The 215191-nt window shown below is 66.4% G+C and carries 208 protein-coding genes and 4 pseudogenes (1 of these 212 only partly in view); 86 read left to right on the forward strand and 126 right to left on the reverse strand.

The annotated features are described in order from the left end of the window. From NJ4_RS00965 to NJ4_RS00995, 8 genes and pseudogenes are all read right to left on the reverse strand, one after another. Positions 1-33 carry the beginning of a TadE family protein gene (locus tag NJ4_RS00965; protein ID WP_067428794.1) on the reverse strand. The gene continues 357 nt to the left of window position 1, outside the view, so only the first 33 of its 390 coding nucleotides appear in the window; the start codon lies at positions 31-33; the stop codon falls past the left edge of the window. Positions 34-36: 3 nt separating this feature from the next. After that, on the reverse strand, positions 37-231 hold the full coding sequence (locus NJ4_RS00970; RefSeq protein WP_067428797.1) for a hypothetical protein: 195 nt from the start codon (positions 229-231) through the stop codon (positions 37-39). 16 nt (positions 232-247) lie between these two features. Further along, complete coding sequence (locus NJ4_RS00975; protein ID WP_067428800.1) at positions 248-1180, reverse strand: type II secretion system F family protein; 933 nt, start codon at positions 1178-1180, stop codon at positions 248-250. Beyond that, positions 1177-2034 (reverse strand): type II secretion system F family protein, encoded by an 858-nt coding sequence (locus tag NJ4_RS00980; protein ID WP_067428802.1) that lies wholly within the window; start codon positions 2032-2034, stop codon positions 1177-1179. The genes NJ4_RS00975 and NJ4_RS00980 overlap by 4 nt, the downstream gene beginning before the upstream one ends. Beyond that, positions 2034-2327: a CpaF/VirB11 family protein gene (locus tag NJ4_RS00985; RefSeq protein ID WP_245644394.1), complete on the reverse strand. Its 294-nt coding sequence runs from the start codon at positions 2325-2327 to the stop codon at positions 2034-2036. The genes NJ4_RS00980 and NJ4_RS00985 overlap by 1 nt, the downstream gene beginning before the upstream one ends. Before the next feature lie 253 nt (positions 2328-2580). Then, on the reverse strand, positions 2581-3099 hold the full coding sequence (locus tag NJ4_RS27065; RefSeq protein WP_407668032.1) for a DUF6281 family protein: 519 nt from the start codon (positions 3097-3099) through the stop codon (positions 2581-2583). A gap of 470 nt (positions 3100-3569) precedes the next feature. Beyond that, a pseudogene (locus NJ4_RS00990) lies at positions 3570-4439 on the reverse strand (IS3 family transposase); the annotation flags it as partial. A 20-nt stretch (positions 4440-4459) separates the two neighbouring features. Further along, the gene (locus NJ4_RS00995; RefSeq protein WP_067429359.1) at positions 4460-4771 is read right to left on the reverse strand and encodes a transposase; all 312 of its coding nucleotides are present in this window, start codon (positions 4769-4771) and stop codon (positions 4460-4462) included. A 124-nt stretch (positions 4772-4895) separates the two neighbouring features. Between NJ4_RS00995 and NJ4_RS01000 the strand changes: the two genes are divergently transcribed. The 3 genes from NJ4_RS01000 to NJ4_RS01010 all read left to right on the forward strand — a co-directional run bounded on the left by NJ4_RS01000 (position 4896) and on the right by NJ4_RS01010 (position 7378). Next, on the forward strand, positions 4896-6638 hold the full coding sequence (locus NJ4_RS01000; protein WP_157550535.1) for a PDDEXK family nuclease: 1743 nt from the start codon (positions 4896-4898) through the stop codon (positions 6636-6638). A gap of 92 nt (positions 6639-6730) precedes the next feature. Next, positions 6731-6961, forward strand: a complete 231-nt coding sequence (locus NJ4_RS01005) for a hypothetical protein (protein ID WP_157550537.1) — start codon at positions 6731-6733, stop codon at positions 6959-6961. An 81-nt stretch (positions 6962-7042) separates the two neighbouring features. Continuing rightward, a complete protein-coding gene (locus NJ4_RS01010) occupies positions 7043-7378 on the forward strand; it encodes a hypothetical protein (RefSeq protein WP_067428815.1) in 336 nt (111 codons plus the stop codon). Positions 7379-7460: 82 nt separating this feature from the next. Here NJ4_RS01010 and NJ4_RS01015 read toward each other — a convergent pair whose 3' ends face one another. Beyond that, the gene (locus tag NJ4_RS01015; protein ID WP_067428818.1) at positions 7461-7700 is read right to left on the reverse strand and encodes a hypothetical protein; all 240 of its coding nucleotides are present in this window, start codon (positions 7698-7700) and stop codon (positions 7461-7463) included. Here NJ4_RS01015 and NJ4_RS01020 point away from each other — a divergent pair. From NJ4_RS01020 to NJ4_RS27075, 8 genes are all read left to right on the forward strand, one after another. After that, positions 7692-7988, forward strand: a complete 297-nt coding sequence (locus NJ4_RS01020; protein ID WP_067428820.1) for a hypothetical protein — start codon at positions 7692-7694, stop codon at positions 7986-7988. The genes NJ4_RS01015 and NJ4_RS01020 overlap by 9 nt on opposite strands. 101 nt (positions 7989-8089) lie before the next feature. Beyond that, positions 8090-8569, forward strand: coding sequence for an SHOCT domain-containing protein (locus NJ4_RS01025; protein ID WP_067428823.1), 480 nt, complete (start codon positions 8090-8092; stop codon positions 8567-8569). Positions 8570-8848: 279 nt separating this feature from the next. Next, positions 8849-9046, forward strand: a complete 198-nt coding sequence (locus NJ4_RS25430; protein ID WP_157550539.1) for a hypothetical protein — start codon at positions 8849-8851, stop codon at positions 9044-9046. Next, positions 9043-9762 carry a DUF5677 domain-containing protein gene (locus tag NJ4_RS01035; RefSeq protein ID WP_067428828.1) on the forward strand — a complete coding sequence of 240 codons (720 nt, stop codon included), beginning with the start codon at positions 9043-9045 and terminating at the stop codon, positions 9760-9762. Before NJ4_RS25430 ends, NJ4_RS01035 begins: the two co-directional genes overlap by 4 nt. A gap of 830 nt (positions 9763-10592) precedes the next feature. Then, positions 10593-10850 (forward strand): helix-turn-helix domain-containing protein, encoded by a 258-nt coding sequence (locus NJ4_RS27070; RefSeq protein ID WP_407668034.1) that lies wholly within the window; start codon positions 10593-10595, stop codon positions 10848-10850. An 86-nt stretch (positions 10851-10936) separates the two neighbouring features. Continuing rightward, positions 10937-11968, forward strand: a complete 1032-nt coding sequence (locus NJ4_RS24915; protein WP_217996709.1) for an epoxide hydrolase family protein — start codon at positions 10937-10939, stop codon at positions 11966-11968. Between the two features lie 171 nt (positions 11969-12139). Further along, on the forward strand, positions 12140-13345 hold the full coding sequence (locus NJ4_RS01045; RefSeq protein WP_067428838.1) for a cytochrome P450: 1206 nt from the start codon (positions 12140-12142) through the stop codon (positions 13343-13345). 34 nt (positions 13346-13379) lie between these two features. After that, the gene (locus NJ4_RS27075) at positions 13380-13583 is read left to right on the forward strand and encodes a ferredoxin (RefSeq protein WP_407668035.1); all 204 of its coding nucleotides are present in this window, start codon (positions 13380-13382) and stop codon (positions 13581-13583) included. 62 nt (positions 13584-13645) lie between these two features. Here NJ4_RS27075 and NJ4_RS01055 read toward each other — a convergent pair whose 3' ends face one another. The 8 genes and pseudogenes from NJ4_RS01055 to NJ4_RS01085 all read right to left on the reverse strand — a co-directional run bounded on the left by NJ4_RS01055 (position 13646) and on the right by NJ4_RS01085 (position 22834). Next, positions 13646-14923, reverse strand: a complete 1278-nt coding sequence (locus NJ4_RS01055; protein WP_169799190.1) for an ABC transporter substrate-binding protein — start codon at positions 14921-14923, stop codon at positions 13646-13648. An 11-nt stretch (positions 14924-14934) separates the two neighbouring features. Then, positions 14935-15708, reverse strand: coding sequence for an ABC transporter ATP-binding protein (locus NJ4_RS01060; protein ID WP_067428846.1), 774 nt, complete (start codon positions 15706-15708; stop codon positions 14935-14937). Continuing rightward, positions 15705-17603, reverse strand: coding sequence for a branched-chain amino acid ABC transporter ATP-binding protein/permease (locus NJ4_RS01065; protein ID WP_245644395.1), 1899 nt, complete (start codon positions 17601-17603; stop codon positions 15705-15707). Before NJ4_RS01065 ends, NJ4_RS01060 begins: the two co-directional genes overlap by 4 nt. Positions 17604-17627: 24 nt before the next feature. Beyond that, positions 17628-18404, reverse strand: a pseudogene (locus NJ4_RS27080) (branched-chain amino acid ABC transporter permease); the annotation flags it as partial. A 153-nt stretch (positions 18405-18557) separates the two neighbouring features. Continuing rightward, a complete protein-coding gene (locus tag NJ4_RS01070; protein ID WP_067428855.1) occupies positions 18558-19679 on the reverse strand; it encodes a 2-oxoacid:ferredoxin oxidoreductase subunit beta in 1122 nt (373 codons plus the stop codon). Then, positions 19676-19987: a ferredoxin gene (gene fdxA, locus NJ4_RS01075; RefSeq protein ID WP_067428859.1), complete on the reverse strand. Its 312-nt coding sequence runs from the start codon at positions 19985-19987 to the stop codon at positions 19676-19678. Before fdxA ends, NJ4_RS01070 begins: the two co-directional genes overlap by 4 nt. Beyond that, positions 19984-21909 carry a 2-oxoacid:acceptor oxidoreductase subunit alpha gene (locus tag NJ4_RS01080; protein WP_407668036.1) on the reverse strand — a complete coding sequence of 642 codons (1926 nt, stop codon included), beginning with the start codon at positions 21907-21909 and terminating at the stop codon, positions 19984-19986. Before NJ4_RS01080 ends, fdxA begins: the two co-directional genes overlap by 4 nt. Next, on the reverse strand, positions 21887-22834 hold the full coding sequence (locus NJ4_RS01085) for a PDR/VanB family oxidoreductase (protein ID WP_169799191.1): 948 nt from the start codon (positions 22832-22834) through the stop codon (positions 21887-21889). The genes NJ4_RS01080 and NJ4_RS01085 overlap by 23 nt, the downstream gene beginning before the upstream one ends. 276 nt (positions 22835-23110) lie before the next feature. On the opposite strand from NJ4_RS01085, the gene NJ4_RS01090 reads away from it, so the two are divergent. Next, the gene (locus NJ4_RS01090; protein ID WP_067428867.1) at positions 23111-24283 is read left to right on the forward strand and encodes a cytochrome P450; all 1173 of its coding nucleotides are present in this window, start codon (positions 23111-23113) and stop codon (positions 24281-24283) included. Positions 24284-24433: 150 nt separating this feature from the next. On the opposite strand, the gene NJ4_RS01095 is transcribed toward NJ4_RS01090, so the two are convergent. From NJ4_RS01095 to NJ4_RS01130, 8 genes are all read right to left on the reverse strand, one after another. After that, positions 24434-25174 carry an SDR family NAD(P)-dependent oxidoreductase gene (locus tag NJ4_RS01095; RefSeq protein ID WP_157550543.1) on the reverse strand — a complete coding sequence of 247 codons (741 nt, stop codon included), beginning with the start codon at positions 25172-25174 and terminating at the stop codon, positions 24434-24436. Next, positions 25171-26904 (reverse strand): flavin-containing monooxygenase, encoded by a 1734-nt coding sequence (locus tag NJ4_RS01100; RefSeq protein WP_082748056.1) that lies wholly within the window; start codon positions 26902-26904, stop codon positions 25171-25173. Before NJ4_RS01100 ends, NJ4_RS01095 begins: the two co-directional genes overlap by 4 nt. Then, positions 26820-27326 carry an SRPBCC family protein gene (locus tag NJ4_RS01105; RefSeq protein WP_082748057.1) on the reverse strand — a complete coding sequence of 169 codons (507 nt, stop codon included), beginning with the start codon at positions 27324-27326 and terminating at the stop codon, positions 26820-26822. Before NJ4_RS01105 ends, NJ4_RS01100 begins: the two co-directional genes overlap by 85 nt. 9 nt (positions 27327-27335) lie before the next feature. Continuing rightward, the gene (locus NJ4_RS01110; RefSeq protein WP_067428879.1) at positions 27336-27740 is read right to left on the reverse strand and encodes a metal-sulfur cluster assembly factor; all 405 of its coding nucleotides are present in this window, start codon (positions 27738-27740) and stop codon (positions 27336-27338) included. A 1-nt stretch (position 27741) separates the two neighbouring features. Beyond that, positions 27742-28923 carry an amidohydrolase family protein gene (locus NJ4_RS01115; RefSeq protein WP_067428882.1) on the reverse strand — a complete coding sequence of 394 codons (1182 nt, stop codon included), beginning with the start codon at positions 28921-28923 and terminating at the stop codon, positions 27742-27744. A 157-nt stretch (positions 28924-29080) separates the two neighbouring features. After that, on the reverse strand, positions 29081-29905 hold the full coding sequence (locus tag NJ4_RS01120) for a BKACE family enzyme (protein ID WP_067428890.1): 825 nt from the start codon (positions 29903-29905) through the stop codon (positions 29081-29083). A 139-nt stretch (positions 29906-30044) separates the two neighbouring features. Further along, on the reverse strand, positions 30045-30839 hold the full coding sequence (locus tag NJ4_RS01125; RefSeq protein ID WP_067428892.1) for an SDR family NAD(P)-dependent oxidoreductase: 795 nt from the start codon (positions 30837-30839) through the stop codon (positions 30045-30047). Next, positions 30826-31791, reverse strand: coding sequence for an alpha/beta hydrolase (locus NJ4_RS01130; RefSeq protein WP_067428894.1), 966 nt, complete (start codon positions 31789-31791; stop codon positions 30826-30828). Before NJ4_RS01130 ends, NJ4_RS01125 begins: the two co-directional genes overlap by 14 nt. Positions 31792-31993: 202 nt before the next feature. On the opposite strand from NJ4_RS01130, the gene NJ4_RS01135 reads away from it, so the two are divergent. Together NJ4_RS01135 and NJ4_RS01140 are read left to right on the forward strand one after the other, a co-directional pair. Next, complete coding sequence (locus NJ4_RS01135; protein WP_067428896.1) at positions 31994-33541, forward strand: histidine kinase; 1548 nt, start codon at positions 31994-31996, stop codon at positions 33539-33541. Next, the gene (locus tag NJ4_RS01140; protein ID WP_217996710.1) at positions 33538-34179 is read left to right on the forward strand and encodes a response regulator; all 642 of its coding nucleotides are present in this window, start codon (positions 33538-33540) and stop codon (positions 34177-34179) included. The genes NJ4_RS01135 and NJ4_RS01140 overlap by 4 nt, the downstream gene beginning before the upstream one ends. Positions 34180-34530: 351 nt before the next feature. Here NJ4_RS01140 and NJ4_RS01145 read toward each other — a convergent pair whose 3' ends face one another. Genes NJ4_RS01145 through NJ4_RS27085 form a run of 3 tightly spaced genes read right to left on the reverse strand, consistent with a single transcriptional unit; the run spans position 34531 to position 35689 of the window. Next, entirely contained in the window at positions 34531-34932 is a 402-nt protein-coding gene (locus NJ4_RS01145) for an STAS domain-containing protein (RefSeq protein WP_067428898.1), read from the reverse strand. Between the two features lie 38 nt (positions 34933-34970). Next, on the reverse strand, positions 34971-35282 hold the full coding sequence (locus tag NJ4_RS01150; RefSeq protein ID WP_067428901.1) for a MerR family transcriptional regulator: 312 nt from the start codon (positions 35280-35282) through the stop codon (positions 34971-34973). A 2-nt stretch (positions 35283-35284) separates the two neighbouring features. Beyond that, positions 35285-35689, reverse strand: a complete 405-nt coding sequence (locus NJ4_RS27085) for a J domain-containing protein (protein WP_082748059.1) — start codon at positions 35687-35689, stop codon at positions 35285-35287. A gap of 118 nt (positions 35690-35807) precedes the next feature. On the opposite strand from NJ4_RS27085, the gene NJ4_RS01155 reads away from it, so the two are divergent. Together NJ4_RS01155 and NJ4_RS01160 are read left to right on the forward strand one after the other, a co-directional pair. Continuing rightward, a complete protein-coding gene (locus tag NJ4_RS01155; RefSeq protein ID WP_067428904.1) occupies positions 35808-36230 on the forward strand; it encodes an Hsp20/alpha crystallin family protein in 423 nt (140 codons plus the stop codon). Between the two features lie 279 nt (positions 36231-36509). Continuing rightward, positions 36510-36896, forward strand: a complete 387-nt coding sequence (locus NJ4_RS01160) for a hypothetical protein (protein WP_067428907.1) — start codon at positions 36510-36512, stop codon at positions 36894-36896. A 560-nt stretch (positions 36897-37456) separates the two neighbouring features. Here NJ4_RS01160 and NJ4_RS01165 read toward each other — a convergent pair. Continuing rightward, the gene (locus NJ4_RS01165) at positions 37457-39481 is read right to left on the reverse strand and encodes an SIR2 family protein (protein ID WP_067428910.1); all 2025 of its coding nucleotides are present in this window, start codon (positions 39479-39481) and stop codon (positions 37457-37459) included. Positions 39482-39594: 113 nt separating this feature from the next. On the opposite strand from NJ4_RS01165, the gene NJ4_RS01170 reads away from it, so the two are divergent. Then, positions 39595-40275, forward strand: a complete 681-nt coding sequence (locus NJ4_RS01170; protein WP_067428913.1) for an AbiV family abortive infection protein — start codon at positions 39595-39597, stop codon at positions 40273-40275. 749 nt (positions 40276-41024) lie between these two features. On the opposite strand, the gene NJ4_RS25435 is transcribed toward NJ4_RS01170, so the two are convergent. Continuing rightward, positions 41025-41282, reverse strand: coding sequence for a hypothetical protein (locus NJ4_RS25435; protein WP_157550547.1), 258 nt, complete (start codon positions 41280-41282; stop codon positions 41025-41027). 211 nt (positions 41283-41493) lie between these two features. Between NJ4_RS25435 and NJ4_RS27090 the strand changes: the two are divergent. Continuing rightward, a pseudogene (locus NJ4_RS27090) lies at positions 41494-41745 on the forward strand (MBL fold metallo-hydrolase); the annotation flags it as partial. A gap of 822 nt (positions 41746-42567) precedes the next feature. Here NJ4_RS27090 and NJ4_RS01175 read toward each other — a convergent pair. The 3 genes from NJ4_RS01175 to NJ4_RS01185 all read right to left on the reverse strand — a co-directional run bounded on the left by NJ4_RS01175 (position 42568) and on the right by NJ4_RS01185 (position 46013). Beyond that, complete coding sequence (locus NJ4_RS01175) at positions 42568-43197, reverse strand: LUD domain-containing protein (RefSeq protein WP_067428916.1); 630 nt, start codon at positions 43195-43197, stop codon at positions 42568-42570. A gap of 582 nt (positions 43198-43779) precedes the next feature. After that, positions 43780-44382: a hypothetical protein gene (locus NJ4_RS01180; RefSeq protein ID WP_067428918.1), complete on the reverse strand. Its 603-nt coding sequence runs from the start codon at positions 44380-44382 to the stop codon at positions 43780-43782. 332 nt (positions 44383-44714) lie between these two features. Continuing rightward, positions 44715-46013, reverse strand: a complete 1299-nt coding sequence (locus tag NJ4_RS01185) for an MFS transporter (RefSeq protein WP_157550551.1) — start codon at positions 46011-46013, stop codon at positions 44715-44717. Positions 46014-46042: 29 nt separating this feature from the next. Between NJ4_RS01185 and NJ4_RS01190 the strand changes: the two genes are divergently transcribed. The 3 genes from NJ4_RS01190 (at position 46043) to NJ4_RS01200 (ending at position 48236) form a co-directional block, all read left to right on the forward strand. Further along, positions 46043-47077, forward strand: coding sequence for a LacI family DNA-binding transcriptional regulator (locus NJ4_RS01190; RefSeq protein WP_067428923.1), 1035 nt, complete (start codon positions 46043-46045; stop codon positions 47075-47077). Between the two features lie 196 nt (positions 47078-47273). After that, a complete protein-coding gene (locus NJ4_RS24925) occupies positions 47274-47612 on the forward strand; it encodes a transposase (RefSeq protein ID WP_169799194.1) in 339 nt (112 codons plus the stop codon). 243 nt (positions 47613-47855) lie between these two features. Further along, the gene (locus NJ4_RS01200; RefSeq protein ID WP_067428928.1) at positions 47856-48236 is read left to right on the forward strand and encodes a DoxX family protein; all 381 of its coding nucleotides are present in this window, start codon (positions 47856-47858) and stop codon (positions 48234-48236) included. A gap of 179 nt (positions 48237-48415) precedes the next feature. On the opposite strand, the gene NJ4_RS01205 is transcribed toward NJ4_RS01200, so the two are convergent. The 9 genes from NJ4_RS01205 to NJ4_RS01245 all read right to left on the reverse strand — a co-directional run bounded on the left by NJ4_RS01205 (position 48416) and on the right by NJ4_RS01245 (position 56514). After that, a complete protein-coding gene (locus NJ4_RS01205; protein WP_067428931.1) occupies positions 48416-48637 on the reverse strand; it encodes a hypothetical protein in 222 nt (73 codons plus the stop codon). Between the two features lie 143 nt (positions 48638-48780). Beyond that, positions 48781-49128: a cupin domain-containing protein gene (locus NJ4_RS01210; protein ID WP_067428934.1), complete on the reverse strand. Its 348-nt coding sequence runs from the start codon at positions 49126-49128 to the stop codon at positions 48781-48783. Positions 49129-49574: 446 nt separating this feature from the next. Continuing rightward, positions 49575-50561 carry an asparaginase gene (locus NJ4_RS01215; RefSeq protein WP_067428936.1) on the reverse strand — a complete coding sequence of 329 codons (987 nt, stop codon included), beginning with the start codon at positions 50559-50561 and terminating at the stop codon, positions 49575-49577. Between the two features lie 89 nt (positions 50562-50650). Further along, positions 50651-52126, reverse strand: coding sequence for an RNA polymerase sigma-70 factor (locus NJ4_RS25445; protein WP_157550553.1), 1476 nt, complete (start codon positions 52124-52126; stop codon positions 50651-50653). After that, positions 52123-53040, reverse strand: coding sequence for an NAD-dependent epimerase/dehydratase family protein (locus tag NJ4_RS25450; RefSeq protein WP_067428938.1), 918 nt, complete (start codon positions 53038-53040; stop codon positions 52123-52125). The genes NJ4_RS25445 and NJ4_RS25450 overlap by 4 nt, the downstream gene beginning before the upstream one ends. A 49-nt stretch (positions 53041-53089) precedes the next feature. Next, complete coding sequence (locus tag NJ4_RS01230; RefSeq protein WP_067428940.1) at positions 53090-53860, reverse strand: SDR family oxidoreductase; 771 nt, start codon at positions 53858-53860, stop codon at positions 53090-53092. Positions 53861-54066: 206 nt separating this feature from the next. Next, positions 54067-54453, reverse strand: a complete 387-nt coding sequence (locus NJ4_RS01235) for a DoxX family protein (RefSeq protein WP_067428944.1) — start codon at positions 54451-54453, stop codon at positions 54067-54069. A gap of 95 nt (positions 54454-54548) precedes the next feature. Then, a complete protein-coding gene (locus NJ4_RS01240) occupies positions 54549-55019 on the reverse strand; it encodes a carboxymuconolactone decarboxylase family protein (protein ID WP_067428947.1) in 471 nt (156 codons plus the stop codon). A 529-nt stretch (positions 55020-55548) separates the two neighbouring features. Further along, on the reverse strand, positions 55549-56514 hold the full coding sequence (locus NJ4_RS01245) for an RNA polymerase sigma-70 factor (RefSeq protein ID WP_245644397.1): 966 nt from the start codon (positions 56512-56514) through the stop codon (positions 55549-55551). A 129-nt stretch (positions 56515-56643) separates the two neighbouring features. Here NJ4_RS01245 and NJ4_RS01250 point away from each other — a divergent pair, with 129 nt between their 5' ends. Both NJ4_RS01250 and NJ4_RS01255 read left to right on the forward strand, forming a co-directional pair. Continuing rightward, the gene (locus NJ4_RS01250; protein WP_067428950.1) at positions 56644-57030 is read left to right on the forward strand and encodes a DoxX family protein; all 387 of its coding nucleotides are present in this window, start codon (positions 56644-56646) and stop codon (positions 57028-57030) included. 85 nt (positions 57031-57115) lie between these two features. Continuing rightward, on the forward strand, positions 57116-57997 hold the full coding sequence (locus NJ4_RS01255; RefSeq protein ID WP_067428953.1) for a sigma-70 family RNA polymerase sigma factor: 882 nt from the start codon (positions 57116-57118) through the stop codon (positions 57995-57997). A gap of 62 nt (positions 57998-58059) precedes the next feature. Here NJ4_RS01255 and NJ4_RS01260 read toward each other — a convergent pair whose 3' ends face one another. The 3 genes from NJ4_RS01260 to NJ4_RS01270 all read right to left on the reverse strand — a co-directional run bounded on the left by NJ4_RS01260 (position 58060) and on the right by NJ4_RS01270 (position 61563). After that, positions 58060-59013: a sigma-70 family RNA polymerase sigma factor gene (locus tag NJ4_RS01260; protein ID WP_174524570.1), complete on the reverse strand. Its 954-nt coding sequence runs from the start codon at positions 59011-59013 to the stop codon at positions 58060-58062. Positions 59014-59023: 10 nt separating this feature from the next. Continuing rightward, positions 59024-60253, reverse strand: coding sequence for an NAD(P)/FAD-dependent oxidoreductase (locus NJ4_RS01265; RefSeq protein ID WP_067428958.1), 1230 nt, complete (start codon positions 60251-60253; stop codon positions 59024-59026). 107 nt (positions 60254-60360) lie between these two features. After that, entirely contained in the window at positions 60361-61563 is a 1203-nt protein-coding gene (locus NJ4_RS01270) for an MFS transporter (protein ID WP_067428959.1), read from the reverse strand. A gap of 58 nt (positions 61564-61621) precedes the next feature. Here NJ4_RS01270 and NJ4_RS01275 point away from each other — a divergent pair, with 58 nt between their 5' ends. From NJ4_RS01275 to NJ4_RS01300, 6 genes are all read left to right on the forward strand, one after another. Beyond that, positions 61622-62209 carry an NADPH-dependent FMN reductase gene (locus NJ4_RS01275; RefSeq protein ID WP_217996712.1) on the forward strand — a complete coding sequence of 196 codons (588 nt, stop codon included), beginning with the start codon at positions 61622-61624 and terminating at the stop codon, positions 62207-62209. Continuing rightward, on the forward strand, positions 62206-62868 hold the full coding sequence (locus NJ4_RS01280) for a TetR/AcrR family transcriptional regulator (protein WP_067428962.1): 663 nt from the start codon (positions 62206-62208) through the stop codon (positions 62866-62868). The genes NJ4_RS01275 and NJ4_RS01280 overlap by 4 nt, the downstream gene beginning before the upstream one ends. A 154-nt stretch (positions 62869-63022) precedes the next feature. Continuing rightward, positions 63023-63724 (forward strand): succinate dehydrogenase cytochrome b subunit, encoded by a 702-nt coding sequence (locus NJ4_RS01285; RefSeq protein WP_067429371.1) that lies wholly within the window; start codon positions 63023-63025, stop codon positions 63722-63724. A 119-nt stretch (positions 63725-63843) separates the two neighbouring features. Then, positions 63844-64725: a sigma-70 family RNA polymerase sigma factor gene (locus tag NJ4_RS01290; RefSeq protein ID WP_067429375.1), complete on the forward strand. Its 882-nt coding sequence runs from the start codon at positions 63844-63846 to the stop codon at positions 64723-64725. A gap of 217 nt (positions 64726-64942) precedes the next feature. Then, the gene (locus NJ4_RS01295) at positions 64943-65938 is read left to right on the forward strand and encodes a hypothetical protein (protein ID WP_067428964.1); all 996 of its coding nucleotides are present in this window, start codon (positions 64943-64945) and stop codon (positions 65936-65938) included. Beyond that, complete coding sequence (locus NJ4_RS01300; protein WP_082748062.1) at positions 65935-66552, forward strand: nitroreductase family protein; 618 nt, start codon at positions 65935-65937, stop codon at positions 66550-66552. Before NJ4_RS01295 ends, NJ4_RS01300 begins: the two co-directional genes overlap by 4 nt. A gap of 383 nt (positions 66553-66935) precedes the next feature. Here NJ4_RS01300 and NJ4_RS01305 read toward each other — a convergent pair whose 3' ends face one another. Beyond that, positions 66936-67136: a hypothetical protein gene (locus NJ4_RS01305; RefSeq protein WP_067428967.1), complete on the reverse strand. Its 201-nt coding sequence runs from the start codon at positions 67134-67136 to the stop codon at positions 66936-66938. Beyond that, positions 67123-67953, reverse strand: a complete 831-nt coding sequence (locus tag NJ4_RS01310) for a phosphatase PAP2 family protein (RefSeq protein WP_082748063.1) — start codon at positions 67951-67953, stop codon at positions 67123-67125. The genes NJ4_RS01305 and NJ4_RS01310 overlap by 14 nt, the downstream gene beginning before the upstream one ends. 227 nt (positions 67954-68180) lie before the next feature. Here NJ4_RS01310 and NJ4_RS01315 point away from each other — a divergent pair, with 227 nt between their 5' ends. Together NJ4_RS01315 and qcrB are read left to right on the forward strand one after the other, a co-directional pair. Next, entirely contained in the window at positions 68181-69410 is a 1230-nt protein-coding gene (locus NJ4_RS01315) for an NAD(P)/FAD-dependent oxidoreductase (protein WP_245644399.1), read from the forward strand. A 3-nt stretch (positions 69411-69413) separates the two neighbouring features. Continuing rightward, entirely contained in the window at positions 69414-71114 is a 1701-nt protein-coding gene (gene qcrB, locus NJ4_RS01320; protein ID WP_082748065.1) for a cytochrome bc1 complex cytochrome b subunit, read from the forward strand. 740 nt (positions 71115-71854) lie between these two features. On the opposite strand, the gene NJ4_RS25875 is transcribed toward qcrB, so the two are convergent. From NJ4_RS25875 to NJ4_RS01335, 3 genes are read right to left on the reverse strand one after another with little or no spacing between them, the layout of a single operon-like run. Next, on the reverse strand, positions 71855-72016 hold the full coding sequence (locus tag NJ4_RS25875) for a hypothetical protein (RefSeq protein ID WP_169799195.1): 162 nt from the start codon (positions 72014-72016) through the stop codon (positions 71855-71857). A gap of 11 nt (positions 72017-72027) precedes the next feature. Continuing rightward, positions 72028-73065, reverse strand: coding sequence for a DUF4192 domain-containing protein (locus NJ4_RS01330; protein ID WP_082748089.1), 1038 nt, complete (start codon positions 73063-73065; stop codon positions 72028-72030). Positions 73066-73082: 17 nt separating this feature from the next. Beyond that, complete coding sequence (locus NJ4_RS01335; RefSeq protein WP_082748090.1) at positions 73083-73412, reverse strand: hypothetical protein; 330 nt, start codon at positions 73410-73412, stop codon at positions 73083-73085. A gap of 305 nt (positions 73413-73717) precedes the next feature. Here NJ4_RS01335 and mobF point away from each other — a divergent pair, with 305 nt between their 5' ends. Next, positions 73718-79540: a MobF family relaxase gene (gene mobF, locus NJ4_RS01340; RefSeq protein ID WP_067429384.1), complete on the forward strand. Its 5823-nt coding sequence runs from the start codon at positions 73718-73720 to the stop codon at positions 79538-79540. A gap of 331 nt (positions 79541-79871) precedes the next feature. Here mobF and NJ4_RS01345 read toward each other — a convergent pair whose 3' ends face one another. Continuing rightward, positions 79872-81560, reverse strand: coding sequence for a pPIWI-associating nuclease domain-containing protein (locus NJ4_RS01345; protein WP_157550555.1), 1689 nt, complete (start codon positions 81558-81560; stop codon positions 79872-79874). Positions 81561-82024: 464 nt separating this feature from the next. On the opposite strand from NJ4_RS01345, the gene NJ4_RS01350 reads away from it, so the two are divergent. Then, on the forward strand, positions 82025-85603 hold the full coding sequence (locus NJ4_RS01350; protein WP_067428983.1) for an NACHT domain-containing protein: 3579 nt from the start codon (positions 82025-82027) through the stop codon (positions 85601-85603). A 506-nt stretch (positions 85604-86109) separates the two neighbouring features. On the opposite strand, the gene NJ4_RS01355 is transcribed toward NJ4_RS01350, so the two are convergent. From NJ4_RS01355 to NJ4_RS26290, 19 genes are all read right to left on the reverse strand, one after another. Continuing rightward, entirely contained in the window at positions 86110-86805 is a 696-nt protein-coding gene (locus NJ4_RS01355) for a hypothetical protein (RefSeq protein WP_067428985.1), read from the reverse strand. Further along, a complete protein-coding gene (locus NJ4_RS01360) occupies positions 86802-88268 on the reverse strand; it encodes a type IV secretory system conjugative DNA transfer family protein (protein ID WP_067429000.1) in 1467 nt (488 codons plus the stop codon). The genes NJ4_RS01355 and NJ4_RS01360 overlap by 4 nt, the downstream gene beginning before the upstream one ends. Further along, positions 88265-88864, reverse strand: a complete 600-nt coding sequence (locus NJ4_RS01365) for a hypothetical protein (RefSeq protein WP_157550557.1) — start codon at positions 88862-88864, stop codon at positions 88265-88267. Before NJ4_RS01365 ends, NJ4_RS01360 begins: the two co-directional genes overlap by 4 nt. 76 nt (positions 88865-88940) lie before the next feature. Continuing rightward, entirely contained in the window at positions 88941-91322 is a 2382-nt protein-coding gene (locus NJ4_RS01370; RefSeq protein ID WP_067429005.1) for a M23 family metallopeptidase, read from the reverse strand. A 20-nt stretch (positions 91323-91342) separates the two neighbouring features. Then, positions 91343-92905 (reverse strand): ATP-binding protein, encoded by a 1563-nt coding sequence (locus NJ4_RS01375; protein ID WP_082748066.1) that lies wholly within the window; start codon positions 92903-92905, stop codon positions 91343-91345. Further along, positions 92905-94410 (reverse strand): SCO6880 family protein, encoded by a 1506-nt coding sequence (locus NJ4_RS01380; protein WP_067429008.1) that lies wholly within the window; start codon positions 94408-94410, stop codon positions 92905-92907. Before NJ4_RS01380 ends, NJ4_RS01375 begins: the two co-directional genes overlap by 1 nt. A 54-nt stretch (positions 94411-94464) precedes the next feature. Beyond that, positions 94465-96540 (reverse strand): type IV secretion system protein, encoded by a 2076-nt coding sequence (locus NJ4_RS01385; protein ID WP_082748067.1) that lies wholly within the window; start codon positions 96538-96540, stop codon positions 94465-94467. Then, positions 96537-97292, reverse strand: coding sequence for a hypothetical protein (locus NJ4_RS01390; protein WP_067429013.1), 756 nt, complete (start codon positions 97290-97292; stop codon positions 96537-96539). Before NJ4_RS01390 ends, NJ4_RS01385 begins: the two co-directional genes overlap by 4 nt. After that, on the reverse strand, positions 97292-98170 hold the full coding sequence (locus NJ4_RS01395) for a hypothetical protein (RefSeq protein ID WP_067429017.1): 879 nt from the start codon (positions 98168-98170) through the stop codon (positions 97292-97294). The genes NJ4_RS01390 and NJ4_RS01395 overlap by 1 nt, the downstream gene beginning before the upstream one ends. After that, positions 98170-98463 carry a hypothetical protein gene (locus NJ4_RS01400; protein ID WP_067429019.1) on the reverse strand — a complete coding sequence of 98 codons (294 nt, stop codon included), beginning with the start codon at positions 98461-98463 and terminating at the stop codon, positions 98170-98172. Before NJ4_RS01400 ends, NJ4_RS01395 begins: the two co-directional genes overlap by 1 nt. 30 nt (positions 98464-98493) lie before the next feature. Further along, positions 98494-99342 carry a hypothetical protein gene (locus NJ4_RS01405; RefSeq protein ID WP_067429021.1) on the reverse strand — a complete coding sequence of 283 codons (849 nt, stop codon included), beginning with the start codon at positions 99340-99342 and terminating at the stop codon, positions 98494-98496. Further along, positions 99339-99560, reverse strand: a complete 222-nt coding sequence (locus NJ4_RS01410) for a hypothetical protein (RefSeq protein WP_067429023.1) — start codon at positions 99558-99560, stop codon at positions 99339-99341. The genes NJ4_RS01405 and NJ4_RS01410 overlap by 4 nt, the downstream gene beginning before the upstream one ends. 61 nt (positions 99561-99621) lie before the next feature. After that, the gene (locus NJ4_RS01415) at positions 99622-100575 is read right to left on the reverse strand and encodes a hypothetical protein (protein WP_067429025.1); all 954 of its coding nucleotides are present in this window, start codon (positions 100573-100575) and stop codon (positions 99622-99624) included. 423 nt (positions 100576-100998) lie between these two features. Beyond that, entirely contained in the window at positions 100999-101472 is a 474-nt protein-coding gene (locus NJ4_RS01420) for a hypothetical protein (RefSeq protein WP_157550561.1), read from the reverse strand. A 92-nt stretch (positions 101473-101564) separates the two neighbouring features. Then, entirely contained in the window at positions 101565-104930 is a 3366-nt protein-coding gene (locus tag NJ4_RS01425; protein ID WP_067429034.1) for a DEAD/DEAH box helicase family protein, read from the reverse strand. 7 nt (positions 104931-104937) lie between these two features. After that, positions 104938-106020 (reverse strand): PDDEXK family nuclease, encoded by a 1083-nt coding sequence (locus NJ4_RS01430; RefSeq protein WP_067429036.1) that lies wholly within the window; start codon positions 106018-106020, stop codon positions 104938-104940. Between the two features lie 3 nt (positions 106021-106023). After that, on the reverse strand, positions 106024-107178 hold the full coding sequence (locus tag NJ4_RS01435) for a restriction endonuclease subunit S domain-containing protein (protein ID WP_067429039.1): 1155 nt from the start codon (positions 107176-107178) through the stop codon (positions 106024-106026). Beyond that, positions 107175-108656 carry a class I SAM-dependent DNA methyltransferase gene (locus NJ4_RS01440; RefSeq protein WP_067429042.1) on the reverse strand — a complete coding sequence of 494 codons (1482 nt, stop codon included), beginning with the start codon at positions 108654-108656 and terminating at the stop codon, positions 107175-107177. The genes NJ4_RS01435 and NJ4_RS01440 overlap by 4 nt, the downstream gene beginning before the upstream one ends. Before the next feature lie 131 nt (positions 108657-108787). After that, the gene (locus tag NJ4_RS26290; protein ID WP_217996713.1) at positions 108788-109315 is read right to left on the reverse strand and encodes a hypothetical protein; all 528 of its coding nucleotides are present in this window, start codon (positions 109313-109315) and stop codon (positions 108788-108790) included. 272 nt (positions 109316-109587) lie between these two features. Between NJ4_RS26290 and NJ4_RS01450 the strand changes: the two genes are divergently transcribed. Next, the gene (locus tag NJ4_RS01450; RefSeq protein WP_067429048.1) at positions 109588-109785 is read left to right on the forward strand and encodes a hypothetical protein; all 198 of its coding nucleotides are present in this window, start codon (positions 109588-109590) and stop codon (positions 109783-109785) included. On the opposite strand, the gene NJ4_RS26295 is transcribed toward NJ4_RS01450, so the two are convergent. The 13 genes from NJ4_RS26295 to NJ4_RS01515 form a co-directional block, all read right to left on the reverse strand. Next, positions 109775-110671, reverse strand: coding sequence for a hypothetical protein (locus NJ4_RS26295; protein ID WP_217996714.1), 897 nt, complete (start codon positions 110669-110671; stop codon positions 109775-109777). The genes NJ4_RS01450 and NJ4_RS26295 overlap by 11 nt on opposite strands. After that, the gene (locus tag NJ4_RS01460; protein WP_067429057.1) at positions 110665-111501 is read right to left on the reverse strand and encodes a hypothetical protein; all 837 of its coding nucleotides are present in this window, start codon (positions 111499-111501) and stop codon (positions 110665-110667) included. The genes NJ4_RS26295 and NJ4_RS01460 overlap by 7 nt, the downstream gene beginning before the upstream one ends. Before the next feature lie 22 nt (positions 111502-111523). Beyond that, positions 111524-114748: a LysM peptidoglycan-binding domain-containing protein gene (locus NJ4_RS01465; protein ID WP_067429060.1), complete on the reverse strand. Its 3225-nt coding sequence runs from the start codon at positions 114746-114748 to the stop codon at positions 111524-111526. Next, complete coding sequence (locus NJ4_RS01470; RefSeq protein WP_067429063.1) at positions 114745-115197, reverse strand: TadE/TadG family type IV pilus assembly protein; 453 nt, start codon at positions 115195-115197, stop codon at positions 114745-114747. Before NJ4_RS01470 ends, NJ4_RS01465 begins: the two co-directional genes overlap by 4 nt. Continuing rightward, positions 115194-115646: a TadE family protein gene (locus tag NJ4_RS01475; protein ID WP_067429065.1), complete on the reverse strand. Its 453-nt coding sequence runs from the start codon at positions 115644-115646 to the stop codon at positions 115194-115196. Before NJ4_RS01475 ends, NJ4_RS01470 begins: the two co-directional genes overlap by 4 nt. Beyond that, positions 115643-116032, reverse strand: a complete 390-nt coding sequence (locus NJ4_RS01480; protein ID WP_067429067.1) for a TadE family protein — start codon at positions 116030-116032, stop codon at positions 115643-115645. The genes NJ4_RS01475 and NJ4_RS01480 overlap by 4 nt, the downstream gene beginning before the upstream one ends. A 6-nt stretch (positions 116033-116038) precedes the next feature. Further along, a complete protein-coding gene (locus NJ4_RS01485) occupies positions 116039-116242 on the reverse strand; it encodes a hypothetical protein (RefSeq protein WP_067429070.1) in 204 nt (67 codons plus the stop codon). A 65-nt stretch (positions 116243-116307) separates the two neighbouring features. Then, positions 116308-117222, reverse strand: coding sequence for a type II secretion system F family protein (locus tag NJ4_RS01490; RefSeq protein ID WP_067429072.1), 915 nt, complete (start codon positions 117220-117222; stop codon positions 116308-116310). Next, a complete protein-coding gene (locus tag NJ4_RS01495; protein ID WP_067429077.1) occupies positions 117219-118139 on the reverse strand; it encodes a type II secretion system F family protein in 921 nt (306 codons plus the stop codon). The genes NJ4_RS01490 and NJ4_RS01495 overlap by 4 nt, the downstream gene beginning before the upstream one ends. Next, the gene (locus NJ4_RS01500; protein ID WP_067429085.1) at positions 118136-119824 is read right to left on the reverse strand and encodes a CpaF family protein; all 1689 of its coding nucleotides are present in this window, start codon (positions 119822-119824) and stop codon (positions 118136-118138) included. The genes NJ4_RS01495 and NJ4_RS01500 overlap by 4 nt, the downstream gene beginning before the upstream one ends. Continuing rightward, positions 119821-120663, reverse strand: a complete 843-nt coding sequence (locus tag NJ4_RS01505) for a hypothetical protein (RefSeq protein ID WP_067429088.1) — start codon at positions 120661-120663, stop codon at positions 119821-119823. The genes NJ4_RS01500 and NJ4_RS01505 overlap by 4 nt, the downstream gene beginning before the upstream one ends. A 3-nt stretch (positions 120664-120666) precedes the next feature. Beyond that, positions 120667-121242, reverse strand: a complete 576-nt coding sequence (locus tag NJ4_RS01510) for an SAF domain-containing protein (RefSeq protein ID WP_245644400.1) — start codon at positions 121240-121242, stop codon at positions 120667-120669. A 410-nt stretch (positions 121243-121652) separates the two neighbouring features. Further along, positions 121653-122105: a helix-turn-helix transcriptional regulator gene (locus NJ4_RS01515; RefSeq protein WP_067429091.1), complete on the reverse strand. Its 453-nt coding sequence runs from the start codon at positions 122103-122105 to the stop codon at positions 121653-121655. A 279-nt stretch (positions 122106-122384) separates the two neighbouring features. Here NJ4_RS01515 and NJ4_RS25455 point away from each other — a divergent pair, with 279 nt between their 5' ends. The 8 genes from NJ4_RS25455 (at position 122385) to NJ4_RS01550 (ending at position 127648) form a co-directional block, all read left to right on the forward strand. Then, positions 122385-122801 carry a hypothetical protein gene (locus NJ4_RS25455; protein ID WP_157550563.1) on the forward strand — a complete coding sequence of 139 codons (417 nt, stop codon included), beginning with the start codon at positions 122385-122387 and terminating at the stop codon, positions 122799-122801. 1 nt (position 122802) lies between these two features. Then, on the forward strand, positions 122803-124023 hold the full coding sequence (locus NJ4_RS01520) for an ATP-binding protein (RefSeq protein WP_082748070.1): 1221 nt from the start codon (positions 122803-122805) through the stop codon (positions 124021-124023). Positions 124024-124419: 396 nt separating this feature from the next. Then, complete coding sequence (locus NJ4_RS01525) at positions 124420-124827, forward strand: hypothetical protein (protein WP_067429096.1); 408 nt, start codon at positions 124420-124422, stop codon at positions 124825-124827. Positions 124828-124966: 139 nt separating this feature from the next. After that, complete coding sequence (locus NJ4_RS01530) at positions 124967-125134, forward strand: hypothetical protein (protein WP_157550565.1); 168 nt, start codon at positions 124967-124969, stop codon at positions 125132-125134. Further along, complete coding sequence (locus NJ4_RS01535; RefSeq protein WP_067429103.1) at positions 125131-125847, forward strand: hypothetical protein; 717 nt, start codon at positions 125131-125133, stop codon at positions 125845-125847. The genes NJ4_RS01530 and NJ4_RS01535 overlap by 4 nt, the downstream gene beginning before the upstream one ends. Before the next feature lie 15 nt (positions 125848-125862). Next, complete coding sequence (locus tag NJ4_RS01540; RefSeq protein ID WP_067429105.1) at positions 125863-126810, forward strand: helix-turn-helix domain-containing protein; 948 nt, start codon at positions 125863-125865, stop codon at positions 126808-126810. Beyond that, complete coding sequence (locus NJ4_RS01545) at positions 126807-127331, forward strand: thermonuclease family protein (protein ID WP_067429106.1); 525 nt, start codon at positions 126807-126809, stop codon at positions 127329-127331. The genes NJ4_RS01540 and NJ4_RS01545 overlap by 4 nt, the downstream gene beginning before the upstream one ends. A 95-nt stretch (positions 127332-127426) precedes the next feature. Continuing rightward, the gene (locus NJ4_RS01550; RefSeq protein ID WP_067429109.1) at positions 127427-127648 is read left to right on the forward strand and encodes a hypothetical protein; all 222 of its coding nucleotides are present in this window, start codon (positions 127427-127429) and stop codon (positions 127646-127648) included. Positions 127649-127866: 218 nt separating this feature from the next. On the opposite strand, the gene NJ4_RS01555 is transcribed toward NJ4_RS01550, so the two are convergent. After that, entirely contained in the window at positions 127867-128733 is an 867-nt protein-coding gene (locus tag NJ4_RS01555) for a hypothetical protein (RefSeq protein ID WP_157550567.1), read from the reverse strand. A 229-nt stretch (positions 128734-128962) separates the two neighbouring features. Here NJ4_RS01555 and NJ4_RS01560 point away from each other — a divergent pair, with 229 nt between their 5' ends. Both NJ4_RS01560 and NJ4_RS01565 read left to right on the forward strand, forming a co-directional pair. Beyond that, entirely contained in the window at positions 128963-129316 is a 354-nt protein-coding gene (locus NJ4_RS01560; RefSeq protein WP_157550569.1) for a hypothetical protein, read from the forward strand. Next, positions 129306-130844, forward strand: a complete 1539-nt coding sequence (locus NJ4_RS01565; RefSeq protein WP_067429117.1) for a hypothetical protein — start codon at positions 129306-129308, stop codon at positions 130842-130844. Before NJ4_RS01560 ends, NJ4_RS01565 begins: the two co-directional genes overlap by 11 nt. A gap of 623 nt (positions 130845-131467) precedes the next feature. Here the strand turns inward: NJ4_RS01565 and NJ4_RS01570 are convergent. Continuing rightward, positions 131468-133012, reverse strand: coding sequence for a recombinase family protein (locus NJ4_RS01570; protein WP_157550571.1), 1545 nt, complete (start codon positions 133010-133012; stop codon positions 131468-131470). Between the two features lie 31 nt (positions 133013-133043). Further along, a pseudogene (locus NJ4_RS25460) lies at positions 133044-133340 on the reverse strand (ATPase, T2SS/T4P/T4SS family); the annotation flags it as partial. Between NJ4_RS25460 and NJ4_RS01580 the strand changes: the two are divergent. The 10 genes from NJ4_RS01580 to NJ4_RS25475 all read left to right on the forward strand — a co-directional run bounded on the left by NJ4_RS01580 (position 133339) and on the right by NJ4_RS25475 (position 141367). Next, on the forward strand, positions 133339-134871 hold the full coding sequence (locus tag NJ4_RS01580) for a recombinase family protein (RefSeq protein ID WP_067429125.1): 1533 nt from the start codon (positions 133339-133341) through the stop codon (positions 134869-134871). The pseudogene NJ4_RS25460 and the gene NJ4_RS01580 sit on opposite strands and share 2 nt — an antisense overlap. A gap of 13 nt (positions 134872-134884) precedes the next feature. After that, positions 134885-135406, forward strand: a complete 522-nt coding sequence (locus NJ4_RS25465; RefSeq protein ID WP_157550573.1) for a helix-turn-helix domain-containing protein — start codon at positions 134885-134887, stop codon at positions 135404-135406. Between the two features lie 343 nt (positions 135407-135749). Next, positions 135750-136175 carry a hypothetical protein gene (locus tag NJ4_RS01600; RefSeq protein WP_157550575.1) on the forward strand — a complete coding sequence of 142 codons (426 nt, stop codon included), beginning with the start codon at positions 135750-135752 and terminating at the stop codon, positions 136173-136175. 33 nt (positions 136176-136208) lie between these two features. Continuing rightward, positions 136209-136439: a hypothetical protein gene (locus tag NJ4_RS01605; RefSeq protein WP_067429141.1), complete on the forward strand. Its 231-nt coding sequence runs from the start codon at positions 136209-136211 to the stop codon at positions 136437-136439. Positions 136440-136787: 348 nt separating this feature from the next. Further along, positions 136788-137135, forward strand: coding sequence for a hypothetical protein (locus NJ4_RS01610; RefSeq protein WP_067429144.1), 348 nt, complete (start codon positions 136788-136790; stop codon positions 137133-137135). 104 nt (positions 137136-137239) lie between these two features. Next, positions 137240-138745: a terminase large subunit domain-containing protein gene (locus NJ4_RS01615; RefSeq protein ID WP_157550577.1), complete on the forward strand. Its 1506-nt coding sequence runs from the start codon at positions 137240-137242 to the stop codon at positions 138743-138745. Further along, positions 138742-140052 (forward strand): phage portal protein, encoded by a 1311-nt coding sequence (locus NJ4_RS01620; RefSeq protein WP_067429150.1) that lies wholly within the window; start codon positions 138742-138744, stop codon positions 140050-140052. Before NJ4_RS01615 ends, NJ4_RS01620 begins: the two co-directional genes overlap by 4 nt. Then, positions 140049-140633 carry a structural protein gene (locus NJ4_RS25470; protein ID WP_157550579.1) on the forward strand — a complete coding sequence of 195 codons (585 nt, stop codon included), beginning with the start codon at positions 140049-140051 and terminating at the stop codon, positions 140631-140633. The genes NJ4_RS01620 and NJ4_RS25470 overlap by 4 nt, the downstream gene beginning before the upstream one ends. Further along, positions 140630-141046 carry a hypothetical protein gene (locus NJ4_RS01625; protein ID WP_067429153.1) on the forward strand — a complete coding sequence of 139 codons (417 nt, stop codon included), beginning with the start codon at positions 140630-140632 and terminating at the stop codon, positions 141044-141046. The genes NJ4_RS25470 and NJ4_RS01625 overlap by 4 nt, the downstream gene beginning before the upstream one ends. A gap of 105 nt (positions 141047-141151) precedes the next feature. Next, positions 141152-141367: a hypothetical protein gene (locus NJ4_RS25475; protein WP_157550581.1), complete on the forward strand. Its 216-nt coding sequence runs from the start codon at positions 141152-141154 to the stop codon at positions 141365-141367. A gap of 512 nt (positions 141368-141879) precedes the next feature. Here the strand turns inward: NJ4_RS25475 and NJ4_RS25480 are convergent. Both NJ4_RS25480 and NJ4_RS01630 read right to left on the reverse strand, forming a co-directional pair. Then, positions 141880-142521, reverse strand: a complete 642-nt coding sequence (locus tag NJ4_RS25480; protein WP_157550583.1) for a hypothetical protein — start codon at positions 142519-142521, stop codon at positions 141880-141882. A 14-nt stretch (positions 142522-142535) separates the two neighbouring features. Continuing rightward, positions 142536-142733 (reverse strand): hypothetical protein, encoded by a 198-nt coding sequence (locus NJ4_RS01630; protein ID WP_067429157.1) that lies wholly within the window; start codon positions 142731-142733, stop codon positions 142536-142538. Positions 142734-142864: 131 nt separating this feature from the next. Here NJ4_RS01630 and NJ4_RS01635 point away from each other — a divergent pair, with 131 nt between their 5' ends. Then, a complete protein-coding gene (locus NJ4_RS01635) occupies positions 142865-143737 on the forward strand; it encodes a phage major capsid protein (RefSeq protein ID WP_067429159.1) in 873 nt (290 codons plus the stop codon). Positions 143738-143983: 246 nt separating this feature from the next. On the opposite strand, the gene NJ4_RS01640 is transcribed toward NJ4_RS01635, so the two are convergent. Continuing rightward, positions 143984-144919 carry a CpaF family protein gene (locus tag NJ4_RS01640; RefSeq protein WP_169799196.1) on the reverse strand — a complete coding sequence of 312 codons (936 nt, stop codon included), beginning with the start codon at positions 144917-144919 and terminating at the stop codon, positions 143984-143986. Between the two features lie 193 nt (positions 144920-145112). On the opposite strand from NJ4_RS01640, the gene sigJ reads away from it, so the two are divergent. Together sigJ and NJ4_RS01650 are read left to right on the forward strand one after the other, a co-directional pair. Beyond that, the gene (gene sigJ / locus NJ4_RS01645) at positions 145113-146000 is read left to right on the forward strand and encodes an RNA polymerase sigma factor SigJ (protein ID WP_322787592.1); all 888 of its coding nucleotides are present in this window, start codon (positions 145113-145115) and stop codon (positions 145998-146000) included. A gap of 60 nt (positions 146001-146060) precedes the next feature. After that, the gene (locus NJ4_RS01650) at positions 146061-146408 is read left to right on the forward strand and encodes a DoxX family protein (protein ID WP_067429161.1); all 348 of its coding nucleotides are present in this window, start codon (positions 146061-146063) and stop codon (positions 146406-146408) included. An 8-nt stretch (positions 146409-146416) separates the two neighbouring features. On the opposite strand, the gene NJ4_RS01655 is transcribed toward NJ4_RS01650, so the two are convergent. The 5 genes from NJ4_RS01655 to NJ4_RS01675 all read right to left on the reverse strand — a co-directional run bounded on the left by NJ4_RS01655 (position 146417) and on the right by NJ4_RS01675 (position 150531). Beyond that, positions 146417-146632, reverse strand: coding sequence for a hypothetical protein (locus NJ4_RS01655; protein WP_067429164.1), 216 nt, complete (start codon positions 146630-146632; stop codon positions 146417-146419). A 95-nt stretch (positions 146633-146727) separates the two neighbouring features. Continuing rightward, on the reverse strand, positions 146728-147735 hold the full coding sequence (locus tag NJ4_RS01660) for a peptidoglycan-binding domain-containing protein (RefSeq protein WP_067429167.1): 1008 nt from the start codon (positions 147733-147735) through the stop codon (positions 146728-146730). Between the two features lie 168 nt (positions 147736-147903). After that, positions 147904-148275 (reverse strand): Crp/Fnr family transcriptional regulator, encoded by a 372-nt coding sequence (locus NJ4_RS01665; RefSeq protein WP_067429170.1) that lies wholly within the window; start codon positions 148273-148275, stop codon positions 147904-147906. Continuing rightward, positions 148275-149393: a fatty acid desaturase family protein gene (locus tag NJ4_RS01670; protein WP_245644401.1), complete on the reverse strand. Its 1119-nt coding sequence runs from the start codon at positions 149391-149393 to the stop codon at positions 148275-148277. Before NJ4_RS01670 ends, NJ4_RS01665 begins: the two co-directional genes overlap by 1 nt. 64 nt (positions 149394-149457) lie before the next feature. Further along, complete coding sequence (locus NJ4_RS01675) at positions 149458-150531, reverse strand: ferredoxin reductase (RefSeq protein ID WP_067429176.1); 1074 nt, start codon at positions 150529-150531, stop codon at positions 149458-149460. A 164-nt stretch (positions 150532-150695) separates the two neighbouring features. Between NJ4_RS01675 and NJ4_RS01680 the strand changes: the two genes are divergently transcribed. After that, positions 150696-151355, forward strand: coding sequence for a TetR family transcriptional regulator (locus tag NJ4_RS01680; protein ID WP_067429396.1), 660 nt, complete (start codon positions 150696-150698; stop codon positions 151353-151355). A 30-nt stretch (positions 151356-151385) separates the two neighbouring features. Here the strand turns inward: NJ4_RS01680 and NJ4_RS01685 are convergent, their stop codons facing one another. Continuing rightward, positions 151386-152117 (reverse strand): response regulator transcription factor, encoded by a 732-nt coding sequence (locus tag NJ4_RS01685; RefSeq protein WP_157550585.1) that lies wholly within the window; start codon positions 152115-152117, stop codon positions 151386-151388. A gap of 568 nt (positions 152118-152685) precedes the next feature. Here NJ4_RS01685 and NJ4_RS01690 point away from each other — a divergent pair. The 4 genes from NJ4_RS01690 (at position 152686) to NJ4_RS01705 (ending at position 156702) form a co-directional block, all read left to right on the forward strand. Continuing rightward, entirely contained in the window at positions 152686-154047 is a 1362-nt protein-coding gene (locus tag NJ4_RS01690) for a sensor histidine kinase (RefSeq protein WP_067429186.1), read from the forward strand. Then, positions 154044-154727 carry a response regulator transcription factor gene (locus tag NJ4_RS01695; protein ID WP_067429188.1) on the forward strand — a complete coding sequence of 228 codons (684 nt, stop codon included), beginning with the start codon at positions 154044-154046 and terminating at the stop codon, positions 154725-154727. The genes NJ4_RS01690 and NJ4_RS01695 overlap by 4 nt, the downstream gene beginning before the upstream one ends. 13 nt (positions 154728-154740) lie before the next feature. Next, the gene (locus tag NJ4_RS01700) at positions 154741-155205 is read left to right on the forward strand and encodes a hypothetical protein (protein ID WP_067429191.1); all 465 of its coding nucleotides are present in this window, start codon (positions 154741-154743) and stop codon (positions 155203-155205) included. Positions 155206-155373: 168 nt separating this feature from the next. Next, a complete protein-coding gene (locus tag NJ4_RS01705; protein ID WP_169799197.1) occupies positions 155374-156702 on the forward strand; it encodes a sugar transferase in 1329 nt (442 codons plus the stop codon). Here NJ4_RS01705 and ligD (NJ4_RS01710) read toward each other — a convergent pair whose 3' ends face one another. After that, entirely contained in the window at positions 156703-157599 is an 897-nt protein-coding gene (gene ligD / locus NJ4_RS01710) for a non-homologous end-joining DNA ligase (RefSeq protein ID WP_067429197.1), read from the reverse strand. Next, complete coding sequence (gene ligD, locus NJ4_RS01715; RefSeq protein ID WP_067429400.1) at positions 157596-158525, reverse strand: non-homologous end-joining DNA ligase; 930 nt, start codon at positions 158523-158525, stop codon at positions 157596-157598. The genes ligD (NJ4_RS01710) and ligD (NJ4_RS01715) overlap by 4 nt, the downstream gene beginning before the upstream one ends. 27 nt (positions 158526-158552) lie before the next feature. Between ligD (NJ4_RS01715) and ku the strand changes: the two genes are divergently transcribed. Both ku and NJ4_RS01725 read left to right on the forward strand, forming a co-directional pair. Continuing rightward, on the forward strand, positions 158553-159446 hold the full coding sequence (gene ku, locus NJ4_RS01720; RefSeq protein ID WP_067429200.1) for a non-homologous end joining protein Ku: 894 nt from the start codon (positions 158553-158555) through the stop codon (positions 159444-159446). Positions 159447-159574: 128 nt separating this feature from the next. Then, on the forward strand, positions 159575-160249 hold the full coding sequence (locus tag NJ4_RS01725; protein ID WP_082748076.1) for a sensor histidine kinase: 675 nt from the start codon (positions 159575-159577) through the stop codon (positions 160247-160249). Between the two features lie 137 nt (positions 160250-160386). Here NJ4_RS01725 and NJ4_RS01730 read toward each other — a convergent pair whose 3' ends face one another. Further along, positions 160387-165216 carry an NAD-glutamate dehydrogenase gene (locus tag NJ4_RS01730; protein WP_067429206.1) on the reverse strand — a complete coding sequence of 1610 codons (4830 nt, stop codon included), beginning with the start codon at positions 165214-165216 and terminating at the stop codon, positions 160387-160389. A gap of 110 nt (positions 165217-165326) precedes the next feature. On the opposite strand from NJ4_RS01730, the gene NJ4_RS01735 reads away from it, so the two are divergent. Continuing rightward, the gene (locus NJ4_RS01735; RefSeq protein WP_067429209.1) at positions 165327-165797 is read left to right on the forward strand and encodes a DUF2505 domain-containing protein; all 471 of its coding nucleotides are present in this window, start codon (positions 165327-165329) and stop codon (positions 165795-165797) included. Further along, entirely contained in the window at positions 165794-166285 is a 492-nt protein-coding gene (locus tag NJ4_RS01740) for a DUF2505 domain-containing protein (RefSeq protein WP_067429211.1), read from the forward strand. Before NJ4_RS01735 ends, NJ4_RS01740 begins: the two co-directional genes overlap by 4 nt. Here NJ4_RS01740 and NJ4_RS01745 read toward each other — a convergent pair. The 4 genes from NJ4_RS01745 to NJ4_RS01760 form a co-directional block, all read right to left on the reverse strand. Continuing rightward, positions 166257-166466, reverse strand: a complete 210-nt coding sequence (locus NJ4_RS01745; protein ID WP_157550589.1) for a hypothetical protein — start codon at positions 166464-166466, stop codon at positions 166257-166259. The genes NJ4_RS01740 and NJ4_RS01745 overlap by 29 nt on opposite strands. A gap of 70 nt (positions 166467-166536) precedes the next feature. Further along, positions 166537-168171 carry an L-glutamate gamma-semialdehyde dehydrogenase gene (gene pruA, locus NJ4_RS01750; protein ID WP_067429219.1) on the reverse strand — a complete coding sequence of 545 codons (1635 nt, stop codon included), beginning with the start codon at positions 168169-168171 and terminating at the stop codon, positions 166537-166539. Between the two features lie 89 nt (positions 168172-168260). Continuing rightward, positions 168261-168674 (reverse strand): DUF6912 family protein, encoded by a 414-nt coding sequence (locus NJ4_RS01755; protein WP_067429221.1) that lies wholly within the window; start codon positions 168672-168674, stop codon positions 168261-168263. After that, positions 168671-170152, reverse strand: coding sequence for a WS/DGAT/MGAT family O-acyltransferase (locus tag NJ4_RS01760; protein WP_281178231.1), 1482 nt, complete (start codon positions 170150-170152; stop codon positions 168671-168673). Before NJ4_RS01760 ends, NJ4_RS01755 begins: the two co-directional genes overlap by 4 nt. Positions 170153-170211: 59 nt before the next feature. Between NJ4_RS01760 and NJ4_RS01765 the strand changes: the two genes are divergently transcribed. Together NJ4_RS01765 and NJ4_RS01770 are read left to right on the forward strand one after the other, a co-directional pair. Next, complete coding sequence (locus tag NJ4_RS01765; RefSeq protein ID WP_067429227.1) at positions 170212-170589, forward strand: hypothetical protein; 378 nt, start codon at positions 170212-170214, stop codon at positions 170587-170589. 2 nt (positions 170590-170591) lie between these two features. Further along, positions 170592-171908 (forward strand): hypothetical protein, encoded by a 1317-nt coding sequence (locus NJ4_RS01770; RefSeq protein ID WP_067429230.1) that lies wholly within the window; start codon positions 170592-170594, stop codon positions 171906-171908. On the opposite strand, the gene NJ4_RS01775 is transcribed toward NJ4_RS01770, so the two are convergent. Further along, positions 171898-173133 carry an AAA family ATPase gene (locus tag NJ4_RS01775; protein ID WP_067429233.1) on the reverse strand — a complete coding sequence of 412 codons (1236 nt, stop codon included), beginning with the start codon at positions 173131-173133 and terminating at the stop codon, positions 171898-171900. The two genes, NJ4_RS01770 and NJ4_RS01775, sit on opposite strands and share 11 nt — an antisense overlap. Next, entirely contained in the window at positions 173130-173795 is a 666-nt protein-coding gene (locus NJ4_RS01780; protein WP_157550591.1) for a hypothetical protein, read from the reverse strand. The genes NJ4_RS01775 and NJ4_RS01780 overlap by 4 nt, the downstream gene beginning before the upstream one ends. 101 nt (positions 173796-173896) lie before the next feature. Here NJ4_RS01780 and NJ4_RS01785 point away from each other — a divergent pair, with 101 nt between their 5' ends. Continuing rightward, positions 173897-174142 (forward strand): helix-turn-helix domain-containing protein, encoded by a 246-nt coding sequence (locus NJ4_RS01785; RefSeq protein ID WP_067429237.1) that lies wholly within the window; start codon positions 173897-173899, stop codon positions 174140-174142. Positions 174143-174172: 30 nt separating this feature from the next. On the opposite strand, the gene NJ4_RS01790 is transcribed toward NJ4_RS01785, so the two are convergent. Genes NJ4_RS01790 through NJ4_RS01800 form a run of 3 tightly spaced genes read right to left on the reverse strand, consistent with a single transcriptional unit; the run spans position 174173 to position 178723 of the window. Continuing rightward, positions 174173-175585, reverse strand: coding sequence for a DUF5719 family protein (locus NJ4_RS01790; RefSeq protein ID WP_067429239.1), 1413 nt, complete (start codon positions 175583-175585; stop codon positions 174173-174175). Further along, on the reverse strand, positions 175582-178410 hold the full coding sequence (locus NJ4_RS01795) for a glycosyltransferase family 2 protein (RefSeq protein ID WP_067429242.1): 2829 nt from the start codon (positions 178408-178410) through the stop codon (positions 175582-175584). Before NJ4_RS01795 ends, NJ4_RS01790 begins: the two co-directional genes overlap by 4 nt. A gap of 55 nt (positions 178411-178465) precedes the next feature. Beyond that, positions 178466-178723: a WhiB family transcriptional regulator gene (locus NJ4_RS01800; protein WP_056681540.1), complete on the reverse strand. Its 258-nt coding sequence runs from the start codon at positions 178721-178723 to the stop codon at positions 178466-178468. 137 nt (positions 178724-178860) lie between these two features. Between NJ4_RS01800 and cofD the strand changes: the two genes are divergently transcribed. Genes cofD through NJ4_RS01815 form a run of 3 tightly spaced genes read left to right on the forward strand, consistent with a single transcriptional unit; the run spans position 178861 to position 181620 of the window. After that, positions 178861-179853, forward strand: a complete 993-nt coding sequence (cofD, locus tag NJ4_RS01805; RefSeq protein WP_067429245.1) for a 2-phospho-L-lactate transferase — start codon at positions 178861-178863, stop codon at positions 179851-179853. Beyond that, the gene (gene cofE, locus NJ4_RS01810) at positions 179850-180827 is read left to right on the forward strand and encodes a coenzyme F420-0:L-glutamate ligase (protein WP_082748079.1); all 978 of its coding nucleotides are present in this window, start codon (positions 179850-179852) and stop codon (positions 180825-180827) included. Before cofD ends, cofE begins: the two co-directional genes overlap by 4 nt. A gap of 49 nt (positions 180828-180876) precedes the next feature. Next, positions 180877-181620 carry a DUF3105 domain-containing protein gene (locus tag NJ4_RS01815; protein ID WP_067429249.1) on the forward strand — a complete coding sequence of 248 codons (744 nt, stop codon included), beginning with the start codon at positions 180877-180879 and terminating at the stop codon, positions 181618-181620. A gap of 76 nt (positions 181621-181696) precedes the next feature. Here the strand turns inward: NJ4_RS01815 and NJ4_RS01820 are convergent, their stop codons facing one another. Next, positions 181697-182767, reverse strand: a complete 1071-nt coding sequence (locus NJ4_RS01820; protein ID WP_067429252.1) for a nucleotidyltransferase family protein — start codon at positions 182765-182767, stop codon at positions 181697-181699. Positions 182768-182789: 22 nt separating this feature from the next. Between NJ4_RS01820 and NJ4_RS01825 the strand changes: the two genes are divergently transcribed. Continuing rightward, positions 182790-183506, forward strand: coding sequence for a TIGR03089 family protein (locus tag NJ4_RS01825; RefSeq protein WP_067429255.1), 717 nt, complete (start codon positions 182790-182792; stop codon positions 183504-183506). 3 nt (positions 183507-183509) lie between these two features. On the opposite strand, the gene NJ4_RS01830 is transcribed toward NJ4_RS01825, so the two are convergent. The 9 genes from NJ4_RS01830 to NJ4_RS01870 all read right to left on the reverse strand — a co-directional run bounded on the left by NJ4_RS01830 (position 183510) and on the right by NJ4_RS01870 (position 195492). After that, entirely contained in the window at positions 183510-186524 is a 3015-nt protein-coding gene (locus tag NJ4_RS01830; RefSeq protein ID WP_067429259.1) for an FG-GAP-like repeat-containing protein, read from the reverse strand. 164 nt (positions 186525-186688) lie between these two features. Further along, complete coding sequence (locus NJ4_RS01835) at positions 186689-187471, reverse strand: ABC transporter ATP-binding protein (protein ID WP_067429262.1); 783 nt, start codon at positions 187469-187471, stop codon at positions 186689-186691. After that, complete coding sequence (locus tag NJ4_RS01840; RefSeq protein WP_067429265.1) at positions 187471-188352, reverse strand: ABC transporter permease; 882 nt, start codon at positions 188350-188352, stop codon at positions 187471-187473. Before NJ4_RS01840 ends, NJ4_RS01835 begins: the two co-directional genes overlap by 1 nt. Beyond that, a complete protein-coding gene (locus tag NJ4_RS01845; protein ID WP_067429268.1) occupies positions 188349-190337 on the reverse strand; it encodes a glycosyltransferase in 1989 nt (662 codons plus the stop codon). Before NJ4_RS01845 ends, NJ4_RS01840 begins: the two co-directional genes overlap by 4 nt. After that, positions 190334-191518: a UDP-galactopyranose mutase gene (gene glf, locus NJ4_RS01850; protein WP_217996716.1), complete on the reverse strand. Its 1185-nt coding sequence runs from the start codon at positions 191516-191518 to the stop codon at positions 190334-190336. Before glf ends, NJ4_RS01845 begins: the two co-directional genes overlap by 4 nt. A gap of 35 nt (positions 191519-191553) precedes the next feature. Beyond that, complete coding sequence (locus tag NJ4_RS01855; RefSeq protein ID WP_067429274.1) at positions 191554-192456, reverse strand: glycosyltransferase family 2 protein; 903 nt, start codon at positions 192454-192456, stop codon at positions 191554-191556. After that, positions 192453-193382, reverse strand: a complete 930-nt coding sequence (locus tag NJ4_RS01860; protein ID WP_067429403.1) for a glycosyltransferase — start codon at positions 193380-193382, stop codon at positions 192453-192455. Before NJ4_RS01860 ends, NJ4_RS01855 begins: the two co-directional genes overlap by 4 nt. Before the next feature lie 28 nt (positions 193383-193410). Next, positions 193411-194748, reverse strand: a complete 1338-nt coding sequence (locus NJ4_RS01865; protein ID WP_245644403.1) for an LCP family protein — start codon at positions 194746-194748, stop codon at positions 193411-193413. A gap of 219 nt (positions 194749-194967) precedes the next feature. Further along, positions 194968-195492, reverse strand: a complete 525-nt coding sequence (locus NJ4_RS01870; RefSeq protein WP_067429280.1) for an acyl-CoA thioesterase — start codon at positions 195490-195492, stop codon at positions 194968-194970. A gap of 49 nt (positions 195493-195541) precedes the next feature. Between NJ4_RS01870 and NJ4_RS01875 the strand changes: the two genes are divergently transcribed. Together NJ4_RS01875 and NJ4_RS01880 are read left to right on the forward strand one after the other, a co-directional pair. Continuing rightward, positions 195542-196825, forward strand: a complete 1284-nt coding sequence (locus NJ4_RS01875) for an LCP family protein (RefSeq protein ID WP_067429283.1) — start codon at positions 195542-195544, stop codon at positions 196823-196825. A 144-nt stretch (positions 196826-196969) separates the two neighbouring features. Further along, positions 196970-197854 carry a DUF559 domain-containing protein gene (locus NJ4_RS01880; RefSeq protein WP_245644408.1) on the forward strand — a complete coding sequence of 295 codons (885 nt, stop codon included), beginning with the start codon at positions 196970-196972 and terminating at the stop codon, positions 197852-197854. Positions 197855-197897: 43 nt separating this feature from the next. Here the strand turns inward: NJ4_RS01880 and NJ4_RS01885 are convergent, their stop codons facing one another. After that, positions 197898-199067: an acyl-CoA dehydrogenase family protein gene (locus NJ4_RS01885; protein ID WP_067429290.1), complete on the reverse strand. Its 1170-nt coding sequence runs from the start codon at positions 199065-199067 to the stop codon at positions 197898-197900. 83 nt (positions 199068-199150) lie between these two features. Between NJ4_RS01885 and NJ4_RS01890 the strand changes: the two genes are divergently transcribed. From NJ4_RS01890 to NJ4_RS01905, 4 genes are all read left to right on the forward strand, one after another. After that, positions 199151-199813 (forward strand): TetR family transcriptional regulator, encoded by a 663-nt coding sequence (locus NJ4_RS01890; protein ID WP_067429292.1) that lies wholly within the window; start codon positions 199151-199153, stop codon positions 199811-199813. A 9-nt stretch (positions 199814-199822) separates the two neighbouring features. Further along, the gene (locus NJ4_RS01895; protein ID WP_067429294.1) at positions 199823-200236 is read left to right on the forward strand and encodes a CoA-binding protein; all 414 of its coding nucleotides are present in this window, start codon (positions 199823-199825) and stop codon (positions 200234-200236) included. Continuing rightward, complete coding sequence (arfB, locus tag NJ4_RS01900; protein WP_067429296.1) at positions 200233-200685, forward strand: alternative ribosome rescue aminoacyl-tRNA hydrolase ArfB; 453 nt, start codon at positions 200233-200235, stop codon at positions 200683-200685. The genes NJ4_RS01895 and arfB overlap by 4 nt, the downstream gene beginning before the upstream one ends. A gap of 69 nt (positions 200686-200754) precedes the next feature. Then, positions 200755-201921 carry an LCP family protein gene (locus NJ4_RS01905; RefSeq protein ID WP_067429299.1) on the forward strand — a complete coding sequence of 389 codons (1167 nt, stop codon included), beginning with the start codon at positions 200755-200757 and terminating at the stop codon, positions 201919-201921. Between the two features lie 11 nt (positions 201922-201932). Here NJ4_RS01905 and purE read toward each other — a convergent pair whose 3' ends face one another. Genes purE through NJ4_RS01930 form a run of 5 tightly spaced genes read right to left on the reverse strand, consistent with a single transcriptional unit; the run spans position 201933 to position 205953 of the window. Beyond that, entirely contained in the window at positions 201933-202454 is a 522-nt protein-coding gene (gene purE, locus NJ4_RS01910) for a 5-(carboxyamino)imidazole ribonucleotide mutase (protein WP_067429301.1), read from the reverse strand. A 1-nt stretch (position 202455) separates the two neighbouring features. After that, positions 202456-203634, reverse strand: coding sequence for a 5-(carboxyamino)imidazole ribonucleotide synthase (locus NJ4_RS01915; protein ID WP_281178232.1), 1179 nt, complete (start codon positions 203632-203634; stop codon positions 202456-202458). Positions 203635-203666: 32 nt separating this feature from the next. Further along, positions 203667-204647: an adenylate/guanylate cyclase domain-containing protein gene (locus NJ4_RS01920; RefSeq protein WP_082748082.1), complete on the reverse strand. Its 981-nt coding sequence runs from the start codon at positions 204645-204647 to the stop codon at positions 203667-203669. Further along, positions 204637-205146, reverse strand: coding sequence for a PH domain-containing protein (locus NJ4_RS01925; protein ID WP_067429304.1), 510 nt, complete (start codon positions 205144-205146; stop codon positions 204637-204639). The genes NJ4_RS01920 and NJ4_RS01925 overlap by 11 nt, the downstream gene beginning before the upstream one ends. Before the next feature lie 24 nt (positions 205147-205170). Beyond that, positions 205171-205953, reverse strand: a complete 783-nt coding sequence (locus NJ4_RS01930) for a biotin--[acetyl-CoA-carboxylase] ligase (protein ID WP_082748083.1) — start codon at positions 205951-205953, stop codon at positions 205171-205173. Between NJ4_RS01930 and NJ4_RS01935 the strand changes: the two genes are divergently transcribed. The 3 genes from NJ4_RS01935 (at position 205952) to NJ4_RS01945 (ending at position 209711) form a co-directional block, all read left to right on the forward strand. Then, a complete protein-coding gene (locus NJ4_RS01935; protein ID WP_082748084.1) occupies positions 205952-207616 on the forward strand; it encodes an acyl-CoA carboxylase subunit beta in 1665 nt (554 codons plus the stop codon). The genes NJ4_RS01930 and NJ4_RS01935 overlap by 2 nt on opposite strands. A 117-nt stretch (positions 207617-207733) precedes the next feature. Continuing rightward, positions 207734-207958: an acyl-CoA carboxylase subunit epsilon gene (locus NJ4_RS01940; RefSeq protein ID WP_067429311.1), complete on the forward strand. Its 225-nt coding sequence runs from the start codon at positions 207734-207736 to the stop codon at positions 207956-207958. A gap of 91 nt (positions 207959-208049) precedes the next feature. After that, on the forward strand, positions 208050-209711 hold the full coding sequence (locus NJ4_RS01945) for an alkaline phosphatase D family protein (RefSeq protein ID WP_067429314.1): 1662 nt from the start codon (positions 208050-208052) through the stop codon (positions 209709-209711). Here the strand turns inward: NJ4_RS01945 and NJ4_RS01950 are convergent. Then, on the reverse strand, positions 209705-210127 hold the full coding sequence (locus NJ4_RS01950) for an NUDIX hydrolase (protein ID WP_067429317.1): 423 nt from the start codon (positions 210125-210127) through the stop codon (positions 209705-209707). The genes NJ4_RS01945 and NJ4_RS01950 overlap by 7 nt on opposite strands. Positions 210128-210149: 22 nt before the next feature. On the opposite strand from NJ4_RS01950, the gene NJ4_RS01955 reads away from it, so the two are divergent. Both NJ4_RS01955 and NJ4_RS01960 read left to right on the forward strand, forming a co-directional pair. Further along, positions 210150-211172 carry a P1 family peptidase gene (locus tag NJ4_RS01955; RefSeq protein ID WP_245644404.1) on the forward strand — a complete coding sequence of 341 codons (1023 nt, stop codon included), beginning with the start codon at positions 210150-210152 and terminating at the stop codon, positions 211170-211172. Next, positions 211169-211750 carry a hypothetical protein gene (locus NJ4_RS01960; RefSeq protein WP_067429323.1) on the forward strand — a complete coding sequence of 194 codons (582 nt, stop codon included), beginning with the start codon at positions 211169-211171 and terminating at the stop codon, positions 211748-211750. Before NJ4_RS01955 ends, NJ4_RS01960 begins: the two co-directional genes overlap by 4 nt. Before the next feature lie 27 nt (positions 211751-211777). Here the strand turns inward: NJ4_RS01960 and NJ4_RS01965 are convergent, their stop codons facing one another. Continuing rightward, positions 211778-212194 carry a hypothetical protein gene (locus tag NJ4_RS01965; RefSeq protein ID WP_157550595.1) on the reverse strand — a complete coding sequence of 139 codons (417 nt, stop codon included), beginning with the start codon at positions 212192-212194 and terminating at the stop codon, positions 211778-211780. Positions 212195-212236: 42 nt separating this feature from the next. Here NJ4_RS01965 and NJ4_RS01970 point away from each other — a divergent pair, with 42 nt between their 5' ends. Together NJ4_RS01970 and NJ4_RS01975 are read left to right on the forward strand one after the other, a co-directional pair. Further along, positions 212237-213919 (forward strand): DUF885 domain-containing protein, encoded by a 1683-nt coding sequence (locus NJ4_RS01970; protein ID WP_067429328.1) that lies wholly within the window; start codon positions 212237-212239, stop codon positions 213917-213919. Beyond that, positions 213916-214515 (forward strand): Maf family protein, encoded by a 600-nt coding sequence (locus NJ4_RS01975; RefSeq protein WP_067429332.1) that lies wholly within the window; start codon positions 213916-213918, stop codon positions 214513-214515. Before NJ4_RS01970 ends, NJ4_RS01975 begins: the two co-directional genes overlap by 4 nt. On the opposite strand, the gene NJ4_RS01980 is transcribed toward NJ4_RS01975, so the two are convergent. Next, complete coding sequence (locus NJ4_RS01980; protein WP_067429335.1) at positions 214480-215061, reverse strand: GtrA family protein; 582 nt, start codon at positions 215059-215061, stop codon at positions 214480-214482. The genes NJ4_RS01975 and NJ4_RS01980 overlap by 36 nt on opposite strands. Positions 215062-215191 lie beyond the last annotated feature (130 nt).

Raw genomic sequence — 215191 nt, forward strand, 5'->3', positions numbered from 1 at the left:
CCCGCGCTCGTCGCCCTCCCTCCGCTGCCGCATGTCTCAGCCGTCGACCGAGTTCAACGCGTGAATCAGCATCGCCTTCAGCCGCGGGCCGGCCACCAGGGTCAGCGCGGCGACGATGCCTGCCGTCATCACGGTGATCATCACCCAGCCGGGCACGTCTCCGCGCTCGTCACGCAATCGAGTGCTGACCCCGACGTAGAGCCGGATCATCAGCGTGTTCACCATGTCCATCCCGAGACTTCCTTCCTTAGGGCGCGACCAGTCGGAGGCCGATGAGGCCCGGCCAGAACGCGAAAATCACGGTCACCGGCAGCACGAGGAACACCACGGGGACCATCATCATGACTTCCTTGCGGGCGCCGGTCTCGATCAGCTCACGACGACCCGCCTCGCGCACGTCCGAGGCCTGCGCGTGCAGGACGTCGGCCAACGGCGTGCCCCGCTCGACGGCGACCGCGATGCCTTCGGCGAAACGGCTGACCAGGGGCAGACCAGTGCGCGCCGCGAGGCCGTCGAAGGCCCGACCGACGGGTGCACCCGTGCGGATCTCGGCCAGCACGCGCGACAGGTCGCTGGTGAGCGCGCCGTTGGTGCGGCGTACCACCCTGTCGAGTGCCGAGACCGGGCTCTCCCCCGCCGCGACCGCCAACGCCAACAGTTCGGCCACGACCGGGAACTCGAGCAGGATCAGTTGCTCGCGTTTCTTGGCCACGGAGCTGAGGTGGTTGTCGCAGAAGATGACTCCGCAGGCGAAGGCGACCACGGTGAGCACGACCAGGGGCACCGTGTTGCCGGGTGAGCGCCAGGTCTCGAGCACCGACACCGCCGCGGCGACCGCGAACGCGCTCAGCCCCCACATCACCTGATCGATGCGGAACTCGTGGACGGTCTTGTCGAGGTCGGCACGCTCGAGTCGGCGGCGGACCGAGGTGCTGCCCCCGAGCACCTTCTCGACGCCGTCGGCGGCGCCGCGCAGGACCGGGCCGAAGACACCGCGCACGGCGCCGGTCCCCTCGTCGACCGGACGAACCTGACCGGACTGGGGCAGGTCGCGGATGTAGGGCAGGACACGCACCGAGAGATCGGCGCGCCGCAGGCTCAGCAGTCGCGACACGATCAGCAGCAGGCCACCTGCTGCCAGTCCACCCAGCAGCGCGCCCCAGACGGTGAGGCCGGTCATGCCAGGATCCTCCGGTCGACGGGCAGCCGTCCGATGCGCATCATCAACCGGTAGGCGACCACGCAGCACAGGGCACCGCCGGCCAGGACGAGGACGCCCGCCGCCGAGGCATAGCGGTGGATGACCTCCGCCTGGAAGCACATCAGGAACAGCACGAGCCAAGGCGCGGCGACGGCCAGCCGCGCGCCATTGACGGTCCAGGCCTGCCGCGCCTCGAGCTCCGAGCGGGTGTGCGCGTCGTCGCGGAGGTAGCCGGACAGGTTGCGCAGCAGTCGACCGAGCTCGCCGCCTCCCACCTCCCGGGCAATGCGGAGTCCTTCGACCACGCGGTCACCGACCGGATCGGCGAGCAGCACCTTGAGACGATCGAGGGACTCCCCGAAGCGGCCGCTGACCTGGTAGTCGAGAGCGAACCTCTCGAACGCGGGTCGCAACGGCTCGGGCCCGCGGACGGCCAGGCCGGCGAGCGCCTCGGGCAGGGACATCCCGGCTCGCACGGCCGACCCGAGGTGGTCGACGGCCTCCGGCCAGACCTCGGCGAACTCCCGTTGACGCTTGCGGGCTCGGCCCGCAACGACGGCCAGCGGCACGTAGCCGGCCATCAGGCCGAAGGCCAGCGCCACCGGGAAGGTGTTCGAGAGCACCTGCATGACCAACGAGGCGACCAGGCCGGCGACGACGCACAGGCCGACCAGACTGCGCGCGGTGACGGTGCTCATGCCGGCGCTGGCGAGCAGCGCCTCCAGCCGGCCGGGACCTCGATCAGCGCCCTCCCTGTTGGTGCGCGGCACGAAGAACGCGGACCACACCAGCGCGATGCCCAGTCCGAACCCGAGGCCGACGAGCGCGCCCATCAGGTCGCCTGCACCAGTCGATGGACGTCGACGCCGAGCCGCTCGAACAGCTCGATGCGAGGCGGCATGCCGCCCTGCGCCCGCAGCGAGTCACCCTGACGGGCGAAGATGGCCTCGGTCTCGATGATGTCGTTCTCCACCCGCCCCGGGACCGACACGATCTCGTTGACCCGGCGTACGCCGTCGGCGTCCATGCCCAGGTGCACGACCAGGTCGACGCTCGCGGCAACGGTCGGTACGACGAACCTCGCGGAGATGTTCTCCCCCGCCAAAGTTGCAAAGGGGGTGTGCATAGTCGAGCGGCTCGAGGGGCCGGATGCTAACCCCAGTCAATCCTGTCACCGGATCGTGCAGCAGACCCTTCAGCCCTCGCGAGCGCCTTGGTTCGGTCCGGCTCCCTGCCGCGTATGACGACCGGTGTTAGCGACGCCTCTAACCTCCGGCGAGCGGATGGTCGAGATCTCCGACGAAGCGTCTGGCCCGACAAGGCATTCGCATGGATCGTCACCGTCGTCACGACGTCCGCAGGTGGGGCACAAGTCATCGTCACCCTCGCGCATGGCCATGCCTCGCATCATGCGCCGGCTTTGTGTCGGCGTCTAGGGGAATGGGATATCCCGGTAAAGAGCGGTCTTGCCGATGCGAGCGCGGTGACAACGGTGACGACTTCGCCAACTCCCGCCAGATGCGCTCGCGTTCGGAGAGTGGAACCGAGTCAGCAACGAAGACCGCGAACGAGTCCTTGTCGAATCGGACGCCCAAGACTTCCTCGGGCGGATATCCACGGAACGACCACGTCGTGACCTGGCGCGGTTGTTCAGGGAACACGGAGCCACCGGCGTCCTCGCCGACGTCGTGGCACTCTGCCGCCTCGGCAACAGAGTGCCTGCTGGCTTCCCGGTCGGTGTAGCCGTGAGACGTGTAGGCGATGCCGTCCACCCTCACCTGGGCCGAGCAGTCGCTAGAGGTCTGAGGGCTACCGTCCGGTGAGCAACCAACCACGATGAAGGAAAGCGTGAGCCAAACAGCCACGCTAGCGGCCCTCAGGGTCTCAGCTCCTCCCATATGCCTTCGACGTATCGCTGAGTGTCACGGTTCCCCAAAAAGTGCAGGGTTTGCTTCAGGATCCGGTGACAGATCGACTCCCCCAGTTTCGGCACGAAGACCTGGCATCACAACGGGATCAGCGCTTCGCGCGCAGTCTGTGGTCTGGCAGTCCCAAGAAGAATTCATGACGAAGTTGATCGCTCCGGGCTGTCCCGCTTCCCTAGGTGCATAGGGGCCCGCCGCGGTCTGAGCGCGGATGTTGACCGCAATGAAGAAAACCGCTGCGCCCTAACCTGGGCAAACGAACTTCGGCACACCCGGCGGTCACCTCGGTCGCCCACCGTCGGCGACCTCAGACTCACGTGTCGTCCTGTCACCAGGTTATGCAGCAGACCCGGGCGGATGTTGACCGCAGCCAATAAACCCACTGCAGGATTCGTATCGTTCGGGCAACTAGGACTGGGGTTGCCCCCGTTTGGCGGACACGGTTACGCGGCCAGGTTTGGCTCGCGTTGGGTTTGCGGTTCGAACTCTAGGGGACTGATCATGCCCAACGCGGAGTGTCGGCGTCGGGTGTTGTAGACCTTGCTGATCCAGTGATGGATTCCCCGAGTGGCTTCCTCACGGGTTGCCCAGTTGTGTCGGTAGTAGAACTCGACCTTCAAGGTGGCCCAGAAGGACTCGGCCATGGCGTTGTCCCAGCACACCCCGGTGGCACCGACCGAGCAACGTAGATGATGTTTGGCGGCGAAGGCGGCAACCTCAGTGGAGGTGTACTGGCTGCCTCGGTCGGCGTGGAAGATGACATCTCGGGGACGTGTCCCGCGTAGATCGACGGCCATGGCCAATGCCTCGGTGACCAGGCTGGCGTGCATGTGATCAGCCATCGCCCAGCCCAGCACCCGACGCGAACATCCATCGCGGACCGCGCACAGGTACAGCCACCCCTGGCCCGTGGCCAGGTAGGTGATGTCCGAGATCCACACCGCGTCCAGCCGGCCGGTGTCGAAGACCCGATTGACCAGGTCCGGGTGCGGCTCGGCGTCGCGGTCCGGGCGCGTGGTGAGCTTCCACGGCCGCGGTGAGATGCCCTGCAGGTTCAGCCCGCGCATGACCTTGGCGACGGTCTTGCGAGTCACCAGGCACCCGTGTGCCCGCAACTCAGCTGTGATCCGCGGTGCCCCGTAGACACCGTCGGATGCCTGATGGGCTTGCACCACAGCGGCCGCCAACTCCTCCCGTGCCTGCTCACGAGGCCCCGGTCCGACGGCTTGGCGGGCACGCCAGTCGTAGAAGCCGGATCGAGAGACCTCCAACAGTTCGAGCATGTGCACTACATCGAAGTCGGCCTTCTGCGCCTCGACGAGCCGGTAGGCGACTACCGGTTCTCCTCGGAGGCGAAGAAGGCCGCTGCTTTTTTCAGGAACGCCACGTCCTTCTCCAACTGAGCGTTCTTCTGACGCAACTGCGCCAACTCGAACCTCTCGTTGAAGCTCAACGGCTCCTCAGATTCCATCTTCTCCGCCTCCTGCCGGGCACGTTCCTTGACCACCCACGGATGCAGCGTCTCGCGGAGCACGCCCAACTCATCGGCAACAGACCGCAAACTACGACCCGAATCAATCACCAGCCGCGCAGCATCACGCCGATACTGCGCCGAGTACTGCCGCCGCTTCGAGGATCCAGCCATGACATCAACCATCCCGCGAGACCGGAAGTCCCGCTAGTCAGGTGTCCGCCAAACGGGGGTAAGCCCAGACCCACTGCACACGGCAACCTCGGTTCTTGTCGGCGGCAAGTATTACCTTCATCTCATGCCAGGGATCGATTGGGCTCGCCTCGGAGCGATCGGCGGCGAAGGACTTGAGGACTTCGTCGCTACTTGCTTACGTCAGCTCTACCCCGACGCGCGACAAACCCGACCAGCCAGCGGAGACGGCGGGATCGACGTGTACCGCGACACCCCAGATGGATTGGTGGTCTGGCAGATCAAGAAGTTCACCACCGCAGTGGGCTCCGGCCAGAAGAAGCAGATCAAGACCTCATGGCGCAGGTTCTGGGTCGCCAACGTCGTGCCGGATCGGCACATTGCCTCGTACACATTAGCCACGCCCTGGACACCGACCGCCAGCAAACTGGCGTGGTTTGAGAACGACGTCACCGCCGATGCGATGTTCAAAACGACGTGGGAGGGCGCGGCGTTCTTCAATATGCTCGCCTCGCGGTTTCCCGCCACGTTCGATCGTTTCTTCAAGGGCCCGGACCTGTTGGACAACATGGTGCTAACTAAGGCAACGCTGGCAGCGTCGCCGGTAGAAACAGCCGGCAATCTCACGATGCTCGACGCAATCAACTTCCGTGAGCAGTCGCTTCGGGATATCAAGGACCTGATCAGTGACAACTACCAGATCGACACCAGCACATTCCGCCTCCCTCCGGGTCAAGGACCGACGGTCGCCCACATGCGCGAGCGTCTCAATGGGCACAGTCGTTGGAGCCGCATCGACGACACCCGCTGGCAAGTCGAGACGGTCGTGCCGACCAGCGACCAATCGGCAGAAGTCGAACCCATCACCATCAACATGCGATTCCTCGTCGAACCCGGCACCCCCGAAGCAGACGCAATCGCCGAGTGGGACCGCTGGGGCGTGCCAATCCAAGACATCCCTGCCGAGTCTCAGATCGTCGGTGGCCCGTTCGACGAGCAAGAACCGACCACGGGGATTTTGTCCGTTGGTGCGCCACCTCCTTCCGCCGATCTGCCCCGTTTGCTCCTGCGCGCGCAATCGATCAACGGTTCATCGATCCCGCCGCCCGCAGATGTTGTCTTCATCGTGCGTGAAACAACGAGCGGTCGCCTCGGCGGTGGCCTGCGTGTCATTGCCAGCACCCGGAGCGGGGCACTGACTCTTGAAGCCCGGATTCGATCCGAAGTGGCCGACCCCAGTTTCGGTCTCAGGCTGACAGTCGAATCCGGTCAGGACCCCGCACAGGTCGCCCGCGACCTGCATCGAGTCGAAGCGATCGCTTCCTACGGCCCTTTCGAGTGCGTCATAGAGGACGGCCCTTCGTTGGCGGCGGGGACCGACCTTGCCGCGCCACCCTTCGCAAAGGCGATCGCCGAGATAGCGAATGACCTCGCCCGACTGCAACCGCACACCACCCACAGACTCCGGATGCCCGACGTGTGGGAGACCACGGAGCACCAAACAGAGGAACTACATCGACTCGCAACCATCTACGACGAAGGCGCAATCACACAGACGTGGGAGCGGATATTCCTGATGATCGAAGATCCGAGTTTCCTGCAAAACATGGAAATCTTCAACGGCGTCGGCGCGTTGGTCAAAAAGAGCGAACCAGTGTTCTCTCTCGGCGGGGCCAACTACATGATCACGCATCCGCTGGTCGTCTCGATTCTGACGCCGGTGCTAGCAGAGTGGGTGGATCGAGCGCAGGTGGAAGAGGGGGCGGAGATCGAGCTCGTCCCCGCCACCGACAACCGAGTCGTCCATGCAGCACTTGCAAAGGACCCAGCACAGCACATCGCCGGCTAACCACTCGAGGGACTGCTCAACACATGGGGCGTCGTCGGGCTGACACCACGCGGAAGTACCTGGTTCGACTGATAGGACCGGTTCGCGCAGAGATGGCGCGCCGACTCGCCTATCTGGCTCCGGAGATGCGTACGTCAACAGCGATGGCGGAGATGGTCGGCAATATCGTGCAGGCGAAGAACGGCGCTGACGCCGACAACGAGGGACTGATCGGCGCTGCCTCGAAAGTTCATGTCGAGCTACAGGCCATGACGCTGGCTCGAGACATGGCCGCCCACGAACTCGAGAGGATGGCAGCCAGTCTCAAGCATCGCTTGCCCTGATGGCCCGGGACAATGGCCACGGATTGGGTATATAGCTCGATTCGCCCTGCGAGATCTGGGGCAGGCTGCCAGGATCCGAGAATGATCCGGGCCAGCGCACTGCTAGCGGTGTGTCTGGTGCTCGGCGGCTGTAGCGATACGAGACCGGATAAAGCCGCCAGAGACGCATGCGGGGACCTTCGTAGCGCGGTCGCCGACTACCAAGACCGAGCCATCAGCCCGGCCACCTACGTTGTCCTGCTCGATGAGGTCGTGACGACTGCCACGGACACGGAAGAGACCGATCTGATCGGTCCGCGTGTCCTGCTCGAGAGCGCACTGTCCTCTCTCAAGTACGAGGACCTCGATGCAGGACTCCCGAGTCTGAGCACCAGCACGAGCCTAATGACCGAGGCTTGCGACAACCTCGGCCCGTGACCTGCGACAACTCCAACACGTCTCGAGGTCGACGGGCACGACAAAGCCCCGCCGATCAGATCGACGGGGCTTTGGAGGTGGGTCAGGCCTTGCGCTTCCATGCCGGCTTGGCTGGCCCATGGATCGCCTCATCAGGATCGAGGCGGGCATACGTCGCGAGCAATCGGCGGACCACATCGCTGATCGATGATCCCTCGACCTCGGCACGCGCCTTGGCAGCACTCCAGACGGCGTCGGAGATCCGCACGATGCGATTGCTCGTCACGGCGCCACTGCCGATGCCGACGCCCGACGAGACGTAGGTGGCCTGACGATGAGCCACTGGGAGACGGGGCCCGCGCACATGGTCAGCAAGCCCGACGACTACCCCGAGCCAGGCCCGGGACCGGTCACAACGTGGACGCTGAGGACGCCGGAGGGCGAGCCAGTGGGCGTGCTCGCGTTCAACGACGCCGGCGTGGAGTGGACGCCCGCCTCGACCGAGGACATCAGCGCGCAGGAGCACACCGCGGAGGTCCTGCAGTACCTGCACGGGAACAGGGCCGAGGGCACGGCGCTGGCCGACGCGCTCGCCGGGATCAGGGCCGCATACGAGGTTGACCTGGACTAGACGTGCTAGGGCATTTCACTGCGAACCACCGGACAGCGGGCGTAGCGTCCTGACCACGGGGTGCGAGGGAGCGCCGAGCACCAAAGACCTTGGGGGCAACCGTGGCAGAGACACTGGCCAGCGGCCTGATCGACAACACAACGACGATGACGATCTACAAGGACGGCACCTTCTCGCTGAAGGTCCTGTTTGGCAAGCCGTCCGCGCCGGAGCGCCTGATCGGCTTCGAGCACGACGCCGACTCGATGCGCCGGAAGTCTGCTACTGGCCGCGGCGCCGCCGCCCTGTTCACTGGGGGCGCGTCGTTGCTGGCCTCCAACAACCGCGGCGTCGTCTACGTCTCCGTGACGGGCGACCGGTCCAGCGTCCGCACCTTCACCACCCGCAACCCGAGCGGCACCACCCTGACCGGGATCCGGTCCCTCAAGGCCGCGGCCGACGCGATTCTCGCCCAGACGAACGCACCGCAGGGAGGGGGCGCAAGCGAGGTAGCCCAACTCCAGCAACTCGCCGATCTGCACAGGTCCGGGGCACTGTCTGCCACTGAGTTCGCGGCGGCGAAGAAGCGGCTGCTCGGGTAATCGATGCCGAACTACGCCGAGTGGATCTCAACGCTAGCGCTAGGAATGGGCGGGTCGAGTCTCGGTTGGCAGGTCCTGAGGGCACGGCGCGAGCAGCCGATCATCACCGTGCACGGTCACAGCGCCCTCAGCAGGGGACGGGAGGACGGCGCTTGGGATGAGCCCTGCTGGTCCCTCCCCATCCACGTGACCAACGCTGGAGGCCGGGCGGTGACGCTCCGTGCCGTCTACTGGGAGGTCGACGTTGGGTCCGGGCCGTTTCGGGTCACGTCAACGGACATGGGCACCGCACTGCCGATGCGACTGGAGTCCCTGAGCGCCGACCAGTGGGAGGTGCGGGTCTGGACCGAGGGGGCGATGTGGGGTGGGGCATCTGCACGCCCCGCTGCGACAGTCGTGCTCGGGCGCAAGGGCGTCGTGGACGTCTTCGGGGCCTACTCAACCCTCCAGTCGCCGGACGAGGTCAACTGGGGGTGAGCCCGCAAGACGAGTACCTCGCCTGCGTCGACGTAGCCTGCGAAGGTCTCGACGACGTCCAGGAGTACGGCTTCGCGGCGGGCGACGCTGGGGGGTTGCTCGTCCTGCACGGGCTGGCCATGTACGCCCGCGACACAGCCCGCTCTGCATCGCGGTTGCTGCGCGACAGCCACACCCACGCGGCAGCCGTGCTCACCCGCGTCGTCGTGGAGCATGCGGTCCTCTCGCAGTGGCTCAAGGTGGATCCGGAGACACGCGGCGGCCTGTTCCTGCAACAGAGCACCGTTGAGAGGGCACGCTGGTTCGAGGTCGTGTTGGCTGCCAACCTCGACATGACAGAGGCGGCTCTCAGCCGGATCGATCCGGGGGCGCGCGGCGGCAAGCCGAAGAACGTTGCACCGGAGTTCAACACGGTTAGAAACCTGTTCGGTGACGGCGAGAGCGGCAGGTCGCTCTACCTCACCTACCGAAGCCTCAGCCAGTTCGTGCACCCGTCCGCGCTCACGTTCGCGCGCTACACGTCAAACCTGCCGTTCGGCGTCAACCTCGCCACCACGCTGCAGACCGCGCAAGACTCTGAGGCACTCGCGTTTTACCTTGCCTCCGCGATGGTCCTGTGTGCACTCCCCTACTTCGCCGTCTTGGGCGAGGACAGGGCCGCAGTTGCGGTGCTCATTCGGGCTCAGGCCTCCTCTGTGCCGACCAGCTTGGACTAGACCTCAGCGCGCGTGGGCTGCCCCTCCACAACGTCGCCGCTGGCGATCGTCAGATCCCCGGGCAGGTGCCAGCCGCCCGGGACGCGCTGCAGGCGGAACGTCTCCCCCGCTGTCTCGACCGCGACCCAGCAACCCAGCGGAAGCGCGTCTAGGGCCGGATCGCCTCGGCGTCATTGGGCAGCGCTCCTCATATAATCAGCCTCATGCGCGTTCCGGGTTCGTCGCAGGACACCGAGTGGATCAGTTGTGCCACTGCGGCGAAGTTGACGGATATCGCAGAGGACACCCTTGAATGGTGGATCAGACAAGGACGTATCGAGCAACGCCCCCGTCACGGCAATAGACCCACCCTGGCCAGGACCAGTGTGGAAGAGTTCGCCACAACCTACGTCCCCAAGCGAAGGCGCGATCAACAGCCACACGAGCCCACGACCGCGGAGCAGCAAAAGGCCTGGCTGGCCGAGCACCACAGTCCACGTGATGTTGCCGAACGCTTCAAGGTAAGCGACACCACCGTGCACCGGTGGGCGACAACAGGCCGACTCACCGGCGACAGACACCCCACCCGAGGCTGGCTGCGCTTCACCTGCGAAGAGGTCGAACGACTGTCCGCCGAACGTCGAGAGTGGATCAGTTACGCCACCGCAGCGAACCTCATCGGCGTCTCCCCCAGCACGATCCGTTCCCTCATCCACAGCGGCGCTCTCATACAGCGAACGGTCGCGCGCCAGCAGCCGTCCATCTCTCGGCAATCTGCTCAAGAGCACGCAGCCCGAACACGGGCCGAGAACGAACACCGAGCTGCATCACATGTCATGCGCCTGGCGGCGATGGGGCCCCCAGATGACGGAGAAGTCTGGCTCAGCCTCACTGAAGCCGCGCTCGTCTTGCGATTGAGCAGAGTTCGGGTCGGTCAACTGGTTCGAGCAGGGCGGATCCCCGCCACCAAGCAAGGGCGTAGATGGTGGATCCGACGACTCCATGCCGAGACCCTGTCAGCATCACGGGCAGCCCAAGCCACCCCACAACGCCAACTCCCCCAGGGAGCATCGGGTCGAGACCGCGACGAGAAACCTGTGGTCATTTGATCGCTGCGCGCCGGCATTGGACCTAGGTGAATAGGGGCCCGTTGCGTGTCCCCGATGTTCTCGCCCGCCAAAGTTGCAAAGGGAGTGTGCAATTCTCCAAGAGCACGGTGCGCATGCCAGCCGGACCTGACCAAGGTCACCTGTCACCAGCTCGCGCAGCAGTCCCGTACGACTGGCGAGCCGCCGAGAAAGAGCTCAATAAGCACCCGCAATTTCGGACACGCATTGACGGCGTTGACATCCACTTCGTCGAGGTGCGAGGCGAGGCAGCGGAGCGCAGGCCACTGCTGCTTCTCCACGGCTGGCCGGGGTCACACTTCGAATTCTGGAAGGTGGCAGACCGCTTGGCCCACCCGTCGCAGTACGGCGGTTCTGCGGCAGACGCATTCGACCTGATCATTCCGAGCCTTCCGGGCTACGGGTTCTCGGGACGCGTTTCCCGCCCGGTTGGTCCTCGGACCTCGGCAGGGCTGCTCAACAGGCTGATGGTGGAAGGTCTGGGCCACGCTGAGTACATGGTCCACGGCGGCGACCAAGGAGCGATCATCGCGTCGTTCCTGGGCGCCTTCCACGGAGAACACTGTCGGGCAATGCACGTGAACCTGATCGGGTGGCGGCCTGTCCTCGATGACGACGGTGCCGTAGGGGAGGAGGAGCACGCGATCATGCAAGGCCAGCTCCTGGCCGAACTGCCTGACATGGCCTACGCGATCCAACATTGGACCAAGCCGCAGACCCTCGCCATGGGTTTGGTCGACTCACCTGTCGGAACCGCAGCGTGGATGATCGACAAGTTCCACGACTGGTCCGACCTCAGACACTCGACCTTCGACGAGGTCCATGACCGCGACGCACTTCTCACGAGCGTCATGATCTACATCATCAACGGAACCATCGGCTCGAGCCTTTGGTCCTACCCGGCACTCCTGGATGAGCGGGTGAGCCTCGCCGACCGTCCGTTCTGTGCCACTCCCACGGCGCTGGCCCACTTCCCAGTCGAAGTCGTCGGATTCACCCACCGCGCTCTTGGGTCGAGCGGTTCTACAACATCCAGCGGTGGACGACGTTCGACCGAGGCGGCCACTTCGCGGCCCTCGAGCGACCGTTCGAACTCGTGAACGACATTCAGGCATTCGGGCGAACGCACTTCCCTAATACTGCGTCGAACTGACCGGGGACAAGTGCTCGTCGGAGACCGTGTTGACAGGCCCCGAATGCGACCGAAGCTGCCCCAGTCCCGCTTCACACCGTAATGGTCCATCCAAACTAGATACATAAGGGAGTTGCTCATGGTTTCTTCGTCAGAGGAAGTCGATCTCGAGCTGTTCGAGAAGAACTACGACATGAACTCACCGGTGTTGGCAAAGCACTGGGAGGAGGTGGTGGACCACCTTCACGGATCGTGCCCGATCGCTCGCAGCGAGGTTGGTGAGGGCTACTGGGTGTTGAACCGTAGGGAGGACATCCGCCAAGCGGTCCTCGAGCCCTCGGCCTTCAGCAGCGGTACTGGTTTCGCTCCCAATCGTCCTCAGGGGATGCCGTACTTTGTGCCCGTGGAGAGCGATCCTCCGTTCCACACGCAGCTGCGATCAACACTCCAGCCGTTCCTTGCCCCGCCGGTCGTGCGCGAATACGAGTCGGCTATACGCGAACCTGCCCGCGACCTGGTCGCTTCGTTCGCGGACCGGCGTGAGATCGAGGCAGTGTGGGATTTCGCCAACGAGCTCCCCGGCCTAGGCTTCTGCGTCACGGTCGCCGGCATGACCCATGAGGACCTGAGTTTCATGCAAAAGCGATTCGAGATCGGGATGCTGGGGCCCCTCGATGAGCGCGCTGCCGCAATGCAGGAGGCCTTCGGGCGCATGGAGCAGTACATGCTCCAGCGGCGGGACGAGGCTCCGCGTGGCGACGTCATCGACGCAATCCTCGCCCTGGACTTCGAGGGTTTCGACTGGGAGTCAAAGGTCATGACCCTCACAACGTTGACGCTCGGAGGGATCGGTACGACGGGGTACGTCATCGCTTCGGCGTTGCACTTCCTTGCCACTCACGCCGAAGAACGCAGGGCCTTAATGAACGACCCGACCGCCTGGGAGACGGCGATCGAAGAGTTCCTGCGTTTCTTCCCGTCCTCGCCACACGACGGACGGAGGCTCACCGAGCCCAAGACCATTGGAGGCGTTGACTTCGCCGAGGGCGACTACGTCGTGATCCACTTCGGTGCAGCGAACCGTGATCCGTCGGTCTTCGATTCACCGGAGCAGTTAGGCATCTCCCGGGCACTCCCCAACCGGCACATGACCTTTGGCTACGGGATTCACCGGTGCCTCGGATCGCACCTCGCCCGACTCGAGATTCGAGTCGCACTGGAGGAGTTCTTGAAGGCGTTCCCTGACTACGGCGTGCCTCAGGGCTTCGAGCCCGAGTACCAGATCAGCAACACCCGGGTCATCGAGCGTCTTCCCCTCCTGTTGAACGGAGCTGACCGTGCATGACCGACCAAACCAGGGCATGTCGCCGTCCCTCCGCATGAGGGTCCAGGACGCGATCTGCGAAGGCCACGGGGAGTGCCACCGTGCACATCCGCGACTCTTCCCGCTGGATGAAGCCGGCCACACGGCGGTCCCGGATGGAACTGTGGTCCCCAAAGGCATGGAAGAGGCTGCCCAGCTGGGCATCGACGTCTGCCCGGCACAGGCCCTGGCGGTCGAACCAATGAGACAGGGCCGCTGAACGACCACATGGGGGCCGCGGATGGATCACATCCGCGGCCCCACGTGCTTGTCAGACCTTGCTCACGGCTTCATGAAGGAATCCTTCACCGCGTCACGATGCTTGTCGGGGATGCACGAGGCTTCGGCCCCGTTCGGGGCCTCCCAGGCTCCGTCCTTGATGGACGAGACAAACCAACAGGGGACGAGCGAGGGGACGTCGTCACCTTGCGTGTAGGTCAGGGGCGGTGTGAGGCCGCCCAGCGTCTCGGCTTTGAACGTGTAGAGACCCTTGAGTACATCTTGCGACGTGGACGATGGGCCGATGTCCCCACGCTCTGCGGCCAGCTTGAACACCTCTCCCGCGCTCCACACCGAGGAGTTCGAGGCGTTGAGTTCCGGCTTCTCGTAGATGCCCTTGGCGAAGGTGTTGAGAGCTTCATTCAGCGTCTTGTTCGGCTCGGAGGAGACGTCCCACAGGGACTGGTTCGGCGCGACGGTTACGAACCCATCCAGGTTCGGGTCCGCCGCCCAGTCATTGCCGGGCACGAAGCTGCTCGTCACCAGCTTCGGGGCGAAGCCCTGCTGCTTGCACGAGGCGACCAGTCGCGGTACGACTGACGGGGGAACCAGTGGGACGATGACGTCGGCATCCGCGTCACGGGCCGCGAGGCAGGCAGCGGTGTAGTTGGGCGCGTTGGCAGCGATGCGCTGGTTCGACACCACGTCGACGCCGTCGAACAGGTCGGAGAGCTTCTCGAGGGTGGCCGCGTTGTCAGCACACGTCGGGGACTCGGCACACACCATGATGCTGACCTTGGAGGCACCCATCTTCTCGACTTCGGCCAGCGTGCCGTACGCCTGCGTCGGGGTTTGCGCACCGGTGGCGAAGAAGTAGGGATTGGTCTCATACACCGAGCTGAAAACGGCGGCGCCGATCACAGGCACCCCGCGCTCGCGCGCATAGTCGGCCCACAGTCCGTTGAGGTTGTCCATCTCGCCGACGATCGCCATCACGTTGTGCTCGTCGATCAGGTCCTTTGCCATCTTGACCGATCGGGCAGCATCCAGTCCGTCATCGAGCTCGATGACCTTCACCGGGTGGCCGTTGATTCCTCCATGGGTGTTGGTCCACCTAACCCAGGCCTTCCAGACCGCGGGAACCTGGGCAGTAGACGAGGACACCGGACCGGAACAACTGCAGATCGTACCGATGACGACAGGTTCGCCGGTGACTTCCTCCCCTACCTGCACCGCATCGCCGGACAGGTCGTTCGTCGCTCCCTTGGCCTCAGGTTCGCTGAGGTTGCAGGCGGACAGGAGCATCGCGATTGCGACCACCAAGACCGCCACTGGTCCCATGGCTCTGACATTCATTGCTCATCACTCACTTTCGATTGTTGGCCGGACACGGCCGAGGTCTGGTTGGTGGTTTCAGTGGAGTCGGACTCGCCGAGATACTCCCGCTGCAGCTGCTCCTCGTCGATCTGGTCAGGAGTGCCGGAGAATCCGATCGAGCCGCGACTCATCAGATGGACGAAGTCGGCCATCTCCAAGGCGCGATGGACGTACTGCTCTACGACGAGAAGGGCCACGCCACGCTCAGCCAGTTGCCGGAGCGACTCGAAGATCTCGTCGATGACCTTGGGCGCTAGCCCCATGGAGACCTCGTCGAGCAGCACGACGTCGGGCTGGCTCAGGAAACAACGAGACAGCGCCAACATCTGCTGTTGGCCACCCGACATGCTTCCGGCCCGCTGGTGGAGGCGCTCTGCCAAGGCCGGAAACGCCTCTAGCGCCGGATCGTAGGGCTCACCCTTGCGCCACGGCGGTGTCGCCATGCGCAAATTTTCAGCGACGGTCAGGTTCGGGAAGATTCCCCGGCCCTCCGGAATCATGCAGACGCCGGCGCGAGCTCGCGTGTGTGCCTTTTGCGCTGTGACGTCAACTCCGCCGACACTCACCGACCCCGCATGTGGGCGAAGCGTGCCAGCGATCGTCTTCAACAAGGTTGTCTTCCCTGCGCCGTTCGCGCCGAGCAACGCTGTCACCGTCCCCGGTTGTACCGCTAGTTCGACGCCCCGCAGGACCTGGGTATCGCCGTAACCGCCTGCCAGGCCCACGACTTCGAGTGCTGGAATCCTCATCGAACTACCTCTTCCATGTCCCCGTCCTCGACCGATTCACCGTCGCCCAGATAGGCGTCACGGACGACCGTGGAAGCCCTGACTTGGTCCGGGGTTCCCTCAAAGATCAGGTTCCCGAAGTCGAGAACGTAGATGTAGTCACTGAGTCGCATGACCAGGTCCATGTCGTGCTCGACCAGGAGGATGCCCAGGTCTCGCTCCCGCACGGCACGCTCGATCACGTCACCGAATGCTTCCGTTTCGGCCGCATCGAGGCCAGAGGATGCCTCGTCGAGCAGTAGGACGCTGAACGGGCCGGCAAGGCATCGAGCCAGCTCCACCATCCGCCGCTGCCCGGTGGAAAGCTTCTCGGCCCGGACACTCGCCAGATGGGTAATGCCGCATGCGTCCAGTGCGTCCCAGGTCGCGGCCCGCATGTTTCGCTGATCCTCCGGTCTGCACACGACCTGGGAGAAGAACGACCTGCCTGCGCGAGATCCCTCAAATCCCATGGCGACGTTGTCGTAGACCGTCATGGACTCGAAGACCTCGGCCCGCTGGAACGTGCGGCCCAGCCCGGACTGTGCCCGCCGCGCCTGGCCCCGAGAGCTCACGTCGCGGCCGCTGAGCAGAACCTTGCCCTCGCTCGGGACCGTGATGCCGGAACAGGCATTGAACAGGGACGTCTTGCCGGCGCCGTTGGGACCGATCAGGCCGGTGACGCGGCCCGGATGGGCGGTGAGCGTGGCTTGGTTGACGGCGACGTGGCCGTCGTAGCGCACCGTGATTCCTTGCGTGGAGAGCTGTCCCCCGGCAGCCGGGGAGCGCGTCGTCACTTCTGCCGCGGACGGCCTGGGCGGGACGGATGCACTGCGGTCTCCCCCGAACACCCTGTTGATGCCCTCGCGCACACGCGGCGGAAGACCGCGCCTATCGGCCGGGGTGAGCGCGTAGACCAGAGCCGATACACCAAAGAGCACTTGCAGCCAGTAGCCGGTTTCGTACCCAGAGAAGTACGACGGGATCACCACGAGTGAGAGACCGGCCACGAGGGCGTACCAAGGGGCGCCTCCCCCGACGATGACGACAAGCACGAGGTACGTCAGGGACAACAGCGGCGGGTAGGAGGTCGCCGATACGAACCCTTGACCGGCACCGACCATCGCGCCGCCAATGGCCGCCATGAAGGCTGAGATGCAGAAAACGAGGAGACGGGTCAGGTTGACCGGGTTGCCGACCGATGTCAGGGCCATGGGCGAGTCAGCCAGCGCCCGGAGCAGGCGGCCCAGACGGCTTCGGGTTAGTGCGACGACCGCAGCCGAGCAGAGGAGCATGGCGAGAACTGCGACGTAGTAGTAGCCGGTATCGGTCGCCAGCCATCCCGACGTCGGCCTGGGCACTCTGAGGCCCGCGCCGGACTCGCCGAACATGAAGGGCTGCGTGTAGAAGACATAGCTCAGCGCGATTCCGAAGCCGAACGTGGCGATCGCGAGGAAGAGACCCGAGAGACGCATCGCGGGCAGTGCCAGCAACGCGCCTACAGGGACGGCGACGAGCCCTGCGCCGAGCAGCGCCAGCAGCCAGGGCAGCCCGAGATCCGACAGGTGGGCGAACGCGGTGACGCCGATCGCGGCAAAGGCGACGTGCCCCAGCGAGACTTGGCCCGACGTGCGCACCAGCAATCCCAGGGAGAGGAAGATGATCACCGTGCCAACGCCAGTGGTCCAGTCGGTGAGGTGTACGCCGGCAAAGGTGGGGACCGACAGGAGGAGGGTCAGGGCCCCTGCACCGAGGAGGAGTTGGAACCTCCAGGGTGCCGTCCAACCCGATGTCACTAGTGGCAGTGAGCGAGAGCGGTCGGCCAGGTAGCGGCGCGGCAACAGCATCAGCGCGAGGAAGAGCACCAGGAACGGCACCGCCGGAGGGACTCCAGCGAGACTCCCGGCGCTCAGCCACTTCGTGGACAACGCAGAGGCCACACCTATGGCGAGGCCACCCAGGAAGGTGAGGGGCAAGCTACGGAAGGCGCCGAGTGCTGCCGCGCCGAACGCCTGGACGACCAAGAGTGTCAACAGTGTCGGGTCCAGGGGCAGTAGTGGAGCGATCAGGACTCCCGACGCCGCCGCAAAGACGGACCCGGCCAGCCAGGCTGTCCGGCGTACGAGGGCGGTGCTCGTGCCCGCGAGTTCGAGCAAGTCGGCATCGTCCACGACTGCCCGCATGGCAGTCCCGAGGCGCGAGAATCGCAGGAGGACATAGAGGAGAGCGGTGGCCACGAGCGCAATGGCGAAGGTGATCGCATCAGCGTGGCTGACGAACACTCCGGCCAGCTCGGTCTGGCCATGCGGCAGGAATTGGGGAACGACCCGGGTGGCTGTCACGCCGTAGAGAAGGATGACGGAGGCTTGGACCAGGATCACGATCCCGACAGTGGCGGCCACCTGGACGGCGAGTGCCTCACCGATGATCCTGCGGGTCAGTACCTCGAAGAACAGTGCGGCGGCCGGACCGACGACCAGGATCGCCAAGAGCGCGGCAAGCGTCGCCGACAGCCCGTTGATGACGAAGGCGCTGTAGAAGAAATAGGCGCTGACTGTCGCGATGGACCCGTGCGCGAAGTTGAAGACACCGGAGGTCCGGTACGTGAGGACGAGCCCCACACCTGCCAGGCCGTATACACCGCCGGTGACGACCCCAATGATTATGAATGGCCACATGATTGCCGCCTGGTCAGTGAGTGAGAGATGTAAGGGAGATCACAGACGAAGTGGACCATCGGGCGCCCGTACGATTGATCGGGTGATTGACCGAGGGCTGCTGTCGATCGCGCACGGCACCACTACGTCATTCGACGCGCTCACCATGAGCCGTCAGACGACTGTCCATGTGTCACCGCCGTTGATCAGGTAGCTGAGGCGGTCGGTGGGTGCGCCGGTGGCGGCTTGGGAAGCGGTGCGGATCTGGTCGCGGGCCTGGTCGTCGTACGCCGGTCGCTCAACCTGGCGGAAGATGCCGATCGGCGTCTGGTTGAGGTAGCCCGAATCGGTGAGTCGCGAGATCGCGAAGGCGGTCGACGGGTCCGGGTTGTGCGCATCGTGGACCAAGAGAAGGTCTTTCGCGTACTGATCCGCCGCAGGGCCGAGATCAAGTACCTCGATGGCACCGGTGTCCATGTTTCTGATGAGCCCCTTGGTCGGTTTACCCGTCACCTTGTCCTTGCCGAAGGTGATGGGGGCACCGTGGACCAGCGGGATGATCGCGTCGGCCTTGGTGTCGGGGTTCTTGATCGCGTCGAACGCGCCGTCGTTGAAGATCGGGCAGTTCTGGTAGATCTCCACGAACGAGGTGCCCCGGTGCGCGGCGGCCGCGGAGAGCACCGAGGTGAGGTGCTTGCGGTCCGAATCGATGGTGCGGGCCACGAACGCGCCTTCGGCCCCCAGCGCCAGCGAGACCGGGTTGAACGGGTGGTCCAACGAACCCACCGGGGTGGACTTGGTCACCTTGCCGACCTCGGAGGTCGGCGAGTATTGCCCCTTGGTGAGCCCGTAGATGCGGTTGTTGAACAGCAGGACCGTCATGTTCACGTTGCGGCGCAACGCGTGGATCAGGTGGTTGCCGCCGATGGACAGCGCGTCACCGTCGCCAGTGACCACGAAGACGGAGAGGTCTTCGCGGGCGGTGGCCAACCCGGTCGCGATCGACGGCGCGCGGCCGTGGATGGAGTGCATGCCGTACGTGTCGAGGTAGTACGGGAACCGCGACGAGCAGCCGATGCCGGAGATGAAGACGACGTTCTCGCGGCGGATGCCGAGTTCGGGCAGGAAGTTCTGCACGGCCTTGAGGACGGCGTAGTCGCCGCAGCCGGGGCACCAGCGCACCTCCTGGTCGGAGGTGAAGTCCTTGCCGGTCTGCTTCTCGCCTGAACTCGGCACCCCGTCCAGGCCAGACCGAAGACCTGGGAGCCCGAGATCCGTGCTGCTGATCTGCGTCATGGATGCACCCTCTCCAGGACAGGAGCATCTCGTTGGCTGGTGTCGATCTTCGCGGCGCCTCCGGGAGACCCGAGTTCGGTGAAGAACGAGGCGTTGATCTCGACGCAGTGCACCAGTTCCTCGGGCACATCGTCCTCGTAGAAGACCGCCTCTACCGGACACACCGGTTCGCACGCGCCGCAGTCCACGCACTCGTCGGGATGGATATAGAGCATCCGTTTGCCCTCGTAGATGCAGTCGACGGGGCATTCATCGACACAAGCCTTGTCCTTGACGTCCACGCAGGACTGAGCGATGACATACGTCATGGGAGGCACTTTCCTTCTGCTGATCGGACCAGCTCGGATATAGCCTCGGCGAGTTCGGCTGCCTTCAGGGGCAGGCCGCGGACCTGGTTGTAGCCGATGGCATCGACGAGATATTTGGCCCGCAGCAGCATCGAGAGCTGGCCGAGGTTCATCTCGGGCACCAGCACCTTGTCGTAGCGGGCGAGGATGTCGCCGAGGTCCTTGGGGAACGGGTTGAGGTGGCGCAGGTGCGTCTGGGCCACGTTGTAGCCGGCCTTGCGCACCCGGCGTACGCCGGCTCCGATGGGGCCGTAGGTGGAGCCCCAGCCCAGCACCAGCACCTTCGCGGCGCCGGAGGGGTCGTCGACCTCCAAAGGAGGCAGGGAGTCGGCGATGCGGTCGATCTTGGCCTGGCGGGTGCGGACCATCAGGTCGTGGTTGGCCGGGTCGTAGGAGATGTTGCCGTGCTCGGCGCCCTTCTCGAGACCGCCGATGCGGTGCTCGAGCCCGGCGGTGCCGGGGATCGCCCACGGGCGGGCCAGGGTGGCCTCGTCGCGCTTGTAGGGCAGGAACACCTCGGTGGTGGTGCCGTCGGCGGCGGTGCTGGTGGAGTTGGGGCCGGTGGCGAAGTTCGGCTCGATCACCGGCAGCTCGGCGACGTCGGGGACCTGCCACGGTTCGGAGCCGTTGGCGAGGTAGCCGTCGGAGAGCAGCATCACGGGGGTGCGGTAGGTGACCGCGATCCGGACCGCCTCCAGGGCCGCGTTGAAGCAGTCGCCCGGCGACTGCGGGGCCACGATCGGCACGGGGGCCTCACCGTTGCGACCGAACATCGCCTGCAACAGGTCGGACTGTTCGGTCTTGGTGGGCAGGCCGGTCGACGGGCCGCCGCGTTGGACGTTGACCACGAGGAGCGGGAGTTCGGTCATCACGGCCAGGCCGATGGCCTCACCCTTCAGTGCGACTCCGGGGCCCGAGGTGGTGGTGACGCCTAGCTGGCCGGCGAAGGAGGCGCCGATGGCGGCGCCGACACCGGCGATCTCGTCCTCGGCCTGGAAGGTGGTGATGCCGAAGCCCTTGTGCTTGGACAGCTCGTGGAGGATGTCGGAGGCCGGGGTGATCGGGTAGGAGCCGAGGAAGATCGGCAGCCCGGACTGCACCGAGGCAGCGACCAGGCCGTAGGCCAGCGCCAGGTTGCCGGTGATGTTGCGGTAGGTACCCGGTGCCATCGCGGCCGGCTTCACCTCGTACTGCACGATGAACGTCTCGGTGGTCTCACCGAAGTTCCAGCCCATCTTGAACGCCGTGATGTTGGCATCCCTGATGTCGGGAACCTTCGCGAACTTGCGGCTCAGGAACTCCACCGTGTTCTCGGTGGGGCGCCCGTACATCCACGACAACAGGCCGAGGGCGAACATGTTCTTCGCCCGGGCGGCGTCCTTGCGGGACAGCCCGAACTCCTTGACCGCCTCCACCGTCATCCCGGTCAGGTCGACCCGGTGCAGGTCGTACTCGTCGAGCGAGCCGTCATCGAGCGGGCTGGTCGCGTAGCCGGCCTTGGTCAGGTTGCGGCCGGTGAAGTCATGGGTGTCCACGATGATCGCCGCGCCCTTGGCCAGGTCACTGAGGTTGGCCTTCAACGCGGCCGGGTTCATCGCCACCAGCACGTCGGGGGAGTCGCCGGCGGTGAGGATGTCGTGGTCGGCGAAGTGCACCTGGAACGAGCTCACGCCGGGGATGGTGCCCTGAGGCGCCCGGATCTCGGCAGGGAAGTTCGGCAGCGTGACCAGGTCATTGCCGAACGCAGCCGACTCCTGGGTGAACCGGTCACCGGTGAGCTGCATCCCGTCACCCGAGTCACCCGCGAACCGGATGATCACACGGTCGAGCTGCCTGACCTGCTTGGTGCGCGGACTGGCCTCAGAGGTCGAGTACAAGGGAATCTCCCAGTGATCGCGAAACGCAGATGGTCATCGAGGTGCCCGACTGGCACTGCTGGTCGTCGAGCACGTGGTCCCGGTGATCGATGCACCCCTCGATCACACCGGTGATGCAGGTACCGCAGATTCCGACCTCACAGTCACGCTCCACGTCGATGCCGGCCGCCACGATCGACTCGAGCACGGAGCGATCGGGGGCGACCCGCAAAGTGATCCCGGAACGCACGAGGTGCACGTCGAACTCCCGCTCCCCCGCAGCGTCGAGACTCGCTTCGGCCGTGAACAATTCGGCACGCACCTGTCCGCCGCGCCCCTGGGCGCGGGCTTCGGAGCGCACCGCCTCGATAAAGGGCTGGGGACCACAGACATAGACGAGTGCCGAGGGAGCGGCCGTCTTGAGGATGGCCGCGATGTTGATGAAACCGGTCTCTGACTCCGGGTATAGCGTGACGTTGCGTTCGCCGTACCGATCCTTGAGATCAGATGCGTACGCCATCCGCTCAAGGGTCCGGCCACCGTAGTGGAACTCCCACGTCTCGGACTGCTGGTGACAGCGCTCGGCCATCGGGACGAGCGGCGTGACCCCGATACCACCGGCGAAGAAGACGTACGACGGCGCAGACTCCAGGGCGAACCGGTTGCGGGGGGCCGAAACAGTCACCACGTCGTCCACCGCGAGCTCTTCGTGCACAGCACGTGAGCCGCCTCGACTGGCCGGAGTGCGCAGGACGGCGATGCGGTAGGTGTCTCGATCACCGGCAGGCCCGCACAAGGAGTACTGCCGCTGAACCCCACCCGGGAGGTCAACTTCGATGTGCGCGCCGGCGGACCACGACGGCAGTTCCGACTCGTCGACGGCCGACAGCGTCAACTCCACGACGTCCACAGCAACGGGCCTCTTGGAGACCACCCGCACCCTCACGTTCATTCTCATTGCCTTTCGTCTCACCGCGTCGCCGACGGCCGGCGCCCGTAGGCGGCTCCGGCGCTGCCCACTTAGAGGCTCCCGTGTCGCCCGCGTCACACCCACCGCCTTCTGACGCCCCTGCTCGGGCCAGTTGGGCGACTCCGCACTACGTCATTCGTCGCTGTCGGTCCCTCCGGGCACAACCGCCAGTGACAGCGGGTCAAATGACTCGTGTGATGCACCTCGCACCAGAGTCACCATGCCTGTACTCATAAAGCCCAAGTGGATGGAGAGACCGTGGCTGAGAAGCGGAATTACGAAGTCGACTACGACATGAACTCGCCCCAACTCGCTGAGGAGTGGGACGAGGTGATCGCCGACCTGCACCAGCGCTGTCCGATGGCTCGCAGTGAGGTTGGCGAGGGGTACTGGGTGGCCCTCAAGCAGGAAGACATCAAGGCAGCCACCCAGGACTGGGAGACGTTCAGCAGCGCCACCGGCTTCATGCCGGACCGGCCGGCCGAGATGCCGTGGTTGTGGCCGGTGGAGAGCGACCCGCCGGTGCACACGCACCTTCGCAGCGCCCTGAACCAGTACCTGAGCCCTGGCGTGGTCCGGACCTACAAGAACGCCGTGCACCAACATGGCCTGGACCTGCTCGCCGAGTTCGAGGGCGAGGAGGTCGTCGACGTCGTCGCGCGCTTCGGCAACGCTCTGCCGGGACGCTCCTTCTGCGTCACGGTGGCCGGCATGGGAACCGACGACATCGTGTATCTCCAGAAGAAGTTCGAGGTCGGGATCCTCGGCCCGCTGGAGAAACGAGCGCAAGCGATGCAGGATGCCAACCAGCGCCTAGACGAGTACCTACGCCGGCGCGAGGGCGAACCGCCGCGCGGCGATATCATCGACGCCCTCCTTGCCCTGGACTTCGAAGGGTGCGGTTGGGAGCAGAAGGTCAACACGCTGACCACGCTGACCCTCGGTGGCATCGGCACGACCGGATACGTCATCGCTGCCTCGCTGCACTGGCTCGCTGAGAACCCGGAGCAGCGCAAGCGCCTGGTGTCCGAGCCGGATCTCATGCCGACCGCTGTCGAGGAGTTCCTCCGGTTCTTCGCTGCCTCACCCCACGACGGGCGTCGGGCCACGTGCCCGGTGACCATGGGTGGCGTCGATCTCGAGGCCGGCGACTACGTGATCATGAACTATGGTGCGGCGAGCCGGGATCCCGAGGTCTTCGAGCGGCCCGACGAAGTCGACATCACGCGGGCCCTGCCGAACCGACACATGTCGTTCGGCTACGGAATCCACCGCTGCATCGGCTCGCACCTCGCCCGACTCGAGGTCAACGAGGCGCTGTCGACATTCCTGGCCCGCTACCCGGACTTCCGGACCACCGACGGCTTCGTCCCGAGCTACCAGATCAACAACACGGTGATGATGGAGTCCCTTCCGCTCGTCCTCTCCTGACCACACAGTCGCACTGCCCTCCGATCGTCCGGTCGGAGGGCAGTGCGCGTCCGGAGGGGTCTCGAGGGCCAGACCAGCGGGTTATCAAGTGGACGGACAACAGCCCCGGGAGCTGCGGCTCCCGGGGCTGTGTGTCATAACCGTGGACGGTCAGAAGTACTGCTCACCACCGGTCAGGTTCTGGGTCGTACCGGTGACGAAGGAGGCTCCCGGCGAGACGAGATACGCCACCATGGATCCGACGTCCTCTGCAGTGCCGAGTCGTCGTACAGGCAGTGACTCCGCCTTGGCCTGCAGCAGTCGAGCCGCCTCTTCCCGGGTGCCACCAGCAGAGAGGAAGGCGCCCTCTGTCATCGAGGTCAACATGACCCCAGGACACACCGCGTTGACGGTCACCCCAGCAGGTCCGAGCTCGGCGGCAAGCCCCTGGGTCAGTGCGATGACCGCACCCTTGGAGGCGCCGTACACCGCCGTGCCCGGCCAGGGCGCGCGCCCGGCCTGTGAGGCGACGTTCACGATCCGACCCCAGCGGCGTTCGCGCATCCGCGACGCCGCGGCACGACACGTGTGGAACGCGCCGACGAAGTTCACGGTCATGACCCTGCTTAGCTCGGCGTCGGGTGTATCCGCGACGTCCGTGAGGTCTTGCAGGACACCGTGGCAGTTCACCAGCACATCGATGGGCGCCCTGGACTCGACATTGTCGAAGAACTCCTCCACGGCACCGGAATCGGTGACGTCCAGCGACACCGTCGTGCTGTCGTCGGGACGGAGGTCGACGCCGACGACATCCATTCCGGCGCGCCGCAGGGACTCCACGACGCCGGCGCCGAGACCGCCGGAGGCACCGGTGACCACGGCTGTCCTTGGCATCAACGCGGAACGGTTCACCGGGCCGCTGCTTCCTGTTCGGAGTACGACGCTACGTCGCCGAAGGTGAAACCTTCGAAGTCCATGGACAACAGTGCTTCACAATCGTCCACGAAGCTGGCCATGCCGCCGGCGTACGGCATGAACTGGCGTACCTTGCCGGGTACGTTGGCCCCTAGGTACCAAGAGTTTGCGGTGACCAGCAAGGTGCTGTCAGCGATGTCAGCGACCCGTTCGCCCCAGGACTCCAATGCCTCTTGCGTCGGTTCAACCACCTCGGCGCCCCGCTGGCGCAACTCTGCCAGGAGGGTGAACACCAGCTCGACGTGCTGCTCGATCGACACGAACATGTTGCACAGGACCGAGGGGCTCCCCGGCCCGGTGATGGTGAACAGGTTGGGAAATTTGGGCGCCATCAGGCCCAAATAGGCCATGGCACCATCACACCATTCGTCACGAAGCTTCACGCCCCTGCGGCCGCGGATGTCGATGGCGTTCAGCGTCCCGGTGATGGCGTCGTACCCGGTTGCGAGGATGATGACGTCCACGTCGATCAGGCGTTCACCCACTTGGATGGCGTTGCTGGTGATGCGCTGGACCGGGGTCTCGCGAATGTCCACCAACTCCACGTTCGGACGGTTGAACGCCTCGTAGTAGCCGGTGTCCACGCAGGGCCTCTTCCCACCCAGTGGGTGGTCTGTCGGGATGAGTTTGGTGGCCACGGCGGGATCCTTCACGATTCCGCGGATCTTGCCTGCGATGAAATCGGCCGCGACCTGGTTCGAGTCCGGGTTGGTGGTGATGTCGTCGAAGGTGGACGTGAAGATCGCGCCACCGTGCGCCCAGGCCGCCTCGAGACGTTCGTGCTGTTCGGCAGCAGAGAACGACGAAGCCGGCTGGTTCGTGACTGTCGTCGGCAGCGGGAAGCCACGACGGGTACGACGCGACATGCGACGGCGCTCGGGATAGGTGCGCTTCACTTCCGCGAGTTGCTCCGGGTGAAGTGGACCGTTCTGCGCCGGCATGACGTAGTTCGGTGAGCGCTGCAGTACGTACAGTTGCGCGACCTCCCTTGCCACGGCCGGGACGAGCTGGATACCGGACGACCCGGTCCCGATGACAGCGACCCTCTTCCCTTGCAGCATCGGCGACTCGTGCGGCCACCGACCCGGGTGATAGATGTCCCCCGTGAAGTCGCCGATGCCCTCGATGTCGGGCAGATTGGTCGTCGACAAGCAACCCGTCGCCATGACGCAGAACCTGGCCCGGACCTCGGTGCCGTCGTCCAGGCCGACGACCCACAGCCCGGAGACCTCGTTGAAGACCGCGGACTCCACCCGGGTGCGGAACCTGATCAGGTCGCGCAGGTTGAGTCGATTCGCTACGAACTCCGCGTAGCGGTGGATCTCGGGGCCGGTGGCGTACCGCTCGGTCCAGGACCATTCCTGCTGCAAGTCGGGGTGGAATCCGAAGGAGTAGTCGACGCTTTCTACGTCGCATCTCGCGCCCGGGTAGCGGTTCCAGTACCAGGTGCCGCCCACCCCGTCGCCGGCCTCGACACCTTGCACAGTCATGCCGCGCTCGCGGAAGGAGTGGAGCAGGTGCAGGCCTGCAAAGCCCGCACCCACCACCACTGCGTCGAAGTCAGCCGTCTCGTACGCGCTTGTCACGATTCCTCCATCTTCCCGGCAGCCACGGTGGATACCAGGTCCGGCTGCGAACGCGGACTGTCCGGCGTCGCGCCGAACCATTCCTGGAGGGCACGCACACCAGCTTGATATGTGCCTTCCCGGAACATCTCCTCCAGGGCTTCTACGTGCACAGCGTCGGCGTCGAACCTGCCGAACCATTCAATGAAGGTCACCCCTTGATCGGTCACCGGGAAAACCCGCACCGATGCGACGTAGTTCTTGACCGGCCACGGGCCGTCGAGCATTTCGTAGACCAGTGCCCTGTTGGCGTCGTCGATACTGATCAGCTGCGCGGTCGCGAACCCGCCGTTGGCCAGCTGCTGCACACGCCGTGACCCGACTGCCGCCGGGTGGGCGTCGTTGACCATCTCGCAGCTCTCCACAAAGGGGTGCCACAAGGGCAGTCCGTCAAACTGGCGCGCCAGGTCCCAGACCACCTTCACTGGGGCGTTGACCACACCACTTGCGTAGGCGAATCCCATTGCCGTCCTTCAGCTCGTGGTGGCCAGGTCGGGGTGGGCGGTACAGGATTCACTACTCGTTGAGTGAGAAGCGGCCAACACTTCCAGCTGCAACCGACGACGGTGCTTGGCCTCTTCATGGATCATCGATGGGGCCCAGTCCAGCCCGGAGTCGGCGTGCACTTCGACCTGCTGGACTCCGGGGATTTCACTGATCAGTCGCCGGGCTGCCTTGGTCATGTACGCGATCATGAGGCACTGCGGGGAGGTAAGTCGTAGAAAGACGTCCACCCGGGAGTCATCGGCGGAGTAGTTGACCTTGTCGATGAGACCCATTTCCACGAGGTTCATCGGGCTGGCACTCGCCGCACTGCAGGGGTCGATGATCTGTCGCAACGCGTCGTAGACCGGTTCGTCGAGACGATGTTCCGACATGTCACACCGCCGCAACAGTAAGATCGCGGGCGTTGGACCACGGCGCGTCGAGTTCAACGACGTCGGAGAACTCGTCGTCCTTGATCCCCGCCTTGATGGCGTCGAGGTCAAGTCCGTGAAGGCGTGCATAGTTGTCCGCGAAGAGACCCTGCTTGTCATCCTGTGTGATCTGCTGGATGGGCATGTAGAGGCCGTAGCGTTCGAGGAGCTCCTCCGGAAACTCGAACGACGCCATGGCCTCCACGCAAGGCCTGGGGTGGTACTGCGTTGTCCCTGTTCCCCAGAACAACTTCTTCATCACGGGCATGCCGCCGTCGTGCATGAGCCCGAGCAGGATCTCCGCGAAGACGCGAGGCCTCCGCGCGACCACCATGTTCAGGTTCTCCATGTTGACGTGCACGTTCGGGAATCTTGCCAAGAGCATCGACGTCTCCTCGACGAAAGCCACTCCCCCGTGCACGATCTCGAAGTTGATCTCCGGGAAATGCACCGCAGCGCCCTCGAGGTCGGCTGGGTTGAAGGTGTCCCCGAACTCGATGGGCTCAATCGGGATGGACTTGTGCACGGCCACGTGCCCGATGCCAAGCTCCGCGGCCTTCTCCAGGACGGGGTACGCGATCTTCGGGTCATTCATCTTCCAGTGGCCGATGTTGCCGTCGTGCCAGCTGGCCGGATACATCTTCAGACCGAGTGGGCCGCCGTAAGGCGCGTAGAGCTCCACCTGGCGCTCGAGCTCGACGAGCGCCTCCTTGCCGCGCATCGGGTCGATGCAGGCGTAGCCGCCGATGAATCGAGTGGGGTACTTCTGCAGCGCCTCCAGAGACTTCTCGAGCGAGCTCAGTCCGTCCTTGAACGAGTAGATCGGTAGCGGGTGGTAGGCCGCGACGTCCGTTCGACTCTCCCGGAACAGGATGTTGGCCAACTCGTCAACCGACCAGTTGCGCAACCACTTGTCCTTGTCGATCTGGTACGCCGGCGCTGCCGCGCCGCTCGCGAAGTTGGCAGCCATCTCCGCCATCGCGGCGGCACCCTCGATGTCAGAGAAGTTGTCTCGCTCGACGTTGAACGCGTGGGTGACCGCATCGAGGACGAAGTAGTCATCGCTGACATTCCGCACGGTGGGCGACTCGACGTCGCTGTCCGTGGTAGCCGCTTCCTTCGGGTATTCGCCGTAAGTCATCATGGTTCGCTCCTATGGTGATGCTGATCTCGTGGAGAGTGATGTGTGTCATTGTTCCGACCCCGTGACCTCAAGAGCACCGTGTTGTGATGCAGGCGCGACAGGCAGGTCCGGAAGTCCGTCTACGACGGATGTCGTAGTCAGAAGTTCGTTGTTGTGTTCAGTTTGATTGTCCGCCGGAAAGGTTCAACAAGCTCCGCGTCTCGGCGACGCTTGCGATGGGCCGATCCAGTGCTCGTGCCAGATCTGCGGTTCGACGTACCAACGGGACGTTTCCTTCTGCCAGCTCGCCCTTGCGGAGGAACAGGCAGTCCTCCAAACCGGCTCGAGCGTTCCCGCCGAGAGCCAGTCCCATTGCGGTCAGTTGGAGATTCGCGCGTCCGATTGCGATCACCTGCCAGATCGCATCCTCGGGCATCCGGCTCGCCATGAGCTGAAGGTTCTCGGGTGTAGCGGCCATCCCGCCGTTGATGCCGAGCACGATGCTGAACTGCAGGGGGCCGTCCAGCAGACCCTCATCGCGGAGCCGCAGGGCCATGTCCAGGTGGCCGGTGTCATAGACCTCGAGTTCGGGCTTGACATTCAACTCCTGCATCCGAGCCGCCAGGCGCCGCACATCTTCTGGTGGATTGGAGAACTCGGAGCCGCCGAACGTCATGGAGCACGGGTTGAGTGTCGCCATCTGCGGTGCGAGCTCCACCAGCGCGGCTCGAGCCTCGAAGGGGACGCCTAGGCCCACACCCGTGGACAGTTGGATCAGGATGTCGCAACGTTCCTTGATGAGATCGACGGCGCGGCGCGCGATGTCGAGGTCCGCCGTGGGTCGCTCGTTCTCGTCGCGGAAGTGGAGGTGAGCCACTGACGCTCCCTCGTTGTACGCCGCGCTCACCTGCTCGGCGATCTGTTCCGGCGTCACCGGGAGGTGCGGGTTGTCTGCCGTCCTCGCGATCGGACCGGTGGGAGCAACTGTGATTACAGCGGTCATTGGGGTGCGCCTTTCGGCTGGAATGATTGGTGTGTGACCACCATCTCCCCGGCCACCAGACGCGTCGTGCGGCACCGGACGGCATCTCGTAGGGCGACCAAGACGCGTCCATCTCCACGGATGACTCGATGTGGCTAAGTCATTTGTCGCGTGCGGGGTCGTTCACTCTCGTCACGTCGGGGGCCAGGGACAGCGAAACAAGTCCCCCGTCGATATCCAGCGACGTCCCAGTGACAGACGGCGCCAGGGGGCTGGCCAGGTAGGCGATTGCGGAGGCCACTTCCTGGGCTTCGACCAGACGGCCCATCGGCTGTCGGGACTCCAATGCCGCGAGGGCGGCCTCTGGCGAGCTCGACGCGGCCAGGATGCGGCCGACCCAGGGGGTGTTGACCGTGCCAGGTGACACGCAGTTGGCCCGGACCCCGAAGGGCAGGAGGTCAGCAGCGATCGCACGGGTCATGGCGAGCACGGCCCCCTTGCTGGCCGAATAGAGCGCGAGCCCAGCCATTCCCCGAACGGCGGACACCGAACTGGTGTTGACGATCGCACCATGCGGCGACCTCTTGAGGTGCGGGATTGCCGACCGCATGGTCCGCAGAACGCCCATGACGTTGACGTCGAGCAGGTGGAGGGCCTCATCGTCGGCCAAGTCCTCAACATTCCCCCGAGCCTCGATACCGGCGCAGTTCACGAGTACGTCCAGACGCCCCCACCTAGCGGCGACACCGTCGATGGCCGCCTCGATCCCGTCACTGTCGCCGACGTCGACGGTGGCGGCGTGGATGTGCGGCCCGAGGTCGGCCTGGTCTCGGTCGAGAACGATCACCCGGGCACCACGACTGTGCAACTCCTCCGCAGCCGCTCTGCCGATGCCTGAGGCACCGCCTGTGACAACAGCGACCAAGCCGTTGAAGTCCCCGTCATTCGCTGCCATGAGTTCCTCCGAGAATTCGATCGAGTGCCGATCCCAGGGCAGTTAACGCTTCGGCGGCGACAGGCAGTTGAGCGGCAAATCCGAGGAAGCCGTGGAACGCCTGTGGGTAGTTCAGGAGCGTGACGTCACAACCGCCCCGGGCGAGCCCCTCGGCGTACATTCGGCCCTCGTCCCGCAACGGGTCCAAGCCGGCAGTTATGATGACGGCTGGTGGTGCCTCCCGGAGGTCGGGCCACCGAGCAGGCGAGCACCGTGTCGCTGCGTCCTCCAGGGGCTGAGCCCCAAGGAACTGGTCCCAGAACCAGCGCAGGTGGTCAACAGTTATGTAATACCCGTACGCGTTGTCGCGGTAGGACGCCGTCGAACAAGTGGCATCCAACACCGGGTAGAGCAGCAGTTGCGCCGCGACCGGAAGCTCCTCCCGAGCACGCGCTTCCAGGCTTGCCAGGGCAGCGAGGTTTCCGCCGGCGCTATCTCCGGAGACGACGAAGGGTGCGTGGAGGTCGAGTTGGAGGGCCCGCTCCCCCAGGTCCTGCACGGCCGCGATGACGTCGTCGAGCGGCTCGGGAAAGGGATGCTCCGGGGCCAGGCGATAGGCAACCGACACCACGGTGCGCCCTAAGGAATTGCACAGTTGCCTGACCAGTTCGTCATGGCTATCCAGATCACCAAGGACCCAGCCCCCGCCATGGAAGAAGAGCACAGCGGCCTTCGGGTCGGCCTGCGGACCGCGGGGGCGGTACAGCCGAGCTGCCAGCTTGCCGTCGCGCGCGCCGCGCACGTCGATCTCATGCACCTCGCCGACACAGGTTGGCTGATCTACGGGCTTTCGCAGCTTGTTGAAGAGCAAACGCGCCTCAGCGGCATCGGTCACATCGGTTCCCAGGAGCGGAAAGGCGCTATTGAGCAACCTCAGCAGCTGGGCCACGTGTGGGTCGAGAATTTCTGGCATCGTCACCGCCTGGACATGGTCAGCCCCTCGCCGACCTTGGTCCCAGTCTCGCCGATGGCACGGTGCCGCACCCGCGGCACGAGGCGGACACGCACGCCATTCGTGGCAGGGTCGTGACCTCCGCTAGCGGTCGAACGAATGAGTCATTTGTCCAAGCTTTCCGGCTCCCGCCTTGCCCGGCGCGAAGTCAGGTCTAGGCTTGATGACATCCATCACATCCGAGGAGGTCAGCAGATTGTCCGTGCTGACTGACCCCGAGGAGTCCGGGTCGCGCCGCCCCACCAACGACCTGCGGCTGGCCTCCAACGTACTGGTGAAACACAGCACCGAGGGCCTAGCGATTCTTGACGCCCAACGGCGATTCCTGTTCGTCAATCCCGCGGGTGCAGAGATCCTGCGATCCTCGCCAGAGGACCTCACGGACACGCCCGCTGACATGTTCGAGGTCCCCGAGCCTGGACCAGGCGGAAACAGCTACCGCGCGGTCCTGCCAGGAGCCGGCGGATCACGCCTGGTCGACGTGACTGAGACCGCGTCGGATGATCTTGTGTACATCGCGTTCCGTGACCGCACCGAGGAGTTCCGGCGCGAGAAGCACTTCACCGCATTCGTGCAGACCGCCTCCTCCGTTGCCACCGCCAGCGACAATGAATCCCTGCTCGGTGAGATCGCCACATGTGTCTTGGACGCCAGCGGGCAAGCTGCATGCACGCTCGTACTCTTCGATGATCACCACGGCAGCGTGAAACAGGTCGGCACCGCCGGGGGGTATCCCGACGACTATGCCGAAAGGTTGACGGAATGTATCCAGCGCGGTGCACCGCTGGCCTCGCTCGGAGCCTTCTCGTCCCAGCGGCCCTTGGTGGCTCCCGGGTGGTGCGATCGCGTACTGGACGATGACCGCTGGGCACCCGTGCACGACATCCTGCGAGCCCACCGCTGGGGCACACTGGTCGCGGTCCCGCTCAAGTCGGTGACCAGGACCATAGGCAGCATCACGCTCTTCTACCGAAGCGGCCAGGAACCAGAAGCTCGCGACGTCGACTTCCTGTCCACCATCGGTGAGATGGCGGCGGTGGCGATCGTCAACCACGAGCTCGCTGCTCGCATGGCGCGCAAGTCAGCCTTGGAAGAGCGCCACCGCATCGCCCGGGACCTGCATGACTCGGTGTCACAGACCATGTTCGGCATCTCAATGCGCTCCCGGGCGCTCCAGCTCGCCGCCGAAGGGGCAACGGCCGAGCCTAAGCACCTCGCTGACGGCTTGGGTCAGCTCCACCAACTCTCCGTCGATGCCCTAGCCGACATGCGCGAAATGATTCACCACCTGCGGCCCGAGGCCCTCGAGACCGTGGGACTAATCCAATTGGTACGCCGCCACGCGACTTCCCTGGCCGCACAACACGAAATCGAGACCACCGTCTCGTCGAACGTAGACAATCTGGATCTTCCCTATCCTGACCAGTTGGAACTGCTGCGCATCGCGCAGGAGGCGATGGCGAACGCCGCGCGTCACTCGGGAGCCGGGCTGCTCGAGGTGACCTTCTGGTCCGATTCCGACCTCGTCAGGATTCAGATCACGGACGACGGCACCGGATTCATCAGGGATGAGAAGCCTTCAGGCCACTTCGGCCTTAAAACCATGGCAGAGCGTGCCAGCAGTTTGGGAGCAACGTTGACGATCGAGAGCCGCCCCGGACGAACTGAAGTCAGCGTGATGGTTCCGCGACGAGAAGGGAGCGGCGTGTGATCAAGGTGTTCGTGGTTGATGACCACGCTGTCGTCCGTAGCGGGATCAAGATGTTCCTGGATCAACTGGAGGGGATGACCGTTGTCGGTGAGGCGAGCAACGGGCATTCGGCCATCGACGAGCTACGCATACTCAGCAGGCACGGCGACTTCCCCGATGTCGTGCTGATGGACTTAATGATGCCAGGGATGGGTGGTCTCGAAACCACGGATGTGGTGAAGCGTGAGTTCCCCGACTTACACGTCGTGATCCTGTCGACCTTCGATGAGACCGAACATGTCCGCAACGCCCTTGAAGCGGGTGCTTCAGGATTTCTTCGAAAGGATTCTGGCCCCGACGAGATCGCGATGGCCCTTCGGTCGGTCCTCGCTGGCGGCCTTGCGCTCGATCCCCGGGTTGCCCGCAATCTCACTCAGAACCTCATGGCGCCGCCGAGCGACAAGGAACTGCTATCACCCCGGGAGCGAGAAGTGCTCTCTCTGGTCGGTGACGGGCTCAGCAACCGCGAGATCGCCGATCGGCTCTTCATCTCCGAGCGAACGGCACGCACCCATGTAAGCAACGTGCTCTCCAAATTGGGGCTCACATCCAGGACACAGGCCGCTCTGTGGGCCGTACGTGAGGGCCTCACACCCTAGGAGTCCACGAACCAAGGATCTGGCAGCCCGTATGACCAACTGCCTCGAGCAAGCACCCTGTCCTCTGCGTGAACGACCACTTGGGTCTGCTGCACGATCCGGTGACGACCCAGGTCACGCCGGGCGCGACGCGAGGATCGTGGGTAGGACTCGCCGATGCCGAAGCCCGGTCGAAGATTTCTCGTGACGATCTGATCGCTCCGCGCCTCCACTGAACTTAGGTGAATAGGGACCGTTGTGTGTACCGGTGTTCTCGCCCGCCAAAGTTGCAAAGGGAGAGTGCACCGGAGCGGTTCGACGGGCCCGGATTCTGCCTCAGTCGATCCTGTCACCAGATCGTGCAGCCGTTCTTTAGTCCGGATTGTGCCTGGTGACGGGCCCTTGGCTAAGTGAGGTCTTTGCCTTCGGTCCTTTGGTTTCCCCATCGACTTGATCGTGCGGGTCCGTGTCGATGAGGTCGTCGAAATTGTGTTGGCGAAGGAGCCGGACGATCAGTGGAGGTGTGTGGACTAGGCGCATTGTGCCGCCTGCCCTCGCGAGCTCGTCTCGGACATTGGCGAGGAAGAAGAGGCCATCGAGGTCGATGTAGGTGCAGCAGCCGAGATCCAGGTATGCGTTCAGCGCGGGTGTCCGGGCGAACAGTGCGTGCATGTGGTCGCGCAGCTTGACGATGTTGCAGGCGATGACTGGTCCGATCACGCTGATGGTGCAGGAACTCGGTTCGTGAGTGGTGTGCACTTCCAAGGCAGTCATGGGAGTACCTCGTGTCGGTTCGTGGTTTTCGAGGGCCTTCAGGTGTCTTGGGTCTGATCGCGTGGGCGCAGGGTCGCGATCTGCTCGCGGAGTTTTCTGTTCTCTGCTTCGAGAGCGAGGACGTGTTCGACACCGACCAGGTTGAGGCCGAAGGCCAGCAGGGTGGCGATCCGTTCGATCCGCTCTATGTCGTTTCCGCTGTAGCGACGGGTGCCCCCTTCGGTGCGGTAGGGCTGGACCAACCCCTTGGCTTCGTAGGCACGCAACATCTGTGGGTTCACCCCAGTGAGTTCCGAGGCCACCGAGATCCCGTACAAGGCGTGTCCAGGGCTGAGGTCGTCGATACCCATGGTCATCCCTTCCCCGATGCCGGCACGGGTGGCGTTGGCCTGTAGTGGACTGGTCCGGCGGTGAACTGCACCGGCTTCCTGCCATGCCGAGTCTGGGGCCGGGTGGGTGAGAACCTGGAGGACTCCGCGGCAGCTTGTATGGCCGCGTGGCCAGCGGTGTCGAGGGCCCGGCGATAGGCGGCAGTGAGGGTGACGAAGCGTGCTTCCGCGTCCGGGTCGGGGCACAGATCAGGATGAGTGCGTCGAGCCAAGCGCCGGTAGGCCGACACGATCTCGGTCGCACTCGCAACGGGGGGCAAGCCCAGCACGTTCAGGGCGGCAGCCGTCCCCATCTCACGTTGAGTCATCTTGCACGCTCCATCCCGCAGAAGCCCTTTCAAATATCTGTTCAGAATGACACTTGACATTCTGCCACAGTGAGACAAAATCTGTATTACCCGACACAGATACGGGGGTCGGGTGGTGAGGCCCGAGCTGGGCTCGATCGCCCGACACCGACCACACCGACAAGGGAGGAGAACACCAATGTTGATGCGCACCGATCCGTTCCGTGACCTGGATCGGCTCACCGAGGCGATGCTAGGCACCCGTAGCCGCCCGGCGGCAATGCCGATGGATGCCTACCGCGAAGACGGTCACTTCGTGATTCACATCGACCTGCCCGGCATGAGCGCCGAGGCGATCGACCTCACCGTGGAGCAGAACGTGCTCACCGTGCACGCCGAACGCAAGGCGCCCGCGGCCGAGAGTGCCGAGCGGGTCCTCGCCGAGCGTTCCCACGGCGTCTTCAGTCGCCAGTTGTTCCTCGGCGACACCTTGGACTCCGACCACCTCACGGCCGACTACGAGGCCGGGGTCCTGACCGTCCGCATTCCCGTGGCCGAGAAGGCCAAGCCCCGCAGGGTCGAGATCACCGGCGGCGAGAGTCGCAAGGAGATCGCCGGCTGACCCAGCAGGGGCTGCCTCGATTGACAGTGAAGCGTGCCGCAGAACACCAGGAGAGGAGGGGAGACGATGACTTCACTGATTGACCGAGTCCGGAGACAGGCTGCCTCTGCCGCCGACCGCGTGGGTTGCACGCTGGCTCGGGCCAGGCAGTGGGCCGCACGCATGACCGACGTGCCCCGCCGCCAGGCATGATCTCCTCCGACCACCGCATCGGCTCCGGGTCCATCTCCGGACCCGGAGCCCCACCCCGGACACCGTCAGCTCTCACCAGGACCAACGATGCTGTACCCATCCCGCAGTGCCCGCGAACTGTCGATCCTCCTGCGCATCAGCCGCGAACTCGCCATCGTGGGTGATGTAACCGCAACCGTGGAAAGCCCCTCCGAACTCCTCGCCTGGGCCACCGTCCTGAAATCCCCCACCGTGATGGCGTGGCGCGCCGAAGACTCCGCCCACCGCTACCTCCAAGTGACCGCCGAGCACGCGCGCGAACCCATCCACGGCCGAGTCGCCGCAGTCCTCCACGCCGAGCAGCACCGCCAGTTCTGGGACGAGCTACTCCCCCAAGACCTACAACCCGGGGACAAACACCCACTCACCCCCAAAAACCTCTCCGCCGCATGGGCCGCCATGCCCATCACACCACCCGATGAGAGCACACCCTAGGCCCATAGGCCGGCCCTCCATCCGGGCCTGATGCCAGGCGTAGTCACCTGCCCCATGCTGGACATGCTGCCCGGACGGGTGACAGTTGGCCTTGGACGAGACCAACGCTCCTGCACCACGACACGGCCAAACCTGAAGACCGCAGGAACTTCTTGAGCCCGATTGATCGCTCCCCTACGCCGCTACAACCTAGGTGGATAGGGACAGTTGTGCGTCCCGGTGTTCTCGCCCGCCAACATCGCAAAGGGAGAGTGCAAGAGTCGGACTCAAGTCGCCCGTTTCTCGCCGCCTGCTCTCCCGTCGGAGCCTATGCCCCAACTGTCCACCGAGGTAGCCCTTTGCCCCCACAATGATGCGGCGGCGTGCGAGCCTCGAAGGTCATCGCAGCAGCACGCGCCTCTGACGCGATACATCCAAGCGGGGTTGCTTTGCAACTGACCTCGGCCTTTACCACATGCCGAAGATGCCGGGCGTATCGTCCGTTCGAGTTTCAGCCGTAAGTCGCCCGAACTTGTCCGATGATTCTAGGCGGCCGTCCCGAAGCTGACTGACGAACGCGTTCAGACGGGCAGAGTGCGCGGGCCGCGCTCGTACATGGTGTCCCGCGTGTCGAGCCACATCGTGCTTGGCACTACCCCTCCGCCGGCAGGAAGCTGCCCATAGGCGAGCTCTCGTCCGAGGATCCCAAGACCGGCCGACACAGCATCGAGAGCGACCACGAATGGTGCCGATTCGTCCCAGAGGCCGTTGGCGATGAAGTCATGGGTGTCACGGAGAACGCGAAGCTCGTCCCCGAGCTTGGTTGCCAGGGGAACCACCCACCCCCGATCCTGGGTGTGTGTGTCTGCAGTGAGCACATGGACGGGCTCGTAGTACGTTTGGCGCACGATCTGACCCATGAGCCGTCCGACCTCTTGCCATGCTTCGTGCCGCGCCGCTTGGAGCTGCGTCAGATCTCCGCCGTCATTGCGTGCGTTGGCGACGTCGTAGGTCTTCTGTGCCTGTTCCAGGGTGTTGGAGGCGTTCCAGTAGTCGGTGCATAGGTCAGAGAACTTCTCCCCCTCCAAAACGTGCATCGTGTACCGCAGGAGTTCGAAGGTTTGCCATGCCTCGTCGAGCGCCTCGGCGCCTACCGAGGTGGCCTCCATCAGGACCGGCTGGAGCGTCTCGAAGAACGCTGAGGCATGCTGCGGTGCCTTGTAGATAGCGCCCGGGTCGTAGAACTTGGCGAGCGACTGGCGGGTGCCGTCGTAGCTGGTGCGTGATGGGACCCAGGTGCTGAAGATGTCGGCGAGCAGCTGCCAGCGCCCGGCCAGGACGGCAGAGACACCGGCGGCGTAGAACAACCACAGACCGGACACGCGGCGAACCTCAAGCAGTGCGGTGTCACCGCCACCTTGGGTTCGGTACGAGAACCGTTCAAGCTCGCCGCGCCACCAGCGATCGGTGCTCGCGTCACCCCAGTACGCCAGCGTTGCGGTCAGGGCTGCAGGAAGCTTGGTCGACTCCTCGATGCGTTCGAGGATCTTGAGGTACCCGCCGACTTCTTCGGCGTCACGGCTGTTGTCGTACTTGAAGTCAGGATGCTTGTGCAGGTCGGCGAACGCTATGGCGAGGGTGTCATGCACGGCGACAGCGACCGGACGGCCCGACAGTTCTCGCTTCGCAGTGGCGACCGCGACGGGAACGGATAGCGGGTGCACCGCATTGCGAGACCGCAAGGACGTCACGGCCTCGGCAAGCTTGCCGAGAGCGTCGTCAGCGGTGGACTTCAAGAGCGTTCCACGCTTGTGGTCGAGCAGGGCCGACGCTTCCTCTCCCAGGTCATGGGGATCGATCCAGACCAGCGGGTAACGGGCGATGTTCGTGTGCCAGCCCTGGATGGCCTCTCGCAGACCCTTGTCGTGCTTGGCAGACCATCCGGCGATGAGCACGCCATAGTCCTCCAGAATGCGTCGGAGGAGCCTTTTGGTGGCCGGGGCGTAGCTGCCGAGTTCGTTCTCGGTGTTGAGCATCGAGTCCGGGTTCTTGTAGTCGCCGTGGAGATGGATGACGACGCAGTCCAGCTGGTGGAGGGGGCGCATCCCATCGATCTCTGACGGGTGGGTGATGACTGTCGGCTCGATACCAGCCGCCCGGAGCGCCTGTTCGACAAGGCGGTCGAAGTTGAGTGTGATGATGACCTTGACGGAGCCGAAGGCCACCAGGCGGGCGATGCCTCTGTGGGCTGCAGTCGGCTGCTTGATCCCGGCCTCGCGGTCGGCGTCGCTGACCTCGAAGTAGCCCTCAAGGAGTGCCTGTCGCAGGGCCGCAGTCTTTGCGAGGCGTTCGAGCACCAGGCTGTAGGTGGGTTCCTGGAAGCGGGTCCGTTGCCACCACGTGTCGGGGGCCTCCTCTCCGATGTCCTCGCCGTCGGCTGCAGCCGCTTTCCGGCAGAGATCGAGCAGAACGTCCCACGCGACGGGAATGCCAGAGGAGAACGAGGCGCCTGCGCCGATCAGTAGCGCATAGGCGCCAGGGTTGGCGTGCAGCGAGAACGCGAGCGAGAGCAGCTCGTCGTCCGTGGGGGAATTCTGATTTGCCATAGTCCGAAACATACTCACAGACACCGACAGGATCGTCTCGCCTTAGGACTTCCGGACGAGGCCAGAACCCTCAGGAGCCGGGCCATGTCGGTCGCCTCAGGCAGACTCAGAGAATGGTGACGATGCGGCCGAGCGAGGCGCGGGTGTTCTGGAAGGCGCTGATGGACAACGCGTCGGCGCTCATCGACGACGCGCATGTCCTCCTCAGCGTCGAGTCGTTCGGCCGCGCACGGTCACTGACCGTGCTCGCCCAGGAGGAACTTGGTAAGGCGCTCTGGATCTACGACGAGTTCGAAACAGCGTGGAGCACGGGCACAGAGACGACCCGAGAGGTCGGCATGCTGGCGATGCATGGACGTAGTCACGTCCAGAAGTACTTGGAAGCGTTCGTGTTCGGCGATGAACTGGCGTTCTTCTGGGGAGACTCCAGTCGTCTTCGCCGGCCGGAGGGTGAGAGCAGAGAGGAGAACGTTGCCCGACGACAGCGCGAGGCCGAGGATGCGGCACGAGCGGCAAATCTGCACAAGCAAGCCGGATTCTACGTTGACCGCGACGAGAACGGTGCGATCTCCTCGCCTACCACCATCGACGCTGCTGACATCCAAGCCGAGCTGCAAACAGCAGCGCAGGTCGTGGAGATGCTGCTCATCCAGGACCACAGCCGGATGAAGACATATGCGAGGACTCCATGCGACCGCACTCACGAGCAGCAGTTCCGACTTCTTCCCATCTCCCACCCAGAAGACTGGGCGACGGCGTCTGAGGAGTTCAAGCGCCGAGAGCCACCAATCTGAGCCCCAACGGGGCTTATTGGTCGACTTCAAGGACTCGTTCAGTTCAACCTGTCGCACCCCTCTCGACAGCGGCCAGTGTCATAGCACCGCTGTGATGCTGGCGCCCACCGCGGGAGAGGCCACCATCGAGAGGCCCAGACGCTCGGTTGCGTTGACGGCGGGCGGGGTCGGATCAAATTGAGGCCGCAGCGAGGTAACCCCATGTCAGCCACGACCACACTTCTACCCTTCCGCCGACTGAGAGGTCTCCGGACCAACTGGCCGCAGTCTCATTCCTCGCCCGCTACTCCGGCACACCCATCAGCTGTACGCTTTCCAACTACGCCGCTGGTTCACCTGGTGCGAGAGCAACGGCCTCGACCCGCGGCAAGGGATCTAACGCGCCCACGGCGAGCTCTACATCGGCCAGCTCCACGACTCTGGACCGATGGACTCCTCGATCGTCAGTTGATGCACGCGGTTCGGGGCTTCTTCCGGTTCGCCCACATCGACGGCCTGACTTGCCCCATATCGCCGCCTATGACTGTCAAGCCCTGAAAGGACGTCGGTGATCAGCGCGCCCTTAAAGTCCTCCCTCTCTCCCCTGCTCGCCGCACCCGAACACAGGCGAGCGCACATGCAGACCAACATGGGCCGCGTGCAACTTCACGCTCAAAGCGCGGGGCTGGGTCTCGCCCACCGAAGTTCATGGGAGGGTGCGAGTTTCTCGCCCGCCAACCAGGACTGAGGAACGACTAAGCGCTGGGTGATTAGTCGTTCAGGAAGAGGGCGATTTCTAGGCTGTCGCCTTCCCTACTGACCTTGTAGCGCTCTCCATTCTCGGACATGAGGAACGCTCGGACCGCCTCCAGGCCCAGCGAGGTATCCATGGCCAAGATGTCCTCGTCCGAAATCTTCGTCGCAACATTCATCGGGACGGGAAGTTTCTTCTCACGACGAGCCACATCTGCTCGTGCAGCCTCCACTGCGTCGTAGAAGCGCTGAACGGATGTCTCGCTGATGGCCACATTCTCAGGCTACGACACGCCCCATGCCGATTGTCGAATGACGTGTCGACGTGGATCTCTCGGCGAGCGAACGGATCTGAGGCGCGCTCGCAACCGCGAGGAACGGACCTCCACTCATTTTCCGACAGGTCAGCCATTGGTCCGTCAAATCAAGTCCTAAGAGTTGCAGAAGAGGCTTCTTCGCAGAAGACAGTGCGGCAGACTCGACGGCGTGCCGGTCCGCGCACCAAAAGGGGAGGACATTTTGATCGTCTGGGGACTGAAGTACCCACAAAGTGACCCGGCTTCGCGCTCGGCTCCGAAGTGGCCAGGGGAAAGTTGGATCTGGGCCGCTGATGAGTCGAGGTGTCGGGTCGTCGTAGACGTGGGGTGCGCCCAAGAGATCGGAGCGCGGGCCGCGCAGTCGCGACCCGACGTGGTCGTGCTGACACATGACGACGGCGATCACATCGGCGGGATGTGGGCCCTGCTCGTTCAATATGCGGAGAACCCCCAGTGGTCGAGACCCGAGCTCTGGCTGCCTGTGGAATGGCACTTCCTCGTGCAGGCGTTGGCCACTGCCATGGAGACGTCGCCTGCCGGATCGCAGACATACCCAGAGTCGTCCGAGACGAACGGGACAACCGGCCATACCGTCCTTGCCCCAGACACGATTGAACGATCGAGAGCGGCCCATGACGCTGCTCAAGACATCGGCGCCGCGAGTGTCGGCGGTGACACCGACCGCTATCGATGCGAGGAGCTAGAACGCGACAATGCCCGGGAGCTGGACGAGACGATCGGCGAGATCGCGGCTTCGCCCCTTCCTGCCGACCTAGTGGAGCAGTTGAGCAGGGCCCTTCCCGGTGTGGCCGCGGCGGTCAAGTCCGCGTCAGTCAACGGTTCTTCTCGACACCGAGCAGCGATCATCAGGGCAGCTAAGCAGATCGCGATGGCGATTGACCACGCGGAACTGGCAAGCGCCGTAGCGGAACTGCTGGCCCAGAATCGGGACGCGATCGAACAAGGTAAGGCATCAACCCTCCGCCTCCCAGAGCGAGCTGACGATGTCCCGTTGTCTCGCGAGGCCCGACCTGAGGCTCCTCAGGTAGATCCGGGCGGCGACAGTTCGCCAACTCAGCAGGAGCCGTGGGATGCAGACGGCGAGTGGTCCTGGTTCGACGTCCTCGGGGTGTTCGTCGTGGAGCGCCCCAGGCGTCTCCGGGTCTTCATCGCCGCGTTCGGGGGCTGCGGCTCCGGCACAGCGCTTTGTTGGCGTCTAGTGCGTCGCGGAAGCGTCTCCGATTCAGAATCCGATGGCGTCACGCAGGAGGATGACCGTCGCGCGCCCTGGCCTCGGGTCCGCGTTGATGGTGAGCAGGAAATTTACTGCGCTGGCCTGCCCATAGGCTGCTTGGGCGCGGGAGCTCTCGAGCGGTAGGGCGTGTTCCTCGAGCCGACGGGTGGCAGTCTCGAGATCCGGCACCACCTTCTGGGCGCCGACGACCCAGATGGCCCGAGCCCCACCGGCGTAGGCAGGCAGCTGGCTGCCGCTCGCTGAGGCTGCAACTACCGACCCCGTCTCCGTTACCGCGATGACGCTGCCGAGGACAAAGTGCGGACTCGCAGCAAGCTGTCGGATCGCCTCGGCGTCAGTGGATCGGTTCAGGGCGAGCACCTGCTGCCTGACCGACTGGTATCGCGTGCCGGAGTTGATGTCTTCGTCGATGCCGGACAGGCGAAGGGTCTCGCTGGCGGCGGTGAGCACGCGGGATCCGTCGGGTATCAGCTCGTGGACGCGCACCCGAGCGGCTGCGGCGTTCTCGAGGACCTCCGAGGTGAATCCGTGTGCTTTCAGTGCGGCCGCCGCTCGCTCCACGCGCTCATTCGTCGCGGGGAGCGCGAAGTCGACGGCCGTTCGTTCAGTGGGTGCCATGTTGCCTCCTCTGTTTCGACTTCCTAAGAGAAGGACGTTGCAGCCCTGCAAATAGTCACGACTGCCGTTGCCGAAGACCTGACTGGCTCATTGATATCGTTCGGAGGGCTGGTGCCAATCTTCGTTCCCGGTCCCCGGCTGCCAATGCCCGCCGATCCGGCGGGCCATCGGGGTCGATGAGGTCGCGGAACGGCTGATCATGCGTGTGGATTGCGGAGATACTCGTGACCGTCGTCGTCGGCTCGCGCCTCGGACGCCGACTGCTGGACGGCACTTGGAACGAAACGTATGTCTCTTACCCGGATCGTTCACGAGGCAGCGGCCTGATCGGTGTGGAGAAGTGGCTACCCAGGAGGGGAAGCTTGGGAGTGCGACATCACAAGATTCTCGAGCCGGAAGACACTCCGTAGGTGGTGCGACACGAAGTCGCTTTGCAAGTGGCTCGTTGAGCAGGAGGGTCGACGGCGGTGACGTTGATGATCCCGGTAGGTGTTCGACGGCCCGTCCCCGCTCTGACGTGCGTCGCTGGTAACGGTGGGTGCGAAGCTCAGGGCACACGGCTGCGTCACCACTCGGCAACCCTCAGGCGGCAGAGAGCAAACCCACCGCTTCGAGGATCGCTGGCAAGATCACCAGGACGCCACCCAGCAAAACGGGAGCACCACAGGCACCGACCAGCTTGACGCTCGTGCTGAGCGCAGCACGGCGCGCATGAGAGACCGCGAGGATTCCGAAGCCCGCGGCCGCCAGCATGAACGCAAGCAAGTACGCCACAGACTTGGCGTCGACATCGTCGGCGTCACCGGCGATACCCGCGAGCATGACGAATGCCTGGGTGAGGCTGCCGACGACGTACACCGCGACAGTGGCGAAGGCCGCCCATAACATCACCCCGACCAGCCGAGGCGCGACGAGCCGCGCACGGACGGCCAGGACCGCAACGCCCACCCCCACCAACTTAAGAACGACGACGAACCAGTTCACCACCGAAAGAGCCGTCGCTTCGTCCGCATACTGCCCGGTGTCGAAGTAGTTCGTCAGCTCGAACCAAACGCTGACCGCGGCAAAACCCGCGCACCAAAGAGCCATGACAACACCGACCACTACGACGGCCCGACTGGGCGCCTCGCGATGGTAGCGCCCAACGACCCACCTGGTTTCGGCCACGGATGCGGTCTTGGTCATCGAACACTTCCCTCATTTTCAGAATTGAAGGCTCTTGCTGGAGGCCTCAGCCCCCGGATGGGAGAGAGGGCGCTGAGGCGCTCGGGGAGCGCAGCAACATCCGGTCATGCTCTGGGACGAGCAAGACCGAAGATTGGTAACAACGACACCCGCGCGGCGAGGCCGCGCCTCTCGACGGCATGGCGCTACGCCACGCAATCAGCCAGTCGAATCGCGGCGTTTGGACCGCGACCATTTCCGCCGACTCACTTCGGCATCGGGACCGTGTCGATCTGCGCCAAAACTGATACCTGCCGTGGTCCTTCTGCCCTTGCCGGCTGCGCGAACTCGGGCTACCTCCCGTGAGCGCTCGGGTCTCCATGAGCCTGAACCTCCTCGCGACACCAGATCTCCACCGCGTCGGCGATGGATGCGCCTGACTTCAGGTCACCCTCGAGTGCGAGGGTCGAGCTCGCCTGCTGACGTGACCACCGACCGGTGAGCGCGGCAGTGGCGGTGAAAACAAGGATGAGGAATCCTACGCCAAGAAATGCTGCGCGGATGCCTGCGCGTTCGGCCAGCAGCCCAACGTAGGCGGGACCCGCGAGGTAGCCCAGGTAGGCGGTCGTCGCGACGATCGAAGTCGCCTCTCCGGCGACACCGGGCGCGACGGAACGCAACCCGTGACTCAGGAGTGTCGGGAACAGCAGCGCTGTTCCACCTGCCGCGATGGCCAGCCCACCGAGAGCCATCGGGACATTCGATGCAGCGGCCAGCACGACGGTGCCTACACAGGCGACGGCCCCGCCGCCCGTCAGAATTGCTACGGGATGGCTACGAGAGAGTGGCGCGAGGCTGAGACGTGTCACCGCGGCAGTCGCGGCGAAGGTTGCAGGGGCGAGCGCGGCCAGCTCGTGCGAGGCGTATACATCTGTGATCAGTATCGCCCCCCAGCTCTGATGCGCATTCTCGGTCGCGTATGCGAGCGCCCCGACGAGTCCTAGGGCCAGGAGCGGGTAGACCCGCCCTGCGGATGTCGACGGCAGCGCGGGTGGGAGCACCTGGACGCCCGTGGACTCACGTCGGTCTGCATGGTCGAGGGATGCGCCTGTCCACACCAGGGCCGATAGCGCCAGACCTGTCAGAGCGGCGATGCCCAGGCTCGTGAGCAGGTTCGCTCCGACCGCGGCGAGCGCTCCCATACCAAGGCTGGAGACGACGACCGCCGCAGAGAAGGATCCATGTGCGCGGGTGAGGACGGGCCGCGAGGTTCGTCGCTCCGCATCGCCCGCCATGGTGTTGATCGCGACATCTGCGGCACCGGAGCTCGCACCGACGACAAGCATGCATATCGCGACCGAGACAGCGCCCTTGGACCCCATCGCGACCATCACAGCCGAGGTGCTGAGCAGGGCGAGACAACAGGCAGAGCCCCGGACCCCGTGACGATCGATCAACCTGCCGGTGAGACGCATGGCGGGCAAGGCCCCCACGCCCACACACAGCAGCGCCGTTCCGAGCTCTCCATCGGTGAGTTCGGCCTGAGTCTTGATGGACGGAAGCACAGCACCCCAGCTCCCCCAGAACACGCCGAACGACGCGAACGCGAGGTGAGGACTCAAACGGGCGACTACGGAGCGGCGAAAGACCATGTGTGTAACGATACACATATACTGTTTGCATGGTCGGTCACGGGAAGCGCCCCACGCTCAAGGACGTCGCTGCTGCGGCGGACGTCGGCGTCATGACGGTGTCCTACACCTTCAACCAACCCACGCGCGTGGCCGAAGAGACCAGGCGTCGCGTGATGGCTGCTGCCGAGCGCATCGGATACCTGCGACCCGACAGCACAGCCCGAGCGCTTCGGTCAGGACGCACCCACCAGCTCGGCGTCGTCATCGGCGAGCACCTGTCCTACGCCTTCGACGACCCGCAGGCGCGGTTGTTCCTCGCCGGCGTCGCAGATGTGTGCGTCGAGGAAGACCTCGGCATGATGCTCATTCCCACCCGCGGCGACGACTCGGACGTCGATCGTGTCCTTGGAGCAGCTGTTGACTCCTTCGTCATTTGGACCACCACGAGAGACGATCCGGTGCTGGACGCCATCGTTCGCAGCAGGAGGACCGCGGCGATCCAAGGCGGCCCCATGACCGACGGCATCGTGTGCATCACCCAGGACGACCGCAGCGCAGCAGCAGCCGTCGCCACAGAGGCCCTCCGTCATGTGGGAACGCCACTCATCGTCAGTTTTCCGCTCGACCGCCAGCGACTGGCCTGCGTCGGACGAGGAGGAGACCTACCGGAGAGCGTGCTGTTTCCAGTCACTGAGAAGCGGCTCGCCGGCTACCGCGACGCTCTGACGAACGCCTCGCTCGACTGGGACTCCACTGTCGTCACTGTCGTCGAGCGAAACCGTCGACACGACGCAGAGCTGGCCGTCCGCGCAGCACTTCCTGGCCTCGACGGACCCCTCGTGGTGCTGGCCATGAGTGACGAGCTGGCACTTGGAGCCGACGACGCCCTTTCCGGTGGCCCACATACAGCCGCAATAACCGGGTGGGACGCGAGCGTCGAGGCGCAGGAATCCGGGATCATCACCGTCACGAATCCCCTGCGCGAGCAGGGAAGACTCTGCGCACAGGCTGCGCTGGGTTCCGGTGTCGATCCAGAAGTGGAGTGGAATATCGTGGTGCCCGTTCGGGGGTCAGGTCACTGACGTCTGCACGTCATGGCGGCGGCTTTTTGACGACTTCAGCGACGGCCCGAAGCCGGTGTTGCCTTGCCAACCTCAGCCAGGGCACGGTCACACCGAGCTGAGCTGGACAAGAGGTTGAATGCGAGACACGATCAGCGAACGTGGCTCCCCGACGCGACTGGACCGACAATCACGTCGGGGCTCATTGATCGGAAGCTTGGTCAGCCTGCCCGGAGTGTGTCTGGTCATCTCCGATCAGCACTCCGGACCGGTGGCGGCGTTGAAGCGATCCTTTCAGGGTTCCGGACATCAGGGGTGCCGGGTGCGCTTCGCGCGCAGCCTGCTCACCCACATGCCCAAGTCCCGCGTCGGCTGGTCGCCGCGCTTCCGCAAGGTCTTCGCCCGACCCGACCCCGAGGCCATCAGCAAGGCGTGGAATGAGGTCCGTGACCATCTCGCCAGTTCGTTTCCGAAGGTCGGTCCGTTGATGGACGAGGGCAAGGCCGAAGTGCTGACGTTCACCGGCTTCCCCAAGGCTCATTGTCGCAAGATCTGATCCACCAACCCAATATCGAGAGGTCCACTGATCACGCCTCATCGAGAGCGGCAGGTAGGGCACCGAGGACCCACCCCGCGGGGCTCTGTCTTGCCGAAGCGCTCTGGCTGGAACGTCTAACACTGCGCGGGCACCGGGAGCTCGGCGCGCCGGCTGGCGGAGACGGCCGTTACGAACGCGTGCTGCGATCCGTCATCGTAACGAGGAGCCCGACGGGCTGAACGGAACGATGGAGGATCACCTGTGAACACGGCACTTTGGATCATCGCTGGCGTCATGACGGCCGTCTACCTAGGCGGTGGCGCCGCCCTGGTCCTGCTGACCAAGCAGAAGTACCGCTCACTGTCCCCGACCTGGCAGTACGCCGACGACTTCGGCTCGGGACACCTCAAAGCGATCGGGACGATCAAGATGGTGGGGGCGGTCGGCCTGATCATTCCGCCGGCCGTCGGCGTCGCGACCGTGCTGACGCCGCTTGCCGCGTCAGGCCTTACGCTCATCATGGCGGGCGCGGTCACCACCAGGTTCCGGCGGAACGAATGGACCTATCTGGTCGGAGACGTTCTGTTCCTCGCCCTGCTGGCCTTCCTGGCATGGGGACGGTTCAGCCTCGAGCCCTTCTGACCCAGAATGCCACTGGACCGAGACACTCTCCGGGAAAGCGACACTCTCATCTCTCGAACTCTCACGGCGCTGATGGATCTCGGAGAAACCGGCGACGCGAACGTGGCCTGCTGACGTTGGCGCTCGCACGGATCGGATGCACGCTCAGTCTGGCGCGACGCCAGTTGCGGCTGCGGAGATCACCTCTCGCCTTGGAGGCTCGACGTCGTGCGCGTGCTGGTGACCGGAGGATGAATCGCGACATTGCCGATGCCCTCTGCCTCTTTCAGCAACTGGGACGCCGACAGGTCTGCCCCTGCTGAGCCGAGCTGCGACACATACCCGTGCCATTGCGCCTTCGCCGCCTTCGATGACGGGTCACGCTCGCTCACGAAATGCCACTGCGGCTCAGGCACAATCATGGACGTTGCCTATTTCGAGCGAGCCCGGCAGTTGCCATCCCGTCTCGACGGCCGCCCCCCCCATCGGCTTCCTCAACCATGGCGTCCCGACATCCCCGGCCTGTCAACGCGAAGGCGTGTCCGCATGACGCCGGACTCCTGACTTACGCCTCGACAGCCTGCACGCGGATGTTGATGCCGAGCATGGTGGCTCCGACTTCTGAGCGCGGCTGGTGTTGCGATCCAGCCGGAAACACCACGTAACTCCCCGCCGAGTAGGTTTCATCTCCGTCAATAACTTCACCGCTGAGGACGAAGTACCGCTCCTCGGAGTCATGATGATCGATTGCCGGCCATTGCGTACCAGGGGCGAAGTCGATGATCCATCCCCTCGCGTAATCAGTCTCATGCAGATCGCGTCGGACGATCCCATCGATTACCTTGCGGCGCTCGGCCGTCTCGGTGTTGACGACTGTCGGCGATGGCTGGGTGGCGTGCGATTGGAATGTCATGACCCGATTTTGGGCCCGCGCACGCATCCGTGCGAGCGACTATCTGACAGGTCCCAACTGTTTCCTGCCAATCATCGCACTTACACCGGGATGACCGAGCCGCGCAGTTCTGAAGTGCCGCACGCGGGTGCGCGCCCAAGGGTCAGCCGGGTCACTGTGGCCACCGAGAACCGCGCCAGCGAGTTCAATGCTCGCACCCGCTGGACCAGACTTCACACCGCCTGACGGCATCATCGGCCACACACGATCAGGACTCGGAGAACCAGTCACACACCGCCGACCACCAGGGTCAGCGACTCAACCGCCAGCCAGACGAAACATCGATGCTGATAGACCGACCGGTCCGAGCTCCGGGATCCAGCCCTCGAACGACCCATCTGGGCCGAGCTCCGCCAGTGTCAGACTCGATCCTGCCCAGATCCCGGGCCTCCCCCGCGTAGTGATGCTCAGCTGCGTCGATGGAGTTCTGTGGTGATCTGTTCGCGGTCGGCGCCCGTGCTCAGCAGGATTCGCAGCAGGACGCGCGCTTTGAAGGCATCGAGGTATCTGGCATTGAGGAGGCCGCGCCGCTGCAGGTCGATCTCGCAGCCCACGGCCCCATACGTCTTGCGCAGGACTGGGCCAGCCCCGGTGCGAGATGCAAGCACCACCGGGATCCTCTGCGCGATGTCTGCCAGCCGGTGAGCCGTGGAGGCTGCAACGTGGCCACCGCCCAGTGCTGCGACGACAAGCCCGTCGTGAGTCTCCTCGACGCCGTCCAGGAGAAGTCCGTCGTCGTCGAAGGATGCGGTGTAGAGCGCCACGCGCGTGCAGGCCGCAGTATCGGGATCCGGGCAGGCGAGGGACGGTAGTCGGCGCGGCACATTGAGGGCTGTGAACCGGTTCTCAATCACATGTCCGATCGGTCCCTGGTTGGGCGAGCCGAAAGTCGCGAGGCTCGTACTGTGCTGCTTGCGGACCCACCGCGCTGCATGCACCTCGTCGTTGAACGCCACGGCAGCGCCCATGCCTCGCGCTGCCGGGTCCGCTGCGACGACTGCGGCTGCCAGCAAGTTGGCTGGACCGTCTGGGCCGGCGAGCGTGGCGTTGCGCATTGCGCCCGTGACGACGAATGGCTCGTCGCAAGGCCAGAGGAGGTCGATCAGATATGCGACTTCCTCGAGGGTGTCAGTGCCCAGGGTGAGGATCACCCCGGCGTGCTCGCCTGAGACCAGCTCGGATGCCTGGCGGACGATGTCCAGCACTGTCGCGAGCTGCAGGGAGGCGCTCGGCACCGGCACCACGTCATGCACGTCGATTTCGTGGCCGATCTCCGTCAGTCCGGGAGTCATGTCGACGAAGTCGCGCCCGCGGAGGCGAGGGGTCGCGCCGCTGCTTCCACGGGGCGTCGTCATGGAGATCGTGCCGCCGGAGGTGAACAGTGCGAGTGTCATCGGTCTATCTCTCCCACGGAGTGAGGGTCGCGATCGACCCGGAGTCTGTCCTCACCATCGCCGTCGCGGAGGACTCTTACGGCACGTGGTCACGTCGTCACCAGATCGATCGCGTAGACGAGCTCCGCATCATCGTTCACGCCAGTCCGTGTGAAACCCACGCGCTCGAGGGTCCGCTGTGAGGCGACATTGTCCTCGTCCGTGTGGGCGAAGATGCGGGACAACCCGTGTTGGCGGCCCAGCGCCACGAGCGCGTGGGCAGCCTCTGCTGCGTACCGTCTCCCACGCGCGGACGGAGCGAGCCCGTATCCGATCTCCACAGAGCCGTTGCTTGGCTTGCCCTTGAATCCGATGCCACCGATCGTCCATCCGTCGACAGCCCGAATGATCCGGTAGTAGCGGAACGGACCTTGATCACCATGCGTGTCCGAGGCCTTGAGGAATGCCGTGAGCGCGTAGAGGTCCCCGTCCAACGGATAGTCCTCCATCCAACGGTCTTCGCAGCCGCGTCGGCGGGCGATGATGCGTTCGGCTTCGGCGGTGTCGACTGGATGCAGCGTCAGCCTCTCGGTCTGCAGCTCGGTCACGGCGGGTGAAGACGAGGCATCTCCGCGCGGTCGGCGCACTCCCGGGTCGGTCGGCATTCGGCGAGCCTCCTGCGTGTCGCGTAGTAGCGCCCACGTGTCCGCCACGGGACCCACGTGGCCGAGCTTGTCCGGGTTCATCACGGCGCGGATCGTCTGGACCTGGCCCTCGAAGATCTCGAGTGTCAGGGTATTCACGACTCGGCCCTCCTGGTCGCGCAGAACGGCGCCGGGGTGACCGTTGACCTGTTGCAGTTCCACGCTTCCGCCAATCCGCAGGAATGGCGGTGCAAGCGTGGCAAGGAGTCGGGACACCTTCTCGGCGCCGAGAATCCCACTCCCCCATTGGGGTGCGTTGCCGCCGCTGTCTCCGACCATGGTGACATCGGCGGCGAGGAGATCGCGAAGCCCCTCGACATTCCCCTCACTGAAGGCGTCAAAGAACCTTTCGGCGAGCTGGTCACGCGCCTCGCGGTCGGCCTCGAATCGCGGTCGCCCGGTGTCCATGTGGCGGCGGGCTCGAACGACGAGTTGGCGGCATGCCGCTTCGGAGCGTCCAACAGCCCGAGCGATCTCGTTGTAGTCGAAGTCGAACACCTCCCGAAGCACGAAAACGGCACGCTCCAGAGGACTGAGTCGCTCCATCAGCACCAGGGCAGCCATGGACATTGAGTCGGCGAGCTCAGCCGACCGTTCTGGATCTTGGTACGGGTCGCCGAGCAACGGTTCGGGGAACCACGGCCCGGGATAGGTTTCCCGCCGCTTCCTTGCCGAGTTGAGGACGTTGATCGAGACCCTGGTGACGATCGCCGACAAGAAGGCCTTGACTGATGTCGGGGTGGTCGTTGAGGAATCCCATCGGAGCCACGTCTCCTGTACGGCATCCTCGGCGTCGCTCACGCTGCTCAGGATTCGGTACGCAATTGAGAAGAGCAGTGGCCGCAGCTCTTCGAACTGGGCCGCCTTCTCGCTCCGTATCACTGCAGCTCCTCCTTGAAGCCCTCTCGCCAGGACGGGTAGCGCAGTTCCCAGCCGAGTTCTCGCTTGGCCTTGGCGTTCGTGAAGCCGCGTCCCTCGGTCATCAGTGTCACCGCGAAGTCGCCGGCAAGCACTCGGGCAAGCCAGACGGGGACCTGCATGGGCGGTTTGGCACCCGCGCAGGCAGCGAGGTGAGAAAGCCACTCGCTGACCGGAGCCGGCTCGTCGTCGACGATGTTGAACACGCCCTGTGCCTTCTGCTCGAGGGCGAGAACCGTCGCGCTGGCGGCGTCGTCGAGGTGCACCCAGGACGTGTGACCGGGACCGCCACCGACGAGCGGGAACTGTCGTTTGCGTACGACCGCGACGGTGTCGTCGATAGCGCCTGGCCCGTAGAGCCAGCCGTACCGCAGGGCAGCGCCGTCGACCTCGGCGATCGCGTCTTCGAGGTGACGGATCGCGTTCGCCCCCGGACGCATTCGCCCCTCCCCCGGGTCCAGCGGGTCTTCCTCTGTCTTGACCCAGACACCGGTGCGCTCGCCGTTCCAGCTGGCGTAGCTCTGCGCCACGATGTGCGAGACACCGGTTGCCTGTGCTGCAGCAATCAGGTGGTCGGTGCCTTCGGTGCGGAGGCGGTTGGTGATGGCGAACCATCGGTCAGGATGCTTCATGTCGGGCTTCGGGGAGATGGAGGTCATCTGGTGCGCGATCGCATCCGGTTGCGCAGCTGCGACCGCCTCACCCACCGAGGCTGCGTCGAGCCCGTCCATCAACACGCCTTCGGCACCCATCTCGTCAAGCATGGCCAACTTGGCCTCACTTGTCGTCGTTGCGGTCACCCGGTGGCCACGAAGCACCAATTGCGGCACGAGGCGCCGACCCAGCACGCCGGTCGCGCCTGCTACGAACACATGCACGTGTCTCTCCTCCTCAGGACGCTGGGCCAAGGGGTCAGGTGGCCCCGCATCACCAGGGCACCGGGCCTTCCTCGGCAAAGAACCCTGCGGTCGGTCCGTCGGCGTCGAGTGTGGCGAGGCGCACCAGAATCGCGGCGCCCTGCGCGACCGTGAGGAACCCGGTGTGGTTGTTGCTGTCGGTGGCGACAAAACCAGGCGCGACGGCGTTGACGAGGAAGCCGTCCTTACGCAACTCGTTGGCGTACTGCACCGTCAGGGCGGTCAAGGCCGTCTTGGAGGGCGAGTACGCCGCCGACGGCACCAGTGCTGAGAGAGGCCCGTCGGGGTCGCTGTTGAGCGTCAGCGACGCCGCGTGGCTGGCGACGTTGACGATACGTGGCGCTGGCGACCGCCGCAGGAGTGGGAGCATCGCGTTGGTCATGGTGATGACTCCGAAGACGTTCGTCTCGAAGACCTCTCTGACCATGTCCACGTCGACGGCGCTGGGGATCTGGTTCTGCGCGTCATCCGGCGAGACCTGACCCGATCCAGTGATGCCGGCGTTGTTGATCAGTACGTCGAGGTGGCCGTAACGCTCCCCGACCAACTTCGCGACGTCATGAACGCAGACCGGGTCGGTAACGTCCAGCGTGACCGCATGCGCGTCGCACCCCAGGCTACGGAGAGCCGCGGCAGCCTCGTCGCCGCGTCCTGCGTCCCTGGCGCCGATCAACACCGTCATGCCAAGCGCCCCGAGCTGCTCAGCGGCACCTCGGCCAATTCCCTTGTTCGCTCCGGTCACCAGGGCGACGGCTTGGTAGGTGGTGGTTTGCTCGTTCAAGGCAATTCCTTGCTGTGGGAGGGATGGGTCCGTCTCAGAACCTTTCTTCGAACCTGAGACAAGACAGCCCGGCCACCTGTGACATCGACGGCAAGAATGCGTGGCGACCGAGTCGGCAGTGAGCCTCGAGTGGCTGTCCCGGGTCCATGCTGGCGCCAGCGAGCTTCGGGAATAGGACGCCGTATCCCGCCCGGGTTGCGGGGCGGTCAGCCGGTGAAGGGTTCCAACGCGAAGCGCCCGCTAGCCACGAAGGCAGCCAGGGCAAGGTAGAACGCGTCTCCCAGCGCGGCTTTGGTCTCACCGCGGCGGATCCGCATGATCGTGGCGCCGGCCATCATCAGTGCCAGGCCGGTGGCCGCCAGCGGGACGAGTATGGGCGCGACGTCGAGCACGGCGGGCAGGATCAGGCCCGCGGCGCCAAGGATCTCCAGCGCTCCGATGGTTTTGAGGGTGCCGGGCTGGAAGTCCAGGGTCCAGCGCGCGGCCTTCATCATCGTCGCCATCTTCTCGCGCGGGACGAACAGCTTCCCCAACCCGGAGAGCAGGTAGATGACGGTCAGCAGGGTGGTGACGATCCACAGTGCGGTGTTCATGAGTCTTGTCCTTGGTACAGCGTCCAGAGGCTACGGGCAGGCCCGGGGTCGTCCCCGGGTCCGCCTGAGCCTCAGCGTTTGCCGCGGAGCGTCTGTCAGCCGAACTGTCCCGGCTCGTATTCGCCGCCGGGCGTCCGGGTGATCACGTTCAGCCGGTTGAAGGTGTTGATCACGCAGATCAAAGCCACCAGGGCCATGAGCTGGTCCTCGTCGAAGTGCTTGGCGGCGTTCGCCCACGCCTCGTCCGTGACGCCGCTGGAGTCGGCCAACCGGGTGCCCTGCTCGGCGAGCTCCAGCGCCGCCCGCTCAGCCTCGGTGTAGACGGTGGTCTCCCGCCAAGCCCCGACCAGGTTGATCCGCACCATGCTCTCGCCGGCGGCCGCGGCGTCCTTGGTGTGCATGTCCAGGCAGCCGCCGCAGCCGTTGATCTGGCTGGCGCGGATCTTCACCAACTCCTGCACCGCCTTGGGCAACGCGGAGTCGGTGATGGCCTTGTTCGACGAGATGATGTGCTTGGCCCACTTCGCCCCGATCTCGTTGGCCATGGGGTTGATCCGGGTTTCCATCGGGTCTCCTTCGTCTTTTGGATGCCTGCACCTTCTTGACGGAGCCCACCGCAAAAAGGTAACAACCCCCATGCGACTTACGTGCGCCACTGGGGTCGCGCGCGCAGGCCCATCGTGTGCAGGCGCCGACTGGGCCGCGCCAGGCCAACCCCCGGTCCTGCGCGCCGTCACGCCAAGGAGTGCGGCGCAGGATGCCCCACTCGTCGAGCGCGGCGGCCAGTGTGTTCTGCCGGGACGCCGCTAACCACTTGCCCACCACCACCAGCGGCGCGGTCGCCTGCCCCTACTCACGGGTGCGGAATGGCGAGCACAAGTTCAACCACTACGCGAGGTGGGACGGCCAGTGCGCCCGCACACGAGGTTTCTGTGGGCCGTCGGGATCACGCTGCTCCTCGAGTAATCGTCCAGACTGCGTCTGCCCGATGCGAGCCGATCAGGACCCGGTGCGTTGACGCCTCGCCGCATCCAGTATCGAGGCGCCCGGACTGAGCTCTGTCGTGGCCATCTACACGGCGCGGTGTAGATCAGTTCAGACGCCATCCCGCTTCATCGGGCGTAGCGCCGCGCGTAGGTCGCCGACCGGTCCGAGGTGACGGAGCTTGTCCGGGTTGGTCACTGAGCGGATGGTTTGGACTTGTCCGTCGAGGATCTCCAGTGTCCAGACGCCGATGACATTGTCGTCCCGGTCACGCAGGACGGCTCCGGGTTCACCGTTGAGCTCGAGTCGTTCGATGGTCGCGCCGGTGGCGAGTAGCGGGGGCACCGTGGCGACCAGGATCCGGGCCGCCTTGGCGGCACCGAACAAGCCGCCTTGCCCGCCGGCTTTGCCGCCACCGTCGTTGATGGTCACGACATCAGCAGTGAGAAGCTCTCGCAGTCGGTCGAGGTCTCCGCCGCGGAGGGCGTCGAAGAAGCGGTCGGCGAGCTCGGTCCTCTTACGCCGGTCGGCCTCGAAGCGCGGCCGGCCCTGCCTCATGTGGCCGCGGGCTCTGGAGGCCAGCTGTCGGCAGGCCGGCTCTGATCGTCCCACCGCTACGGCGATCTCGTTGAAGTCGAACTCGAACACCTCGCGGAGCACGAACACCGCGCGTTCGAGCGGGCTGAGCCGTTCCAGCAGGAGTAGCGACGCCATCGACACCGAGTCGGCTAGCTCGGCCGCGCGCGCTGGGTCGTCGTATGGGTCAGCGGACCGGGTCTCGGTGGGCAACGGCTCGGGGAACCACGGTCCCACGTAGGTCTCCCGACGGACCCTCGCCGAGCGAAGCACGTCGATCGAGATCCGGGCGACCACTGCGGACAGGTAGGACTTCAGCGACTCGGGCCGGACCGTGCTGGAGGTGTAACGCAGCCACGTCTCCTGCACCGCGTCCTCGGCCTCGGTGACACTGCCCACAATCCGGTAGGCGATCGAGAACAGCAGCGGGCGAAGCGACTCGAACTCGCGGGCTTGCGTCATCTGGCTGGTCTCCTGCTTCCGGTGGTCCCTGGGGTGCATGTCCATGAGACGACGCAGACGACCGATCTGTGACATGTCCGCCGTCAGCCGGTTGATGTCACACACCGGCCTGTTGTCTCGTCTCAAGGGCGGACGCCACCACGAGGGTGGCCTCGCAAAAGGAGACGCATGAACATCGCACTGTGGATCGTGGCCGGCGTGCTGGCCGTCGGCTTCTCGGCTGGCGGCGTTGCCATGCTGGCGATGTCCAAGGAACGGTTCCGTGCCATCAGCCCGGCCCAGCACTACGTCGATGACTTCGACCCTCGGTTCATCAAGGCACTCGGCGCCCTCAAGGTACTGGCCTCGATAGGACTGATCCTGCCCGCCGCACTCGACATCGCACCGGTGCTGGTACCACTCGCCGCACTCGGCCTCATGCTGATCATGGCCGGAGCGGGAACCGCCCGGATCATGCGTCGCGAGTGGCACAGCCTGTTGGGCGACCTCGCCTGGTTCACTCTGGCGGCGTTCGTCGCGTGGGGACGATTCGGGCCCGAGTCATTTGGGAGCTGAGACCGCCATGCTTTCTGTTCAATCTGTGACCTCGAGCCCTGAGTTTCGCCATCCCTCTGACAGAGCACTCGAGGAAGGTGCCTACATGATCGAAGCAGGACCCCCAGATGCGCTGGCTGAAGCGTTCGATGAACACCGCGCGCGGCTTGTGGCGGTCGCCTACAGGATGCTCGGCTCTCGTGCCGACGCCGAAGATGCCGTGCAGGAGGCATGGCTGCGGCTTGCCCGCCAGGATCCGGACTCGATCGAGAACCTGACCGGCTGGTTGACCACCGTCGTCGGCCGGGTCTGCATCGATGCGCTCCGCTCACGCAATATCCGGCCGGAGACGTCCTACGACGAGCACCTGCCCGAACTGGTCGTGGCCGAGGACGCCGAAGCCGGGCCAGAGGACGAGGCAGTACTGGCCGAGTCGGTTGGACTCGCGCTGATGGTAGTGCTCGAGACCCTCAAGCCGGCCGAGCGGCTGGCGTTCGTGCTGCACGACATGTTCGCAGTGCCGTTCGACGAGATAGGTCAGGTCGTCGGAACATCGACCGACGCTGCCAAGATGCTCGCCTGGCGGGCTCGCCGCAAGGTACAGGACACCCCCCGGCCCACCACTGAGCGCCGGCAGCAACGCGCGGTCGTCGACGCCTTCCTCGCCGCCGCCCGGGACGGTGACTTCGAAGGTCTGCTAGGCGTCCTGGATCCAGAGGTGACCTGGCGCGTGCACTCGGCGCGCGGCTCAGTCGTCAGGCAGGGAGCATCCAGCCTGGCCGACAAGCTCAAGCAGGCGAGGCGGGTGAAGTTCACCGCGCGCCGGGTGCTCGTGAACGGAGAGCCAGGCGTCGGAGTGTGGGACCTTGAGGGCCGGGTGCGTGGCGTGATGGCATGCACGGTCATCGATGGTCGCATCGTCGCGATGGAGTCTGTGATCGATCCGGCTCGGCTTGCAGCGATCGATCTGCCTGCAGTTCCTGAGTGAAAGCCGATCCGGTGATGCCGGCGTTGTTGAATCAAGGACATGGGACCCGAGTGGCCGCCGGATCACCAACGGGCGATGAGTGGTGTCCCTGGTTCATGCTGGCGCCACGCCTCGGCAAGTCGGACGAGGCGGGCGGGCGCTGCGATGCCGCGCACGGTTGCGATCCTCCCGTTGGCGATGTCGAACCCAACTGCGCCAATCACCTGGTCTCCTATGACGAAGAGGATGGCCGGGGTCCCGTTGACGAGCGCGTAGTGGACGGCAGGTGTGCCACCGGCAAGTCGCCGTTTGGCAGGCGTGGGATTGAAGCCGGCTCGTGCGACAGCCGCGATGCGCTGCGGAGTGTCGTACTGCAGCAGCCTCTCGGTCAGTCCGGCGCCGTCGGAAATTGCGGTTGCGTCATCGGTGAGCAGCCTCACCAACCGCTCGGTACGGCCGGAGGAGGCGGCGGCGAGAAACTCCTCGACGATCCTGCGGGCGGATCCCGGGTCAACTTCGGTGCCGCGACGACGCGCGGCCGTGATACGGCGCCGGGCCCGGTGGAGGTGCTGCTGGCTTGCGGACTCGGTGATGGCGAGAATCTCGGCAAGCTCGCCGTGGCTGTAGGAGAACGCTTCGCGGAGGACGTATACGGCCCGTTCGTGGGGTGACAAGCGCTCCATGAGGGTCAACACCGCCAGGGACACCGATTCGCGCTGCTCAAAAGTCTCGGCCGGACCGAGCATCGGGTCACCGTCGAGGAGTGGCTCGGGCAGCCAGTCACCCGCGGTGCGCTCGCGACGGACCTGTGCCGAACGAAGGCGGTCGAGGCACAGGTTGGTGACGACCTTCGTCAGCCATGCTTCGGGCACCTGGATCTGCTGCCTGTCGGCAGCCTGCCAGTGCAGGAACGCATCCTGCACGACGTCTTCGGCGGCGGCGGCGGATCCCAGCAACCGATAGGCCAACGAGGCCAGCCGGTTTCGGCTGGCCTCGAACCGATCCGTGTCGAAGCGGTCAATGGCGCTGCTCTCCACTCTCGCCACTCTAGGCGGCTGCGCGATCGTCGTCTCGGCTGGACGCAATCGCTGCAGCGGTCAGACGTCGCTGGCGCTTGGGCATGCCGAAGGTCGGGTGCGAGACCGCCCACAGCGAAATCTTGACGATGCCCGCCTTGATGCGGGCGGCCTTGCGGCCGCCCATGTACTTCGGCTTCGGGTGTCCTTTGGCGTCGACCGTCTGGAGGATCCCGTCCCGCCGCCCGAGGCTGATGTGGTTGCCCGGGTAGACCAGCTTGGTGTATTCAATCTTGCGGCCGGTCAGGCGGCCCACGATCGCGTCCATGGCCTGCCCACCGGTGTGGCCAGCCGAAGCGCAGGACATCGGCAAGGGTCGGCCGTTGTCGCCGATGGTGTAGACGCTGTCGCCGGCCGCGTAGACGTTCGGGTGCGAGACCGAGCGCATGGTGCGATCCACGACGATCTGACCGGTCGAGGCGACCTCCAGTCCGCTGGCAGCAGCGATCGGGTTCACCGAGAACCCGGCGGTCCACACGGTCGCGTGGGACGCGAAGACAGTGCCGTCGGTGGCGATGACTTGTGTCGCCTCGACGGCTTCGATGGTGGTGTGCTCCACCGCGGTGATACCCAGCCGCTCGCAGGTCCGGCGTAGGTGACGGCGGGCCCCGGGTGAGAGCCGGGCCCCCAGTTCGCCTCGGGCGATCAGCGTCACCGAGAGGTTCGGCCGGGACTCGGCGAACTCGGCGGCGGACTCGATGCCTGTCCATCCGTCGCCGACTACCAACACCCTGCCGCCATCACCCAACTGGTCCAGGCGCTCGCGGAGGCGCAGAGCAGCCGGACGACTGGTGACGTGGAAGGCATGCTCGGCAACTCCCGGGACCCCGTGGTCGGCGACGGCGCTGCCCAGCGTGTAGAGAAGGGTGTCGTAGCCAATCTCTCCACCGCCCGCGGGGTCGGCCACAGTGACGATCTGGCGCTCGGGGTCGACGGCGGTGACTCTGGCCACGCGTAGCCGTATCCCGGTGCCCGCGAAGACGTCGGCGAGTGCTGGACTGTCGATGTGCTGGCCTGTCGCGAACTGGTGCATGCGCAGCCGCTGGACGAACTCCTCCTCAGCGTTGACGACCGTGATCACCGTGTCCGTCGGGGACAGTCGGCGCACCAAGTTCCCGGCCGTGAAGGCTCCGGCGTAGCCGGCGCCCAAGACCACGATGCGGTGCTTCGTGTGTTGTTCATGTCGGTTCGATTGCTCCATGTCACTTGAGCGGAACGGAGCGCTGATTGATGACAGGCATCGGGTGTGATGTGGATCACACCCTAGCGTGGCGGCCAGCATCGGAAGCGCTTCACGACCCAAGCGATCTAGTTCAGTACAGCTGACGCGAGGTTGGGACCGAACGCGCCGCCGAGCAGGTATGCGAGCATGACGAGCCCTGTGGCGGTGGAACGATCTTGTGTGGGTGCGGACTCGGTGGCGGGCGAAATGAGCGCCGCGAGCCCGCTGGTTGCCGCGAACACTGCCCCGGCGGGTACCAACAGGAGCGCCCCCGACGTGTTCGCGAGAGCAAGAGCGACGGTGAGGCCACCCGCCAGCACCGGAACAGCGATAGCGACGCGCTGTGACGCGCGGGACCACGATGTCCAGCACCATGCGGCAAGGGAGCCGGCGAGCAGAGCCGACAGCTGCGCGAATCCCACGCGGCCGTCCTCCCAGCCGCAGCAGCGGGACGCTAATCGGGGGAACAGGTAGAGCAGGGCGAAGTAGGAGGTCGAAAGCGTCAGCACCAAGAAGCTGCTGGTGAGGAAGGCGCCGTTTCGGAGCACGGCCAGCGGCACGAAACCGTGCGGGCGTACCCGGATGCGGATCGCCACCGCGATGAGCGCCAGGACCGCCATCACCCCCGCGTGCGCGGGGATGTGAGGTAGCAGAACCAACGCGGTGACCAAGAACGCAAACGCCGCAGCACCGATGCCGTCGAACGTGCCGGTCCGCCGGTCGGCCACCATCTGCGAGACAGCGATATGGCGAACGCGCGGGATGGCCACCAGGCTCACCGCCGACACGCTCAGCGCCAAGCGCCACGAGACTGCTGTGCTGAGCAGCTCACCGACGAGCGGTCCTGCCGCACCGATTGCCCCGTTGGCCGCGGTGATCGAGCCGCGAACTCGTGTGGAGTCGGCCAGAGTCATCGCCAGCGTGAAGAGGCCCGCCCCGCCCGCTCCCTGAGCAAGACGGCCGCAGGCCAGCACCGCCAGCGAGGGGGCCAGCACGACCAGCAAGGACCCGGCTCCGACCAAGGCTCCACAGCCAACCAGCACGGTCGTAACCCCATAGCGGCGGAGTACGGCGCTGGTCACCGGGGTAGCTACGGCGGCGGCCAGACCGAACGCGATGGCCACCCAGACGACCAGAGGGAGCGGCTCCTCCAAGCTCGAGCTCAACCGGTCGAAGAGCAGGACCGGGCTGTTGGCAGCGAGCGCGGTGGGGGAAGCGAGCAGGACGAGGCTCCAGCGGCGACTCGAGGGATGGGGCGGCGCAGGCGCGGTGATCAGTTGCGTGGTCATGACTTACACAGTAGCGTCTACTTTGTAGACTGTAATGTGCACATAGAGGAAGAGGAAGATGATGGCTGCACGTCAACTGCGCGTCCTGGGTCTGTCGGGCAGCTTGCGCACTCGGTCCTACAACGCTGCTTTGTTGCGCGGGGCGCGCGAGCTGTGTCCGGTGGGAACCACGGTCGAGGTATTCGACGAACTCGGCACGCTGCCGCTGTACGACGAGGATCTGGACGATGACCCGTTGCCGTCCGCGGTGGCTCATCTCCGCAGCCGGATCGAGGCTGCTGACGGGGTTCTGTTGGTCACCCCCGAGCACAATGCGTCTGTTCCGGCAGCGTTGAAGAACGCGCTGGACTGGGCCAGCCGACCGACTGGGGCCGCCGCGCTGACTGGTAAGCCGGTGGCAATCGCCGGGGCGTCGCCCGGAGCGCTCGGGACGGTACGCGCCCAGATCGCGCTTCGCCAGGTTCTCTCCGCCATCGATGCAAAGGTATTGGCCCGCCCCGAGGTGTTGGTCTTCCGCTGTCATGAACGCATCAGCCCAGACGGCACGATCACCGACATTGCTACCGAGAACCTGCTACGAGAACTCCTGATGGGGTTGTCCCGGCAGATTCGAGCGCAGCACGACTCTGGCATGCTGACGGCATGACCCGGTCGCAGACGGGCGGCTCGAGCTCCGGCTACGGTCGCGCGGACAAGCGGCAGGCGATCGCCTCCGCCGCACGCCGAGTCTTCGGGCGTGACGGATACACCCGCACCAGCATCGACACCGTTGCCACCGAGGCCCAGGTGTCACGGCGCACGATCTACAACCACTTTGGAGACAAGCACAATCTCTTCCTCGCCGTGGCGCTTGAGGGTGCGGTAGACGTGACCGAGGCGATCAACTCGCTGATGGAGCGCCACCTTCGGAAGGTCATCGACCTCCGCGAGGACCTCATCGATTTCAGTCTGGACCGGGTAGCCGCCGTGAGCACCTATCCAGATCACTTCGCCTTGGTGCGCACCATCGAGGCCGAAGCCGTCCACTTGCCCTCGGACATCCTGCAAGCCTGGATATCCGCCGGCCCTCAGACTGCATACCTCCGCCTCGCTCCCTACTTGGCGTCGCTCGCCACCCGGGGGCTGCTCGAAGTGCCTGATCCCGAGCTGGCGGCCAATCACCTGACACTGCTCACTGTCACCGACGTCAACCACCGCACGTTCTACGGTGCCGTGCCCCTACCGGAGGACGAGGTCAGGACCATCGTCACCACCGGCGTGGATGCTTTCCTGAGCCTGTATCGAGGTTCTCGAGCAGACCCCTGACGTGACGCGCGCAGGACCGGGGGCGGCCTGGAGCGGCCGAGTCGGCGATACGAACCGGCGCCACCTGATTCCGGAGATTGTCACAGAACGCGGAACCACTTTGTCTCGTGTCGTGACATAGCCAATGCGAGCGATCCAGGACTCGGAGGGACGGATGTCCAGCCAAAGAACGGCGCCGAATGCGTTGATCACCAGCGCCCGCGGGAGCCGCACGACGATCTTCCTGAAGATCCTGATGGCGGTCAGCGGACTGACTGGGGTGGGATTCCTGCTGTTCCACATGTACGGAAACCTCAAAGCCTTCGGAGGCGAGCACAAGTTCAACCACTACGCGGAGTGGTTACGCGAAGTGGGAGGGCCAGTGCTCCCGCACACGAGCTTTCTGTGGGCCGTCCGCATCACACTGATCCTCGCGGTGATCATCCACATCTACGCCGCGTTCTCGCTCTGGAAGCGTGCTCACAGGGCCCGCTCGACGCAGTACGTCGTCAGGAGGTACGCCAAGGCAACGGTGGCGAGCCGCACGATGCGGTGGGGCGGAATCACGCTGCTGCTCTACATCGTCTGGCACCTGATCAACTTCACGGTCGGCCGGGTGAATGTCACCGGCGGCCCGACCGACAACCGCTACCAGTTGATGGTCGACAGCTTCAGCACCTGGTGGCTGACACTGATCTATCTGCTTGCGCTGGCCGCGCTCGGTGCTCATCTCCATCACGGCATCTGGAGCTCCGCGCAGACGCTCGGTCTGACCAACAGCGCCAAGGCCAAGCAGACAGCCTTGGCAACGGCCATCCTCATCTCAGGTGGATTCGCGCTCGTGCCCGTGGCCGTGTTCCTCGGCATCATTGCCTGACCCCGGTTTCTTTCATCAGCTTCTCCGAAAATATGCACTGGGCTTGTGGTTGTTCTGTGACCTCGAGCCTCCGACTTTCGTCATACCTCTGACAAGGTGTGCGCGAGGAAGGTGTCTTCATGATCGGATCAGGACCCCCAGATGCGCTGGTTGAAGCGTTCGATGAACAGCGCGCGCGGCTTGTGGCGGTCGCCTACCGGATGCTCGGCTCTCGTGCCGACGCCGAGGACGCGGTGCAGGAGGCCTGGCTGCGACTTGCCCGCCAGGATCCGGGCTCGATCGAGAACCTGGCCGGCTGGTTGACCACCGTCGTCGGCCGGGTCTGCATCGATGTGCTGCGTTCACGCAATATCCGGCCGGAGGCGTCGTACGACGAGCACCTGCCCGAGTTGGTGGTGGCCGAGGACACCGAAGCCGGGCCAGAGGACGAGGCAGTACTGGCCGAGTCGGTTGGACTCGCGCTGATGGTGGTGCTCGAGACCCTCAAGCCGGCCGAGCGGCTGGCATTCGTGCTGCACGACATGTTCGCAGTGCCGTTCGATGAGATCGGTCAGGTCGTCGGAACGTCGACCGACGCCGCCAAGATGCTCGCCTGGCGAGCCCGTCGCAAGGTCCAGGACACCCCCCGACCGACGGCTGAACGGCGGCAGCAACGCGCAGTCGTCGACGCCTTCCTCGCCGCCGCCCGGGAGGGTGACTTCGAAGGCCTGCTACGCGTTCTGGATCCAGAGGTGACCTGGCGGGTCCACACGGCGCGCGGCTCAGTCGTCAGGCAGGGAGCATCCAGCGTGGCCGACAAGCTCAAGCAGGCGAGGCGAGCGAAGTTCACCGCGCGGCGGGTGCTCGTGAACGGAGAGCCAGGCGTCGGCGTCTGGGACCTCGACGGCCGGGTACGCGGCGTGATGGCGTGCACGGTCATCGACGGTCGCATCGTCGCGATGGAGTCCGTGATCGATCCAGCTCGACTAGCAGCAATCGATCTGCCTGCAGTTCCTGAGTGAAAGCGGATCGCGGCCTGTTACCTCGATGTGGCGCGCATCGTCACTTCATTTGAGGTACCTCTCCGCCAGGAGAAATCTCATGTCCATCGGGACTCTTCCGGCGCTCGTGCAAACAGGCGCAGCGAGGCACTGATTCTCGTTGATGCGTCGCCCGGCTGAGTGCGGATCTCGTCCAGTCGCGCATCCCTCGGAGCATTCGACCACCTTGGAGTCAAATATGATCAAACGCCCGAGCCCTCGTATCGAATCAGCGCCCGGCTCTGGCGCATTGGTTGGCATAGTTCTCGGCCTCACTGCTGTGATCTGCCTGATGTTGCTGGCCTTTTCCACACCGGCCATCCACTCCGGACCCCATGATCTGCCACTCGCAGTGTCCGGCCCTGAGCCCGCCGTCGCCCAGTTGCGAACCACGCTGGATGAGAACCGCCCCGACGCATTCGCAGTGAAGGTTCATGCCACTTCAGACGATGTGGCTTCTGCGATCAAGGAGCGTGCCGCAGTGGGCGGAATCTCGATCGCTCCAGATGGGATCACGATCCAGGTCGCATCCGCTGCTGGTGCCCCCTACGTCTCCCTCTTGCGCAACATCGGCTCCGGGTTCGCGTCCCAGGGACAGCCTGTGAAGTACATCGATGTGGCGCCCCTCACCAGCGACGACCCCAATGGCTCAGGAGTGGCGGCGCTGGCTCTCCCCCTTGCCCTCGGGGGCACCCTGTCCGCGGTCGCGCTCGCCACGATGTTCCGACGTAGCAGGACACGGCGCATCGTCGGCAGTCTGGCGTTTTCGATGGTCGCGGGCCTCGCTGCGACTGTCCTCCTCAGGTTCGTTTTGGGCACGGTCGACGGGGCCTTCTGGGGCACTTCTGCGGCAGTGGGACTGGGAATCGCGGCGATATCCCTCACCGTTCTCGGGCTGGAGTCTCTGCTGGGATACGTCGGTATCGGCGTGGGCGCATTGACCATGGTCTTCGTCGCCAACCCATTGTCGGGAATCGCGTCGGGCTCCGCCTGGTTGCCACAACCGTGGGGTGACATCGGCCAGTTCCTACCGATCGGCGCCGCAGGCACCCTTATCCGATCCACCGCCTTCTTCGACGGAGCCGGTTCCGTGAACGCATTGCTGGTTCTCGGTGGCTGGGTAATCCTCGGACTGTCCCTCCTGGCGATGTCGACACGACGCCACTCTCCGACAGAGGTTACCTCGGCATCATGAACGCTCGCAGGTTCCCGACGTGGCCGGTCAGGTACGTGGCTGAACCAGCCCATCCACTCCTCCACCCCGTGCTGGCGTCACGATGGAGCCCGACCGCGTTCGATGGCGTCGCCACCGTCAACCTCGACGAGGTGGATTCCTTGCTAGAGGCCGCGCGTTGGTCGCCATCGGCCGGGAACTCCCAACCGTGGGCGTTCATCGTGGGCCGGCGCGGCGAGCCAGAACACCACCGTCTGACCCGCCATCTCACCGAGAGCTCCCAAGCATGGGCGCCGTCAGCGGGTCTACTCATCGCCAACCTGTCACACCGACTCATCGAGAACACCGACTGGGAGTTCTCGGAGTTCTCGACCTATGACCTGGGTCAGGCTGTCGCACACATGACCTTTCAAGCACAGTTTCTGGGTCTGTCCGTACGACAGTTCCGGGCATTCGACCGCGCGGGCTTGACTGCCGAGTTCGACGTGCCGCCTCATTGGGAGGTGACGACGATGTCGGCCATCGGCCGGGTCCCCACCGCCGTCGGCCCACACGCAACGACCACACGGACGACGCGCCAGCGCAGACCCACGTCCGACGTTCGGTGGCGACAGCGCACCGTCGGCGACCGGTAGCCGACAGTCCTCGATGCCGACATGCTCGGCGCTCAGCTGCGTCGACGACGGGACCGGCGCATCCTCACGAGCCCCACAAGCGCGGCGAGGGCGGTCCCCAGAATTACGGCCACGAGGCCTGCCTCGCTCAGTGCTCGTGTGATGGCGTTGGCTACCAGCACCCACGTCAGTGCCGACAGCAGCGAGCCCCGCATCGAAGCCGGAAGAAACCGGCCATACGAAAGGCCCGAGGCACCGGCGATCGCCGGATGAGGGTGCGCACCACCGGGATGAGACGGGTGAGCATGATGGCCCACGGCCCGTATCGTCCAGGAGTCGCACGCCGAGGGCTGCGACCGCGGATCCAGCCAGGCGCGGACCGCCGGCTCGTCCCAATCCATAGTTCAGGTGGTCGCGGAGACGACTGGCCCCAAGGCAACCATGACAACGGATGGTGCTGTCTGCGCGTCGTCCAACGTAACTGCCAGACCGGTGACGGCAACCTCCCCTGGCACGACGACGCCCAGCCCCAGGATCGCGTCAGCAAATGCAGAAAGTCCACCGAGGAGGGCGGGGATCCAGTCGTCCGGGTCAGTGAACGGCATCGGATCCACGTGTTCTCGCGCCGCGCCGACTGGGGTCTGGACGGCGGCCTGTCAGCAGCGACCGAGACCGTCCGCGACCCGGGCCGGGGAAGATGCACAGGGCGATGCCCAGTAGGGCGACGGCAACCACTCCGTCGCTCCACCAGTGATTGGCGGTGACGATGACGACCAACATGGTGATGGCGGCATGGGCACCGGCGAGAACACGCAAAGGAGGCGCCGCGGTGCGCGCGACCACCACGGCGAACAGGACGGCCCAGCCGACGTGGAGACTCGGCATGGCGGCGAACTGGTTGGAGATGGTCGCGCTCGCACCGTCGTATGCCGACGGGCCGATGCGCTCCATGGTGTCGCGAAAGCCCCACTCAGGGAACATACGCGGCGGCGCCAGGGGCAGGGTGATGTGCAGGATCAGGGCGAGGAAGGTCTGCACCAGCAGGAGGTTGCGCGCCCAGACGTACTCGACTCGTGGTCGAACGGTGAATCCCCAGATCAGAAACGTCAGCGCCACGGGGAAGTGCGCCGTCACGTAGTACACGTTCGCGAGATGCAAGGTTCCATCCGTGAACCACCCCTGGATCGGAGCGCCGGAAGGCAGGCCAAGCTGGTCTTCCAGAGTGTGAACGACTCGAGCATTTGCACGGGCGAGGTGCTCCTGTCCCACTGCCAGCTGCCTTCCCAGCTTGTACAGGGTGTAGAGGGCGCCGACGACGAAGAGCTCCTTCATGATCTCCAGCCACCATGGCGAGCGGCCGTCATCATCTCGTCGCCGTTGTGTGGTCGGACCCTGAGGATTGTCCCCACCGTTCAGCTTCATGCAGACATTCACACGAACCTCCTCTCCGCATCGCTTCTAGCTGGAGTCCGTACACAGAGCCGACGTTGTGACGGTCGAGAAAGTGACTCGGAGGATCCGTGACTCCAGCCACTCCCCTTCGACGCTGGCTTCGGGATTGCCGAAGGGCAATGCCGTGTGCCGAGCTGTTACCTAGCCCCGCGGCCACTCGTCATGTCTGTGACGGTCCACTTCGAAGGAGATGCCTGGTGAACTCTGAACTCGCGCACGACAACGCCGAAGCATTGACCCGCGTCGTCGTGATCGGCGGTGGATACGCCGGTGTCATGGCGGCCAACCGCCTGACGCAACGCGATGACCTGACCGTGACGTTGATCAACCCGCGGTCGACCTTCGTCCACCGGATCCGCCTGCAGCAGCATCTCGCCGGCTCAGGGGACGCCGTCGTCGAATACTCCGACGTCCTTGCCGAGCGAGTTCGGCTCGTGGTCGACAGCGCAACCCAGATCCGCAGCTCGGGGCGCACGGTGACGATGGCGAGCGGCGAATCGCTCGACTACGACTACCTGATCTACGCCATCGGAAGCGGGAGCGGTAGACCTGATGTCCCCGGCGCAGCCGAGTTCGCCTTGCCCATCGCCAGTCTGGAAGAGGCGCAACGGGCCCGATCGGCCCTCGAGGCCGCGCCGCCGGACGCGCCGGTGACGGTTGTGGGAGGCGGAGTAACAGGCATCGAGGTCGCCTCCGAGCTCGCAGCGAGGGGCACCAAGGTGACCTTGGTCTGCGGGGAGGTGCTGAACCCGTATCTGCACCCGAAGACACGCCGCAAGATCACGAAGAAGTTGCTGGCACTGGGAGTCACGCTCGTAGAGGGTCCCGGCGCGCGGGTCGCCCGGGTTGAGCGCGATTCCGTCCAACTCAGCGACGGACGCGCGCTGTCCAGCAGGGTGATCATCTGGGCCGCCGGGTTCGGCCTGCCGGACCTGGCAGCACGGAGCGGGCTGAGCACCGACGCCGACGGCCGCCTGCTGACCGACGAGACGCTGACCAGCGTGGACGACCCAAGGATCCTCGCGGCGGGGGACTCTGCTGCACCGTCGGACCTGCCGCTGCGGATGAGTTGTCAGGCGGCGAACCCGTTGGGTGCGCACGCGGCGGACACCGTGTTGCGTCGGATCGCTGGCGAAGAACCCGCGCCGATCGACATCGCGGTCTTCTTCCAATGCATCAGCCTCGGCCCCGGTGCCGCGACCGTGCAGCTGGCATCCAAGCAAGACGCGGCGAAGCGCTTCTCCTTGGGCGGCCGCTTGGGCGCGAAGGTCAAGTACTCGAGCTTTCCAGGGCTCATCAAGGAGCTTGCGCACGAGGGACATGAGCCTGGTTCCTACCGCTGGCGATTCAAGAATCCCAAGCGCAAGCTGCAGGTGAGGGCCAAGCGGAACGAGCTGCTCACGATCGATCCAGCGAGAAGCCGCTGACCCATGGATATCGACATCTCGAAGGTGGCTCGGCGCAACGCCGAGGCAGCGGTGGCGCGCAAGCCGAGTCGAGCCGGACGCGCGGCGAGTTGGGCTGACGATCGCCTGGGCCTGGCCAAATTGCCGAAGCTCATGTCGTTGCGAAAGGTGTTTCCTGACCACTGGTCGTTCATGCTGGGCGAAATCGCGCTGTGGAGCTTCGTGGTCCTTCTGGTCACCGGGGTCTTCCTGACCTTCTGGTTCGACCCGAGCATGGCGGAGGTGCAGTATCAGGGGTCTTACGACCCTCTGCGCGGGCAGCACATGTCCGCCGCCTACGCGTCAGTCCTGGACATCTCCTTCGACGTCCGCGGCGGACTGTTGGTACGGCAGATGCACCACTGGGCAGCGCACATCTTCATCGCCGCGATGATGATCCACCTGCTGCGGCACGCTCTGACTGGCAGCTTCCGCAAGCCTCGCGAGGTCAACTGGCTCATCGGAACGATGTTGCTGTTGTTCGGCACCGTCAACGGGTTCTTCGGCTACTCGCTACCCGATGATCTGCTCTCCGGTACCGGCCTCCGGGTATTCGACGGGTTCCTGAAGGCGACCCCGATAGTCGGCACCTACCTGTCGTTCTTCGTCTTTGGCGGCGAGTTTCCGGGCGACCAGGTCATCTCACGCTTCTACGTTCTTCACATCCTGCTGATCCCGGGTGTGCTTTTGGCGCTGGTTGCGCTTCACCTGGTTCTGATCGTCTACCACAAGCACACGCAATGGCCCGGTCCAGGCCGGACCGAGCAGAATGTGGTCGGCTTCCCGCTGTGGCCGGTCTACACCGCGAAGGCCACGGGCTTCTTCTTCATCGTCTTCGGGGTCATCGCGCTGATGGGCAGCCTGCTCTCCATCAACAGCGTATGGAAGTACGGCCCCTACGACCCCTCCAAGGTGACCGCCGGTTCCCAGCCGGACTGGTACATGGGCTGGCCCGACGGCTTGCTCCGGATCATGCCCCCGTTGGAAACCCATGCCTGGGGCGTGACGATCTCGTGGAGCATCATCATCCCCATCCTGGTCGCCCCCCTGGCCCTACTGCTGATCGTGATGCTGCTGCCCTTCCTTGAAGCGTGGATCACCGGGGACAAACGTGAGCACCATCTGCTCCAGCGCCCACGCGACGCGCCGGGACGAACGGCATTCATGGCCGCGCTGGTGACCTTCTACGGACTGGCATGGGCAGCCGGTGGAAACGACATCCTCGCGACCCAGTTTCATCTGTCCCTCAATCAGATCACCTACGCGCTCCGCGTGCTGATCTTCGCAGGCCCCGTCATCGCATTCCTAGTAACCAAGCGATGGTGCATCTCCCTACAGCGGCACGACCGGCAGACGCTGCTGCACGGCCGGGAGACTGGTACTGTCCGGCGCTCTCATGACGGCGGATACAGCGAGAAGCACGTACCGCTCAGTGCGGGCAGGGCATACACCCTCGCCGCGGCCACGCGAGAGAAGCCGATCGATGCTCCCGACCTCGACGGCGTCCCCCCGAATGCCCGGCGTTGGCGGCGGCTCCGGTATCGGCTCTCACAAGCGCTGTACGCCGACAACGTTCCGGATCTGACGTCGCCCGACGAAACGGGTCCTCAATACCAAAGCCGCGATCGCCCAATCGACAGCGCCGAAAGCACTGATCCCGGCTCAACCCCCGATACCCATGCGTGAGCACGCGGACAGAAAACGGAATTCTTGGCAGACCGTCGTGGTTGTGCCCGCTGAAAGCGCAACCGTGGCGACATCACTGTCGCAAGGACCCATGCTTGTCGCGCACACCGGGAATGCCCATCTCGGTCTCGTCGTCACTCGTGCCCTTCTCCGAGACTTGTGGCAAGCGCAGACGACCCTCCCGCATCTTGTGGAAGCGCCGGATGCCGACCCGACGACCACCGTCGACTTGCCTGAGACGATTCCCTTCCGGCATGCGAACTCACACACGCTCACCTGCAGTCGGGGGGAGATTCATCTGACGCTTCATGCGACAGGAGATCGGCATAGACCAGACGTGGACGTCGAGCTACGCGTGAACCGTTCCCTACTCGAACATCTAGTCATTCAGCGGAGCCAAGGCCACCGACTCGGCCGTATCCTCGCCCTCTCCTGGCTAGTTTTCGTGGTGGGCATTCTCCTGGTCGTGGTGCTCGTCGTCGGAGCGCAGACTCTGTAGTCGCAGTACCTCAGCCTCTTGTCCCGTGCAGACCCGTCTCCGAGACTGGCACGTTCCGACCAGGTCCCGGGTTTGGACGAGAATCCGCTGCTCCGATCTCGCCGCTGCGAGGAGTCCAGAACCCTGCTGGCTCCGAGCTCGCTGACCAGACCGGTTACGCGGAAGTCGCCGGACTCGGTGACGCAGCTGAGACTGATGCGGGCGAGCCGCTCTGCCTCGTCGACCTTTGTGCCCGCGGCGCTCACTCGGAGACTCCCCGCAGGAGCACGACGTCGGGTTCGTGAATGACGTCGATGCGCTTGCGTGGGTGGAACGCACATGCTGCCGCCACAACCAGCCGTCGTAGTTGTCGCTCGGTGACGCTCAGTTGCCTCGGTCCCGTGGTGCCGTCGTACTCGCTCATCGATGTCCTCCTCAAAGGCCGGGGGGCGGCCGGTCAGTGGGCTGGCTGGCCGGGACGTCGCGCTGGTCGTGGTGGCTGGGCGGCTTGGGTACGAACGACTCGTCGAGTTCGTTGGCGACCTCGCGTAGTCGAGTCTGGTTCGGCTCCCACTCCCTGGGGTGCAAGGCGTTCTGCAGGGCCGAGGCGACAAGATCGGCCATCGTGTAGGGCTGGTCTGTGGGCACCTGGTCGAGGGCACACCACGCTTTGGCGCCATTCCCGCCTAACCAGCTGGCGAACCCGAGCATCGACGCCGGTGCCGCGCGAACCTCGTCCGGGGCGCGTCGGGTCAGGTCGGTCCACAGCGCGGCGTGCGCGGCGAGGTTCTGGGTGCTCATGTCCTGCCACAGTGCGTCGCGGGTGCTGATCGTCTCCAAAGCGACGAGCATCCGGGCGCCGTCGAGGTCGCAGAGCCGGACCCCGTCGGTGTGGAACTGCTCGAGGCGGCCCAGTGCCCAGTCGCGTTCGGCGCTCGGGGTGCTGGTCATGGACGCGGCCCGGGCAGTGTCGAGGACGTCGGCGATCGGCTGGCGGTCTCCGACGAGCGATTCTGCGAGGGAGGCGCGACTGGCGGCCGGCTGGGCGACGCCGGTCAGCACGGTCTTGACGGCGAGCTTGTCGACTGTTTCCTGAGTCTGGCGGCCGGTGGCACCCGTGTTGAGGTCGCGCCAGTGCTCCCCGTCGGACCACAGCCGCAGGTCAGTGGTGACCTCGACGGTCTCCAAATGATCCGACATGTGTTGGCTGGCCAGCTCTGTGTTGTGCCGGTCTGCGGTGATGCAGACGATGCCGATGCGGGCATCGGGATGCGCGTGCCGGCTGAACGGGCCGCGCAGTTCTGCCCAGAGCGCGTCGCGCTCGGTTGCCGAGGTGGGCAGGTCAGCGCGGACGACCGGCAGGCCGCCGCCGGGCCCGAACGGGACCACGACGATCGACTCTTCGGGCTTGAACCCGAGCACATGGGGCAGCGCAGCGAGCAGCTCGTCCTGCGACTTGACGACAAGGTTCATGGCAATGGCCTCCCGTCTCAGCTGACCCGCGCCGCGGCGCACTCATCGCTCTGTGCTTGATCCGCGAGGCGACGCAGCCGCGTCGCCTCCCGTAGGCCGATCTGGTCGCCGCACCATTCGGCGGCTTCGCGCAGAGTCACCCCTTCGATCGCCGTCATTTCGCGTAATGCGTTCCCGGCTCGCTGCTCGGCAGCAGTCACCGCGGCGTCGCGTTCGCCGATGGCAAGCATCACCTGCAGCGCCAGATCTTCCAGCCGCTTGGCGCGTTCCAAAAGCACAGCGCGGCGCTTCGACGTAACGGTTCGTGCGTCACGTCGGGCCTTCTGGCGCATCGTCTGCTGGCTCATCTGCTGATCCCTCACTCGTGTGGATTGGACTCCGGTAGTCACCTACGTCGGATCCGACCCCGTGAGCGATCACCACGACCGAAGAATCTTGCAAACCGCCTTCTCAATTGCTGCCATCCCCGCTCGCCCAGTGACCGACGCCTGCCCAGTCCCCAGCCGCGTCAGCGTCCCCCCCATCCCAAGATCACGGACCCGACTTCCACACACCTCTTGCATTCCCGGTGGGTCGAGCAGAGAGAGCAGCCAGAGTTTCTCCGAGAAACTGATCGTCCCCGCTCCCCCGTCGCACCTAGGTGCCCGTGACGATGAGCCTCCACAAACTGACGGCCGGGTCCGGGTACGACTACCTGACCCGCCAGGTCGCAGCCCTGGACGCCACCGACAAAGGCCACACCGGGCTCGCGAGCTACTACACCGAAAAGGGCGAGACCCCCGGCGAGTGGATTGGGTCCGGCATGGACGGAATCGACGGCCTGGACGCCGGCGACATCGTCACCGCCGACCACATGCAGAACCTGTTCGGGGCCGGCCACCACCCGCTGGCCACCGAGCGCACCAAGGAGCTGGACCTGCGCATCGGCCGACCAGACCAGACCTCCCCCACTGAGGCCGACTACAAGGCAGCGGCCCGTCTGGGCGTCCCCTACAAGGTCTACGACAACGACATCAGCGCCTTCCGGGTAGAGGTCGCCAAACGACTCTCGGCGATCAACGAGGCGGCTGGGCTGCCGGGCGACTGGCCGGTTCCGGCCGAAGCACGTGCGCGGGTCCGCACCCAGGTCGGGCGCGAGCTCTTCCAAGCCGAGCACGGCCGCGAGCCTGCGGACGCCCGCGAGCTCGCGGCCGCCATCGCCAAGCACTCGCGGCCTAAGACGACGGCAGTCGCGGGTTACGACCTGACGTTCTCCCCGGTCAAGAGCGTCTCAACCCTGTGGGCACTGGCCGATCCGACGACCGCCGCGGTCATCGAGCGGGCGCACCAGGCTGCCATCAAGGACGCGATCGACTTCATTGAGACCAAGGCACTATTCACCCGTCAGGGCACCAACGGCATCCGCCAGGTCAACGTCCGCGGTCTGGTCGCCACGGCGTTCACCCACCGCGACTCCCGGGCAGGCGACCCCGATCTGCACACACACGTCGCGGTCGCGAACAAGGTCCAGACCCTCGACGGCAAGTGGCTGGCAATCGACGGGCGCCCCCTGCACAAGGCCATCGTGTCGGCGTCGGAGACCTACAACACCGCCCTCGAACGGCACCTGGGAGACGCCCTGGGAGTGCGGTTCACGGAGCGCCCGAATCCCGACGCCCGCAAACGTCCTGTGCGCGAGATCGTCGGCGTCGACCCCACCCTGAATCAGCGATTCTCCAAGCGGCGAATCAGCGTCGAGGGCCGCCGCAAGGAGTTGGCCACGGTGTTCCAGGCTGCCCACGGACGGCCGCCAACCCCGATCGAGACGCTGCAACTGGCCCAGCAAGCCACCCTGGAGACCCGAGAGGCCAAGCATGAACCTCGCTCCCTGGCTCAGCAGCGCGAGGTGTGGACCCGGGAGGCGGTCGAAGTCCTCGGCTCCCCCGCCCGCATCCAGCAGATGCTCCGGGGCGCGCTCGCACCGACTCCCCGAACCTCGGTTACCGCCGACGCGGCATGGTTCGCCGCGACCACCGACCGAATCGTTGCGACGATGGAAGGTGGCCGCGCCACCTGGCAGTACTGGCACGTCTACGCCGAGGCCCAGCGGCAGGTGCGCACCGCCGACGCCCCCACCGATCAGGTCAGCACCGTCGTCGAACTACTGGTCAGCGAGGCCCTCGACCGCTCTGTGAGCATGGCCCGTCCCGCAGACACCATCACCGAACCCGGCGCGCTCCGTCGCACAGACGGTGCCCCGGTCTACACCCAAGCGAAGGCCACCCTGTTCACCTCCAGCAAGGTCCTCGCGGCCGAGGAACGCCTGGTGGCTGCGGCCGGCCGCCTCGATGGCTTCGCGGTGGACGAGCAGAACGTCGCCCTAGCGCTGCTGGAATCGGAGGCCAACGGGGTCACTCTCAACGCCGGTCAAGCCACTCTCGTCAAGGAGATGGCCACCTCGGGGGCTCGGCTTCAGTTGGCGATCGCGCCCGCTGGATCGGGTAAGACCACTGCGATGCGGGCACTGGCCCAAGCCTGGACCGAGGGCGGCGGCGACGTGATCGGGCTGGCTCCCTCTGCTGCGGCTGCGGACGCACTGCGATCCCAGATCGATACCCAGACCGACACCCTCGCCAAGCTCACCCACTCCCTCGCACAGGCGCACAGTGGCGGCGCTGAGCTGCCCGGATGGGTCGCCGGCATCGGCCCCGGGACGCTCGTGGTGATCGACGAGGCCGGCATGGCCGACACCCTCTCCCTCGACGTCGCGGTCCAGCACATCGTGGAACGTGGGGGCAGCGTCCGACTCGTCGGCGACGACCAACAGCTCGCCTCGATCGGCGCCGGCGGTGCGCTGCGTGACATCCAAGCGACCCACGGTGCCCTGCAACTGTCCGAGCTGGTTCGGTTCACCGACCCAGCCGAAGGTGCCGCGTCGCTGGCGCTGCGCGAGGGCAAAACCGAGGCACTCGGCTTCTACCTGGACCGCGACCGGGTACACGTCGGCGACATGGCCACCATGACCAAGGACGTCTTCACCTCATGGCAGGCCGACCGTGCCGCCGGGCTGGACGCGATCATGCTCGCCCCCACCCGGGAGTTGGTCAGTGAACTCAACCAGCAGGCCCGCGCCCACCGGCTCGAGGGGGCCGACGCTGCGAACGTGGGCCCGTCTCGGCGGCTGGCGGACGGCAACGAGGCCGGCGTCGGAGAGCTGATCATCACCCGTAGCAATGACCGCAAGCTGCGCACCTCGGCCACCGACTGGGTCAAGAACGGTGACCGGTGGACCGTGTTGGAACTGCACGACGCAGGGGACCTGACCGTCCAGCACACCCAGCACGGCCGCACCGTGCGCCTGCCGCGCGAGTACGTGGAGGCCTCCACGGAACTCGGCTACGCCTGCACCGTGCACACCGCCCAGGGCGTCACCGCCGACACCATGCACAGTCTGGCCACCGGCACCGAGTCACGCCAGCAGCTCTACACGATGATGACCCGCGGCAAGAATGGCAACCACGTCTACCTCGAGGTCGTCGGCGACGGCGACCCACACTCGGTCATCCACCCGACCCTGGTCCGCCCGCTCACTTCGACCGACATCCTCGAACAGGTGCTGGCCCGCGATGCCTCCCAGCGGTCGGCTACCAGCCTGATCCGTGAACAGGCCGACCCCGCCATCCGACTCGGCGAGGCCGCCCAGCGGTACCTCGACAGCCTCTACGTCACCGCCGAACACGTCATGGGGGCCGAGGTGGTGGCGTCCTTGGACACCACTGCCGATCGCCTGCTCCCCGGGCTTGCCGACGAGGCCGCCTGGCCCACGCTGCGCGCCCACCTGTTGCTGCTCGGCGCCGTCGGGGAGAGCCCCACCGAGGCCCTGCGGGCAGTCGCGAGCGACCGCGAACTGGTCTCGGCCGAGGACCGGGCAGCGGTGCTCGACTGGCGACTGGATGCCTCCGGCCTGCGCAACGCCGGCGCGGGACCGCTGCCTTGGATGCCCGGCATCCCGGAGCGGCTAGCCGACGACCCCCGCTGGGGTGCCTACCTCGCCCAGCGTGCCCATCTGGTCGAGGCCCTCGCCGGCCAGATCCGCGACCGGGCCGAGTCACAGACCTCGCTCCCCGCCTGGGCACGGCACGGGCTCAAGCCCGACGACGTCACGATCGCCGACGTCGAGGTGTGGCGTGCGGCCATGCAGGTGCCCGCTGACGACCATCGGCCCACCGGGGCACCACAACTGCAGAAGGCCTCCGCCACGTACCAGCGGCGCCTGGCCCGGCGCATCACCGGCGACCACACCCCCGCACTCAAAGAGTGGAGCCACCTGCTCCACACGGTGGCCCCGCAGGTCCGCCGCGACGAGTTCACTCCCCTCCTAGCCGAGCGCCTGGCCGCCATGTCACGTTCCGGAATCAGCGTCCACCAGGTACTCCGCTCCGGCGCCAACGCAGCCCCGCTGCCCGACGAGCACGCCGCGGCGGCGCTGTGGTGGCGCATGGCACGCCACCTCACCCCGGCGGTAGCCGAGCAGATCGGTGACGGGTCCCACGGCGAGGGGGTCACCACCGAGTGGGCCCACTGGTTGCCCGACCTGGTCGGCGCCGACCGGGCAGGACGGGTTCAGGCCAGCAGTTGGTGGCCAGCGTTGGTCTCCAACGTCGACCACGGACTGCAGCGCGGATGGCAGCTTGAGGACCTGCTTTCGGCGGTGACGGCATTGCCCACCGATGGTGGAGACAGCGGGGTCGATGATTGCCAGGCGTTGGTCTGGCGGACCTCGATCGCGCTCGACCCGATCCCCGACGAGCACGAGCCCACCTACTCCCTCGACGAACCGCCCGCGGACTTGTGGGAAGGCGTCGAGCCCGACCCGGACATGTGGGTCGAGCACCCCGCCGACACCATCTGGCCCACCGACGACCTAATTGACCCGGAGGACAGCCAAAGTCCCGGCCCGGACTCCTCTGAGCACCTGACCCCGGGCGATGTCGACGAGGAGGAGGACCTCGACCGCCAACTGCTGCTCGCGGAGCTTGACCGCGACACGAATACCCCGCTCGAACCGAGTGATGCCTACCTGCGCCGGGTCTACGAGTGGGAGCAGCAAGCACTAGCCAGCCCGGTCACCCGGGCACGGATGCTTGAGATCAACGAGATCACCCAGAGCTTCTTCGAGGAGCGGTTCACCGACTCGTGGGGGCGCGACTATCTCACCGGCCGGTTCGGCCTCGACCTCGCCGGAAACGAACACTTCCGCCCCGGGCAAGCCCCCGCTGGGTGGACCAACCTGGTCGATCACCTGCGCCAGCGTGGTGTCAGCGACACCGAAATGGTGGCCACCGGGGTCGCCACCACGGCCAGCACGGGCCGCCTGATCGACCGGTTCCGCGACCGGGTCACCTTCCCGGTGCTTCACAAGGGAGAGGTCCTTGGGTTCGTCGGTCGCCGGCGTCACTACCTCACCGACGCCGACAAGGGAGGGCCGAAGTACCTCAACACCTCCGACACCGCGTTGTTCCACAAGGGCGCACAGCTGTACGGGCTCGTTGACGAGCTGATCGCCGAAGGCGGTGTCCCGGTGATCGTCGAAGGCCCCATGGACGCCATCGCGGTCACCCTGGCAAGCGGCGGACGCTACGTCGGGGTGGCATCGCTGGGCACCTCTCTGACCGACGAGCAGGCCACCCAGCTCGACGGGGTCGGCCGCGACCCAATGGTGGCCACCGACGCCGACCTCGCCGGGCAGGTCGCCGCTGAGCGCGACTTCTGGATGCTCACCCCGCACGGCATGGACCCCGGATACGCCCGCTTCCCCGAGGGCCTGGACCCGGCCGATGTTCTCGCTCAGCACGGTCCCGCAGCATTGACGGGGATGCTGGCCAGCGGCCAGACGCTGGGCGACCAGCTGCTCTGCGAGCGGCTCGACAATCTCGCCCCCGAGCAGGCCCGGGTGACCGCGATGCGGGTCGTTGCGGCTCGGCCGAGTCGTGCGTGGGCGCCGGGAACCATCCAGATCAGTGCCCGCCTGCAACTCTCCCAGTTGCAGTCGCGCCGCGCACTGCGTGACGCCGTGGTGGCGTGGGATGCGGACCCGCGCAAGGTCGCTCAAGGTCAGCTGGCCACGACCACTGAGGTCCGCGGCCGCCTCGAGGCTGCGGCCGCCAAGTCGCCGGCCGAGCGCTGGGCACCGCTGGCGCGTGAGCTGGACCCGCGCCTGGTGGAGCAGGGCGACTGGGCCGCGACAGCAGCAATGCTGCAGCAGGCACATGAGCAGGGACACGACGTCAGCGCCGCGACCAGGGCACTGGTTGCCGAGGCCCCGTTGGGCGACAGCCCGGCCCGCGACCTGCGCTACCGCATTGTGTCCCGTCTCGACATCCCGTTCGACACCGGCGAGGGCGGACCCACCCCGACTCAGTCGAGCGGCGCTGCACAGGATCGGAAGCAGCCGGGCGACGTACGACATTCGCGCCGCGGCACGCCGCGGCGCTGAGAGGACCACCGCGCGCTTCTCGCGCCCAGGTTGGGCAGTTCCTCGCGACCGAGGGGGTACCGGGCGCCGGATCAGGATCCCCGTGTGGGACGACCCGGGCAACCGCGTCAATGGCGGAATGACGCATTCGCATAACCGAACCGAGGATGACACCAGAGGACAATTGATCCGACCGTCGCCTTAGCCCCATTCGCCGCCATTGCACTGAACAGCCGGCCAGCGACACGCAGGTGCCAAAACTCTGCTGAGACGATGAGCTTGGCCAGCCACGTCTCGCCGTGAGTGGCGCGTGTGAACGCCTGGTCGGCCTCAACCCGCAGTGCTCTGGCGGTCAGCCGTCGCCAGGCTCGTACAGCAGTTGGGTGAAAGTCGCCTCGACAGAAACCAGCCATGTGCGCACGAGGCCGACCGTGCCAGTCGACGCGTGCTTGCCGCTTTGAAGGTTCTCGCTGAGATAAGAGACCGAGGCTGTGAGTGCCTTTACTTGCGCCGCAACGACCTTCGCCTGGGTCGGGTTTCGTTCGTACAATGCAGCAGCGATCCGTCCGGAACGTGTCGGCAGACGTTGGCCGTCCTTCTCGTAGACGGCATTCTTCGGTAGGTGTCCGGCAACGAAAAGCTTGAGCACAAGCTCATTGGGCGCGACCGCGCGCAGAGTTCGGTCAATCGCTTCTTGGACTGCGTGAGATGCCATGGACGTCGCTGCCGGGCCGCCCTCCTCGATCTGCCCCCAGGCGCCACGCAACAAGTCCGGGACGTGCGGATCGAGAACTCCGAGGCGGCTGAACAAGATGTCCCTGGCGGCCTCCGGACCAGTGAGCCACGGCTCGACAATCTCAGCCTCGAGGAGCTCGGCTGCGTCGCCGTCGACCACACCGTCGGAGATCATCAGGTCGGCCGCGGCGATTCCGGCGACTCCCCGGCTCGCACGTGAGGCGAAGGTCAACTCCTCGACGTCTGGCGCGGCCGGTAAACCTGCCAAGAGCGCTCGCAGCTCGCGCGTCGGGCGCGCGCTGTGTGCTGGCGCGAGCATCAGGGCTTTGTTCTGTTCGGCGTACCGGCCGACCACTCGGGCGGTCGCTGCATTGATGCCGACGATGTCCCGAAGGAGATCAGGGTTGGCGTTGGGGAGGGCGATCGTGCCAATCAGCGAACGGGCTGTGGCTTCGGAGAGGAGAGACTGCCGCCAGGAAGCCATCATCTTGTCACTGCCGATGAGGTCAGCGATGCCGCTGGTGGCGACCAGCTGCTGCATCGCAAGCGACCGTGCGCGGCCGATGTCGCTGGCCAGAATCCCGTCGGCTATGCGACGAACGGTCTCAGTCTGACCGATGGAGGCGCGGATTCCAGAGATGTAGATCTGACTGGCCATGGCCTTGTTGAAACCTTCAGCGATGTTCTTGTACGGCGCCATGTCGATGTTCGTGGCCGCCAGTGCCTTGGTCGTCTGGCCGAGCGACGCGACCAGATCTACTCGGCCGATCAAGCCGCTGCCCGACGTCTCGGTCATGAGGTTCTTGAGCACGGACGACATCGAGTCCGTGATGTTCAGTCCGGAGGTGACAGAGAAGGCTGCACGTTCGGATGCCGACTTGCCGATCGTCTGGGCAAGTCGCGACTTCAGCAGAGCGTTTGTCTGACCGAAGGCCGCGTCGTCGAGAATGGCCTTGATGGTTGACGAGGCCTGAAGCCCCGCCAGGACGTGCGCCGAGCGCTTCATGCCAAAAGCGCTCGGCAGTGCGGTGCGGGCGAGCATCTCGGTCATTCGTTTCGTCGTAGCCAGCAGGTCCGGCGTCATGGCACCTGCGGCCAGTGCGCGAACAGCGTTGACCGACTCGAGGGCCTGGGGCATGACGGTGTGAGCGGCGGCGTCCGCGGCGCGCTGAGCCGTGCGCTCGAGGGCTGCCCTCTGTTCGACTGTTGGCTCCTCCAGTGCGTCGAGATCGAGTAAAGGAGCAGATTCGCTCGGCGGCCCCGGGCGGGCCGGTCCGCCGTGGGTGTCGTCATCGGTGGCGCTCACTGCTCCTCCTTCCTGCTTCGGTTCTTCCGCCCTCTTCAATATTCTCGCAGGCGCTTCGGACAAGTCGCCGTGCGCGTGTGACTGCCCAAGGGATGACCGCGTGCCGCCAGGCATCGCTGACCAGGCTGACCAGACCCACGCCTGCGAGATATCTGGCGCGCTGCTGGTGACATCTGAGCGCCAGGTTCTCCTGGCCACCCAAAGAGGTTGCCGTCTGGCAACGCTGCTCTTGACCACCTGGAGATGTAAGTAAGGGCGTGGGTCGGCCTTTTAGTCGAAGGCTCGGTGTAGCGCTCGCGGTGGAATGACGCAGATCAAGAGCTCAGCTAACCGTGCAACAGACCCACGTGGGCGGCAGAAGGGTCCTGCTGCAGGCCAGAACGGGATCGGGACGTCGTCGCCGACGAGGCCACGGAATCGGTGAGTGAGGTCCACCCGGTCGCGCTAGTGCCTAGGGTGAGCCCATGAGTTCTGCAGGGCAGGCCAATGAGGCGGGAAGCGTTGCGCGGCGTAACGCGGCCACGTACTTCGGTGTCCACCTTCTTGCGGGCATGCCCATCGCGGCACTCGAGAATTACAAAGCCATCACCCACATCGGGCTCGAGTCATCTGACCCGACTGACGACATAATCCTGACGTTCGACGGCGGAACGTGCGCGTTTGCCTCTTCGAAACGGAAGGTCATCTACGGTTCGCCCTTCACCGATACGGTCGAAGGCTGGGTCGCGCAGCTAGACGAGATTCCCGGTGACGAGGACCTTCTCGTCCTCGTCTGCGAAGAGGCGGCTGAGTGGGTTCGAGACCTGGCAGATGCGCTTACGAAGTTGCGCGCCGGCATCGCGGCGGACAGCCAGAGACACTTGGTTGCGCTCAGTCGACTAGACGCTCATGTTCCCGTCGAAAGACAGGCAGAAGTTCGACGTCGGGCGCGCATCATCGAATTGCCCAGGACGTCGACCAACAATGACGGCCGAACAGTCCTGACGTTGATGATGAACTCTCTCGTAGAGGACAACGCGGGTGCGGGTGCAGTCAGTGCAATTTCGGACAAGGTTCACGAGTGGGCTGGGCGAGGGCTACGGTTCGACGCCGAGAAGTTGGTGGCGGTTATCGCCGAGCGCGACATTGCCGTACGCGCCGACGAGAACGGCCCGGCTGCGGCGCGAGCGGCCGCGGCACGAGCTGCGATAGCTGCCTACTTAGATGCGCTGTCGGCGTCTAACGGTCGCATAGACCTAACTCTTCTGGCCGAGGACCTCGAGCCGATTGTGGTCGAGAATCTCCTAGCCAATGTCCGGGTATCTCGATCATCAAACGAGCGAGCGAGTGAGCGGGACCCACGGATCGTTCTGCGGCGGAACCGGCGAATGCTGATGGTCGGGCAACCAGGCTCGGGAAAGTCGCTCACAATGCGTGAGTTGGCCGGCTGGACTGCTACCGACCCCGACGCACCTACACCTGTTCCGGTGCACCTGCCCGACCTGCTTCCGCTCCACATTGACCACGCGGTGACAACCGAGGACCTTGTCAGGTTGGCTGCCAAACGAGGACCTAGATCTGGTGTCGAGCAGGTTGAACGGTTCCTGATCCGGGCGATTGAGGAAGGCGACGCCGTCCTCCTGCTGGACGGGCTGGATGAATGCAGGGACCGGGCCGCGTGGATGGCTGACCGATTGCGGACTCTGATCGCAAATCTGCACCCGCTCACAGCGGTCGTGGTCGCCACCCGAGGGAGCGCGGTAGTTCCGGCAGAACGTATTGGCTTGCCGCGCGTCGACTTACGTCGTCCTGGCAATCTCGATGCCACCATCGACGCGGTCCTGACCCAGTGCGCCGACGTCCGGATTCCCGAGCCAGAGCATCGAACTGAATGGCTGCAAATTCGACGCGACTGGCTCGAGGATGCCCGAAACAACCAAGCCGGGATGCTGCAAGTCCCGCAGCTTGCGTTACTCCTGACACTGATCATCGGGTCCACGGTTGAACTCGAAGTACCTAAGAAACGTGCCGAGCTCCTCCACGCAGCCGTCCGCGAATCTGTGAAGCGTTGGGAGCACGACCGGTTCAGCGGCACACTCAGCGGTACCTGGGCTCACGACCTGACTCCAGAGATGTTGATCGACGGATTCGTGGGCCTCGGACGACTCCTAGAAGACCGTGTGCCGCCTCCCAGCCACACGGACGCCCTCGCGGCGCTGGCTGACATGCTTGTGGACTCTGACAGGTGGAACCTCGCTCGGGCGAAGGCGAGAGAGATTGCCGTCCAGGTTCTGACCTTCTGGGACACCCACGTAGCAGTGTTCGTCCTCGACGAAGAGGATCGGCTCACGAGTCGCAGCCGAGTCTTCACCGAGGTCGCCACCGCAATGTGGACTAAGACCTGCACTCCCGAAGCCCTCCGCGAATGGGGTACCGAAGCCATCCGTTACTACGACTCCGAAGGAGTCGTAGTACTTGCACTCGGCCTCAACCCTGATCTTGTTGCACTGCTCCTTCAAATAGGCGAGTCGATCACTGAGGCGACTCTGGCCGTCGCAGCGGCGGTCGAAGCGGGCGCAATTGATCTGAACGTCGACCAGTTTGCCTCTCTGCTCGCGCAGTTGGGACGGCATGCCAGCGAGATCGAGAGTGGCGCGAAGAAATTCCCGGAGCGCCAGACTCGCGATGAGCGACCCTTCTTCAAGTGGCTGGTCGCCAGCCGGCACAGTGGACCGACGTCGTGGCCGCTCATCGAAGTGCTGTGCAGGTTGGACCTGGACAAGGAGCAGCGGCAACAGCGCGATCACCTTCTAGCCGGTGTCGCGCTCAAGGCGCCCCATACCGTCACCGTGGCAGCGTGGATAGCATTGGCCGATGCCGAAACCGACGCGCGACCGCTCGCAGATGATGAGGTCGAGGTCGTCGCGGCCGCTCTTGCTCGCGGACTGCCACCAACTGGATCGATGGTCAAGGTGGACGGAGTGCACACCTTCACCGGTGGCGGGCCTTCAGATCCAGGGCTAGGCGACGTAGCGCAGCGTGCCGTTCAGTTCTTGTCCCAACTTCCCGAAAGCGCACCGGAGCAGATCTACCTAATCTCCGACCACATACCTCACCAAGACGCCTACGCCCTCCGAACTTCCTTGGCACAGGAAGGCGTCGACACCTCCCAATGGGCCGCCCCCAGCCCTATCACCGGGTACATCAACTCGCGTCTAGAGCGCGACTTCGAGACCAGACTTCTCGAAGACGTTGCATCATTCGGCGACGCCAGCACACCCCTGGACAAGAACGACCGCTGGTCCCTGCCACACATCTCCGACCTCATCGACGCAACAGGCTATGAAGGCATCTCGCACCCCGACTTCATTGCGGCATTCGACCCAGACGACGCAGAACTGCGGCGATCGTGGCTCCGAGCGCTCGGAAACGCATACGGTATCGACCTAAACCGTGCCGCCGCCGAAGCGGCCGTTGCGCTCGCAGAACCTCTCGATGCGTTCGCCACTCCGCCAGGTTGGTGGCTCATCAGTCACGGCCGATTTGACCCAATCGAACTCCCGGACCAATCGACGCTCAGCGCGGCCGACCAGCAAGCATTACTCGAATGCATGCATGCACAATCGCATTGGATTGCGCACCCCTCGCTATACATTCTCGCGAACGCAACACCAACGTGGGACACCGTCGAGTTCTTCGGGATCGACCGCAGCACTTGGCCACCATACCGCGCATCAGAGTGCTATCTCCTCGGTCTTCTCGTCAGCTCTGAAGGCCCGCACCTAGCCCAGCAGGCCATTGCCTCCGCCGAACCCGCTCGCAGGCACGCACTCGGACGCGCCCTCAAGTTCCGACGAGAACTCGACCAGACCGGCGAGTTCGCGACGCGACTCGGCGCGGACGAAGACATGTGGGTTCGGGAAGGACATGACGCAGGTGAGCCGACGGCGGTCCACTGGACCTGCAGATGGTGCGGGCAGCGGAACGATCCCAATAAAGGCTCGTGCTCCAAGTGCGAATTATCTTCGCGTCCGGTTCCCAAACACGATGAAGAGAAGAATTGACCCCATCCCCAGTTCAAGTTCCGAGGTTCCTGAGGGCTGCGGTCCTGACATCACTTTTTCAAGCCGGGCGTCGTACGGCCCCTCGTGACGTGACCGTGTTGTGGCGCCAAGAAACCCGCCCTGGGTGAGACCATTCGATGCCCAGTCCCTTTCATAAGGTTGGCGGATGAGAGTCACCTGATCCGTTTGCAATTTCCTAGACAGGTCAATTGCTCGCTGCCGATGTGCGACGGGACTAAATATTCGGCGCTAGACACCAGGAGAACTAGTCGGCGTTTCCGTGCGTTCGCAGCGTTCCCCCGACGGGGCGACGTAGCGACGGGTTGCCCTGGATTCCAGTTTGGCGACCGAATCCCAAACCCAGTCGCGATCGCCGGCGGAGTAGCAGGCGTCGAGGTAATCCCGGGCGTGCCCGAACTCTCTCCTGCTCGAGCGCGGATGCTCGCCAAGCGCCTTGCGTGCGAGCTGGGCTCGCCCGATGGCTTCGGAGCGTTCGTGTTGCTCCATCATTCGCGCGGTCCTTTCTCGGTTCGGGTGCGCGGCTCGGTACCGATGGGGTCGTCGTGGATTTCGCCGGTGTCGAGGTCGACCAGGCCGAGGCGGGGCGGGTGTTCTTGCTGTTCGTGGGTGCGTTGGCTCGCGGGGAGCGCGTCGACGTCGAGTGCGTAGGCGTCCTCGCGGCGCTGGGTGTTGGTTTCGGCGATGTGCTCGTTGTGACGCGGTCTGCCCGGCCACCGTTTGTGCTCATCGTCGCAGTGGGCGCGCAGCCGGTTACGCATTCGGTCGGAGAACGCGGGCATGCAGTAGCGGTGCCATTCCTCGAGGGCATCGCTGGTCATGGCCAGGCCGGCACGGCGACGCTGGTCGGCCAGAACCGCGATCTCGTGGACCAAGTGAGGGTGCAGGGGCCAGCAGTTCGGGATGAGTGCCGTGACGTCCCATGTGTATTCGCGGTTGAGCCAGATCACGACGTCGTCGAGCCACTGCCACAGGTCGTGTCGCAGCGTTGGGTCCAGGCAGGTGGCCGGTGCCCAGGGCCGGGGCAGCAGTGCGTGGTTCCCCAAGCCCCTCCGCTCGTCCTCGGTGCCGTTGATGGCCTTGTGGAGCTCTCGGTAGGCCAGGCGGACCTTGTCCCCGGGGACGGGGAAGGGGTAAACCATCGGCGCCGGAATGGCGCGGCCGCTGTGGGCGTCGATGCTCATCGGAGGTCACTCCTGACTGATTCGGACTCGTCGTCGACGAACCCGAGCAGGCGGGCCTCGACCATTGCGGCGGTAGCTCGGGCCTCGAGGCTGATGACCATGCGGCGGTCATTGGTTAAACGCTCTCGTAGCCTCCGCTGGTCGGCCAGCAGCCGCTCCCCCGCTTTGCCCTCCACGCAGCGGTGCAGCTTGGCGATGATGGGCTTGCCGTTCTCGGCCACCACGAGGGCCCGCCGCTCGGACAGTTGGCGGACCTCTTCGGGTCGCATGATGGGAATGTCGTCGCCCTCGTAGCCGCCACCACTACCGCGGTGGGTGCGTCGTCCGATCCGGACCTGGCCAAGCAGGTCGGAGATCTCCTGGTTGAAGGCGACGTCCTTCGAGCCGCCGAACATGATCAGTGCGTTGGTGAGTCCAAGCAGTGCCCGGGCCTCGTGCTCGCCGAAGATGCTGGTCAGCTGTGGACGGGTTTGAGCAGCCCAGATGAATGAGAGGCCCAGGGCACGTTCGTTGGCCATCCGCGTGCGCAGCGTCGGTAGCGGGGCGGTGGAGGGCAACTCGTCTAGCACCGACAGCAGCGGTGGGCACAGGCGACCTCCCCACGGTGAGCTGTTAGCCAGCATCAAGCCGGTGTCCAGCACATGCTCGGCCACTGCGGTCATCAACGGACTGGCCGAGGCGTAGGGGTCTTCACGCCCGAGCATGTAGATGGTTCCCCGTCGGCGGATCACGTCTGCCAGATCGGTAGCCGGGTGACCGTGACTGGGGATGCACCGACGCCGGATGTCGGCCTGGAAGAACAGCGACACGGCCTGTTGCACCGTGGTGATGGTGTTGCCGGCGGTGCGGTCGTCGCCGTGCAGCGCACCGTGGAGGAGGCCGTGCCAGAACGGCTCGGCGTGCGGGTGGCGACGCAGGATCTCCATCGGCTGGCTGGCCGCGCCAGGGTTCGCCACCCACTGCAGCACGTCCTCGAGCGTCTTCCCGGTCAGTGCTGCGGCGTGGAAGTAGCCCTGCAGCACCTTCGCGGACTCGGCGGCGTAGAACCGGGCGGCCTCGTCCCCGGTGCCGCCGTTGATCGCTCCCTTCACGGTGCCGGCGGTGAATGCCTTGGCGCGGCGTTCTGCCACCTTCGAGTCCACGCAGCCGGCGATCGGGTCCCAGATGAGTTCGTCGACGACGCCCTCGGCCAGGCCGAACGGGTCGAGTACGACGCATGGCCTGTCGTCGCGGGACCGCTCGGTGAGGCTGAGCAGGAGGTCCTCCACCTTCGTCAGTGTCACCAGGGCTGCGCCGGGGGCACTGAGCAGTGCCGGGGTGAGCAGGTCGAGGGTTTTGCCGGAGCCCTGCGGGCCGATCACGCCGGCGGTGCGGTCCCATGGCACCCACAGGTCGCCGCCGCGCGGCTCGTGTGCGGCACCGATGCGCCAGCCAACGTCCTTGGGGTCGAACCGCAGCTTCATTGCTTCTCCTTGGTGGTACGGCCGTTGAGTAGCCAGGGACTGAGTCCGTGGCCAAGTTCGGGTCCGGGGTGTTCGCTTGTGTCTGCGGCGGTGCGGTGCACACGTTCCGGGGCGGGTGCGTGCTTGCTGTAGAGGTCGGGTCGGATGAGGCCGGCAACCTTGCGGAGCCGGGTGGCGCCGAGCAGTTTCTCGGCTTCGGCTGCGGTGGCCATGCCGCGCATGCGGCCGGGGCCCCAGCGTTGGTAGGCGTAGACGCCGGCCCAGATCGTGGCCGTCAGCAGCACGATCTCCGTGAGGGCGAGGCTGGTCCACATCAGTCCGCGGCCGGCGAGTTCGTCGGGGGGTGGCATGGGCAGGCCTGCGTCAGCGCCGCCGGTGAGGACGCCGGGCAGGCTGGTCCAGAAGGCGTCCCCGATCGGGGAGGGGAAGGTGCCGGCCGTGGGAACGGGCCAGGTCCACCCGGCACCGGCGAGGAGGTTGGCTACCGAGCGGCCGAACTGGATGCCGATGACGATCACGAACAGGGTCACCAGGATCACCGCGGTGGGGATTTCCCAGGTCCAGGGGTACGGGTCGCGTCGTCGTTCTCTTTGCATGGGCTCTTGCGCCTCCCTTGTCGGGTTCTTGCTGGCTGGTCTCCTATGTCCTGATGAGGGCCGGGAACGATCACACTCACCGGCTGGGGCGGGAGGCGTTCTTGGAGAGCCACGTGGAGGGGTCGCTGTTGTCAGGACCGTAGACAGAGCCGTTCTTCAGGTGGACCTCGAAGTGCAGGTGACAACCAGACACATTGCCTTCGGCACCGACGAGCCCGATCTGTTGGCCTGGTTGCACGGTCTCGCCGCGGCTGACGGTGACCTTTTCCATGTGGGCGTACCAGGTGGTCAACGCATTGGCTCCAGTGGTGACTTTGACCAGCTGCGGGCCTGCCCAAGAACGCTGGGTGGTGTCGATCTCGATGGTGCCGGCGTGGGCGGCGTAGACCGGGGTCCCGCAAGGCGCGGAGAAGTCGGTGCCGGTATGCCACGTGGACCAATAGGAGCCGGTCTCGTGCCAGTTGTGGTTGTCGGCGCCGACGTAGCGGGCCGGCACCGGGTAGACGACCTCGTTGCAGTCGGCACCGTCGAGGCCGGCCGGTTTCACGGAGGCGCCGGGTTTGGCGTTGATGTGGACGTGGTCGTGGTGGTTCTGGGTCGCGTCCCCCCGGTCCTCCATGGGGCGCCACCCCTCTGATGCGCGGGAGACGGACCAGATTCGCTGGTACCAGATGATGTAGTCGATGCCGAGCTCGCGGGCGTGGTCCTTGGCGTAGGTGGCGAGCCGTTCGCCTTGGGCCTTGCCGGCGCTCGTGAGGGGAACCATGAAGTCTCCCGCGAGGCCTGATGGGTGACCTTCGGGATCCCGGGCGCTGGGTCGGTACCCGCCGACGGTCTTGATGTCGAACATGGGCGCAAGGATGTTCACCAGCTTGACCAGCTGGGGTTTGACGTTGCCCAGATGGTAGTCAGTCTTGTTGGTGCCGGAGCCGACGGCGCACCCGGCGCTGGACCCAACGGTGGTGGCGACGACGAGCGGGTGGTCCGAGATCCTGTTGGTCTGAGTGCGCTTGTCGACCCGCGCACTGGCCCAGCTCAGGTTGGCACCGAAAATATGATCAACGGGGGCATCCTTCTTCGATCTCTTGCAGGGGGCGGTCGATCCGCCGAAGGCGTTGGCGAGTGTCGGCGTCAAGATGCAGTGCGAGGCGTTCTGTCCGTCACCGGCGTCGTTGAAGTCGCCAAAGATGACGGTGGGCACACCCGAGGCAGCGACGTCGCGCAGCGTGGCCAGCTCCCGTCGAAGAGCTTCCCTTCGGTGAGCGGCCGCGTTCCCGGCGACGTCTGCAGGGTTGTGGATGCTCCACACCCAGATCACCTGCCCGGCGTTCGGGCTCTCATCGGCTCCGGTGAGCTGAACCAGCGGCATCCCGACGTCCCTGCCGCCGAAGTAGGGGATCTTGACCAGACGCGAGTCGGTCATCTCCCACGCACGGCGATCCCAGATCACCTTGTTCTGTGTGCTGCCGCTGGCCGGGTACATGCCCCACTTGGCGGAGTAGCGGCTCGCCAAGGACTTGGCCTGGGGTGCGTGGACCTCCTGCAGGCCGGCGATCGTCACACCGGTGCTCTCGAGTGCGCTCATCGCACCGGGCAGCCGCTTCTCCCAACTGGCAAAGCCCTTCCTTTGCTTGCCGCCAACGGCCATGTTGTCGGTGTGCCCGGCTCCGAGCAGGTTGAGTGCACCCAGGGTGATCGGGTTGACCGTGTCGGGGTGGCAGTTCTCGGGGGCCGCGTCGTCAGCCGAGCCGTCGTCAGGTAGGTCGGGCAGGTCTCCGCCGAGGAGGTCGGTGATATCGGCTGCGACGCTCTCCCAGGGGGCGTAGGCATCAGGGTGGCCCGAGATCTGGACGGTCTGCGCGGCCTGGGTGAGGGGCGTCTTCTGCCAGCCGGGGATGTCGAGGAGGCCGGGGTTGCTGGTGTGCGTGGCCTTCCCGAAGAAGGCACGGGCGGCGAGGGTGGGGTTGGTGATCTCGGCACGGGTTCCCCAGCCTTGTGATGGGCGCTGCTGGAACAGTCCCCCGGAGTCCCTGTCGCCCCCGGTGAGGTTGACCAGCTTGGATTCTTGGATGGCTGTAGCGATCGCGATCTGCAGCCCGTAGCGGGGCACCTCAAGGTCGCGGGCGACTTGGGCGATGGTGATGGCGTTGCGGGCCTGCTCGGTGGTCAGGGTCGGGTAGTTGGCGGCGAACCGCAGTCGCATCAGCTTCGCGAGGACGTCCCCAGTTTGCCGACCCTGCGAGGCCGCGGTGTGCGCGGCGGGCACCGCGGTGCCGTTCGTGGGAGCGGCCTGTCTGAGGTCCCCCACCTGGCTCGAGGGCTTCCCCGATTCCGGGTTGCCGTCGGTGCGGCATTCGGCGGCCGCCGTGGTGCTCATGAGCACCATCAGGGTGGCCAGGAACGGCATCGCGATCAGGATCATCAGGATGGGTAGCCCGGCGAGCAGCAGCTTCTTCACAGCGACTCAGCCCCGGGCCCTCATCCTGCGGCCTCGATCGCCTCGTTGGTGTAGTAGAGCTGCTTCTCCAGCGGGTGGAGCACGGTCTGGACCTTGTAGGCGGAATCGCCCACACACCACAGCCCACGGCCCTTGTCCTGCATCGCCCACCCGGAGACCCAGTCCTGGGCGATCGGGCCGAGGCCGAGCATGGAGTCGAGTTCGCGCGCCACGCGTGCCTTCTGGCCGCCGAGGATCTTGATGTCGGCCAGCTCGAGCAGATCTTTTGCGATCGCTGCGGCCTGGGAGTCGGCGGCGCCGACCGAGAGGAGGTCGGAGGGTTTGTGGAGGTTGGCGAACTGGATGTCGCCGCCTTCGCCGGCCATGCCGCGCGAGAGGCGCAGGTCGGCGTCGAAGCTCTCGACGGCCGCGAGGCCGAGGCGCATCTGCTTCCAGACCTCGTCGCGTACGACGATGCGGAGGTCTCCGGGTTCGGCGATCTCACGAAGGCCGCGACCCCACGAGTTCATGCACAGCAACGCGATGCCGACGGCTTCATCGCCGAGGCCGTTGAGGCGCGACAGGCTGAATGACTGGATGGGGGCGCGCCAGTCGACGGTGATGTTGGTGAAGTCGTCGAAGAGCCCGGCGAGGGTGCCGGTGACCAGTTCGCCGAGGGCGTTGCGCAGCAGTCGGGTTTCGTCGAGGAACTGGCGAGGGTTGCCGTACTCGCAGGCACGGATGAGGTCCTCGGTGGGGTTTCGGAGCAGGTCCCACAGTCGCGGCATCGTGGTCTCGCGTAGGACTGTGTTCCCGGCGGCGTAGCCGGTGAGGATCGCGAGGGCGTTGCGGACGACGTCGCTCTCGTCGGGTCCGAACGGCACGCGTCGTTGTTCGTCGATCTTCATGCTGCCGACGAGTCCGCGGATGAGGACCAGCCAGCGGTTGAAGATGATCCCGGTACGGCGTCGCTGTTCCTCGGCTGTGAGGTGTTCCCAGCCGTGGCCCAGTGGTCCCATGGCCAGAGGGTTGATCCGCGTGGACATGCCGGGGCCGATGACGAAGGGTTCGACGCCGAGGGCTCGACATAGTCGCTCGTACTCGTCCTTGGGGTCACCCAGGATCAGGGTCCGGTAGCCGAACTCCATCATCCGTAAGCAGAACGCCTTCGTGGTGGCTGACTTGCCGGTGCCGGGCTTGGCGATCTGGAAGATGTTGGAGTTTGTTGCCGGGACGTCGTCGCGCAGCACCCATCCGAAGGGGTCGCAGTAGAACGAGCCGCCCGAGAGCTGGTCGACGCCCATCTGCGCGCCGGTCGGGGGCAGGGCTGGAGCTGAGACGAAGGGCCAGAAGACGGGTGCCTGGTCGCTGGTCATTCGCCAGGCCTGTGCCGGCGCCTTGGCCGGTGACCAGCCGCGGCCGGGGCGGGCTGCGCCGCGGCGCGGCGCGTACTTGAAGACCCGCGACTCCTTCGCTCGTTGGATGGGGGCGGGGATGGTCGGCAGGTCGTGGCCGAAGTCCGACAGCAGTGCCGCCATGTCGCGGCCGGCCTTGGTGCCGCGGCGCACCAGGTGAGAGGTGTTGGCAGGTTTCGTCTGCGGCATCAGGCGTCCCCCGACCTGGTGAGGCTGGTACCCAAGGGGATGGTGGAGGTGGCGAAGCCGGCGTCTTGGGCGAGGTCGAGTCGCAGCGGTGCGAACCCGGCGCGGCGTACCGCGGCGTCGAGTCGTCGGCCGAACTCACTGATGCGCAGCGACTTGGGCACAGTGACGGTGCACACGGCATAGGGGCGGGTGAGGGCGCTGCCGCGGGCCAGTTTGGCGTCCAGTCCTCGAGCCTTGTGGGCCTCGTCGCGTTGCTGGGCGCGGGGCTTGCGGCCGATCTTCTCGTTCATGCCTTCGGCCAGGTCGGCCGCCCACTCGGAGTTCCCGGACTGCCGGTCCGCTTTCGACTGGGACATGATCGGATAGGCCACGACGAACGAGCGTCGTTCGCCGGGCTCACTCGGGGTGAGGATCGGTGCCAGCGCTCCCATCACGACGCCGCGGGTCGGCAACTTTATGGTGGAGCTGATCGAGTTCCAAGCGTCATGGCTGTAGTGCCGCACGGTCGCGTCCGCGCCCGATGCCCCGGCCATTGCCCAGGGAACGTCGGCATTCACCGTTGGATCTGTCTCGCGCAAAGCCAGGGCCTCGACGATGCCGGCACGGTCGCCCGGGGCGAACCCTGTTCGGCAGACCAGTGCGAGTTCGGGGCTGGTCAGCCACCGAACCGTGGTCATCCCCATCGGTCCGCGCAGCTGGGACTCGATTTCGGCCATGAGGAGGTAGATCTCGCGGCAGCGGCCCTCGAGGCCACCGCCGGATTCCTTGGCCGATCGGGCGATTCTGGTCTCCGGGATCACGATCGTCACGAACGTCTCGGTGCGCACCGAGGCCCGGGTCAGTCCCTGGGCGAGGTCACTGTTGACCCGCTCGGAGAGTTCCGGGGCGTCGGGTCGGCGGTGCTTGTTGACCCACAGGTCGCGCTCGGCCCCGTCCTCGGGGACCGTGCGGACGATGAAGAGGATCTCGTCTACCTTCTCGGTGCGTCCGGCGACCTCGATCAGTGTGGCCAGTGCCTCGCCGTAGCGGGTGCGCTCATCGGCGTCCTTCATGCCGATGCCCGGGTGGACGACCGCGGCGGTGACGGCCCAGGTCTTGGTGGCATGGTCCTGGACGACTGCGACGCGTTGCAGGTGCGATCCGTGGGGCGGCCCGTCGTGGATCTGGATGCCCTGCAACATTCCGGGCAGGTCCGGGGTGTCCAGGTTCTCGGCACGGCCACGGGTCGCCTTGGCTCGAAACGACGTCCACCCGAGCAGTCCGCCGACGGCGTACATCGTCGATGCGACCACCCAGCCCGTGGCCGAGCGTCCCCGGACCGGGACCACCGTGATGGCGAACAGGAACAGCCAAACCAGGGCGAACAGCAGCGCGGAGAACCATGCGCCGTGGCTGATCGCCCAGAACGCCGGGAGGCTGGCAAGCCCGAGGAACGTCAGCTGGCCTCCGGAGAGTCCGAAGAACCAGCCGATCCTGTCGCGCTGGTAGTCGGCGTAGGTGGTCATGGATGGGTTCCTTCCATTTCGTCGGTGCCCGGGTCGGACAGTGCGTGGAGCGGGCTAGGCAGGGATCGGTGGGATTCCCCCGGCCGCCGTACCTCCGCCGGCGCCGCCGGCAGCTCCTCCTCCGCCTCCAGCCGGTGCTGGTGGCTTGGGTGCGCCGCCGCTCTGTGGATCGCCCCCTTGTCCGCCGGAGCTGCCACCGGCACCTCCCCCGGTGGGGAGAGTGGGAGGCGTGGGCGGCGCGGGAGGCATCGGCGGGTTGCCGTCTTCGCCGCCCTGCTGGCTCGAACTGCCTCCGGACTGATCACTGGACTGATCGCCGTCGGACTGGTCTTTGGGGTGGCCACCGGACTGTCTGCCGCCCAGTCCGCTGAAGTCGGGGCCGTAGGTGCTCTGCCCGACACCGGTCTGGTTGGTCTCATCCGACATGAGTGAGGTGCCCTTCGCGCCGGCACTGTTGATCATTCCCATGCCGGCGGACATGGCCTGGCCGACCCCACCAAAGTTGCCCAGGAAGCCCTGGGTCGACTTGTTGAACCTGTCGTCTGTGGACGTCTCGGCGCTCTGTTCGCCGCCCGACTTGCCGCTGGGAGACATGGCGGAAGCAGCCGAGGAGCCGCCGGCGGCACCGCCACCCCCGAGCAGGCCCTGGAGGCCGCCCTGGATCGCCATGCCCTGCCGAAACGACGCACCCGAAGGAGTGCCCGGGTCCACGAAGGCCAACAGCTTGAACAGTGACAACGGCGCGACCACGCTGACCAGGATCGTCATCACTGCCGGCAGGGCGGTGCCGAATGCTTTCGCGGTGTCCTCGGCGAGGTGCGCGGCGACACCGTTGGCGAACTGCACGCCGATGCCGAGCACCATCACCATCAGCACCGGTGTGAACGCCGCGGCATGGAACCATCGCAGGCTCTTCCAGAACCAGGAGCGGGTGAACTCCGAGACCAGTCCGGCCGCCGAGAGGGGGCCCGTGGCCGTCAGGACCAGAAGTGATGCCGCGCGGGCAAGGTAGACGAGGAGGTGTCCGATCGCGGCCAGCCACAAGAAGATCCCGAGGAAGGCCAGGGCGGTAGCCACGCTCGCATCGGCGAGGTCGTCGGTACCGAGGCCTCCCAGGGGGTCCCAATCTGGCCAGGTCTGCACCTTGAGCAGTGACTTCATCAGTGCACGGGTCAGGGCACCGCAGGCCGCGACGATGGTGACGCAATATCCGAACCAGCACGCGCAGACCACGACGAACTGGCCCGCGCCGATAAAGGCACGCGCAAGGCCTTTGCTTTCGCGTTTGAACGCGGCGGCACCGAGCTGGACCATCGCCAAGATCACCACCAGGGCCAGGGCCAGCCACAGGGTGAAGGCGAAGACGTCCCGGCCTGGCCCGTCGGCGCTCAGGTCGGGGGTCAAGAACAGTTCGCTGAACGTGAGCACGATGCGCAGCACGAACAGCCCGCTGTTCCAGATCGCGAGCATGGCCGCGGTCCACGCATCGGCCGCGGCCTTGGCGATGATGTCGCCGATGACCTCGAAGGGGTTCGGGATGTCGCCCAGGCCGGGGATTCCTGAGCCGAACAGGTCGCCGAGATTGGGGACTCCGGGCAGCCCGGGAACGGCGGGGAGGCCGAGCCCGGGTCCGGGGACCTTGTCGCAGAGGGCGGCCAGGATGCCGCACCCGCCGATGGGGTTGGCGTCCTTCAGTGCCTTTGCGCAACCGCCGAGGCTGGGGTTAGTTGCGCACTCCTTGAGATCGCCGAGCCTCTTCCCCACGTCATCCGTGACATCCGTCGCTGCGTCTTTGCCGCATTCGATCGGGCTGCCGACACAGTCCTTGATGTCGCCGGCTGTGTCCTTGAGGTCGCCGCCGAACTTCTTCCCGACATCGCAGACGGCGTCGGGGCCGATGCATCCCATCTTGAGGTTGCGAGCTGTGAGCCGGCCTTGGCTGGCCGCGCTGGCGGGAGCCTCTGCGGGCGCGGCCGCCGTCGAGGTCATCTCCGAGGTATGCGTTGGTGCTGCCGCGGCCGGCGCACCCAGGGTCGCTGCGGCAGTGCCGAGCAACACCGTGAGCAGCAGCATCGTTAGACCTCCCACGCCGGCGCGCAGGAGGCGGTGACCGATGGGGTGCCCGGTCATTGGGGGGCTCCGTTGATCCGTACCCAGCCCGCCTGCTTGAACTCTGGGGTGTCGGGGGCGACTGCCTGCGGTTGGCCGGCTGCAACGAGCTGCTCGATGTCCTGGGTGCTGCCCGCAACCAGTCGCCAGTCACCGTCGATCCACCGCATGAGCTGCGTGCCGGCATAGAGGTCGTCCTTGACCTCTGCGTCGGCGGTGGTGAGGGTGACGTAGCTGAGCAGGTTCACCGCGTAGTAGCCGGTCTCCAGTTCCTCGAGGGTGTAGGCGATCGGGGTGACGGCGTACGACGCGGGTGCGGGCACCTCGCCCTCTACCGGGACGCCGGCCTGCTGACGGCGGAGTTGGACGGCGTCGCGGGAGCGTTGCTCGAAGAGGGCCTTGTCGTTGGCGTCGGCGTAGAGGTCCGCGACGGTGGTTGCTTGGTCGTAGTCGAATCCGACCTGTGCCTTGGCGACTTCGACTTGCAGCGCCACTGCTCCGAGGTCGGTCTGCGGGAACCCGGTCGGGTGGCCGTTGACCTGGTCGGTTCCCGTGGGGATGACCACTCCGTCGGTGGGTGTAGTGGCCGGGGCCACCTGCTCGACGTCGGCTGGTGGCTGGGTGGGGGCGGAGGAGTCGTCGGCCTTGGCGTTGTCGTCGCGGCCGCTGGCGCCGAGCCAGACTGCGGTGGCCACCAGGACGGCGATCAGCACCAGGACACCGATCCGTGCCAGCTGGCCTCGTGATGGGTTGTCTGTGGTCAGGGTCTTCATCAGTTGTCCCCTTCGGAGTAGTTGGGGTCGGTGGTGTTGTCGGTTGACCAGGTGCGCCAGCTGGCCTCGTTGGCCAGTGCGGTTCCTGGCCACGTCGCGGGCCCGGGTGCTGGCGGGACACCGGGGGCGAGCATCCAGCGGCCGCCGACCCATTGCATGCGCTCGCAGTGGGCGAAGGCGATCTGGCCCTCTTGTTTGTAGGTGGCGGTGACCTTCATCAGCACGCAGACGACTGCCCAGTCGGGGCCATCGGTGCCCTTCACCAGAGCAGCGGCCGGCTCGAGGGTGATCGAGGCGCTGGGGTCCTTCACCTCTCCCATCCCGGTGCTGGAGAGGAACGCTCGGACGCTCGCTGTGATCCACCAGTCCTCGGAGCTGACCCCTCCGGGCAGCGACCATGTTCTGTGAACCTCTTGTGCGGTCGTCAGGCTCATGGACTGCAGCACCGCGAGGTCGATCTGTGCCAGCTGCCCGATCGCACCTTCGGGGGTGTGGGGGAAGCCGGTCATCACGAACCCCGGGCCCGTGGCCCCGGTTCCGCCCGGGATCTTGATCGACGGGGCGGTTTCACTGGCTGGATCGGCCGGGAGGGCGGCGCTCTCTGGGACACTCAGCATCGGCTCTGCGGCGATCTCATCGCGGTGGGCGATGCCCTGGGCGACGGTCGAGTGCTCGGTCTCTCCCGCGGTCGTTTGTGGGGACGCGTTGGCGTCGTCTCCGATGCTGGTGACGCCCAGGTAGATGGCATAGACGATCCCGACGAGCAGGAGCGCAGCCACGACACCCGCAGAGGCGAGGATCCCGAGCAGCCGGCCTCGGCCCCACTCGGTGCTGCCCTCGGCGTCCTGTGCGGACTTCTTCGTGGCTGCGCGGCGCATCAGATGCAGCCCTTGCCGAGGATGCCATTGAGCATGCCGGGAAGGACCAGGTAGGCGATCGCGCAGGCGAACACGACCACGAGGGAGATGACGCCGACCTTGGAGGCGTGCGAAAGGGAGAACACCCTGCCGGCGATGATCGCGCCGATGCCGACGACCAGGGCGATGCCAAAGAGCCAGATCACGCCCCACAGGATGTAGCTGGTGATCTCGCTGGTGGGTGCTGTGGCACCGGGGGGTGCCTTCGGGCACACCTTGGCGGCCATCACGGTGGTTGCGTTCATGAGGTCCATGCGCGGACTTCCCTTCTGGGTGGTCAGGTGTCAGGTGGGTGCGTTGTCGGTGGACAGGTGTGCGGGTTCGAGCAGCAGGCGTGCTGCCGAAATCAGGTGGGGTGGCACAGGGCGCGAGTCCAGGCCGTTGACTGCGAGTTCGCGGTCCTCGGGGATCTCGACGCACCGGTCCTGAGCCAGGGCGCGGTGTGTGGCCGCCCCTCCGGCGTGCTCCAGTCCGCGCGGCCACTTCTTGCGGCGCGGGCCGCGGACGGCGAGGGTGATCTGTTCGGGTTGCCAGTGGCTGGCGAGCATGTCCATCGCGACCGCCAGTCGGCGCATCCCCGGGATGGTCGCTGTGGTGACCACGACGACTTGGTTTGCGGTGCGGACTGCATCGGCGAGCCAGCAGTCGGTACCCAGCAGTTGCCCGACCTCCCACCCCACGTCGAGGATCGTCAGCTGGTTCTCGTGCACAGCATCGGTCGGCACGGGCACGTGGTCGACGGCGGCCAGGATCTCGCTGGCCCGCTCGAGCACGACATGGTCGCGTTTGCCTTGGCGCCACCGGTCCGCGTGCAGACCGAGTTCCGCAGTGCTTGCCGCAGTGAGGCCCGAAGTGCTCACAGAGCAGCACTCGAGGATGCGCACCGGCGACACGGCCGCGAGCCCGGCAGCGAGGGCGACAGTGCTGGCGCCAGCGGAACCAATTGCTCCGAGTACCGCGATGGTGTGTTCGCCGGTGGCCCGGGACCAGACTTCCAACTCGTCGGTGGTCACCCGGCCCCGTGGCTTGCTGATAACGCGATGGCCGGTGCGGAAGTCGCCCGCGTTGACGGCCTGCCATGCACGCTTGAGCTCGTCGACACCAACCGGCCTCGTTGCGGCCTGGGTGCTCACTGGGCCTCCCCCACGCCAGACCAGCGGAACTCCAATGCCGCGCGCACCTCGTCCGGTGTGAGGCCGGCCAGGTCTCGCTTGGCGGCCTGCACGACGTAGAGCTGCTCGACGCAGCCGGTGAGTTGAGTGATCGCGTCGGTCTCGCGGCCAGCGATCGTGAACAGCTCGGCAATCTGTGCCGGCGTCCTGGGGGCTTCGTCGTTCTGGTTATTTGTCATGGGCTTCACCACCTCCAGTCGCCTATGTGTCGAGGGGTGCCGGGAGCGATCATTGGTCCGTTCATTCGTCATGGCCGAACTTCCCCGGCGCGGCCACGGCGAGCGCACGTATGCTGCGCTTTCCGTGGCGGCGGACGGTGGCCTCGGCAACTCCGACGCGAGGTGCGACCCGCTTCGAGAGCTCGTCGCTCAGTAAGCCCCCATAGCCGCGGGTCAGATTGCGGGTCTTGACCCGGTCGGCTTCATCGACCAGGCACAGCAGCAGGTAACGGTCGTTAAGGCTGATGACGTTGCACTCGCACGCCCAGGCGAGCAGCTGGAGGAGTTCCTCAGCGGCCTCCGGCTCCTCATCGGGGCCGGAGCTGTCGGCGAGGATGCCGGGCCGGTGGTGCAGTGCCCCGGCGGCTCGTTCGGTTGGCATTTCGCCGATGCTGCGTGCACCGCTTCCGCGGTCAGCTGGGTCGCCGGCCGAGAAGGATTCGACGAGGGTCGTGTTGGCCCAGGTGCGGTCGGCTCGGGAGACGTGGAAGAAGTCGCCGACCTCGCGCAGCACCCCAACACGGGTGTTGGCCAGGATATTGGCAGCTACCTTCCGCAGCCGGCGCCAAGGGAAGGTGCGCGCCTCGATCCACAGTTGGGAGGCCACCAGTTCGTCGATGCGCTCAACCGCCGACCAACCGCCGGCTTGGACCGGTTGGCTGTCGCGGAAGACCTCCTTCGGTGGCATCCTGCTCAGCCAGCCGGCGAGCCTGCAGGCACCCGGGAGCAGGCACTTGGCGAGCGCGGCTGTCGCCGCGATGTCGTCGCCGCCGTCCGGCGCGGCCAGCATCGCCAAGGCCAGGAGTACCTCGTCGGCCACCTCCGGGTCCGCCGAGGGCAGCCACGCGCGAAGGTCATCGAACTCCGCGACGACGGCGAGGCGCGAATCCGCATCCACCCATGTGCCCCACTTGCTGCGGGCCTGGTCGAGCAGTCCGCTGTTGTCGTCGAGGTTCAACTGATCGCCAACACTCATCGCACGCGCTCCTTTCATCCGTGGTTGATCACGGCAAGAAAGGTCGCGTCCACACGTCCCCGCACCCGTCCCCCCTAACGCCCGATTTGAAGGGGGGACGCAGGGAGGGACGCCCGTTTGTGCAGGTCAGAGGGCGTCCCCCCGAAAGTTCAGAAGACTTCGGATTTGACCCTGTTCGGCATCTACTGTCGAGAGGCACTGAAGATTGACAAACCGTTGTCATTGTCAAGGTCTACTCGGTCAGTCGACTTTGGTGCCTGCAAAGTAGCGGCGTGAATGAAGCCGGTAGTTGCGGTGGCCGGGTTCCGGACGTCGGGCACAAGAGGCTGACACCCGTTGACCGGGCATGAGGTGGTGAGGGGCGCAGCGGGGACCGGAATCGACTAGCCTGGCGAAGCTTCGTGGCATTGGATCGGGAGTCGCTCAACCTTCTTCCAAGAGCGACTTGGAACGGTCGAGTTCCGCTCGCAGGAGTTGGGCGCGAAGTCGTTGCCCGGTCAGTACCGGGCTGCCCTCGTCATTTGCTTCCATCTGTGCCACGAACGCGTCCAGCACATCGACCGCGTCTCGAGTCATTGTCTGGAGTGTGGCGGCTGTGACTTCGAAGGACTGCAGTTCGTCAAGGTTGGCCGGCACGCGGTCGTGTCCGAAATGCATCACGTACTTGCTGGCGCGGTGCCAGTAATCCGTGAGTCGCTCTGCCGAATGAGTCGACGGCGCAGTCCACCCCTCGACGCCGAATTGTGCTGGCCCGAAGTCCAGCGTGTTCGTCTTTCGAGTGAGGAACTCAGCGATCAGGCGGATGTGTACGTAGAAGGCGTCCAGCATCGCCAGGGCCGGGAGCAGGTCATCACTGTCCTGCGCAGTTTGGTAGCGGTCTGAGATCTCGGCGAGCATGCGCATCGAGTACGCCAACTGGTAGGCGTACCGCATCTCAGGTGAGTTCACTCGGTTCTCGAAGGAAGCCGCCATCACTCACGGTCCAATGATCAAGCGACACCGCTTGGCATTGCGTGAGCGTTGACGTCGCGGAGGATGTCGACGATGACCTCGAAGTCGCTGGGGAAGATGACGTCGACGTGGCCGTGGTCCACGTACGGCGACTCGTAGAGGCGCGCTGGCTCCATGATGCCGTTGGCGGTGAGCTCGTCGACGATGAGCGAGACGAATCGGACCTGCTCGACGGAGAACTCCGACTCATCGAGGAACGCTCCGAATGCCTCGGCGGCGGCAGCCCGGTCGAGGCCGACCAAGGAGCGGATGAACGGGCCGAGGGCCCCAGCGCGCTCGGTGACCCACGCGAGGTCGACTTGCTGGTCGCCACTGGAGGCGACAAGCATGCCGGAGAGGGCATCGAGGTCCTCGGGGGTCAGTTGCTTGTTGCGGCGCAGTCGCTGCAGCGCGACGTGGTCCTCGTGTTCCTTCAGGTAGGCCTGTGCCTTGGCGCGGAATCTCTCCCAGTTCATGCCGGAGGTGACTTGCGGAAGGTCGATGAGGGTCGACTCCTCCAGGGTGTCCTCGAAGTCGGTGTAGACGGGGTTCTGCTTGGTCTTCTCGACGAAGCGAACCAGGCCGCGGATCCGCTGACGCATCACCTCGAGCATGGGCAGGGTGACGTCCACCCACCACTCGTCGCCGGCTACCTCGTCGAGCAACACCAGCTGTTCGGCCACCGAGGGAATGGCCTTCTTCGGCAGAAGAGCAGCGGCGATGGCCTGGACGGTCTCACGGATCCGCTCGGCGGCAACAGCGTCCCCCTCCAGCTGAGCGAGCTGACGGCGCAGCACGAGCAGGTCAAACCTCTTCGCGTCCTCGTCGGGATCGCGCACAGTCGACGGCAGACCAGCGAGGTGCCCCAGGATCTCGGAGGCGTCCTCCTTCGTCACCGTTGCCCACCGGTCGGCCGAGGACCAGGTCTCCACCTGCTGCCGATGGGCACGCACGAGGAAGTTGTCGAGGTTCATCCCGGCGATGATCTCGTGCAGCCAGGCCGTATTGGCGTCGCGCAGGGGCTTCTCGACGGCCGCGTGATCGAGGGCGAGCACAAGTCCGAGGCGGGATTCGAAGAGGCGCTGGGTGAGCGACTTCTGGTGCGAACCTTCGGAGCCGGGCAGATCCTGGCCGAAGTAGTCGAGGTTGCCGCAGAAGTCGAAGACGAAGAAGTCCTTCTTGTCTTCGCCGAGGCCGAACAGGTCTGGGCGCAGTCGGGTGCCGCGGCCGATCATCTGCCAGAACTTCGACTTCGACCGCACCATCTTGAAGAACACCAGGTTGACGACGTCAGGCACGTCGATGCCGGTGTCGAGCATGTCGACGCTGATGGCGATGTGTGGCGGCTTCTCGGGTTGCGAGAAGCTGTCGATCAGGCTCTGGGCGTACGTCGCCGCGTGGGTGATCACGCGCGCGAACTCACCGCCGTACTCGGGGTAGGCGATGTTGAAGCGCTTCTCGATGAACTCGGCATGGGCCTGGTTCTTGGCGAAGATGATTGTCTTGCCCAGACGGTCGCCGCCGGCAACCTTGTAGCCGTCGGTCATTAGGGTGGCGAGCACCTTGTCGACAGTGTCCTCGTTGAAGAGGAAGCGGTTCAGCTCCTCGGAGTCGATCGCCTCGGGCGGGCCGTCGTCGCCCCAGTCGAGGGCGTCCCACTCGTCCTTCTCCTCATCGGAGAGTTCGTCATAGCGGATGCCCTGCCGCAGGAACTTGGTGCCCACCGAGACACCGAACGGCGGCACCAGGAAGCCGTCACCGACCGCCTCGTCGAGGCCGTAGGCGTCGGTCGGTACGCCGTCCTCGAGGTAGAAGAGCCGGTATGTGTTGTGGTCGACCTCGTCCTTGGGGGTCGCGGTGAGCCCGACCAGATATGCGTCGGACCAGTCGAAGATCGCGCCGTACTTCTTGTAGACCGACCGGTGTGCCTCGTCGATCACGATGAGGTCGAAGTGTCCCGGTCCGAACCTTCGACTTCCACCGTCGACGTCATTGATGAGGTTCATGATCGTCGGGTACGTCGAGGCGTAGACCCGTCCGTCGGTGGTCTTCTCCGTCACGAGATTGACGGTGGTCACTGAAGGCAAGTGGGTCTTGAACGCATTGACCGCCTGGTTGACCAAGGCCGTGCGGTCGGCGAGGAAGAGCACCCGCTTGACCCAGTTGGACTTCATCAACTGGTCGACCAGGGCGATGACGGTGCGCGTCTTGCCAGCGCCCGTTGCCATCACGAGCAGGGCCTCCCGCTCGCGCTTGTCGAAGGCTGAGCCGATCGCCTTGATCGCGCGGGTCTGGTAGTAGCGTTCGACGATGGTGCCGTCGATCGCCGCGCCAGCGAGTGGCAGCCGGGTCTGCCTCCGCTGGACCATCAGCTCGAGCTCGTCGCGGGTGTAGAACCCCTGCACCTCTCGGGGTGAGTATCCCGAGCTGCCGAAAGCGGCGTCGTCCCAGACCCAGTGCTGGTAGCCGTTGCTGTAGAAGATCACCGGTCGTCGGCCGAACTCGGCCTGCAGGCAATCGGCGTACAGCTTCGCTTGCTGCTGACCCACCTGGGGGCTCTTGGTCGTACGCTTTGCCTCCACCACCGCGAGGGGCAGCCCGTCAGCGCCCCACAGCACGTAGTCGACGAACCCCTTGCCCTCGTTGTTCGGCATGCCCACGACTGGGTACTCACGATCACGCTCTCGATCGAGGGGCCAGCCAGACTCAGCAAGGAGCACGTCAATGATGAACCGCCGGGTCTCGGCCTCGGAGTAGTCATGGTCATCCGGTCTGGTGTTCGCTGTCTGCGCGGCGGCGATCTGTGCCTTGAGCGCAGCAATCTCGGCATCTTTGGTAGCCGACAGGTCGTCGCGCTCGGCCAATGCCTTGGCGTGGGCGTCGTCCTGCGCCTTGAACTTGGCCGCCAGTTTCACCAGCTCGTCGCGTGAGAGCGGTGCGAGTTTGGCCGCGAGCGCGGGGTCGAACTGGCCGCCGGTCGGCACCGCCGCGGGGTCTGTCGAGTGGTGGTACGCCGCGAACACCATCACGTGGAACAGCTCGCGCAGCACCTGGAGTGCCGTCTGTGGCTGGATCGCGCGGCCCTCGTGGGCCGCGGCGTTGCCCAGACGGCGGATGAGATTGAGCTTCGCGACGATGCCGATGCCGACCTTTGCCTTGAAGGCTGCGTCGTTGATCCGGGCGGCGAGGTCGTCCTGATAGGGCACCTGGAGCCCCATCACGTCGTACAGGTGTCGCACCAGCTGCTCGATCGCCCTCCGGCTGTAGAAGCAGGCGGCGGCCGGGTCGCTCGACAGGTACGATTCCCCGCGCACGCAGTCGGCATGCACCGAAGGAAGAGTCTTGGCGAAGACGAAGTTGCTCATACCCCGCTCACTCACCCTCATCGCCGAGGTCGAAGTGCGCAGTCAGCCTCTCGAGCGTGAACTCCTGTCGGAGCTTGCAGGCACTGTGCTGACTCGCGAACATGCCCTTCTCCCAGAACCCAGCCTCGAGGGGACGGGCGTCAATCCATTCCACGGGCACAACCCACTCGGCGGTGTCATCGTGTCGGCCCGGATCGCTCGAGTACGTTCCTTGCACTGCTTGAGTGGCGAGCGGCAACCAGTTGCCGTCCACGTGGACCTCGGCGTCCTCGAAGCGAGATGCCGGCGCCAAGACTCGGCCCACGGCGACGTAGCGCATCGGGGGAACGTTGACCCATATGCGGGCGTCCTTCGGCAGCGACCGCATGGCCTGCGACCACATCTTCCCTCCGCCACCCGACACGAATCCGAACTGGCGTGCGTCGTCCCACACGCGCTCACCACCAGCGAAGGAGATGTACCAGTCCTTGCCATTCCAGGCCGCGCGCTTGCTCTTCTTGCTTCCCGTGGTCGCGGTCGGTGTCTCGTCGTCCGACGCAGTAAGCCAGGAGCGGGCCAGGTAGCGACGCCCGTCGTCCTCGAGATAGGAGAAGAAGGCCGCGTTGACCGGAACACCGAAGTCGCGAAGGTAGTTGACGATGCGCTCCGAGCTGGCATCGAGCTCGGCAGCCACGATGGTGAGACTCAGATCCCCGTTGAGCTCGTCGGGCGGTGCACTGCCGAAGACGTCCTCGAACGCGGCCTCGAACGGCTGGTCGAGGTGCTTGGTGGCAATGTCGATGATGTCGTCGCGTGACAGTGTCGAGGCCCACGAGCCGTAGTCAAGCACCTGGGCGACGACCTCTCGTGGCGTCTTGTCGCGCTTGAGTTCCAACAGATTGAGATTGCCGTCGGCGTCGATTGCCAGCAGGTCGAGCCGTGACCCGTACGGCGTGATCACCTCACTGCCAATGACCAGAAGCCGCTCGCCGAGCAGCGACGGGTCGCGCTTCAAGAACTCGTGCAGATCCTTCTCCGCCGGGAGCACCGACGTCGTCAGCGGCTTCGGCTCATCGCCATCGATGCGCCACATCCTCATCTCAACGGGCATCAGTCAGAGCTCCCCTCGGAAGGCGCGAGATTGGAGAGAGTTGAAGAGCTCGTCGTCGGCGGAAAGGGCACGCTGTAGTGCGGCGCGCTCCCGGTCGATCTTCTCGATCCGTTCGGCGAAGTCGAGCTGTCGGTCGATGCGCGGCAGCGGTGCCTCATACTCCAAGAGTTTGGCCTTGCCAATGTTTCGCACTCCAGCTGCGCCGCTGGCGGTGTGGCGAATGAATGCGCGCGCATCGGCTGACCGGAGCACGCCCAGGATGAAGCCTTTGGTCACAGGACCGCTTGCAGTTGTCGTCAACCGCCAGACCTTGTCGGGAAGGAAGTAGTCGTCCGGCGCGTCGTCCACTACGGCTGTGGCCCCCAGGAGTTCGAGCGACCCGCTTGCTCGGCCGAACAGGATGTCCCCGCTGCGGAGTCGGTGAGTTTCTGGGGGTGAGTAGTCACGAGGCATTGGCTTGGATTCTGACGGGATAAATGTTCCGCCAGAGATCGCGCTGACTTTGATCACGCGGTTGACGGGGTGCGCGTCCATATCGTCACCCAAGACGTTCTTCCCGCTAATGAAGTCGACACCCATGTCCTTGAGCCGGGTTCGTTCGAGGACGTCGGCGAACATGTCGTTGAAGATCGACTGGGTCAGGGAGTCGAGGTGGGCAAGCACTTGGCGGCGTTTGGCGCGGAGGGTGTCGGCGTGGTCGAGGATCGCGGCGATGCGGCGCTGCTCGGGGAGGGGCGGGAGCAGTACCGGCAGGTTACCGAGCGCCGCCAACGAGATCGCCTTGCGGCGATGGACCGCCCCCTTGCCGAGCTGGGGGTAGAGGGCAAGCGCCCGTGGGCTCTTCAGATATCGGATGAGGAATGCCGGATCGACGCGCGAGTCGTCCGTCCTGAATACCGTGTACATCGGGCTGATCAGTCCGCGTGCGGGCGCGATGCCGATTGAACCTTCGTCGAGGTGAATGGTTGCGTAGGCGAAGTCTCCAGGCTCGACGACCTTGTAGCCCGCAACGTCGCGGCTGAACACCTGCTTCTTGAAGTACTCCAGGCTCGGCACGAACCCCGCGTGTTTGGTTACGGAGTACACCGGCAAGTCCGTCTCGCCCCCAGCCTTGTTCCCGGCAGGACGGACGAGCTCAGCGAGTGGAACGATGGTCACGAGAGCATGGCCTTCAACTCAACCAGCCCCTTGGCGATCTCGTCCTCGAGAGTCTCGATGTCGGCGATGATGTCGAGCGGGGCGCGGTGCTCGATCTCGTCGTACTCGATCTCCTTGTAGCGATTGAGTGAGAGGTCGTAGTCCTGGGCGACGATGTCGGCCTTGGGGACGAGGAACGACTGATCGGTGCGGGCGCGGTCCCTTTCGAGAGAGTCTGGATTCGACAGGCTCAACCAACGATTATCGAGGTCGGGAAGGTCGTTGGCTTCGATCGGGTTGCGCTTGTCGTCGAGGCTGAAACCATCGGCCCGGACGTCGTAGAACCAGACATCGTCGGTGCCGCCCGAGTTCGTCTTGGTGAAGAAGAGAATGGCAGTGGAGACACCGGCGTACGGTCTGAAGACACCGGACGGCAGCTTCACCACGGCGTCGAGTTTCTGGTCCTCGACAAGGATCTTGCGCAGGTCCTTGTGGGCCTTGGATGAGCCGAAGAGCACGCCGTCGGGCACGATGACTGCAGCGCGGCCGCCGGGCTTGAGCAGCTTCAGGAACAGCGCAAGGAAGAGCAGTTCGGTCTTCTTCGTCTTCGCCACCTGGAGCAGGCTCTTGGCGGTCGACTCGTAGTCGAGAGAGCCGGCGAAGGGCGGGTTCGCGAGGATGAGCGAATACTTCTCGGCGTCGCCGGCGGCGCCCTCGGAGAGGGAGTCGCGGTAGCGGATGTCGGGGGACTCGATGCCGTGCAACAGCATGTTCATCGAGCCGATCCGCAGCATGACGTTGTCGAAATCGTAGCCGTGGAACATCGAGTTGTGGAAGTGCGCGCGCTGCGTGGCGTCGGTGAGTGTCGTCGGGTGCTGCTCGCGGACGTATTCACTCGCTGCAACGAGGAATCCTGCCGTGCCGCACGCAGGATCACAGATCTCGTCGTCCGGCTTCGGCGCCGTCATCGCCACCATCAGCTCGATGATGTGGCGTGGTGTGCGGAACTGACCGTTCTGCCCGGCGCTGGCGATCTTGGACAACATGTATTCGTAGAGGTCGCCGTTGGTGTCCCTGTTCTCCATCGGGATGGTGTCGAGCATGTCGACGACCTTGCTCAGCAGTGCCGGGGTCGGGATGGTGAAGCGAGCGTCCTTCATGTGGTCGACGTACGTCGCGTCGTCGCCGCCGACCTGGGTGCCATAGCTCTGGAGGAACGGGAAGACCTCCGTGGCGACGGTTTTGTACATGACCTCGGCGTCGAGGTTCTTGAAGCGGCTCCAGCGCAGGTGTTCCTGGCCCGGCAGGAACTTGGCGTCTTCGATCACTCCACCGGTGATGCGCGCCTTCTTCTCGGCGATCGTCTGGAGGTCGTCGAGGCGGCGCAGAAAGAGCAGATAGGTGATCTGCTCGATGACCTCCAGCGGGTTGCTGATGCCGCCGGTCCAGAAGGCGTTCCAGACGCCGTCGATCTTGCTCTTCAGCTCACCTGTGATCACTCTGTGCACTCTAGTGTCCGGGGCTGGCGTTTGGTCTCGGCATCGAAGGTTCTTCCTGCTGACCGGGCTCTCCAGCGCAGCCGAGCAGGCTCACGCGGACCACCGGCACAATGTTGGGCTCGGGCAGAGTCTCAGAAATCAGACTCGACCCACCGAAACCCGTCCCATGCCCATCCCTTCGCCAGAGGCCGATAGACGTGACCGTCCCAGTAAGAAATGCCATCGGGGGACACCCACAACGGCGTCGGTCTTGACCACCGCTGCTCGATTCCATCCCGTACGTTCGACATGGCGGTGGACACCTTCTGGCCGAAGAACTCCGGCACATGCGATCGGTCGTTCTCCGAGGTGAGCCAGTAGTTCCCAGTCAGTCGACCGTAGTCACTGAAATCCAACGTCGCGTCCCAGTGAGACAATCCGGTGTTGGACGTAACCTCCACGTCAACCCGCATTCCACGAACACGCCACGCCCAAAGCCGTACTGTCCGCGCGCCAGCCTGGGCCACGATGGCGTGAAACACGGCTTGGGGGACAGTGTCAAAAAGTAGCGGGCAACTCATGCGACGCTTCTCCTCCTGCGCCTCCCGCAATCTCGTGCTCAACGCCGCGGCGAAAGCTGCGGCACCGCCAACAAGCAGTGCCCTGTCTACGAAACGCACGATAAGCCGACCTCCTCACGTCGCACGATCGTAATCCTGTCGGTGCTCCGGCGCTGCTTGTCGAGATCCAACGAAGACTGAAGGGAGCTCTGATCGGTGCCACTGAACCACGCGGTCCCGCCGCCGGCGTGGCGATTCGGCCATCATCGGGGGCTTCTCTCAAAGCCGTCTCATAGTGAGCAGGTAGGTCCCCGAGGTGGTTTCCTCATGGTCCGTCTCGGTGAACCCGGCCTTCGCCAGCACACGGCGTCTTCGACTCGGTCATCGTGGTCGTGGACCGGACTGTGCTCGACGGGCAGCTCCAAGACGCGATCCGGCAGATCGGCGACCGGGGCAACATCGTGGCCACGATCAGTCCCGAAGACGTGCGCAAGGCGGGTGCGAAGTCGACCGCGCAGGGTGACGCCTCCAGCCGCTACCAGACCCGCGGTCCGCTTTCCCCCGCTACTCGACTTGTCGTCACTGCGTGAGCACTTGGCCCTCACCGACGCGGATCGGCAACGGGTTCGTGGTGAGGTCGAGCTCGATAATTCCGGATTGCCCGGCGCCGGACCACGCCACTACCCAGTGACTCGTCGCGGTGACTTGATAGGCACCGTCGGGCTGGTCGGTCGACATCATGGCGTAGCGGTGTCCGCAGGTCGGAGACTCCTGCTTGCCGTAGTTGTCGGCGTAGGGCGTGCCGGGGCCTGTGCAGTTCACCTTGGTGCCGTCACCCATGTTCCAGATGACACTGGACACGGTGGCGGTGGCGGTGACCGAGACCGGGCCTTCACTCGCCGATCTCGTGATCGGACCCCAAGTGTTCGCGGTCTGATTGTCAACCCACATCCAAACGGGCAGGCCCACCAGACCGACCCTGTTCGCGCCCGACTCAGGCACGATGCCGATCGTGATCGGGTCAAGGTTCATAGACACAATCGCACGGTTCGCGAGCACGACAGGGTCGATCGTGACCGTCCCGTTCTCGATCCACACCGGTTCCCAGGACGATCCAGGCGGCGGGAAGTAGCAGATGTGCCACCCACCGTCCTTCTTCGTCTCCCCGGGAGGCGGCTGGTCACCTTCCCCGCCTGGGTCCCAGACGGCGCCGACATAGCACCCGTGGGCGCTGCTCCAGGCCGATCCATTCGGACCCGTGCAGGGTATTTCGCTACCGGCATTGGTGCAGGTCGACGACCCGCCAGTATCGGGATCGCCACCCACGGGGTCCGCACCATCATCCGAGCAATCGAGCTCAAACTCACCCGTCTCCGGGTTGTAGACCTCCGAGCACTCGGCATACGCGGCTTGATGGCCCAAAAAGACTACGGCTCCTGTCGCCAGGAGGAGGGCCAGCAGCGCCCGTCTCAGCACGGCTGATCCCATTTGATGTCTGATGTGGACACTTTCCACGCACCTCCGTCGCGGACGAGCGTGTATTCAATTGCAACAGGGTTGCGCAGGGGGTCCCCGTTCGGGTCCGAGTGCTTGATCCTCTTGCCCGCCTTGTTGCGCTCGGTGACACCCGCTCGGTCCTCACAGTCCAGGAAGATGAACTTCGCGTCGCTGCGACGACGCGGCTCGCCGAGAGTGTGGACGTACTGGCCGGTGACCTTGATGTGGTACTGATCCATGTCAGCGACTGTGGCCTGGATCTGGAGGAACTCGTCTCCGGTCGCGACCCTGTTGAGTCGCTTGAACTCGATCGTGGCCGCGCGGTAGAACTCGTCGCGCACGTCTAGGTAGTGGGTCAGCTGTGCTGCGGCCTTCTCCTCGGGGGTCTTCGGAGTGGGCGGCGAACTGGTTGGCGTCAACGAGGTCGCCGTAGGTGTGTCTTGGGCGTCGGAATCGTTGCCGTTGTCCGAGCACCCGGTCAGGGTGAGGGTGAGCGCGAGCACCACTCCCCCTAGTACTGAGTGGTGCTTCCTCATGGGGTGTCTCCTGTCGTGTTGGGCGGCGCCGTGACCGGATCCCTGGCTGACGTCGTTGGCGATGAGTTCGAGGGGCTCTTCGGCTGCGTCGACGAGTTCGTCCATCAAGCCGTTGCCGGCCGGGTAGATTTCGAACCGCTTGTCGGCGTCGTAGAGGGTTCGGATGGTGTCGCGGACGAAGACGGCCCGGGCGACGCGTCGAGCGTCAAGTTCCGGGTGGACGCCGCCGGACGCGATGTAGCGGCCGGTGAGTTCCTGGTTGAACATGGTCATGCGCTGGTGGTCCCTTCCCGAGTCAGCTCGCGAGCCAGCCGTTTGTACGGATGATTGTCTTCGTGCGGTCCGACAGTTCCATGGGTGCGTCGCCGTCGTCGGATCGGTTGTAGACCTCTTCGCGAAGGATCCGCTCGGCTTCGAACTGGTCGCCTTCTGCCTTGGTGACGTGGGCGAGGCACAGCCTTGTGCTCTCTCCGTCGGGGTCGGCCCGGTTGGCGACGTATGCAGCGGAGCGGGCCTTGATCAGGTCGCCGGCGGCGAGCGCTTCGGTGACGACGATGAGGGCGACGTCGGCGATCCAGCCGGGGGCCATCTGGTCGAGGCGGTTGGGCTCGTTGATCATCCATTCCCATCCTTCTTCCCGCTTTTGACTGAACGGCTGGGTCTCGCCAACCAGCTCGAGGGCGGTGCACAGGTCGGCGACGCCTTCAGCGCTGCCCCGGGCCTGGCCCCGCTTGCGTAGCCGGAGGAACAGGTCCAGGTCGATGAGCAGTCCGTCGTCGACCTGGTAGACGTTGACTCCGGTGATCTTTGTGCCGGGCGCGTTGTCTGCGTAGGGCAAGTGGTCCTCACCAGTCTCGGGGTTGATGCCGAGCCAGTCGCGGACGATGGTGGTGTAGTCGCGCACCTTGCCGTCGGAGATGGTGAAGGCCTCGCGGATCTGCTCGCGGGTGGCGCCGTTCTTGCGGTGGAGCGCGAGGTAGGCGAGGAGCTCGGTGAAGTAGGGCTTGCGTTTGGCGAGGGCCTTGCCGTGCGTGCGGGCGTTGACGGGGCCGAGCAGGCTGAGCCGGGGCCGGGCGCAGGTGGACGAGAACCAGTCGGCGATGTCCTGGTCGAGCGTGGGGTCCTTCTCCTCGACCTCGGCCCGGATGTGGGCGGGCACCTTCGGCGCCAGAGCTTCGAGGTCCTCTTGCACGATCGCGCTCTCGCGGATGTAGTCCTCGTCGTCGCCCTCGAGGAGGGAGGACAGTGGCTCGTCGACGGCGTCCGTGGGTGTGTTGCGGGGCAGGGTGTACTCCCGGCGCAAGGCGCCGGATTGGTCGGTGTAGGCCTCCCAGCCGTCGGTGGCGGTCTCGTCGACGGGCGTGTCGACGTATTCCGGGGTCTCGCTCTGCGCGTAGACGAGGGCGCAGCCGCGGGCCTCGTCGCTGGTGAGGCCGACGGCGATGAGGTTGAGGCCGGCGTGCTCGAGGACGACGCGGCCGGTGTTGGTCATGTGCAGGGCGGTTCCGGGGGTGTTGGGGCGTTCGCCGGCGACGACGATGGAGGTGGCGGATTGGCCGGCGTGGTCGTTGACCAACTGGAGCAGTTGCTGGAGTTCGTCCGGGTCGCCCGCGGCGGCGTCGAGGAGCAGCATTCGTGCGGGCCAGGTGTCGTCGTCGACGCTGCCGGTGCGTGCTGTGGAGACGTCGGTGTTGTGTCGGGTGGCTCGGTCGACGGTGGTGACGGCGGCCGCGAGGGTCTCGGCGGTGGCGGGGGTGCCGGCCGAGCCGGTGGGGTGGTAGGCGATCCGGTCGTCCATGACGACGGTTTCCTCTGCGACGCCGATGCAGTCGAGTTGGACGCGGCGTGACCACGGGTTGACGGCCAGTTGGGCGGCGAGGTGGCGGGCGAAGTCGCGGCCGTAGGTGGAGTCGCCGCTGATGGTGAGGGTGGAGAGTTCTTCGCAGTTGAGCAGCCAGGTTTCGCCGGTGTCGCTGGCGCCGATGGTCACCAGGAGCGGGTAGGGCGCCTCAACGTTGTCGGCGTCTGGGCCGAGGTCGGCGGCGGGTGTGTCCGTGCTGAGGTGCCAGTGGGTCTGGTCCGGGGTGCCGACCCAGGGGGCGGGCAGTTCTGCGGGGGCGCTGAGGTGCAGGGTCAGCTCACCGCTGCCGAGCTCTACGGCGGCGACCGGAGGCATAGTCCCGCTGGCGGTGCCGACGGCTGCCGCGAGACGGCGGAGGGCTTCGTGGGTGAACTCCACGGTGGCGGCGGTGGTGGCGCCCGTGGCAGTGAGTGTCATCTCGACGGGTGCGAGCTCGGGCGGAGGGGCGGCGATGGTGCGGCCCGGTGGCCGGTTTCGGAAGCCGGCGCGTCGCCGGGCTTTGAGTGCCATGAGCAGTGCTCCGGACAGCAGCACTCCCCCACCGGTGAGGCCGGCGAGGATCCACGGGGCGTCGAGCACGGAGTCGTCGGACTCGTCGGCCTGGTCGACGTCGGCTGCTGGTGCTGTGATCTCTTCGGCGCGCGGCTCCTGGAGGTCGGGAGCAGTGGTCTCCGGTGCTTGGGCCTCTGGGGTGGGCGGGGTCTGTTTCTCCGGTGGCGGGTCGAGCGGCCGTTGCTCGTCCGCCGGGGCTGCGGCCTTGTCGGGCTGTCCGGTGGGCTCGGCCTGGGTGCCGGGGATGTTGAGCGTCCAGCCGACGTCGATGATGTCGGGGTCGGTGAGTTGGGCACCTCCGGGTTGGGTGATGTGCGTGGAGGCTTCGTAGATCTCCGGCCAGCGGTCGGCGTCATCGAGCTCGGTTTGTGCGATCTCACTGAGCGTGTCGCCGGGCTTCACCGGGTACTGGTGGGCTGGCGCGCCCTTGCCCACTGGTGCGGGCAGCTCCAAGACCCATCCGGGCTCAAGGAAGCTGGGCTCGTTTCCCAATAGTTCGCGGTTGAGATCGTGGATCTGCTTCCACCGTGCCCCGTCGCCGAGTTGGGTATCGGCGATCGACCATAGACTTTCTCTTGGCTGAACGGTGTGGGTGCTCGTCTTCTGGTGTTTGGTGTCCTGCTTCGGGGTGTCTACGGACGCGGCGTGCAAGGTCGGCGTCCCTCGACTGGTGCCGGCCTCCTCTTCGGCCCCAACGGTGGCGGGCCCAGGATCGGCTGATGCGGTGGGGACCTGCGTGACGAGGGGCAGAGCCACGAACAGGAGCGCGGCCAGGCCGATGAGTCCACGGGCGCTGGCTTGTGGGAGGCGGAGTCCGGGGAGTTTGGGTGCCTCTATCTTGCGGAGCCGGGCAACGGCCTCCACGACGAGACTCAGCGTCATGAAGGCCCATCCGAGCCAGCCGACCACCTTGAACAATCCCAGGACGAGCATGCCGTCGTCGGGGACCAGAAGCGAGTCCTTGATCCCGTCGAGGGTGGGCGCTTGCTCGGGGATCGGATTGGCGCCGATCGCGAGGAACACGATGGGGAGCCCGACGACGATGCCGAGCACTGCCACCGTGGCGAGGAATCCGGTGAGTCGCTGGCGGAGCGTGGGAGTATTCATCGCTCGATGCCTCCTTGGGAACGGATGAGCCGTGCGGATGCTTCCCCGGTGACGTGCATGGAGTCCAGGTTGATGATCCCGAGGAACTTGGGGTCGTAGGTGTCGGTGGTGCGGACCACCAGCGTGTCGCCACCGGTGACGGTGACCGTCCCGTTCACGCCGGCGGAGCGGAGGTAGTCCTGGGCGGCTGATTTCGCGGCGGCGATGTCGACCCGGAGGTCCCCTCCACGCACGGCTGTCGAGCCTTGGACCTCTTGGGCTCCGGTGCGGGCGGCCTGAGCTGCGACGCTGCGGGCGTGCTGTTGGGTGTGGACCTTGCCGCCGAGGTCGACGGTCATGCCAACGAGGATGGTCATCACCAGCGATGCCGTGGCGAACCAGACGGTGATGGAGCCGCGTTCGTCGCGCGTCCGCTGGCGGAGCCGGGGGTGCGCCTGGGGGCGGTTCATCGGCGTTCCCGGTAGGCGTCGACGGGGCTGGAGGCGGTCGCGGTGATGACCCGGTGCCCGGGCACGCCGGGCAGGGTCAGGTCGGAGAGGTCGACGTTGCAGGTCACGGTGGCGGTGACGTGGCCGGTGGTGCCCAGTGGGGCATCGAACGCGGCCGCGTTGACCGTGACGTTGGTGGTCGTGCAGTTGACGTCTTGGTCGTAGAGGCTGCTCGTTGCTGCGGTCTTACCGGAGTTGATCGCCTCGCCCTGGGTGCGTTCGATCGAGGCCGCGCGAGCTGCCTCGTAAGCGGCCGCTTCGACCGACTGTTTGGCTACCGCAACACGACCACCCAGAATGATCATCGCCACGAACAGTCCGAAGGCCGGGATCCCGATCGCGGCCTCGATGGCCGCTGATCCGTGTTCGTCGCGGTCTCGCGGTCGTAGCTGGTTCGCCGAGGCGCTCATTGGGTGAGCCTCTCGACAGGAACGCTGGCGGTCTGGGTGACGGTGACGTGCCAGCCGGGGATCACGCTGAGGCTCTTGCCGCTCACCGTGACGCTCGCGGTCGTCGTCGTCCGGGAGCCGGAGACGCTGGTCGAGGTCATCACGTCGGACCCGCCGGCGTCGGTGAGGAAGGTGTTGGCTGTCTCGACCCCGGCATCGCGGGTGCCGGTCTCGCTGCCTGCCTCGCGCGCGCCCTCTTGTGCGGCCGCGAGCGCAACTTCGCGCGCGTGGTAGTACAACGCCCCCTGGAGGCCAACGAACATCACCAGGAAGAGCGCTGGCATCAGGAAGACCATCTGGATGGTCACTGAGCCGCGCTCGTCGCGGAGGCGAGGGTTGGCGATCATCTGGTCCTACTTGATCTTCGCGGACTCGCTGGTCACGAAGAACTTGATGGCGGCCACGACGATGCCGACGATGACGATCACGGCACCGGCCCAGATGACCTGCTCGATGGTGACCGAGCCGCGCTCGTCGCGGTGCTTGTCGATCCGGTCTTCCAGGGCGGTGAGCACGGTGAGTGCCGCCATCTGGAGAGTGATGAAGAGCTTGAGCATCGGCTTTGCTTCCTTTCTTGTGGTGGGTTCGGGTGACCCGGTTGTTTGGGGTCGGTGTTAGGTCGTTAGGTCGTGAATCGGAGCATCGAGGGGGCGATGAGGATCGCCATGAAGACGACGCCGAGGAGGCTGGCGGGGATGTACATGCGCTCGGATGCGGCGTTGGCCTTGCCGACTTCGGCGCTGAGCATCGCCGCGCGGAGCGCTGCGGCGCGGGCACGGAGGTTGGCGTAGATCTGGGATCCGTCCTGCCCGGACTGCTGCATGATGTCGGCGAGGTCGTCGAGCTCGGTGACTCCGAGTTCGTCGGCAAGGTCGTGGAGGGAGTCCCAGGGTGCGCGGGTCATGTAGCTGGCGCGGCGAAGCTCACTCTCGATTCGCTTGAACACCCAGGTGTCGCCCACCTCGGCTGCGGTGCGCAGGGCCTGCTGGCCGCTGGCCCCGTCGCGGACACCTGTGGCGACCATGTCGATGTAGGCACCGAGTGCACGGTTGAATTCGATGCGGGCCTTCTTCGCGTCGTCTATGGCGTTGTAGTTCGGCATGAACCAGAACAGCGTGGCCAGGGCCAGCGAACCGAAGGTGGGGATGACGAACGGGAGCGGCAGTCCGATGAGGGCGAAGAACGCGGCCAGCAGCGGAGGCATCACCAGGCCGAGCAGTGCCCAGACGACCTTCTGCCCATAGAACCGGGTCTCGCTGATCTGCAAGATGGCGAGGTCTCTGCGTGGCGTGCGTGCCCAGGCACCTCCGGGGAGGTTCTTCAGTGCCCATACGCCGACCCGGTCTACCAGCGAGCCTGACTCAGTGTCCTCGGCGCCTGAGGCCCCGGCGCCGTGACGTGGGACGACGTGGTCGGGTGAGAGTCGGTCCAGTGCGTCGACCAGGTCCGGGTCGGAGGGCGCGACTCTCCAGACCAGGAGGGCAACGGCCATGCCGAGGAGTGTGCCGCTGGCGAGGGCGAGCTGGAGCCCGGTCATGCCGTTGCTCCTTCGTTTCTGTTCTGCCGATGTGTGTTGCGCGCTTGGAGGTCAAGGAATCGCGGGAGGGGCTTGGCGACCGCCATCCGGCGCATCATCAGCAGTGTTGCGACGTAGGCGGCGAGGAGGATCGTGAGGATGACCTGTCCCAGCGGGGTGCCGTAGGGCTCGATGTAGTCACCGGTGAACGCGAGCAGGCCGAGGACGCCGAGGGTGATGGCCGTGACGGTGCGTGCGGTGGTGCGTGGCTTGGCTTGATCGGCCTCGATCTGGCGGCGTGCTCGCACGTCGGCGGCGACGGTCTCGGCGAGTGCGTCGAGGGCCTTGGCGAGGCCGGCCTGCCCGCGACCGCTGGCGGCAAGGATGAGCTGGCTGGCGACGACGTCGCCGGTGGAGTCATTGATGTCCTCGGCGAAGGCGCGCAGCACGTCTTCGGTGGTGACGTCGGTGCCGGAGCTGTTCCACAGCCGTGACACCAGCAACCCAACCTCGGTTGCGATCGGCGCGGGGACCGACTGCAGTGACTTGATGAGTGCCGAGCGCAGAGACTGGCCGGCCGTCAGCTTGCCGGCAAGCGAACGCGTCCACTCCTCGAGCGCCTCTAGTTTCTCGATGCTCGCCGCAGCCGGCGGCGACGAAAGCAGCACCGGGATACCGATGATGGCTGCCGGGACAAGCACAATGGCGATCACCCACCCGGTGACCAGTGCGATCAGCAGGCCGGTCGCGGTGCCGGCGGCGATGAGCTTGCGGGTTCGTGGCTTCATCTGGTCGAGGCGGCTGCTCAACTGCCCGAACGAGGCGAAGCCGCGTGCAGGGCCGGGCGGCTTGGGTGGTGCCGGTCGCAGGGCGTAGACCATACCGATCAGGCCGGCGACAACCAGGGCGCCGCAGACGGCGGGCACGAGCGGGTTCATGGCGTGGCCACCCCCTCGTAGGCCTTGGCCTCTGTCGTGTAGGCCTCAAGGTCGAGTCCGTGGCGGACCAACTCGTGGGCGAGGTGATTGTCCAACTTGCCGGTCGCGATGGCCTGCCCTGCCCGGTTGGGGGCGAAGACTGGAGCGGTCGCGTAGCCCCTGACGGCGTCGGCGCTCGGGTCGACGACCAGGACCTCCTCGACCCAGCGCCGTTTCCGGGAGGTTCCGTCACCGTTGTCGCTCACTTCGGCGCGCAGGTACACCACGACGTCGATGGCGGCGGCGAGCTTGCTGATCGCGAGTTCGCGGGTGACCTGAGGGCCCTTCTCCATGGCACAAGACACGAGCTTCTCGATGGTGTGGTCCGCGCTGCGCGCATGGGTGGTGCAGATGGAGCCCGGTCCGGACTCCATGGCCTTGAGCATGTCCCACACCTCGGGTCCACGGACCTCACCGACGATCTGGCGGGCGAGGGTGAACCGGAAGGAGTCGTGGAGGGCCTCTTCGAGGGTGAATTCCCCGGCTCGGCGGCCGTCGATGCCGACCTCGCCGGAGCCTGGCCGGTGCTCCCAGGCGTGCACGATGTGGTGCCGGTCGCGCAGCTCGTGCAGGTGCAGCTCGAATTCGGATTCGAAGGTGCCGATCATTTCCCAGGGCGGGATGCATGAGCACAGGGCTCGGACCCAGGTGGTCTTGCCGCTGCCCTGGACCCCGGAGACGACGATGCTTTTGCCGGCGCGGACGCAGGCGGCGAGGAAGCCGGCCAGGACGGGTCCGCAGGCCTTGTGGTCGTTGACCATCTCGTCCAGGGAGACCTCGCGCAGGCCGTGGCGTCGGATGACGACCGAGGTGTCGGCGGTGACCCATGAGGCGGCGGCCAGGCGGGCACCGCCGGGAAGTCGGAGGTGGAGGCTTGGCCTGGCTTCGGTGAAGGGTCGGTTCTGACGTGAACCGAGGTCGGCCAGGAACTCGCGCAACTCGTCTTCGGAATCGGCGATGGGAGGGACCTCAACCAGCGTGCCATCGGTGAGTTCCAGCCGCACCCAGCAGTCGGGGCCGGAGGCGATGATGATGATGTTCTCGACATCGCTCCTGTCGACGAGCGGCTGGAGTCGGCCCAGGCCGAACAGGGCTGCCCGGAGGGCCGTCTTGAGTGCCTTCTCTTCCTGAGGTGGCCACGGACGGCGGCCTGTGGAGACGAGGTTCTCGGCCTCGGTCTGGATCAGATCCTCGATGACCTGGATACCCAGCTGCTCACGGCCCTCGTCGGTGATCCGTCCGCCCTCTTTGTCTAGGCGTGCGGTCAGCCGTGAGGAGACCTCGGCGCGGTACTGGGCAACCAGATCCCAGTCCAGGTCTACCTCGTGGTTTTGATCGTGGTCTGGGTGGTCGGCGTGCGAGTCATTGACGGGGTCGACGCCGACCAGGGGGCGCAGGGAGAACTCGGAACGAGCGCGTCCCGGTCGCGTCTCCTCGTTGGCCCAGGCACCGCCGAAGATCGGTAGCGAGGTCGGGTCGTCGTCGGCAGGCATCGGATTGGTGCGCGGTGGCACGTTCGGTTCGTTGTTGGTGGCGCGGCTGCGGGCGAAGGGCGAACGCGTGTCGCGCTGGGAGGCGTGTCTCGCGGCGAGCCACTCGTCGGCGCTGAGCGGTTCGCGATCGGGGTGGTGTCCGTTGGTGCTCACGTGCGTCCTCCGATCGTGGGAGCGAGCGAGGCTTGGTTGGCGGCGAGGATCGAGCCGATGGATGCGGCGGCGGCCCGGTAGCTGCGCAGCAGACTGGAGGATTCGAACTTGCGGGGCTTGCGTGCACCGTGGGAGTAGACCTCGGCCACCTCGGGGTCCCAGTCGATCGAGGCCACGACGGGGATCTGGAGGGCCTTGGCGACCTGACGGGCGGTGTAGGGCCTGACTCGCGGAACGACTGCCGGCACCGTCGGCCAGCGTCCGTCCTCGTCGACGAGTAGGGCACCCAGCCGGGGCAGGCCGGCCACGGTGACGAATTGTTCGCGCAATGCCGTGGCCCAGGATCTGGCGCCAGCCAGGGCCGGCAGTGAGTTCCGCGTGACGAGCAGGGTCAGATCAGAGGCCGCGATCAGCGGCTGGGGCCCGCCCACAAGGCCGAGGCGGCCGGCGTCGACGATGACGTCTTGGCCGTTGCGGTCCAGTGCCCGCAGTTGCTCGGCAAGGGGCTCCCACAGCGGGACCATGCTGGGGGCTTGTTCGTGGGAACGGATGCCGGGCAGAAACCACGGTGCTCGTTCTGGCGGCGCTGCTGCGTCGAGGATCAGAGTCTCCCGCGGCAGGGCCTCAGCCAGGGCTCCGTCCCGGTGCGCCAGGGCCAGGTTGATCAGACCGCCGGTGGGTTCCTGTGCGCCGCGGAAGTAGCCGGCGAAGACACCCGATGCTCCGTCAGGCGCAGCATCGACCAAGAGAGCGGGCCGGGGCCAGTTCAGGGTGAATGCGAGCGCCGCGGTGGAGGCGCCAGGTGATCCACTCGCGGATGCCAGGACAATCAGCGCCACAGCTCAGCGCTCCCGGGCATCGAGCACGAGCGCAACACGTCCAGTTGCCGCGCGAGCTGCCAGATCGGCCGAGTCCCCCACCGGGACCGAGACGTTGACGACGGTCTCCCCGGTCTCCGCCACTCGACTAACACCAACCACGGTGGCGTCGATCGTGACCGGCTCCTCGTCGCCGATCTCGCCCTGATTACCGGGGGTGGTGACGATCCGGACGCTGTCGCCGGAATACAGGGGCTCCGAGGGCATCTGTGCCGGGGTGAGACTGATGCCGACCAGGGATTCTCCCTCTCCCGGCACCAGTGTCTCTGCGACCTGCTGCTCGGACAGCAGCGTGCCTGCCCACAGGTCGACGGCTGCTCGGCTGCCTTCGATACTTGACCTCTGGTCGCCGCTGATCGGTGTGAGCGCCGGGTCGACACTAACGCGCACAACCGAGATGTCTCCCGCCTCGATGACGTCGCCACGTGTGATGTCGCGGGAGACGACGAGGACTTCCTGAGTGTCGTTGAGCGAGGTGTAGGCGAAGGCTGCCCCCAGCGCTCCAGCGGCAACCAGGACCGCGCACAGTGCGAACAGCAACGGCCGGCGACGTTGCTTTGCCCTGGCGGTTACCTTCGGGGCAGATGGCGCGATCGGTGGGGGCGGTGGTCCGCCCGCCTGCGGGTATGGGGTGGTGTCCAGCGACATCAGCCGAGTCCTCTCGTCTCTCGATCACCTACGTATTCACGTGGGCCGGAGCGATCACCTCGCTCACAAGTCGATAGAACAACACTAGTGCTGTTTGACCACCTATTAAGTTATCCACAAGTGCCGGATTCCGAGATGTCATCGCCCGAGTCCTTCGTCCGAGAGTGGCCGCGGCCCGCTCCCCCGATGGAACTGAGCTCTGACGCGTACCGAACGCTAGGGATCTATAGCACCACAAACGTCCAGTTTCTGCCTGACGCAGTTCTTTCCCTGTGGAGAAAGATCAACGTGGGTAAAGGTCCTCAGATGTTCGGGTTGGCCCGGATTTCCCTGAGTCGCTGCGCTTCGCGGAAGCCGGCCACGACAACGCTGACTGGTTCGTCGACTGCCTTCGCCAGGGATTCGATGATCACGATGCTCGGGAGTCGGGTCCATTGACCGGCTTCCCAGCGAAGGTAGGTCGGCATCGAAAGGTTGGTGCGTGAGGCCAGTTGCGGCCCGGTGAGCCCGGCCTTGAGTCGCAGCCCCCTAAGATCGGGGATGTCGCCCTCGAAGTGGATCAGTCTGAGGGCAGGGATCCGCAGGGTGCGTGCCAGCTTGACCAGGAAGTCCGGCCGGGGCTCGGACATGCCGAGTTCCCAGCGCGACACCCGTTCCCCGCCGGCTGCGCCGATGAGTCGCGCGAGCTCGTGCTGGGTCAGGCCCGCCTTCTCGCGGGCTGAGCGCAGCGCTGAAGGATCGACTCCGGTACTCATCGCCGCCCAACACTAGCGATCCGTGCCGAGACGTTGCGACGAGAGGCTCCGCTCGCCATCGAACGCACACCGATGCCAGCGAGCCTGGCGCCCGCGTACGAGTTGCGACGTCGACGAGTGACCAGGTGTGAGGGCGGGCACGGGCACCGCGCGACAGGCGGTCTGGGGACTTTTGGCTGGAACTCGGCCGAATGGCGGTCGGTTCGATATGGATCGCAGGATCCTGATCGCTCCGGGACTCATGGTCGCCCTAGGTGATCAACCAAAAAGGAGGATCTGATGAGCACTTCCCCAGCCGAGAAGCCGGTCCCGGGCGTCGTCACCTTCACCGCCCAGGGCAACCGCGCCCTCGATCGTCTCGCCGCCAACCTGGTCGAGGAGTGCGATGGCTCCCTTACCAGGATCGCCGACATCCTCGAACAGGTGCTGTCAGTCGATCTCGAGGAACTCGCCGACAGACTCTGTGAACCCCTCGCAACTACGACCGCGGCAGGTTCGCCAACCGGGATCCCCGGCCAGGCCGCCCATCGACGACTCGACCGCGGCCGCAGGCGGCACCCCTTCTCTGTATCCGCCGAGTGTCGGGCGTTGAATCATGTGTCCCCCAGAGATTTAAAGGGTTTAAAGACCGCTAAAGCCGGCCCATCGAGGAAGGGCACATTTAAACGATTTCTAGAGGATGAATTGAGTGCCTGACGTGAACCCCTTCACTCCGACCTTCGGGACCAGTCCGCCGCTCCTTGTCGGTCGCGACAGCGATCTAGAGGACTTCCGTGAGGGCCTCCGAGACGGTCCAGGGTCACCAGAGCGCGCGACCCTCGTCACCGGGCTGCGCGGCACCGGGAAGACGGTCATGCTTAACGCCTACGAGGACGTCGCCGGCGTCGAGGGCTGGTTGGTGATCTCCGAGACCGCGACGCCGAACCTGATTGACCGCATTATTCATGAGCAATTGCCCCGCCTCTTGGCCGACGTTGACCCTCGGCAGACCACGTCGCATCTGACCGGTGTCTCCCTCCCGGGTGGCTTTGGCGCCGACCGGGAGGTCTCCGAGAGGCACGCTCCCCGCGCTGGGCTCCGGTCCCAACTGACCTTGCTGACCGACGTTCTGGGCGAGCGGGGCGGCGTCCTCATCACTGTCGATGAGGTTCACCGCAAGGGCGTCGGGGAGCTGCGTGAGCTCGGCATGACGATCCAGCATGCGTTCCGCGAGCGCCGCAATGTTGCCTTCGTTGGTGCCGGCCTTCCGTCGGCGGTTGACGACCTGCTCTCTGACGAGGTCTCGACGTTTCTGCGTCGTGCCGACCGGCGTCACCTCCGCACGGTCAGACCCGAGGAAGTCACTGAAGGGCTCGCCGTCCCCATCCGTGCAGCAGGCAGGGACATCACTCCCGAGGCGTTACAGATCGCGGTCACCGGCACGGGCGGGTACCCGTTCATGATCCAGCTGGTCGGACTGCACGTCTGGCGAGCCGACAGCGCCGCCACTGTGATCGACCCCGACCAGGCCCGTCGAGGCGTTGACCACGCGCGCCGCAAGGTCGGCCAGCTTGTGCATGCCAGCGCCCTGGCCGACCTCTCTGATGTCGACCGCTCGTTCCTGGCCGCGATGGCCCACGACGACAGCTCGAGCCGGATGGCCGACATCGCGGCCCGCCTCGGGGTCAGTCCCGCCTACGCCGGCCAGTACCGGATGCGGCTCATCGCCGCGGAGGTCATCGAGCCCCGCGGCCACGGCCTGGTCAACTTCACCCTCCCGGGCCTGCGCGACTATCTGCGCGAGCACGCCGCCAGCAGCCATTGGAGTCCGGATGTCGATCCGCACCCGACGGGCCGTCCTGAGCTGCCCGGTGCTGCGCAGGAGAGGAGTCAACTCCCGCGGCCGCCTGACGACAACGACACCCCGCGATTGCCCTGATGACACACGGCTACGGCGATCGGACGGTTGTGCCGGGCCGAGTCGGCGCCGTGACCTCGGGTAGCGGAGCGGTACGAGGCTTCGGAGGTCCGAGGTCGGCCACTCCTCGAGCAGCTCGTCGTCATCCGCGGACAGCGATGCCACCGTGGGATCGTAGTAAGCGTTCCATGCCCCGCCCGTAGACCTCCACGGCAGCGGGCGCCTCAACCCACGCCGTTACCGCGATCGCCGCGCAATGCCGCCTGGTCGTCCATGGCCGCCCAGGTTCCCGCCCATCCGCACAGTTGGGAGCCCTGCCCAGTTATCCACAGGCAAGCGATGACCTCCGTGCGAGCGCCGCCGCGATCAGCGACACTTCGGACACCAGAACCCCATCACGGGCAGAAGGAGCGATGGATGGACAACAACGACGACTGTCAGGCCACTGGACACGCGACGGCCGCCCGCGAACACGTCCACAGCTTCAACCGAGCCACGATGTGGGTACGAGACCAGATCCCATCCGAGACCTCAGACCAGCTCGCCGAGTTCGCCGACATCGCGGCCGTGCTCCCCCAAGCCTTCTCACAGCTATCCAGAGCGCTTCAGCAGACCCTGACCCACCAGGTGCTCAGCATGGACTCCATGACTGAGGAGACCGACCCCTCGATGGCGATCGGGCTCGCGCGGCTCCACCTTGAGGAGGCGCGCGGCCTCGCGGTCGACCTCCACAAGCACCTCACCTCGGCCAGCAACGCCACCGCCCACATCATCAGCCAAGGCATCGACGACGACCAAGAGCCGATGCCCGGACCCCAGGACTAAACCGGCCGTGGCCACGACGTTGTGCGGCGGATGAGGTCCCCCGGACCAGATCCAGATTTCTTCGGCGCGGTGATCGCCCCGACCGGCCAGCCTTCCTTTGGTGACTGAGACATGTCACCAGTCCACCAAGGAGCTGTCCGTGAGCAAGCCCACCGATGCACCCAGCGGCGCGCCCGACCGTGACCCTGTCCAGGAGGTCCGAGCCCACCTCGAGCAGGCAATGGCCTCGCTCGACCGGCTGCGCGAGGTACTGCCACCACCGAGCAGCATGCGCCCGCCCGATGCGGCAGACGGTGAGTCGGCATGACCGCCGAAGACACCACGCTGCACGCCACCGATGCCGTCTTCGCCGCCGAGCAGGCCATGGGACGCGCCCTCCGGGTGGTCGACGACCTCCACACCACCATCAACTCCGCGCTCCGCGTGCTCGACGACGCCGAACTCGACTCGGCCAAGGCGAGACTCACCGACCGCGGCGACTTCTACCTCGACACCGCAGCCGAGCACATTGCCCGACTACAGACTCGTGTCGGTGACCTGCCACATCAGAGTGACGAACTCTATGGCTACCTCACTCTGGCCTCCGCCTCACTCACCGAGGCGCACAACCTCCTCAACGAGACCGACGCCTCCGATCCCGAGCTCGCCAGGGATGTCGCGCAGCTGAAAACACGGATCGCCGTTGTGAGCGAGATGGTCTCGCTCGCCCAACCCCTGGCGCGCCTAGCAACCCGCCACGTCGACGGCGCGCGCCACGCCTGCCAGCAGGTCACCCCAGCGACCCTGCTGGATTCGGTCACGCTTGAGCGCAGCATCGTGACCGCTGGCAAAGAGCTCGGCCGCGCGGACGAGGATGTGCGGCTGCTCGAAGAGGTCGTGGACCACTCCGCAGCCAACGCTCGACAGGCCACCGGCATCGCCTGCGAGATCTCCGACAACGCCCGCCGACGCATGGCCGAGCACGGCCGCGCCCCGGCCCCCACGGCGGCGGCCCCGGCCGCCGGAGCCCCGACGAGGTAAGGGCGGGAGGACGTCATGGAACTCGACCAAGGCGGCCGGCGGCTCGCCGGCCTCGTGCTCGATGCCGCCGGCCGCGGCCATCACGACCAGATCACTGACCTGATCGCACCGCTCGACGACGACCAACTGCGGGCCCTCGTGACGGTACTGGCCTTCCAGGTTGAGCAGACCATGCCCGCCTCCTCTGGTGCCACCGGCCCGGCAGCGGTGTGCGAGTTGGCCATCAACGCCGTCGCCCCGATGTTCGGCACCACTGCGGAGGCGATCCTGAGTGCCGAACGCAGCCGCCCCGTCAGCGACGCCCGCGCGGTGGCCATGACGGTCGCCCGCCAGGCCGGGCTGTCGTTGCCCTCGATCGCCGAGCACTTCAACAAGAACCACGGCTCGGTGATTCACGCCGTACGCCGCACTGCCGAACGTCCCCGGCTGACCGATGCCGCTGCCCGTGTGAGCCAACACGTCAACAGTAGCTACACCGCCCGGCTCCCCCGACCCGGTGACGAGGCGACAGTCGTAAGCCTCCACGAGCAACCGCCTGCGTCGTCGTTCAATCCAGACGGACCGATCGAGCAAGCCGTCGTCGCGGCCGCCGCTGAGTTCGGCACCACCCCCGAGGTCCTCCTGGGACCCGACCGCACTCGCACGGCCGCCGACGCCCGGGCCGTGGCCATGACCGCAGCCCGGATGGACGGGCATACCCTGCCCAAGATCGCAGCTCACTTCCAGCGCGACCACACCACAGTCCTGCAGGCCACCCGGCGTATCGAGAAGACCCCGCCGCTGCGCGACCTCGCCGCGAAGATCGCCACCGGCCTTCCCCAGGAGCCGGTTCGCGCAGGTACGAGAGGGGTCGACGTCGAAGAGCAGATCCCCACCAACATCCACTGCTCCCGCAGCCTCAACGAGCAGCAGAGGGCGGTTCCCGTCGCCAGTGCTCGGGCCCAGCTGCGGGTGGCCCCGTGAAGGGCCTCATCGCCACCGCCACCGCCGCGATCGCCGTCCTCGTCGCCGGCGGGATCAAGGCTGACCTGCCCGGCGCCCCCGCCGACCCGGGCGGCACCGAGGGTGCCGTCACCCGGGTCCGCGTCGTGGCGGTCGTCGACGGCGACACGCTGCGCGTCGAGGACCTCGACGGCGGCGGTCTCGGCCGGGTCCGCCTGCTCGGCATCGACGCCCCCGAAGTTGCCCATCCCCCGAAGCCGGCCGAGTGCTACGCCACCGAAGCCACCGAGCAGCTCAAGCAGCTGACACCGGTCGGCAGCACCGTCGTCCTCACCACCGACACCGGCCAGCCCGACATCGACCGCTACGGCCGGATGCTGCGCTACGTCGACGATGCCGCCACTGACGCAGCCCGCGAACTCCTGGACGCCGGCGCAGCGCGGATCTACGACACCGACCAGCAGCTCGCCCGCGAGAGCGACTACGCCGCGGCCGCACAGGACGCCCACAACGCCGAGTCCGGCCTATGGGGCAACTGCTGAGGACCAGCTGATCGCTCCCACCCCTGGGCCGGACTTAGGAGACCAGGAGGACCGGTGCAACCGGTGCCGGTTCCGACATCCCACAGGGAGTCAGCATGAGCGACTACACCGCTCGCGAGGAAGCAGCACTTGAGGAAGAGGCCCGCCATCGCGCCGAGGAGATCCGGGCCACCGAGGAAGCCGCGGCGGCCGACACCGGTCCCTCCCCGGACGCTGAGATCGCGCAGGTCCACCGATCGGGTCGTCAGCACGACCACACCGACACCGCCGCCTATCAGCGTCCCCAGCTTGGCCGCCGTCGCGGCCCGCGCCGATAGCCCCGGGAGGTGTTCAGCGATGGCTGCACCGCTCGCGCCGGTCACCCCTGCCGATCACGGCCAGTCGACGGTGCGCTGGGTCGACTGCTCACACCGGCTGGGCCCACTGCCGTGCATGAATCACAAGCCGCACGCAGGTGACGGACATGGTTGCGTTCACCACTCCACGTCCGGCTTCGAGGACGACGAGTAGGCACGTGGACTGCCCACGCGCGGGCTCAGTCGGGCACCAGGTGCAGCCGCGGCCGCTGAGGCGGCGTCGCGGAAGCTTCGAGGCGGTGCAGTCGCTCGAGTGTCATCGGATACCCGTAGCGGCGAAGCAGCCCCGCCAGTACCCCGCCCAGCCCGAGCTCGACCACCAACTGGTCCGCACCAGCATCTGCCCTCGCCTCGATCACGCGGCCGGCCGCCGGCACCAGATAGGTCAGCGCGATGACCGTCCCACCCAGCAGCCCCGGCCATGTCCGGCCCTCAGCGACCGACTGCACCACGCAGATCCCGCCCACGACGCCGCGCAGCGTCCAGGCCACCCGCATGAACGGCAGCCAGGCGAACGCCTGGCCCACACCGCGGAACGCGGCAACCACCATCCGCCACGGCGTCGTGGCTGCCAGCACCGCAGTCTCCAACCGCGGACGGATCGCCCGGCGCCGACCGACCGCGTGCGCCAGCACCGCCACGGCCTCCGCACCACTCACGGCACCGCGGTAGGTCCCCTCCACCAGTCCCGGCGTGATGACCACCGCCCGGTGCCCGATCGCCAACGCCACCGGCGTCTGCGGACGCTGCACACGTCGCACGTACAGGGAACCGACGTCAATGCCGCGTCCACCCAGCTCGGCCAGGACCGGCGCCATCACCCGGGCCTCGGCCTCCGACGCAGGCCGCGATCCGGTCAGCAACCCGAGCGCTGTGTCCTCAAGTTGACCCAGTGCCAAGGCAACCAACACGGCCGCCCAAGCCAGGAACAGCACCAAACCCAGCAACGGTGGAACCACAGCGAACACGACCACGGCGAGCACGAAACTCACCAGCAACGCCGGCCCGAGGGTCACCACCCTCAGCACCGTCATCGGAACCTTCATCTCGAGCACCTCCATCGGTCAGCACTAGTGCGAATCTCTCGACTTTGTCCCGAGGTGATCGTCCGACGACTTCCACGCGACTTAGGCGAACAAGACCAGTCTGTGGCCACCCGCCGACACCAACGGAGTTATCCACAGGCTCAACTCACGGGCGAGCACTAACCGGCTCGAAGACGGCTTCATGGAGCAGACCCGATCCCGGACCGCCCCAGACCGAAAGGACACCCCGGTGAAGATCCTCGGTGACGACGACAGCTGGGACCGCCTCGGCTCCATCACGCAGTTGCTGCACCAGGTCGCATCCCGCGTCTGGGACGACGCAGAGCCGGACTCTCCACTGCAGTCTCTGGGACTCGGCGTCTACCTGGCACAAGCCCAAGCCTCTGCGCTCCTCCCCGAGGGCTACCAACTGCCCGACGTCGACATCGAGGACCTCGACAACCAGAGCGCACTGCAACTGCTCACGGCCGCGGAGGAGCTCACCCGGCCACTTCCTGCGCATCTCCCCGACCTGGTCAACAGCTCCCAACTGGTGGCCGACCTGTGCGACCTGATCCGGGAGGCACGCGGCCTTGGATGCTGACCACCCACGCTTCGCCGACGTCGACGACGCGCTCTTCGACACCACGCGGATCCCACGCACCTCGCGGGACATCCGCACCGTAGGCGAGCTGCTGCACGACGTCGACCACTCCGCGCGCCAACTGTTGTTGGACGTCACCGGCGACGACGCCGGCCGACTCCTACACGCCTGGCCCGGCCTGGTCACGGCCGCAGCGTCGCTGTGGAACAGCCTGCCCGGCCAAGGCCCCCGCGATGTCGTCTACCCCCGAGACGTTCCGATCACCCACCTCGCCGCTCTCGCCGGGGCGATCGGCCAGAGCCTCCAACGCACCAGCTGGCCACCTACAAGCCGGCCCGATCCGCGGCTGACACAGATGGCCAGAACTTTCAGGCAAGCCCGCGACCTCGTGCACCGCTACGGCGCCGAGATCCCTCTCCATCGCTCTGGGACCTTCCGCGACCTCGAGGCCGCCCGTGCACGGACCATGCACTCCCTCTACATATCTGCCCACGCCCTTGGGGTTTCCCTGCACCAGTACGGGCAAGCACGCTACGAGGCGTCCCTGGAGAGCGACAGCCCCCTCCAGCTCAGCCAACTCCACTCTGCCTACGCACTGCGGCCCACCACCGGATGGATTGGCCGGATGTCCGTCTCCGAGAGACTCGCCGGACGCTACCTCGACGGACGCTTCACCGAGACACTCCAGGGCGAAGCCATAGCACCCATCGAGGACGACACTCGTCTCCCCCGAGCCCTCGCAGGATGGGACATCCAGGCCCACCGCACCCTCGCCTCCGACGCATGGCCGACCAACATGGTCCTCATCACACGCACCCAAGGCCTCATCGCCGGTGCCGCGATGGTGCTCGTCGATGCCGCACAACTCGCCGGCCACCTCGAGCCCACCGACCGGCTCATCCCCGCGATCGCCGAGACTGGCCGTGCTTGGAGCAACCTCGCCAGCCGCTGGGGGGACCTGACTCTCCCTCACGCCCGCCTGGATCCCAACCTGATGCGCGCTGCAGCCGAACTCCGCGCCGCCTACCGCGAGCTCACCCACGACGCCACCACAATGGCGAGCCTCACCGTCATCGCCACCAGGCCCGGCCTCGAACGCGGCACCATGGCGTCCCTCCACGCCCTCGAGTCCGGCGCCGAACTCGCCTACGTCGTCGCCGAAAAGGCCAGCACCCCAGGACTCACCGGCCCCGCGCGGGCGCTCTCCATCCGTGCCCACAACGACATCGAGCTCGGCCTGGCCGACCCCCACCCCGACGGTGACGTCGTCTGGGTCTCGCCAGCCGCCATCCTCGCTCGCAGAACAATCCTGGTACCGCCGCCAGTGCGGGAGTCGCTGCGTGCGGCGAGTGCAAGTACCGCTGCCGCGACATCCGTTGCCGCGGCGGTGACGACGGTTGTCCTTGCCAATAGCCAAGACGCGGCAACGGCCAGTGAGCCACAGCAGCCGCACAAGAGTCACCTTCGGTCAAACGCTGCATCACGCGCCTGTCCCGACATCTCGTCCGCCCGGGCTCTCGCGCCGTGACGCGGCCGGCGTCGAAATTTCACCCCTCGCCCACAACATCCGCGTCACTGAGAACACCGACCAACTCGCACGCGAATGATCGCGCAGAGCAGTTCGTACCTTGCATCAGGCGGCTCCTGGGTCAATGCAGTTCGAGCAGCGTTCGACACCGCACCTGACGCTAACCGTGATGTCCACTCGGGGGTGCTGAAGGTGGAGATCTTGCGAAGGTTCGCCCGATGGCCGTCGACTCCTCCAGCGACGCGGACACATTCAGCGCAGGCCACGGCCGCCGAACCGGATCTCATGCCTTTGGCGCCCGATCAGCACGCCGACTCGCCAAGTGTCCGGGCGAAAAAACTACCGGCTGAATTTGATCGCCCTCACCTGGTTGCCGCACTTAGGTGACCAGAAGGCTCGGGCGCATCTACGCCCGCCATAGCGGCTCTACTGGAGGTTGGCATGAGCGACTACGCGACTCAGAGCGGGACCGAGATTGCCGAGCGCTTCCCCGCCCTGCCAGAGAATGTCGCCGATCGACTCCTAAACTTGCTGCTTCCATGCGCCCTCGTTCCGGGCAGCTGCGAAACAGACTCGACAAGCCTGAGCGGCAAGTCGCCCGCCCCGGATGCCACCAGGGCCACTCAGAGCGAAGGAATGTCGTCCGAGCCACTGGCGTCCTGAAGAAGCATCGCACTCGGCTTGACCTCGACCCGTCCAGGATCGAAAACGCGGCCACGAACCACAGCCCGCTTGATTGTCACGTCGAGCAGGAGGCGGACCACTTCGCGCTGGTCCATAAGGTCGGCATTTGCCCAGCCGTCCTGAAGTGTGGCAGCACTCAACAGTCGTCGCAGGGCAGGTGAGGACACGGCAGCAACCTGTTGACCGCGCAGATCCTCGATTGCGTCCTCGATTCGCCGTGTCTCTGCCGCATAGGCTCGAAGGGTCAGTTCGCCCGAATCACGCAATGCCTCGACTTCCTCAAGTTCGGACTCTCGCTCCGATATGCGTGAGGAGATGTCGGGGCCCTTGGCTGCAGCAGTCTCGCGCCGCCTGTGCGCCTCCGCCAAGGCACCCTGGAAGTCGGGACGCTCAAAAAGCGCCAACAGAACCTCCTCGATCCGTTCGTCGACGCGATTCGCCGTCGCTGTGACTCTCATGCACCCCTCATGGCGGCAGACATAGGCCCGCGGCATTCGGGACAGATTAGTGGCGGCCTTCACGCGCGCCCCGCATTCTCCGCAACGCGCGATGCCGGAGAGCAGATGCCTCGGCTCAGGACCGCGGGGGGCGCTCACGCTCAGCCGCGCTGGGTCGACAAGGAGCGCGTGCAGTCGTAGCCAGGTCCCGTACTCGATGACGGGGTCCCAATCGGCTTGCCCGATATCCTCGCCTCGATGCACTCGGCGACCAGCAATCGTCGGATTCCGCAGCAGCTGACGCAATGTCGACGGTTCCCAGAGCGTCACGACGCCCGCAGGATCGTGTTCCAGCGTCTGACGCCGCGGCCGTCGCGGAGTCGGGACACCGCGCGCGTTGAGGTCACGGCAGATGCCGCGCAGCGTGGCACCGTCCAGAAGCGCGGCGGCGGCATCAGCGAGAACCTGAGCCTCGGGCGACAGTCGGGACGGATCATCCTCCGAGTACGGGGTCTGACGTACCAGCACCCCCGTGGTCGGTTCGTACTCACGGCGGTAGCCGTACGGTAAGCGGCCGTGCGGACGGCGCCTATCCGCGTTGGTCGCTACAGTCCTCAGATTGCGATCACGGATGTCGCTAGCCTCGCGCTCAGCCAGGAGCGCGTCCAGCCCGGTGGAGAGCCGGTCATCGGCTCGGGTCAAGTCGAATCGTCGTCCCTTGTAGACGAGGTGGACGCCAGCGTCGTGACAGGCAGACCGCAGACGGACGTAGTCCTCCAGATCGCGGGACGCCCTGCTCATCTCCCAAACAAGAGCAACATCAACCGCTCGCCCGCGAATCAGGTCGAGTGCCTCCTCGAAGCCTTCACGCTCACGCTTCCGATAAGCGCTGGCAGACCGATCGTCGTCGCGGATGGTGTGCGTAATGACGACACCGTTGGCTGTCGCCCAGCGCTCGTTCTCGCGGAGTTGCGTGCTGACGCTCGCACCGCGTCGTTTGGGATCGCGGCTCGCGCGTCCGTAGGACAAGCCCGTTTCGGGAGGCACGCGGCAAGGATACTTTACATATCCCTTTTTGAATGTTCTCCCCGGCGAGGAGCGGCAGGGTGCACATCTTCACCAACGCCTCTCGAGCACTGTTGGCGTGGATCGTGCACATGCCGGGCAACCCGGCGTTGAGCGCCAGCAGGAGGTCGAGGCACTCTTCGGCGCGGACCTCACCGACGATCACCCGACTGGGTCGCATGCGCAGGCTCTCCTTGACGAGATCGCGCAGCCGGATCTCGCCGGTGCCCTCCAACCCGGCCTGCCGGGTCTGCATCGGAACCCAGTCCGGGTGGCCGAACTGCACTGAATAGCCGTAGAGTGTGCACATGACCACAGAGACCAAGCGGGCCGCGCTCTACCTCCGGCTTTCCGATGACAAGAAGAAGACCGGCGAGAACGTGGCCGATCAGGAGCGCGGCGGCAGAGAACTGGCCAAGTCACGGGGCCTGACTGTCGTAGCCGTCTATTCGGACAACTCCCGACCGGCCTCTGATCCTGAGCATCAGCCGCGACCCGAGTTCGAACGACTCATGGCCGATGCTGAGACGGGCCTCTTTGATGCAGTGATTTGCCGTCACGCTGACCGGCTCTATCGTCACCCGATTGACCAACTTCGGGTCTCCAGCACGTTCGGGCCGCGCAAGATCACGATCCATCAGGAATGGAGCGGCTACCCGCTCGACCTCTCGACCCCGACCGGCGTGCTTAACGCGGGCATCGCGGCACAGGTGGCCCTCTACGAAATTCAGCACAAGAAGGAGAGGCAGCGCGCCACTAACGATGCTCTCTTGAAGGCTGGCAAGCCGCAGCCGGGTGGCCCGCGCCCGTTCGGTTTCAACAGGGACATGACCCCGAATCTGGCCGAAGCCACAGAGGTCGGACTTGCTACTCAGGCCGTGCTCTCAGGTGTCTCGTTGGGCGCGATCATCCGCGACTGGAACGAGAGAGGCATCACCGCAACACGTGGCGGAAAATGGGGTTACTCATCCATGCGGACGCTTCTTCTCAGGTGGAGCAACGCAGGCATCCGGCAACGCACGATCACGGATCCTGTAACCCGGAAGAAGACTGTTGTGGAGCACGGCGCGGGCACGTGGGAAGGCTTCATCAGTGAAGCGGACTTCCGAGCACTCAAGGCCAAGTTGGAAGACCCCGCGCGGATCAGGCACAGAGGCGAGACTGGCCGTAAGCACCTTCTCTCGCACATCCTCAAGTGTGGGAAGTGCCAGAGCCCGCTACGGGCATCGCACACGACTACCCGCGCAGGACTGCACTACATGATGTATCAGTGCTCCGGCTCCGGGTGCCGTCTCGGAATCGACTACGACACTGCCGAGCGCGTAGTCATCCGCGCCGTTGCCTCACGTCTGGCCATGCCTTCCCCGTCGATGCTCGCTCTCACTGCCGACGAGCGGAAGAAGGCAGGAGACGCACACACGCGGCTGACCCAGATCACCGAGGACGAACAACTCATCGAAGAGTCCAAGATTTCCGCAGCGTCAAAGATCAGGCAGTTGGAATCTCTCCAGACCGAGCGCGAGCACTTGGAGAACATCGTTTCCGGCATCGGGCAGCGCATGGCCCTTGCCGCGATGATGCAGGATCAGATTCCCGTCATCAGCAAGGGCAAGGCATCGCTGAGCAAGGCCTCTGAAGCCATGGCCGAAGCACTCGACAGGTTCGAAGGTCTCGACCTTGACCGCAAGCGCGAACTCATCCGCTCTCTGTTCTCCGTGTCCGTAGAACCGTCTCTCAAGGGAGTTCGCCCGACCAAGGAGACAGCCGCAAAGCGGCTCGTCCTTACCCGTCTCGACCCCGCCACTGGACAACCTGAGCAAGAGGAATCGGAAGCCGCGTAGCCGATACTTCGGCGTGGCCAGACTTTCAGATTCAGAGATTGAAATCCGTTTTGCCTTCCTCTTCGCTGAAGCCGCCGAAGCCTTCCGAACCGATCCCGAGTACGTCGTCAGGATCGGTGAGCATGTCGGTTGGATGCTGGAACAGGGACAACTTCCGCTGAAGCAGCGAGAACGCAAACACAGAGCCCGTGTCGAACACAGCGCACCTGAGCCGAAGCAGCCGGAAGCGGCTCCTGAGCCTGACCCGAAAGAACAGAGGAACGCGAAAATCGTCAGGCTCCGCGCCGGTGGCCTGACACACAGCGAGATCGGCCTATCAGTCGGGCTCAGTCCTTCCGGCGTGAGGCACGTCCTCAATCAGGCGCAGAGCAACACACCTCGCACCCGCTCGAAGAAGTGGGCGCAGCGCGATCTGCGCATCCTTGAGATGCACGAGCGCGGCGTGAAGGGCCGTGACATCGCGAAGATTCTCGGAGTGTCGAAAGCAACTGTGTCGATGAGGCTCAAGAAGATTCGCGCCGATACTTTCGCGTGACCATTCGCAACGTTCTCCGACACCGCGCAACGGTGAAGCGCTCAACCACGGTCATGGTTGGCGGAGTTCCGTCTACGCAGTGGGTCACCATCAGTGAGGCTCTTCCGTGCTTGCTCGACACAGGCACAGCGGCACAGCCTGAGCCGACGTATACGGCCACGCAGCAACAGACGCTAGACCGCTCCGGCGTGCTCTTCTCCCTCCCTGCCTCAGACCTGAAGGCAGGCGACCGGCTCACCTTCACCCGTGGCCAGACGGGGAACTTCGTCGTGAAGGCCGACCCCGCGAACATCAGCACGTTGAACGGTCCTCATCATCGGGAACACCGCGTAGAGGAAACCCCGTGAGCACGCCGCTTGTGGACTCCGTGACAGCGATCCTGAGGGCCGTATTGCCTGCCGATGTCCCGATCTCTGCAGGAGCCACCACACAGCGGGTGGAGGGCACAGGCGCGGCAGTGGTCGAGGTGCTCGACGGTGGGCCGTGGGCGATCCCGCGCGGGACGCAGGAACTCCGCGTAGTTCACTTAAATATTCTGGCCGACTGCACCCGTGAGGACGGCTTGCCCGTGGCCGACGATGCAGACCGTAGGGCTTGGGCGATCTATGAGGACATTCACGATGTGTTGCACGACGTCGCCCACGAACTGAAGAACTCAGACTCCAGAATCCATGAGAGCAGCCGCGTCGATGGGCCGTCATTCACCAATCTCCCTGATGGTGACGGCTCCGTCATGTGCACTGTTCGATACGCGATCCTGAGTGACTGAGGATTTTCAGCGAGAGATTCCGATACTTCGCGTATGAACTCCACTCTGACCGGCCTTGCACTCGTTGAGCGCTTGCTCATGGAAGACGGCGAAGGAGTTCAGGACATCGCCCGTACGACACCTCCCGATGAGTTGGGCGAACTGGTCTCTGTGCTCGCCACTCTCTTGGCCGCGCAGATGCACGGGCAGTACGGCAACGTCGGAGCGCTGGAGAAGATCACCGATTGGCGACACCTCTACGTGATGGGCAAGGCCGATGCGTAAGCCGTGCCTGAGTTGTGGAGAACTGAGCGACAGCACTCGTTGCGATCCGTGCCGACTGGAGCACGAGAGGCCGAAGCGCAGGCAGCAAGAGCGCACACGCGACAGAGGCAACAGCACAGAGCGCGGCTATGACGCAGCGTGGCAACGGCTGAGCAAGAGAGCGCGACGAATCCAACCGTGGTGCTCGCGATGCAACTCAAGCGATGACCTCACGACAGATCACAAGCCGAGCGCATGGGACAAGCACGCAAAGGGCTTGCCTCTCGCTCTTACTGATGTCGATGTGCTCTGCAACGACTGCAATCGAAAAGCAGGCTCATCCCGTCCCGGCTCTGAGAGGTGGCAGGCATGGCAACGCGACGCTTTGACGGTGACGTGAACGCATTCATCGCACAGGCAAGACACATCGCAGACTTTCCTGACCGGCTCAAGCGGAACATGGATGCCGTCCTTGAGGCCGCGTTCATCGACACCCAAGCCGAAGTGCACGTCATCTCGGGGATGCTCAAGGAATCAGGCGACTGGAGCAGTCACACGGACGAGAACGGCGACTACGTAGGAGAGATCTCCTACGGCGGTGCGCTCGCTCCTTACGCAATCTACGAACTCCAGCGCAAGGGCCACACGACGCTAGACAACGTGATGATCCGCTACTCAGACGCGTTCGAAGCGGCCATAAACGAAGCGCTGGAGTGACTCGAAACCCGAAGAGGTGGGGAGTTACCGGGGTCGGCAAAGGGTCTCGACCCGAGGGTTTTAAGGCAAGAGCCGGTTGAACGAGAGGAACAGGAGGGCAGGCAGTGGCTTCTATCGCACAGACAGCGCCGAATTCTGCCCCTCTGCGCACTGGCCGCAAGGCGAATGTCTCTCCTGACCCTCTCGACCTCTCACAGGCACCTAGGAAGGGCTGGAAGCGCGTTGCATGGTTCGCTGAAAACTTCCTGACTGTTCCTCACGGCTACGGGCGCGGGAAGCCGTTCAAACTCCGCAAGTGGCAGATCGTCATCCTGATGGGTCTGTTCCCGATGCGGGGAGACCGGCCAAGCAAGGGACTTCTGTCCCTGCCACGTGGGAACGGGAAGTCATCGCTCTCAGCGGTGATCGCGCTCTATCTCATCTTCTGCGAAGAGGAGTGGAGCCCGATTGTCTTGCTCTGTGCCTCTGACCTCAGACAGGCCGGGATCATCCTGAACATGGCTCGCCGCATGGTGGAACTGAGCCCGGAACTGAGCAGCCGCACGAAGGTCTACCAAGATCGGCTTGTCATGCCGTTCTGTGACGGCTCTATCCAAGCGATGCCCGCAGACGTGAACGCGCTTCAGGGCTGGAGAGGTCACGCTCTCGTTGACGAACTCCACACAGTGAGCCCTGACATCTGGGAGAGCGTGCTTCTGGCCGCAGGCAAGCAGGAGAACTCACTTACTCTCGCGATCAGCACACCGGCTGTGTCTGAGGAATCGGTGATGTGGACTCTCGTTTCTGAGAATCGAGAAACCCCCGATCCTGACTTCTACTTCCGTGAGTACACATCTGATCCGACTCATCCCGTGGACTGTCTCCACTGTGAACGGCAGTCGAATCCCGCTCTTGGCGACTTCCTCAACCGGAAGAGCATGGCCAGTGTCCGCAAGAGCACCCGTGAGAGCGAGTACCGGCGTCTGAGGTTGGGCCAGTGGCCGACGAAGACAGAGGACTCATTCCTCAGCACTGACGAAGTGGACTCGATCACCGCAGGCCGAAAGATCGATCTGGGCTCACGTGTCGTCATCGGCGTGGACGGCTCGACCACGGGAGACGCAACAGCGATCACTCTTGCCACCATCGAAGAGATTCCGTTGCTCGATCTGGCCAGAATCTGGGAGCCCGCCAACGAACACGACGAGGCCTATCGCGTGCCTGTGCTCGACGTGGAAGACGAAATCCGTTTGTTGTGCACGAAGTACGACGTTGCCGAGATTGTGTTCGACCCGTGGCTCTATCAGCGCACGATGGAAGTGCTCACCCAAGAGGGCTTGCCCGTCGTCGCGCATCCTCAGTCGCGGCAGCGCATGGGACCGCTCACGATCAGTTTCTACGAAGCAACTTCCAACCGTCTGGTCTCGATCACGCGCAGTCCGATACTTCGTGCGCACCTTCTGAACTGTCGCGTTCACGAGACCCCGCAAGGGCCAGTGCTTCGCAAGGTCACCCAGAAGAGCGCACGCAAGATCGACGCCGCAATCTCAGCGCTCATGGCCTACGGGAGAGCGGCACATCTCGCGCAAGAGAAGCCGAAGACTTTCAAGATGGTGAGGACACGACGATGAGCAGCATTGTTGAGAAGATGAGTGCCGCTCTCGATACGCGCGCAGCAACAGTGAACGAGTGGACAGCCCGCTACCGGGGTGAGTCTCAGTTCGTTCTCTTGACCCAAGAGCAGCGGGACGCGCTGAAGAACCGTCTCTCTTCGCTCTCGATCAACTACGGCGCTCTTGCCGTGGACTTGCTCAACGAGCGGCTTCGTCTGATCGGCTTCACCATCGACGGCACTCCTGATCTGAACCTCTGGGAACGCTGGGCAGATGTCGGGATGCTCGACGGAGCGCAGCAGGTGCAACGCGATGCACTGGCCACGGGTCAGGGCTTCGTCTCTGTGTGGGCTGACGAAGACGGCGAACCGATTGCCCTTCCCGAGTCCGCGTCACAGTGCATCGTGAAGCGCGATCCCGTCTCCCGTCGTGTCGTCGTGGGATTCAAGCGCTGGCAGGCAGACGGCTACGGACATGCCGCGCTCTATCTCCCCGATCAGATTCAGATTCTCAAATCTCAAAGTCACGTCCCTGAAGGCGGCTACACAGCGCCGAACGGCTGGCAGACCACGAGCACGATCCCAAATCCTCTTGGCCGCGTGCCGTTGCTCGACGTGACCAATCTCGGAAGCGTTCAGGACGTCTACGGAGTCTCCGAGTTGGAGGGATTGCGCGACCTCACAGACGCTCTGCAGAAAGTGATGGTTGACGCGATGTTGAGCAGTCACGAGACCGGCACCGCTCGACGTTGGGCTACCGGCTTGGGAACGATCCAGACCGACGAAGACGGAGCCGCTGAAGATCCGTGGGCAGACGGCACCGCCACGGTTCAGCACGAATCGCCCGATGCGAAGTTCGGTCAGTTCAGCCCTGCCGACCTCGCAGGCTTCGACACGTTGGCGGGTCTCATCGTGAGGCAGATCGGCGCATTGTCTGGGCTCTCCCCGCAGATGCTGGGATTGCACGCTGACAGCGCGATGAGCGCCGATGCGATCCGCGCGGCTGAGGCTTCCCTTGTGGCAAAGGCCGAAGCCCGACAACGCACATTCGGCAGGGCTTGGGCACAGGTGGCCGCGCTCTTGCTCGCGATCCGTGACGGCGGAGACCCGAAGCGATTCAAGGTCATGCCGGTCTGGTCTGACCCCGCTACGCGCAGCGAAGCACAGGCAGCCGATGCCGCTGTGAAGTTGCGTCAGGCCGGGATCCTCTCGACACAGGGCACGCTGGAGCGTCTGGGGATGTCTCCGCGTGAGATCGCGCAGGAGCAGCAGCGCGCAGCCGCTGACATGGCAATGCAGGTCGCTTCAGGTCAGGTCTCCCCGTGACCACACAGGCACCGGAGCAAGAGGCAGACAGCGCAGCGGCAAAGGTGCTCGCGATTCTGGCGATGTACGAAGCCGCCACGATCACGCAGGACACAGCCGCGCAGGCAATCGCTACAGCCACGTTCGCAGGCAAGGCCGTTGCCTCACGTTGGGCCGATGCCTACATCTCCACGTTGGCCAACGTCAGGCCGACAGGGCTCATCCCCGACCGCGAAGAACTCGACCGACTGGCCGACGCAGCACAGACAGTGCTCTCTGAAGACGCAGAGGCGACACAGGAGCGCTTAGAACGTCTGGCGCGGGCAGAAGTCCTCAGCAGCAAACAGCAGGCTCTCAGAGCGGCAATTGAATCCGCAGGCTTTGAATTCTGGCAACGCATCGGCGCGGCTGACTGTTGCGAAGAAATCTGCCGTCCGCTCGACAACGAGATTCAGCCGGTCAAGCGCATCTTCTGGGCTCACCCGCTCTGCCGTTGTCGTCTCGTGCCCTATGGGGAACGCACACAGCAGCCGGAGCCCGTGGAAGCCACACAATCCCCGCTCTTCACAATCACAAGAGGCGTCGAAAGGACAGCATCATGACTGAGGAATCAGCCGCAGAGCAGCCCGCAGTTTCGGGAGACGCAGACAGCACAGGCGAAACGGAGCAGGAACAGCCCGTAGAGCGCACCTACTCCCAAGCCGAGTACGACGCGCTGAAGGAAGAATCAATCAAGCACCGAAAGGCTTCGAAGTTGGCCGACACGTTCCGCGACGCGCTCCGACAGGCAGCGTGCAAGCAGGCATCTTCCGGAGTTCTTCACGAGCCGATCCAGTGGAGCGACGACTTCGACGGAGAAGACGGCTTGCCGGATCACGAGCGCATCACTGAAGCCGTGGCAGCGCTCGCAGAATCGAAGCCGTGGATGACTCGTGTTCGCGGAGATGCGGGCATCGGCTTCCGTGGCGACGACTCAGACGCAGATGTTGATCTGGTTGCATTGATGCGCGGCTGACAGTTCAAAAACTTTCTGAAGACGTGCATGTCTGACCCCGTGGCCGTACGTACTACATAGGCACCGAAACAGGTTCGGGTCTCTCTCAACACGGAGGTTCAGAAGATGGCCAACAAGCGAGCAATTCTCAAGGCCGGTCCGTATCTGGCCAGACGTAACAAGTTGGTCGCTGAGTCTGAGAAAGTCGAAGCAGCCTTAGCGAGCGCTGAAGCCCGCTGGGATGCAGAGGACTACTCAGAGAAGTACAGCGATGCCTTGAGCGGCTATCAGGACGGATTCCGTGACGGCATGGCTTACGCCAACTACGTGAATAGGTCATAATCAGCAACGGCGGTCCTCCCAATCGCTGAAAAGCCCGCTAGGCCTCTTGGTCGAGGTCCCCTAGCGGGCTTTTTCATGCGCTCACAAGTTCATTTTAAAAAAGTGAACGAGTAACAGAAAGGTAACGATAAACCCGCCAAGCAAGATCGCCTGAGGATTTCTCTAGTCAGATGCCGATCCTTCGCGCGGGAAGACCTCTGCGGACAGCACCTGAGAACGATCCGGGACAGCGCGATTACAGAAGCGATCCCATAGCGTCCAGCGTGATCTGGGGAGCGGTGAACATCCTCAGCGGCTGACAGGTTGACTCCGGGCTAGGACTGGAGAAACAGACGCGGGCACCTACTGGGGAAGGGCAACCCTTTTCTCTGAGGAACCTCAGCACCGCAGACCGTCTATCTGAAGGTGATGACAGACCTTGGCTCCCAATCAGTATTGACCGGGAGAATGGCTAGGACTAGCTGACATCTGTCAGGTATCCCGCCAAGGGGAAGGGAGATAGTCATGCCCTCTTACTCATCACTCACTCTTCGCATCTTCTTCCACAATTTCGAAAGGAAGGGTTGTGAGTGTCGATCAAGAATCGCCTGACTCATTTGCTTGCTCTCGGCCAATCTCATAGTTTGCTCAGCGATTCGGAGTTTTTGATCTATGGTCACTTCTGAGAGGTCCAGTTCTCTTAGTTCGTTCTCCATCAATTCGATCTTGTGAAGTCCACTCTTGGCGATTGATTGACCTTCAGCGATCAATTTCCGACGCAATTTGAGGGTTCTCGCGAGTACTTGAGTGAGATGGATTAGGATTAGAAATCCTATGGAAAACATGGTGAGACCCAAGACGGGAGCCAGTTGCTCCAACCATTGACGATTGAGATCATTTCTTGCTATCGCGATACCGGTGCTCGTGAGTAGGACCGCAAGGGCGCTAAGAAGGCCGGTTATAATTGGACTCGGCAGTTCGCGTCTACTGCTGTATTCAGATACCGACGTGCGCACCCTCTCCTCCATGGTCTCTCGCGCATCAACAAGATCAGTTGGAAGGGATTTCAAAATCTCTGCTTCATGCTTGATGAGAGCAAGTTGTCGATTTCTCCCGGCGCTCAAACCGAGAAGCGCAGGGACGATAGCCAGAAGACCTATCAGTACCTCAGTCATGGGTCAGGCGCGTGTCATCGTCGGTCGCTCTCGTGAGCGAACACGTAGAGCGGGCCGTCAGGGTGGGCGGAGTCAATCGCGACCAACTCCATGCCGGGACCTGTCTTCTGATTGTTGAGCGCAGCCTGTAGCCGCTCCGCGAACGTCGTGCGCTCCGTGACAAGTCCGCTCTCTTGGTTGATGCCGTGCGTGGTGAGTACTTGGTATGCCATGCGCTCAGGCTAGAGCGGATCGCCTGCCGATACTTAGGAAACGGCGCGACGAAGCGGGATGCCGACATCGCGTAGCGGCTCGGACAGGGGTCCGAGTCACAGAAATTTTGTGACTCTCAAAGGACCCCCAAATGGTTGTTCAGACCTCCACGACGCAGGAACTCATCCAGAGCCAGATTCAGAAGGTTCTGACTCTCCCGCTGGAGCAGGAATCTACGTTCCTGTCCTCCGGTGTTCGGGTCATCGACTCCGCCTCTCCGGTGCGCTTCCCGAAGTTGTCCGCTGACGATTCCGCAGTCGGATACACAGCAGAAGGCGCGAACATCCCACAGGATGACGTGGACTTCTCAGAGGTCGCTCTCATGCCCTCCACCATGCAGAGTTTCAAGCGGATCATCCCCGTTACTCACGAAGCGCTGAGGACGGCCACGCTCGATCTGAGCGGGATCATCCAGAGCGCTCTTGTGCGATGGATGAGCACGAAGACCGATGCCGCTTTCTACGGCGACGGCGGCGACGGAGTGACCACGATCAAGGGCGTGTTTGCTCAGGCAGGCACTCAGACTCTCCCCGTGGGCGCGGCACTGTCCCTGTCCGCCGTGAAGGCCGCTACAGCGCTCGCGCTGAAGGCTCACGTGGACACGTCCGCTCTCCGGCTCTTCCTGACTCCTGAGGACTTCGTATCCCTTCAGAACGAAGAGGATGCAGACGGGCGCGGGCTTCTTCAGCCTGACGCGACTCAGGGCTATTCGTGGCGCGCAGCCGGTGTGCCCATCGTCGTGACGGATCGACTTCCCGACGACGACGAGACCACTCCGGCAGGCCGCGCACTTCTGGCCGACATGAGCAAGGCCGTTGTGGTGCGTGACATCCAGAGCGTGACGATTCTCAAGGAAGCGCTGGCCACCTCCGGCAAGGTCGGACTCAGCGCAGCGGCTCGCTTCGACATGGGTCTCTTGGTACCTGAAGCGTTCGTCACCCTGACCGGGATCACCCGCGCGTGATGGAAGCACTTCCGACAGGTCAGACGGTCATCTCATTCTTGGGTTGGCCGTCTGACCCGTCCCTGATCACGCAGGCCGATCAGCACGCGGAGCACGTGGCCGCTCTGGCTCACGCGTACACACGCGGCAAGGGCTTCTCAGATGACGGAGCAACGGCAGAGCCCGCGCTCTGCAAGGTGATCGTGTCCGCCACAGCGCGGAGCCTCTCGAATCCGTCGCAAGCCCGTAGAACGGAAGCAGGAGCGTTCAGTGAACTCCCCGGCTCGCTCGCTTCGTTCTCGTTGCTCGAAACCATCGCGCTGGATCGCTACCGGGTGCGCATGGCCTGAACTCCCGCTCTGGTCGAGGTCCTGTTAGATCCCCCGCTCGCCGCGTGAAGGGTGTGACCGGCGTTTCAACTCGACCAGAGCGGGTCTGCTTGCAGTGCAACTCAAAGCGCTTCGAGTGGTGGAAGCGCAGCTCGTAGACCTCTTCGACGGAGATCACCCGCTCACCCCCGGGGATGGCGGAGGCCAGGCAGTTCAGCATGGTCGTCTTGCCAGCCTGAGTGCCCCCGGCGACCAGGATGTTGAGGCCGGCGCGAACACTGGCGTCCAGGAACTGCGCCGTCTGAGTCGGCATTGACTCGAGGTCCACGAGGTCGGGCAGCCGGCTGGCCCGCAGGGTGAACTTGCGGATGTTGACGGCAGTGAAGCCTCGGGAAATGCCCTCGAGCACGACGTGGAGGCGGTGGCCCTCGGGCAGCATCGCATCGACGAACGGCGCGGAGACGTCGATGCGGCGGCCACTCGACTTGAGCATCCGCTCCACGAGCTCCTGGACCTCGGCCGTGCTCAGCACCGTGTTGGTCAGCTCGTGCTTGCCGTGCCGAGCGACGAAGACCTGGCTGGGATCGTTGATCCAGACCTCCTCGACGCTCGGATCGTCGAGGTAGGGCTGCAGTGGTCCGAAGCCGGAGACCCGCGCGACCAGCTCCCCGACGACCGCCTGCGGATCCGGCACCGACGCGACCTGCCCGGTCAGGCTCCGCTCGTCATGAGCACGCACCACCTGCTCGGCGATGCGGCGTACGACGACCGCCTCCGACTGTGGATCGACACCGTCACGACGGACGACCTCACGCACCCGTGCGTCGAGCTGACTGACCAACGCAGCGTGTGCGTCGGCAATGGTGCTGGTCACTGGGTCCCCGTCCCCGAGATGGGCTGGCTGCCCGACTGTTATATGTCAGGTTCGGCCCGTTTGACCATGGCCGCCCGCAATGCCTGTGGAAAACCCGACGATTTCGACACGGGTGGACCGAGTCCTGTCACGTCCGAGCGCGCAGCGGTGTCGTCCGGATGACAGATGAACGAGGCGCGCTCGAGGAGGCACGATGGTGGCCATGGACGACCAGGACCCGTTGGACGCGGCGTTCGAGGAGCACCGTCCCCGATTGCACGCGGTCGCGTTCCGCATGCTCGGCTCCGAGGCCGACGCGGAGGACGCCGTGCAGGACGTGTGGCTGCGTGTGAGCCGGGCCGACACCGCCTCGGTCGACAACCTCGGCGCCTGGCTCACCACGATCACCGCGCGGGTCTGCCTCAACGCGCTCCGCTCCCGCAGACGACGCCGCGAGGAGCCGTTCGTCCGGGTGCCGGACCCGGTGATCACCACCGACCCCGGCAACACCCCCGAGGAGGCCACGGTGCTCGCGGACAGCGTCGGCCTCGCCCTGCTCGTCGTGCTCGAGTCGCTGAGCCCGACCGAGCGTCTCGCGTTCGTCCTGCACGACATGTTCGGCATCTCCTTCGACCGGATCGCCGAGCTCATCGACCGCACCCCGGTGGCCGCGCGCAAGCTGGCCAGCCGGGCCCGACGACGGGTGCGCGACGAGGCGCCGCCGCCCGATCCCGACCTGGGCCGGCAGCGCACGGTCGTCGACGCCTTCTTCGCGGCCTCGCAGGGTGGAGACTTCGAGGCGCTGGTGGCCGTGCTCGATCCTGACGTGGTGCTGCGCTCCGACGGTGGCAGCGCCCGACCACAGTTGAACCTGCTGGTCCACGGCAACGACCTGGTCGCCAGGCAGGCCCTCCTCTCCACCCCGCTGTCACCCTTCGTACGGCGGGTGCTGGTCAACGGTTCTCCCGGAGCCCTGGTGGTGCCGCACGGCAACGTGCAGGTGGTGATGGCGTTCACCGTCGCCGGTGGCCGGATCGTGGCCATCGACGTGCTCGCCGACCCGACCCGTCTGGCCACGCTGGACCTGACCGCGCTGGACTGAGCGCACGAGATCCGAGGGGGGCGCGGGTCACGTTCGTCGCGCTCGCGGTGTCGGAGAGTCATGACTACTACGACATCGATCATCGTCGCCCTTGTCGCCGCCTGGGTCGCTTTCTCGGCGTACGCCATCTTCACCCGGAAGTCCTGGGTGGTCGACAACCTCGCTGACTACGGGGTGCCCCGCAGCTGGTGGCCCTGGCTGGGCACGGCGAAGGCCCTCGGCAGCGCGGGACTGGTGGCCGGCATCTGGTGGCCCCCACTGGGCCTGGCCGCCGCGTGCGGGCTGGTCCTCTACTTCACCGGTGCGGTGATCACCGTGCTGCGGGCGCGCGCCTGTGCGCACGTTCCGTTTCCGCTGCTCTACCTCGCGCCGGTGGTCGTCGCCGGGGTGCTGATCGCGTTCCGCTGACGACGGGATCAGTCGCGCGGGTCGTGCTCCTGGCCGGCCTTGCGAGCGGCGTCGCGGATCTCGAAGAGCTCGGTGGCCAGTCCGCCGACGGCCTTGCCGACGTCGCGGACAGCGCCGACGACGACACCACCGACGTGGCCGACGGTCGACACGGTGGCCTCGAAGCCGTCCTGGATGGCGTCCTTGCGGATCTCGCTGCGGCTGATGTGGTCGTGATTGCTCATGGTGCCTCCAGTGTCACGGACGACGACCGGGCCTGACAACAGCTCACGGCGGGACGTTCGTCACGCGGCAGACCGCGAACGACGCGACAAGGAGGTCACCGCCTCAGGGCGACCAGCGAGTTCCACACCGCGGAGTTCGTGCTGGTGCCGGAGGGCAGGTCGTAGCGGAGGCGCAACGAGTTCACCGCGTTGCCGGTCAGCGAGCCGTAGGAGCCGTCGACGGTGAGGTCGGCGCCATGCACGTTGAGCGCGACCTGCAGACCCTTGACCGCGTTGCCGGTGGCACCCTTCGACAGCGAGACCACGAGCTTGGACCAGGTGATCGGACCCACCACGCCGTCGACAGTCAGCCCGTTGCTGCTCTGGAAGGATTTCACCGCGGCCAGTGTCGACGGGCCGAAGGAGGCATCGACGACCAGCCCGGCACCTCGCTGGTTGAGCAGGTGCTGAATGACGCGGACCCGGTTGTTCTTCTCGCCGGTCTGCACCGTCGGCCACCGGAAGCTGCCACCGTCGATGGTGCCGCTGGCAATCTGGTTCGCGCGGGCGATCAGTGCCTGCGCGGTCGTCTGGGCCTGGTCATAACGGTCGGGGTAGGCCGACCCCTGCACCCTCTGGGCGATCTGGCCCGCTGTCCAGGTGGGATGGGCGGCGGCCAGTTTGATCGCACCACTCGTGCCGTTGCCGTCGAGGAACTTGCCGGTGGCGTAGACCGGATCCTGCACCTGGGTCGCCGTACCCCAGCCGGCCGACGGCCGCTGCTGGAACACCCCCGCTGAGTCGCTGTCCCCGCAGGGCAGGCTGTGCGCATGGGACTCGACCCAGGCGGCCTCGAACATCGCCAGTCGCACTTTTGAGGAGACGGCGCGCGAGTCGGCGATCTGGTCGAGAATCAGGACCACGGCGTCGTCAGCGCTGCCGGGGATCGCGCAGGCCTCGACTGCCAGCGCCTGGTCGGAGAGCATCGTGGCCGGCACGTGGTCATCGTCGGCGGCCTGCGCCGGACCCGTCACGGCCAGCGCGGAGCAGACCAGGCCCGCCGCGGACAGGATGGCGGTGCCAACTCCGAGGCGTCGACGGGTGGACAAGCCCTTGGAGAACATCGTGGGTTCCTCTCGACCGGGAGTGAAGGCAGTTCCACACGGCCGAGGTCGCACACCGCTCTTGTGCACACACCATCATCACGACCCGAGCTCGCTGCCGCCGACACTAACCACGTTCCAGAGGTTTCGTAACCCCCGAATCAGGCCGGTCGGATCAGGCTGGTCGAATCAGGCTGAGGCCAGTCGGCCCGACGCCGTCTGGGCCAGCGCCTGCTGGAACGCGGGGATCTGCTCGCACAGCTGCTCAACCGCCTCGGCGGTGAAGTGGACGACCTCGAGCGGCGACAGCGCGACCACGGTCGCCGTACGCAGCTTGTGGTTGACGATCGCCATCTCGCCGACCACGTCGCCGGGTCCGAGACGGGCGACCTCGACATGGTCACGTCGGATGGACACCTCTCCGGCCACGATCAGGTAGGCCTTGTCGGCCGGCGTCCGCTCCCAGATCAGGGACCAGCCCTGCGGGACGGTGAGCCGGGTGCCCTCGCGATGGACCTGGCGGAGCTCGCGCGGAGTGAGGCTGTCGGCAATGTGCGTCATCAGGCGGCCTGCGATTCGGTGGTCGAGGTGCGGCCGCCCGTGAGGACGGACAGCCCGGGGAACGTCGTCCCCTTCGGGGGGAGGGCCATCTTGAAGATCTTCTTCGCCACGCTGCCGAGCTGCTTGCCCAGCGACCCGGTGTTGTACTGCAGGCCGTAGCGCTGGCAGATCTCGCGGACCTCCTCGGCGATCTGCGGGTAGCGGCGCGCCGGCAGGTCCGGGAAGAGGTGGTGCTCGATCTGGTGCGACAGGTTGCCGCTCATCAGGTGCAACAGCTTGCTGCCGGTGATGTTGGCCGAGCCGAGCAGCTGACGGTAGTACCAGTGGCCGCGCGACTCGTTCTCGCACTCCTCCTGGGTGAAGGTGGCCACGCCGGCCGGGAAGTGGCCGCAGAAGATGATGTTGAAGGTCCAGATGTTGCGGATGAAGTTGGCCGTCGCGTTGCCGACGAACGTGGGCACGAACAACGGGCCGGTCAGCGCCGGGAACAGCACATAGTCCTTGAGCACCTGACGCTTCATCTTGCGACGGATGCCCGCGGCCAGGGCCTTGTTCTCCTCCCAGTCGCGCCGGCCCTTGACGATGTTCTCGACCTCGAGGTCGTGCAGCGCCACGCCCCACTCGAAGAACATCATCAGCAAGAACGCGTAGACCGGGTTGCCGAGGTAGTAGGGGTGCCACTCCTGGTCCTCGTCGATGCGCAGGATGCCGTAACCGATGTCGCGGTCCTTGCCCAGGATGTTGGTGAAGGTGTGGTGGATGTAGTTGTGGCCGTGCTTCCAGTTCTCGCTGGGAGCCATCGTGTCCCACTCGTACATGCGTGAGTTGAGGCCCGGGTCGCCCATCCAGTCGTACTGCCCGTGCATGACGTTGTGGCCGATCTCCATGTTGTCGAGGATCTTCGAGATCGACAGGCTGGCCACGGCCAGCGGCCAGGCCGGCGGCAGGTAGAAGAGGGCACGGCCCGCGACCTCGAAGCCGCGCTGGGCCTTGACCACGTTGCGGATGTAGGTCGCGTCCTCCTCGCCGAGCTCGGACATGACCCGCTGGCGGATCGCGTCCATCTCCTTGCCGAACTCGTCGAGCTGCTCATCGGTCAGGGTGGTGCTGTTGCTCATGGGCTTCCTTTCGGTCATGGTCTCGAGACGGTCGCTGCGCGACCTCCTCGACCAACGGGGAGTGTCAGAGGTCGATCGCGCAGTCGCCCTGGGGCGAGCTGACGCAGATCCTGATGTCTTCGTCGGGGAGGGACGAGGTCTCACCGGTCAGCACGTTGGTGACCGTCCCCTCCTTCTTGGTCGCGGTGCAGGAGAAGCAGATGCCCATGCGGCAACCGAACTCCGGCTTCAGGCCAGCGGCCTCGGCCTGCTCGAGCAGGGTGGCACCGGTGTTGGCCGCCGTACTGCCGGCGCGAGTGAAGGTGACATCGCCCTCGGCCGCCCCGGTGCTGACGACCGGCGCCTTGAAGTACTCCACCTGCAACACGTCCGAGTCCGTGTACGCCTTCTGGACGGCGTCGATCAGCGGCGCCGGACCACAGGCCCAGGTGGGCACGTCACGGTAGCCGGGCACCAGGCGTTCGAGCCACGCCGGACTCAACGCCGGGTCGCCGAGCTCGGGGTGCAGCAGGTGGACGTCGACGCCGTAGCCGGTGCGGGCGATCTCCGCCAGCTCGGCGGCGAAGATCTGGTGCTCCGGCGACTGTGCGTAGTGCACGAACGACACACGGCCGCGGTGGGTGCGGCGCTGCAGGCTGCGCAGCATCGACATCACCGGCGTGATCCCGGAACCGCCCGAGATGAACAGCACGTGCTCGGGCACCTGGTCGGGAAGGATGAACTCGCCCTGCGCCTGCGAGAGATGCACCATCGTGCCGACCTCGGCCTCGACGAGGTGCCGCGAGACCAGACCGTCGGGGTTGGCGCGCATGGTGACGGTGAAGCGGTCACCCTGGCGCGAATCCGGGCTCGAGACCGTGAAGACCCGCGTCGTACGACGAGCGCCGTCGATCTCGACACCGAGCTGCACGTGCTGTCCCGCGCGGTGACCCTGCCAGGTCGAGGTGGGCTGCAGTGTGATGGTGGCGACGGGCGGGTGGCCGGCGACGTCGACCTCGCGGTGCACGTCGACGATGCGGGCCCGCACCTCGCGGGCGGCCCACATCGGGTTGACCAGCTCAAGGTAGCGGTCGACTCCGTGGGGCGAGGTGAGGGCCTCGAGCGCCCGGGAGGCGAGAAGGTTCGAGACGATGCTCATCGCCGACTCCGATTCCGTGTGATTTTCAGTGAACATCCGTGCACTGAAAGACTGGCAGACCGTCCGCAGGAGCGTCAACAATTCCCGCTGTGACCGTGGACACGGGCGTTCATGCGTTCACCCAGCCGCGAACCCTGCGTTCGCCGACCGCTACACTCCGGTGCGTGAGCAGCGAGGAGAAGGCCGTCACTGCGAGCCGGCCCGAGAACCGTCAGGAACGCAAGGAGCGCACCCGGCGGGCCATCCTCGACGCCGCTCTCGAGATGCTGGCCGAGGAGAGCTTCGGCACGCTGTCGCTGCGCTCACTGACCAAGCAGGTCGGAATCGTGCCGACCGCGTTCTACCGGCACTTCGCCACCCTCGATGAGCTGGGGCTTTCCCTCGTGGACGAGTCGTTCATGACTCTGCGCGACCTGATCCGCGAGGTCCGCAGCGGTGAGCCGGCTCCCGAAACCCTGATCGACCACTCGGTCGAGGTGCTCGTGGCGCAGCTCGAGACGCACAAGGCCCACTTTCGCTTCATCGGCCGCGAGCGGCACGGCGGCAACGCCGTCCTCCGTGATGCGATCAGGCACGAGCTCGGCATGTTCGAGCGCGAGCTCGCCACCGACCTGGCCCGCATGCCCGGCCTGGAACGATGGGGCGCCGCCGACCTCCACGTGCTGGCCAGCCTCTTCGTCGACCTCATGGTCGCAGCCGCCGGCGAGCTGGTCAGCCCGTCGGCCGAACAACCCCCCGTACGCCGTCAGCTCGTCGACAACCTGCGCAACCAGGCCCGGATGATCGTGGTCGGTGCCGCCGGCTGGAAGCCGCTCGAACCCTGACGGTCGCACTGACACGGGCAGCCTCGAGGCTCAGTCGTCCTCGGTTGCAGCCAGGGAGAACTCACGCATCTGCCGGAAGGCCGCGACGGCCGCCAGCTGGGAACTGACCTGGAGCTTGCGCAGGATCGCCTTCACCTGGCTGCGCACCGTTCCCTCCGACACCCCCGCCTGGAGTGCGATCAGCTTGACCGTGAGCCCGTCGTGCAGTTGGGCCAGGACCGCCATCTCCCGCGGGGTGAGCGCCTCCATCAACCGAGCCACCCGCCGCGACTGGATGCTCTCCTCCCGCCAGGCCTCGAGCGTCTGCCGGCGAACCTCCTCCGACATCACCGCCTGCCCGGCCGCGACCCGGGACAGAGCATCGGCCAAGGAATCGAGGTTCGTGGTCATCGGCAGCACCGCAGCCACCCCGGCATCGACCAGGGCTCCCCACGCGGCCGAGTCGCGCGACCGGGTCAGCAGCACCCAACGGATCCGCACCGAGCCCACGACCGCCACGGCATCACGGAGCAGGGACCGGTCCTCGAGCTCGCAGAGGAGCAGGCCCACCGCGGGACCGAACCGGACAACGCGTTGCGCGAAGTCCCGGTGACCGCCGCGCCCCAAGGGAGCAGCGAGGCTGACTGCCTCGAAGCCGCGACTGGTCAGCGCCATGCGCACTGCCTCACTCACCAGGCTGTGGTCGGAGACCACGATGAGGCGCACTGATCCGCCCGGCCGTTGTCGTGGCACGGCCGGTCGACTCGCACCTCGGGAGAGCATCTTCGGAGCCTAGGACGCGGCACGAGTACGACACGGCCGCGCGGCGCAACTTCGCCAATTTGGGTGAGCCGCCGCTACCGGGCCGGATCGCGAGGCGAACCTACCCCACATTTGGTGATGCCTTCGCCGCCTGCGCGACGGAAAGTGTGAGTAGCCAGATGGCGGGCACAGTCACTCGGACGAGAACCGTGCCGGCCCGTCGGTCGTGAGGCTCCGGGCCGGAATCATCCCCCCGACCGGATCCGGGGTCACGGGGCCGGCGGGTCCATCGACACGCCGCCCGACCGGTTCACGTGGTGGCACGAATCATCCCCAAAATGTGGTACTGGCACCCGTTTCTCGGACAGGAGCGCAGAAGCCACCTAGATTCACCACCATGGTGGGGTGGACCTCCTTGCACGCGCCCTCACACCTGGACTCACGTTTCTCGGACGGGGCTTCTCGGGATCCTGCAACGTCAGCCACTCCAGGGGGCGCCGGTGAGGCAGATGGACGAGTCATTGCTCGACAACGCCCGCGCAGGGCTTGGGAGTGGCGACGGGGACTGATCGCCGCGCTCCTACTGGCGATGCCACCACTGGTGGCCGTCGTCCTGCTCGACCACGACCATCCCCGCCTCCAGACGGCGAGTGCGGTCGCTTCCCTGGACTTCAACCTGGTCCTGGCCGCCAGCGGGTTCCTGCTCTACTCGCGCTGGCGGATCGGCGGCGACGCGCCCAGCGGCTGGCTCGCGGCGACTCTGGTCGGGTTGGCGCTGGGCAGCGTCCCGTTCGCCATCGTGGACATGACCGACGTCCAGCACAGGTCGGGAAGCACCGGCGACTTCATGGGGACGGTGCTGGCACTGCCCTTCGTGGTGATGCTCGTGCTGTGCACTCGCGGGACCGAGTTCCGGGGACGCCTCCATCCACTCGGAGTGGGGGTGGCCACCGGGCTGATGCTGCTCGGCGGCCGGCTCGTCGCGGTCGGCGTGCTGCACGAACCGCTGCTCCGCCTGCCACGACCGGCCGGCGCCATCACTGCGATTGCGTTGGTGCTGGTCTTCGTGGTCACCCTCGACGTGCTTCACCGACGGCGGCCGGGCACTGACCCGTTGACCCGGTTCGAGTTCACCATCGTCTCCTGCGGCGTGGTCACCTTCCTGCTCCTCGGATCCGTCGGGACGGTCGGCGGCACGCTGCAGTCGTGGACCTCGGTCGTCGTGCTCGTCGTGCTCGCCGGCCTCGTGGTGCTCTCGACGACCGAGGCGCTGTTGCACACGCTCTCGCAGCAGGTCCCGGGCGTCACGGCGTCCTCGGCGGTTCTCGCCGAGGACGAAGAGCTCTTCCACGAGCTCCGCTCCACCGTGGCCGACATCAGCACCGCGACCCAGATCCTTCTCGGCGACGACGTCCGGCTCAGCCCCTCGAGCCGCCGGCGACTGGCCGCGGGTCTGACCTCGGAGGTCGCCCGACTCCAACGCCTCGTCGGCAGGTCGACTGGGACCGAGGCGGCCAGGGTCTCACTGGACCAGGTGATCACACCGCTGGTCACCTGCCAGCGCGCACTCGGTCACGACATCCGCTGGGAGCCCTCGGGACACCAGGTGCGCGGCCGTCAGGACGACGTCAGTGAGATCGTCCACATCCTGTTGCACAACTCGTTGCGGCACGCCCCGGGCACGACCATCACCCTGTCAGTGCGGCGATGCGACAGCATGGTCGAGCTGCGGGTCTCTGACGGTGGCCCAGGTATTCCGCCGGCACTTCGCGACTCTTTGTTCCAGAGAGGAGTTCGCGGCCCGTCCTCGCCAGGATCGGGTCTCGGTCTCTATCTCGCTCGACAGCTCGCCGGCCAGCAGGGGGGAAACCTGCAACTTCGGCACAACGACGGCGTACGGGGTGCCTCCTTCGTGGTCACCCTGCCCAATTTCGGAGGAGAAGACTCTTGATAGGCACCAGAATCGGAACCCGTGTGGCCGTGGTCGAGGACCACTCACTGTTCGCCGAGTCCCTCGAGATCGCCTTGGAGATGGAGGGCCACGACGTGCGCCGGATCATCCTCTCCGAAGGAGGTCGCTCGGTGAGCACCCTGCTCCCGGCGATCCTCCGGGCACACCCGCGTGTGGTCCTGCTCGACCTCGACCTGGGCAGCTATGGCAACGGCGTGCGGCTGATCGACCCGCTCACCCGAGCCGGCGTCAATGTCGTGGTGGTCACCGCCAGCATCGACCGGGGTCGCTGGGGCGAGTGCCTGCGCTACGGCGCACGCCGGGTGCTGGCCAAGAGCGCGCCACTGAACGACATCCTCGCCACGATCCGCAAGATCAACGACGGCCTCCCGGTGATCAGCCGTGAGGAACGCGAGGAGCTGCTCGAGCACTGGCACAAGCAGCGCCTGGAGGTGCAGGTGATGCGGTCTCGCCTGGAGCACCTGACCCACCGCGAGAGCGAAGTGCTGGGCCACCTCATGGACGGTCACGCGGTGCGCGAGATCGCTCGCCTCAGCGTGGTCTCCGAGGCAACGGTGCGCACCCAGGTGAAGTCGATTCTCTCGAAGCTCGAGGTCTCCTCCCAGCTCGCCGCGGTCGGCCTCGCGCACCACGTCGGATGGCAGCCGGCGGTCGGCTGACCTGCCGGAGGACATGCCCGAATTCGGGCATGCAAGAGCGCTGGATGCCGCTGAGAATGGGGAGATGAAGGTCATTCTCGTCTGCTCGTCCCCGCTGCATCTCTCGCAGTTGATGTGCCTGAGGCCCTGGTGGGAGCAGCAGGAGACGACCTGGGTGACTCTGCGCACGGATGACGCCGTCGCGCGCCTCGACGGTGAACGCGTCGTGTGGGCGGCGCGTCCGTCGTCCGGGCTGCCTCTCCTCGCACATGATCTCCGGCTCGCCTGGCGGGTGTTGTACGACGTCCGCCCCGACGTCGTCATCCGCACCGAAGACGGGACCACGTCACCCTTCTCCTGGATCAGCCGTCTCTTCGGTGCGCGATACGTCGAGCTCGAGGTCTTCGACCCGACGCGCCAATCGACGAGAATCCCTTGCACCACAACGCGATTCACCAACCTTGGTGATGCACGCGCGGGGCAACCGACACCATGCTGAGTGCGGGCCGTCCGTCCACTGCGGGCGGCTCGCCAAATCTTCCGGCGATGTGATGTGGGGTCCGCGGCGATGAGCAGTGCCAACGTGTTGATTGACGAACCGATCCGTTCCCCCCACCGCCTCACCTCAGTTCCCCGGCCTCGACTCGCCCCCACCCAGGCCCGGCCTGTGGTTCGCAAGGCCCGGGCCAGTCGTCGGGTGGGCTTCGTCATCGGCGATGCGGTCGCTGCCTTCCTTGCCTGCTTGGCGATTCCCGGCCCGGTGGAGCTTCTGGCCGTTCCACTCCTGTGGGTGGCCCTGGTGGCGGTGATGCGCGGATACGAGTCGCGTCTGGTGTTCGCCGGCGTCGAAGACCTGCGTCGTGTGGTGCGGGCCGGCCTGGCCCTCGTCGTGGTCGGCGCCGGGATCTCGTGGGTGGTCGACCTCCCGAGCGAGCCCGGCATGTTGCTCACCCTGGTCGCGGTCACCACCGGGGGCGCCATCGCCCAGCGCGTCGGCTGGGCCGGAGTGCAACGCTGGCGCCGCGAGCACGGCCAGGGGGTCACCCACCGAGTGATGCTGGCGGGCCATCAGAACGAGGTCGCCCAGCTCGCCACCGAGCTCGCCCGGACCCGTGGCCACGGATTCGAGGTCGTCGCCTCGTGCACGCACGGCAAGCGCAACCCACTGGCGGGAGTCGCGGCGCACGCTCGCGAGGCCCGGGTCGATGCCGTCATCGTCCTGCCCTGCAAGCACTTCGGAGCCACGACCCTGCGACGACTCGGCTGGGAGCTGGCCACCACCCACACCCAGATGTTCATGGCGCCGGGGCTGACCGACGTGGCCGAGGGCAGGACCACGGTGACGACCGTGGGCAATCTGCCGATGCTCCACGTTCGTGAGGCTGAGCTGCACGGCTGGCGGCGCATCCTCAAGGAGGCCTGGGAGCGGTTGGCCGCCCTGTGCATCCTCCTGCTCCTCGCTCCCGTCCTCATCGCGTTGATGATCGCGATCCGGGTGGAGTCCCCCGGGCCGGCGATCTTCCGTCAGACGCGCGTCGGGCGTGACGACGAGCCGTTCACCATGTTCAAGCTGCGCACCATGTGCGACCGCGCCGAGCAGCAGTGCCAGGAGCTCGCCGCGCGCAACGAGGTCGACGGGGTGCTGTTCAAGGTGCGCAACGACCCTCGCGTCACCCGCATCGGTCGGCTGCTGCGCCGCTACTCCCTCGACGAGCTGCCGCAGCTCTTCAACGTGGTGCTCGGAGACATGGCGTTGATCGGTCCCCGGCCGCCGCTGCCCCATGAGGTCGAGCAGTACGCCGACGACGTCCGGCGCCGTCTCGCGGTGAAGCCCGGCGTCACCGGCCTGTGGCAGGTCTCGGGCCGCTCCGACCTCCCCTGGGAGGAGGCCGTCCGTCTCGACCTGCGCTACGTCGACAACTGGTCCCTGGGCCTCGACCTGTCGATCATGCTGCGGACCGCACGCGCCGTCGTCTCGCACCAGGGCGCCTACTGATCACTCCGCGAACAGGTCACCCAGATCGCTGACCCGGTCGAGGACCTCCTCGAACCGGCACTGCTCCACGGCCAGCGGATCTCCCGCTCCGGCGTCGATCTCTTCCCAGGTCCGCGGCGTCGCGACGAAGGGCTTCTCCTTGCCACGCAGGGAATACGGCGAGATCGTCGTCTTCGACCCGGCGTTCTGTGACCAGTCCAGGAACACCTTCCCCGAGCGCCGCGCCTTCGTCATCACCGCAGTCACGAGCTTCGGATGCTCGGCCTGGAGCTCCTCCCCGATCTCCTTCGCGAGGGCCGTCGTCCCGTCGGGGTCGAGGTCACCGGGAAGGCCGGCGTACAGGTGGAGGCCCTTGCTGCCGCTGGTCACCGGGCGCGCCTCGAGGTCGCGTTCGGCGAGCTTCTCGCGCACCAGCAGGGCGATCTCGCAGCACTCGGCGAGCCCGGCAGGCTCCCCGGGGTCGAGGTCGATGACCAGTCGGTCGGGATTGCGCGGGCGGCCGGCACGCGTGACCGTCCATTGGTGCACATGCAACTCAAGGCTGGCCAGGTTGACCACGTAGGTCAGGGCAGCGAGACCGTCGATCACCGGGAAGACCAGTTCGTCCCCGTTGCGGGAGGAACCGCGGGAGCCCGAGGTGGGCACCGAGGCCGTACGCAGCCAGGAGGGGGCACCGGCCGGGGCGTTCTTCTCGAAGAACGAGTTCCCCTGCACGCCGTGCGGCCACCGGATCCTGGTGACTGCGCGATCGGCCAGGTGCGGGAGCAACACCGGCGCCACCTGTGCGTAGTAGTTGAGGACCTCTCCCTTGGTGGTCCCGGTCACCGGGTACATCACCTTGTCGAGATTGCTGATCCGCAAGGTGCGTCCGTCCACCTCGGCCCTGATCTCCGTCATTGCCCACCCCCGAGCAGGTCGTCCGGGCCGAGGTCCGCCCGCACTCCGATGTACGCCGGCTGTCGCAGACGACCCTGGGTCCCGAGACCGAGTGACTCGACGTCGACCACGACCCGTGGATCGACCCAGTGCGTCCCCGCCGCGTCCACGCGCGGGATGTCGTCGATGAAGGGACTGTGCTCGACCGCCAACGGCTCGAGCAACTCCTTGAGCATGGGGCCGACCTTGCCGGCGATGCCGCTTCCCACGCGCCCGCGGAAGACGATGCCCTCGGCCGTCGGCTCCCCCACGAGAATCGCACCGAGACGCTGCTGTGACCCGGTCTCGGGACGCCACCCGCAGACCACCCACGACGTGCGCAGCCGATGGGGGAACTTCAACCAGTGCGGGCTGCGGACCCCGAACTCGTAGCGCGAGGACAGTCGCTTGCTGACCACGCCCTCGAGGCCCTGTGCCCGGGTGGCCTCGAGGAGCATGGCACCGTCGTCGTACACCTCGGGCACGTGCCAGGACTCGCCGGCGAACCCGAGTGAGACCAGGAGCTCCCGGCGCTCCGAGAGCGGTCGCCGGGAGAGGTCCCTTCCGTCCAGTCGCACCAGGTCGAAGGCCAGGAACGTCACCGGCCGCGCGGCGGCCAGCCGGGCCACCCGTCGTCGGTCACGCACGTGCATCCGCTCGGCCAGGGCGCCGAAGCTCGGGCGACCGTCCGCGAGGGCGATCACCTCCCCGTCCAGGAGCAGGTCGCGGCCGGCCATCGCGAGCAGCTCCGGGTAGCTCGCGGTCACGTCGTTCTCCGCGCGACTGGTCAGCCGCACCCCGTCCCCGGAGACGTCCGCGAGCACTCGCATGCCGTCCCACTTCACCTCGTGCATCCACTCCCCGCCGGTCGGGACATGGAGGCCGCGGGTGGCCAACATCGGTCGCATGACCCACATCCTTGCAATACTGGTGGCATGCGCGCGATCTGGAAGGGTGCGGTGTCGTTCGGCCTCGTGTCCGTACCCGTGAAGTTGTACTCCGCCACCGAGAGCCACGATGTGTCGTTCCGGCAGGTGCACGCCAAGGACGGCGGGCGCATCAAGTACCAACGCGTCTGCAGCATCGACGGCGAGGAGGTCCCGTACGCCGACATCGCCAAGGGCTACGAGACCGAGGACGGCGAGATGGTCATCCTCAGTGATGACGACATGGCCGAGCTTCCGTCGACCTCCTCCCGGGAGATCTCGGTCGAGAAGTTCGTGCCCAGCGGCCAGATCGACCCGATGCTGTTCGAGAAGTCCTACTACCTCGAACCGGAGAAGACCGGGGCCAAGCCCTACGCCCTGCTGCGCCAGGCGCTCCTCGACGCCGACCGGATGGCCGTCGTGACGGTCGCGTTGCGGCAGCGTACGTCGGTGGCGGTGCTGCGAGTGCGCGACGACGTGATCGTGCTCCAGACCATGATGTGGCCCGACGAGATCCGCACGCCCGACTTCTCGGTCGAGGCCGGCGAGGTCAAGGACAGCGAGGTCAAGATGGCCGAGATGCTGGTCGAGACCTTGGCCGGCGACTTCGACCCGGCCGAGTTCGAGGACGACTACGCCGGTGCCGTGGAGGCCCTGGTCAAGACCAAGATCGAGGGCGGCGAGGTCAAGCGGACCCCGACCGCCACCAAGTCCTCCGGCGAGGTCGTCGACCTGCTTGCCGCGCTGCAGAAGTCGGTGGCCGCCGCGAAGGAGGCTCGCGGAGAGCCCGCCACCGAGGCACCTGCCAAGAAGGCGGCGGCCAAGAAGACATCGGCGAAGAAGAAGCCGACCACCAAGAAGGCGGCGGCGAAGAAGACATCGGCGAAGAAGAAGTCCGCCTGACCATCCGCTGCTCGGCCAACCCCAGTCTTCCTTCGCTGACCTGTTCAACACTCGACTCGGCGGTCTACTGTCGAACGTGTCGTGCTGCTCGGCACGGCTTCGTGGGGGACTGAAGGGCAACGACGAACATGAGCACGTCTGGGGGTGTGTCGGCGACCCTGCTGACACGTCTGATGCTTGCCGAGGCACGCGTCAGGGACTACGAAGAGACCATGCACGAGATCGGCGCCACCATCGCCGGTGTCAACGCGGCCGCAGGGCTGCTCCTGCTGCACGAGGCACAGCTCGACGACCGGCAGTCCGGCTCGCTGCGCACGATGCTCGGCTCCGAGCTGGCCAGGCTCGGCCGGCTGCTCACCGACGAAGGCGACCCGTCACCGAAGCGCCTCGACATCGATACCGTCCTGCACCCGCTGGTGACCGCCCAGCGCCTGCTGGGCCACGACGTGGACTGGCATCCCAGCGGACTGGAGGCCATGGGTGTCACCGACGCCCTGGCCGAGGCGGTGAACATCCTGCTCACCAACGCGGTCAGCCACGGCCGCGGCGCACCCATCGCCGTGACGGTCGACCAGATCGGCGACACGGTCGCCGTGACGGTCTCCGACCGCGGCCCCGGAGTGCCGGCCGGCCTGGGTGAGGCGATCTTCCGGCGCGGGGAGCGCAGTGACTCCTCCGACGGCCGGGGCCTCGGCCTCTACGTCGCCCGGGAGCGGATGCAGGAGCAGGGCGGCACGCTCGAGCTGCAGGACACCGCCCAGGGGGCGCGGTTCCGGATCACCCTGCCCGGCATCGATCGCTAGCCAGGCTGGGCAGCCCCGTGCCGGCTGAGGTCGGTGTCGGTGTGGTGGACGGGCGCGCGGCCATGCCGCGCGCCCTCAGGCAAACGAGACCACCGGCCTCCCGGCGTGCGTACGCCGAGCGACCGTGAGGTGCGGACTCAGCTCGTGGCCAGCAGGCCGCGCACCACGCGCAACCCGACCGACATCCGCGCCAGGTCGGCGTCGTCGTCGGAACAGATCTCCTCCAGCGTCGCCACGGCGCGCGTGATCAGGACCTCGTCCTTGTCCTCCCAGTCGGCGATGCGTGCCGTCGCGGACTCCTCGGGCGAGGTGGAGGTGAGCACCTGCGAGGTGAGCCGGGCGTGCACGGCGTGCAGGTCGTCACGCAACGCTGCACGGGCCATGGTCTGCCAGCGGTCCTCACGCGGCAACGCCAGGATGCGGGCCACCAACGACGGCAGCCCGAGGCGCTCGCCCAGCGCGAAGTGCACCCGAGCCACCTCGAGCGGGTCGATGCCCTCACGCTCGGCGGTCTCGACGATGCTCAGGATCATGTAGGCCGGTGAGAGCACGGCAATCCGGGCCGCCAGGTCCTCGGGGACACCCTGTTCGATGCGATAGTCCCGGCGCTGCTCGAAGGCATCGAGCTCGCGCCCGGTGATCAAGGTGGGAAGCTCGGCCATCACCTTCTGGGTGGTCACCGAGAAGAAGTCAACCGTGGCCTCGCTGTCGAGCGGTGGACGGCGGTTGGTGACCAGCCAACGGGAGGCCCGTTCGACCAGGGTCCGCATCTCGATGCGCATCCGGGTCTGCACCTCGGCCGGCAGCTTGTTGTCATACGACTTCAGCTCGTCACGCAGGGCCAGGGAACCGAAGATCTCCCGGGCCACGAAGTTCGCGCGAGTGAGCTCGGCCGCCGTGGCCCCGGTCTCCCCGCCCAGACGCGGCCAGAAGGTCATGCCGGCACCGTTGACGAGGTCGTTGACCACCTGGGTCACGATGATCTCGCGACGCAGCGGGTGACTCTCCATCTGACTCCGGTAGCCCTGACGCATCTTCTCCGGGAAGTAGGCGAACAGGTCACCACGCAGATAGGGGTCATCGGGGAGGTCGGAGGCCAGCAGCTCGTCGGCGAGCACGATCTTGGTCCAGGCCATCAGCACCGACAGCTCCGGCAGCCTCAGACCCTCTCCCCGATCGAGCCGTTGCCGCACCTGCCGCGAGGTGGGCAGCGCCTCGAGGTCCCGGTTCAGGACACCACGGCGCTCGAGCTCCTTCATCCAGTCCTCGTGCACGTGCAGCAGCGGGGCCGCGTTGGCCACACCGTTCGCGAGCGCGAGGTTCTGTTCGTAGTTGTCGCGCAGCACCAGGTCGGCGACCTCATCGGTCATCGTGGCCAACAGCTCGTTGCGCTGCTTGACCGTCAGGTCGCCGTCGCGCACCACACCGTCGAGAAGGATCTTGATGTTCACCTCGTGGTCGGAGGTGTCGACGCCCGCGGAGTTGTCGATGAAGTCGGTGTTCATCCGGCCACCGTTCTCGGCGTACTCGATGCGGCCACGCTGGGTGAAGCCGAGGTTGCCACCCTCCCCCACGCACTTCACCCGGAGATCTTCTCCGTTGACGCGGATCGGGTCGTTGGCCTTGTCACCCGCATCGGCGTGGGACTCGTCGGAGCCCTTCACGTAGGTGCCGATGCCGCCGTTCCAGAGCAGGTCGACGGGCGACGTCAAGATCGCCTTCATCAGGTCGTTCGGGGCCATCGACGTGATCCCGGCGTCGATGTCGAGTGCTTCGCAGATCTGCGGTGTCAACGGAACCGACTTCAGCGACCGGCGGAAGACTCCACCGCCCTCGGAGATCAGCGAGGTGTCGTAGTCCTGCCACGACGAGCGGGGCAGGTCGAAGAGTCGACGACGTTCGGCGTAGGACGCAGCCGAGTCGGGCGTGGGGTCGAGGAAGATGTCGCGGTGGTCGAAGGCGGCGACGAGACGAGTGTGCTCGGAGCAGAGCATGCCGTTGCCGAACACGTCGCCGGACATGTCGCCGATGCCGACCGCGGTGAAGTCCTCGTTCTGGCAGTCGACCCCCATCTCGCGGAAGTGGCGCTGGACCGAGACCCAGGCACCGCGGGCGGTGATCCCCATCCCCTTGTGGTCGTAGCCGACCGAGCCACCCGACGCGAACGCGTCCCCCAGCCAGAACCCGTAGTCGTTGGCGACGCCGTTGGCGATGTCGGAGAACGACGCGGTGCCCTTGTCGGCGGCCACCACGAGGTAGGCGTCGTCGCCGTCATGGCGCACCACGTCGACAGGGGGCACGGTCTCCCCGTCGACCAGGTTGTCGGTGATGTCGAGCATGCCGCTGATGAAGGTCTTGTAGCAGGCGATCCCCTCAGCCAGCCACGCGTCGCGGTCAGACATGTCGGGCAGCTGCTTGCAGAAGAAACCACCCTTGGAACCGACTGGAACGATCACGGTGTTCTTCACCATCTGGGCCTTGACGAGTCCGAGCACCTCGGTGCGGAAGTCGTCGCGGCGATCGGACCATCGCAGCCCGCCACGGGCCACCGCGCCGAAGCGGAGGTGGACACCTTCGACACGCGGAGAGTAGACGAAGATCTCGTACTTCGGCCGCGGCTCGGGCAGGTCGGGGATCGCCGAGGGCTCCAGCTTGAAGGAGATGTAGGGCTTGGTGCCGCCCTCCTGGAAGTAATTGGTGCGCAGTGTCGCGTCGATGATCGTGCGGTAGGAACGCAGGATGCGGTCGTGGTCGAGACTCGCGACGTCGTCCAGCGCGCGGTCGATGCGCTCGCAGACGACCTCGGCGTCGGCGGTCGAGCTCGGCTCGAACCGAGCCTCGAAGAGCTGCACCAGGAGCCGGGTGATGTCGACGTTGCTGCGCAGAGCGCCTTCGATGTAGTCCTGCGCGAACGGTGTGCCGCCCTGACGCATGTATTTCGCGATCGCGCGCAGCAGCGTCGCCTGCCGCCAGGTGAGCCCGGCGGCCAGCACGAGGGCGTTGAAGCCGTCGATCTCGTTGCGGTCCTCCCAGACCGCCCGGATCGCGTCCTGGAACAGCTCCCGGGTGTTGGCGGGCAGGTCGCGTCCGTAGGCGAGACCGAACTCATAGAGGTACGACGGCCGGCGCAGATGCTCCAACTCGTAGGGACGCTCGTCGACGACCTCGACCCCCATCGAGCTCAGCATGGGCAGGATCTGGCTCAACGACAGGGGCGAGCCGATTCGGTAGAGCTTCAGCCGGGCCTCGCCACGACCTGCGTCGAGGTGCTCGTAGAGAGACAGGTCGATGCCCTCGTCGCCCGTGATCGCCTCGAGACGACCGAGGTCCACCGCGCCCGTGCGGGCGGAGAAGTCCTCTTTGTAGGCCTCGGGGAACGACTCGACGTAGGCCTGACTCAACCGGGCGCCGACTTCTTCGCCGTACTCGCTCACCACGGCCGCGGTGAAGTCGTCCTGCCACGAGCGGGCCGCCTCGATCAGCTCGCGCTCGAGGCCGGCGCCGTCGATCTCACGCACGGTCTGTCCCTGCGGTGGTCGGACGACGAAGTGCACACGGGCCATGTTGGACTCACTGACTCGCACCGTGAACTCCACCGAGTCGCCGCCGAGACGGTCACGGAGGATGGCGGCGATGCGCTCGCGCACCGTCGTGTTGTAGCGATCGCGGGGCAGGTAGACCAGGCAGGAGAGGTAGCGGCCGTAGGTGTCACGTCGGACGAACAGTCGCAGCTGGCGCCGCTCGCGGGTGTACATCACCGCTTCGGCGATCTCGCTGAGCTGGTCGACCGGTGTCTGGAAGAGCTCGTCGCGCGGGTAGTTCTCCAACGTGTCCATCAGCGCCTTGCCGGCGTGGCTGTGCGGCTCGAAGCCGACCCGAGCCATCACCTGGGCCGCCTTCTCGCGCAGCAACGGGATGCGGGTCAGGGACTCGGTGTAGGCAGCGCTGGAGAAGAGCCCGAGGAACCGGCGTTCACCGATCACGTCACCGGCCTCGTCGAAGACCTTGACGCCGACGTAGTCGAGGTAGGCGTCGCGGTGCACGGTTGCCCTCGAGTTGGCCTTGGCCAGGACCAGCAGCACCTTCTCGCGTGCCTTGGCCTTGACCAGCTCGGGCAGCCGACCGAACGCCGCCGACAGGTCGGGGTCCGAGCGCAGGATGCCGAAGCCCGTGCCGGGGACCGCCCGCAACACGTCGTCACCCTCCACCACCTCGAGCTGGTACTCGCGGTAGCCCAGGAAGGTGAAGTGGTCGTCGGCCAGCCAGGTCAGGAGATCACGACCCTGCTGAACCTCCTCGGCGGGCAACGGCGGAGGGTTGGCGCTGAGATCGTCGACGATCTCATTGATCTTGTCGTGCATTCGCTGCCAGTCCTCGACCGCTTCACGCACGTCGCGCAGCACCCGCTGGAGCGCGGCCTCGATGGAGGCGATGTCGTCGCCCTCGGGGATGCGGTCGATCTCGACGTGCATCCACGACTCGCGAACCGAGCCCGCGTCCCCAGTGGCCGCCACGCCGTCCTCGGCGACGGCGATGTCCTGGAGCTCGCCGGTGATCGAGCGAACCACGTCGAAGTGCGGGTGCACGATGACATGCAGGTTCCGTTGCTGCTCGGCCAGCGCCATCGTGACCGAGTCGACCAGGAACGGCATGTCGTCGGTGACCACCTCGACCACCGAGTGCGCGTTCGCCGACCAGCCGTGCTCCTGCACAGTGGGCGTGAAGACCCGCACGTTGGCGGTTCCCTGCGGCCTGGTCAGCCCCAGACGCCAATGACTCGCCAGGGCGCCGTAGAGATCGACCTCGCTGCGGTCACAGACGTCTTCGGGCGCGACGTGGCGGTAGTACGCCTTCAGCATCGCGGGCACGTGCTCGAGCGGAGGCCCGCCCGTGCCCTTGCGATTCGCGGCCAGATCGGTGGCCTTGGCGATCAACGTGGACTTGTTGTCATCGAGGGTGTTCGACACAACTCGACACTAGAGCCGTGGGTGTGACCCGGACAACACCACCCACCACACCCGCACGAACGTCACCGAAACGTTAGGCGGCGGGCCGAGTTTCGGCCATGATGTCGGGCATGAAGATCCAACACTCCGTCAGGTACGACGCTCCCGTCGCCGACGTCTACGCGATGCTCACCGACCCGGCGTTCCGCGAGAAGGCAACCACGGCCCAGGTCGTCACGAAGCTCGATGTCTCCGTGGTGGCCGGCTCGGTGACCATCGACACGGTCCGGCCCAACACGGATGTCCCAGCGTTCGCCAAGGCGGTGGCCGGTGAGAGCACGCACTCCGTCCAGGCGGAGCAGTGGACGGACGGCACCACCGCGGCTTTCAGTGTGAAGATGCCCGGCAAGCCGGGTCACATCAGCGGCACCAGGCGTCTCATCTCCGACGGCCAGGCCACCCTCGACACCTTCGACGGCGAGGCAAAGGTGTCGATCCCCCTGGTCGGCGGCAAGATCGAGAAGTTGATCGCGGACAAGCTCACCAGCTCCTGGAACATCGAGCACTCCGTGGGTACCCAGTGGCTGGAAGGCGACCGATGAAGAAGCTGACGCATGAGCTGACCTACCCCGGAGCCACGGTCGAGCAGGTGGTCGCCATGGTCTCCGACCCGGCCTTCCGCGAGGCGGTGGCCGACTACCAGGGTGTCATCCGCAAGACCGTCACGGTCTCGGGCGAGGTGCCGGCCAAGCGGATCGAGGTCGAGATCGTGCACGGCACCGACCGGGTGCCGTCGTTCGCGAAGAAGTTCGTCGGCGACGAGATCCCGATCGTCCAGGTCGAGACGTGGTCCTCCGACACGGCGGCCGACGTGGAGGTCACGATCCCGGGCAAGCCCGGTGACATGAAGGGCACCGCCCGCATCGAGCAGCGCGGCGACGATGTGGTCGAGACCCTCGACCTGGCCGTGCAGGTGAAGATTCCGCTGGTCGGCGGCAAGGTCGAGGACCTCATCGTCGGTCTGCTGGCCAAGGGCTTCAAGGCCGAGAACAAGGTCGGCCTCACGTGGCTTGCCGGCGAGTGGAGCTGACCTCACCCACCTCGGCCTCGGCCCGTTCCTCGGCGGCGATGTCGCGACGGCGTACGACGTAGACCACGGCGCCCAGCAGCAGGAACGGTCCGAACGCGACCGCCACCACCAGCCACTGCTCGTAGGCGTGCAGCTTGCCCATGTGCTGGGCAAGGATCGAGACCATCATCTGTGCTGTCATGACGGCCCCAGTCTCTCACCGGGGCCGTCAGGACAGCCAGACAGGTCTGCCGGACGGGCCCGCCCGTGCGTCAGTCGGTCAGCATGTGCGGGTAGCCGTGCTCCTTCGGCGGCACGAACGTCTCCTTGATGGAGCGCGGCGAGGTCCAGCGCATCAGGTTGCTCGGTGCCCCCGCCTTGTCGTTCGTGCCCGAGGCGCGGGCCCCACCGAACGGCTGCTGACCCACCACCGCACCGGTCGGCTTGTCGTTGATGTAGAAGTTGCCGGCCGCGAACCGCAGCGTCTTGCGGGCCCACGCGATCGCGGCACGATCCTGCGCGATGACCGCGCCGGTCAGGGCGTACGGCGAGGCCGACTCGGCCTGCTCGACGACCTTCTCGAAGTCGGCGTCCTTGTAGACGTGGACGGCCAGGATCGGGCCGAAGTACTCGGTGGAGAACATCTGGTCGGTGGGGTCCGTGGAGGTGACCACGGTCGGCCGCACGAACCAGCCCACCGAGTCGTCGTAGGTGCCGCCCGCCTCGACGGTCAGGTGCTTGGTGCGCTTGGCCCGGGTGATCGCTGCCTTGTGCTTGGCGAAGGCCCGGTCGTCGATGACCGCACCCATGAAGTTGGACAGATCCGTCACGTCGCCCATCCGCAAGGCATCGACATCCCCGAGGAACTGGTCCTTGAGCTTGTCCCACACCGACTGCGCGACGTAGGCCCGTGACGCCGCGGAGCACTTCTGGCCCTGGTACTCGAACGCGCCGCGCAGCATCGCCACACGGGTGACGTCGGGGTCGGCGGAGGGGTGGGCGATGATGAAGTCCTTGCCCCCGGTCTCGCCGACGATGCGCGGGTAGGACCGGTAGTTGGCGATGTTCGCGCCGACCGTCGACCAGAGATGCTGGAAGACCGGCGTGGAGCCGGTGAAATGGATGCCGGCCAGGTCCGGGTGGGTCAGCGTGACGTCGGAGACCGCTGCGCCGTGGCCGGGCAGCATGTTGATCACGCCCGGGGGCATGCCGGCCTCCTCGAGCAGCTCCATGGTCAAGGACGCGGCCAGCTGCTGGGTGGTCGACGGCTTCCAGATCACGGTGTTGCCCATCAACGCCGGGGCGGTGGGCAGGTTGCCAGCGATCGCGGTGAAGTTGAACGGCGTGATCGCGTAGACGAAGCCCTCGAGGGGCCGGTGGTCGGTGCGGTTCCAGATGCCGGGGCTGTTCGCGATCGGCTGCTCGGTGAGGATCTGCTTGGCGTAGTGGACGTTGAAGCGCCAGAAGTCGATCAGCTCGCAGGCCGAGTCGATCTCGGCCTGCTGGGCGGTCTTGCTCTGCCCGAGCATCGTGGCGGCGTTGATCCGCTGGCGCCACGGGCCGGCAAGGAGGTCCGCCGCCTTGAGCAGGATGGCGCACCGCTCGTCGACCGGCATCGCCCGCCACTCCGGTGCTGCCTTGGCGGCCGCCTTGATCGCGGCGTCGGCGTCCTTGCCTGTCGAGTTCTTCAGCACACCCAGCACGTGCTGGTGGTCGTGCGGCTGCACGACCTTGATCTCTTCGCCACCGCCTGACTTCCGGCGGCCGCCGATGACCGCGCGCAAGGTGTGCTGCTTGCGCTCGAGCTTGTCGATCTCCGCCACCAGCTCGGCCCGTTCGGGGCTGCCGGGTGCGTAGGTCAGGTTCGGCTCGTTGGTGGGAGCCGGAGGAAAGGTGATTGCGTCCATGTCGCGATCGTGTCAGACAGTGACGTTGCTCTCAAATGTGCTGGTCCTGCGATGCGCAGGCACACCCGGCCCGACCTCGGCACGCAGGCTCAGAGAAGGTCGGCGATCTCCTGGGTGGCGAACCATGCGAGCTCTGCCACCACAACGCCGTCGGCATCTGCGGTCTGGTCGTCGGTGTCGACGTGGGCCGCGGCGACGTGCTTCCAGACCAGGTCACCCGGGGCACGCACTGCCGTGGGCTCGCCGGCCAGGTCCCGGGCCTCGACGGTGGTCACGTCGGCGGCGATCACGATGCGACGCGCTCCCCCGCCGCGGTGTTGCCAGGACTCGTCACCCGCGGCGGAGAGGGCGGCGTACTCCCATTCCTCGGAGTCTCCCTCGGGCCAGGCCGAGCGCAGGTCGTCGGTGACCGCGTGGGCGTCGAGGGGACCGGCCAGCCGTGAGTCCTCCACCAGCCGGGCGAGCTGATCGCGGTTCAGCGGGACGTAGATGCGGGTGCTCATGGCTTCCGCTCCGTGACCCTGCGGCGGCCTCGTGGCGCGCGCGGACGATCGTCGCTGGCGGAGTCGAGCAGCTCGTCGAGCGCCTCCGTCACGCACTGGCCGAAGACGCTCACGTCGGGCAGCGCGTCACGGTCGGCGGTGATTCCGTAGTGGACGGCCCCGTCGTACGACGTCACGCCGATCGCGAGTGCCTGACCGGGCAGCAGCGGCTGGACCGGATACGTCTCGACCATGCGGGCGCCCGCGGCGTAGAGCGGGAACTGCGGGCCCGGCACGTTGGTGATGGTGAGGTGGAAGCCCTTGCGCTGCTGAAGCGCTGCGACGCGTGAGCCGAGCGCGTGGAACGTGGTCGGGGCGAAGCCGGCGATCCCGGCCAGCCGGTTGGCCGCCACGGCCCGGCCCGTCTCTCGGTGGCTCTTGAACGCGTAGGAGACCTGGTGCAACCGGATCACCGGGCTGGCCTCGCCGATCGGCAGCGTGATCAGGTGACCCGTGATCTGGGTGCCGAGCGAGGTGGCCTCGAGCTCGTCATCGATCACCGACATCGGCACCATGGCGCGCAAGGACCGCATCGCCGAGGACGACGTGCCCCGAGCCATCAGCCAGCTGCGCAGCGCTCCGGTCACCGTGGCCAGGATGACGTCGTTGACCGACCCGCCGTGGGCCTGACGAATCCGGCGGTACACCTCCAGATCGGTGGAGACGGTGACGAAACGACGCTGCTCGGACAACTCGGCCGAGATCGGGGAGTCGGGAGCGGGCCGGCGGTTGGCCAGCGCGTTGACGACGGTGCGTGTGCGTTGACGTGCCTCGGTCATCCGCCGGGCGGCGGAGTCGACGGTGCTCAGCGTGGTCGACAGCAGCACCGCCGGCGAGCGGAGGTTGTCGAGCACGGCGTCGGCGGTGAGTCCCATGGGGGACGGCGTACGCCGTGGTGCCCAGTCGTCGGGCTCCAGGGACTTCGGCTCGGGCTTGGTGTCGAGCAGCACCTGGCCGAGGTCGACGGTCTCGACGCCGTCCACCAGGATCTGGTGCGACTTCGAGAGCACGGCCACCCTGCCGTCGGCCAGGCCCTCGATAAAGTAGACCTCCCACAGCGGTCGGCTCATGTCGAGCTGGCGGCTCATGATGCGCGAGACCAGCTCACGCAGCTGCTCGATAGTGCCGGGCCGCGGCAGGCCGGAGCGCCGTACGTGGAAGCCGAGGTCGAACCGTGAGTCGTCGACCCAGGTCGGGTTCGCGATCCGCCCCGGCACCTGCTGGATCCGCTGGCGATAGCGTGGCACGAAGGCGATCCGCTCGCCGATCAGATCGACCAGTGTCTGGTAGTCGAAGCCCGACTCCCCCGGCTCGAAGATCTCGAGGGTGGCGTTCTGCATGGGCGTGGACGCCGATTCGGTGTCCAGAAACACCAGGTCCCTGGACCGAAGACGCTCGCTCAATCGACTCACCCCTGTTCCACGCAATTTGCACTGCATGCGATTCTTGCAGAGGACCTGCCCGACCGGGCGCAGGTCCATCGTCTGGAGGAGTCGCAGTGCACCGTCGTCGAAGGTTGGCCGCCGGGGCCGCCGCCGTCCTGATCACCCTGACCGCCGCGTCCGCGTGCAGTTCCGGGGACTCCGGCGACAAGGGCGGCAGCAGCACCGAGGACGCATCTGTCATCAACGTCACCATCAAGGGCGACACGGTCGAGCCGAACGGCAAGCGCTACGACGTCTCCCGCAACCAGACCGTCGAGTTCGTGATCGATGCCGATGAGGCCGGCGAGATCCACATCCACTCCAAGCCCGAGCAGGAGATCGAGTACGCCGCGGGCACGTCGACGCACAAGGTGAGCTTCGACAAGCCGGGCATCTTCGCGGTCGAGTCGCACGCGCTCGAGAAGACCATCGTCGAGCTCGAGGTCCGCTGAGCGTGGATCTCTTCGCCCATGGCGTGGGCGGCGCGAAGGATCTCCCGATCCCCGCCGAGTACGCCATCGCCGGTGCCTGCGCTGCCCTGGCCGTCTCGTTCACCGTCCTGGCACTCGCCTGGCGTACGCCGCGCTTCAACACGGGATCCCCGGCGCGTCCGGCCGCCCCGCTGCTCACCGAGATCGTCGACTCGCCGTGGTTCCGAGGGCTGGTCCGGGCGTGGGGGTTCTCGTTCTTCCTCTACGTGGCCGCGGCCGGCGTGTTCGGCAAGGACCTCGCGATCAACCCGATCTTCGGGGTCTTCTTCGTGCTGCTGTGGGTCGGCGTGGTGCCGATGTCGCTGGCCTTCGGGCCCTTCTACAAGGCGATCAGCCCGGTCCGCACCATCAACTGGGCGCTGGCCAGGCTGTCCGGGTCAGACCCCGACGTCGGGCTGCGCACGTATCCGGAGCGGTTGGGCTACTGGCCGGCGGCCCTGGGGCTGTTCGCCTTCGTGTGGTTCGAGCTGGTCTATCCGTTCAACGCCGAGCTCGGTCCGCTCCGCCTGTGGTGTGCCATCTATGTCGGCGTGATGCTCATCGGCGGAGCGCTGTTCGGCAACCGGTTCTATGAGCACGCGGACCCGTTCGAGGTGCTCTCCACCCTGGTCGGTCACCTGTCCGTGTGGGGCCGGGAGCAGGGACGGGTCGTGCTGCGCAGTCCCTTGGCGAACCTCGATCTGGTGCCCGTCCGCCCGGGGCTGCTCGCGGTCGGGTCCGTGCTGCTGGGCAGCACCGCGTTCGACTCCTACAAGGGGTCGAACCACTGGACCCGGTTCATCCAGACCACGGACATGAACCCCAACTGGGTCAACCTGGCCGGGCTCGTCCTCTTCGTCGCAGCGGTGGGCCTGCTCTTCGCCGGCGCCACCATGCTCACCGGCATCCACGACGTGATGCGGCGCCGCGAGCTGCCGGCCGAGTTCGCGCACTCCCTCATCCCCATCGTGGTGGGCTACGTCGTCGCCCACTACCTGAGCTATCTCGTGGAATACGGTCAGCAGACCGTGATCCTGCTCAGCGACCCGCTGAGCAACGGGTCGAACCTCCTGGGCACCGGCAACCGGGCGATCAACTACTGGCTCAGCTATCACCCCACCTTCCTGGCCATGACCAAGGTGGCCGGGGTGATCGTCGGCCACGTGCTGGCCGTGGTGGCCGCGCACGACCGAGCCGTGCGCCTGCTGCCGAAGCGCCACCAGCTGACCGGTCAGCTGTCGCTGCTGGTGGTGATGGTCGGGTTCACCATCGGCGGCCTGGCCCTGCTCTTCAGCTCCTGAGCCGTCGCTTCGACACCCTCCCGGTGCCCGGGCGCAGGCCGTCGACGAGCGCCGCCACCGCACGCGAGAGCGAGCTCTCCCCCAGCTCGCTGAGCATCCGGCCTGCCAGCAGGGCACGGTCGGTGGTGGCGCGGTCGTCGGGCAGGAAGTGAAGACCGGCCAGCTCAGCGAATCCACCGAGCATGCCGGCCACGTCTGATTCCGACCAGCCCAGTGAGGCACGCATCCGGTTGATCACGACGTGCACGGGGCGGCCACCGGTCAGCTCCCGCAGCTCGACCAGTCCCCGGGCCAGCCGAGAGAGCCCGACCGGGTCCGCGGATCCGACCACGACCAGGTCGTCGGCAGCGGCTATCGCCTCGAGCGTCATGCCGTTGCGCCCCGGGCGACCGGCCAGCTCGGCACTGAGGTCCTCCTCGAGCGCGAACCCGGTGTCCACCACGACCTCCCCCTGTCGCCGACCCAGGTCGATCAGCTGATCGACGACCCCGGAGCGGACCTCCACCCAACGGTCGGGCCGAGGAAGCCCGGTGATCACGCGGAGTCCGGCAACGCGTCGCTGGAGACCCAGATAGGCACCCGGCAGGTCCCCGGCGGCCGCCGTTCTCGCACACGCCAGGAGCCCGGAGACCTCGTCAAGAACGCCGAGATGCTGACCGACCGATCCGCCCCAGGGGTCGATGTCGAGGACCAGGGGCGCCGCTCCACGGCGGGCCAGCTCGCCGGCGACGGCCAGTGCGACCGTCGTACGCCCGGGTGCGCCGGTGGGGCCCCACACGACAATCGTGCGTCCACGACCCGGCCCCACCGCCGGTCCCTCGCGTGTGGGCTCGGAGTCCTGGTGATCGGCGGCGGCTGCCGCAAGGACGGCATCGGGCAGGTGGTCCACCTGGGCCACCCCGATCGCGAACCGCATGCCGAGCCGGTGCAACCGGTCGCGGAGGTCTTCGCGGGCTGGGTCGGCGAGGACGGCGACCGGCTCGATGCCGTGGAGGCGCAGGTGATGGACAGCGGCTGCGTCGAGACCGGGAGCGTCCAGGGAGAGGACGGCGACGCTGGCCTCCCCCGTGGTGGCCGCCGCCATCAGGTCAGTGACGTCGACGCAGCGCTTCAGCACGACCATGCCGGGTCGCCCGGTCAGCGCGGGCAGGGCGGTCGACTCCCACGGGGCGCCCGCGGCCAGGACCAGCACGCAGGTGCGGGATCCGCCCTCCGTCGGGTTCATCGGTCGCCATCGGGGTCGACGAAGAAGATCCGCCCGACACTCAACGCACCGACCACCTGCTCGAGCTGCTCGTCGGTCAGGTCACGCACCCCGATCAGGATCTCTCGCGTGCCCACGCCACCGAAGGAGTCGTCGACGGCCGGAGCCTCGATCACGACGATGTCCCGGAGCACCGGGCCGGCATCCTTGATCGCCTCGGCCAGGTTGCTCGCATCCGGCGGCCCCACCCAGACGTCGAGCATCGCGCCCTTCTCGACCAGCAGGTCGCCGGTGCCCACGGGGATGGTCAAGGACACGCGACGCAGGCCGTCGTCCTTGCCCAACGCGGCCCGCGGCACCAGCTCACCGGCCCCGACGGACCGGGTCAGCGTCGACTGTTCGGGGAGGTCCTTGTCGCCGGAGAGATAGAGGGCGAGCTCGTCGTCGCCGAGGTGCACCCGCCTGGCGACCAGGTCGCCGTCGCCGACCTTCTCGCCCTGGGCCAGGTCCGCGCGGGCTGCCCAGACCTCGACCGTGTTGTCGGCTCCCCCGAGCACGCGCGCCCCGATCAGCACCGAGACGGCCACCAGGGCCACCCCGATCCAGAGTCGTGGGTCACGCCAGCCCGATCTGCCGGTCCGTGTCGCGAGGGGTGCTTCCGTCTTCCCGAGAATTGCGCTCACCCTCACATCATGTGCGAGATCCGGGCGATTCGTCATCTGGTTGTCCACAGGCAACGCGCCGGAACTGCGCCGACAGGTTCCGAGATGGCAGAGTTGGGCACATGCCCGCATCACCGCGCTTCCTCACGCTGCCCGATGTGGCCGAGGTGCTCAACACGTCAGCGGCCCAGGTCTACGCCCTGGTCCGTCGCGGCGACCTGCCGGCGATCAAGATCGGCGGCCGCGGCCAGTGGCGGGTCGAGGCCCAGCAGCTCGAGGACTACATCCAGCGCATGTACGCCGAGGCGCGCACGTTCGTCGAGGAGCATCCGTTCAGTGAGGCCGACACCGAAGTCCCGGCAGACTGATCGGCACGGCCCCTCAGTCGCGCCGCACGATCAGGGCCACTGAGGCCTGACCGCCGGAATCACCTGCTCCACAGCCAGTTCGCGCAGCGGCAGAACGCTCGCGCCTGCCGCGGAGACGGTGCGTACCGCACCGACGTACCCCCGGGTGCCACGCACGACCACGGCGCGCGCCCGGGCCGGGATCGGGACCGACGTGGTGGTCCCGGGGAGCAATCGCACCAGGGTGGCCTTGCGGTCCTGGCCGGGAAACTCGATGCTCACCCGGCTGGCCGTGTCGGTCGGGGTCAGGGTCAGGACGCTCCCCGCCCTGCCGGGCAGCGCGGTGGCGCTGTCGCCATCGATGACGTCGCCCGCCGGAAGATGAACCAGGTCGTCGGCGACCACCGCACGCAACGACGCGACGACAGGTTGGGTCGACTCGATGCGCAGCGTGGTGTTCTCCTCGGCGAGCAGCTTGACCAGGCTCGCGGGCAGTTCGGAGACCGCCACCTCACCGGCCGGAATGTCGATGTCGTCGAGGCCACGGGGCGTGAAGGTGCTCTCCTCGCCGACCACCTGGAGAGTGACCCGACCCGCGTCCGTGCCGGGATTGGCCAGCACCAGCGTGGGCTCGCCCAAGGAACGGGGCATCGCTGGAATCAGCTGCGTGGTCGCGGGACCTGCCGTGGAGGGCAGCCAGTCCGCGACCGGGTCGCCGCCGCGCGGCGTGTAGGAGTCCGTGACCGTGGCCGCGACCCGACCCCGGGAGACCGTGACCCGGACCGCGAGCGCGTCGCGGTTGGGTGCGAGCTCGGCCAGGTCGACGACGTCGCTGCCGTGACCCGTCAGGGTCAACCCACGGGAGTCGACGTCGATCAGCTCGCCCGTGGTGCTCCACAGGGTGAGGTCGGCGACTGCCGGGCCGGTGTCGGGGTTGGCGAGCAGGATCTTGGACTCGTGGAGCCCGCCGGCGCCGGCTCCCACGAACCAGCGCTCGCCGGCCGGCGTCGCGCACTGTCCGGCGGCTGGGTGCTGGTCGGCGCCGAACCGGGCGCCGAAGAGGCCGGGCGCCTGCTCTCCGGACCCGGTGATCATCACGGCCTCGCGCGCCCCGGGGACCGTCGTCGCCGCGCCCGCGGGCACGTTGATCTTCTGGCTGCTCTCGCCGGCGGCCACCCGACTCACGAGCTCGCCCTCGCCACCGTCGGTGGTTCCGTGCCCGACCGTGAGGTCGGGGCTGCCCGGCACGGCTCCCGGGCAGAGCATGCTCAGGCTGGTCAGCGGGCGGCTGGCCGGTGCCAGATCCGGGGCCTGCTCGGGGTCGTCGGACGGCTGTTGCAGGGCCAGAGCGGCTCCGGAGACCACGATGGCGCCCAGGGCCACGGCCAGCACCGGAGACATCCCCCGGCGACGCGTGGCGTGGCGCTCGGCCACCCGTCGCCCCTGGTTGCGCGCGCCACTCATGACTGCTCCTTCCGGGCCGGGCCGCACAGCACGGCGACCACGATGATGGCGACGAGTTGCACGAGGAGCAGCCAGGTGTGCCACCAAGGTCCGTCGCCCTCGAGGGCATCGGCGCGGGCAGGCTGGTCGAACTGCCAGGCCCGAGTGGTGCGATCGACGCTGCTGGCCTGGGTCAACCCGGTGGCCGCGTCCAGGGTCGCCGCCACCTGGGCGTCGGCGGGGCCGGGCATGACGATGTAGTCGAGGCCGCGGGCCGGCAGTTGGGCGACGAGCTCAGCGGTGGGGTCGGCCACGAGTTGCTGGATCTGTGCGCCGAACCCGCGGTCGGGACCGGTCAGCGCCAAGATCTCGTCCTGGCCGACCGTCACCCCGTCCTCGCGGTGCACGCGCCAGGTCAGCCCGGTTGCGGCGTCGCCGCGCAGCATGAGGACGCCGTGCCCGGCGCCTTCATGCGCCGCCTGCGCCATGTAGGCCGGCACCTCGGAGTCAGTGGGGCGCTCCAGCAGGTTGTCGCCATCGGCAACCCACCACAGCAGTCCGCAGGTGGGAACGGCGAGCGCCACCACGGCGAGCAGACCCGCGACGGGCTGCCGCCAGCCGAAGCTGGCGCCCGTGAAGCTCTCACGCAGGCCGTGCCCCGCAACCATCACGGCCACGATCAACGCGGCCTGGGCCAGGAGGAGCAGGAAGCCGCTGCCCGGTCGGGCGGTGCCCGCGGGGAGCTCGATCGACACGTGGCTCAGCGTCGCCGCGAACACGGCGGCCAGCGCGACCAGGAGCCAGCAGGCTGTCACCACCGCGCGAGTACGGACACGGAAGACGGCCAGGACAGCCGGCAGGAGCAGCAGGAGCCCGATCCATTGTGGGGCCGAGGGGCCACCGAAGCGGCCGGCGGCGAGGTCGTGCGCGCCGGGCTGGGCCATGATGCGGCCGGCCTCGAGGAACAGGGCCGAGACGTCGTGCCCGAGGAGCCCGACCGCCCCGGGCAGGAGCAGGACCGGTGGGGTCAGCACCAGGGCGACCAGGGGACCCCACACCGAGGGACGGCGGACGAGGTCGCGGGCCACCACGAACAGCAGCACCACGACGATCGCGACCAGCACGAGCACGAACAACCAGGCGGCCGGAGTGAAGGCGGTGAGCAGGGCCAGCAGCAGGCTCGAGCGCCATCCGGCCCGCCAGCGGCGGTCCGCCGACGAGTCGGTCAGGCCGAGCGCGGCGTGGGCCAGCCACGGCAGCAACGCAGCCGAGGCCAGCACGCCGAACCGTCCCTGGCCCCACGCGCCACTGGCGACCGGCACGGCGGCGTAGGTCAGCGCCGCCCAGCCGACGATCCAGCGTGAGGCGGGCTTGCCGGAACCGAGCTCGGCAACGACCGATCCGAAGCGCCAGGCGCCCCACGCCGCCAACGGCACGGCGGCCACGAACAGCAGAGAGATCGCCGCGGAGGCGCTGCCCAGGAGGACCGTGCCGACCAGTGCGAGCGGCAGGACGTAGGCCGGGGTGGGGGCATCGGTGCCCTGGCCGATCTGGTGCCAGCCCTGGGTGACCAGGCGCCACCAGTCGCCGGAACCCTCCGGTGCGGGTGAGAGTGCACCACCGGTGATGCCGTGGAACGCCTCGCGTGCGCCCCACACACTGAGCAGGAGGAGCACGGTGGAGAGCACCGCGGCCGGGCTGGTGATGAAACGGACCAGGAGTCCACTGTCGGCGGCAAGATCCTCGTCGGCGTCGTCGAGTCGTCGTTCGGAGACCGCGCCGGCGGCATCGATTCGGGCAACGCGCCGGCGATCAGCAGCGTCGCGGCCCTGGTTGGCGACGGCGGAGGCCACCTCGCCGGCGAAGTCGAAGCCGTGCCGGTAGGGCAACCACCAGGGCGCCAGGAGCCTGGTGACCCGTTCGGCACGCGGATCGCCCAGCGAACGCCGGTCGGCGCGGGCGGAACGGATCCGCCCCGGGTGAGCGAGCACGCTCATCAGCGCGCCGAACTCGTCACGAGCCAGACCCGGCGAGCGGGCGAGCAGGAATCCCAGCCCGCGCAGGACCGTGCCGAGGACGAGACGGAGAACCTTCAACGGCAGCGAGCGACCCGAGCCGTTGACCAGGAGGGTGTAGAGAGCGGCGGAACGCTCCGCACGGTGCACGCGTCGACCGGTGGTCGTCGTGGTGCGCAGGCCACGGGCGGCGGCCTCCGCGTGGAACACGACTGCTTGCGGGACGACGACCGTCGTGAAGCCCGATCGGGCGGCACGCCACCCGAAGTCGATGTCGTTGCCGAAGACCGGGAGCGCGGGATCGAAGCCCCCCAACTGCTCGAGCACCGACCTGCGGACCAGCATGCCGGCGGTGTTCACCGCGAGCACCTCGCGCACGTCCTGGTGCTGCCCCTGGTCATACTCCCCACGTTCGAGCCCGGTCTCGCGTCGCCCGGCACCCGAGATGGTCACCCCGATCTCGAGGAGACGCCGCAGCGAGGGCCATTCGCGCAGTTTCGGGCCGACGATGTCCGCGCCGTGAGCGGCAGCCGCGTCCAGCAGCAGGGCCAGGGTGTTCGGTTCCGGACGCGCGTCGTCGTGCAGCAGCCAGACCCACTCGGTGGTCAGGTGGGGCAGGGCATGGGCGACCGCCTGCGGGAAGGAGCCGTGGTGCACCGAGACCGCGTCGGGGCCGAGTGCTGCGGAGATCAGGTCGACGGACTCGTCCGTGCTTCCCGTGTCGACGGCGAGCACCCGGTCCGGCGGTTGCTGCTGGTCGTCGAGACCAGCCAGCACCGCCGGCAACCAGCGTGCACCGTCATGGCTGACCAGCAGAGCAGTGACCGTCACGGCGGAAACCCTAGTCGCCGCCGGTCGACACTCGGAAAACGTGCCCTGCGGGTGGTCAGACCGCCCGCTTCTTCAACTTGCGACGCTCACGCTCCGACAGACCGCCCCAGATGCCGAAGCGTTCGTCGTTCATCAGCGCGTACTCGAGGCAGTCGCCTCGCACGTCACAGGTCAGGCAGACCTTCTTGGCTTCTCTGGTGGACCCACCCTTTTCCGGGAAGAACGCCTCCGGATCGGTCTGGGCGCACAGCGCCCTTTCCTGCCAACCGAACTCTTCCGCGTCGTCCCCGTCAAGGAGAAAAAGCTCTCGCACGGCATTCCCCTTTCGACCCTGGCTTTGCGTGAAGAACACTAATGGAATTACATGCCTGTCGTACCCGGAAGTCAAGCCCGGATCTGCTATAAACCCCCGGCAGGGCCAAGTCAGACCCGATCGGGCAGGCTAGGCACATGTCTTCGATCACTGTGCTCTCCGGCGGCATGGGCGGCGCCCGGTTCCTGCAGGGGCTGCTCCATGGCCTGGCCGCCCACCGTATGCCCTTCCCCCAGGACACCGCCGTCACGGTCGTCGCCAACACTGCCGATGACATCTGGGTGCACGGACTCAAGGTCTGTCCCGACCTCGACACGGTGATGTACACACTCGGCGACGGCATCGACCTCGACCGCGGTTGGGGGCGCCGCGACGAGACGTGGAGCGTGAAGGACGAGCTGGCGACGTACGGCGTCGAACCCACCTGGTTCGGACTCGGCGACCGGGACATCGCCACTCATCTGGTCCGGACCCAGATGCTCGAGGCCGGCTACCCCCTCTCGGACGTGACCCAGGCGCTGTGCCGTCGCTGGCAACCGGGCGTCACCCTGCTTCCGATGAGCGACGACCGGGTCGAGACCCACGTCGCGATCGCCGATGCGGACTCCCCCTCGGGCAAGCGGGTGATCCACTTCCAGGAGTACTGGGTGCGGCTGCGCGCCGAGGTACCGGCCGAGAAGCTCGTCTTCGTCGGCCTCGACCAGTCCTCCCCCGCACCCGGCGTCGTGGCGGCAATCACCGGCGCCGACCTGGTGATCCTGCCGCCCTCCAACCCGGTTGTCTCGGTGGGCACGATCCTGGGAGTTCCCGGCATCCGCGAGGCGCTGCACGAGACAGATGCTCCCGTCGTGGGCCTCTCACCGATCGTCGGCAACACCCACGTCCGCGGGATGGCCGAGCAGATGCTGACCTCGATCGGTGTCGAGGTGAGCGCCGCCGGAGTGGCCGGGCACTACGGCGCACGGAGCCGTGGAGGCGTCCTCGACGGCTGGCTGGTCGACGACGCGGACGCCGACCAGGTTGCCCGGGTGGAGTCCCTCGGCATCGCGTGCCGCGCCGTGCCCCTGATGATGACCTCGCCCGACGCCACCGCGACGATGGCAGCCACGGCAGCCGAGCTCGTGCGATGAGCACACCGATCACCGTCATCGCACCTGACGGCGTCGGGGAGGTCGGAGAAGATGACGACCTCGCCGCACTGGTGCTGGCGAGCTGCACGGTCGCCGACGGCGACATCGTGACGATCACCAGCAAGGTGGTCAGCAAGGCCGAGGGGCGACGACGCACCGGCGACCGGGCTGCGGCCGTGGCCGGGGAGACCGTCCGGGTGGTCGCGCGGCGCGGTCCGACGCTGATCGTGCGCACCCACCTCGGTCTGACCATGGCCGCGGCGGGGATCGATGCCTCGAACGTCACGGCCGGTGACCACCTGCTGCTGCCCGAGGACCCGGACCGTACGGCGCGCACGGTGCGCGCAGCGATCGCCGAACGTACGGGAGTCAACGTCGCGGTGCTGGTGACCGACACCGCCGGGAGAGCCTGGCGCAACGGTCAGTCGGACATCGCCATCGGAGCCGCCGGCCTGGTCGTGCTCGAGGACTTCGCCGGTCGCGTCGACCCCTACGGCAACTCGTTGGCGGTGACCGCACCAGCCGTGGCCGACGAGCTCGCGGGTGCCGCCGAGCTGGCCGCCGGGAAGCTCTCGACGCGCCCGTTCGCAGTGATCAGTGGGCGCCCCGACCTGGTCCTCCCCCCGGGTGAGGACGGACCCGGCGCCGCGGCACTGATCCGCGAGGACGGCGAGGACCTGTTCGGCTTCGGGTCGCGCGAGGCGGTCCTCAACGCACTCGCCGGCACCGGGCACGACGTCTTCGGAAGCCCCGCACCCGCCGACGACTTCGCGACGGCCGTCGGCGCCGTCCTGCACGATGCCGGCAGAGTCGAGGCCTCCGGGCAACTCGTCTCCGTGACCGTCACCGACCCTCACCGAGACCACGTCGCACGCCTCGAGGCGCTCGCGTTCGCATTCGGCTGGTCCGCGTCCGTGAGTGCGGGCGAGGGGTCGCACGGCCTCGACATCACGTTTCAACCGACCTGTCCGTAGACTCTGCCGACGTACGCCCCAAAGACGACCGTGAGAGAAGCCTGAATCCGTGGCCACTTCCAAGAAGGCCAGCCGACGCGACGTCGCTGACCAGCTCCGCAACCAGCAGAAGCGCGCCGACAAGCGCCAGGGCATGGTGATCGTCGGTGCCTGCGTGCTGATCGCGGTCGTCATCATCGGACTTGCCGCCTTCCGGCCGATCAAGAACTGGTGGGACCTCCGGGCGTTCAAGGACACCGACATCTCCGACATCGGCGCCCCCGCCAGCTCCTGCCAGGACATCTTCACCAAGAAGGCCACCGGCAACCAGGAGCACGTGGAGCCGGGCACCGACATCGACTACGACGATGCGCCGCCCGCGTTCGGCAAGCACGAGAACACGCCGGACACGATGGACCGCAAGCTCTACACCGAGGACGACCGGCCCCGGGTCGAGATGCTCGTGCACAACCTCGAGCACGGTTACACGATCGTCTGGTACGACGAGACCGCCGCCGACAACGACGAGCAGATGACCGAGCTGAAGGCCATCGCCAGCAAGCTCAAGGGCACCAGCAACCCGCGGCTGAAGTTCAAGGCCGTGCCGTGGCTCTCGTCCGACGGCAAGGCCTTCCCCGACGGCCAGCACATCGCCATCACCCACTGGTCCAAGGGCGGACACGACGTCGACGTGAGCCAGGTCGAGAAGCAGGTCGGCGTCTGGCAGTACTGCTCGAAGGTCTCCGGCGAGGCCCTCTACGACTTCATGATCAAGTACGACTACCTCGACTCCCCGGAGCCCGGCGGCATGTGAGGCACCACGAGAACCGGGCCGGAGCTGACGAACAGCTCCGGCCCGGTTCTTGCGTTGTGACGTCCCAGCGTGGAGCTCAGCTGCGGATGTCTCCGCAGTCGACGCGCTCCCCGACCGGCAGCGAGACCGCCGCACCGATGGAAGCCTCGTCGCCCAGCGTCGCCTCGACGAGCACGGCCTTCTCCCCGACCACGGCATCGGGGCCGACGACCGAGTCGGTGACCCGGGCACCGGCTCCGATCCGGGCGCCGGTCATGAGGACGCTGCCACTGACCTCGGCGGAGTCGTCGATCACGACGTCGGCCATCACGACCGACCCGCCACCGACCGTTGCCGTGGCCGCGACCTCGGCCGAGGAGTGCACGCGCGCGCCGGTGGAAACTGCCTCGACAGCCGGAGTCGGCGCGGCGCCGAGGACCACGTCCTGTGAGGCCGCGACCAACGCCGCCGGCGTACCGACGTCACGCCAGTAGGCGGAGTCCACGAACCCGACGACCAGGTGGCCCTCGGCAACCAGGCCGGGAAAGGTCTCGCGCTCGACGGAGACGACCTGTGCGGCCGGGATGGTGTCGATGACGTCGCGACGGAAGATGTAGCAACCGGCGTTGATCTGGTTGGTCACCGGGTTCTCCGACTTCTCCACGAAGTCGAGCACCCGGCCCTGCTCGTCGGTGGGGACGCAGCCGAAGGCGCGTGCGTCCTCGACCTCGACCAGGTGGAGCGAGACGTCGACGCGGCGACCGCTGCGGCCGGCGCGGAAGTCGGCCAGCTGGCCGATCAGGTCATGGCCGGAGAGCACGTCGCCGTTGAGGATGATCACGGCCCCGTTGGGATCGTCGGTGAGCGCGTCCGCGACATTGCGGATCGCGCCACCGGTGCCCAGGGGCTCCTCCTCCAGCACGTAGTCGAGGCGGACCCCCCAGCGACTGCCGTCACCGAGAACCGGCGCGAACATGTCGGCCTGGTAGGAAGTGGCCAGCACGACGTGCTCGACACCGGCCTCGGCCAGCCTCGCGATCTGGTGCTCGAGGAACGGAACACCGCCGACGTCGAGAAGGTGCTTGGGACGCCGGGCGGTCAACGGCAGCAGGCGCGTGCCGAAGCCACCGGCAACGATCACGGCCTCGGGTGCAGGGAGCTCACTCATGGCCACAGCCTAGATTGTGGGCATGGCTGACACCTTCCCCGCCCTGCTCGCCGATCTGCTGCGCACGGACCCCGGTCGCCCCCTCGTCACGTTCTACGACGACGCCACCGGTGAGCGCGTCGAGCTCTCCACCGTGACCTACGCCAACTGGGTGGCGAAGACCTCGAGCCTGTTCGTCGAGGAGTTCGATCTGGAACGTGGTGACACCCTCCTGGTCGACCTGCCGACGCACTGGTTGGCCCCCGTCTTCCTGGGTGCCGCCTGGAACGTCGGTCTCGCGGTCTCGTTCGATCCCGACCGACCCGCTTCCCTCACGGTCTGTGGCCCCGACGACCTCGAGCGGTACGCCGCGCGTGGCGACACCGTGCTGGCCTCCGCGCTGCTCCCCCTGGGCGTGCGGTTCCCGAACCCGTTGCCGGCGGGAGTGCACGACTTCGGTGCGGAGGTCTGGTCCCAGCCCGATGCCTTCATTCCCTGGGACCCGCCGTCCGCCGACGACCTCGCGTTCGCGGACCGGACCCAGGCCCAAGCGCTGACGCCCGCCGGCGACGCAGTTCCTGACTACGTCGGCGGCGGGCGCCTGCTGACCACGGCGAACCCCGCTTCCCCACGGGGAATCGCCGGGTTCCTGGCGCCACTGATCAGCGGCGGCTCAGGAATCTGGGTCCGCAACGCCGACCCCGAGGGGCTCGAGCGCCGCGTCGCGGACGAGCGGGCCACCTCGCGGTGGCTCGCCTGATCGTCACCCTGCCAGGTCGAATCCCTTCATCCCCTCCGCCAGGAACTTCGGGGTCCCGAAGCCCTTGGCGCGGCCGGGGAGCACCCACAGCGTGCCGTCGGTCTTCTTGCGCACGACCAGGTCGGGACGGCCGTTGCGGTCCACGTCACCGGGGCTGATCACCCAGTCGTACGCCGAGAGGCTCACGCTGGTGAGTGCCACCGGCGAGCCCGAGAGACCGCCCGGTCCGTTGCCGGTGTACTTGGCGATCCTGGTCCCGACCCGGAACAGGTTGTCCGGGGCGCCGTCGGAGTCCCATCGGCCGATCCCGAGCTGGCTGCTCGCCTTGATCGCGCCACGCGCGACGTAGCTCGACCGGAAGCCCTTGCCCCCACCCGGGTAGATCCTCATGTCCTTGCCCGAAGGCTGCCCCATGATGTCGGGGAAGCCGTCGCCGGTCGTGTCACCGACCGCGGAGAGCAGCCCGACGCGGGACCAGCCGGTGCCGATCACCACCGGAGCCGCGAACCGGTTGTTGCCCAGCCCACGGATCAGTTCCAGCCTGGCGGTCGAGGCATTGCGGATCACGATGTCGCCGTGACCGTCACGGTCCCAGTCACCCACGTTGAGGAGGGCATTGGCCTTCGCGAACCCGGTCGAGGTGGTGCGCACCAGCCTGCCGGTGTTCTGGGTGCCGTTGTGGGCGATCACCTTGAGCGTGTCGCCACTGACCGCGACGATGTCCGGGTCCGCGGTGCCGGTGACGTCGGCCGCACTCACCGAGGTCATCGTGCCGACGCGGCCGAACGGGCCGAGCCAGTGCTTGAGGCGACCGTTGCCGGCACCCGGGTAGACCAGGGCAGTGTGGTTGCCTGCCTTGCGGGCATAGAGATCGGGGATGCCGTCGCCGGTGAAGTCGCCGTAGCCGGTCACGGCATCGAAGTTCTGCCACCCGCTCGACCCGACCTTGAGCGGTGCCTTGAAGGAGCCGGTGCCCGTGCCCGCATGGAACCAGAGCGCCCCGGCCCGGTCGACGGTGTAGAGGTCGCCGTAGCCGTCACGGTTGGCGTCTCCGGTGCCGATCGTCCTGGTGTAGCTGCCCCAGTCCCTGCTGGCGACGATGCGGCTGAACGCGTACTTGGCGGTGCCTCGGTAGAGGTACAGATAACCGTTGCGCGGGTCTCGGGCGACGAAGTCGTTTCGCTTGTTCTTGTGCAGGTCACCGACCGCGGTCACCTGGTCCAGACCCCGGAACGAGGAGATCGCCGTGGCCGCCGTCGAGAACTTCCCCGTGCCGTCACCGGCCCGGACCTGGGAGGCGCCGGTCGCCTTGTTGCGCACGATCATGTCGGCCAAACCGTCGCCGGTGATGTCCGGGGTCGCCACGGCCACGTCGTACGCCGACCAGCCCGTCGACGACGTGGTCGCCGCCTTCCAGCGCAGGTAGCCCTGGGTGGGCAGTGCGAAGCCGGCCTTGTCCGAGGCACGCCGGACCAGGATGTCGGGGTACGCGGAGTCGACGACGTCGGTGACCAGGTTCCGTCCGGACCAGTCGGCCTGGTACTGCGCGGCCTTGGTGCGGATGGCTGGGATCTGGGCGTAGAGGTACTTGCCCGGGCAGGCGGTTGATCCGGCATCCCGGTGCCCGTTGATCGCCTTGAAGGTCCGCGAGCCGACCCGTTGGCTGGTGCTGGCCGCGTCGATGCCGTGCAGTGCCAACTTCCAGGCAAAGAGACGCGCGTAGGCGTCGATCATCGCGGCCGGCGGCCGTGCGGTCTCGAAGTTGCCGATCGCCGACATCGCGAACGAGTAGTCGTTGTAGCCCAGCGTGTGCGCGCCGACGACCGGGCGGTCGACGCCGCCGTACCGGCCTTCCCAGATGCGACCGAACTTGTCGACGAGGAAGTTGTAGCCGACGTCGCTCCAGCCACGGCTCTGGGTGTGGTAGGCGTAGATGCTCCGGATGATGCCCGGAACCTGGGCTCGCGTGTAGTTGTTGGCGTTCACCGTGTGGTGGACGAATCCCGCGTGCACCTCGTAGTAGCGCAGCGAGCTCTTGTCGCGCATCCCCTCGTTGGCACCCCACTGGGCCCGGGAGTAGATCTGCGGCTTGCGGGTGAACGTGGTCGCCTGCAGGGCCACCTTTCCCTCACTGGTGTCGAACTCCGCGTCGTCGCCCCCGTTCCCGGGCGAACTGGGGTCGTCCTCGGCCTGTCCGAGCTTGGCGGTGTCGATCGCGGGCTTCTCGACCTCGGTGGCCCCCTTGCCGGGCGCGATCACCGCCAGCTTCATGTCGGCCGGAGCCTCGACGCCCTCGGCCAGGACGGCACGAGCCTGGACCTCGTCGACGTCGCCGACCAGCAGGGCATCGGTCCCCGGGCGGATCTTGCTGGCCTCGGGACTGGCCGTGTCGGGGCCGTGCTCGTCGTGGTAGTCGACGGGGGTCCACGCGGACCACACGCCGTCGGTGCGGGTGCGCGCGGAGACTGTGATCTGGTCGTCGTCGATCTGCTCGCCGTCGGCCCAGGTCACGCCCACGGCGCCGTACCCGGTCACCGGCTCGATGTCGCTGAGAATCTCCGTCGGCCCGTCGGCAGCGGTCCCACCGTCGGGAGTCCCGGTCTCTGCCTTCTGCCTCTCCGGGGCCCGCTGACCCGGGGCCTGCGACGTGTCGGCCCCGGGCTGGTCCGACGTCTCGTCGTTGCTGCGCGGTGACACCTGGGAGCCGCCGGAGGTCGTGGCTGCCGCGGCCATCTCGAACTCGTTGACCTCCGGGTCGACAGGCTCGGTCTCGACAACCGCCTCGTCATCGGCCTTCTCATCGCCCTGACCGGCCGCCGGCTTCGACGTTCCTCCCGGCAGGGTCATCGTGGTGGACGGCGCCTCGGCCTCGGGCGCGGCCTGAGCCTGCGTGCCCGGCCGGTTCACGACGACGTCGAGGGAGATCACATTGGCGGCGGGGGCCAGGACAGCGGCAACCGCGGCCAGCGCAAGGATCTGCTGGCAGGCGGTGACAAAACGGGCCTTGTTGGGGCGCATACTCGGCTACTCCAGTGCGGGGGAAGATTCACACGAGTACCAAGTTTCACACCAGTCACATGGGTGACCGCAAGTGTTTCTGAGTAACTACAATCTTGTAATTTCCAGTCGACACGCCGGTCAATCCAAGAAATGTCAATTCGCGGGCGGCGTGATCGGCCGTTTCAGACGTCGGAACCGAGCTCGTCGTCGGTGTCCTCGTCTTCTGGCACACCCTCGTCGGAGCGGTCGTACTTCAGGTAGCGGATGCCCTCCACGACATCGCCGTCGAAACCGACGCGGCCGTTCTCGAGCACGATCACCCGGTCGCACATCTTGCGCACCGACGCGGGCGCGTGGCTCACGTAGAACATCGTCCGGCCCTCGTCGCGGATCTCCTGCATCTTCTCGATGCACTTCTTCTTGAACGGCTTGTCCCCCACGGCCAGGACCTCGTCGACCAGGAAGATGTCGGACTCGACGTGGACGGCCACGGCGAACCCGAGCCGGGCGAACATGCCCGAGCTGTAGTGGCCGACCTCGGTGTCGAGGAACTTGCCGACCTGCGCGAACTCCACGATGTCGTCGAACTTGCGCTTGGTCTCCGCCTCGCTCATGCCAAGGACAGCGGCGTTGAGGAAGATGTTCTCGCGGCCGCTCAGCTGGGGGTGGAAGCCGGCACCGGTGGCGATCAGCCCGGCGATGCGGCCGCGGGTCAGAACCGACCCGGAGTCGGGCCGCATGATGCCGTTGACCAGCTTGAGCAGCGTGCTCTTCCCAGAGCCGTTCAGGCCCATCAGCCCGATGGACTCCCCCTGCTGGACGGTGAAGGTCACCTTGTCCAGGGCCAGGAACTTCTCACGGAGGTCCTGCCCCTTGGTCATGGCCACCGCCATCTGCTTCATGGTGCGGTGGTACTGCATCGTGAAGGACTTGCTGACCTCATCGATGACGATGGCTTCGGTCATTAGATGCGCTCCGGGATCTTGTTCTCGAGGCGGGAGAAGACCCACTGGGCGATGCCGAGCAGGACCAGGCTGACGAGGATGCTGATCGCACCGCGGGTGAGCAGGTGGTCGGGCATGTGCTCGGTGACCGTCTTGCCCGGGTCGGAGGTGGTGCCCACCCAGAACGCTCGCTGCATCAGCAGCACGGCCTGGGCGATGGGGTTGGCCAGGTAGAGCTCCGTGTGCCCGTGAAAGCGCTCGTCGACCATGCTGTAGGGGTAGATCATCGGCACGCCGAACCGCACGAAGTTGGTCAAGATCGTGACCAGCTGCCCGAAGTCACGGAAGAACACGTTCGCCGCGCTGAACAGCAGCGCGAGCGCCGTACCGAGGATGGCGATGATCAGCAACGCCAGGACCAGCGCCAACATCCCGATCCAGGTCGGGGTCCAGCCCGCGAGCAGACACACGCCGAGCAGGATCACCAGCTGCGGGAGCACGTGGAAGCCGGAGACCAGCATCGAGGCGACCGGGAACATCTCGCGTGGCATGGCCATCTTGCGCACCAGTGCCTTGTTCCGCAGGATCGAGCGAGTGCCGGCGTTGAAGGTCTCGGTGAAGAAGTGCACCACGATGATGCCGGTGAACATGTGGATCGGGAAGTTCTCGACATCCTTGTGCAGGTTCATCACCAGACCGATGACGAACCAGTAGATGAAGAACTGCGACAGCGGGTTGATGTAGGACCACAGGAAGCCCAGGAACGATCCCTGGTAGCGCGCCGCGATCTCGCGGCGCACCAGCAGCCGGAGCAGGTAGCGGCGACGGAAGACCTCCCCCAGCCCCTGCCCACCCGAGGGCGGGACCAACGGAGCATCGACGGCGCGAGCCGGCGCGCTCACTTCTCTTCTCCGGGAGCGATCCCGAAGGTCTTCTCCCAGCTCTCGGGCGAGGTGATCTCACGCAGCGCGTCGCGGTACTCGGCGGCCAGCCGCGGCCACTCGCTGTGGAAACGCCGGTGAATCGCGACCGTGCGCTTGAGGAGGTCGCGGTAGCGCGCGGGATCGCGCTTGTAGAGCGCCACCGAGGAGCCGTCGTTCATGGAGACCACGGCCGAGTCGTACTTCACGAGGTTGTACCAGGCCGAGTCCATCGCGGTCAGCTCGGCCTCGGGGAAGTCGTTCGACATCTCCCGCACCGGGCGGAGCTGGCGGATCGGGGCCAGTCCCGCGGAGATCAGCGTGCTCAGCCGCCCGGGGATGTCCATGTCGGACTTGCCCTTCTTCGGCGGCTTCTTGCGACGCACCGGCGGCAACGCGTCACGGTCGGTGTGCAACTGGGCATCACTGAACTGCTTGCGGAACTCATTGACGTCGCCCAGCTTGGTGGCCAGCTCGCCGTGCAGGGCGCGCGGTCCGGCCAGCACGTCCTCCATGGCCAGGTGACGCAGCTCGGCGGTGGAGTACTGCAGGGACGCCAGGTGCTTGATCTGGTGGTTGAAGCTCTCGCGCACCATGCGACCACCGCGCTCGTACGGCGAGTGCAGCAGCGCCGCGATGATGCGATTGCGGTGGTGGAAGTAGGACTGCCAGTCGACGCCGTCGTTCTTGTCGCTCCACGGCACGTGCCACACCGCGGCCCCCGGGAACGAGACCGTCGGGAATCCGGCGTCCTTGGCGCGCAGGCCGAACTCGGAGTCGTCCCACTTGATGAAGATCGGCAGCGACAGCCCGATCTCCTCGAGCACGACCCGTGGGATCAGACACATGAACCAGCCGTTGAAGTCGACGTCGGCGCGCTTGTGCAGCCACCGCGACGAGCGCAGGTTGCGGGCACCGAAGTCCCACTGCGAGTAGCCGTCGAGCCGGGTCTGCCACCAGAACCGCCAGGGCTGCACAATCTCGCCGAACGAGTGCAGCTGGGTGCGGTTGTAGATGTTGAACATGTGGCCACCGACGATGGTGGGCCGCTTGGCCAGGTCACCGAACGTGACGGCGCGAATCACGCCCTCGGGCTCGCAGACCACGTCGTCGTCCATCATCAGGGCGTACGTCGCCGTGCCCTTGCGCACGCTCTCCAGCTGCCCGCGGGCGTAGCCGCCGGACCCGCCCAGGTTGGCCTGGACGATGACCTTGAGCCGATCTCCCAGCACCTTCTCGGCACCGGCGAAGAACGCGGACTCGGTGACGGGCTGGGTACCCTGCTCCATCACCATGACGGTGTCGAGGTAGGGGGCCAGGTCGGCGTCCTCACCGATCTGGGTCAGCAGTTTGGCGCAGAAGTCCGGCCTGTTCATCGTGGTGATGCAGATGTCGGCGGTGCCGTGATCGGCCCGCTCCTCGGGAACCTCCGCGGTCCACTCGGCGCTCTCGACCGTGCAGCCGTCGTCGCCGGCGACGACGTCGTACCAGTACCAGCCACCATCGACGAAGGGCTTGAGGGTCAGGTCGAACGTGAACGTGCCGGAGTCCCCCTCGACGGTGGCCGTGTCGACCCGTTGCGAGTGGCCCTTGGCCATCGACTTGTGGACGATCACCATCGAGCCGCGGCCGGACACCTTGACCGTGAGGCTGACGTCGGTGACCACGGTGTGCCGACGCCAGTAGGAGGCCGGGAAGGCGTTGAAGTAGGTGCCGAAAGAGAGCGTGTCGCTCGGCTCGACGCGCAGGGCGGTGCGGGAGAGGATCTGCTCCGGGTGCAGCTTGCGTCCGGTCGAGGTCGACTGCCTGATCGCCGCGTTGTTGAGGTCCTTGGCCGCCTTGTTGCCACCCACGTCGTGGCGGTCGGCGTCGAGGATCGCCTCCTCGAGGTCGACGTAGAGCGCGAAGACGTCGGTGTCGCGGTCGATCGGCAGGATCTGGCGTTGCAGCAGTCGGGTGGTCGTCATTCGTCGACGCCTCCGCTCTTGAGTTCGGCGCCGTCGGCGAAGTGCGGCTTGAGCTTGTTCTCGAACATGGAGAGGGCCGAGCCGATCGCCATGTGCATGTCGAGGTACTTGTAGGTGCCGAGGCGGCCACCGAAGAGGACCATCGGTTCCTTCTTCGCGAGCTCGCGGTACTTCAGCAGCTTCTCGCGGTCCTCGGCGGTGTTGATCGGGTAGTAGGGCTCGTCGTCGTCCTCGGCGAACCGGCTGTACTCGTGGACGATCACGGTCTTGCCCGAGATGTAGGTGCGCTCGGGGTGGAAGTGCTTGAACTCGTGGATGCGGGTCCAGGGCACGTCCTGGTCGTTGTAGTTCATCACCGCGCAGCCCTGGAAGTCGTCGACCTGCTTGACCTCGGCCTCGAGGTCGACGGTGCGCCACGAGAGCCGGCCCTCGGAGTTGTCGAAGTACTCGTCGACCGGGCCGGTGTAGACGATGGGGACCTTGCCCTTGAAGGTCTCGGCGACGCCCTCAGCAGAGAGGAAGTCGACGTTCAGCCTCACCTCGATGTTGGGGTGCTCGGCCATCTTGGTCAGCCAGGCGGTGTAGCCGTCGACCGGGAGGCCTTCGTACTTGTCGTTGAACCAGCGGTTGTCGAAGTTGTAGCGCACCGGGAGCCTGGTGATGATGTCGGCGCTCAGCTTCGTCGGGTCGGTCTGCCACTGCTTGGCGGTGTAGCCCTTGATGAACGCCTCGTAGAGGGGTCGGCCGATCAGGGAGATCGCCTTCTCCTCGAAGTTGCTCGCCTCGGCGGTGTCGAACTCGCTGGCCTGCTCCGCGATCAGCGCCCGCGCCTCGTCGGGCGTGTGGGACTTGCCGAAGAACGAGTTGATCAGCGCCAGGTTCATCGGCAGCGAGTACACCTGCCCGGCGTACTGACCGAAGACCCGGTGCTGGTAGTTCGTGAAGCTGGTGAACCGGTTGACGTACTCCCAGACCTTCTCGTTGGAGGTGTGGAAGAGATGCGCGCCGTAGACGTGCATCTCGATGCCGGTCTCTGGGTCGGCCTCCGAGTAGGCGTTGCCGCCGAGGTGGTGCCGGCGCTCGAGGACGAGCACCTTGAGTCCCAGCTCGTTGGCGCAGCGTTCGGCGATGGTCAGTCCGAAGAATCCGGAACCGACGACGACGAGGTCGGGGTCAGACAAGGGGGGTCTCCTCAGCAATTGGCGCAGCGGTCAGTCTAGCGAGCGGGTGGGCCAGGGCTGGGCGGTCGCCGCATGTGGCGCGCCGACCGGATGGCCTTGATCACGTTGGTGGCCTCGGCCCGTCCTCCACGGAACGGGCTCAGCATCAGGACCGCGATCACGATCAGCCACGGCTTGGCGCGCACCAGCGCGTTCTCGCCGTACCTGAAGTGCACGATGAAGAGGTTGCGGAACATGTAGAACCCCTTCCACGTGTCGAGGGCGTGCTGCTGGTTGAAGTCGAGCTGGCGAACCAGCACGGCGTCACGCAGCGCGAGGATGGTGAACCCCGCCCGGCGGGCGCGGACCGCGAAGTCGACGTCGTCGTAGAAGATGAAGTACGACGGGTCGGGCAGGCCGATCTCGTCGATCACGCGTCGGTGCACCATGAAGCCCTCGAACGCGACGTTCTCGATCGGCAGCTCGGCGGGCAGGTCCGCCCTCGAGGCGTAGGCCTGGTCGACGCACGCGGTCTTGGGCCGGATCCGCAACGGGTTCCTGAGGTCGAAGTGAATCGCGGACTTCTCGACCAGGTTGCCGTGGAGATCTTCGCGCACCGCCATCAGGCACGGGTTCTCGTGGTCGGCCAGCACGGCCAGACAGTCCGGCGCCGGCACCACGTCGTCGTCCATCAGCCAGATGCGGTCGAACCCCGCCTCGTAGGCCTGCTTGACCCCGAGGTGGAACCCTCCGGCACCGCCGAGGTTGTCGTCGCTGTGGGTGACCCGCAGCGGCAGGTCGTCGCGGTCGAGCACGGTGCGGGTGTGGTCGGCGCTGGCGTTGTCGATCACGATGACCGCGTCGGGTTGACGGGTCTGGGCGGCCAGTCCGTCGAGCATGCCGGCCAGCAGGTCGGCCCGGTTGTAGGTGACGATCACGACTGCGATGCGCTCGGTCACCGGAGGAACCTCCCGTGACCGGTGAAGTCGTTGCGCAGCCCGGCGGCGATCCCTTGGGCGCTCAACCTCAACCGTTGCGGCGAGGGCCGGGTGAACGCGTAGAACCACGCAGTCTTCACGATGAACGCGACCACGTGGAGCGACCCGCGGTAGGTGCGCAGATTGACCACGTTGTTGCGCGACATGCAGTAGTGCTTGAGGTCGGACGGTGAGTGGTTGTACGTCGTACGCCCGAACATCATCGGAGTGCCGAGACTGCCGACGGAGGGATGCCGCACGGTGGCGTCGACGACCGTGGCGATGCGGGCGCCGGCCTTCTCGGCGCGCAGGCGGTACTCGTGGTCGTCGCCCCAGATGAAGAACTCGGCGCGCGGCAGGCCGATCCTCTCGGCCAGGTCGCGGGTGACCAGGACACCGTTGAACGGGATCACGATCTCATCGATGCGCCCGTCAGTGGCCGCGGCGCGCACGTCGGCCAGGTCGTGCACCACCGTGGTGCCGCCAGGCAGGCGGATCGGGAAGACCAGCCGGTCGGCGTCGGCCTGGTCGACGACCACGGGTCCCCAGAAGTCGAGGTCACCGTGGTGCTCCAGGAGTCGCGGGAGGCAGTCGTCGTCGGGCATGCCGTCGTCGTCCATCAACCAGAGCAGGTCGGCACCGCTCTCCAGACCGACGCGCATCCCCTCGTGGAATCCGCCCGCACCCCCGCGGTTCTCGGACAGTGTCACGGAGTGAACGCCCTCCTGCCCAGCCAGCCACTCCCCTGTGCCGTCGGTCGAGGCGTTGTCGACGACGACGATCTCCGCCAGCTCCGGCGTACGACGCAGGCGCGCGAGCAGGCCCTGGAGCAGCGACAACCGGTTGAACGTCACCACCACGGCGACGATGCGGCCCGGGGCGGTGGCGGGGGTGGATGGGGTCGGCACGGCGACCACCCTAGATGTTGATGGGCGTTCAGCAGGCAGCGGCGAGGTCCTCGGCCTCATTGGCGGCGTAGCCCTCGTCACGGGTTCCGATCGCGGCGCCGTTGGTGGAGGCGTTCTTCTTCGCCTTGCCCGGCTTGCCGGCCTTGCCCTCCGCCTTGTCGATGCCCTTCTTGATCATCGCCTTGATCTTGGCCAGGTCGGGGTGGGCGGTGTTGATCGCCGGCGGGACGATCGAGACCGAGGAGATCTTCTGGTCCTTGGCCTTCAGCGCCAGGTCCATGAACCTGGCGACCTGGCTCCCGGGCAGGTTCGTCTCGACCATCGACGATCCGGCGGAGGTGATCTCCTCGAAGTTGGTGATCACCTTCTTGGGGCTGATCTGAGTGGCGATCGCGTTCATCACGCACTTCTGCCGCGCCATGCGGGCGTAGTCGTCGGAGCCTTCACGGGAGCGGGCGTACCAGAGCGTCTCGAAGCCGCTGAGCTTGCGCTCTCCCGGCTCGATGTAGCCGGTGACGTCGCTGCCCAGGCCCCCGACCGGAATCCGGTCACGGACGTTGAGGGTGACCCCACCCACCGCGTCGACGAGATCCTTGAAGCCCTGGAGGTTGACCATGGCCCAGTAGTTGATCTTGAGGTCGGTGATGCCCTCGACGGCCATGATGGTGGCATCGATTCCCGGGTTCTTCGCCTTGCCGAAGAGGTCCTTGTTGTCGCCGGCCCAGGTCGAGACGCCGTTGAGGTAGCAGCCCTCGCAGTCGAACCCGTCGGGGAACTGCTCGTCCATCACCGAGCCCTTCCTGAACTTGAAGTTCTCGAGGTTGCGCGGGAGCCCGATCAGCACCGTGCGGCCGGTCTCCTCGTCGATGCTGGCGATCGTCATCGAGTCGGGGCGCAGGCCCCAGCGGCCGGCTCCGGAGTCACCGCCCATCAGCAGCACGTTGTAGCGCCCGTGCTCGGCGTTGCTGACCGGCCCGTCCCCGAACATGGTGATCATGAAGTCGCGTTGGACGGTGACCAGATGCGCGCCGAAGAGCAGGGTGCCCACCACGGAGAAGCAGAGGACGCCGTTGAGGCCGACCGCGGCCAGGCGCTGGTTCTTGACCAGGGTCAGTGGTTGGCCGAGCCGCCACGCGTCGATGAAGAGGGCCGCCCACCCGATCGCGGCCAGCATCAGCACGAAGCGGATCAGGTTGAGGACATAGGGCGTCGAGCCCAGCCAGAAGACGAACGTGTGCGAGAACAGCCCGATCAGGAAGGCGAACGCCGCAAGGCCGACGAGACCGATGACGATCCGGATCGCGATCCGACCGATGCGCTTGTTGCCCGCGACCAGCTGGGCCGATCCCGGCAGGAACAAGGTCATCACCATCAGGGTGATGGCACGACGGAACCGCACCTTCGCTGCACGGTCCGTCTCTCGGGCGCTACCGCTGTGGCGATCGTGCAACCCGGGGGAAGATGCGGGTGGCATCGACTGAGCCTCTCTGACTGGGGAAGAAATCAGTGACGTCAGTCAGTATCACCAGTCACAGGAGTCACATCGCGTTGCGACTCGCCGGGCAATGCGATCGGCCCGCCTCGCTCACACGTCCGTCGTACGGCCCCGGGCGATCTCCTCCTTGCCGGCCAGGCGATGGGCCCGCCGGATCTCGGCCTCGCGCAGCCGGCGCTCGTCGTCGGGGGTCTCCGGCACCAAGGCCGGCACCGTCCGGGAGTGGCCGGACTCGTCGATGGCGACGAACACGAAGTACGCCGAGGCCACGTGGACCGGGTGCCCGGAGGCATCGGTCCACGGCTCCGCCTCGATGCGAACACCCACCTCCATCGATGAGCGGCCCGCCCAGTTGACCTGCGCCGTGGTGCGCACGATGTCACCGACGTGCACGGGCTCGAGGAACGCCATCTCGTCCAACGCGGCAGTCACGGCCGGTCCGCCGCTGTGCCGCTGGGCCGCTGCACCGGCGGTCGAGTCGGCCAGCTTCATGATCTCCCCACCGTGCACGTTGCCGAGCAGGTTGGCGGAGGTCCCGTGCATCATCTCGGCCAGGGAGACCCTGGAGTAGGTCGGCGGGCGGCTGGCCGGCTGGTCGGGCAACAGAGCGGTCATGCGGTGCAGATTAGCGGCCGGAGGGGGCCGCACCGGTACCGTCTGCCCCATGGTTGACCGTCCCGAAGGCCCCGAACCGGGCACACCTGAGTACGAATGGCTGTACGGCAAGGGCCCTCAGCGTCCCGACGAGCCTGCCGACTCCGACGCCACCCAGATCATTCCGCCCGGGCAGTCCCGTCCCGCGGCGAACCGTCCCGACCCAGGTCCGGAGCACACCCAGGTCATGCCCTCCGCAGAGCCCTACCGACAGCCCCAGCCGCCGGGCCAGCAGCCGCCCCAGCCCTCGCAGCCCGGACGTCCCGTCGCGCCCCCGCCCGGACACCAGCCACCCTCCGGCGGCGGCCGTGGCTTCGGTCTACGCCGCCCCCGGTTCCGCCCGCTGCGCTGGCTGATGCTGTTGCTGCTGCTGTGGCTGGCCTTCCTGATTGCGACGCCGATCTTCGCGTTCAACAAGATCTCGACGGTCGACGCGTTCCCGAGCGGTGAGCGCCCCGATGACCAGGACGGTACGACGTACCTCGTGGTCGGCAGCGACTCACGCGCGGACCTCTCGGACGAGGAGCGCAAGAAGCTCGGCACCGGCGGCGACGTCGGGCAGCGCACCGACACGATCATGCTGCTGCACACCGGAAGCGGCCCGAACCTGCTGATGTCGATCCCCCGCGACTCGCTCGTCGAGATCCCCGGCCACGGCGCCGCGAAGATCAACGGCACCACGAACCCCGACGCCTACGAGGGCGGTGGACCCAAGCTGCTGATCAAGACGATCGAGCACAACACCGGCATCAAGGTCGACCACTACGTCGAGATCGGCTTCGGCGGGTTCGTCGACGTGGTCGACGCGGTCGGCGGCATCGAGATCTGCCCCACGAAGGACATGAAGGACAAGCAGGCCAACCTCAACATCAAGAAGGGCTGCCAGGATGTCGACGGCGTCGAGGCCCTGGGCTATGCGCGCTCCCGCAAGACCGATCCGCAGTACGGCGACATCACCCGCGCCAAGCACCAGCGCGAGGTGGTCTCCGCGGTCGGCTCGAAGGCCGTCTCGCCGTGGTCGGTGATCAACCCGATCCGCTACTGGAAGCTCAACATGGCCGCCGCCCGCACGGTCAAGGTCAGTGAGGGCACCGGCCCGATCGACCTGGGTCGGTTCGCATGGGCGATGACCCGGGTCGACGGTGACAACGGCCTGACCTGCGGCGTGCCGATCTCCGACCTTGCCGTCCACTGGGACAGCGAGCGATCGAAGGAGATGTTCGAGCACATCAAGGACGACGACACCGAGGGCATCTCCAACGGCCTCTGCACCGAGACCGGCCTGCCGAAGTAGCCGGTCAGGGGTCCGCCGCGGACGCAGCAGTGCCGCGACACGCCGGGTGACCGGCGTGTCGCGGCGTCTGGTCTGCCTGGTCGGACCCCTGTGGACAACGACATGCGCGATCTCACGCGGCGATCCAGACTGAGCTCCGTGGAGATGATGACGGCGGCCGAGGCCGTGGCCCGACTGGGTGGCGTCGCGCGCACCCGCGACGTGACCCGCCTCTCCTCACGGACCCGGGTCCGGACCGCCGTACGCCGAGGCGATCTCGTCCGCGTCGCCCGCGACAGGCTGGCGTTGCCGATCACCGACACGGCGCTCCGGACGGCCCAGAAGGTCAACGGCCACGTCTCCCACCTGAGCGCCGCCCTCCACCACGGCTGGGAGGTGAAGCACCCGCCCGCACTTCCACAGGTGACCCTGCGGTCCGACAAGACTCTCCTCGACGGGCACGACGACTTCATTGCCGAGACCTATCGTCGCCGCTTGCGGCCAGCGGAGCGGCAGGGATGGTCGACCTCGCCGCTGCGCACCGTCCTCGACTGCGCCCGCGACCTGCCCTTCGACGTCGCGCTGTGTGTGGCCGATTCAGCACTGCGCCACGGCGACATCACCAAGGAAGCACTGATCGCTGCCGCGCGAACAGACCGCCAGGTGCGCGTCGCGACGTACGCCGACGGCCGGGCGGCGAACCCGTTCGAGTCCACTCTCCGGGCGATCTGCATCCTGATCGGGCTGCCGGTGGTGCCGCAGTACACGATCACGTGCGGACAGCTCGTGCTCCATCCCGATCTCGCCAACCCCCTGCTCGGACTCGCGATCGAGGCCGACTCCTACACCTTCCACGGCATGGAGCCGCGAGACCACGACCGTGACTGCTTGCGCTACAACGCGCTGACCCTCGCGGGCTGGACGGTTCTGCGCTTCACGTGGACGCAGGTCATGACGAACCCGGAGCAGGTCGCACACACCCTGCGTGCCTGGCTCGCCGAGAATCGGGGGTCCGCCGCGGACGCAGAAATGCCGCGACACGCCGGGTGACCGGCGTGTCGCGGCGTCTGGTCTGCCTGGTCGGACCCCTGGGTCAGAGCTGGGACTGGATGCCGGCGAGCAGCTGGCGCGCCATCACGATCCGCTGCACCTGGTTGGTGCCTTCGTAGATCTGGGTGATCTTCGCGTCGCGCATCATCCGCTCGACCGGGTAGTCGCGGGTGTAGCCGTAGCCGCCGAGCACCTGGACGGCGTCGGTGGTCACCTGCATGGCCACGTCGGAGGCGAAGCACTTGGCCGCGGCACCGAAGAACGTGAGGTCTGCATCGCCACGCTCGGAGCGACCGGCGGCGGCGTACGTCATCTGGCGGGCGGCCTCGACCTTCATGCCCATGTCGGCCAGCAGGAACTGCAGGCCCTGGAAGTCGGCGATCGACTTGCCGAACTGCTGACGCTCCTTGGCGTACTCCAGCGCGTAGTCGAGGGCACCCTGGGCCACACCGACGGCCTGGGCCGCGATGGTGATGCGGGTGTGGTCGAGGGTCTTCATGGCGATCTCGAAGCCCTGGCCCTCCTCGCCGATGATCCGGTCGGCGGGGATGCGCACGTTGTCGAAGTAGACCTCGGTGGTGGGCGAGCCCTTGATGCCCAGCTTCTTCTCGGGAGCGCCGAAGGAGACGCCCTCGTCCGACTTCTCGACCACGAACGCGGAGATGCCCTTGGTGCGCTTGTCGGGGTCGGTCACCGCGAGCACCGTGTAGTACTCCGACACGCCGGCGTTGGAGATCCAGCGCTTCACGCCGTTGAGGACCCAGTGGTCGCCGTCGCGCACGGCGCGGGTCTTCTGGTTGGCCGCGTCGGAGCCGGCGTCGGGCTCGGAGAGGCAGTAGGAGAAGCCGCCCTCACCGGCAGCCAGCTTGCCGAGGTACTTCGCCTTGAGCTCCTCGGAGCCGCCGATCTGCACCGGTAGCGAGCCCAGCTTGTTGACGGCCGGGATCAGCGAGGAGGACACGCAGGCGCGGGCCACCTCCTCGATGATCAGCACCGTGGCCAGGGCATCCGCGCCGGCACCGCCGTACTGCTCGGGGACGTGGGCGGCGTGGAAGTCGGCGGCGAGCAGCGCGTCGGCGGCCTCCTGCGGGAACCGGGCGTTCTCATCGACCTCGGCGGCGTACGGCGCGACCTTGGCGTCGCAGACCGCGCGGACGGCCTCGCGAATCGCCTGGTGCTCCTCGGACAGGGCAAACATGGGGTGTTCGGACATCAAGGTCTCCTCGAAACGAACCGGTGGGGTACGACGTACCATATCGCTGGTACTGCGTACCTCCAAACGCTAGGCTGACGCCCATGCCCACCTCCACCCGTGCCCGACTGGTCGACGCGGCGTTCGCGCTCTTCGAGGAGCGCGGCTTCACCGAGACCACGGTCGATGAGATCGCCGCACGTGCCGGCACCGGTCGCACGACGTTCTTCCGGCACTTCCGCGGCAAGGACGACGTGGTCTTCCCCGACCACGACCAGCTGCTCCCCCGGGTGGCTGCCCGACTCTCAACGGCCACCTCCACCACGCGCGACGTGGCACTGCGCGAGGCCGCACGCGTGGTCCTCGACCACTACCTCGACGAGGGCGAGACGGCACGCGCCCGCTATCGGCTGACCCGCACCGTCCCGGCGCTACGGGACCGCGAGAGCGCCAGTGCCCAGCGATACCTGCGGCTCTTCCGCGATCACATCACCGCCTGGACCGCGGACGAGGCCGACGGCGCGCTGCGCGCGGAGCTGCTCGCGGCCGCGGTGATCACGGCGCACAACCACGTCCTCCGCGGTTGGCTGCGCGAGGAGACCGAGAACGTCGACAGTGCCTTCGAGGCCGCCCTCACCCGTGCACTGGCCACGGCAGGGCCCGCGCCGAGCACGAGCTCCACGGTCGTCGTCCACACGACCGCGAGTGACGTCGAGCAGGTGCTGCGTGAGGTGCGCGGCGCACTCACCGACTGGGTCCGACCGTAGGGTGAACTCATGACAATGTGGCAGGACAAGCAGGCAATCGACTTCATGCTCGACGAGTGCGAGACGTGGGCCGTCGTCGGACTCAGCGACAACCCGGCGCGCACGGCCTACCCGATCGCCGCGCTGCTCCAGGCCCGCGGCAAGAGAGTCGTGCCCATCCACCCGAGTGCTCCCGTGGTGCACGGGGAGCAGGGCTACGCATCGCTCGCCGAGGTGCCCTTCCCGGTCGACGTGGTCGACGTCTTCCGTCGCTCCGACTCCGCAGGCCAGTACGCCGACGAGGCGGTCGCCATCGGCGCGAAGGGCGTGTGGTTCCAGCTCGGCGTGATCGATGAGGCCGCCTTCGACCGCACCCGCGCGGCCGGCGTACCGATGGTGATGGACACCTGCCCCGCCATCGAGTGGGGCAAGCGCGGCGCATGAACCAACCGGGTGAGGATCTCGTCGTCGGCTCGGGCCCCGGCATCCCGGGCGGGCTGGTGGTCCCCGCCGCCGAGCTCGACGAGCGATTCTCCCGCTCCCCCGGACCGGGCGGACAGTCGGTCAACACCTCCGACTCCCGCGTCGAGCTCGACTATGACGTCGCGACCTCCTCCGCCCTGACGGACCAACAGCGATCGCGCGCCCTGCGCCACCTGGCCAAACGACTGGTCGAGGGCCGGATCACCATCGCCGCCTCCGAGCACCGCTCCCAGTTCCGCAACCGGGCCGCTGCCCGCGAACGGCTGGCCACGGTGCTGCGCGAGGCGCTGGCGCCACCGGCGCCACCGCGTCGTCCCACCCGGCCGACCAAGGGCTCTCAACGACGCCGGCTCGAGGCCAAGAAGCAGCGCGGACAGACCAAGGCCCTGCGCGGTCGCGTCGACGAGTGACGAACCCGGCGCCGCACCGACACGTCGCGCCGCGCGAGCTTTCTTGCATCGACCCGGCAGACTGACCGGATGAACAATGCGCCGCCGGAGGGGGATCCGGACAAGGTCGACGGTGACGGGTCCGAGGACGCGGGCGCTCCGGCCTCCCGGTGGAAACGGGCGCACGCCGGATGGACGGCCTTCCGACGCAAGCACGCGAAGGCACTGATCGCTCTCCTCGCCGTCTTCGCGATCGTCATCGGAGCCTGCGGCTACTACCTGTGGTCGCTGAACGCCAAGCTCGACAACATCGACCGGTTCTCGACCGACAAGCTCTCCGACGAGAACCGCCCCGATCCCAACAAGGGCGACGCGGTGAACATCCTGCTGCTCGGCTCCGATGCCGGCAAGAAGATCGAGGGCGAGAGCCAGGACACCTCACTCGCCGAGGACGTCGACGCCGAGACCTGGCCCACGGGCAAGTACCGCAGCGACACCCTGATGATCGTGCACATCACCGCCAACCGGAAGCACGTGTACGTCACCTCGATCCCTCGCGACAGCTTCGTGATGATCTACGACGACGAGGGCGAGCCCACCCACAAGAACAAGATCAACGCCGCGTTCTCCCAGTACGGGCCGGTCGGCGCCCTCTCCACCGTCGAGCACCTGGCCGACGTACGCCTGGACCACGTGGCGATCATCGACTGGGCCGGGTTCAAGGATCTCTCCGAGGCCGTGGGCGGCGTCCCGGTGACGATCCCCGAGACCTTCTACGACAGCAAGCAGAAGGTCGAGTGGAAGGCCGGCAAGTACAATCTCAAGGGTGAGAAGGCCCTGCAGTACGTCCGCACCCGGCACGGTCTGCTGCGCGGGGACTTCGACCGCATCGACCGTCAGCAGAACTTCCTCCGCTCGCTGATGGAGAAGGTGCTCGAAGCCGGGACGCTCACCAAGCCACGTCAGTTCTCCGACACCCTCTCCGCGATCACCGACCACCTCACCGTCGACGAGGACTGGGAGAACGGCGACATCCGCGGGCTCGCCCTGTCACTGCGCGGCACGAAGGCCGAGGACGTCAACTTCCTGACGGTCCCGATCGCGGCCACCCCCACCATCGACGTCTACGGTTCGATCGTGCAGCTGAACACGTCACAGACCGACGAGCTGTTCACCCTCATGCGTCAGGGCAAGATGGGCACCTACGTGAAGAAGTACCCCGACGAGCTGCTCGGGGACGAGGACGAGATCGACTGATCGGCCGAGGGCTAGAACCCCGCCTTGCGGGCCGTCTGGGCGTCGCGGACGACCTTGCCCTTCTCGCGTGCCATCACCGACAACGACTCCTGGTAGTCGACGAGCTTCTCGCGCAGGGCGTCGTCAGACGTGGCGAGGATCCGGGCGGCCAGGATGCCGGCGTTCTTGGCGTTCCCGATCGCAACCGTGGCCACCGGGATGCCACCGGGCATCTGCACGATCGAGAGCAGCGAGTCCATGCCGTCGAGGTACTTCAGCGGCACGGGCACGCCGATGACTGGCAACGGGGTGACCGAGGCCAGCATGCCCGGCAGGTGGGCCGCACCCCCGGCGCCGGCGATGATCACCTTGAGCTCGCGACCGGCGGCGTCCCTGCCCCAGGCGATCATCTCCTCGGGCATGCGGTGCGCCGAGACCACATCGGCCTCCCAGGCGACCCCGAACTCGTCGAGGATCTCGCCGGCAGCCTTCATCACCGGCCAGTCGGAGTCCGAACCCATCACGATGCCGACGCGTGCACTGGTCTCGGTCATGTCACTCACTATCGTTCCCGAGGTCGCCCCGGAACCACGCGGCCGCGTGCCGGGCACGCTCCAGGCAGTCGGCCAGGTCGTCGCCGTAGGTGTTGACGTGACCGACCTTCCGCCCGGGGCGCCATTCCTTGCCGTAGAGATGGACCCGCAGGCGCGGGTCACGGGCCATCGCGTGCGGGAGTCCCTGCCACAACGGAGCAGAGGCGGCTCCGTCGACTTCCTCACCGCCCAGGATGTTGACCATCACCGTCCACGGTGCTCGGGTCGCCGGTGAGCCGAGCGGCAGGTCCATGACGGCGCGGAGGTGGTTCTCGAACTGGCTGGTCACGGCGCCGTCCTGGCTCCAGTGGCCGGTGTTGTGCGGACGCATCGCCAGCTCGTTGACCAGCACCCGACCGTCGGTGGTCTCGAAGAGCTCGACCGCGAGGATGCCGGTGACGTCGAGCTCGCCGGCCACCGTCAACGCGATCTGCTGTGCCTGCGCCGAGAGCGCAGGGTCGAGATCGGGGGCGGGGGCGATCACCTCGTGGCAGATGCCGTCCTTCTGGGTGGAGGCGACGACGGGGTAGCCCGCCGCCTGGCCGCTGGGGGAACGCGCCACCAGCGCGGAGAGCTCGCGACGGAAGTCGACCAGCTCCTCAGCCAGGATCTGTACGCCGGACGCGGCCGCGGTCTCGAACGCCGCGGCGCACTCGTCCGACGAACGCACCACCCAGACCCCCTTGCCGTCGTACCCACCACGAGTCGTCTTGAGCACCGCCGGGAAGCCGAAGGCCTCGACCTCGGCGACGTCGGCAACCAGCGCGTGCCGCGGGCAGGGGATGCCGAGCGAGGTGAGTCGGGCGCGCATGACGCCCTTGTCCTGGGCGTGCACCAACGCGTCGGGGCCGGGGCGCACCGCGATCCCGGACTGCTCGAGCGCATGCAGGTGGTCGGTCGGCACGTGCTCGTGGTCGAAGGTCACCACCGCACAGCCCTCGGTGATCGCCCGCAGGGTCTCGAGGTCGCGGTAGTCACCGACGCGGTGGTCGACGATCACCTGCGCGGCCGAGACACCCTCGGCCTCCGCGAGCAGACGCATCGGCAAGCCGAGCGCGATCGCCGGCTGGGCCATCATGCGGGCGAGCTGTCCGCCGCCGATGACGGCGAGCGTGGGAGCCAGTTCAGGAGCGTGGGACACGCGCGAACCCTATCTGCCGGGCCGGTGCCCGCTCAGCGCGGGCGGACCGTGATCGGCTCGACCAGACCGAAGCCGCGCAGCGGCCGCGCCGGAAGCCGGCGCGTCTCGAACTGGTCGTCGGGCAGCATGTGGGCGGTCGCCTCGTCGATGATCATCCGGTTGCGACGAGCCACCGCAGTCAGTCGCGCGGCCAGGTTGACCGGCGGCCCGAAGACGTCACCCATGCGCATCACGACCCCGCCACTGGCCAGACCGAGGCGTACGTCGGGCATCCGGGGGTCCCGACCGATCACGCCGATGATGCCGTCGGCGATGTCGAGTGCCCGGATCGGGTCGTCGCACACGAACAGCACCGAGTCGCCCAGGCTCTTGATCACCCGGCCGTGGTTGGTGGAGACCACGTCGTGGCACCGGGACTCGAACACCTCGACCAGGTCGCCGATGCGCTCCTCGCCGATCTCGTTGGACAACGCGCTGAAGGCGACGATGTCGGCGAAGCCCACCGTCACCTCCGTGGTCTTGAGCTCCTCGTCGTCCGAGCCGAAGGCCTCGACGCGCGACGCGGCAGCGGCGAGGTGGCGACGCCACGCATAGACCAGGAGCTGCTCGAAGGGCGGTCCGACGTCCTCGAGCAGGCGGATGGCTGCTGCGATGCGGTCACCGGCAGCCCCACCCGTCGGCAGCTGGGGCACGAGAGTGGCGATCTCCCAGTCGGCCAGCCGCGCCATGGTGGTGCCCACGGCACGAGTCAGGTTGAGCGCGGTGTCGAAGTCGATGACCCCGTCCTTGACGCTGCCCTGCAGGAGGGCGAGTGCCTCGACGTCCCCCTTGGTGAAGGCGACCTCGTCCTCGCCGTACTCGGGAAAGCCGAGAGCACGCCAGATGCGGCGGGTGATGTCGAGGTCGACCTCGACCCGCTCCGCGATCCCCTCCGCGGTGAACTCGGCGGTGCTGCCGAGAATGCTCTGGATCAGGTCATCGCGGCTGAGCGGCTTCCCGGGATCAGACACCATCGTCGTTGCGCTGCTCGGAGAGCCGGTGAAGCTCGTCGGCGACCTTGAGCTGCACCTGCTCCACCCGCGGGATGTCGTGGAGCTCGACCCGGCCCTGTTCACTCGCGTCGGAGACGACCAGCGTGCCGCAGCCGAAGATGCGGTCGACCACACTGATCTCGAAGTCGACCCCGCTGATGCGGTTCAGCGGGATGGTGCGCCCCTCCTTCGCGATGAAGCCGGAGCGCGCCAGGAAGCGACGATTGGTGAAGGTGTATGACGTGGTCAGCCAGGTCAGGAACGGCCGCACCACCCACCACACGATCACGATCGCCGCGAGCACCCAGACGACGATGTCGATCACCTTGCCGGTGGTCCCGTCGCCGAGCGTGCCGAGGTAGATCGCCGCTGCGAGGGTCACGAGCAGCACGAGGATCGGCAGGAACAGCGCCTTGACGTGCGTACGGGTGGTGACGATGACGTGTTCGCCCTCGTTGAGGAGCTTCTGAGAGATGGCCACCCCCAGATCATGTCAAACAAATGGTCAACGCACATGCGTCACGTCGCCGGCGCCCACCTTCGTCTGCCCCGTTGCGGTCTCCACGACCAGCTGACCGCCCGGGTCGATGGCGCTGGCCCGCCCGGAGATCGGCTCCCCGGCCGGCATCTCGACCCGCACCTCCCTGCCCAACGTCACACAGGCCGCGGCGTACGACGTCCGCAGCGAATCAGGATCCCCGGCCAGCCGCGACAGCGTCTCGTCGAGGGTCGCCAGCAGCGCGATGAGCAGGTCGGTGCGGTCGGGCGCGTGGCCCAGCTCCAGGGCCAGCGACGTCGCGTTGTCGACCGGGAGCTCGTCTCGTGTGGTGGAGACGTTGAGGCCGATGCCGATGATCGCGGCCGGGCCCCGAGGAGTCTCGACGCGCTCGACCAGGATCCCCGCCACCTTGCGACCCTCGACCAGCACGTCGTTGGGCCACTTGAGCCCGAGACCGGGAACGGTGGCGGCCAGCGCAGCGTGCACCGCGCACCCCGTGGCGAGTGGGATCCACGGCCACATCGCCGCGGACAGGTCGGGCCACTGCACCACGGAGAAGGTCAGCGCCGAGCGCGCCGGGGTCTCCCAGACCCGATCGAGGCGACCGCGACCGGCGGTCTGGTGCTCGGTGACGAGCACGGCGCCCGAGGCGGCACCCTCACGGGCTCGAGCCGCAAGCAGCGCGTTGGTGGAGCCGGCCTCGGCCAGCACCTCCACCCGATCGGGGAGGCGAGCCGGGTCCAGGGGGTCCCGATCAATGGGTGGGCGAGCGCGAGGTCCGGAGGTCATGGGCACTAGATTGGCCCACGGACACACTAGGAGGCCAGTACACGTGAGCGCACAACCGGGCGAGGGCACTGACGTCCCGCAGGACATCGACATCCACACGACGGCAGGCAAGTTGGCAGACCTCGAGCGCAGGCTCGACGAAGCCGTGCACGCCGGGTCGGCCAAGGCAATCGAGAAGCAGCACGCCAAGGGTCGCAAGACCGCCCGAGAGCGCATCGAGCTCCTCTTCGACGAGGGTTCTTTCGTCGAGCTCGACGAGCTCGCGCGCCACCGCTCCACGGCCTTCGGGCTGGAGAAGAACCGGCCCTACGGCGACGGCGTCATCACCGGCTACGGCACGGTCGACGGCCGCCAGGTCTGCGTCTTCTCCCAGGACTTCAGCGTCTTCGGTGGATCGCTCGGCGAGGTCTACGGCGAGAAGATCACCAAGGTGATGGACCTCGCGATCAAGACCGGCAGCCCGATCGTGGGCATCAACGAAGGCGCCGGGGCCCGCATCCAGGAGGGCGTCGTCTCGCTCGGCCTCTACGGCGAGATCTTCAAGCGCAACGTGCACGCCTCAGGTGTCATCCCACAGATCTCGATGATCATGGGCAACTGCGCCGGCGGCCACGTCTACTCCCCCGCGGTCACCGACTTCACGATCATGGTCGACGGCACCTCGGGCATGTTCATCACCGGCCCCGACGTGATCAAGACCGTCACCGGTGAGGACGTCACCATGGAGGAGCTCGGCGGCGCGCGCACGCACAACACGAAGTCGGGCAACGCGCACTACATGGCCTCCGACGAGGACGACGCGTTCGAGTACGTCAAGGCGCTGCTCTCCTACCTGCCGCAGAACAACCTGGACGAGCCGCCGTCGTACGACGAGGAGGCGGACCTCGAGATCAGCGACCTCGACAAGACGCTCGACGCGCTGATCCCCGACTCCCCGAACCAGCCCTACGACATGCACACCGTGATCGAGAGCGTGCTCGACGACGAGGAGTTCCTCGAGGTTCAGTCGATGTTCGCACCGAACATCATCATCGGCTACGGCCGCGTCGAGGGACGCCCCGTGGGTGTCGTCGCCAACCAGCCGATGCAGTTCGCCGGCTGCCTCGACATCGACGCCTCCGAGAAGGCCGCGCGTTTCGTGCGCACCTGCGACGCGTTCAACATCCCCGTGCTCACCTTCGTCGACGTACCCGGCTTCCTGCCCGGCACCGACCAGGAGTGGAACGGCATCATCCGCCGCGGCGCCAAGCTGATCTACGCCTACGCCGAGGCCACGGTGCCGCTGATCACCGTGATCACCCGCAAGGCGTACGGCGGCGCGTACGACGTGATGGGCTCCAAGCACCTCGGTGCCGACCTGAACGTCGCCTGGCCGACCGCGCAGATCGCCGTGATGGGCGCCCAGGGTGCGGCCAACATCGTGCACCGCAAGACGCTTGCGGCCGTCGAGGCCGAGGGTGGGGATGTCGAGTCGCGTCGCGCCGAGCTGGTCGACGAGTACGAGACCACACTGGCCAACCCCTACATCGCCGCCGAGCGTGGCTACGTCGACACGGTGATCATGCCGCACGAGACCCGCACCGAGATCGTCCGCGGCCTGCGTCTCCTGCGTTCCAAGCGCGAGATCCTGCCGGCAAAGAAGCACGGGAACATCCCGCTGTGAGTGGGGGCACGGAGTGCTCCCCGAGCAGCGGGATCTGAGTCGACGCGCCAGCCGAAGAAACTCCGAACTCACGACAGGTCGATCCGAACCGACGACAGTTCGATCGAAGGAGACGACATGACAGCCGAAGACAAGCCCCTGGTGCAGCCGATCCTCACGGTGGTCGGCTCCGACGCGACCCCCGAGGAGATCGCCGCCCTGGTCGCGGTGTTCTCCTCCCTCGGCGCGGTCGAGGCACCGCCCCAGAGGCGGCAGTCGGAGTGGTCGGCCAACCACCGGCGGATGCGAGCCAGCCACCCGCACGGGCCCGGCGGTTGGCGCTCGAGCGGTCTGCCCCGCTGAATCGTCCCCGACGTGCGGGTTCGATGCATCTCCTGCATCTGAACCCGCACGTTGGTCATTTCCCGGTCGGGCCGTGTTGCATGCTGAGCACATGAACTCCCTCGTGCTCGGCCCGATGCTTCGCCACATCGACGAGACGGCCGCGACGATCTGGGCGGAACTGGCCGATGCCGGGACGATGACCGTGCGGGCCGGCGAGCACGAGGCGAGTGTGCGCACGTTCGCGGTGCACGGCCACCACTACGCGCTGGCCGCCCTCGACGGCCTGTCTCCCGGCTCGCAGCTGGCCTACACGGTCGAGCTCGACGGCACCCAGGTGTGGCCCGAGCCGGACTCGCCCTACCCGCCCTCCACCATCGCCACCCTCGACCATGACCGCCCGCTGCGCATGGTGTTCGGGTCCTGCCGCACGTCGGTCTCCCACGACGAGCAGGGCAACAAGACCCACGGCGTCGACGCCCTGCGGGCCTACGCACTCCAACTCGCCGAACACGACAGCCCCCGGCCCGACCTCGTGCTGTTCCTCGGCGACCAGGTGTATGCCGACGAGACCACGGAGGCGATGCAGGAGTTCATCGAGTCACGCCGTGACATCGACAAGCCCCCGTGGACCGAGCTGCGCGACTACGAGGAGTACGCCCACCTCTACTGGCTCGCATGGAACGACCCGGCCAACCGCTGGCTGCTCTCCACCCTGCCCAGCGCGATGATCTTCGACGACCACGACATCCGTGACGACTGGAACACCTCGCTCGCGTGGAAGCGCGAGATGGAGGCCACGTCGTGGTGGCACGGGCGGATCGTGGCCGGCCTGGCGTCGTACTGGGTCCATCAGCACCTGGGGAACCTGAGCCCGGCCGAACGTGCCGAGGACGAGATCTGGCGCGTCATCGAGGCGTACGACGGCCCGGGTGAGGTCGACGTCAGCGACCACCTGGACGCATTCGCCGAACGGGTGGACCAGGAGCCGGAGACGTACCGGTGGAGCTACTCCCGTGACTTCGGCGGCCAGGCGCGACTCGTGGTCGTGGACTCGCGGGCCGCGCGCGTCCTCGACCCGGAGCACCGGTCCCTGCTCGACGACGCCGAGCTCGCCTGGCTCGACGACCGCATGCGAGGCGACGTCGACCACCTTCTGGTCGGCACCTCGATCCCGTTCCTACTGGCCCCGGGTCTGCACCACGTGGAGGCGTTCAGCGAGGCACTGGCCGGCGGCGCCTGGGGAAGACGCGGGTCACGGGCCGGTGAGAAGCTGCGCCAGAAGGTCGATCTGGAGCACTGGGGTGCCTTCCAGTCGACCTTCCAGCACGTGGCCACGATGACGCTCGAGGTTGCCCGGGGTGAACGGGGGCGGGCGCCACGGACGGTCACGTTCCTGTCCGGCGACGTGCACCACAGCTACGTCTCGGAAGCGCGCCCGCGACGCGGATCGCCCCTGCAGAGCCGCATCGTCCAGGCGGTCTGCTCACCGATACGCAACCCTCTCTCCCGCAAGTGGCGCTTCGCGACGGCCGTACTCTCCTACGGGGTTGCCGGCCCGATCGGTCACCTCGTCGCGAGATCCGCGAAGGTGCCCGTCGCACCGTTGCGCTGGAGGCTGACCCAAGGACCCTGGTTCGACAACAACCTGGCCACCCTGGAGGTCACCCGCGAGGGTCTACGACTGCGCTGGGACACCGGCGAGGTGACTGACGGCAGGCATGACTCGCCCGGCCTGGTCGAGGTTTCGACCGTGGACGTCGGGAGTCACTGACTGCCTGCCAGCAGCTCCATGGCGGCGTCGACGAGGCTGACGCGTTTCAGTGACGCGACCTCGTCGAGCGGGACCCACCGGCACTCGTCGGTGGTGCCGCCGACCTCGTGGGTCAGCTCACCGCCCGTGATGTGCCCGCGGTAGATCACCCGTAACGCGCGCAGGTCGCCGGCGCCCTCCGAAAAACGTGCGGCGGCCGGCACGTAGTTCGTGTCGACGCCGAGCAGTCCGTCGAGCGCGACGTCGAAGCCGGTCTCCTCCCGGAACTCGCGGACTGCGGTCTCCTCGGTCGTCTCGTGCTCCTCCATGCCTCCGCCGGGCAGGGTCCACCCGGTCTTGCCGTTCTCGTTCCAGTGGGCGAGCAGCACAGCGCCGTCCTCGACCACCACCACATAACTGGCTGGTCTGGTGTCCATGGTGCGTGACCATACTGGTGGGGTGACCTCCAACAGCATCACGGACGTGCCGGGCATCCGGGTCGGCCAGGCCGAGCGCATCGGCGACGGCTGGTTGAGCGGGACGACGGTCGTGCTCGCCCCGCCCGACGGTGCCGTCGGCGGGGTCGACGTACGCGGCGGCGGGCCGGGCACTCGGGAGACCGACCTGCTCGACCCGCGCAACCTGGTGGAGCGGGTGCACGCGATCGTGCTCAGTGGCGGCTCGGCGCTCGGGTTGGCCAGTGTCGACGGCGTGGCTCAGCGGCTCCTCCGGGACGGCATCGGCTTCCCGATGGGAGGGCCGGGCGAGGTGGTGCCGATCGTCCCGGCTGCCGTGCTCTTCGATCTCGGCCGGGGCGGCGCCTTCGCCAACCATCCCGATGCCGCGCTCGGTGCGGCGGCGTACGACGCGGCCTCGTCCGACGTACGAGAGGGCACCGTCGGCGCCGGCACGGGCGCTCGCGTCGGCGGGCTCAAGGGCGGCATCGGCTCGGCGTCGGTGCGACTCGAGGACGGCACGACGATCGGCGTGCTCGTGGCGGTGAACGCGGTCGGCTCCGCGGTCGACCCGGGCACCGGCGAGCTGTACGCCGCCCGTCACTGCCTGTCCGGTGACCTGCCGACGCTGCGTCACCCGGACGGCGCAGAGCTCGAAGCCGCGCACGCTGCCGCAGCTGCCGACCCGGCCCTGCTCAAGCCGCCCCTGGCCACCACGATCGGTGTCATCGCCACCGACGCGGCGCTCACCAAGGCCCAGTGCGCCAAGCTGGCCGGGATCGGCCACGACGGCCTGGCCCGCGCGATCAACCCGGTGCACACGATGTTCGACGGTGACACGATCTTCGCCCTGGCCACCGGCACCGGCGAGGTGGCCGACGTCCTCTCGTTCCAGGCGATGCTCGGCCCGGCCGGAGACTGCGTCACCCGGGCGGTCGCGCGCGCCGTGCTCGCCGCCGAGTCGGCCGGCGGAATGCGCAGCTTCCGCGAGGCGTTCCCCTCGGCCCTGGACGGGTCGCAGCCATGATGATCCCCCGACGGGTGCTCGACGGGGTGGTCTCCGGCGAGCTCGACCTCGCGTTCCGACGCTGGACCCGCCGCATGCACGTGCCCGGCGGCTCGCAACGTACGGCGGTCGGGGTGATCCGCTTCGACACGGTGGACGTCGTGGACCCCGACGCGATCACCGAGGACGAGGCCCGACGCAGCGGGCTCGAGCTCGCTGCGCTGCGCGAGGTACTGGCCCGCAAGCCCGGTGACGTCTACCGAATCCGGATGAGCTTCGCCGGTGACGACGAGCGGGTGACGCTGCGTGAGAGGGCGCGTCTCGGACCGAAGCAGCGAGCCGAGATCGTGGCGGAGCTGGCCGGCATGGATGCCCGCAGCAAGCACGGTCCGTGGACCCGCTCGCACCTCGAGCTGATCGACGAGCGGCCGGGCGAGCTCGCCGAGACCATCGCGCTCGACGTCGGTCGCACCAAGCTGCCGTTCAAGGCCGACATCCGAAAGTTGAAGGAGCTCGGCCTGACCGAGAGCCTGCGTCCCGGCTATCGCCTCTCACCCCGCGGCCGCGCCGTGCTCAAGCACTTGCGGTCGCTCGAGTGACCCTCACCTCGCCGGCGTGGAGCCGGTTCACCGGGACGAGCTGACGGTTCGCCGAGTCGAGCTGACGAGGGCCGGCAGGGACCACACGACGGCACCGATCACGCCGGCGGTGACGAGGGCCAGAAAGAGGTCGATCAGGTAGGCCGGACCCCAGTCGTTGTCGCTCCCCATCACCGCGAACGCGACCCTGAGACCGGCCCAGGTGGCGAACACCGACACCACCGGAGTGACGAACACCGCAATCCAACGCCGCGCCTCCACCGGCCCGGGAACCATCCGGTCGCCGCCCAGCCAGCCGATGTAGCACAGGACGAACAACGGCACGAAGAACACGAACAGGCCCAGACCGAACGTGAAGATGATGAAGACGAAGTAGCCGATCAGGACGAAGACCTGGGCCGCCGTCACCCACGCCCCCGTCAGTGCCGCGGAAAGGGGGTTCACGGCTCTGTCCTCCCCGCTGGGTCCCACCCCTAAACTGACCGGATGACTGACGTGCGCGCCGTGGATGCCATTGCCGACAGGTTCGTCGAGGAGTACGCCGCCCTCGACCCGATCACCGCGACCTACCTCGGCATCTCCGGGCACGAGGACCGTTTGACCGACCTCTCCCCCGACGGGTTCGGTGCCCGTGAGGGGCTGACCCGCAAGGCTCTGGCCGACGCCACCGACACGGCGCCGGGCGACGAACGGGAGCGGGTCGCCCGGGAGGCCTTCCTGGAGCGCCTGGGACTGGACGTCGAGATGATCGACGCGGGTCTGAACCGCAGCGACTTCTCGGTGATCAGCAGCGGCCTCCACGAGATCCGCCAGGTCTTCGACCTGATGCCGACCGAGGGCGACGAGGCATGGAGCCGCATCAACGCCCGCATCGCCGCGGTTCCGCAGGCGTTGCAGGACTACCGCATCACGCTGGCCGAGGAGGCCAGCAAGGGCAATGCCGCCGCCGCTCGGCAGTACGCAGAGGTGGCGACCCAGGTGCGCAGATGGACCGGCCAGCAGGGCAAGGGTGGGGGCTTCTTCGCCGAGCTCGTCACCGGCAACGACGCGGGCGACACCCTCGGGGCCGAGCTGGAGAAGAACGCAAAGGCAGCCACGCGCGCCTTCGCCGACTTCGGGATGTTCCTCGAGGACGAGATGGAGCCCCGCGGCCGCGACAACGAGGCCGTCGGCCGTGAGCACTACGCGCTGGCCTCGCGCCAGTTCCTCGGCGCCACCGTCGATCTCGAGCAGACCTACGCGTGGGGCTGGGAGGAGCTCCGGCGCATCGAGGACGAGATGACCGCGACCGCCGGGCTGATCCGGCCGGGCAGCAGCATCGACGAGGCGGTTGCCCACCTCGACGCCGACCCGGCCCGCCGGATCGAGGGCCGCGAGGAGTTCCGCCAGTGGATGCAGGAGCTGGCCGACAGAACGCTGGCCGACATGGCCGCGACCCACTTCGACATCCCCGAACCGATCCGTCGCATCGAGTGCCGGCTGGCGCCGACCAACGACGGCGGCATCTACTACACCGGGCCGTCCGAGGACTTCACCCGCCCGGGTCGTATGTGGTGGTCGGTGCCCGACGGCATCGACAGCTTCTCACCGTGGCGTGAGGTCACCACCGTCTTCCACGAGGGCGTCCCCGGTCACCACCTGCAGGTCGGTCAGACCACCTACCGCAAGGAGCTGCTCAACCGCTGGCAGCGCCTGATGTGTTGGGTCAGTGGCCACGGTGAGGGCTGGGCGTTGTACGCCGAACGGCTGATGGACGACCTCGGCTACCTGGCCGACCCGGCCGACAAGCTCGGCATGCTCGACGGCCAGGGGTTCCGCGCCGCCCGGGTGATCGTCGACATCGGGATGCACCTCGAACTGGAGATCCCGAAGGACAACTCGTTCGGGTTCCACCCCGGTGAGACGTGGACCCCGGCGCTGGGTCTGGAGTTCATGCGCCAGCACTGCCGCATGGACGACCCGACGATCGTCTTCGAGGTCAACCGTTATCTCGGGTGGCCGGGCCAGGCGCCGTCGTACAAGGTCGGCGAGCGGATCTGGCTCGAGGCCCGCGACGAGGCGAGGGCCCGCAAGGGCGCTGGCTTCGACCTCAAGGAGTTCCACACCGCCGCGCTCAACCTGGGCTCGATCGGGCTGGACCCGCTCAAGGCCGCCCTGGCCCGCCTGTGAGTGCCGCCAGGCTGGTCCTCGCCTCGGCCTCCCCTGCCCGGCTGGCCACGCTGCACAGCGCCGGGGTCACGCCGGAGGTCATCGTCTCCGGCGTCGACGAGTCGAAGCTCGACGGTCTGCCACCCTCCGAGCTTGCCCTGCAGCTGGCCGAACTCAAGGCTGCGTCTGTCGCCGAGCGGGTCACCGGCGATCGGCTGGTGCTCGGCTGTGACTCGGTGCTCGAGCTCGACGGGCTGGCCCTGGGCAAGCCCGGCTCGCCCGAGGAGGCGACCAGTCGTTGGGTGGAGATGCGTGGGCGCACCGGAGTGCTGCACACCGGCCACGCGCTGCACCACCTCGCGTCCGGGCAGGTGGCCGCGGCCACGGCCTCGACGACCGTCCACTTCGCCGAGGTCACCGATGACGAGATCGCGGCGTACGTCGCCACGGGCGAGCCCCTGCACGTGGCGGGTGCTTTCACCATCGACGGACTCGGCGGCGCCTTCGTCACCGGCATCGAAGGCGACCACCACAACGTGGTCGGTCTCAGTCTGCCCTTGCTGCGCGACCTGCTCGCCGAGCTAGGGCAGTCGTGGGTCGACCTCTGGGTGCCCTGACCCGTCGTCGATCATTCCGTCGAGGTGGCGGCCGTGCCCACGCGGCAGCACGCAGTTGCCGGGCAACGGCATCGCGCTCGTGCCGGCCAACGTCGCCGGCGCGTAGTTCTTCTGGCTGAAGATGACCTGCCGGAAGAGATAGAACCGGGCCATCATGCCGAGGCCGAGCCCCACCACGTTGGCCGCGACGTTGTCGGCGAATGCGGAGTCATGGTCAAGCAGGTTGCGACTGATCCACAGGCACCCGATCGGCAGCGCCATCGTGGCCACGTTGATCAGGACGTACGCCGACCGGCCACCATCCGCGTGCGCGGTCTCGCGGTTCTTGAACGCCCAGCTGCGGGTGCCGCGATAACTGATCGCCATGCCGACCGTGTTGGCCAGCACGTAGGCCAGCGTCGGATGGCTGTTCATCCACGGTTTGTCGGTGGCGTAGAAGCCGTGCACCAGGAAGTTGAAGATCACGAACGCCACGAGCGTTGCCGCCCCGCCGACGGCGAGGAAGCGCAGTGTCTCGTCGATGAGACGTCTGGCGCGGGGACCCATGAGAATTGAGGCTACTCGACCCGACCGGATTCCCCTGTCAACGGTGGGTCCGACGCGGCGGCCGGCTCCCGAGCACGACCGGTTGGAGGCCGTACCGGCGATGCCTGGATCCGCAGATCATGCTCGGCAA

Origin of the sequence: Nocardioides jensenii JCM 1364 = NBRC 14755 (assembly GCF_001552535.1) — a bacterium.
Lineage (GTDB): Bacteria > Actinomycetota > Actinomycetes > Propionibacteriales > Nocardioidaceae > Nocardioides > Nocardioides jensenii.

Excerpts from the sequence above, each read along its gene's own strand:
- NJ4_RS00970 (WP_067428797.1), bottom strand. The coding sequence starts at position 231 with ATGGACATGGTGAACACGCTGATGATCCGGCTCTACGTCGGGGTCAGC.
- NJ4_RS00975 (WP_067428800.1), bottom strand. The coding sequence starts at position 1,180 with ATGACCGGCCTCACCGTCTGGGGCGCGCTGCTGGGTGGACTGGCAGCA.
- NJ4_RS00980 (WP_067428802.1), bottom strand. The coding sequence starts at position 2,034 with ATGGGCGCGCTCGTCGGCCTCGGGTTCGGACTGGGCATCGCGCTGGTG.
- NJ4_RS00985 (WP_245644394.1), bottom strand. The coding sequence starts at position 2,327 with ATGCACACCCCCTTTGCAACTTTGGCGGGGGAGAACATCTCCGCGAGG.
- NJ4_RS27065 (WP_407668032.1), bottom strand. The coding sequence starts at position 3,099 with ATGGGAGGAGCTGAGACCCTGAGGGCCGCTAGCGTGGCTGTTTGGCTC.
- NJ4_RS00995 (WP_067429359.1), bottom strand. The coding sequence starts at position 4,771 with ATGGCTGGATCCTCGAAGCGGCGGCAGTACTCGGCGCAGTATCGGCGT.
- NJ4_RS01000 (WP_157550535.1), top strand. The coding sequence starts at position 4,896 with ATGCCAGGGATCGATTGGGCTCGCCTCGGAGCGATCGGCGGCGAAGGA.
- NJ4_RS01005 (WP_157550537.1), top strand. The coding sequence starts at position 6,731 with ATGGCGCGCCGACTCGCCTATCTGGCTCCGGAGATGCGTACGTCAACA.
- NJ4_RS01010 (WP_067428815.1), top strand. The coding sequence starts at position 7,043 with ATGATCCGGGCCAGCGCACTGCTAGCGGTGTGTCTGGTGCTCGGCGGC.
- NJ4_RS01020 (WP_067428820.1), top strand. The coding sequence starts at position 7,692 with ATGAGCCACTGGGAGACGGGGCCCGCGCACATGGTCAGCAAGCCCGAC.
- NJ4_RS25430 (WP_157550539.1), top strand. The coding sequence starts at position 8,849 with ATGGGCACCGCACTGCCGATGCGACTGGAGTCCCTGAGCGCCGACCAG.
- NJ4_RS27070 (WP_407668034.1), top strand. The coding sequence starts at position 10,593 with ATGGGGCCCCCAGATGACGGAGAAGTCTGGCTCAGCCTCACTGAAGCC.
- NJ4_RS01045 (WP_067428838.1), top strand. The coding sequence starts at position 12,140 with ATGGTTTCTTCGTCAGAGGAAGTCGATCTCGAGCTGTTCGAGAAGAAC.
- NJ4_RS27075 (WP_407668035.1), top strand. The coding sequence starts at position 13,380 with ATGAGGGTCCAGGACGCGATCTGCGAAGGCCACGGGGAGTGCCACCGT.
- NJ4_RS01055 (WP_169799190.1), bottom strand. The coding sequence starts at position 14,923 with ATGGGACCAGTGGCGGTCTTGGTGGTCGCAATCGCGATGCTCCTGTCC.
- NJ4_RS01060 (WP_067428846.1), bottom strand. The coding sequence starts at position 15,708 with ATGAGGATTCCAGCACTCGAAGTCGTGGGCCTGGCAGGCGGTTACGGC.
- NJ4_RS01070 (WP_067428855.1), bottom strand. The coding sequence starts at position 19,679 with ATGACGCAGATCAGCAGCACGGATCTCGGGCTCCCAGGTCTTCGGTCT.
- fdxA (WP_067428859.1), bottom strand. The coding sequence starts at position 19,987 with ATGACGTATGTCATCGCTCAGTCCTGCGTGGACGTCAAGGACAAGGCT.
- NJ4_RS01085 (WP_169799191.1), bottom strand. The coding sequence starts at position 22,834 with ATGAACGTGAGGGTGCGGGTGGTCTCCAAGAGGCCCGTTGCTGTGGAC.
- NJ4_RS01100 (WP_082748056.1), bottom strand. The coding sequence starts at position 26,904 with ATGGTTCGGCGCGACGCCGGACAGTCCGCGTTCGCAGCCGGACCTGGT.
- NJ4_RS01105 (WP_082748057.1), bottom strand. The coding sequence starts at position 27,326 with ATGGGATTCGCCTACGCAAGTGGTGTGGTCAACGCCCCAGTGAAGGTG.
- NJ4_RS01110 (WP_067428879.1), bottom strand. The coding sequence starts at position 27,740 with ATGTCGGAACATCGTCTCGACGAACCGGTCTACGACGCGTTGCGACAG.
- NJ4_RS01115 (WP_067428882.1), bottom strand. The coding sequence starts at position 28,923 with ATGATGACTTACGGCGAATACCCGAAGGAAGCGGCTACCACGGACAGC.
- NJ4_RS01120 (WP_067428890.1), bottom strand. The coding sequence starts at position 29,905 with ATGACCGCTGTAATCACAGTTGCTCCCACCGGTCCGATCGCGAGGACG.
- NJ4_RS01125 (WP_067428892.1), bottom strand. The coding sequence starts at position 30,839 with ATGGCAGCGAATGACGGGGACTTCAACGGCTTGGTCGCTGTTGTCACA.
- NJ4_RS01130 (WP_067428894.1), bottom strand. The coding sequence starts at position 31,791 with ATGCCAGAAATTCTCGACCCACACGTGGCCCAGCTGCTGAGGTTGCTC.
- NJ4_RS01135 (WP_067428896.1), top strand. The coding sequence starts at position 31,994 with ATGACATCCATCACATCCGAGGAGGTCAGCAGATTGTCCGTGCTGACT.
- NJ4_RS01145 (WP_067428898.1), bottom strand. The coding sequence starts at position 34,932 with ATGACTGCCTTGGAAGTGCACACCACTCACGAACCGAGTTCCTGCACC.
- NJ4_RS01150 (WP_067428901.1), bottom strand. The coding sequence starts at position 35,282 with ATGGGTATCGACGACCTCAGCCCTGGACACGCCTTGTACGGGATCTCG.
- NJ4_RS27085 (WP_082748059.1), bottom strand. The coding sequence starts at position 35,689 with ATGTCAAGTGTCATTCTGAACAGATATTTGAAAGGGCTTCTGCGGGAT.
- NJ4_RS01155 (WP_067428904.1), top strand. The coding sequence starts at position 35,808 with ATGTTGATGCGCACCGATCCGTTCCGTGACCTGGATCGGCTCACCGAG.
- NJ4_RS01160 (WP_067428907.1), top strand. The coding sequence starts at position 36,510 with ATGCTGTACCCATCCCGCAGTGCCCGCGAACTGTCGATCCTCCTGCGC.
- NJ4_RS01165 (WP_067428910.1), bottom strand. The coding sequence starts at position 39,481 with ATGGCAAATCAGAATTCCCCCACGGACGACGAGCTGCTCTCGCTCGCG.
- NJ4_RS01170 (WP_067428913.1), top strand. The coding sequence starts at position 39,595 with ATGGTGACGATGCGGCCGAGCGAGGCGCGGGTGTTCTGGAAGGCGCTG.
- NJ4_RS01175 (WP_067428916.1), bottom strand. The coding sequence starts at position 43,197 with ATGGCACCCACTGAACGAACGGCCGTCGACTTCGCGCTCCCCGCGACG.
- NJ4_RS01180 (WP_067428918.1), bottom strand. The coding sequence starts at position 44,382 with ATGACCAAGACCGCATCCGTGGCCGAAACCAGGTGGGTCGTTGGGCGC.
- NJ4_RS01185 (WP_157550551.1), bottom strand. The coding sequence starts at position 46,013 with ATGGTCTTTCGCCGCTCCGTAGTCGCCCGTTTGAGTCCTCACCTCGCG.
- NJ4_RS01190 (WP_067428923.1), top strand. The coding sequence starts at position 46,043 with ATGGTCGGTCACGGGAAGCGCCCCACGCTCAAGGACGTCGCTGCTGCG.
- NJ4_RS01205 (WP_067428931.1), bottom strand. The coding sequence starts at position 48,637 with ATGATTGTGCCTGAGCCGCAGTGGCATTTCGTGAGCGAGCGTGACCCG.
- NJ4_RS01210 (WP_067428934.1), bottom strand. The coding sequence starts at position 49,128 with ATGACATTCCAATCGCACGCCACCCAGCCATCGCCGACAGTCGTCAAC.
- NJ4_RS01215 (WP_067428936.1), bottom strand. The coding sequence starts at position 50,561 with ATGACACTCGCACTGTTCACCTCCGGCGGCACGATCTCCATGACGACG.
- NJ4_RS01235 (WP_067428944.1), bottom strand. The coding sequence starts at position 54,453 with ATGAACACCGCACTGTGGATCGTCACCACCCTGCTGACCGTCATCTAC.
- NJ4_RS01240 (WP_067428947.1), bottom strand. The coding sequence starts at position 55,019 with ATGGAAACCCGGATCAACCCCATGGCCAACGAGATCGGGGCGAAGTGG.
- NJ4_RS01245 (WP_245644397.1), bottom strand. The coding sequence starts at position 56,514 with ATGCACCCCAGGGACCACCGGAAGCAGGAGACCAGCCAGATGACGCAA.
- NJ4_RS01250 (WP_067428950.1), top strand. The coding sequence starts at position 56,644 with ATGAACATCGCACTGTGGATCGTGGCCGGCGTGCTGGCCGTCGGCTTC.
- NJ4_RS01255 (WP_067428953.1), top strand. The coding sequence starts at position 57,116 with ATGATCGAAGCAGGACCCCCAGATGCGCTGGCTGAAGCGTTCGATGAA.
- NJ4_RS01265 (WP_067428958.1), bottom strand. The coding sequence starts at position 60,253 with ATGGAGCAATCGAACCGACATGAACAACACACGAAGCACCGCATCGTG.
- NJ4_RS01270 (WP_067428959.1), bottom strand. The coding sequence starts at position 61,563 with ATGACCACGCAACTGATCACCGCGCCTGCGCCGCCCCATCCCTCGAGT.
- NJ4_RS01275 (WP_217996712.1), top strand. The coding sequence starts at position 61,622 with ATGATGGCTGCACGTCAACTGCGCGTCCTGGGTCTGTCGGGCAGCTTG.
- NJ4_RS01280 (WP_067428962.1), top strand. The coding sequence starts at position 62,206 with ATGACCCGGTCGCAGACGGGCGGCTCGAGCTCCGGCTACGGTCGCGCG.
- NJ4_RS01285 (WP_067429371.1), top strand. The coding sequence starts at position 63,023 with ATGTCCAGCCAAAGAACGGCGCCGAATGCGTTGATCACCAGCGCCCGC.
- NJ4_RS01290 (WP_067429375.1), top strand. The coding sequence starts at position 63,844 with ATGATCGGATCAGGACCCCCAGATGCGCTGGTTGAAGCGTTCGATGAA.
- NJ4_RS01295 (WP_067428964.1), top strand. The coding sequence starts at position 64,943 with ATGATCAAACGCCCGAGCCCTCGTATCGAATCAGCGCCCGGCTCTGGC.
- NJ4_RS01300 (WP_082748062.1), top strand. The coding sequence starts at position 65,935 with ATGAACGCTCGCAGGTTCCCGACGTGGCCGGTCAGGTACGTGGCTGAA.
- NJ4_RS01305 (WP_067428967.1), bottom strand. The coding sequence starts at position 67,136 with ATGCCGTTCACTGACCCGGACGACTGGATCCCCGCCCTCCTCGGTGGA.
- NJ4_RS01310 (WP_082748063.1), bottom strand. The coding sequence starts at position 67,953 with ATGAAGCTGAACGGTGGGGACAATCCTCAGGGTCCGACCACACAACGG.
- qcrB (WP_082748065.1), top strand. The coding sequence starts at position 69,414 with ATGGATATCGACATCTCGAAGGTGGCTCGGCGCAACGCCGAGGCAGCG.
- NJ4_RS25875 (WP_169799195.1), bottom strand. The coding sequence starts at position 72,016 with ATGAGCGAGTACGACGGCACCACGGGACCGAGGCAACTGAGCGTCACC.
- NJ4_RS01330 (WP_082748089.1), bottom strand. The coding sequence starts at position 73,065 with ATGAACCTTGTCGTCAAGTCGCAGGACGAGCTGCTCGCTGCGCTGCCC.
- NJ4_RS01335 (WP_082748090.1), bottom strand. The coding sequence starts at position 73,412 with ATGAGCCAGCAGACGATGCGCCAGAAGGCCCGACGTGACGCACGAACC.
- mobF (WP_067429384.1), top strand. The coding sequence starts at position 73,718 with ATGAGCCTCCACAAACTGACGGCCGGGTCCGGGTACGACTACCTGACC.
- NJ4_RS01350 (WP_067428983.1), top strand. The coding sequence starts at position 82,025 with ATGAGTTCTGCAGGGCAGGCCAATGAGGCGGGAAGCGTTGCGCGGCGT.
- NJ4_RS01355 (WP_067428985.1), bottom strand. The coding sequence starts at position 86,805 with ATGAGCATCGACGCCCACAGCGGCCGCGCCATTCCGGCGCCGATGGTT.
- NJ4_RS01360 (WP_067429000.1), bottom strand. The coding sequence starts at position 88,268 with ATGAAGCTGCGGTTCGACCCCAAGGACGTTGGCTGGCGCATCGGTGCC.
- NJ4_RS01365 (WP_157550557.1), bottom strand. The coding sequence starts at position 88,864 with ATGCAAAGAGAACGACGACGCGACCCGTACCCCTGGACCTGGGAAATC.
- NJ4_RS01375 (WP_082748066.1), bottom strand. The coding sequence starts at position 92,905 with ATGCCGCAGACGAAACCTGCCAACACCTCTCACCTGGTGCGCCGCGGC.
- NJ4_RS01380 (WP_067429008.1), bottom strand. The coding sequence starts at position 94,410 with ATGACCACCTACGCCGACTACCAGCGCGACAGGATCGGCTGGTTCTTC.
- NJ4_RS01385 (WP_082748067.1), bottom strand. The coding sequence starts at position 96,540 with ATGACCGGGCACCCCATCGGTCACCGCCTCCTGCGCGCCGGCGTGGGA.
- NJ4_RS01390 (WP_067429013.1), bottom strand. The coding sequence starts at position 97,292 with ATGAAGACCCTGACCACAGACAACCCATCACGAGGCCAGCTGGCACGG.
- NJ4_RS01395 (WP_067429017.1), bottom strand. The coding sequence starts at position 98,170 with ATGCGCCGCGCAGCCACGAAGAAGTCCGCACAGGACGCCGAGGGCAGC.
- NJ4_RS01400 (WP_067429019.1), bottom strand. The coding sequence starts at position 98,463 with ATGGACCTCATGAACGCAACCACCGTGATGGCCGCCAAGGTGTGCCCG.
- NJ4_RS01410 (WP_067429023.1), bottom strand. The coding sequence starts at position 99,560 with ATGACAAATAACCAGAACGACGAAGCCCCCAGGACGCCGGCACAGATT.
- NJ4_RS01415 (WP_067429025.1), bottom strand. The coding sequence starts at position 100,575 with ATGAGTGTTGGCGATCAGTTGAACCTCGACGACAACAGCGGACTGCTC.
- NJ4_RS01420 (WP_157550561.1), bottom strand. The coding sequence starts at position 101,472 with ATGCTCGCCGAGATCTCAGACCGCTACCAAACTGCGCAGGACAGTGAT.
- NJ4_RS01425 (WP_067429034.1), bottom strand. The coding sequence starts at position 104,930 with ATGAGCAACTTCGTCTTCGCCAAGACTCTTCCTTCGGTGCATGCCGAC.
- NJ4_RS01430 (WP_067429036.1), bottom strand. The coding sequence starts at position 106,020 with ATGCCCGTTGAGATGAGGATGTGGCGCATCGATGGCGATGAGCCGAAG.
- NJ4_RS01460 (WP_067429057.1), bottom strand. The coding sequence starts at position 111,501 with ATGACCATGTTCAACCAGGAACTCACCGGCCGCTACATCGCGTCCGGC.
- NJ4_RS01465 (WP_067429060.1), bottom strand. The coding sequence starts at position 114,748 with ATGAATACTCCCACGCTCCGCCAGCGACTCACCGGATTCCTCGCCACG.
- NJ4_RS01470 (WP_067429063.1), bottom strand. The coding sequence starts at position 115,197 with ATGAACCGCCCCCAGGCGCACCCCCGGCTCCGCCAGCGGACGCGCGAC.
- NJ4_RS01475 (WP_067429065.1), bottom strand. The coding sequence starts at position 115,646 with ATGAGCGCCTCGGCGAACCAGCTACGACCGCGAGACCGCGACGAACAC.
- NJ4_RS01480 (WP_067429067.1), bottom strand. The coding sequence starts at position 116,032 with ATGATCGCCAACCCTCGCCTCCGCGACGAGCGCGGCTCAGTGACCATC.
- NJ4_RS01485 (WP_067429070.1), bottom strand. The coding sequence starts at position 116,242 with ATGCTCAAGCTCTTCATCACTCTCCAGATGGCGGCACTCACCGTGCTC.
- NJ4_RS01490 (WP_067429072.1), bottom strand. The coding sequence starts at position 117,222 with ATGACCGGGCTCCAGCTCGCCCTCGCCAGCGGCACACTCCTCGGCATG.
- NJ4_RS01495 (WP_067429077.1), bottom strand. The coding sequence starts at position 118,139 with ATGAACCCGCTCGTGCCCGCCGTCTGCGGCGCCCTGGTTGTCGCCGGC.
- NJ4_RS01515 (WP_067429091.1), bottom strand. The coding sequence starts at position 122,105 with ATGAGTACCGGAGTCGATCCTTCAGCGCTGCGCTCAGCCCGCGAGAAG.
- NJ4_RS25455 (WP_157550563.1), top strand. The coding sequence starts at position 122,385 with ATGAGCACTTCCCCAGCCGAGAAGCCGGTCCCGGGCGTCGTCACCTTC.
- NJ4_RS01525 (WP_067429096.1), top strand. The coding sequence starts at position 124,420 with ATGGACAACAACGACGACTGTCAGGCCACTGGACACGCGACGGCCGCC.
- NJ4_RS01535 (WP_067429103.1), top strand. The coding sequence starts at position 125,131 with ATGACCGCCGAAGACACCACGCTGCACGCCACCGATGCCGTCTTCGCC.
- NJ4_RS01540 (WP_067429105.1), top strand. The coding sequence starts at position 125,863 with ATGGAACTCGACCAAGGCGGCCGGCGGCTCGCCGGCCTCGTGCTCGAT.
- NJ4_RS01550 (WP_067429109.1), top strand. The coding sequence starts at position 127,427 with ATGAGCGACTACACCGCTCGCGAGGAAGCAGCACTTGAGGAAGAGGCC.
- NJ4_RS01555 (WP_157550567.1), bottom strand. The coding sequence starts at position 128,733 with ATGAAGGTTCCGATGACGGTGCTGAGGGTGGTGACCCTCGGGCCGGCG.
- NJ4_RS01580 (WP_067429125.1), top strand. The coding sequence starts at position 133,339 with ATGACCACAGAGACCAAGCGGGCCGCGCTCTACCTCCGGCTTTCCGAT.
- NJ4_RS01605 (WP_067429141.1), top strand. The coding sequence starts at position 136,209 with ATGAACTCCACTCTGACCGGCCTTGCACTCGTTGAGCGCTTGCTCATG.
- NJ4_RS01610 (WP_067429144.1), top strand. The coding sequence starts at position 136,788 with ATGGCAACGCGACGCTTTGACGGTGACGTGAACGCATTCATCGCACAG.
- NJ4_RS01620 (WP_067429150.1), top strand. The coding sequence starts at position 138,742 with ATGAGCAGCATTGTTGAGAAGATGAGTGCCGCTCTCGATACGCGCGCA.
- NJ4_RS01625 (WP_067429153.1), top strand. The coding sequence starts at position 140,630 with ATGACTGAGGAATCAGCCGCAGAGCAGCCCGCAGTTTCGGGAGACGCA.
- NJ4_RS25475 (WP_157550581.1), top strand. The coding sequence starts at position 141,152 with ATGGCCAACAAGCGAGCAATTCTCAAGGCCGGTCCGTATCTGGCCAGA.
- NJ4_RS25480 (WP_157550583.1), bottom strand. The coding sequence starts at position 142,521 with ATGACTGAGGTACTGATAGGTCTTCTGGCTATCGTCCCTGCGCTTCTC.
- NJ4_RS01630 (WP_067429157.1), bottom strand. The coding sequence starts at position 142,733 with ATGGCATACCAAGTACTCACCACGCACGGCATCAACCAAGAGAGCGGA.
- NJ4_RS01635 (WP_067429159.1), top strand. The coding sequence starts at position 142,865 with ATGGTTGTTCAGACCTCCACGACGCAGGAACTCATCCAGAGCCAGATT.
- sigJ (WP_322787592.1), top strand. The coding sequence starts at position 145,113 with ATGGTGGCCATGGACGACCAGGACCCGTTGGACGCGGCGTTCGAGGAG.
- NJ4_RS01650 (WP_067429161.1), top strand. The coding sequence starts at position 146,061 with ATGACTACTACGACATCGATCATCGTCGCCCTTGTCGCCGCCTGGGTC.
- NJ4_RS01655 (WP_067429164.1), bottom strand. The coding sequence starts at position 146,632 with ATGAGCAATCACGACCACATCAGCCGCAGCGAGATCCGCAAGGACGCC.
- NJ4_RS01660 (WP_067429167.1), bottom strand. The coding sequence starts at position 147,735 with ATGTTCTCCAAGGGCTTGTCCACCCGTCGACGCCTCGGAGTTGGCACC.
- NJ4_RS01665 (WP_067429170.1), bottom strand. The coding sequence starts at position 148,275 with ATGACGCACATTGCCGACAGCCTCACTCCGCGCGAGCTCCGCCAGGTC.
- NJ4_RS01670 (WP_245644401.1), bottom strand. The coding sequence starts at position 149,393 with ATGAGCAACAGCACCACCCTGACCGATGAGCAGCTCGACGAGTTCGGC.
- NJ4_RS01675 (WP_067429176.1), bottom strand. The coding sequence starts at position 150,531 with ATGAGCATCGTCTCGAACCTTCTCGCCTCCCGGGCGCTCGAGGCCCTC.
- NJ4_RS01685 (WP_157550585.1), bottom strand. The coding sequence starts at position 152,117 with ATGCTCTCCCGAGGTGCGAGTCGACCGGCCGTGCCACGACAACGGCCG.
- NJ4_RS01690 (WP_067429186.1), top strand. The coding sequence starts at position 152,686 with ATGCCACCACTGGTGGCCGTCGTCCTGCTCGACCACGACCATCCCCGC.
- NJ4_RS01700 (WP_067429191.1), top strand. The coding sequence starts at position 154,741 with ATGCCCGAATTCGGGCATGCAAGAGCGCTGGATGCCGCTGAGAATGGG.
- ligD (WP_067429197.1), bottom strand. The coding sequence starts at position 157,599 with ATGACGGAGATCAGGGCCGAGGTGGACGGACGCACCTTGCGGATCAGC.
- ligD (WP_067429400.1), bottom strand. The coding sequence starts at position 158,525 with ATGCGACCGATGTTGGCCACCCGCGGCCTCCATGTCCCGACCGGCGGG.
- ku (WP_067429200.1), top strand. The coding sequence starts at position 158,553 with ATGCGCGCGATCTGGAAGGGTGCGGTGTCGTTCGGCCTCGTGTCCGTA.
- NJ4_RS01725 (WP_082748076.1), top strand. The coding sequence starts at position 159,575 with ATGAGCACGTCTGGGGGTGTGTCGGCGACCCTGCTGACACGTCTGATG.
- NJ4_RS01735 (WP_067429209.1), top strand. The coding sequence starts at position 165,327 with ATGAAGATCCAACACTCCGTCAGGTACGACGCTCCCGTCGCCGACGTC.
- NJ4_RS01740 (WP_067429211.1), top strand. The coding sequence starts at position 165,794 with ATGAAGAAGCTGACGCATGAGCTGACCTACCCCGGAGCCACGGTCGAG.
- NJ4_RS01745 (WP_157550589.1), bottom strand. The coding sequence starts at position 166,466 with ATGACAGCACAGATGATGGTCTCGATCCTTGCCCAGCACATGGGCAAG.
- pruA (WP_067429219.1), bottom strand. The coding sequence starts at position 168,171 with ATGGACGCAATCACCTTTCCTCCGGCTCCCACCAACGAGCCGAACCTG.
- NJ4_RS01755 (WP_067429221.1), bottom strand. The coding sequence starts at position 168,674 with ATGAGCACCCGCATCTACGTCCCGCTGAACCGCGATCAGCTCGCCCGG.
- NJ4_RS01760 (WP_281178231.1), bottom strand. The coding sequence starts at position 170,152 with ATGCAGTGCAAATTGCGTGGAACAGGGGTGAGTCGATTGAGCGAGCGT.
- NJ4_RS01775 (WP_067429233.1), bottom strand. The coding sequence starts at position 173,133 with ATGAACCCGACGGAGGGCGGATCCCGCACCTGCGTGCTGGTCCTGGCC.
- NJ4_RS01785 (WP_067429237.1), top strand. The coding sequence starts at position 173,897 with ATGCCCGCATCACCGCGCTTCCTCACGCTGCCCGATGTGGCCGAGGTG.
- NJ4_RS01790 (WP_067429239.1), bottom strand. The coding sequence starts at position 175,585 with ATGAGTGGCGCGCGCAACCAGGGGCGACGGGTGGCCGAGCGCCACGCC.
- cofD (WP_067429245.1), top strand. The coding sequence starts at position 178,861 with ATGTCTTCGATCACTGTGCTCTCCGGCGGCATGGGCGGCGCCCGGTTC.
- cofE (WP_082748079.1), top strand. The coding sequence starts at position 179,850 with ATGAGCACACCGATCACCGTCATCGCACCTGACGGCGTCGGGGAGGTC.
- NJ4_RS01820 (WP_067429252.1), bottom strand. The coding sequence starts at position 182,767 with ATGAGTGAGCTCCCTGCACCCGAGGCCGTGATCGTTGCCGGTGGCTTC.
- NJ4_RS01825 (WP_067429255.1), top strand. The coding sequence starts at position 182,790 with ATGGCTGACACCTTCCCCGCCCTGCTCGCCGATCTGCTGCGCACGGAC.
- NJ4_RS01830 (WP_067429259.1), bottom strand. The coding sequence starts at position 186,524 with ATGCGCCCCAACAAGGCCCGTTTTGTCACCGCCTGCCAGCAGATCCTT.
- NJ4_RS01835 (WP_067429262.1), bottom strand. The coding sequence starts at position 187,471 with ATGACCGAAGCCATCGTCATCGATGAGGTCAGCAAGTCCTTCACGATG.
- NJ4_RS01845 (WP_067429268.1), bottom strand. The coding sequence starts at position 190,337 with ATGACGACCACCCGACTGCTGCAACGCCAGATCCTGCCGATCGACCGC.
- NJ4_RS01865 (WP_245644403.1), bottom strand. The coding sequence starts at position 194,748 with ATGACCTTGTTCCTGCCGGGATCGGCCCAGCTGGTCGCGGGCAACAAG.
- NJ4_RS01870 (WP_067429280.1), bottom strand. The coding sequence starts at position 195,492 with ATGACCGCTCTGTTGCCCGACCAGCCGGCCAGCCGCCCGCCGACCTAC.
- NJ4_RS01875 (WP_067429283.1), top strand. The coding sequence starts at position 195,542 with ATGGTTGACCGTCCCGAAGGCCCCGAACCGGGCACACCTGAGTACGAA.
- NJ4_RS01880 (WP_245644408.1), top strand. The coding sequence starts at position 196,970 with ATGATGACGGCGGCCGAGGCCGTGGCCCGACTGGGTGGCGTCGCGCGC.
- NJ4_RS01885 (WP_067429290.1), bottom strand. The coding sequence starts at position 199,067 with ATGTCCGAACACCCCATGTTTGCCCTGTCCGAGGAGCACCAGGCGATT.
- NJ4_RS01890 (WP_067429292.1), top strand. The coding sequence starts at position 199,151 with ATGCCCACCTCCACCCGTGCCCGACTGGTCGACGCGGCGTTCGCGCTC.
- NJ4_RS01895 (WP_067429294.1), top strand. The coding sequence starts at position 199,823 with ATGACAATGTGGCAGGACAAGCAGGCAATCGACTTCATGCTCGACGAG.
- arfB (WP_067429296.1), top strand. The coding sequence starts at position 200,233 with ATGAACCAACCGGGTGAGGATCTCGTCGTCGGCTCGGGCCCCGGCATC.
- NJ4_RS01905 (WP_067429299.1), top strand. The coding sequence starts at position 200,755 with ATGAACAATGCGCCGCCGGAGGGGGATCCGGACAAGGTCGACGGTGAC.
- purE (WP_067429301.1), bottom strand. The coding sequence starts at position 202,454 with ATGACCGAGACCAGTGCACGCGTCGGCATCGTGATGGGTTCGGACTCC.
- NJ4_RS01920 (WP_082748082.1), bottom strand. The coding sequence starts at position 204,647 with ATGGTGTCTGATCCCGGGAAGCCGCTCAGCCGCGATGACCTGATCCAG.
- NJ4_RS01935 (WP_082748084.1), top strand. The coding sequence starts at position 205,952 with ATGGGCACTAGATTGGCCCACGGACACACTAGGAGGCCAGTACACGTG.
- NJ4_RS01930 (WP_082748083.1), bottom strand. The coding sequence starts at position 205,953 with ATGACCTCCGGACCTCGCGCTCGCCCACCCATTGATCGGGACCCCCTG.
- NJ4_RS01940 (WP_067429311.1), top strand. The coding sequence starts at position 207,734 with ATGACAGCCGAAGACAAGCCCCTGGTGCAGCCGATCCTCACGGTGGTC.
- NJ4_RS01945 (WP_067429314.1), top strand. The coding sequence starts at position 208,050 with ATGAACTCCCTCGTGCTCGGCCCGATGCTTCGCCACATCGACGAGACG.
- NJ4_RS01950 (WP_067429317.1), bottom strand. The coding sequence starts at position 210,127 with ATGGACACCAGACCAGCCAGTTATGTGGTGGTGGTCGAGGACGGCGCT.
- NJ4_RS01960 (WP_067429323.1), top strand. The coding sequence starts at position 211,169 with ATGATGATCCCCCGACGGGTGCTCGACGGGGTGGTCTCCGGCGAGCTC.
- NJ4_RS01970 (WP_067429328.1), top strand. The coding sequence starts at position 212,237 with ATGACTGACGTGCGCGCCGTGGATGCCATTGCCGACAGGTTCGTCGAG.
- NJ4_RS01980 (WP_067429335.1), bottom strand. The coding sequence starts at position 215,061 with ATGGGTCCCCGCGCCAGACGTCTCATCGACGAGACACTGCGCTTCCTC.